The organism is Thermostichus sp. OS-CIW-32 (assembly GCF_054060415.1).
The window spans coordinates 279,674-499,334 of record NZ_JBSSDD010000002.1 but is presented as its reverse complement, the minus strand read 5'-3'; the positions used below and the strand labels follow the sequence as shown (position 1 = coordinate 499,334).

214 protein-coding genes, 5 tRNA genes, 1 other RNA gene, 6 pseudogenes and 1 riboswitch (1 of these 227 only partly in view) are annotated in these 219,661 nt (G+C 58.9%); of the genes and pseudogenes, 128 read left to right on the top strand and 98 right to left on the bottom strand.

The window, feature by feature from the left end; translation table 11 throughout:
• Both ACVWY8_RS05000 and ACVWY8_RS04995 read right to left on the bottom strand, forming a co-directional pair.
• Positions 1–424, bottom strand: a pseudogene (locus tag ACVWY8_RS05000) (hypothetical protein); the annotation flags it as partial.
• A complete protein-coding gene (locus tag ACVWY8_RS04995; protein WP_457392721.1) occupies positions 424–807 on the bottom strand; it encodes a 2Fe-2S iron-sulfur cluster-binding protein in 384 nt (127 codons plus the stop codon). The pseudogene ACVWY8_RS05000 and the gene ACVWY8_RS04995, both read right to left, overlap by 1 nt.
• Before the next feature lie 193 nt (positions 808–1,000).
• On the opposite strand from ACVWY8_RS04995, the gene ACVWY8_RS04990 reads away from it, so the two are divergent.
• Positions 1,001–1,444 carry a phosphomannose isomerase type II C-terminal cupin domain gene (locus ACVWY8_RS04990; RefSeq protein ID WP_414350977.1) on the top strand — a complete coding sequence of 148 codons (444 nt, stop codon included), beginning with the start codon at positions 1,001–1,003 and terminating at the stop codon, positions 1,442–1,444.
• A 50-nt stretch (positions 1,445–1,494) separates the two neighbouring features.
• Here ACVWY8_RS04990 and ACVWY8_RS04985 read toward each other — a convergent pair whose 3' ends face one another.
• Together ACVWY8_RS04985 and ACVWY8_RS04980 are read right to left on the bottom strand one after the other, a co-directional pair.
• Complete coding sequence (locus tag ACVWY8_RS04985) at positions 1,495–3,876, bottom strand: M48 family metalloprotease (RefSeq protein ID WP_457392724.1); 2,382 nt, start codon at positions 3,874–3,876, stop codon at positions 1,495–1,497.
• Positions 3,877–4,078: 202 nt separating this feature from the next.
• Positions 4,079–4,525: a Fur family transcriptional regulator gene (locus ACVWY8_RS04980; protein ID WP_011433855.1), complete on the bottom strand. Its 447-nt coding sequence runs from the start codon at positions 4,523–4,525 to the stop codon at positions 4,079–4,081.
• A gap of 356 nt (positions 4,526–4,881) precedes the next feature.
• On the opposite strand from ACVWY8_RS04980, the gene ACVWY8_RS04975 reads away from it, so the two are divergent.
• Positions 4,882–5,262, top strand: a complete 381-nt coding sequence (locus ACVWY8_RS04975; RefSeq protein WP_414357087.1) for a hypothetical protein — start codon at positions 4,882–4,884, stop codon at positions 5,260–5,262.
• Positions 5,263–5,313: 51 nt separating this feature from the next.
• Positions 5,314–6,666: a D-alanyl-D-alanine carboxypeptidase gene (locus ACVWY8_RS04970; protein ID WP_457392726.1), complete on the top strand. Its 1,353-nt coding sequence runs from the start codon at positions 5,314–5,316 to the stop codon at positions 6,664–6,666.
• Between the two features lie 154 nt (positions 6,667–6,820).
• Here the strand turns inward: ACVWY8_RS04970 and ACVWY8_RS04965 are convergent.
• A tRNA-Ile gene (locus ACVWY8_RS04965) sits at positions 6,821–6,893 on the bottom strand.
• Positions 6,894–6,991: 98 nt separating this feature from the next.
• On the opposite strand from ACVWY8_RS04965, the gene ACVWY8_RS04960 reads away from it, so the two are divergent.
• The 11 genes and pseudogenes from ACVWY8_RS04960 to ACVWY8_RS04910 all read left to right on the top strand — a co-directional run bounded on the left by ACVWY8_RS04960 (position 6,992) and on the right by ACVWY8_RS04910 (position 15,930).
• A complete protein-coding gene (locus ACVWY8_RS04960; protein ID WP_457392728.1) occupies positions 6,992–7,531 on the top strand; it encodes a TMEM165/GDT1 family protein in 540 nt (179 codons plus the stop codon).
• Positions 7,532–7,588: 57 nt separating this feature from the next.
• Complete coding sequence (locus tag ACVWY8_RS04955; RefSeq protein ID WP_011433859.1) at positions 7,589–7,924, top strand: TMEM165/GDT1 family protein; 336 nt, start codon at positions 7,589–7,591, stop codon at positions 7,922–7,924.
• A gap of 115 nt (positions 7,925–8,039) precedes the next feature.
• Positions 8,040–8,189 (top strand): hypothetical protein, encoded by a 150-nt coding sequence (locus tag ACVWY8_RS04950; RefSeq protein WP_011433860.1) that lies wholly within the window; start codon positions 8,040–8,042, stop codon positions 8,187–8,189.
• 98 nt (positions 8,190–8,287) lie between these two features.
• Positions 8,288–9,049, top strand: a complete 762-nt coding sequence (gene pyrH / locus ACVWY8_RS04945; RefSeq protein WP_011433861.1) for a UMP kinase — start codon at positions 8,288–8,290, stop codon at positions 9,047–9,049.
• Positions 9,050–9,305: 256 nt separating this feature from the next.
• Positions 9,306–10,553, top strand: coding sequence for an endolytic transglycosylase MltG (gene mltG / locus ACVWY8_RS04940; RefSeq protein ID WP_457396863.1), 1,248 nt, complete (start codon positions 9,306–9,308; stop codon positions 10,551–10,553).
• Positions 10,554–10,685: 132 nt separating this feature from the next.
• Positions 10,686–11,915 carry an RNA-guided endonuclease InsQ/TnpB family protein gene (locus tag ACVWY8_RS04935; protein WP_457392732.1) on the top strand — a complete coding sequence of 410 codons (1,230 nt, stop codon included), beginning with the start codon at positions 10,686–10,688 and terminating at the stop codon, positions 11,913–11,915.
• A gap of 24 nt (positions 11,916–11,939) precedes the next feature.
• Positions 11,940–12,413 carry a YqeG family HAD IIIA-type phosphatase gene (locus ACVWY8_RS04930; RefSeq protein ID WP_414329713.1) on the top strand — a complete coding sequence of 158 codons (474 nt, stop codon included), beginning with the start codon at positions 11,940–11,942 and terminating at the stop codon, positions 12,411–12,413.
• Positions 12,414–12,863: 450 nt separating this feature from the next.
• Entirely contained in the window at positions 12,864–13,511 is a 648-nt protein-coding gene (locus tag ACVWY8_RS04925) for a thermonuclease family protein (RefSeq protein ID WP_457392735.1), read from the top strand.
• Between the two features lie 137 nt (positions 13,512–13,648).
• Positions 13,649–13,832: pseudogene (locus ACVWY8_RS04920) on the top strand (hypothetical protein); the annotation flags it as partial.
• Positions 13,833–13,880: 48 nt separating this feature from the next.
• On the top strand, positions 13,881–14,831 hold the full coding sequence (locus ACVWY8_RS04915; protein WP_414383566.1) for a LysR substrate-binding domain-containing protein: 951 nt from the start codon (positions 13,881–13,883) through the stop codon (positions 14,829–14,831).
• A 184-nt stretch (positions 14,832–15,015) separates the two neighbouring features.
• Positions 15,016–15,930 carry an alpha/beta fold hydrolase gene (locus ACVWY8_RS04910; RefSeq protein WP_414523187.1) on the top strand — a complete coding sequence of 305 codons (915 nt, stop codon included), beginning with the start codon at positions 15,016–15,018 and terminating at the stop codon, positions 15,928–15,930.
• Positions 15,931–16,047: 117 nt separating this feature from the next.
• Here the strand turns inward: ACVWY8_RS04910 and thrC are convergent, their stop codons facing one another.
• Together thrC and ACVWY8_RS04900 are read right to left on the bottom strand one after the other, a co-directional pair.
• Complete coding sequence (gene thrC / locus ACVWY8_RS04905; RefSeq protein WP_414407018.1) at positions 16,048–17,160, bottom strand: threonine synthase; 1,113 nt, start codon at positions 17,158–17,160, stop codon at positions 16,048–16,050.
• A 116-nt stretch (positions 17,161–17,276) separates the two neighbouring features.
• Positions 17,277–18,923, bottom strand: a complete 1,647-nt coding sequence (locus ACVWY8_RS04900; protein ID WP_457392738.1) for an isochorismate synthase — start codon at positions 18,921–18,923, stop codon at positions 17,277–17,279.
• A 271-nt stretch (positions 18,924–19,194) separates the two neighbouring features.
• Here ACVWY8_RS04900 and menA point away from each other — a divergent pair, with 271 nt between their 5' ends.
• The 4 genes from menA to ACVWY8_RS04880 all read left to right on the top strand — a co-directional run bounded on the left by menA (position 19,195) and on the right by ACVWY8_RS04880 (position 26,792).
• The gene (gene menA / locus ACVWY8_RS04895) at positions 19,195–20,136 is read left to right on the top strand and encodes a 2-carboxy-1,4-naphthoquinone phytyltransferase (RefSeq protein ID WP_457392741.1); all 942 of its coding nucleotides are present in this window, start codon (positions 19,195–19,197) and stop codon (positions 20,134–20,136) included.
• 154 nt (positions 20,137–20,290) lie between these two features.
• Complete coding sequence (locus tag ACVWY8_RS04890) at positions 20,291–22,084, top strand: LptA/OstA family protein (protein ID WP_457392744.1); 1,794 nt, start codon at positions 20,291–20,293, stop codon at positions 22,082–22,084.
• A gap of 77 nt (positions 22,085–22,161) precedes the next feature.
• The gene (locus ACVWY8_RS04885) at positions 22,162–23,340 is read left to right on the top strand and encodes an LptF/LptG family permease (RefSeq protein ID WP_414351333.1); all 1,179 of its coding nucleotides are present in this window, start codon (positions 22,162–22,164) and stop codon (positions 23,338–23,340) included.
• Positions 23,322–26,792, top strand: a complete 3,471-nt coding sequence (locus tag ACVWY8_RS04880; RefSeq protein WP_457392747.1) for a hypothetical protein — start codon at positions 23,322–23,324, stop codon at positions 26,790–26,792. Before ACVWY8_RS04885 ends, ACVWY8_RS04880 begins: the two co-directional genes overlap by 19 nt.
• Positions 26,793–26,848: 56 nt before the next feature.
• Here the strand turns inward: ACVWY8_RS04880 and ACVWY8_RS04875 are convergent, their stop codons facing one another.
• The 3 genes from ACVWY8_RS04875 to ACVWY8_RS04865 form a co-directional block, all read right to left on the bottom strand.
• A complete protein-coding gene (locus ACVWY8_RS04875) occupies positions 26,849–28,480 on the bottom strand; it encodes an alpha-D-glucose phosphate-specific phosphoglucomutase (protein ID WP_457392750.1) in 1,632 nt (543 codons plus the stop codon).
• Positions 28,481–28,635: 155 nt separating this feature from the next.
• Entirely contained in the window at positions 28,636–29,922 is a 1,287-nt protein-coding gene (gene arsJ / locus ACVWY8_RS04870; protein ID WP_414374456.1) for an organoarsenical effux MFS transporter ArsJ, read from the bottom strand.
• A gap of 19 nt (positions 29,923–29,941) precedes the next feature.
• Positions 29,942–30,952: an ArsJ-associated glyceraldehyde-3-phosphate dehydrogenase gene (locus ACVWY8_RS04865; protein ID WP_457392753.1), complete on the bottom strand. Its 1,011-nt coding sequence runs from the start codon at positions 30,950–30,952 to the stop codon at positions 29,942–29,944.
• Positions 30,953–31,178: 226 nt separating this feature from the next.
• Between ACVWY8_RS04865 and ACVWY8_RS04860 the strand changes: the two genes are divergently transcribed.
• Both ACVWY8_RS04860 and ACVWY8_RS04855 read left to right on the top strand, forming a co-directional pair.
• Positions 31,179–31,862 (top strand): DUF2232 domain-containing protein, encoded by a 684-nt coding sequence (locus ACVWY8_RS04860; protein ID WP_011433876.1) that lies wholly within the window; start codon positions 31,179–31,181, stop codon positions 31,860–31,862.
• Between the two features lie 242 nt (positions 31,863–32,104).
• On the top strand, positions 32,105–32,344 hold the full coding sequence (locus ACVWY8_RS04855) for a DNA-directed RNA polymerase subunit omega (protein WP_011433877.1): 240 nt from the start codon (positions 32,105–32,107) through the stop codon (positions 32,342–32,344).
• Between the two features lie 96 nt (positions 32,345–32,440).
• Here the strand turns inward: ACVWY8_RS04855 and ACVWY8_RS04850 are convergent, their stop codons facing one another.
• The 4 genes from ACVWY8_RS04850 to ACVWY8_RS04835 form a co-directional block, all read right to left on the bottom strand.
• Positions 32,441–34,321 (bottom strand): mechanosensitive ion channel family protein, encoded by a 1,881-nt coding sequence (locus ACVWY8_RS04850; protein WP_457396859.1) that lies wholly within the window; start codon positions 34,319–34,321, stop codon positions 32,441–32,443.
• A gap of 38 nt (positions 34,322–34,359) precedes the next feature.
• Complete coding sequence (gene cax, locus ACVWY8_RS04845; protein ID WP_414413008.1) at positions 34,360–35,478, bottom strand: calcium/proton exchanger; 1,119 nt, start codon at positions 35,476–35,478, stop codon at positions 34,360–34,362.
• Between the two features lie 210 nt (positions 35,479–35,688).
• Entirely contained in the window at positions 35,689–36,459 is a 771-nt protein-coding gene (locus tag ACVWY8_RS04840) for a hypothetical protein (protein WP_457392761.1), read from the bottom strand.
• 168 nt (positions 36,460–36,627) lie between these two features.
• Entirely contained in the window at positions 36,628–37,530 is a 903-nt protein-coding gene (locus tag ACVWY8_RS04835; protein WP_457392764.1) for a PLP-dependent cysteine synthase family protein, read from the bottom strand.
• 210 nt (positions 37,531–37,740) lie between these two features.
• Here ACVWY8_RS04835 and ACVWY8_RS04830 point away from each other — a divergent pair, with 210 nt between their 5' ends.
• The 3 genes from ACVWY8_RS04830 to ACVWY8_RS04820 are packed head-to-tail and all read left to right on the top strand — an operon-like array spanning position 37,741 to position 40,450.
• Positions 37,741–38,889 (top strand): cob(I)yrinic acid a,c-diamide adenosyltransferase, encoded by a 1,149-nt coding sequence (locus tag ACVWY8_RS04830; RefSeq protein WP_041436711.1) that lies wholly within the window; start codon positions 37,741–37,743, stop codon positions 38,887–38,889.
• Positions 38,889–39,638 carry a lysophospholipid acyltransferase family protein gene (locus ACVWY8_RS04825; protein WP_457392766.1) on the top strand — a complete coding sequence of 250 codons (750 nt, stop codon included), beginning with the start codon at positions 38,889–38,891 and terminating at the stop codon, positions 39,636–39,638. The genes ACVWY8_RS04830 and ACVWY8_RS04825 overlap by 1 nt, the downstream gene beginning before the upstream one ends.
• Entirely contained in the window at positions 39,635–40,450 is an 816-nt protein-coding gene (locus ACVWY8_RS04820) for an alpha/beta fold hydrolase (protein ID WP_457392769.1), read from the top strand. Before ACVWY8_RS04825 ends, ACVWY8_RS04820 begins: the two co-directional genes overlap by 4 nt.
• Here ACVWY8_RS04820 and ACVWY8_RS04815 read toward each other — a convergent pair.
• Complete coding sequence (locus tag ACVWY8_RS04815; RefSeq protein ID WP_457392772.1) at positions 40,428–41,153, bottom strand: HAD-IA family hydrolase; 726 nt, start codon at positions 41,151–41,153, stop codon at positions 40,428–40,430. The genes ACVWY8_RS04820 and ACVWY8_RS04815 overlap by 23 nt on opposite strands.
• Entirely contained in the window at positions 41,150–42,133 is a 984-nt protein-coding gene (locus ACVWY8_RS04810; protein ID WP_457393298.1) for a PhoH family protein, read from the bottom strand. Before ACVWY8_RS04810 ends, ACVWY8_RS04815 begins: the two co-directional genes overlap by 4 nt.
• An 858-nt stretch (positions 42,134–42,991) precedes the next feature.
• Between ACVWY8_RS04810 and ACVWY8_RS04805 the strand changes: the two genes are divergently transcribed.
• The 3 genes and pseudogenes from ACVWY8_RS04805 to ACVWY8_RS04795 form a co-directional block, all read left to right on the top strand.
• Positions 42,992–43,540: a hypothetical protein gene (locus ACVWY8_RS04805; RefSeq protein WP_011433891.1), complete on the top strand. Its 549-nt coding sequence runs from the start codon at positions 42,992–42,994 to the stop codon at positions 43,538–43,540.
• A 156-nt stretch (positions 43,541–43,696) separates the two neighbouring features.
• Positions 43,697–43,787 (top strand) — tRNA-Ser (locus tag ACVWY8_RS04800).
• A 227-nt stretch (positions 43,788–44,014) separates the two neighbouring features.
• Positions 44,015–44,198, top strand: a pseudogene (locus ACVWY8_RS04795) (hypothetical protein); the annotation flags it as partial.
• 91 nt (positions 44,199–44,289) lie between these two features.
• On the opposite strand, the gene ACVWY8_RS04790 reads toward ACVWY8_RS04795, so the two are convergent.
• The 3 genes from ACVWY8_RS04790 to ACVWY8_RS04780 all read right to left on the bottom strand — a co-directional run bounded on the left by ACVWY8_RS04790 (position 44,290) and on the right by ACVWY8_RS04780 (position 45,338).
• Positions 44,290–44,601, bottom strand: coding sequence for a hypothetical protein (locus tag ACVWY8_RS04790; protein ID WP_414331199.1), 312 nt, complete (start codon positions 44,599–44,601; stop codon positions 44,290–44,292).
• 182 nt (positions 44,602–44,783) lie between these two features.
• A complete protein-coding gene (locus ACVWY8_RS04785; RefSeq protein ID WP_011433893.1) occupies positions 44,784–45,071 on the bottom strand; it encodes a hypothetical protein in 288 nt (95 codons plus the stop codon).
• 111 nt (positions 45,072–45,182) lie between these two features.
• Positions 45,183–45,338 carry a hypothetical protein gene (locus tag ACVWY8_RS04780; protein WP_414331197.1) on the bottom strand — a complete coding sequence of 52 codons (156 nt, stop codon included), beginning with the start codon at positions 45,336–45,338 and terminating at the stop codon, positions 45,183–45,185.
• A gap of 275 nt (positions 45,339–45,613) precedes the next feature.
• Between ACVWY8_RS04780 and ACVWY8_RS04775 the strand changes: the two genes are divergently transcribed.
• The gene (locus tag ACVWY8_RS04775) at positions 45,614–46,744 is read left to right on the top strand and encodes a geranylgeranyl reductase family protein (RefSeq protein WP_457392774.1); all 1,131 of its coding nucleotides are present in this window, start codon (positions 45,614–45,616) and stop codon (positions 46,742–46,744) included.
• Here the strand turns inward: ACVWY8_RS04775 and ACVWY8_RS04770 are convergent.
• The 3 genes from ACVWY8_RS04770 to ACVWY8_RS04760 form a co-directional block, all read right to left on the bottom strand.
• On the bottom strand, positions 46,721–47,233 hold the full coding sequence (locus tag ACVWY8_RS04770) for an ATP-binding protein (RefSeq protein WP_414421911.1): 513 nt from the start codon (positions 47,231–47,233) through the stop codon (positions 46,721–46,723). The genes ACVWY8_RS04775 and ACVWY8_RS04770 overlap by 24 nt on opposite strands.
• A gap of 119 nt (positions 47,234–47,352) precedes the next feature.
• On the bottom strand, positions 47,353–48,180 hold the full coding sequence (locus ACVWY8_RS04765) for an OmpA family protein (protein ID WP_414332690.1): 828 nt from the start codon (positions 48,178–48,180) through the stop codon (positions 47,353–47,355).
• 151 nt (positions 48,181–48,331) lie between these two features.
• Positions 48,332–48,991 carry an XRE family transcriptional regulator gene (locus ACVWY8_RS04760; protein ID WP_414342003.1) on the bottom strand — a complete coding sequence of 220 codons (660 nt, stop codon included), beginning with the start codon at positions 48,989–48,991 and terminating at the stop codon, positions 48,332–48,334.
• Positions 48,992–49,394: 403 nt separating this feature from the next.
• Between ACVWY8_RS04760 and ACVWY8_RS04755 the strand changes: the two genes are divergently transcribed.
• From ACVWY8_RS04755 to ACVWY8_RS04730, 6 genes are all read left to right on the top strand, one after another.
• Positions 49,395–49,643: a hypothetical protein gene (locus ACVWY8_RS04755; RefSeq protein WP_011433899.1), complete on the top strand. Its 249-nt coding sequence runs from the start codon at positions 49,395–49,397 to the stop codon at positions 49,641–49,643.
• A 100-nt stretch (positions 49,644–49,743) separates the two neighbouring features.
• Positions 49,744–50,106: a photosynthetic/respiratory NAD(P)H-quinone oxidoreductase subunit C gene (ndhC, locus tag ACVWY8_RS04750; RefSeq protein WP_414331498.1), complete on the top strand. Its 363-nt coding sequence runs from the start codon at positions 49,744–49,746 to the stop codon at positions 50,104–50,106.
• Positions 50,103–50,837, top strand: a complete 735-nt coding sequence (locus ACVWY8_RS04745; protein ID WP_457384275.1) for an NADH dehydrogenase subunit K — start codon at positions 50,103–50,105, stop codon at positions 50,835–50,837. The genes ndhC and ACVWY8_RS04745 overlap by 4 nt, the downstream gene beginning before the upstream one ends.
• 1 nt (position 50,838) lies before the next feature.
• The gene (locus ACVWY8_RS04740) at positions 50,839–51,390 is read left to right on the top strand and encodes an NAD(P)H-quinone oxidoreductase subunit J (RefSeq protein WP_457392777.1); all 552 of its coding nucleotides are present in this window, start codon (positions 50,839–50,841) and stop codon (positions 51,388–51,390) included.
• A 47-nt stretch (positions 51,391–51,437) separates the two neighbouring features.
• Positions 51,438–51,611, top strand: coding sequence for a hypothetical protein (locus tag ACVWY8_RS04735; protein ID WP_414331502.1), 174 nt, complete (start codon positions 51,438–51,440; stop codon positions 51,609–51,611).
• Positions 51,612–51,618: 7 nt separating this feature from the next.
• A complete protein-coding gene (locus tag ACVWY8_RS04730; RefSeq protein ID WP_457396856.1) occupies positions 51,619–52,878 on the top strand; it encodes a class I SAM-dependent methyltransferase in 1,260 nt (419 codons plus the stop codon).
• A 35-nt stretch (positions 52,879–52,913) separates the two neighbouring features.
• Here the strand turns inward: ACVWY8_RS04730 and ACVWY8_RS04725 are convergent, their stop codons facing one another.
• A complete protein-coding gene (locus tag ACVWY8_RS04725) occupies positions 52,914–53,813 on the bottom strand; it encodes a hypothetical protein (RefSeq protein ID WP_457392781.1) in 900 nt (299 codons plus the stop codon).
• Positions 53,814–54,375: 562 nt separating this feature from the next.
• Here ACVWY8_RS04725 and ACVWY8_RS04720 point away from each other — a divergent pair.
• The gene (locus ACVWY8_RS04720; protein WP_457392783.1) at positions 54,376–55,914 is read left to right on the top strand and encodes a glycoside hydrolase family 3 protein; all 1,539 of its coding nucleotides are present in this window, start codon (positions 54,376–54,378) and stop codon (positions 55,912–55,914) included.
• Between the two features lie 21 nt (positions 55,915–55,935).
• Here ACVWY8_RS04720 and fabD read toward each other — a convergent pair whose 3' ends face one another.
• The 4 genes from fabD to hmpF form a co-directional block, all read right to left on the bottom strand.
• A complete protein-coding gene (fabD, locus tag ACVWY8_RS04715; protein WP_457392785.1) occupies positions 55,936–56,802 on the bottom strand; it encodes an ACP S-malonyltransferase in 867 nt (288 codons plus the stop codon).
• A gap of 4 nt (positions 56,803–56,806) precedes the next feature.
• Positions 56,807–57,808: a beta-ketoacyl-ACP synthase III gene (locus ACVWY8_RS04710; RefSeq protein ID WP_414331554.1), complete on the bottom strand. Its 1,002-nt coding sequence runs from the start codon at positions 57,806–57,808 to the stop codon at positions 56,807–56,809.
• Positions 57,795–58,919, bottom strand: coding sequence for a phosphate acyltransferase PlsX (gene plsX, locus ACVWY8_RS04705; RefSeq protein ID WP_457392787.1), 1,125 nt, complete (start codon positions 58,917–58,919; stop codon positions 57,795–57,797). Before plsX ends, ACVWY8_RS04710 begins: the two co-directional genes overlap by 14 nt.
• Positions 58,920–59,127: 208 nt before the next feature.
• Entirely contained in the window at positions 59,128–60,855 is a 1,728-nt protein-coding gene (hmpF, locus tag ACVWY8_RS04700) for a pilus motility taxis protein HmpF (protein WP_457392790.1), read from the bottom strand.
• A 263-nt stretch (positions 60,856–61,118) separates the two neighbouring features.
• On the opposite strand from hmpF, the gene trpC reads away from it, so the two are divergent.
• The 6 genes from trpC (at position 61,119) to ACVWY8_RS04670 (ending at position 67,338) form a co-directional block, all read left to right on the top strand.
• Positions 61,119–62,039: an indole-3-glycerol phosphate synthase TrpC gene (gene trpC, locus ACVWY8_RS04695; protein ID WP_457392793.1), complete on the top strand. Its 921-nt coding sequence runs from the start codon at positions 61,119–61,121 to the stop codon at positions 62,037–62,039.
• 63 nt (positions 62,040–62,102) lie between these two features.
• Positions 62,103–62,342: a DUF5340 domain-containing protein gene (locus ACVWY8_RS04690; protein WP_457392796.1), complete on the top strand. Its 240-nt coding sequence runs from the start codon at positions 62,103–62,105 to the stop codon at positions 62,340–62,342.
• 59 nt (positions 62,343–62,401) lie between these two features.
• Positions 62,402–62,596 carry a heavy-metal-associated domain-containing protein gene (locus tag ACVWY8_RS04685; protein WP_099813329.1) on the top strand — a complete coding sequence of 65 codons (195 nt, stop codon included), beginning with the start codon at positions 62,402–62,404 and terminating at the stop codon, positions 62,594–62,596.
• Positions 62,597–62,717: 121 nt separating this feature from the next.
• Positions 62,718–65,033 (top strand): heavy metal translocating P-type ATPase, encoded by a 2,316-nt coding sequence (locus ACVWY8_RS04680; RefSeq protein WP_457392798.1) that lies wholly within the window; start codon positions 62,718–62,720, stop codon positions 65,031–65,033.
• 98 nt (positions 65,034–65,131) lie between these two features.
• A riboswitch (cobalamin riboswitch) is annotated at positions 65,132–65,267 on the top strand.
• Positions 65,268–65,297: 30 nt separating this feature from the next.
• Positions 65,298–66,341 (top strand): sirohydrochlorin chelatase, encoded by a 1,044-nt coding sequence (locus ACVWY8_RS04675; RefSeq protein WP_457393300.1) that lies wholly within the window; start codon positions 65,298–65,300, stop codon positions 66,339–66,341.
• Positions 66,342–66,438: 97 nt separating this feature from the next.
• Positions 66,439–67,338 carry an SPFH domain-containing protein gene (locus ACVWY8_RS04670; RefSeq protein WP_414342598.1) on the top strand — a complete coding sequence of 300 codons (900 nt, stop codon included), beginning with the start codon at positions 66,439–66,441 and terminating at the stop codon, positions 67,336–67,338.
• Here the strand turns inward: ACVWY8_RS04670 and ACVWY8_RS04665 are convergent.
• The 4 genes from ACVWY8_RS04665 to obgE are packed head-to-tail and all read right to left on the bottom strand — an operon-like array spanning position 67,335 to position 70,211.
• A complete protein-coding gene (locus ACVWY8_RS04665) occupies positions 67,335–67,964 on the bottom strand; it encodes a PAP/fibrillin family protein (RefSeq protein ID WP_457392801.1) in 630 nt (209 codons plus the stop codon). The genes ACVWY8_RS04670 and ACVWY8_RS04665 overlap by 4 nt on opposite strands.
• 36 nt (positions 67,965–68,000) lie before the next feature.
• Positions 68,001–68,714 carry an L-threonylcarbamoyladenylate synthase gene (locus ACVWY8_RS04660; RefSeq protein WP_414389115.1) on the bottom strand — a complete coding sequence of 238 codons (714 nt, stop codon included), beginning with the start codon at positions 68,712–68,714 and terminating at the stop codon, positions 68,001–68,003.
• Between the two features lie 18 nt (positions 68,715–68,732).
• On the bottom strand, positions 68,733–69,107 hold the full coding sequence (locus ACVWY8_RS04655; RefSeq protein WP_457392803.1) for a hypothetical protein: 375 nt from the start codon (positions 69,105–69,107) through the stop codon (positions 68,733–68,735).
• A 60-nt stretch (positions 69,108–69,167) separates the two neighbouring features.
• Positions 69,168–70,211 carry a GTPase ObgE gene (gene obgE, locus ACVWY8_RS04650; protein WP_011433920.1) on the bottom strand — a complete coding sequence of 348 codons (1,044 nt, stop codon included), beginning with the start codon at positions 70,209–70,211 and terminating at the stop codon, positions 69,168–69,170.
• 214 nt (positions 70,212–70,425) lie between these two features.
• Between obgE and ACVWY8_RS04645 the strand changes: the two genes are divergently transcribed.
• Complete coding sequence (locus tag ACVWY8_RS04645; protein WP_011433921.1) at positions 70,426–71,394, top strand: 30S ribosomal protein S1; 969 nt, start codon at positions 70,426–70,428, stop codon at positions 71,392–71,394.
• A gap of 210 nt (positions 71,395–71,604) precedes the next feature.
• Here ACVWY8_RS04645 and ACVWY8_RS04640 read toward each other — a convergent pair whose 3' ends face one another.
• The 3 genes from ACVWY8_RS04640 to ACVWY8_RS04630 form a co-directional block, all read right to left on the bottom strand.
• Complete coding sequence (locus ACVWY8_RS04640) at positions 71,605–72,498, bottom strand: hypothetical protein (protein WP_457392805.1); 894 nt, start codon at positions 72,496–72,498, stop codon at positions 71,605–71,607.
• Positions 72,499–72,542: 44 nt separating this feature from the next.
• Positions 72,543–73,511, bottom strand: a complete 969-nt coding sequence (locus ACVWY8_RS04635) for a CobW family GTP-binding protein (protein WP_457392808.1) — start codon at positions 73,509–73,511, stop codon at positions 72,543–72,545.
• A gap of 166 nt (positions 73,512–73,677) precedes the next feature.
• A complete protein-coding gene (locus ACVWY8_RS04630) occupies positions 73,678–74,136 on the bottom strand; it encodes a VOC family protein (RefSeq protein WP_011433925.1) in 459 nt (152 codons plus the stop codon).
• Positions 74,137–74,331: 195 nt separating this feature from the next.
• Between ACVWY8_RS04630 and topA the strand changes: the two genes are divergently transcribed.
• Positions 74,332–77,133 carry a type I DNA topoisomerase gene (topA, locus tag ACVWY8_RS04625; RefSeq protein ID WP_457392810.1) on the top strand — a complete coding sequence of 934 codons (2,802 nt, stop codon included), beginning with the start codon at positions 74,332–74,334 and terminating at the stop codon, positions 77,131–77,133.
• 49 nt (positions 77,134–77,182) lie between these two features.
• Here topA and ACVWY8_RS04620 read toward each other — a convergent pair whose 3' ends face one another.
• The 6 genes from ACVWY8_RS04620 to grxD all read right to left on the bottom strand — a co-directional run bounded on the left by ACVWY8_RS04620 (position 77,183) and on the right by grxD (position 81,591).
• Positions 77,183–77,395: a (2Fe-2S)-binding protein gene (locus tag ACVWY8_RS04620; protein ID WP_457392812.1), complete on the bottom strand. Its 213-nt coding sequence runs from the start codon at positions 77,393–77,395 to the stop codon at positions 77,183–77,185.
• Between the two features lie 37 nt (positions 77,396–77,432).
• The gene (locus ACVWY8_RS04615; RefSeq protein WP_457392815.1) at positions 77,433–78,602 is read right to left on the bottom strand and encodes a SpoIID/LytB domain-containing protein; all 1,170 of its coding nucleotides are present in this window, start codon (positions 78,600–78,602) and stop codon (positions 77,433–77,435) included.
• A 42-nt stretch (positions 78,603–78,644) separates the two neighbouring features.
• Positions 78,645–80,201, bottom strand: a complete 1,557-nt coding sequence (locus tag ACVWY8_RS04610; RefSeq protein WP_457392817.1) for a B12-binding domain-containing radical SAM protein — start codon at positions 80,199–80,201, stop codon at positions 78,645–78,647.
• A 327-nt stretch (positions 80,202–80,528) separates the two neighbouring features.
• The gene (locus ACVWY8_RS04605) at positions 80,529–80,885 is read right to left on the bottom strand and encodes a phage holin family protein (protein WP_414412520.1); all 357 of its coding nucleotides are present in this window, start codon (positions 80,883–80,885) and stop codon (positions 80,529–80,531) included.
• 44 nt (positions 80,886–80,929) lie between these two features.
• Complete coding sequence (locus ACVWY8_RS04600; RefSeq protein WP_414329320.1) at positions 80,930–81,220, bottom strand: BolA family protein; 291 nt, start codon at positions 81,218–81,220, stop codon at positions 80,930–80,932.
• A 29-nt stretch (positions 81,221–81,249) separates the two neighbouring features.
• The gene (gene grxD, locus ACVWY8_RS04595; protein WP_011433932.1) at positions 81,250–81,591 is read right to left on the bottom strand and encodes a Grx4 family monothiol glutaredoxin; all 342 of its coding nucleotides are present in this window, start codon (positions 81,589–81,591) and stop codon (positions 81,250–81,252) included.
• A 450-nt stretch (positions 81,592–82,041) separates the two neighbouring features.
• Between grxD and arsB the strand changes: the two genes are divergently transcribed.
• Both arsB and ACVWY8_RS04585 read left to right on the top strand, forming a co-directional pair.
• Positions 82,042–83,052, top strand: coding sequence for an ACR3 family arsenite efflux transporter (gene arsB, locus ACVWY8_RS04590; RefSeq protein ID WP_457392819.1), 1,011 nt, complete (start codon positions 82,042–82,044; stop codon positions 83,050–83,052).
• Positions 83,053–83,069: 17 nt separating this feature from the next.
• The gene (locus ACVWY8_RS04585; protein ID WP_414357575.1) at positions 83,070–83,486 is read left to right on the top strand and encodes an arsenate reductase ArsC; all 417 of its coding nucleotides are present in this window, start codon (positions 83,070–83,072) and stop codon (positions 83,484–83,486) included.
• A 77-nt stretch (positions 83,487–83,563) separates the two neighbouring features.
• Here ACVWY8_RS04585 and ACVWY8_RS04580 read toward each other — a convergent pair whose 3' ends face one another.
• Genes ACVWY8_RS04580 through hrcA form a run of 3 tightly spaced genes read right to left on the bottom strand, consistent with a single transcriptional unit; the run spans position 83,564 to position 86,801 of the window.
• Positions 83,564–84,625 carry a PKD domain-containing protein gene (locus tag ACVWY8_RS04580; protein ID WP_457392822.1) on the bottom strand — a complete coding sequence of 354 codons (1,062 nt, stop codon included), beginning with the start codon at positions 84,623–84,625 and terminating at the stop codon, positions 83,564–83,566.
• Positions 84,613–85,596, bottom strand: a complete 984-nt coding sequence (tilS, locus tag ACVWY8_RS04575; RefSeq protein WP_457392825.1) for a tRNA lysidine(34) synthetase TilS — start codon at positions 85,594–85,596, stop codon at positions 84,613–84,615. The genes ACVWY8_RS04580 and tilS overlap by 13 nt, the downstream gene beginning before the upstream one ends.
• Before the next feature lie 53 nt (positions 85,597–85,649).
• Entirely contained in the window at positions 85,650–86,801 is a 1,152-nt protein-coding gene (hrcA, locus tag ACVWY8_RS04570) for a heat-inducible transcriptional repressor HrcA (protein ID WP_414344420.1), read from the bottom strand.
• Between the two features lie 355 nt (positions 86,802–87,156).
• Between hrcA and ACVWY8_RS04565 the strand changes: the two genes are divergently transcribed.
• The 3 genes from ACVWY8_RS04565 (at position 87,157) to ACVWY8_RS04555 (ending at position 88,314) form a co-directional block, all read left to right on the top strand.
• Positions 87,157–87,459: an urease subunit gamma gene (locus ACVWY8_RS04565; RefSeq protein ID WP_011433938.1), complete on the top strand. Its 303-nt coding sequence runs from the start codon at positions 87,157–87,159 to the stop codon at positions 87,457–87,459.
• Between the two features lie 49 nt (positions 87,460–87,508).
• On the top strand, positions 87,509–87,937 hold the full coding sequence (locus ACVWY8_RS04560; RefSeq protein WP_457392828.1) for an urease subunit beta: 429 nt from the start codon (positions 87,509–87,511) through the stop codon (positions 87,935–87,937).
• A gap of 122 nt (positions 87,938–88,059) precedes the next feature.
• On the top strand, positions 88,060–88,314 hold the full coding sequence (locus tag ACVWY8_RS04555) for a hypothetical protein (RefSeq protein ID WP_457392831.1): 255 nt from the start codon (positions 88,060–88,062) through the stop codon (positions 88,312–88,314).
• 207 nt (positions 88,315–88,521) lie between these two features.
• On the opposite strand, the gene ACVWY8_RS04550 is transcribed toward ACVWY8_RS04555, so the two are convergent.
• A complete protein-coding gene (locus ACVWY8_RS04550) occupies positions 88,522–90,957 on the bottom strand; it encodes an endonuclease MutS2 (protein WP_457392834.1) in 2,436 nt (811 codons plus the stop codon).
• A gap of 7 nt (positions 90,958–90,964) precedes the next feature.
• Positions 90,965–91,135, bottom strand: a complete 171-nt coding sequence (locus ACVWY8_RS04545; RefSeq protein ID WP_414391046.1) for a hypothetical protein — start codon at positions 91,133–91,135, stop codon at positions 90,965–90,967.
• A 350-nt stretch (positions 91,136–91,485) separates the two neighbouring features.
• Here ACVWY8_RS04545 and ACVWY8_RS04540 point away from each other — a divergent pair, with 350 nt between their 5' ends.
• The 6 genes from ACVWY8_RS04540 to ACVWY8_RS04515 all read left to right on the top strand — a co-directional run bounded on the left by ACVWY8_RS04540 (position 91,486) and on the right by ACVWY8_RS04515 (position 94,785).
• Complete coding sequence (locus tag ACVWY8_RS04540) at positions 91,486–91,890, top strand: NIL domain-containing protein (RefSeq protein WP_414344412.1); 405 nt, start codon at positions 91,486–91,488, stop codon at positions 91,888–91,890.
• Positions 91,891–91,998: 108 nt separating this feature from the next.
• On the top strand, positions 91,999–92,220 hold the full coding sequence (gene ndhL, locus ACVWY8_RS04535; RefSeq protein WP_414331907.1) for an NAD(P)H-quinone oxidoreductase subunit L: 222 nt from the start codon (positions 91,999–92,001) through the stop codon (positions 92,218–92,220).
• A 28-nt stretch (positions 92,221–92,248) separates the two neighbouring features.
• The gene (locus ACVWY8_RS04530) at positions 92,249–92,584 is read left to right on the top strand and encodes a DUF3007 family protein (RefSeq protein WP_414391043.1); all 336 of its coding nucleotides are present in this window, start codon (positions 92,249–92,251) and stop codon (positions 92,582–92,584) included.
• A 230-nt stretch (positions 92,585–92,814) separates the two neighbouring features.
• The gene (locus ACVWY8_RS04525) at positions 92,815–93,417 is read left to right on the top strand and encodes a DNA-binding transcriptional response regulator (RefSeq protein ID WP_414406814.1); all 603 of its coding nucleotides are present in this window, start codon (positions 92,815–92,817) and stop codon (positions 93,415–93,417) included.
• Between the two features lie 273 nt (positions 93,418–93,690).
• Positions 93,691–94,614, top strand: a complete 924-nt coding sequence (locus tag ACVWY8_RS04520) for an NAD(+) kinase (protein ID WP_011433945.1) — start codon at positions 93,691–93,693, stop codon at positions 94,612–94,614.
• Between the two features lie 90 nt (positions 94,615–94,704).
• A tRNA-Leu gene (locus tag ACVWY8_RS04515) sits at positions 94,705–94,785 on the top strand.
• A gap of 76 nt (positions 94,786–94,861) precedes the next feature.
• Here the strand turns inward: ACVWY8_RS04515 and ACVWY8_RS04510 are convergent.
• From ACVWY8_RS04510 to ACVWY8_RS04500, 3 genes are all read right to left on the bottom strand, one after another.
• Positions 94,862–95,353: a pentapeptide repeat-containing protein gene (locus ACVWY8_RS04510; RefSeq protein WP_041436730.1), complete on the bottom strand. Its 492-nt coding sequence runs from the start codon at positions 95,351–95,353 to the stop codon at positions 94,862–94,864.
• A 167-nt stretch (positions 95,354–95,520) separates the two neighbouring features.
• Entirely contained in the window at positions 95,521–95,817 is a 297-nt protein-coding gene (locus ACVWY8_RS04505; protein ID WP_011433947.1) for a hypothetical protein, read from the bottom strand.
• A gap of 64 nt (positions 95,818–95,881) precedes the next feature.
• Entirely contained in the window at positions 95,882–96,055 is a 174-nt protein-coding gene (locus ACVWY8_RS04500; RefSeq protein WP_011433948.1) for a hypothetical protein, read from the bottom strand.
• Between the two features lie 25 nt (positions 96,056–96,080).
• Here ACVWY8_RS04500 and lptB point away from each other — a divergent pair, with 25 nt between their 5' ends.
• The gene (lptB, locus tag ACVWY8_RS04495; RefSeq protein ID WP_011433949.1) at positions 96,081–96,809 is read left to right on the top strand and encodes an LPS export ABC transporter ATP-binding protein; all 729 of its coding nucleotides are present in this window, start codon (positions 96,081–96,083) and stop codon (positions 96,807–96,809) included.
• Positions 96,810–96,821: 12 nt separating this feature from the next.
• Here lptB and ACVWY8_RS04490 read toward each other — a convergent pair.
• Positions 96,822–97,413: pseudogene (locus ACVWY8_RS04490) on the bottom strand (pyruvate kinase); the annotation flags it as partial.
• An 82-nt stretch (positions 97,414–97,495) separates the two neighbouring features.
• On the opposite strand from ACVWY8_RS04490, the gene ACVWY8_RS04485 reads away from it, so the two are divergent.
• Entirely contained in the window at positions 97,496–98,689 is a 1,194-nt protein-coding gene (locus ACVWY8_RS04485) for an RNA-guided endonuclease InsQ/TnpB family protein (RefSeq protein ID WP_457393302.1), read from the top strand.
• On the opposite strand, the gene ACVWY8_RS04480 is transcribed toward ACVWY8_RS04485, so the two are convergent.
• Positions 98,686–99,603 carry a pyruvate kinase gene (locus ACVWY8_RS04480; RefSeq protein ID WP_457387927.1) on the bottom strand — a complete coding sequence of 306 codons (918 nt, stop codon included), beginning with the start codon at positions 99,601–99,603 and terminating at the stop codon, positions 98,686–98,688. The genes ACVWY8_RS04485 and ACVWY8_RS04480 overlap by 4 nt on opposite strands.
• 173 nt (positions 99,604–99,776) lie before the next feature.
• Here ACVWY8_RS04480 and ACVWY8_RS04475 point away from each other — a divergent pair, with 173 nt between their 5' ends.
• Positions 99,777–100,979, top strand: a complete 1,203-nt coding sequence (locus ACVWY8_RS04475; protein WP_457392837.1) for an LptF/LptG family permease — start codon at positions 99,777–99,779, stop codon at positions 100,977–100,979.
• A gap of 42 nt (positions 100,980–101,021) precedes the next feature.
• Complete coding sequence (locus tag ACVWY8_RS04470) at positions 101,022–101,204, top strand: hypothetical protein (RefSeq protein ID WP_457396850.1); 183 nt, start codon at positions 101,022–101,024, stop codon at positions 101,202–101,204.
• 72 nt (positions 101,205–101,276) lie between these two features.
• On the opposite strand, the gene ACVWY8_RS04465 is transcribed toward ACVWY8_RS04470, so the two are convergent.
• The 3 genes from ACVWY8_RS04465 to upp form a co-directional block, all read right to left on the bottom strand.
• Positions 101,277–101,984 (bottom strand): tetratricopeptide repeat protein, encoded by a 708-nt coding sequence (locus ACVWY8_RS04465; RefSeq protein WP_414328993.1) that lies wholly within the window; start codon positions 101,982–101,984, stop codon positions 101,277–101,279.
• Positions 101,971–102,855 carry a hypothetical protein gene (locus tag ACVWY8_RS04460; RefSeq protein WP_457392842.1) on the bottom strand — a complete coding sequence of 295 codons (885 nt, stop codon included), beginning with the start codon at positions 102,853–102,855 and terminating at the stop codon, positions 101,971–101,973. Before ACVWY8_RS04460 ends, ACVWY8_RS04465 begins: the two co-directional genes overlap by 14 nt.
• A 270-nt stretch (positions 102,856–103,125) precedes the next feature.
• Entirely contained in the window at positions 103,126–103,815 is a 690-nt protein-coding gene (upp, locus tag ACVWY8_RS04455) for a uracil phosphoribosyltransferase (RefSeq protein WP_011433955.1), read from the bottom strand.
• Between the two features lie 571 nt (positions 103,816–104,386).
• Here upp and ACVWY8_RS04450 point away from each other — a divergent pair.
• The 4 genes from ACVWY8_RS04450 to ACVWY8_RS04435 all read left to right on the top strand — a co-directional run bounded on the left by ACVWY8_RS04450 (position 104,387) and on the right by ACVWY8_RS04435 (position 108,193).
• A complete protein-coding gene (locus ACVWY8_RS04450; protein WP_414523011.1) occupies positions 104,387–105,463 on the top strand; it encodes an ABC transporter substrate-binding protein in 1,077 nt (358 codons plus the stop codon).
• 416 nt (positions 105,464–105,879) lie between these two features.
• The gene (locus ACVWY8_RS04445; RefSeq protein WP_457392844.1) at positions 105,880–107,148 is read left to right on the top strand and encodes an FAD-dependent oxidoreductase; all 1,269 of its coding nucleotides are present in this window, start codon (positions 105,880–105,882) and stop codon (positions 107,146–107,148) included.
• The gene (thiS, locus tag ACVWY8_RS04440) at positions 107,136–107,333 is read left to right on the top strand and encodes a sulfur carrier protein ThiS (RefSeq protein ID WP_457387925.1); all 198 of its coding nucleotides are present in this window, start codon (positions 107,136–107,138) and stop codon (positions 107,331–107,333) included. The genes ACVWY8_RS04445 and thiS overlap by 13 nt, the downstream gene beginning before the upstream one ends.
• A 32-nt stretch (positions 107,334–107,365) precedes the next feature.
• Positions 107,366–108,193, top strand: coding sequence for a thiazole synthase (locus ACVWY8_RS04435; protein WP_457392846.1), 828 nt, complete (start codon positions 107,366–107,368; stop codon positions 108,191–108,193).
• 22 nt (positions 108,194–108,215) lie between these two features.
• Here ACVWY8_RS04435 and ACVWY8_RS04430 read toward each other — a convergent pair whose 3' ends face one another.
• Positions 108,216–108,848: a class I SAM-dependent methyltransferase gene (locus ACVWY8_RS04430; RefSeq protein ID WP_457392849.1), complete on the bottom strand. Its 633-nt coding sequence runs from the start codon at positions 108,846–108,848 to the stop codon at positions 108,216–108,218.
• 173 nt (positions 108,849–109,021) lie between these two features.
• Here ACVWY8_RS04430 and ACVWY8_RS04425 point away from each other — a divergent pair, with 173 nt between their 5' ends.
• The 3 genes from ACVWY8_RS04425 to ACVWY8_RS04415 all read left to right on the top strand — a co-directional run bounded on the left by ACVWY8_RS04425 (position 109,022) and on the right by ACVWY8_RS04415 (position 111,280).
• Positions 109,022–109,753 carry a M50 family metallopeptidase gene (locus tag ACVWY8_RS04425; RefSeq protein WP_457393304.1) on the top strand — a complete coding sequence of 244 codons (732 nt, stop codon included), beginning with the start codon at positions 109,022–109,024 and terminating at the stop codon, positions 109,751–109,753.
• Between the two features lie 131 nt (positions 109,754–109,884).
• Positions 109,885–110,025: a hypothetical protein gene (locus ACVWY8_RS04420; protein ID WP_414419233.1), complete on the top strand. Its 141-nt coding sequence runs from the start codon at positions 109,885–109,887 to the stop codon at positions 110,023–110,025.
• A 139-nt stretch (positions 110,026–110,164) separates the two neighbouring features.
• On the top strand, positions 110,165–111,280 hold the full coding sequence (locus ACVWY8_RS04415) for a glycosyltransferase family 4 protein (protein ID WP_414357496.1): 1,116 nt from the start codon (positions 110,165–110,167) through the stop codon (positions 111,278–111,280).
• Between the two features lie 95 nt (positions 111,281–111,375).
• On the opposite strand, the gene ACVWY8_RS04410 is transcribed toward ACVWY8_RS04415, so the two are convergent.
• On the bottom strand, positions 111,376–112,359 hold the full coding sequence (locus tag ACVWY8_RS04410) for an ABC transporter ATP-binding protein (protein ID WP_457392851.1): 984 nt from the start codon (positions 112,357–112,359) through the stop codon (positions 111,376–111,378).
• Positions 112,360–112,779: 420 nt separating this feature from the next.
• Between ACVWY8_RS04410 and ACVWY8_RS04405 the strand changes: the two genes are divergently transcribed.
• Both ACVWY8_RS04405 and ACVWY8_RS04400 read left to right on the top strand, forming a co-directional pair.
• A complete protein-coding gene (locus tag ACVWY8_RS04405; RefSeq protein WP_457392854.1) occupies positions 112,780–113,439 on the top strand; it encodes a CDP-alcohol phosphatidyltransferase family protein in 660 nt (219 codons plus the stop codon).
• 122 nt (positions 113,440–113,561) lie between these two features.
• Positions 113,562–114,419, top strand: coding sequence for a methyltransferase domain-containing protein (locus ACVWY8_RS04400; protein ID WP_457392857.1), 858 nt, complete (start codon positions 113,562–113,564; stop codon positions 114,417–114,419).
• Positions 114,420–114,466: 47 nt separating this feature from the next.
• Here the strand turns inward: ACVWY8_RS04400 and ACVWY8_RS04395 are convergent, their stop codons facing one another.
• Positions 114,467–115,207 (bottom strand): uracil-DNA glycosylase, encoded by a 741-nt coding sequence (locus tag ACVWY8_RS04395; protein ID WP_457392860.1) that lies wholly within the window; start codon positions 115,205–115,207, stop codon positions 114,467–114,469.
• A 160-nt stretch (positions 115,208–115,367) separates the two neighbouring features.
• Here ACVWY8_RS04395 and ACVWY8_RS04390 point away from each other — a divergent pair, with 160 nt between their 5' ends.
• From ACVWY8_RS04390 to ACVWY8_RS04360, 7 genes are all read left to right on the top strand, one after another.
• The gene (locus ACVWY8_RS04390; protein WP_457392863.1) at positions 115,368–116,828 is read left to right on the top strand and encodes a TldD/PmbA family protein; all 1,461 of its coding nucleotides are present in this window, start codon (positions 115,368–115,370) and stop codon (positions 116,826–116,828) included.
• A 194-nt stretch (positions 116,829–117,022) separates the two neighbouring features.
• Positions 117,023–117,751 (top strand): Rpn family recombination-promoting nuclease/putative transposase, encoded by a 729-nt coding sequence (locus ACVWY8_RS04385; RefSeq protein WP_457396846.1) that lies wholly within the window; start codon positions 117,023–117,025, stop codon positions 117,749–117,751.
• A gap of 4 nt (positions 117,752–117,755) precedes the next feature.
• A complete protein-coding gene (locus ACVWY8_RS04380; protein ID WP_457392869.1) occupies positions 117,756–119,105 on the top strand; it encodes an RNA-guided endonuclease InsQ/TnpB family protein in 1,350 nt (449 codons plus the stop codon).
• 54 nt (positions 119,106–119,159) lie between these two features.
• Positions 119,160–120,500, top strand: coding sequence for a TldD/PmbA family protein (locus ACVWY8_RS04375; protein WP_457392872.1), 1,341 nt, complete (start codon positions 119,160–119,162; stop codon positions 120,498–120,500).
• A gap of 15 nt (positions 120,501–120,515) precedes the next feature.
• The gene (locus ACVWY8_RS04370; RefSeq protein WP_457392875.1) at positions 120,516–121,313 is read left to right on the top strand and encodes an MBL fold metallo-hydrolase; all 798 of its coding nucleotides are present in this window, start codon (positions 120,516–120,518) and stop codon (positions 121,311–121,313) included.
• Positions 121,310–121,732 carry a DUF2358 domain-containing protein gene (locus tag ACVWY8_RS04365; RefSeq protein ID WP_457392877.1) on the top strand — a complete coding sequence of 141 codons (423 nt, stop codon included), beginning with the start codon at positions 121,310–121,312 and terminating at the stop codon, positions 121,730–121,732. The genes ACVWY8_RS04370 and ACVWY8_RS04365 overlap by 4 nt, the downstream gene beginning before the upstream one ends.
• 73 nt (positions 121,733–121,805) lie before the next feature.
• Positions 121,806–121,890 (top strand) — tRNA-Ser (locus ACVWY8_RS04360).
• Between the two features lie 339 nt (positions 121,891–122,229).
• Here the strand turns inward: ACVWY8_RS04360 and ACVWY8_RS04355 are convergent.
• Positions 122,230–122,589: a hypothetical protein gene (locus ACVWY8_RS04355; protein WP_414331067.1), complete on the bottom strand. Its 360-nt coding sequence runs from the start codon at positions 122,587–122,589 to the stop codon at positions 122,230–122,232.
• Between the two features lie 40 nt (positions 122,590–122,629).
• The gene (locus ACVWY8_RS04350) at positions 122,630–125,041 is read right to left on the bottom strand and encodes a DEAD/DEAH box helicase (protein WP_414406825.1); all 2,412 of its coding nucleotides are present in this window, start codon (positions 125,039–125,041) and stop codon (positions 122,630–122,632) included.
• Between the two features lie 195 nt (positions 125,042–125,236).
• Between ACVWY8_RS04350 and ACVWY8_RS04345 the strand changes: the two genes are divergently transcribed.
• The 3 genes from ACVWY8_RS04345 to ACVWY8_RS04335 are packed head-to-tail and all read left to right on the top strand — an operon-like array spanning position 125,237 to position 127,276.
• Positions 125,237–125,890, top strand: coding sequence for an anthranilate synthase component II (locus ACVWY8_RS04345; protein ID WP_011433980.1), 654 nt, complete (start codon positions 125,237–125,239; stop codon positions 125,888–125,890).
• Positions 125,887–126,705 (top strand): MBL fold metallo-hydrolase, encoded by an 819-nt coding sequence (locus ACVWY8_RS04340; RefSeq protein ID WP_457387915.1) that lies wholly within the window; start codon positions 125,887–125,889, stop codon positions 126,703–126,705. Before ACVWY8_RS04345 ends, ACVWY8_RS04340 begins: the two co-directional genes overlap by 4 nt.
• Before the next feature lie 4 nt (positions 126,706–126,709).
• On the top strand, positions 126,710–127,276 hold the full coding sequence (locus tag ACVWY8_RS04335; protein WP_414409062.1) for an ankyrin repeat domain-containing protein: 567 nt from the start codon (positions 126,710–126,712) through the stop codon (positions 127,274–127,276).
• Positions 127,277–127,287: 11 nt separating this feature from the next.
• On the opposite strand, the gene ACVWY8_RS04330 is transcribed toward ACVWY8_RS04335, so the two are convergent.
• Positions 127,288–128,265, bottom strand: a complete 978-nt coding sequence (locus ACVWY8_RS04330) for a deoxyhypusine synthase family protein (protein ID WP_457392880.1) — start codon at positions 128,263–128,265, stop codon at positions 127,288–127,290.
• A gap of 369 nt (positions 128,266–128,634) precedes the next feature.
• Here ACVWY8_RS04330 and ACVWY8_RS04325 point away from each other — a divergent pair, with 369 nt between their 5' ends.
• The 3 genes and pseudogenes from ACVWY8_RS04325 (at position 128,635) to ACVWY8_RS04315 (ending at position 131,267) form a co-directional block, all read left to right on the top strand.
• Entirely contained in the window at positions 128,635–130,617 is a 1,983-nt protein-coding gene (locus tag ACVWY8_RS04325) for a HAMP domain-containing sensor histidine kinase (protein ID WP_457393306.1), read from the top strand.
• A gap of 41 nt (positions 130,618–130,658) precedes the next feature.
• A pseudogene (locus tag ACVWY8_RS04320) lies at positions 130,659–130,928 on the top strand (DUF4126 family protein); the annotation flags it as partial.
• Positions 130,929–130,943: 15 nt separating this feature from the next.
• The gene (locus ACVWY8_RS04315; RefSeq protein ID WP_457392883.1) at positions 130,944–131,267 is read left to right on the top strand and encodes a hypothetical protein; all 324 of its coding nucleotides are present in this window, start codon (positions 130,944–130,946) and stop codon (positions 131,265–131,267) included.
• Between the two features lie 36 nt (positions 131,268–131,303).
• Here the strand turns inward: ACVWY8_RS04315 and ACVWY8_RS04310 are convergent, their stop codons facing one another.
• The 4 genes from ACVWY8_RS04310 to petG all read right to left on the bottom strand — a co-directional run bounded on the left by ACVWY8_RS04310 (position 131,304) and on the right by petG (position 134,448).
• Positions 131,304–132,341, bottom strand: a complete 1,038-nt coding sequence (locus ACVWY8_RS04310) for a hemolysin family protein (protein WP_414373590.1) — start codon at positions 132,339–132,341, stop codon at positions 131,304–131,306.
• Positions 132,334–132,498, bottom strand: coding sequence for a hypothetical protein (locus ACVWY8_RS04305; protein WP_187147237.1), 165 nt, complete (start codon positions 132,496–132,498; stop codon positions 132,334–132,336). The genes ACVWY8_RS04310 and ACVWY8_RS04305 overlap by 8 nt, the downstream gene beginning before the upstream one ends.
• A gap of 144 nt (positions 132,499–132,642) precedes the next feature.
• Complete coding sequence (locus tag ACVWY8_RS04300) at positions 132,643–134,271, bottom strand: bifunctional pantoate--beta-alanine ligase/(d)CMP kinase (protein WP_457393308.1); 1,629 nt, start codon at positions 134,269–134,271, stop codon at positions 132,643–132,645.
• A 63-nt stretch (positions 134,272–134,334) separates the two neighbouring features.
• Complete coding sequence (gene petG / locus ACVWY8_RS04295; protein WP_011433989.1) at positions 134,335–134,448, bottom strand: cytochrome b6-f complex subunit V; 114 nt, start codon at positions 134,446–134,448, stop codon at positions 134,335–134,337.
• Positions 134,449–134,594: 146 nt separating this feature from the next.
• Here petG and ACVWY8_RS04290 point away from each other — a divergent pair, with 146 nt between their 5' ends.
• Entirely contained in the window at positions 134,595–135,998 is a 1,404-nt protein-coding gene (locus ACVWY8_RS04290) for a 2-succinylbenzoate--CoA ligase (RefSeq protein ID WP_457392886.1), read from the top strand.
• Here the strand turns inward: ACVWY8_RS04290 and ACVWY8_RS04285 are convergent.
• Positions 135,995–136,594, bottom strand: a complete 600-nt coding sequence (locus tag ACVWY8_RS04285; RefSeq protein ID WP_457392888.1) for a DnaJ domain-containing protein — start codon at positions 136,592–136,594, stop codon at positions 135,995–135,997. The genes ACVWY8_RS04290 and ACVWY8_RS04285 overlap by 4 nt on opposite strands.
• A 452-nt stretch (positions 136,595–137,046) precedes the next feature.
• Between ACVWY8_RS04285 and ACVWY8_RS04280 the strand changes: the two genes are divergently transcribed.
• Complete coding sequence (locus ACVWY8_RS04280) at positions 137,047–137,802, top strand: ankyrin repeat domain-containing protein (RefSeq protein ID WP_457392891.1); 756 nt, start codon at positions 137,047–137,049, stop codon at positions 137,800–137,802.
• Positions 137,803–138,973: 1,171 nt separating this feature from the next.
• Here the strand turns inward: ACVWY8_RS04280 and ACVWY8_RS04275 are convergent.
• The 3 genes from ACVWY8_RS04275 to pyrR form a co-directional block, all read right to left on the bottom strand.
• A complete protein-coding gene (locus ACVWY8_RS04275; protein ID WP_457392894.1) occupies positions 138,974–139,546 on the bottom strand; it encodes a metal-binding protein in 573 nt (190 codons plus the stop codon).
• A gap of 79 nt (positions 139,547–139,625) precedes the next feature.
• A complete protein-coding gene (locus ACVWY8_RS04270; RefSeq protein ID WP_457392897.1) occupies positions 139,626–140,597 on the bottom strand; it encodes a putative 2-dehydropantoate 2-reductase in 972 nt (323 codons plus the stop codon).
• Positions 140,598–140,648: 51 nt separating this feature from the next.
• The gene (gene pyrR / locus ACVWY8_RS04265) at positions 140,649–141,197 is read right to left on the bottom strand and encodes a bifunctional pyr operon transcriptional regulator/uracil phosphoribosyltransferase PyrR (RefSeq protein ID WP_011433996.1); all 549 of its coding nucleotides are present in this window, start codon (positions 141,195–141,197) and stop codon (positions 140,649–140,651) included.
• Positions 141,198–141,344: 147 nt separating this feature from the next.
• Here pyrR and ACVWY8_RS04260 point away from each other — a divergent pair, with 147 nt between their 5' ends.
• Positions 141,345–141,875 (top strand): pentapeptide repeat-containing protein, encoded by a 531-nt coding sequence (locus ACVWY8_RS04260; RefSeq protein ID WP_457392899.1) that lies wholly within the window; start codon positions 141,345–141,347, stop codon positions 141,873–141,875.
• Between the two features lie 47 nt (positions 141,876–141,922).
• Here ACVWY8_RS04260 and ACVWY8_RS04255 read toward each other — a convergent pair whose 3' ends face one another.
• On the bottom strand, positions 141,923–142,636 hold the full coding sequence (locus tag ACVWY8_RS04255; RefSeq protein ID WP_457392901.1) for a biliverdin-producing heme oxygenase: 714 nt from the start codon (positions 142,634–142,636) through the stop codon (positions 141,923–141,925).
• Positions 142,637–143,229: 593 nt separating this feature from the next.
• Between ACVWY8_RS04255 and rpoB the strand changes: the two genes are divergently transcribed.
• The 4 genes from rpoB (at position 143,230) to ACVWY8_RS04235 (ending at position 153,322) form a co-directional block, all read left to right on the top strand.
• Positions 143,230–146,649, top strand: a complete 3,420-nt coding sequence (rpoB, locus tag ACVWY8_RS04250) for a DNA-directed RNA polymerase subunit beta (RefSeq protein WP_457392903.1) — start codon at positions 143,230–143,232, stop codon at positions 146,647–146,649.
• Positions 146,650–146,764: 115 nt separating this feature from the next.
• Positions 146,765–148,648, top strand: coding sequence for a DNA-directed RNA polymerase subunit gamma (locus ACVWY8_RS04245; RefSeq protein ID WP_414382414.1), 1,884 nt, complete (start codon positions 146,765–146,767; stop codon positions 148,646–148,648).
• A 53-nt stretch (positions 148,649–148,701) separates the two neighbouring features.
• On the top strand, positions 148,702–152,619 hold the full coding sequence (locus ACVWY8_RS04240; protein ID WP_457392905.1) for a DNA-directed RNA polymerase subunit beta': 3,918 nt from the start codon (positions 148,702–148,704) through the stop codon (positions 152,617–152,619).
• The gene (locus tag ACVWY8_RS04235) at positions 152,597–153,322 is read left to right on the top strand and encodes a uracil-DNA glycosylase (RefSeq protein ID WP_457392908.1); all 726 of its coding nucleotides are present in this window, start codon (positions 152,597–152,599) and stop codon (positions 153,320–153,322) included. Before ACVWY8_RS04240 ends, ACVWY8_RS04235 begins: the two co-directional genes overlap by 23 nt.
• On the opposite strand, the gene tenA is transcribed toward ACVWY8_RS04235, so the two are convergent.
• The 3 genes from tenA to ACVWY8_RS04220 all read right to left on the bottom strand — a co-directional run bounded on the left by tenA (position 153,319) and on the right by ACVWY8_RS04220 (position 155,965).
• Positions 153,319–153,978 (bottom strand): thiaminase II, encoded by a 660-nt coding sequence (tenA, locus tag ACVWY8_RS04230; protein WP_414422213.1) that lies wholly within the window; start codon positions 153,976–153,978, stop codon positions 153,319–153,321. The two genes, ACVWY8_RS04235 and tenA, sit on opposite strands and share 4 nt — an antisense overlap.
• 119 nt (positions 153,979–154,097) lie before the next feature.
• Positions 154,098–155,123, bottom strand: a complete 1,026-nt coding sequence (locus tag ACVWY8_RS04225; RefSeq protein WP_011434004.1) for a long-chain acyl-[acyl-carrier-protein] reductase — start codon at positions 155,121–155,123, stop codon at positions 154,098–154,100.
• Positions 155,124–155,233: 110 nt separating this feature from the next.
• Positions 155,234–155,965 carry an aldehyde oxygenase (deformylating) gene (locus tag ACVWY8_RS04220; RefSeq protein ID WP_041436745.1) on the bottom strand — a complete coding sequence of 244 codons (732 nt, stop codon included), beginning with the start codon at positions 155,963–155,965 and terminating at the stop codon, positions 155,234–155,236.
• Between the two features lie 194 nt (positions 155,966–156,159).
• On the opposite strand from ACVWY8_RS04220, the gene ACVWY8_RS04215 reads away from it, so the two are divergent.
• The gene (locus ACVWY8_RS04215; protein ID WP_414330858.1) at positions 156,160–156,468 is read left to right on the top strand and encodes a hypothetical protein; all 309 of its coding nucleotides are present in this window, start codon (positions 156,160–156,162) and stop codon (positions 156,466–156,468) included.
• Between the two features lie 14 nt (positions 156,469–156,482).
• Here the strand turns inward: ACVWY8_RS04215 and ACVWY8_RS04210 are convergent, their stop codons facing one another.
• Positions 156,483–156,977 (bottom strand): pentapeptide repeat-containing protein, encoded by a 495-nt coding sequence (locus ACVWY8_RS04210; RefSeq protein ID WP_041436747.1) that lies wholly within the window; start codon positions 156,975–156,977, stop codon positions 156,483–156,485.
• Positions 156,978–157,077: 100 nt separating this feature from the next.
• On the opposite strand from ACVWY8_RS04210, the gene ACVWY8_RS04205 reads away from it, so the two are divergent.
• From ACVWY8_RS04205 to ACVWY8_RS04190, 4 genes are all read left to right on the top strand, one after another.
• Complete coding sequence (locus ACVWY8_RS04205; RefSeq protein WP_414330861.1) at positions 157,078–157,386, top strand: gas vesicle protein GvpV; 309 nt, start codon at positions 157,078–157,080, stop codon at positions 157,384–157,386.
• A 186-nt stretch (positions 157,387–157,572) separates the two neighbouring features.
• Positions 157,573–158,604 carry an ABC transporter substrate-binding protein gene (locus ACVWY8_RS04200; RefSeq protein WP_457392911.1) on the top strand — a complete coding sequence of 344 codons (1,032 nt, stop codon included), beginning with the start codon at positions 157,573–157,575 and terminating at the stop codon, positions 158,602–158,604.
• Positions 158,605–158,650: 46 nt separating this feature from the next.
• Entirely contained in the window at positions 158,651–159,487 is an 837-nt protein-coding gene (locus ACVWY8_RS04195) for an ABC transporter permease (RefSeq protein WP_414343731.1), read from the top strand.
• Between the two features lie 9 nt (positions 159,488–159,496).
• On the top strand, positions 159,497–160,285 hold the full coding sequence (locus ACVWY8_RS04190) for an ABC transporter ATP-binding protein (protein ID WP_414383649.1): 789 nt from the start codon (positions 159,497–159,499) through the stop codon (positions 160,283–160,285).
• On the opposite strand, the gene purU is transcribed toward ACVWY8_RS04190, so the two are convergent.
• From purU to ACVWY8_RS04175, 3 genes are all read right to left on the bottom strand, one after another.
• Positions 160,286–161,134, bottom strand: coding sequence for a formyltetrahydrofolate deformylase (gene purU, locus ACVWY8_RS04185; RefSeq protein ID WP_414413463.1), 849 nt, complete (start codon positions 161,132–161,134; stop codon positions 160,286–160,288).
• A 64-nt stretch (positions 161,135–161,198) separates the two neighbouring features.
• A complete protein-coding gene (locus ACVWY8_RS04180; RefSeq protein ID WP_414423726.1) occupies positions 161,199–161,459 on the bottom strand; it encodes a hypothetical protein in 261 nt (86 codons plus the stop codon).
• A 3-nt stretch (positions 161,460–161,462) separates the two neighbouring features.
• Complete coding sequence (locus tag ACVWY8_RS04175) at positions 161,463–161,756, bottom strand: TatA/E family twin arginine-targeting protein translocase (protein ID WP_457396839.1); 294 nt, start codon at positions 161,754–161,756, stop codon at positions 161,463–161,465.
• A 245-nt stretch (positions 161,757–162,001) separates the two neighbouring features.
• Here ACVWY8_RS04175 and secA point away from each other — a divergent pair, with 245 nt between their 5' ends.
• A complete protein-coding gene (gene secA, locus ACVWY8_RS04170; protein WP_457392916.1) occupies positions 162,002–164,875 on the top strand; it encodes a preprotein translocase subunit SecA in 2,874 nt (957 codons plus the stop codon).
• Positions 164,876–164,891: 16 nt separating this feature from the next.
• Here the strand turns inward: secA and thyD are convergent, their stop codons facing one another.
• Positions 164,892–165,812: a thylakoid membrane protein ThyD gene (thyD, locus tag ACVWY8_RS04165; protein ID WP_457392919.1), complete on the bottom strand. Its 921-nt coding sequence runs from the start codon at positions 165,810–165,812 to the stop codon at positions 164,892–164,894.
• Between the two features lie 266 nt (positions 165,813–166,078).
• Here thyD and ACVWY8_RS04160 point away from each other — a divergent pair, with 266 nt between their 5' ends.
• The gene (locus ACVWY8_RS04160; protein WP_414389690.1) at positions 166,079–166,696 is read left to right on the top strand and encodes a slr1601 family putative cell division protein; all 618 of its coding nucleotides are present in this window, start codon (positions 166,079–166,081) and stop codon (positions 166,694–166,696) included.
• 11 nt (positions 166,697–166,707) lie between these two features.
• Here the strand turns inward: ACVWY8_RS04160 and hemB are convergent, their stop codons facing one another.
• The gene (hemB, locus tag ACVWY8_RS04155) at positions 166,708–167,694 is read right to left on the bottom strand and encodes a porphobilinogen synthase (RefSeq protein WP_457392922.1); all 987 of its coding nucleotides are present in this window, start codon (positions 167,692–167,694) and stop codon (positions 166,708–166,710) included.
• Between the two features lie 25 nt (positions 167,695–167,719).
• Complete coding sequence (locus ACVWY8_RS04150; RefSeq protein ID WP_457392925.1) at positions 167,720–168,679, bottom strand: alpha/beta hydrolase; 960 nt, start codon at positions 168,677–168,679, stop codon at positions 167,720–167,722.
• 386 nt (positions 168,680–169,065) lie between these two features.
• Here ACVWY8_RS04150 and ACVWY8_RS04145 point away from each other — a divergent pair, with 386 nt between their 5' ends.
• Entirely contained in the window at positions 169,066–169,182 is a 117-nt protein-coding gene (locus tag ACVWY8_RS04145; RefSeq protein ID WP_011434021.1) for a photosystem II reaction center protein I, read from the top strand.
• 274 nt (positions 169,183–169,456) lie between these two features.
• Positions 169,457–170,674 carry an RNA-guided endonuclease InsQ/TnpB family protein gene (locus tag ACVWY8_RS04140; RefSeq protein WP_457392927.1) on the top strand — a complete coding sequence of 406 codons (1,218 nt, stop codon included), beginning with the start codon at positions 169,457–169,459 and terminating at the stop codon, positions 170,672–170,674.
• Between the two features lie 98 nt (positions 170,675–170,772).
• On the opposite strand, the gene ACVWY8_RS04135 is transcribed toward ACVWY8_RS04140, so the two are convergent.
• Both ACVWY8_RS04135 and ACVWY8_RS04130 read right to left on the bottom strand, forming a co-directional pair.
• Positions 170,773–171,198 carry a hypothetical protein gene (locus ACVWY8_RS04135; protein WP_457392930.1) on the bottom strand — a complete coding sequence of 142 codons (426 nt, stop codon included), beginning with the start codon at positions 171,196–171,198 and terminating at the stop codon, positions 170,773–170,775.
• 177 nt (positions 171,199–171,375) lie between these two features.
• Positions 171,376–172,014, bottom strand: a complete 639-nt coding sequence (locus tag ACVWY8_RS04130; protein ID WP_414374831.1) for a biotin transporter BioY — start codon at positions 172,012–172,014, stop codon at positions 171,376–171,378.
• 23 nt (positions 172,015–172,037) lie between these two features.
• Here ACVWY8_RS04130 and ACVWY8_RS04125 point away from each other — a divergent pair, with 23 nt between their 5' ends.
• A complete protein-coding gene (locus ACVWY8_RS04125) occupies positions 172,038–172,886 on the top strand; it encodes an inositol monophosphatase family protein (RefSeq protein WP_414422223.1) in 849 nt (282 codons plus the stop codon).
• On the opposite strand, the gene ACVWY8_RS04120 is transcribed toward ACVWY8_RS04125, so the two are convergent.
• The gene (locus tag ACVWY8_RS04120) at positions 172,871–173,458 is read right to left on the bottom strand and encodes a thioredoxin family protein (protein WP_041437584.1); all 588 of its coding nucleotides are present in this window, start codon (positions 173,456–173,458) and stop codon (positions 172,871–172,873) included. The genes ACVWY8_RS04125 and ACVWY8_RS04120 overlap by 16 nt on opposite strands.
• Positions 173,459–173,665: 207 nt before the next feature.
• Here ACVWY8_RS04120 and ACVWY8_RS04115 point away from each other — a divergent pair, with 207 nt between their 5' ends.
• The 3 genes from ACVWY8_RS04115 (at position 173,666) to ACVWY8_RS04105 (ending at position 177,544) form a co-directional block, all read left to right on the top strand.
• Positions 173,666–174,445 (top strand): TatD family hydrolase, encoded by a 780-nt coding sequence (locus ACVWY8_RS04115; RefSeq protein ID WP_457393310.1) that lies wholly within the window; start codon positions 173,666–173,668, stop codon positions 174,443–174,445.
• A 224-nt stretch (positions 174,446–174,669) separates the two neighbouring features.
• Positions 174,670–177,168 carry a sensor histidine kinase gene (locus ACVWY8_RS04110; RefSeq protein ID WP_457392932.1) on the top strand — a complete coding sequence of 833 codons (2,499 nt, stop codon included), beginning with the start codon at positions 174,670–174,672 and terminating at the stop codon, positions 177,166–177,168.
• Between the two features lie 4 nt (positions 177,169–177,172).
• Entirely contained in the window at positions 177,173–177,544 is a 372-nt protein-coding gene (locus ACVWY8_RS04105; RefSeq protein ID WP_414409278.1) for a DUF309 domain-containing protein, read from the top strand.
• 23 nt (positions 177,545–177,567) lie between these two features.
• Here ACVWY8_RS04105 and ACVWY8_RS04100 read toward each other — a convergent pair whose 3' ends face one another.
• Complete coding sequence (locus ACVWY8_RS04100) at positions 177,568–177,729, bottom strand: hypothetical protein (RefSeq protein ID WP_457392934.1); 162 nt, start codon at positions 177,727–177,729, stop codon at positions 177,568–177,570.
• A 91-nt stretch (positions 177,730–177,820) separates the two neighbouring features.
• Positions 177,821–177,910 (bottom strand): cytochrome b6-f complex subunit PetN, encoded by a 90-nt coding sequence (locus ACVWY8_RS04095; protein ID WP_244349857.1) that lies wholly within the window; start codon positions 177,908–177,910, stop codon positions 177,821–177,823.
• 156 nt (positions 177,911–178,066) lie between these two features.
• Here ACVWY8_RS04095 and ACVWY8_RS04090 point away from each other — a divergent pair, with 156 nt between their 5' ends.
• Entirely contained in the window at positions 178,067–178,312 is a 246-nt protein-coding gene (locus ACVWY8_RS04090; RefSeq protein ID WP_457392937.1) for a hypothetical protein, read from the top strand.
• Positions 178,313–178,466: 154 nt separating this feature from the next.
• On the top strand, positions 178,467–179,063 hold the full coding sequence (locus ACVWY8_RS04085; RefSeq protein ID WP_457392939.1) for an SRPBCC family protein: 597 nt from the start codon (positions 178,467–178,469) through the stop codon (positions 179,061–179,063).
• Between the two features lie 192 nt (positions 179,064–179,255).
• On the opposite strand, the gene ACVWY8_RS04080 is transcribed toward ACVWY8_RS04085, so the two are convergent.
• Positions 179,256–181,244 (bottom strand): DICT sensory domain-containing protein, encoded by a 1,989-nt coding sequence (locus ACVWY8_RS04080; RefSeq protein WP_414406444.1) that lies wholly within the window; start codon positions 181,242–181,244, stop codon positions 179,256–179,258.
• A 185-nt stretch (positions 181,245–181,429) separates the two neighbouring features.
• Between ACVWY8_RS04080 and ACVWY8_RS04075 the strand changes: the two genes are divergently transcribed.
• Positions 181,430–181,873: a 2TM domain-containing protein gene (locus ACVWY8_RS04075; RefSeq protein ID WP_011434035.1), complete on the top strand. Its 444-nt coding sequence runs from the start codon at positions 181,430–181,432 to the stop codon at positions 181,871–181,873.
• A gap of 120 nt (positions 181,874–181,993) precedes the next feature.
• Positions 181,994–182,064, top strand: a tRNA-Gly gene (locus tag ACVWY8_RS04070).
• A 51-nt stretch (positions 182,065–182,115) separates the two neighbouring features.
• Here ACVWY8_RS04070 and ACVWY8_RS04065 read toward each other — a convergent pair.
• Entirely contained in the window at positions 182,116–182,757 is a 642-nt protein-coding gene (locus ACVWY8_RS04065; RefSeq protein ID WP_457392941.1) for a hypothetical protein, read from the bottom strand.
• Between the two features lie 235 nt (positions 182,758–182,992).
• On the opposite strand from ACVWY8_RS04065, the gene ACVWY8_RS04060 reads away from it, so the two are divergent.
• The 4 genes from ACVWY8_RS04060 (at position 182,993) to gndA (ending at position 187,785) form a co-directional block, all read left to right on the top strand.
• Entirely contained in the window at positions 182,993–184,345 is a 1,353-nt protein-coding gene (locus ACVWY8_RS04060; RefSeq protein WP_414380441.1) for an ABC transporter substrate-binding protein, read from the top strand.
• Positions 184,346–184,456: 111 nt separating this feature from the next.
• Positions 184,457–185,659 carry a carbohydrate ABC transporter permease gene (locus ACVWY8_RS04055; RefSeq protein WP_414329418.1) on the top strand — a complete coding sequence of 401 codons (1,203 nt, stop codon included), beginning with the start codon at positions 184,457–184,459 and terminating at the stop codon, positions 185,657–185,659.
• A gap of 91 nt (positions 185,660–185,750) precedes the next feature.
• Positions 185,751–186,272, top strand: a complete 522-nt coding sequence (locus ACVWY8_RS04050) for a pentapeptide repeat-containing protein (RefSeq protein WP_011434039.1) — start codon at positions 185,751–185,753, stop codon at positions 186,270–186,272.
• Positions 186,273–186,366: 94 nt separating this feature from the next.
• Entirely contained in the window at positions 186,367–187,785 is a 1,419-nt protein-coding gene (gene gndA, locus ACVWY8_RS04045; RefSeq protein ID WP_457392942.1) for an NADP-dependent phosphogluconate dehydrogenase, read from the top strand.
• 12 nt (positions 187,786–187,797) lie between these two features.
• Here gndA and ACVWY8_RS04040 read toward each other — a convergent pair whose 3' ends face one another.
• The 3 genes from ACVWY8_RS04040 to nadC form a co-directional block, all read right to left on the bottom strand.
• On the bottom strand, positions 187,798–189,276 hold the full coding sequence (locus ACVWY8_RS04040; RefSeq protein ID WP_457392944.1) for an L-aspartate oxidase: 1,479 nt from the start codon (positions 189,274–189,276) through the stop codon (positions 187,798–187,800).
• Positions 189,277–189,305: 29 nt separating this feature from the next.
• Complete coding sequence (gene nadA, locus ACVWY8_RS04035; RefSeq protein WP_414342299.1) at positions 189,306–190,394, bottom strand: quinolinate synthase NadA; 1,089 nt, start codon at positions 190,392–190,394, stop codon at positions 189,306–189,308.
• A 198-nt stretch (positions 190,395–190,592) separates the two neighbouring features.
• The gene (gene nadC / locus ACVWY8_RS04030) at positions 190,593–191,450 is read right to left on the bottom strand and encodes a carboxylating nicotinate-nucleotide diphosphorylase (protein WP_011434043.1); all 858 of its coding nucleotides are present in this window, start codon (positions 191,448–191,450) and stop codon (positions 190,593–190,595) included.
• 181 nt (positions 191,451–191,631) lie between these two features.
• Between nadC and ACVWY8_RS04025 the strand changes: the two are divergent.
• The 7 genes and pseudogenes from ACVWY8_RS04025 (at position 191,632) to ACVWY8_RS03995 (ending at position 197,577) form a co-directional block, all read left to right on the top strand.
• Positions 191,632–192,860, top strand: a pseudogene (locus ACVWY8_RS04025) (RNA-guided endonuclease InsQ/TnpB family protein).
• A gap of 164 nt (positions 192,861–193,024) precedes the next feature.
• Positions 193,025–193,756, top strand: coding sequence for a hypothetical protein (locus ACVWY8_RS04020; RefSeq protein WP_457396834.1), 732 nt, complete (start codon positions 193,025–193,027; stop codon positions 193,754–193,756).
• A gap of 28 nt (positions 193,757–193,784) precedes the next feature.
• The gene (locus tag ACVWY8_RS04015; RefSeq protein WP_011434047.1) at positions 193,785–194,090 is read left to right on the top strand and encodes a hypothetical protein; all 306 of its coding nucleotides are present in this window, start codon (positions 193,785–193,787) and stop codon (positions 194,088–194,090) included.
• Between the two features lie 27 nt (positions 194,091–194,117).
• Positions 194,118–195,296, top strand: coding sequence for a tetratricopeptide repeat protein (locus ACVWY8_RS04010; protein WP_457392948.1), 1,179 nt, complete (start codon positions 194,118–194,120; stop codon positions 195,294–195,296).
• 371 nt (positions 195,297–195,667) lie between these two features.
• A complete protein-coding gene (locus tag ACVWY8_RS04005; protein ID WP_041436759.1) occupies positions 195,668–195,859 on the top strand; it encodes a hypothetical protein in 192 nt (63 codons plus the stop codon).
• The gene (locus ACVWY8_RS04000; RefSeq protein WP_041436760.1) at positions 195,849–196,616 is read left to right on the top strand and encodes an RNA polymerase sigma factor SigF; all 768 of its coding nucleotides are present in this window, start codon (positions 195,849–195,851) and stop codon (positions 196,614–196,616) included. Before ACVWY8_RS04005 ends, ACVWY8_RS04000 begins: the two co-directional genes overlap by 11 nt.
• A gap of 367 nt (positions 196,617–196,983) precedes the next feature.
• On the top strand, positions 196,984–197,577 hold the full coding sequence (locus tag ACVWY8_RS03995) for an SAM-dependent methyltransferase (protein WP_457392951.1): 594 nt from the start codon (positions 196,984–196,986) through the stop codon (positions 197,575–197,577).
• Here the strand turns inward: ACVWY8_RS03995 and ACVWY8_RS03990 are convergent.
• Positions 197,574–197,987 (bottom strand): VOC family protein, encoded by a 414-nt coding sequence (locus ACVWY8_RS03990; RefSeq protein WP_414342826.1) that lies wholly within the window; start codon positions 197,985–197,987, stop codon positions 197,574–197,576. The two genes, ACVWY8_RS03995 and ACVWY8_RS03990, sit on opposite strands and share 4 nt — an antisense overlap.
• 456 nt (positions 197,988–198,443) lie before the next feature.
• On the opposite strand from ACVWY8_RS03990, the gene ACVWY8_RS03985 reads away from it, so the two are divergent.
• The 4 genes from ACVWY8_RS03985 to ACVWY8_RS03970 all read left to right on the top strand — a co-directional run bounded on the left by ACVWY8_RS03985 (position 198,444) and on the right by ACVWY8_RS03970 (position 201,522).
• A complete protein-coding gene (locus ACVWY8_RS03985) occupies positions 198,444–199,472 on the top strand; it encodes a rod shape-determining protein (protein ID WP_414342867.1) in 1,029 nt (342 codons plus the stop codon).
• Between the two features lie 59 nt (positions 199,473–199,531).
• A complete protein-coding gene (gene mreC, locus ACVWY8_RS03980; RefSeq protein WP_414349819.1) occupies positions 199,532–200,284 on the top strand; it encodes a rod shape-determining protein MreC in 753 nt (250 codons plus the stop codon).
• Entirely contained in the window at positions 200,262–200,906 is a 645-nt protein-coding gene (gene mreD, locus ACVWY8_RS03975) for a rod shape-determining protein MreD (RefSeq protein ID WP_414331966.1), read from the top strand. The genes mreC and mreD overlap by 23 nt, the downstream gene beginning before the upstream one ends.
• Positions 200,907–201,294: 388 nt before the next feature.
• The gene (locus tag ACVWY8_RS03970; protein ID WP_011434056.1) at positions 201,295–201,522 is read left to right on the top strand and encodes an indolepyruvate ferredoxin oxidoreductase subunit alpha; all 228 of its coding nucleotides are present in this window, start codon (positions 201,295–201,297) and stop codon (positions 201,520–201,522) included.
• A gap of 286 nt (positions 201,523–201,808) precedes the next feature.
• On the opposite strand, the gene ACVWY8_RS03965 is transcribed toward ACVWY8_RS03970, so the two are convergent.
• Positions 201,809–202,333, bottom strand: a complete 525-nt coding sequence (locus ACVWY8_RS03965; protein ID WP_457392954.1) for a YIP1 family protein — start codon at positions 202,331–202,333, stop codon at positions 201,809–201,811.
• Between the two features lie 86 nt (positions 202,334–202,419).
• Here ACVWY8_RS03965 and ssrS point away from each other — a divergent pair.
• Positions 202,420–202,607, top strand: a non-coding RNA gene (gene ssrS / locus ACVWY8_RS03960) — 6S RNA.
• Positions 202,608–202,662: 55 nt separating this feature from the next.
• Here ssrS and ACVWY8_RS03955 read toward each other — a convergent pair.
• The 3 genes from ACVWY8_RS03955 to ACVWY8_RS03945 all read right to left on the bottom strand — a co-directional run bounded on the left by ACVWY8_RS03955 (position 202,663) and on the right by ACVWY8_RS03945 (position 204,739).
• Positions 202,663–202,857 carry an IS630 transposase-related protein gene (locus ACVWY8_RS03955; RefSeq protein ID WP_457392957.1) on the bottom strand — a complete coding sequence of 65 codons (195 nt, stop codon included), beginning with the start codon at positions 202,855–202,857 and terminating at the stop codon, positions 202,663–202,665.
• 324 nt (positions 202,858–203,181) lie between these two features.
• Positions 203,182–204,174, bottom strand: coding sequence for an adenosylcobinamide-phosphate synthase CbiB (cbiB, locus tag ACVWY8_RS03950; protein ID WP_457393314.1), 993 nt, complete (start codon positions 204,172–204,174; stop codon positions 203,182–203,184).
• A gap of 109 nt (positions 204,175–204,283) precedes the next feature.
• A complete protein-coding gene (locus ACVWY8_RS03945; RefSeq protein ID WP_457392960.1) occupies positions 204,284–204,739 on the bottom strand; it encodes an Rrf2 family transcriptional regulator in 456 nt (151 codons plus the stop codon).
• 195 nt (positions 204,740–204,934) lie between these two features.
• Here ACVWY8_RS03945 and rsmI point away from each other — a divergent pair, with 195 nt between their 5' ends.
• On the top strand, positions 204,935–205,924 hold the full coding sequence (gene rsmI, locus ACVWY8_RS03940; protein WP_457392963.1) for a 16S rRNA (cytidine(1402)-2'-O)-methyltransferase: 990 nt from the start codon (positions 204,935–204,937) through the stop codon (positions 205,922–205,924).
• Between the two features lie 28 nt (positions 205,925–205,952).
• Complete coding sequence (gene rppA / locus ACVWY8_RS03935) at positions 205,953–206,654, top strand: two-component system response regulator RppA (RefSeq protein ID WP_414331461.1); 702 nt, start codon at positions 205,953–205,955, stop codon at positions 206,652–206,654.
• A 184-nt stretch (positions 206,655–206,838) separates the two neighbouring features.
• On the opposite strand, the gene atpD is transcribed toward rppA, so the two are convergent.
• A complete protein-coding gene (gene atpD, locus ACVWY8_RS03930) occupies positions 206,839–208,272 on the bottom strand; it encodes a F0F1 ATP synthase subunit beta (RefSeq protein ID WP_457392966.1) in 1,434 nt (477 codons plus the stop codon).
• 184 nt (positions 208,273–208,456) lie between these two features.
• On the opposite strand from atpD, the gene ACVWY8_RS03925 reads away from it, so the two are divergent.
• The 3 genes from ACVWY8_RS03925 to ACVWY8_RS03915 all read left to right on the top strand — a co-directional run bounded on the left by ACVWY8_RS03925 (position 208,457) and on the right by ACVWY8_RS03915 (position 211,015).
• On the top strand, positions 208,457–209,119 hold the full coding sequence (locus ACVWY8_RS03925) for a GerMN domain-containing protein (RefSeq protein WP_457392969.1): 663 nt from the start codon (positions 208,457–208,459) through the stop codon (positions 209,117–209,119).
• Positions 209,120–209,129: 10 nt separating this feature from the next.
• Positions 209,130–209,897 (top strand): MlaE family lipid ABC transporter permease subunit, encoded by a 768-nt coding sequence (locus tag ACVWY8_RS03920; protein ID WP_414350573.1) that lies wholly within the window; start codon positions 209,130–209,132, stop codon positions 209,895–209,897.
• An 86-nt stretch (positions 209,898–209,983) separates the two neighbouring features.
• The gene (locus ACVWY8_RS03915) at positions 209,984–211,015 is read left to right on the top strand and encodes a succinate dehydrogenase/fumarate reductase iron-sulfur subunit (RefSeq protein ID WP_414342869.1); all 1,032 of its coding nucleotides are present in this window, start codon (positions 209,984–209,986) and stop codon (positions 211,013–211,015) included.
• Here the strand turns inward: ACVWY8_RS03915 and ACVWY8_RS03910 are convergent.
• From ACVWY8_RS03910 to ACVWY8_RS03900, 3 genes are all read right to left on the bottom strand, one after another.
• A complete protein-coding gene (locus tag ACVWY8_RS03910) occupies positions 211,012–212,118 on the bottom strand; it encodes a peptidylprolyl isomerase (RefSeq protein ID WP_457392972.1) in 1,107 nt (368 codons plus the stop codon). The two genes, ACVWY8_RS03915 and ACVWY8_RS03910, sit on opposite strands and share 4 nt — an antisense overlap.
• A gap of 468 nt (positions 212,119–212,586) precedes the next feature.
• On the bottom strand, positions 212,587–212,763 hold the full coding sequence (locus ACVWY8_RS03905; RefSeq protein WP_457392974.1) for a hypothetical protein: 177 nt from the start codon (positions 212,761–212,763) through the stop codon (positions 212,587–212,589).
• 246 nt (positions 212,764–213,009) lie between these two features.
• Entirely contained in the window at positions 213,010–213,888 is an 879-nt protein-coding gene (locus ACVWY8_RS03900; RefSeq protein WP_457392977.1) for a vWA domain-containing protein, read from the bottom strand.
• Between the two features lie 458 nt (positions 213,889–214,346).
• Here ACVWY8_RS03900 and ACVWY8_RS03895 point away from each other — a divergent pair, with 458 nt between their 5' ends.
• A complete protein-coding gene (locus ACVWY8_RS03895) occupies positions 214,347–215,057 on the top strand; it encodes a hypothetical protein (RefSeq protein ID WP_414330718.1) in 711 nt (236 codons plus the stop codon).
• Between the two features lie 39 nt (positions 215,058–215,096).
• Here ACVWY8_RS03895 and tyrS read toward each other — a convergent pair whose 3' ends face one another.
• Entirely contained in the window at positions 215,097–216,338 is a 1,242-nt protein-coding gene (gene tyrS / locus ACVWY8_RS03890) for a tyrosine--tRNA ligase (protein WP_457392980.1), read from the bottom strand.
• 202 nt (positions 216,339–216,540) lie between these two features.
• Here tyrS and ACVWY8_RS03885 point away from each other — a divergent pair, with 202 nt between their 5' ends.
• The 3 genes from ACVWY8_RS03885 to ACVWY8_RS03875 all read left to right on the top strand — a co-directional run.
• Positions 216,541–218,529, top strand: coding sequence for a transglycosylase domain-containing protein (locus ACVWY8_RS03885; RefSeq protein ID WP_457392983.1), 1,989 nt, complete (start codon positions 216,541–216,543; stop codon positions 218,527–218,529).
• Complete coding sequence (locus ACVWY8_RS03880; protein ID WP_414402426.1) at positions 218,526–218,906, top strand: hypothetical protein; 381 nt, start codon at positions 218,526–218,528, stop codon at positions 218,904–218,906. The genes ACVWY8_RS03885 and ACVWY8_RS03880 overlap by 4 nt, the downstream gene beginning before the upstream one ends.
• Before the next feature lie 264 nt (positions 218,907–219,170).
• Positions 219,171–219,661 carry the 5' portion of a superoxide dismutase gene (locus ACVWY8_RS03875; RefSeq protein ID WP_457392986.1) on the top strand. 109 nt of this gene lie beyond the right edge of the window, so the window shows 491 of its 600 coding nt (coding positions 1–491); the start codon lies at positions 219,171–219,173; its stop codon lies beyond the right edge, outside the window.

The following is a 219,661-nucleotide window of genomic DNA, read 5'->3' as shown; positions in this document are numbered from 1 at the left end:
AGGACTCCGTCCCGCTGACGCGAAAGGACTCCGTCCCGCTGACGCGAAAGGACTCCGTCCCGCTGACGCGAAAGGACTCCGTCCCGCTGACGCGATCGGCCAGAACAGCGGCAAAGGCCGGCAGCATCAATAAAAAAGGCCAGTAGTTGAACATCCCCGGCAGGCTCAGTCGCCAATCCTCCCCCCAAAAGGCCACTCCCACCGCAGCCAGGCTCAGGAGAGCCGCCAGTCCAAACAAGGGATCCCGCAGGATCGCCCCACCATAGCGGGTATAACCCTGGATCGTCCCCACCAAAGCCAAGAGTAAGCTGGGGGCCAGATTCACCGGGATCAGCGCCGCTGCTGCCAGCAGCCAGCCCCTCGGCTGAGAGGGCAAGGGATCCGGCGACAGTTGTTGAGACGAAACCGGTGCCGAAGAAGACATCACTCATCCTCAAGGGGGATCCCTGGCCTTACCCGCCCCTGGCCGAAGTAGCGCCCAAATTGCAGCTCGTACACCTCATCCTCATCCTGGGTTTCTACCCACAGCTCCGAGCGGGCATAGCCCACGCACAGCAGCCCATACCCCTGCTCCTTCATCTCCCGCGAGATGCCCATTGCCTCCGGCTGATACAGGGATCCCCGCCGTACCCGCACCGCACAGGTGGTACAGGCGCCATTGCGACAGGCATAGGGCAGTTGGATCCCTTGGGCCTCGGCGCTGGCCAAAATGTATTGATCCGCCGGCACCTGGATCAGATAGTGGGTGTCCCGTTGGCGGTCATGGATGTGAACCGGGTAAGAAGGGACAGAAGAGAAAGGACGCATCGAGAAGTGGCCTTTTTGCAGAGATCTTTATTCATGATTCCACAGGATTCTAGCCACTGCCCTGGCAAGCCCGAATTGGCTGGGGATCCCCAGGAGCTGAAGCCGATCTGTTGGTGGTTCTAAAGATAAACAAACAGACTTCGAGTTGGTTGTTGAGATAAGCTACAGGTAGGCCTCCCAAGGAGAGCATCCCATGCTGGAAACCCCCAATGCCAATCTGGCTTCACTGGAAAAACCTTCGCCTTCCCTCTCTGCCGAAACCCTCAACAAGCTGATCGAGAGCAATGCTGAAAGTCGGCCTTGGGGCAGCTTTACAGTGCTGGAAGAGGGCCCTGGCTACAAAATCAAGCGGATCGTGGTGCTGCCCAAGCATCGCCTCAGCCTGCAGTTGCACTACCATCGCAGCGAACACTGGATCGTCGTTGCCGGCACCGCCAAGGTCACCTGCGGAGATGAAGAAAAGCTCATCACGGCCAACCAATCCACCTACGTGCCCCCTTGCACCAAGCATCGCCTGGAGAACCCTGGCGTCATCCCTCTGGTGATTATCGAGGTGCAAAACGGCCAGTACTTGGGCGAAGACGACATTGTCCGCTTCAGCGACGACTACGCCCGGGTTAACGGTGGGCAAAAGTAGCCAATCCCAATGGCCTAGGCGAGCTCTTCGCTGCTGAGGATCGCGATCCTCTAGAACAGCATCACCAGCAGGGCAACCACTAACAACAGCACAGCCCACATAGCCTGCCAGAAGGGATGGTAGCTGGTGATGAGCTGGCCATGGCGGCTTTGAAAGCGGGCCAGATCCAGGTAAGGGGCCACCCCCCGTCGGAACCACCCCACTGCGGATCCCTCTTGGCCGATCAACCCCCCTGCCTGGTACGCCCCGAACAGGAAGTTGCCCAGCGGCCCAAAGCGGGAAGCATAGCGTAGGAAGATCATGCCGGTCTTATCCTGGAACTTGAGATCGGAGCCAAAGCGATAGCCCGGATCCCCTCGCCCAATCACCCGCCCTTCCAACTGCATCGGCAACCCGCGCAAGGGGCTGGCGTAGGGATTGCTCATCGCCTTCAACACGGTCAACGCTGGCGGGTTTTCCAGACTGGGGTACATCACCGTCATCTTCAGCAGCAGGCCCAAGCCCACCCCCATCAGGGTCAGCCCGGCAAGGATGTCATAGAAGCCCATCCGCAAAGCCGGGATCCCGAGCAGTGCCCCCACAATCGCCCCCAGCCACTCGGCGTTCAACAGCAGTATATCCAGCAGAAAGTTCCCGTAGAGCTGTTGCCGGTTGAGCTGCTTGCCCTGGGCAACCACGCTGGCCATATCGAACTCCACCGGCAGATCCAGTTGCTCCGCATAGGTGCCCAGCGCCCGCACCCGTTTGCCCGTGAGGGGATGGGTGGAGTTCAGCTCCATCCACCAGGCCCAAGGGTTAAACAGATCCCACAAAAATACCCTGCCCACCTGGCCGGGATCCGAGGCAACCCGGTAGGCCGTCCCCGCCGTGACAGCCGCCTTGGCATCGTAGATCCCCAAAGCCCGCGTTCCTTCCAGTAGGCGAGCACTGCGCTGTCGGGTTTCCTCATCCCGCTCCCGCTCTCCCTCTTGCACAATGCCGTAGGCAATTTTCACCAAAGCCCGCGAGAGCCCATTGGGGTTGCCGGTGGTTTCGGCAGCAAAGTGGTCGGCAAAGTACTCCCGCACCCGCGACAGATACAGCAACAAGTAGGAGCCGGCCACATAGAAAAAGTAGGCGACCAAGGCCAGGGAGCGGAGGCTGCCCCTTTTGCCGTTGTCGCGCGCATCCCGCATGTAGACGTAGAGAAGGTAGAGAATCTGCACCAGCGTGGAAGCCAGGGTCATGACGGCGAAATCCCAGTGGATCACATGCCCCAGCTCGTGGGCATAGACCGTAGCCACCTCTTCATCTTCCAAGTAGGTGAACAACCCTTCGCTGACAACAATGCGGGCCGTGTCCGGCAGGCTGCCATAGGTGAAGGCGGTGGGGTTTTGGTCGCGGATCAGCCCCAGCTTCGGCTGCTTCAGCTTGTACTGTCGGCAGACCCGTTCAATGACCTCCGCACTCTCTGGGCTGCGACGCCCAATTTCCGCCAAGCTCACCCACTCGGTGCCATAGAGGCTGTGCTGGATCCAGTCCATCAGCCAAGGGGACAAAAAGAAGATCAGGGCATTGAAGGCGAGGGTGAGCAGAATGGCGAAGATGAAAGAGCCCAGAGAGAATCCCCCCTCTAAGCTGCCCAAGACGGTCAGGAAAAGCACAAACACCATACCGAACAGCAGGCTCAGGGTCACACCTGAGGCCGCCGTCAGGTTGCCGGCAAAGCTGGCCAAAATCAGCGAAACCCCCACCTGAGGCGCGCGGTAGCTGCGCTTGGTTTGCCCAATTTTGAGACCTGAGGTGGCGGGATCCAATTCCGCTACGGTGCGGCTGGGGTTGAAGCAATAGCGGCTCAGCCAAACGCTCAGTAGACGCAGCTCGTGGGGATTCAGGCTTTTCAGAGGCTCCAGCCACAAGGCCGCTTCCACCGATAACATCACCGTCGAGACGGCGCTGGGATTGCGAAACAAGGTGGGCAGGAGGGGCAGAACCTCCTGTTTTTGCCCAGAAGTGAGGCTGTGAAAACCCAAAACCGCCTGGCGGAGCAAACCAGGCGGCTGAGGAAGGTCGGCAGTAAGCAACTGGCGATCGCTGACAAAGCAGTGGCGGCTTAGATCCAGACTCTCTGAGAACTCCATCCCGGGATCCCATCTGGTCGTTGTCGGCTCCGGATCCAGCCTCACCTGAGTTTTCCAGTCGGCAGCCTGCTGGCCCATGGGGCGGCTGTAGAGGGCCAACCGTTTGACTTGGGGGTAGCGAGTGGGAATCGCCTTCTGGAACCAGGCCGTCAACTCCTCATAGTTGAGAGCAAGGCCGGCAGGGCGGTTGATCATAATGACGAGGGCATAAGCCTTGGGACTCTCCTGGAGCGGTTGGGCTTTGGCCTGTAACCTAAGGCGGGGATTGGCCAGCGCCTGCTCCAGCCACTGCACCACTTCCTGTTCGTTCATGGCCCTCTCCCGGATCTAGTGGGGTGAAGAAGATCAACTATTCATCAACCATTCAACTGTTGCCTCGGTTGCCGACTGCCGATTGGCCTCACGGGAGCTATTCTGGCATTTCCTCCCGTTGACGGGATCCCCATCCTCCTACCAGCCCAGTACAGTTCCCCTGCTGGGAAAGCATGAGAACCTGAGCTTTGGGAATTTTTGGCTACAAAATCGAGCGCTGCCCTTCTGGGCTGATACCAATAATGGTGAGCTGGCAATCCAACACTTTGAAGCCGTACTTTTCTGCCACCTTCTGGGTGATGTTAAGAATGGCGTTGTTTTTGAACTCGATCACCTTGTTGGTCTTGACGCACACCAGATGGTGGTGGTGGTGGGGGGCCGGCTGGTTGATCTCGTAATGTTTGTGCCCTTCGGTCAGTTCCAGTTCTCGCAAAATGCCCATGCGGGACATCAGCTTGACGGTGCGGTAAATGGTGGAAAGGCTAATGTTGTGGCCTTCTTCCCGCAACTTTTTGTGCAACTCCTCCGCGCTCAGATGCGTGCCCTCAGGCAAGTTTTGAAACGTTTGCAGGATGATCTCCCGCTGCCGAGTGGCTCGCCAGCCTTTGGCATTGAGCTCTGCCTTGAACGCCTCTTCGGTGTAGACCATGATGCCGCCCCTCCGCTGTTGGGCAACGTCGCCGTAACAGTCAATAAGTTCTGTAATTGATAATAACTTCATTTATGACGACACCACCCGACTTGGTTGCTGAAGACATCGTTCAGGCTCAGTTCAGGCCCAATAGAACAGGGACGCAACTGAGGCGCATGGGCTGCCGGGAGAGCCTCGGGAAGGGTGCGGGAAACCCAATCCCTCATCCATCCGGGATGAGCTAGCCTACAGAGCAGAGCCATGTGGCGGACTGTTTCTGGTGTTCGGGCGCGCCTAGGCTAACATACTCAAGAAAAGGCCCGCGGCATCCTGACAGCGTTGGCAAGCGTAGTGATCGGGGAAGGAAAACGAAAATGCGGTTTGAGCAGCCCAAAACCTATTCCATTTCTCTGGGTGGCTGGGGGTTCTGGCTGGGATCCCTGGCGTTGGCAGCTTTGCTGACCAGTGTCGGGCTGGGGTGGCTGGTCGCCGGATTGGTGGCTCTGTTGCTGTTTTTGCTGTCCTTGCCGGTATTGGTGCTCCTGGCCTTTCGCTGGTGGGCGCGCCGCTGGATTACCACCGATCGCTGCCCGGTGTGTGGGTCGGAATCGCAAGCCGTCGAGGGCAGCCGTTTCTTTTGCCCCAATTGTGGAGAGCCGCTGTTTGTTGCAGACGGACGTTTTTATCGGCAAACGCCCCCCGGCACCATCGATGTAGAGCCTGTGGAAGAGGGTGGCTGGGAATTGACGAGCTGATGCCCCCTCGGTTGCTGGGATGTTTAGAGGGTGTTTTCCGTGAAAAGTGCTATGCCTGCGGCACCCCATGGTGCTACACAACACTGTTGCTCCGCAACGCTGACGCCACGGCACGAACGACATCTGTGGGGCTGGCCCGGTAGGCGGCTGGTTTCGAGCTGGGTTGGGCTGCTCTCGGCGGCCACTCTGTTGCTGAGTTTGTCTCCCACTTCTCAGGCGACGGAGCAGGGATCCCTGCAACCTCAGGTGGAAACCTATCTGGCTCAGTTGGCCGGTCGGGGGTTTTCGCCCACAGCTCAGGGGGTTTGGCTGCAGATGGAGGATCCTTCGACTCAGCGGGACAGAATCCTTGTTTTGGGACAGCATCAGGGATCCACACCCTTGCCGGCTGCTTCTTTGACCAAGGTGGCAACGACCCTGGCCGCTTTGCAGCACTTTGGCCCGCAGCACCGCTTTGTTACCACCTGGCTGGCCACTGGCCCCTTAACTGCTGAGGGAGTTCTACAGGGGGATCTCTGGGTTCTGGGGGAGGAGGATCCCTTGTTCGTCTGGGAGGAAGCCTTCTCCGTCGGCAACCTGCTCAATGCTCATGGGATCCGCCAGGTGCGCGGGGATCTGGTGGTGGTGGGCCGCTTTTACATGAACTTTTCCCGGGATGTGGCGCAATCGGGATCCCTGTTGCGGCAGGGGCTGGATGCGCGGCGCTGGCCGCCAGAGGCGGAGGCCCAATTTCAAACCTTACCCCCCGGCACACCCAGACCGCAGGTGGAGATCTTGGGCTCGGTACGGGTTGCCCAGCAGATCCCGCCTGCCGCCCAGGTTTTGCTCAGACATGAATCGCCCCCCCTCATTCACCTGGTCAAGCTGATGAACCTCTACAGCAACAACTCCATGGCCGAGATGTTGGCCGATGCGGTGGGGGGAGCAGACCAAGTGGCCCAAATCGCCCGGGCCATCGCCGGGATCCCGGCAGAAGAGCTGCAACTGATCAACGGCTCCGGGTTGGGGGTGGAAAACCGCATTTCGCCGCGGGCCAATGTAGCTTTGCTTCGAGCGATCCAATCTCTTCTGGAGGAGCAGGGGCTCTCTCTTGCCGATGCTTTTGCCGTCGTCGGCCAGGATGTGGGGGTGTTGGAACGGCGGCTGTTACCGGGGATCTTGATCGCCAAGTCGGGCACCTTGAGGAGCGTCAGCACCTTGGCGGGTGTATTGCCAACCGAGCAGGGGGACATCTGGTTTGCCCTGATGAATGGCGGATCCGATCTGGTCGGCTTTCGCACCCAGCAGGGACAATTCCTCAGCCAGCTCCAGTCCCAATGGGGATCCCCCACCACCTTGCCTGAGCGTTGGATCCCTCGCTCTGGGGATACGGGATCCCGCACAGAGCTGAACCCGCGTCTTTGAAACTGTGCCCAACCGGTTCTCTCTCAGCCCAGAGTGACCTCGGTCGCGTTAGCGGAACGCAGTCCTATGTCCGCCCTCCCAGTTTGGGAATTGAGATCGACTTGGCCCGCTGTCAACAGCCCTCAACCCAGAAACCTCGTCCGGCAATTCCTGATGGGGCGTACAGGGATCGAACCTGTGTAAGGCAAATTATGAGTTTGCTGCCTAAACCGCTCGGCCAACGCCCCTGATTCTTTTACTCTAGCGTTTACTCTAGCGCCCTTGTCTCCTCCAGAAGCGGCTGAAAACAGGATAAGCTGCATGTCGGTGGTTAGGATCTGACGCCATGGCTGCGCCGCGTTCTTGGCAGGGGCAAATGGCCCTGGGCTTGGGGTTGATTGCCTTGTCCTCGGCTCTCTGTTTTGGCTTCTTGGCCGTTGGGCAGCACTATCTCTACGGGGATGGATCCGCTGTGGATTTCCAGCCTGCCGGGGAGAGTTTGGCCTTGGCTTCCGCCCCCGAGATTGGACTTCCGACGACACCGCCCCTCCCTAACCCCCCCTCTTCCGACGGCAATCTCCCAGAGGGATCCCCGCTGCAGCTCTGGCTTGTTACTTTTTTAACCGTGTTTGTGGCGGAAATGGGCGACAAAACCCAGTTGGCAACCTTGCTCATGAGTGCCCAATCCCAATCTCCTTGGGCGATCTTTTTCGGTTCCGCCAGTGCCTTGGTGACCGCCAGTTTTTTCAGCGTGGTGCTGGGAGAAGGTCTGGGCCAAGTCATTCCCCCGGGCTGGCTACAATGGTTGGCGGGTGCAGGGTTCCTGGTGATCGGGGGCTATGTATTATGGCAGGAGTGGCGGGGGAACAAGCTCCCAGAGGGCTAGCCTCCCTGAGCAGCCGATGCCAACCCGGCAGGACAGAGTGAAGAACAACCGAGGAACGTGTTGATCCAAGACAACGACAGCCGAACCCCGTCTTTTTTGCTGCGGCAAATGGCCGGACGGGCCGCCCTAGTGAGCTTTGGCTCGATTCTGCTGGCCGAAATGGGCGATAAAACCCAATTGGCGACCCTGCTCCTCAGTGCCCGCTCGCAAAACGCTGGGGTAATCTTTTTGGGCGCTGCTGCTGCTTTGATCAGCACCAGCCTAATTGGGGTGTGGGCAGGAGCTTGGGTGGCCCGCCTGATCCCACCTCGCTGGATCAAAACCCTGGCAGGCGTGGGGTTTGTTGTGATGGGCCTAGTCTTGTTGTGGGGATCCCTGCCCATAGCCGGCTGAGCAGAGGGCTTCAGGATGGCTTCGGCAAAGCGTGATAGGATTAAGAGCGCCTCACTTTGACACTTCAAACTGAGGACCTTCACTTGAGTCCGGACAACCGGTCAGGAAAACCAGCATGGCCAAAAAACGCAATCTGAAGCGGGAAAAAGCCGAGCGCAACCGCGAATATGCCAAACAGTTCCAAAAAAGTCGTGCTCGCAATGGCCGCCGCTTCCGTTCTGCCCCCCGCGACAACGAGGCCAGCGCTGGCGAAGAACAGCAGTAAGGTTGTTTTTGTCGAGATGCTCTGTCGGTCAATCCTGTGAGCGGAGCTAGTTCAACAAACCTGCTATCGTATGCAGGGGTGGGCCGGAGCGGATAAGCATGAAATATCGACGGATTCTACTGAAGTTGAGTGGTGAAGCCCTGATGGGGGAACGCCCCTACGGGATCGACCCCGAGGTCTTGAAGTCCATTGCCGGCGAAGTGGCCTCAGTGGTACGGGCCGGTGTGCAGGTGGCGATTGTGGTGGGAGGGGGTAACATCTGGCGCGGGCGCAAAGAGGCGGCTGCCCAAGGGATGGATCAGGCTTCTGCCGACTACGTAGGGATGCTGGCCACCGTCATCAACGCCTTAACCCTGCAGGATGCCATTGAGCGAGCCGGGATCCCCACCCGGGTGCAGACGGCCATCGCCATGCAGGAGGTGGCGGAGCCCTATATTCGTCGCCGCGCCATTCGTCACCTGGAAAAGGGGCGGGTGGTGATTTTTGGGGCAGGATCTGGCAACCCCTTCTTCACCACCGATACCACTGCGGCCTTGCGGGCGGCGGAGATCGATGCCGAGGTGATTTTCAAAGCCACCAAGGTGGACGGAGTTTACGATGCGGATCCCAAGACTCACCCTCAGGCCCGCCGCTACGATGTCCTCAGCTATCAGGATGTGCTGAACCGCGATCTGCGGGTTATGGACAGCACCGCCATCGCCCTCTGCAAGGAAAATCAATTGCCCATCGTGGTCTTTGACCTGACTACCCCTGGCAATATTTATCGAGTGGTGCAGGGAGAACCCATCGGCACTTGGATCGGACAGCGGACGGTCGAGAACAACGGGATCCCCAGCCCAGGAGAGTTGATCCCAAGTTAGGGGGGAAATCGGCCTTGAGAGTCCGGCGACGCCCTAGCCAGGATTGAGTCCGAAGGATAGCCTGGCTCAAGGGTGTGCTCAGGCCGTTTGGAGGGAAAGGCAATGACAGATCAGCTAGAAATTGCAGGAGCCCCGCACTGTACCCGTAGGGTCGGTGTCGGGAGGAATGCTATAACAATACTGCGGACACCAGAAACGGTTGTTTAAGGCACTGGTAACGGTCGATTGGGGGTGCTGTAAACCACCCCAGAGGCTCGTGGTTGGCTTGCTAACTGCAGGGCTACTAAAAGCCCGCTCCGTACCGCCTAGCGGTTGGTGTCGGGTAGTTTACGTTCAGCATTCGGCCCAAAAGGATCCCGTCTTGCCCAAATGCTCTGCTGCCCAAGGCGCTATACCCAGGTCACCCCATGTTGCTACGCAACGCTTACGCGAACGCTGGGGTCGGCGTCTTTTGCAGAGCTTGATTTTCCTGTTGGTTCTGGTCGGGGGATTGGGCTACTGGCAGTGGCAGACCTGGCTCCAGCCGGTGGGCGGCCCAGAACCGATCCAAGTAACAATCCAGCCGGGCAGCAGCAGCCGTCTGATCGGGCAAAAACTGCGCCAAGCAGGGGTGATTCGCTCAGCTCTGGCTTGGGAGCTGTGGAGCCGCACCTTCGGGCGCGACTGGGTGTTTCAGGCGGGCACCTACGCTTTGGATCCCAACCAGGACATGCTGGCCGTGGCCCAGCAACTGCGGCAGGGAAGGATCCTGCAAAGACGTCTGACCATCCCGGAGGGTTGGCGCATCGAGCAAATGGCAGAGGCTCTGGCCCAGCGCAACTGGCTGGCAGCCGATGCCTTCATTGCCGTGACCCGGGTGATTCCCCCCCTCGATTGGCTGCCCCCCCACTTGAGCTCTCTAGAAGGCTACCTGTTCCCAGACACCTATCTTTTCCCCATCGAACAGGTGGAGGGATCCCTGCCGGATCGGGAAAAGGCCCAGATGGTGGTCGACGCCATGCTGCAGCGATTTGTCGCGGTGGCCCTGCCCCTGTTTCGCCAGCACACCACTTCCCTGTCTCTGCACGAGTGGGTTACCCTGGCCAGCATTGTGGAGCGGGAGGCCGTGGTGCCGGAAGAACGCGCTTTGATTGCAGGTGTCTTTCTGAACCGGCTTAAGAAAGGGATCCCCCTGGGAGCCGATCCGACGGTGGAATATGCCTTGAATATCCGGCAAACCCCAGATCGCCGCCTCACCCTTGCGGAGGTGCGCACCCCCTCTCCCTACAACACCTACCTCAACCCGGGCTTGCCCCCTGGTCCCATCGCCAGTCCGGGCTTGGCCAGCTTAAAAGCCGTTTTGGAGCCTGAGCAGACCGACTATCTCTACTTCGTGGCCCGCTACGATGGCACTCACATTTTCAGCAAAACCCTAGCAGAGCACGAGGCAGCCCAATTGCAAATTATTCAAGAGCGTCGGCAAGCTGCCCAGGGATCCCACCATAGTCCTCAACCAAGTCCTTAGCCGAGGAGGGCTGACAGCAGTAGGCCGAAAACCTTACAGTAGTCAACATTGGCTACCTAAAGCTGGAAGAGGCTGGTGAGCGCCAAGCCAAAAGTTGCACGAAACTCATGGACGCTTTGCGGTGTGGCGGACATGTTACTGGGCTTCCAAACACAACTCATCCTCAACCACAAGCAAACAACTCTAGCAGCTCAACATGCTGGGGTAGCCCGCCACGCCTACAACTGGGGCCTAGAGGTCTGTCGGCAAGCCCTGGAGAACCAGCAAAAACTCCCCACCGCCATTGACCTGCACAAGCGCCTGGTAGCTGAAGTGAAGCAAGCGCATCCCTGGTACTACCAGGTCTCCAAATGCGCCCCTCAGCAGGCACTCCGCAACCTGGAGCAGGCCCCTAAGCGCTGGCGCAAGGGGCTAGGTCAGTTTCCCCGCTTCAAGCGCAAGGGGGTGCAGGACAGCTTTTACCTAGAAGGCAGCATCCGCATTTCTGGCAACCGCATCAAGGTGCCCATATTTGGTTGGCTGCGCTGTGCAGAGCTGCTTCCGGCGACCACACCCAAGAACGTGGTCATCAGCCTTCGCGCTGGGCGTTGGTACATCTCCTTCAAGTACGAAGCTCCAACACCCCAGGTGGAGAAGACCGGAGAGGTGGTGGGAGTGGACTTAGGTATCCATCACCTGGCCACCTGCTCCGGCGGGGAAGTATTTGCGAATCCCAAGCCCTACCGCAAGGCCAGGCAGCGGCTGGCTAGGCTGCAACGGCGGCTGAGCCGCAAGCAGAAGGGATCCACCAACCGCAAGAAGGCGGTGGTGCAGTTGGGCAAAGCTCACAAGCGGGTGGCAGACATCCGGCAAGACAGTCTGCACAAGCTGACGACTTACCTGGCCAAGAGATACCGGGTGGTGGTGGTAGAGGACTTGCAGGTAAAGAACCTGCTCCAGAACCGCAAGCTGGCGGGATCCCTGTCAGACTGTGGGTTCTACGAGTTGAGGACTCCGTCCCGCTATCGCGAACGGCGACAGCTAGAGTACAAGGCCCAGCTCTACGGCTGTCAGGTGGTGGTGGCGGATAGGTTTTATCCGTCCAGCCAACTGTGTTCACGGTGTGGTCACCGACAGAAGATGCCACTGCAGGAAAGGGTGTTTCGCTGTCCATGTTGTGGTCTGGAGCTAGACCGCGACTTAAATGCAGCCCTAAACCTGTTGCGGTGGTACAAAACTACCTCAAGCTCTGGGGGAAGTGACGCCTGTGGAGACTCCTCTGGCGGGGTGGTGGGGGTGAACTCTGCCGCTAGTCATGGGTCGCTGAAGCAGGAAGGAAGCAGAAGCGCGGCAGGCACTGAACACTCTGGCAGTGTTTGTTAGCGTTTCGTAGGTCTTTCGGAGCGGATGGTACACAAACCTTGGTTCAAGCTCCTGCAACCGGATCTGGTGGTGGCCGGCACTGTCTTAAAGTTGCGGGCAGAAGACCTGTGGGCCTGGCAGGTAAAAGGCATCATCTTTGACGTAGACGGTACACTGGTGCCGAGCCGACAGGTTGAGGTGGATCCCGCTGTGGCTGCTTGGCTGGAGCAGTTGCGTCCGCACTTTCAAATTTGGCTGGTGAGCAACAACCTCAATCGCAGCCGCATCCAACAAATCGGAGAAAGCCTGAACCTGCCCTACATTCACCGCGCTGGGAAACCCTCACGGCGGGCCTTGCGGCGGGCCGTAGCCCAGATGGGCTTGCCGGTAGAAGCAGTGGCTATGGTGGGAGACCGCCTGTTGACGGATATTTTGGCGGGCAATCGACTGGGGTTGGTAACCGTGCTGGTCAACTCCCTCTTGTCCGAAGCAGTCGAAAAGAACCCTGCTACCCTCTAGGGGCTGCGCTTTTGAGAGATTTGAGAGTTGGACAACTGTAATTGTTTCAAACTGAATTGAAAAGGTTTCCAAGCACTCCCCCTTTCCTTCGCAAAGAGAGAAGACCAAAAGACAATCCTGCTGCTCGGAAGGACTTAGTCACTTCAGTTTAGGGTGAGACGCCTGGGCAGCTGAGAAAAGCCCTGTGGCCCCATGCATGTTTCATGCATGTTTTAGGTGTGGGTACAGTGTCCCAGTTTGAATCGAAATGACCAACCACAGGTTGTCAGCGCTGACAACTGCTGACCGGATGGGTAGCACATCTAAAAATCAAGACAAAAATCGAGAGAGATTTTCCAGACCTGACCCATCTGCCCCAATTTTTTGTAGAGTGACGGCAGGTGAGCCGGATCCCGCGTTGAAGCCCAGTAGGCGGCGGTGTGAGGGCGGTGTGAGATCCAAAGGTCAAGCATGCGAACCATCCCTATTGTCAAGTCCGCCATGCAACGGCTAAAGTCCATGCTGCAAAAATCCCTGCGTTCTGCTCCGACTTCCCCCGGCTCCAGATCCTCGCTTGTATCCAATGGACGGAGCCTGATCAAGCTGGGCAGCTTTCTGGCCTTGCCTTTGATATTCTCGACATTGCCCGGTTGGGCTTTAACATTGGTGGCGCGTCCAGATCTGCGCGACCTCAAACGTGCAGCCGTGGTTCGGGTGGTCAACTACAACACCCTGGTTGTCCAGCTTGAAGGAGACTTGAATTTGCGGCTGGTGCAACTGATTGGGATCGATCCCTTGCCTGACCCGATCAACCCCAACTGGACAGAGTTGCGCGGACAAACCCCTTTGGCAGTTTACAATGCCGGCCAATATTTGCAGACTGCTCTGCTGGGACGTGAGGTGTTTTTGGAGTTGGATCCTGCCCTAGCCCCTACTCCCACCTTGCCTGCCTACGTTTGGCAAGCCAATACCCTCATCAACCAGGAAATGCTGTTTTTGGGGCATGGCCTGTTGTCGCCACAAACCGATGGCTTGAAGTACGGCCCCATTCTTACTGAAGCTGCCGATGCAGCCAAAAGACAAGGACGCGGCTATTGGACAACCTACGGCCCTCGCTAGAGACCAAGCCAAACCCAGAGCTGGAATTGCCGGCCTGTTTGTTGAGAATAATCTCAACAGCCATCTTCCGCCGGTCGGTGAGAGCATGACTCTAGTCAATAATAAGCTCAACTATACTGAAAATAATGTATGATATGTTCAGTACGGATTACTACCAGTTGATCTTTCTGTTTACTTTCGAGTCTGCCAACATGGTAGCCAAAGCAAAGCAGAAAATTGGTAGTAAGACGACACGGAAACTGCGCTTTGGGTATTCTACTCAAAGCTTTGCGGGATACCGCCATTCTGGTTGGAAACAAACAGAATGCTATCGCTGCATAGTTGAACAGTGATGTTCAGCAGTGTTCAGCGTAAATGTATCAGTTCCCTATGGCGGATGAGTTGCCGTTTACTCTAGATCAGCTCCTCATCGTGCGGGCAATTGCCCAGCAGGGTAGTTTTCGCCGTGCTGCCGATAGCCTGTTTGTCTCCCAGCCTGCCGTCAGCTTGCAAGTGCAGAACTTGGAGCGACAGTTGGGAGTGGTGTTGTTCGACCGCAGTGGGCGCAAGGTGGAGTTGACGGATGCCGGGAAAGTGCTGCTGCAGTACAGCGAGCGCATCCTCAAGCTGTGCCGTGAAACCATCGAGGCGCTGGCGGATTTGCAAGAAATGGAGCGGGGGCATCTGGTTCTGGGGGCCAGCCAAACGGTGGGCACCTATGTAATGCCTTCTTTGATCGCCCAATATCACCGCCGCTATCCACAAATTTCCGTACAGCTCTTGGTGCAATCCACGCGGCGAATTGCCCAGAAGTTGGTGGACGGCCAATTGGACGTGGCCATTGTTGGCGGGGAGATCCCCTTTGAGCTGCAGCGGCACTTGAAGGTGATGGCTCTGGCGGAAGATGAATATGTGTTGGTCGGTGCCCCCGGCTGTGCCATCGACTCTCCGGCGCTTGTGGATCTGCTGGCTTTGCCCTTCATCACCTTGGATCCCCAGTCTTCCACTCGGCAAACCATTGATCGGGTGCTGAACCGCCACGGCATTAACCCGGCCCAATTGAACGTGCGGCTGGAACTCAGCTCGATTGAAGCGATCAAAAATGCTGTCCAGGCGGGTTTGGGGGTGGCCTTTCTGTCCATGGTGGCAGTGGGATCCGATGTGGAACAGGGGCGGTTCCGGAAGCTGGCGGTGGAAGGGCTACAGATACGGCGTACCCTCTGGCTGGCTTTTAACCCGGAGCGCTATCAATCGCAGGCAGCCACCCGCTTCCTCCAAGGGCTGCTGACCCGCCAAGACTGGCTGAAAACTCCCCCGCCCCATTTGCAGTTGATCGGCTAAGTTGCGATGCGTTACGGCCTTTTCCGAGTTGATGGGATCCCAGGTAGATTCCGATGGATTGAGCAGGATCCCTGTTCAAAGAGATACGAGAGATATTTCCGTATAGGTGCATTCGCTGTAGCCAATGCTGCTCCGGAAGAAACTGCATCTGCTGAATCTGTCTGTGTCTACTGACCCCAAGCCGATGACCAGGCAAACGCTGTTGGAACGACTCCCCCTGGCCCAGCGCTTGGCGGAGTTACAGGCCCGCGTTCAAGAGATCCCGCTGCACAGGGTGAAATTGGAAGGGTTGAACATCGCAGGGGCAGAGTCCTGCTGGGCTGCCTATCGAGACTGGGGAAAAGGGATCCCACTGCTGTTTCTGCATGGCTTTATGGCCACTCATGCCAACTGGTGGCCGCTGATGCAAGGGTTGGGAGACGAATATCGCTGCATTGCCTTGGATTTACTGGGGTTCGGGCAGTCCGGCCAACCGGCCTTGCACTACGACATCGCTGCAGAAGTGGAGTTTGTGCGCGGATTTGTCCAAACGCTGGGCCTAGCTGCTCCGGTTTTGGTGGGCCATTCCTTTGGGGGATGGGTGGCAGCGGCCTATGCAGTACGGTATCCGCTGAGGGGATTGGTCTTGTTGGCTCCTGCCGGGATCCGCGACGACAGCTTTGTGAGACGCTACAACCATTTGCGGCCCTTGCTCTGGGAAAGCGCTTGGGTGGATTGGCTGTTGCGGGCGATCGCTCCGCTGGCCCGCTGGTGGCATTGGGAAGACAAGCTGGCCCAGCTCTTGTGGTTGCGGGGATCCCTGCGTCAGCAGCCGGTCGCTCGGCAATTTCTCCGACAACGTCTGCGCCCACAAGCTGCTGTCGATACGGTTGAACGTTATCTCAACTACATTCAGGCCCCCACCCTGGTGATCGCCGCCGAACAGGACGACACCATTCCCCTCTGGCACTGCCAAACCTATGCCGAAGGGATCCCTGGGGCTCAGCTCAAGATCCTGGCCGGGGCCGGCCACGCCATCCCTGCCTTGCATGGGGAACAGGTGCTGCCCCTAATTCGGGAATTTCTCGACACAGCCCTTTCCGCACAATGCGGGCTTTGAGCTGGGGCTGTAGCGTATGGCCGAGAGAGGAATGCCGCTTGCCAGATGGCGATGCCCGATAGGCGACGGAGCGCCGCCCAAGGGGAACGCCTGACCCTAACCAGCGGGCGGTTTCTGCTAGAAACCCATCAGACGAGCAACAGCGGACAGCTCAGGGACAACGCCGGTGTGGATAGGAGCGGATCCCTGGTGGCTGGCCGTGTCCGGATCCTTAAGGCCATTGCCCGTCAGCACGCACACCACCTGTGCTCCAGCAGGCACCTGCTCTCGCCATTTCAGCAATCCTGCCACCGAGGCCGCGCTGGCCGGCTCGCAAAAGATCCCTTCTTCGGATGCCAGGAGACGATAGGCTGCCAGAATCTCCTCGTCGGTGACGCTATCCACCTGACCGCCGCTCACCTGCACTGCCGCCTTGGCCTTCACCCAACTGGCAGGATTGCCGATGCGAATGGCCGTGGCCACCGTCTCTGGGTGTTCCACCACCCGGTTCAACACCATGGGGGCAGCACCGGCAGCCTCGAAGCCGTAGAGACGAGGGCGACGGGTAGCCTTGCCCTGCTGGCGGTACTGGCAAAACCCCATCCAATAAGCCGTGATGTTGCCCGCGTTGCCTACCGGAATACAGAGCCAATCGGGGGCATCCCCCAAAGCATCCACCACCTCGAAGGCGGCGGTTTTCTGCCCTTCCAAGCGGAAGCGGTTGACCGAGTTCACCAGGGCCACCGGGTAGGTTTCCGCCAGCTGCCGCACCATAGCCAGCGCTTGGTCGAAGTTGCCTTGAACGGCGATGATCTCCGCCCCGTACATCAGGGTTTGGGCCAGTTTGCCTTTGGCCACGTAGCCATCGGGGATCAGCACATAGGCCCGCAGACCTCCTTTGGCCGCAAAGGCAGCCGCCGCCGCCGAGGTGTTGCCGGTGCTGGCGCAGATCACGGCCTCTGCTCCGGCCTCTTTGGCCTTGGACACCGCCATCGTCATACCCCGATCCTTGAAACTACCGGTGGGGTTGAGGCCCTCCAACTTCAGGTAAACTTGACAGTCTCGCCCCAGCCGTTGGCTCAAAGCCGGGGAAGGCACCAGAGGCGTGTTGCCCTCATGTAGCGTGACCACAGGTGTGCTGGCGCTGACGGGGAGCCATTCCCGATAGTGCTGGATCAGGCCGGGCCAAAGCCCCACTTGCGCGCGGGATCCGGCTATACGAGGGGGATGGGTGGGATTCAGGGTCGCCATGCCGCAGAGGACACCGAGGCTAATCAAAGACCGGCTTTCTCACTGTAGCTGTTCGTGGAGGGGTTCGTATCCACCTCCCGCAGCGGCGGCAGAAACATCTTCCTGATCCCCTCTCTTCAGAAGCTGGGGAGCGGAGGAGCTGCAGGTCGCAAGGCCAGAGCCTGCACCAGAGAGCGCAACTTCAGACGAATCTCGGCCAGCTCTTGCTCTGGGTTGGAGTCAGCCACAATCCCGGCACCGGCATACAAGCGGGCCCAATTCCCCCGAATTAGGGCGGAGCGGATCCCCACCACAAACTCGCCATTGCCCTGTAAGTCTACCCAGCCCAAGGGAGCGGCATAGCTGGAGCGATCAAAGGGTTCCAACCGCTCTAGCCACTGCAGCGCCGCCTGTTGGGGATACCCTCCCACCGCTGCCGTCGGGTGGAGCTGGGCCAGCAGATCGAACAGATGTACATCGGCGGGGAGCTCCGCCTCGATCAAGGTTTGCAGATGCTGGATGTTGGCTAGACGGAGCAGCCGCGGTTGCGGGGAAATGCAGGGATCCATTCCCAACCGACTCAGAGCCTCCCGGATCGAGCGCACCACCCACTGGTGTTCGCGGCGGTCTTTGGGGCTGCGGAGCAGCTCCTCGGCCAACTGGCGATCCTGGACAGGGGTGGCGCCGCGGGCGGCGGAGCCGGCTAAGGCATCGATCTGCACCCGGCCTTGCCACACGGAAAGCAAGCGCTCCGGAGTGGCCCCCAAGAAAACCTGGGGAAAGGCCCCCTCTTGGACCAGGGGGAGAGGCCTGGCCGGCAAATTCCCCCGAGCATCTGCCTCCAAGGACTTCGGCCCGCTGACGCCAGCGGCAAAGGCAAAGATGCTGCAATCGGGATGATCTGTTTCCAGGTAGGCCAGCAGGGACGGGATTGACGGCGGGACAGGCAAGTGCAGATCCACGGCTTCGGCCAGCACCACTTTCTCCAGGGATCCCGCCTGAATCACCTGCAGGGCTTTTTGGATGCGCCCCAAGAGGGCAGCTTCCTCCACCTCCACCGGCACGGGAGCTTGCAATTCCCACAAGGGCAAGGGGGATCGAGAAAGGCGCTCCATTTGGGCAAAAAAGGCGGTGATCTGCCCGGCCAAAGCCGCTAGGTCGCTCTCGGGGTCGATTTCCAGATTGAGCCGCGCCACCGCCAGAGATCTCCAGGAGCCTGGTACCTGCAACAGTTGCCAGCGCGGCAGAACCAGCGCCGCCCCCCCTTTGCTCCTGGGGCTGAAACTGAGGCGACAGAAACACAGAGGGCGTTCCTGCCGGCTGCCTGGGGATCCCCCCACCTCAGAGGGCTCCATTCTGCCGACGCAAGCGGTATGGACATGGGGCTGCAGCTCTTCCACAAAAATCCGCGCCGCCCGCAAGCCCCCTTCTCCCGCGAGATCAACCTGCCGCAGGGATCCCCACCCCAGCACCCGCACCCTTTCCCCGCGGGCCTTGTGGGAGAAATAACAGTAGCTCGGGAATCGGTTCGTGGGGAGAGAACCCAGCCTCTGGGCCAGCACCGCCAGCGGATCCAGCTCTGGGATGGGCTGGGACAAGCTGAGGATTTGGGGCACGCCCCGCGCCCGCGCCATCTGTTGGCAGGCGGTTAGGAAGGGATCCCAGTGGCGCCGATCCCTCGCCTCGTCCGTCCAGGTAGAAGTGCGAGTCGGCGGCCATGCTCTCGGCCACTCCAGGCACTCAAGCGTACCGTGGGCATTCCAAGGGGAAAGAGAAGAGGTCATGCGCAAGAAAAAGAAGACGATCCCACCTTGGCCGAAAACAGGACACCCGTCGATGGAGACCGGCAGAAGATGACTTTAGGATAAGAGATTAGGAGAAGGGCCGGCAGCCTGAGCTTCTGGGGGCCAGATCTGAGGAGCTTCTTCACGGACTGCAAAGTTTCTTAGCATCCTGGGGGATGCTTTCTCAGGCGCTCTACCCTACAGAGCAGATGGTTGTAGACAGATCCAGAGACAGGCCCCAGAGCAGGCTTGCTTCCCAAGGAGAACTCCCATGAATCCAGATGTCGGCCAAGTGCAGCCAGCAGCAGAGGTCGCATGGAGTGACCCCTCCCGCCGGCGATTGTGGATGGCTGCCCTCAAGCCCCCCATGTACAGTGTGGCGATCATGCCCATCTGGGTGGGATCCGCCATTGCCTATGCCCAGTCAGGGGTGCTGGACTTGGGGGTTTTGGGGGTGTTTTGGGGAGCCGCCATCTGCATCTTGGCCTGGGTCAACCTCAGCAACGACGTGTTCGATGCCCAGACAGGGGTGGACAAAAACAAACTCCACTCGCTGGTCAACCTGACGGGCAAGCCGGGGCAGGTGTTTTGGGTGGGGAATGCCTTTTTGGCCCTGGGTCTGCTGGGGATCCTGTGGCTGAGCTGGCGGCAATGGGATCCGACGGTGCTGCTGTTGGTGCTGGTGGCCTGTGGGCTGGGCTATGCCTACCAAGGGCCGCCCCTGCGCCTGGGCTACCAGGGCCTGGGGGAGATCCTCTGCTTTTTCAGCTTTGGGCCGCTGGCGGTCTCGGCTGCCCACTACAGCCAAAGCCAGACCTGGTCGCTGCCGGGGTTGGCAGCCTCACTGGTGGTGGGGATGGCGACCAGCTTGATCTTGTTTTGTTCCCATTTCCATCAAGTGCAGGATGACTTAGCCTGTGGCAAGCGCTCGCCGGTGGCCCGTCTGGGAACCTTGCGCTCGGCCCGCCTCATCCCCTGGCTCTGCGGCAGCCTTTTTGCCTTGATGCTGCTGTTTGTGGGGCTGGGGATCTTTCCGGCTTGGACACTGCTGAGTTTGGCGGGGATCCCGTTTGCAGTGCGGCTTTCCCGCCTGCTGGGTACCTATCACGATCAGCCGCAGCGGATTAGCCACTCCAAGTTCATCGCCGTCAGTCTCCATTTTTGGCTGGGGCTGTTTCTGGGGCTAGGGTTCATCCTCAGCCGCTATGGCTGAAGGCTGAAAAGTCGGCTTAAGGCTAGGTGTGCGCGGGATCCCTCCGGTGCAGCCGGCAAAATGGGATAAGCTACAGCCTAGAGTGCTAGCTCAGAGCGTTGGCTCCAAGGGGAGTGGTCAGTTCGGGTCGAGGTGAGGCGGCAGCAAGAATAGGATGGGGCGATTCTTCAATTCCAACCTGGGAGTGGCGCTGTTGGGGAGCAGCATCTTGGCTGCTTTGGTGGGCTGGGCCTTGTCGATCGACATCGAGGAAGTGAAGGTGGAGTCTCCTTCCCCCGATCAGCCCCTCTCGGTCAGCCGCAGGGTAGATATCTTGGGTCGTCGGGGAGGCCATCAGCGTTGGCGGTTGATTGCCGAGCAGGTGGATCTGGCAGCCGGGCAACAGGTATTTGAACAGGGGGCACACGGCTACTTCTACGGAGAAAGCGCCGACCGGCAAAAAGGGGTGCCGGATCCCTTTTTTGATAGCAGCGAGCAGATGACTTGGCGGGCCAAGCGAGCCCGCTACAATGCCACCGCCGATGAGCTGTATTTGGATGAGGAGGTGGAGGTGAGGAGCGGCGACGGCAGCCTGCTCTTGACCAGCGCCTTGAGAGTCACCCCTGAAGAGCGCATCGAGGTGCCGGCGGAGTTCACCCTCAAAGGCCGGGAAATGGTGCTGCAGGGCCGCTCCGGTTCGTTTAACTTTCAGTTTGCCCTTCTCAGGGCCGAGCAGGGCAAGCTGATAGTGTTGCCCCCAAACGGCTCGGCACCCACCTCCACCACCATCACCGCCGACCAGATCACCTACGACCGCACCAACCAGGTGGCCGAGGGGAAAGGGAACCTGCGCATTCGCGAACGTGGCATCGAAATTCGCGCTCCCCAGGGCACCTACCTGCGGCAACAGGCCCAAAGCATTCTCTCTGGCGGCGTGGTGTTACAGGAGGTGGCCGGCGACAGCAGCCGGGATCCCTTATTGGCCGATCTGCGCTTGGCCCAGGCCTCTCCCGGCCCGGAGGCGACCCCAGACCAACAGGATCAAGAAGTCACCATCATTGCCGACCGCCTCACGTACGACCGCAACACACAAATTGCCCAAGGGGAAGGCAACCTGGAGATCCGCCAGGGGGAAACCATCATCCAGGCGGCCCAGGGCACCTACCGCCGCCGCGAATCCCAAAGTCTGTTGACGGGAGGAGTTACCCTGGAAGAGCCCGGACGGGTGCTCACCTCCGCCCGCCTGGAGGGCAACCACCGCGACAAGATCTTCTTCTTTGAAGAGAACGTCCTCTACCGGCAGATGGCTGCCTCTACCCCCACGCCCAGCGAGGGATCCCTGACGGAAGAACTGCGCCAAGCCGAAACCGAAGTGCGGGCTGCCCGCCTGGTTTACAACTCCCGCACCGGCACTTCCGAGTTTAGCGATGCCGTCGAGTTTATCCAGCGGGGACGTAGGGCCAAGGCCAACCAGGCCACCATCACCCCTGAGAAAGTGGAGCTGCGGGGAGAGGTGGTGATCGAGCAGATCGAGGGGGAGTGGCTGGCGCGGCGGCTACAAAACCCGGAGACCCAGGCCGATGTGGATCAGCCGACGGTGATCTACGCCGACCGGGTGGAGATCGACCAAGCCAGCGGCGATGCCCGCTTCTTTGGCAATGTGGTTATTGTGCAGGCCAACCGCGCCATCGAAGGGGATCGCGCCGATTACTTTGACCGAGAACAAATTTTCAAAATCAGCGCCGAACAGGCTCCTGTGGTGCTCTGCGATCGGGGAGAGGTCGGCCGCCTTCCCGGGGAGAGCACCCAAGCTCTGCCGGGCCGCAACGCGCTGGATCAGATGTGCCGGGGCGCCAATCGCCTCAGTGGCAAGCTGGTTACCCTGAACATAAAACAAGATGAATACACCGTCGAAGGGGACGGGCAACAGCAGGGCATGTTTCAGTTTCGCATCACCGACGCCCTCTGATGGGATCCCCCCTCGGGGAGCCATCTGTGGTTTTTGATCGTCCAGGTTTGGCTGAGGTTGTGATCCGAGGTGATGTCATGACGGCTCCACTCGCCGAGGGCAAACTGCGCAGAACCCCTGCTCAAGCGGGCAGCTTTTGGGGATCCCTGAGATTGGGAGCTGCCTTTTTGGAGTTTTATCTCTTCAAAGAGATGATCCGCCCCTTCTTTCTGGGGGTGGCCGGGGGCACGGTGATGATGCTGGGCAACCAGCTGTTTATCTACACCGATCTGCTGGTGAAAAAGGGCGCCCCTCCCCTGACCATTTTGCACATTCTCCTCCTCAATTTGCCCGCCATTTTGGTGGTCACCTTTCCCATTGCCGGCCTCTTTGCCACCTTGCTCACCCTGGGCAAAATGGGAGCCGACAGCGAGATCACCGCCCTGCGTGCTGCTGGGATCCCCTATCGCAAAGTGTTTATCCCCGTGCTCTGTATTGGCCTGCTGATCAGCGGCTTGGCGCTGTTGACCAATGAAGTGATTGTGCCGGAAACCAACCAAAAGGTGAAAATCCTGAACAAGAACCTCATCTTGGCTCAAGATGCTCTTTTGTTTAATCCAGAAGAGATCGTGCGGGTGGATGATGATCTCTGGTTTCATGTCGGATCGATTGACCCGAAGACCGGCTTGATGCAGGATTTGTTGATCCTGGATCGCAAAGCTGAGACCGGCCACCTGCGCTATCCGCAGGTGATCTCCGCTCAAACCGCGCAGCAGGTGGGCCAATCGTGGCAACTGCGAGATGTGGTGATCCGCCGTTATGACGAGCAGGGGCGCACCTACTATGAAGGCCAGGTGGAAGAAATGCAGCTCAACATCGTCAACAAACTGGTGGGCCTGGTGTACGCGGAAAAAGTGCCCCAAGAGCAACGGGCGGGGGAGCTGTGGGAGCAGTGCCAGCGATATCGAGCGGAGCAACGCCCTTCTGCCGATGTGGCCCGCTGCCTGACGGAATACCACCTCAAGTTCGCCATTCCTTTGGCCAGCTTTTTCGCCATCTTGGTGGCTGCCCCCTTGGGCCTGCAAACGGTGCGGCAAACGGGGCGCTACGGCGGCGTGGCGCTAGCGATTGTTCTGGTGTTTATTTACTATGTACTGATGAGCCTGGGACGAGCGATGGGTCGAGTGGAGCATATCGATCCCTGGCTGGCTGCCTGGTTGCCGAATATGATTTTCGGTGGGGTGGGCTTCTCTTTACTGTGGCGGTTTTTACGGTGAAATCCTGCAACTTCCCCCCTGACTTCAGCCCTTGGGCAAAGTGGTTGGCCCTTTGCTGGGGCGGCTCCCTGTGGTTGGGGACGGGGGAGGCCGTCTTCGCCCAGTTGGACCCCCTGCCCACTGTTGGCGTCGGCGGGACGGAGTTCTCTCTGGAGGGCTACCAGCGCTTTCGGTCAGCGCAAACACTTGCTCAGCGCCTGCAACTGGCCCGCCGGGCTTCCAGCCCAGAACCGATGGCTGCCGCCGATGAGGAGCCCATCACCTTGGCCGAGGCGCAATCTTCTCTGCCTGCTACAGCCTTGACTGCGGCAACCCCACCCCCTACGGCCCCGGTTTCAGACTTTGGATCCCCTCCCCTTGCCAACTCTCCTGAAAAGCCCCTCACGCCAGAAGAACTGAACCGACAGCGGCTACAACGGCTGTTGGCCGAAGGGGCAGCAGCCCATGCTCGGCGACAGGCGCAGCAGGCCCAGGCAACACCTTCTCCCCAACCCCCTTCACCGGCGACGCCCACCGCGGCAGTTCCCAGCCTGAACTCCCTTCGGCTTTCCCAGCCCATGACTTCTCAGGCTGAAGCCCTGCAGGTGGAAGAGCAACCCTGGCTGCGCCCCACCAAGGACTCCGTCCCGCTAACGCGATCGGAATCCAATGGCGAAAACCGGGCTACGGCCCAACTGCAAGGTGGAGCCGGTTCAGAGGCAAGGTTAAATCGGATCCCAGCTTCCCCCAAGACCATTCCTCCCCTGATCTCCCAAGCCGGTGGGAGCTTGGATTTGGGCGGTGTCCTGTTGGCAGAGGCCACCCCTGGGTCGGGGCTGACGGGATCCCCTCCAAGGGGAACGGAAGCCTTTATCCCCACCGCTGGCTCACCCCTGGCTCCTCAACTGCTGGAGCGGTTCCCGCTCCTACAGGATCTGGGCACTGGTGCAGATGCCGTTTCAGCGGCAGAAAATCTTGGCACCGGCAGCCAGGGATCCCAGATTCGCCAGCAACTCTCGGCCACCGCGCAGCGGCAAATTCCCCTTGACCCGGATCAAATCAACGTGAGTGGGGATGTGCTCAGCTACATCGCCGAACAAGACCTGGGCATTGCCGAGGGGAACGCCTTGATCCAACTGGCTGACGGCACCCGCATCACCGGCGACCGGCTGCTGTTTTATCGGCGGGAGCGACGCCTGCGCAGCGAGGGCCCTTTTCGCATGGAGCAGCCCCCTGGCCCCCAAGGGCGGGGGATCCGGCAAATCGAAGGGCGAAATTTGGATCTGGATATCCCCGGTCGCACCGCCCAATTTGAGAGCTCGCTGGTCATTCTGCCGGGGGAGGAGCCGGGCACCAAGGTTTTTGTGCGCAGCCAAGAGACCACCGCCATTTTGGGGGATCAGATCTTTTTCGAGAAAGCCACCGTCACCACCTCGCCAGAGCCACCCATCACCCACTACGTGCAAGGGGATCGGGTGGAGGTGTTTCCCGATGACCGGGTGATCGTCTACGACGCCCGCGTGTTTGCCGGCGGCGAGCTGACAGAAGCAGGGGATCTGCGGGCGGGCCTTCAGATCGCCTATTTCCCCCTGTTCATCTACAGCCTGCGAGATCACCAATGGGTGCTGCCGGGGCGCAGCGAGACAGAGGGGGTGTTTGTCAAATCCAGTTGGGCCTACCGCTTCGACGAATACAACTTCGGCGGCCTGCGGCTGGATGCCATCCAGAAAAAAGGGGTGGGCATTGGTTTCTTGCATGACTACATCCTGCCCATCCCGGACAGCGTCAACTACGGGCGAGCCCAGTTTTACTTGGTTACCGAAGCCGACCAACAGCGCTTCTCCAGCCGTTTCCGCATCGACCACAACTTCGACTTTTACGCTGCCAACCTCTTTGGGCAGGAAGGCCAACTGCGGGGGCAGCTTAACCTCAACCTGGACAACACCTACCGTCCTGCCGGCGGGCGCAACGACAACGCCGATCTGCGTCTCAACGCCACCTTTCAGGGGGATCTCTCCACCACCACCCTCAACATCAGCCGCACCGGATCCCAGGAGCGGGGCATCTACAGCTTCCCCCTCACCCTCAGCCACACTCAGCGCTACGGGGGCGTGCACTGGCTGCAATCGGATCTCCGCTTGGACTACAACCAGCGGGTGAGCGTCAAAGATGGCCCCGACTTTGCCGATGCGCGGTTGACGCTGGGCACTCAACTGACCCCACCCGGCTGGGGAGGTACCTATCGCCTGGCCTACCGTGCCTACAGCAGTTCCAATGGCGACAACGAGCCGCGTCGCAACTTCGAGCTGGCCTTTAACCCCGACCTCATTCGCATCACGCCCGATATTGCTCTCAGCAGCGCCCTCACCCTGACTCAAGAGCAACAGCCGGATCAAGAGGTGGGGGCAGGTCTCCACTTTTTCAATCGCTACGAGCTGCGCTCCAGCCTCCAGTTCAACGATATTCAACCGGCTCCCTGGATCACCTTCATGCCGGGTTCTATCGATTACACCCAAGTTCTCTACTCCACTCCCGACCAGGAGTCTACTGTCAGCCTCAACCCTCGCCTCAGCCTCAGACCTGCCGACTGGAATACCATCGACCTGCGCTACAGCCGCACCTTCTACGGCAACAATTCTGTGCCCTTCCAAACCCTCTCTACCAGCCCTAAAGATGTGGATCGCATCAATGCCAACATCAGCTTCTTTACGCCCCGCGATCCCCTACCCGATGTGCCCCCAGGCTACATTGCCTTTGAAGATGACCTGCCCGGCGAGCTGCCGATAGCCCTGACCTTCCCCGACGATACCCCGGAGGATTTGCAGGCCATTGCCTCCCGCAACTTGCAGGAGCTGCAGGCAGAGGTGAGAAACTTGGTGCGCCTGGACACCAGCTTTGGCTACGACTTCGTTGCCCAGAAGTGGGACACCCTCAACGCCAACTTCACCTGGAACACCGCTCCCGATCTGTTCAACATTCAGTTGCAGACGGCCTACGACCTGAACCAGGGACAGCTCCAACCCGTTCGTCTGGAGTATCGGGGACGCAGCAGCACCACATTTAACCGGGATCAACGCTCCGGCCTGGATGTGTATGAGCCGGGGATCAGCTATGCGCTGCAGGCGGTTTACGATCCCCGGTTGGGCCAGATCTCTACCTATGGCCTGGAGCTGGATGCCACTCTCGGCACGCAGTGGCAAAACCACTGGCGGCTCCGCCTGGGCCTGACGGAAGCAGGGATCCGCCGGGTGGAAGTTCGCCGTGACCTGCGGGATTTTGAGCTGCGCTTTGCCTACGATCCGGTGGCAGAGTCACTGCGCTTGGAAGGGATCCTGGTGGCTTTCCCCAGTCGCCCGGTGGGCCTCACCCAAGAGCGGGGAGATTTTCAACTGACCTCTCCCATCACCTCCCCTATCGGCACCTTTCTGCTCCGCGACGCCGACGCGACCGGCTGGGATGGCCTCAGGCCCTGATCCCCGCTTCTCCAGGAACCGCCGCCGGCAGGATCCCTGCCAACAGTTGCGGCGGGTTAGGTGATGACGTCTGGCTGCTGCCGACCGGTGCGGGCGCGAATCTGGGCAAGGTGATCGGCCAGTTGAATCTGTTCGGCCAAGGCCGCTTGGGGCTCCAGGCCATGTCGGGCCGGATCCAGCTCCAATCGCTCCAGGTACACCCGCAGGGTGGCTCCGTGGGTGCCGGTTCCCGAAAGCCGGTAGATGATGCGGGAGCCATTTTCAAAGCCGATGCGGATCCCTTGGTGGCTGGTGGTGCTGCCGTCTACGGGATCGGTGTAGCTGAAGTCATCGGCATAAGCCACTGTGTGGGATCCCAAGCGCTGGCCCACCCACCCAGGCAGGGAGCGTCGCAAGTCTGCCATCAGCGCCTCGGCCACCTCCACCGGCAGTCCCTCGTAGTCGTGACGGGAGTAGACGTTGCGCCCATAGGTGCGCCAGTGTTCTTCCACAATCTGCCGCACCGGCTGCCGTCGAACGGCCAAAATGTTCAGCCAAAACAGGACGGCCCAGAGCCCATCTTTTTCCCGGATGTGGTGAGATCCGGTGCCGAAGCTCTCTTCCCCGCAGAGGGTGACCTTGCCGGCATCCAGCAGGTTGCCGAAGAATTTCCAGCCGGTAGGCGTTTCGTAGCAAGGGATCCCCAACTTGGCCGCCACCCGATCTGCTGCCTGGCTGGTGGGCATGGAGCGGGCAATTCCCGCCAGACCTTCTCGGTAGCCGGGTACCCGGTGGGCATTGGCTGCCAGCACTGCCAAGCTGTCGCTGGGGGTCACGTAAAATTGGCGGCCCAGGATCAGGTTGCGATCCCCATCCCCATCGGAAGCGGCCCCAAAGTCCGGCCCATCTTCCCGAAACAACAGTTCCACCAACGAGCGGGCATGCACCAGGTTGGGATCCGGGTGTCCGCCGCCAAAATCCGGCAGGGGCTGCCCGTTGAGCACACTGCCCTCTGGCGCTCCCAGGGATCCCTGGAAAATGGCGTGGGCATAGGGGCCGGTGACGGCGTGCATGGCGTCGAAGGCAATGCGGATCCCGGAAGCCAGGTAGTCGCGGATGGCCTCGAAATCGAACAGACGCTGCATCAGGCTCAAGTAATCGGCCACCGGGTCGATGACGGACACCGTGAGGGACCCCAGCCGTTGCTCGCCCAAGCGATCCAGATCGACATCGGGAGCTTCCAGGATGCGGTACTCCCGGATCTGCTGGGTGCGGGCGTAAATGGCCTCAGTCACCTTCTCCGGGGCAGGGCCACCGTTGCCGATGTTGTACTTGATGCCGAAATCCCCCTGGGGGCCACCGGGGTTGTGGCTGGCGGAGAAGATGATCCCCCCATAAGCGCCGTACTTGCGGATGAGACAGGAGACCGCCGGCGTGGAGAGGATCCCTCCTTGGCCCACCAGGACTCGCCCGATGCCGTTGGCCGCCGCCATCTTGAGCAGGATCTGAATGGCCTCGCGGTTGTAGTAGCGGCCATCTCCCCCCACCACCAGGGTTTGGCCGGCGGATCCCTCTAGGACATCAAAAATGGATTGGACGAAGTTTTCCAGGTAGTGGGGCTGCTGAAACACCGATACCGGCTTGCGCAGGCCAGAAGTGCCGGGTCTTTGGCCAGGGAAGGGCGTCGTGGGAACAATGCGCAGGCTCATAGGCTGCCGGAAAAGCTGCTTGCTCCTCTACTATCTCATCGTTGGGCCTCTCGTTTGTGCTGAGTTGCATCGGCAGCGCAGACTTCTTTCCCTGCCCATCCATGTGTGGATTGGGTTGAGCGGACTGCATCATCTCGGCTGGTAGCCCTCCATCCTCAATCCCCTGGCTTAACCACCCACTCCACCGGGGTTTTGCTGGGATCCGGCAATTTCAACGAGAACAGCCCCGCCGCCAAGATCAAGAGGGTGGAAAACCAAAGACAGCCCTCCAATCCGTAGAACTGGAAGAGGATCCCAGAAGTTACCGTCCCCAACAGCCGCCCGCCGGAATTAGCCATGTAATAAAAGCCCACATTGAGGGCTACGTCGTCGTCTTCCGTGTAGGCCAGCACCAGGTAGGAATGCACTGCCGAATTGAAGGCAAAGACGATCCCGAACAGGATCAAGCCGCCGGTGATCACCAGCTCCGGTGCCAGCCCGGCCATGAAGGCTGTGGCAATGATCGCCGGCACCGCCGTCAGCACGAAGGTCCAAATCTGGATGGTGCGGGCCTTGGGAGCACGGCCAGGGCGACCCCCACCCAGCAGTTGCGGCGCTACAAACTGAATGAACCCATAGCCAATCACCCAGATGGCCATGTAACTGCCCACCTGCATAAAAGTCCAGCCCAGCTCGTCGTAGAGAAACACCGGCAGGGCCACCACAAACCACACATCCCGCGACCCAAACAGGAAAAAGCGGGCCGCCGAGAGGATGTTGATCTCTCTGCTCTTGGAAAACAGCCGCTTGAAGGGGATCTTGGCCTTGATTTTGCCCATGTCTGCAGGCAGCAGCGCCCCCGAACAGAAGATCAAAGCCAACGCCCCCGCCTGGACAAAGTTGGCCATGCGGAAGCCCATGGGATCCCCGTAGATTTCGGTGAAGATCTGCAGCAGGGCCGCTCCCACAAAGAACCCCACCCCCTTGAGGGCGTTTTTGGATCCCGTGAGCATAGCCACCCAACGAAACAGGCGGGATTCCGCTTCTTTGGGCACCACCAGGCGGATGGCGCTTTTGGAGCTCATCTTGGTGAGGTCTTTGGCGATCCCGGCCAGAGCTTGGGCCGTCATCACGTAGGCCACCTGGCCCCAGACCGGCCACTGCAGGTTGATCACCCCCAGCATCACCAGGCCAAAGATCTGAATGGCAATGCCGCCGTAGAGGGTCAGCCGCAGGCCAAAGAGGGATCCAATCCAGCCGCCCAGGAAGTTGGTGATCACCCCGAAGATCTCGTAGAAGAGGAACAGCATGGCAATCTGAATCGGGGTGAAGCCCAACTTGTGGAAGTGGAGCAGCACCAACATGCGGATGGCGCCGTCGGTGATGGTAAAACCCCAGTAGGCAGCGGTTACCAGGGCGTAGTTGCGCACAGCAGCAGCTTGGGCGCTTGAGGCAGCAGTCATGGGCAGGTCTCCAAAGGACTTACAGACTAAGGGCCACTTTGCGGGCCAGTTCCGCCATGCGGTTGGCATAGCCCCATTCGTTGTCGTACCAGGCCAGGATCTTCACCTGGGCGCCATCCACCACCATCGTCGAGGGCGCATCCACAATGCTGGAGCGGGGATCCCCTTTGAAATCCACCGAGACCAGGGGCAGCTCCTCGTAGCCGAGGATCCCCTTGAGTTCGCCCTCGGCTGCAGTTTTTAAGAGGTGATTGACTTCTTCCACGGTGGTGGGCCGCCTGACTTCGAACACCGCATCGGTCAGGGAAGCGTTCAAGAGAGGAACACGCACCGCAATGCCGTTTAATTTGCCGTTGAGTTCGGGGTAAATCAGACCAATGGCCGTAGCCGAGCCGGTGGTGGTGGGCACCAGAGACAGCAGAGCGGAGCGGGCCCGCCGCAGGTCTTTGTGGGGGGCATCCACCATGGTTTGGGTATTGGTGACGTCATGGATGGTGGTGATCACCCCGTGAACAATGCCGATCCCCTCGTGGATGACCTTCACCAAGGGAGCCAGACAGTTGGTGGTGCAGGAAGCTGCCGTCAGCAAATGGTGCCGGGCCGGGTCGTACAGGTGATCGTTGACACCCATGACGATGTTGAGGGCTGTCTTGTCTTGGACGGGAGCAGCCACAATCACCTTGCGCACCCCCGCCTTAAAATAGGGATCCAGCTCTGCTGCCTTGACAAACTTGCCCGAGCATTCCAGCACTAGCTCGATCCCCAACTCTGCCCAGGGCACTTCACCAGGAGACTTGTGTTCGCTAAAGGTGAGGGTTTTGTCCTGAATGCGCAGCCGGTTATCGGATCCCTCAATGTCGATAGCCCAGCGGCCCTGCACCGAGTCAAACTTCAACAGGTGGGCCGCCGTCGCAGCTCCCCCTTTGATCTCGTTGATGTGGGCGAATTCCAGCTCTTCCCAGCCCCAAGCAGCCCGCAACACCAGCCGTCCGATGCGGCCAAAACCGTTGATGCCCACCCGCACTGCCATAGCATTGACCCTAGACTTGTCCAGAAGGGATCCCGCTCTCTCAGGGCAAATCCCGCCTCAACTTTATCAGAACGCCCTAGTCGTTTCAAGACAAGTTGATGGGTAGGGTCAGGAGAGACTGGCCGATTGAGGTCGGTTTGCAGTCCAAATCCACACCTCCAAGCAACAATTGCGCCCAGCCCGGCAACCGGTGGCCTAAGCTGGGAAAAGTTGTGCTTTTCTGGATGTGCCCCCGCCGCCTCAGCCTTCTGTGCAGGATGACTTTCCTCCCTTACCCCCCCCACCTCCCCGTTCTCCGGCTTTGAGGGTGGTGGAAACGGCTTTTTTGGCCAGTACCGCGGCCTTGATCTGGATCCTGAGCTACACGCCGCTGGCCCCCTTTATACGTCTGTTTTTCCCCATTCCGGTGGCGCTGGCAGTGATGCGCTGGGATCCCCGCACAGGGGCAATGGCCCTGGTGGTCTCCGGCCTGTTGCTGACGGTGCTGATAGGGCCCACGCGCAGCATTCTCTATGTCATTCCCTATGGTCTGCTGGGCTATTGGTGTGCCCGCCTGTGGCAGCAGCGTCTTTCCTGGTACGTCTCGGTGGTGAGCGGGGCTGTGCTCAGCGCCCTGGGCTTGATCTTTCAGTTGGTGCTTTCCTCCCTACTGGTGGGGGAAAACCTCTGGATCTACGTAACCATTCAACTTACCGGCCTAACCAACTGGCTCCTGGATGTGTCCCTCAGCCGATGGGGCGTCTACTGGGTGGCAGAACCCTGGATGGTTCAGGTGGTGGTGGTGGGATTTATTGCCTTCAATTCCCTCATCTACGTATTCACGGTGCATTTGGTGGCCGCCCTGGTGATGGAGCACTTTCGTTGCCCGCTGCCACCCCCGCCGAAGTGGGTACAGTTTTTGCTGGATTAGCAGCCCCTGTGAGTTGTACAAGAGCAGAGCAAGCTGCTCTACAAATGAGTTCTTGACAAATCTTGACAAATGAGTTCTTGGCAAAAGTCCCACCCTATTGCCATGCAACGCTACAGGAATGCAAGAACTGGAAGGTTCTCTGCTAGGATCGCGGTACCGGGACGGAGTCCTTTCGCGTTAGCGGGACGGAGTCTCGTTGGGATCCTGGTGGCAACAAGATATCAAGATTTAAGACTGCGATTATGGCTTCCCGCAAGAATCAACTGGCTATTGACAATGACGAGCTGATGCGTCGGGTAGAGGCTCTGATCAACGCTTCCAAAAATCGCTATCGCATCACGGTACAGGTGGCCAACCGCGCCAAGCGCCGCCGCTACGAGGATCCGGATGATATAGAAGATGGCTGGATGAAGCCAATCCGCCGCGCTGTCATCGAAATGTCGGATGAACTGACTGAGCCGGAAATCATCGGCGATGAGTAGTCACTAGACTTGCGGCCTGCTGGCGCGACCGCCCTGTTGAAACTGCTAGCCGGCTGAGCGGCTAAGGGCAGAAGCTTTCGGCAGCCGCCTATTTTGTCAATTTGTCAAGTCGTTTGCAACGGGATCCCTTTCCCGCAGGCGAGCCTCGAGCCGCGATTCCATTAGGTGCAGCAGGCGGTGGGTCTCCTCTGGGCTGAGACCCTGGATGCGCATCTCCAAGGGGCTGTGGAACCAGAGGGTCTGCTGTGGGAAAGGAATCTGGATCCCTGCTTGATCGAAGGCGTGCTTGAGGCGACGGCGGTATTCCCGCGCCACCCTCCACTGCTGCAGGGGCTGCACCTTGATCCAAATGCGCAACGTGATCCCCCGCTCCCCCAGATCATCGACACCGTGCATTTCGGGGGGCTCGAGGATTTTTTCCCGCCAAGCCGGCTCCCGGTACATCTGCAGAGCCACCTGCTCGGTGATGCGTATTGCCTGTTCCAGATCGTTTTCATAGGCGATCACAATCCCCAGATCCACCCGTGACCAGCCGTTGGAGAGGTTCTCCACCACCCGGATGGCACTGTTGGGAATGGAGATCAAGCTGCCTTCGGTGTTGCGCAACTGGGTTAGCCGCAGATCCATGTGTTCCACGAGGCCGCCCCGCCCGTCCACCACGATCACATCCCCTTCGGCAAATTGATCTTCGATCAAAATCAACAGCCCATTGATCACGTCCTTAATCAGATCCTGAGCAGCCAGGGAAATCCCCAGCCCAATAAAGCCTAGGCTGGCCACTAAGGGGCCAATATTGACCCCCACCGAGGCCAGGCCAGCCAGGGATCCGAGCAAGACCAAGGTAGTGGCTGCAACTCCTTTAGAGACGCTGGCAAAGGTGCTGAGGCGTTTGCTGAGGCGATAGGTGGGGGCATTTTGCCACTGTTCTTGGCGCAGGGCAGCAAAGAGGTTATCCAGCACCAGTCCACTCAGCCAGACACTGCCATAGGTGGCCAGACCCACCCCTACCAACCGCAACAGAGGGCCGCGCAGCGAAACCAGGAAAAACGTTTGCAGGGGTCGCGTTTGCGGGAAAAGGCCCAAGCTCACCCCAACTCCGCCCACCCACAGGCCAATTTGCACCAGGCGCAGCAGGCGAATTTGCAGCTCCAAGTAGGATTCCTGCCGTTTGCGTCCGGCCTGTTGTTCGACCAAGACGGGATCCACGCCCGGCTGCTCTTCCCCCGCTAGGTGCTCCTGAATCTCTGCTTGGATGGCCTGGTATTCCGTCTGCAGGGCATCGCGTTTTTGCTGCAGCCGTCGCCGTTTTCGCTGGCAGAGCTGGCTCAGGCTCCCTACCACAGCCAGGATGCCGAGGGCAATCACCGCTTGGCGGCGCAAAAATTGAGGCTGCCGCTCCCGTTGCGAAGTGCGCAGCGCTTCCTCAACAATGCCAGCTACCTGCTCAGCCCAGTCCATGGGTTGGGCGCCCTGGAATTGAGCATCGAGGGAGGTGATGGTCAGCAAATGTCGCCCATTCACCCGGATAACAGGCTGGTTGGTCTGGCCGTCCAGGGTGACTTCAACCTGCAGCGCCTCTGGATCGAATCCGGCGCTGGCCAACTGGTGCAGGGTTTGTTCAATGGAGCGCACCCGCTGCGACACCAGAGGCAGGCTGCCGGGATCCCCCTGCGGTGCGGTAACCACGAACAAACGCCGCCCATCCAGCGTCACGGCCTCCGCCTGGACAGAGGAGGTGGGGAGGCTAAGCGCTTGCCGCAGCTCTTCTAGGGCATCCAAACGGTTGAGCAAAGGCAGGTTGGGGGCGGTGCCGTTGTTTTCAGCAGTTTCCTGCCCCCATGCGGGCCCGCTTATGGGGGATAGGGCAAAAGATGCACCGAAAAGGAGAGGCCAAAACAGGGATCCCGTTTTCCTCGGCTTCGGCCTGCCTACCGTTCCCGTCAGCGGTGCGGGGCACCATTCGCAGCTTCGCAGCATGAGCCGTTTGCGTCAGCGGTGCAGAACACTTTAACGCCTCACTCCAGAAAGAAGAAAGCAATCCCGAGGATGGCATAGGTGGCCAAGAGCAGTAGCCCTTCCAGCCAGTTGGAGCGCCCATCGCTGCTGACGGAATTGATCAGCAGCACCGAGACGGCAATGGCCACCAACTCTACCGTGCCGAAGTTGAAGTTCATGGGCTGATGCAGCACATCCCCGGCCAGCACCAGCAGAGGTGCCACAAACAGGGCAATTTGCATCGTCGAGCCCAGCGCCACCGAGAAGGAGAGATCCATCTTGTCTTTCATGGCCACCGTGATCGCCGTCGCATGCTCTGCCGCATTGCCGATGATCGGCAACAAAATCACCCCCATAAACAGCGACGTCATGTGAAAGTGTTCCAGCGTGTCCTCTAGAGTGCTCACCAACAGTTCCGACTCCAGCGCCACCAACACCGTCAACCCCAAGAGGGCCAGCACCCAAAACCCCAAACCGGCTCCCTCGGGCGGAGCCGTCAGCACTTGGGGAATGGATCCCTCCGCCTGCAAAACCGGATTGAGGGCCAGGCGACTGGCCGCCTCATCTTCTGCGGCTTCCGCTTCGTGAAGGGTGTAGAGGTAGCTGTGGGTTTTGAGGGAAAACAGCAAAGTAAGACCGTAAACCCCGATCAGCACCAGGGCTACCGCCGTGGATAGCTCTTGGATGGAGATCTCCCCCAAGTTGGCATCGGCATAGGTGACCACGCTGGGCAAGATCAAGGCCACCACCGCCAGGTTCATCACCGAGGCATTCATGCGGGCCACCTCGGGTCGAAAGCTCTGCTCCCGAAACTTGATCCCGCCCAAAAACATGGCCAAGCCGGCCACCAGGAGCAGGTTACTGATGATCGCGCCGGTGATGGAGGCTTTTACCACATCCACCAGCCCCGCCCGCAGTGCCACCAAGCCGATGATCAACTCCGCTGCATTGCCAAAGGTGGCGTTGATCAGCCCCCCGACTGTCGGCCCTGTCAAGGCCGCGATCTCTTCCGTGGCCTGACCCATAAACTTCGCCAAGGCCACCACCGCCAAAGCCGCACAGAGGAAAACCAGGTTGGGATCCCAGCCCCGGAAGTGCCCCACCCAAGATAGGGGAACCCCCAACAGCAGCAGGAACATTATGCTGTTCAGACCTCTCTGCCAACCTGCCGCAGAGCGATCCGGCGAAACCAAAGGATTTGCGTTAGCCAGGGTCATGGTTCACAAGGGGAGAAAAGGTAGCGACGATGGAGGCTGTTTGGGTTTCGGGGAGCCAGATCCCCCATGGCCAGGAGTGACCATCTCCAAGAGTCTAGCGGCTGCGAGGGGAGGTTGGATAGGTGCTGCTGGCTAGAGGGAGATAACCCGGTTGCGCTGCAACTGCCGGGCGATCTCGGCTCCCAGGTGATCGGACAGATGCTGGGGATCGGCGATTTTCAAAAAACTGCTGCCCTCTACCTCAAAGGGAAAGGATCCCTCGATGCCGTCGCGGGGGAGTTGTACCAGCAGCAATTGTTCAGGGCGCTTCGATTGCAGGGCATAGCCCAACTCCAGACAGACCTGGGGGCTGGGTAGGGGACGCCCCCGGCCATTCACCTGCACAGGGGTTACATCGGCCACCACCAGCAGCGCGTGCTTGAGCTTGCGAATCAAGGCCGCATCGATGAGCGGGGTCTCAGCCTCAGCGGGAAGGGATCCCTGCAGCTGCAGGGGCACGACCGGTCTGTGGTCGCGATTGAGGGTCTCTACCACGGCTTGCAATGCCCGGTGCAGAGTGGCGCTGGAGTCGGGGTAATCCGATTGGCCGCAGAAGTAGATGACCGGCTCGGTCATGTTCAGGGTGGCCCGCTTATTAAAGTAGATCTCACGGCTGATCAAATCGAGGTTGGAGATGCTGTAGGCGCCGCTGCCTTCGATGTAAAACTCCACCAGCTCTCCTTCCAGGTAGCGCTGCCACCATACGGAAGCCTTCACCTGCTCCACATCGTCGAGAAAGTCGGCCCGCATCGCCGTTTTCAAGAGGCCGGTACGGCTTAGGCGCAGGTCGGGGGCCCTCTGTTGGACTTGAGAAGCAGACAACACCGAATCCAAATACCAGGCTTTCAGGACGATGATCGCCATGGGATCCCTCTGCGCTCAGCCTTAAAGGTACGTGACATACTCCCACACTCATGCTGACGCAAAGCGCTCCGCGCCGCCAAAGCGAGAGAGTGCAGGCTTCAAGGACTCCGTCCCGCTGACAGGAAGAGTGGCCCGCGCTCTGTCCGCAGGACGAGCGCCGGGAGGATGTCACTCCTCTGTCCAGAAACGCTCGGAAAGATATTTGTCAGCCCCGTCGCAAAAGATGGTCACCACCACTCCAGAGGAGAGCTGACGGGCCACCTCTAGGGCTGCCACCACATTGGCGCCGGCAGAGATGCCCACCAGCAGGCCTTCTTCCAACGCCAAGCGCTTGACCATTTTCTGGGCTGCTTCTGTGGAGATCTCAATGTGCTGGTCAGGCAGGGTGGGATCGTAAATCTCGGGTTTTAGAGCTGTGGCCATGTGCTTGAGCCCTTCCAGGCCATGGAAGGGAGAGTCGGGCTGCATGGCAATGATTTGGATATCCGGGCGATACTCTCGCAGGCGCCGCCCCACCCCCATACAGGTGCCGCTGGTGCCTAGCCCGGTAACAAAATGGGTGACCTGCCCCTGGGTTTGCTCCCAAATCTCCACCCCAGTGGTTTCGTAGTGGGCTTGCCAGTTGGCGGGGTTGCTGTACTGGTCAGGGTAGAAATAAAGCTCGGGGTTTTCCGCATAGAGGGCGCGGGCTTTCTCGATGGCCCCATCGGATCCCAGGGCGGGATCCGTCAAAACCAAGTCCACGCCGTAGGCAGCCAGGATCTTCTTGCGCTCTGAGCTGGCGTTGGCGGGAAGAGCCAGCTTGACCTTGTAGCCCAAGGCGGCCCCGATCCAGGCATAGGCGATGCCGGTGTTACCGCTGGTGGCATCGAGGATGATCTTGCCGGGGGTAAGCTTGCCCTGGCGTTCGCCAGCGCGAATCATGTTGAGGGCCGGGCGATCCTTGACTGAACCCCCAGGGTTGTACCACTCTGCCTTGCCATATACCCGTACCGATTCCGGCAAATCGGCAGCAACCCGCCGCAGACGGATCAGCGGCGTCCCCCCTACCAGCTCAATAGGGCTATCCACAGCAGGGAGTAACGGGCGAGAAGAAAATGCAGTCGGATACAAGGGGGATCCCTCGCTAGACAGGCATCGGCTGGACAACCATTGCTCATCTTACCCCGGTCTTTCCGGCCTCTTGGGAGCTTTTTAGTTTCCCCCTCCTGCCCAAGTTCTGGCTAGGCTCCAAGTAGGCTCTAAGATGGGGGTAGAAAAGTGGGATTTTCCCACAGCAGGATGACGCGGAGGGGCATGGCAGAAATTGGGATTGTGACTGCCCAGCAGTTTGATCGGCGACGGGGCCAGATCCATGTCTACGACGGCGAGGGCAAAGGCAAGTCCCAGGCGGCCCTAGGGGTTGTGCTGCGTTCCATTGGCTTGGGGATCGAAAAGGCGGCCCCCAGCCGGGTGTTGCTGGTGCGGTTTCTCAAGGGGCCAGGCCGAACCTATGCTGAGGATGCGGCCATTGCGGCTCTGCAGCGAGGCTTCCCCCATCTCATCGATCAATTGCGCACCGGGCGGGGAGAGTTTTTCGGCCCAGATGAGATCACCAAGTTTGACCGTCAGGAGGCCCGCCGCGGTTGGGATGTGGCCAAAGGGGCTTTGGCGTCGGGGTTTTACTCGGTGGTGGTGCTGGATGAGCTCAACCCGGTGCTGGATCTGGGCCTGTTGCCTGTGGAGGAGGTGGTCAGTACCCTCAAGCAAAAGCCGGAGGCCATGGAGGTGATCATCACCGGGCGCGGCGCTCCCAAGGAAATTATCGACCTGGCGGATTTGCACTCGGAAATGCGCAGTGTCCGGCGGGCGACGGATCCCCAAAACGGCCAACCCCCTTGCAGCGGCATCGAGATCTACACCGGCAACGGCAAGGGAAAATCCACCAGCGCTCTGGGGCGGGCTCTGCAGGCGATTGGACGCGGCATCAGTAAGGATCTCTCCCATCGTGTACTGATCATGCAATGGCTGAAGGGGGGAACGGGCTACACCGAGGATGCAGCCATTCGGGCCCTGCGGGAAAGCTACCCCGATTTGGTGGATCACCAGCGCTGCGGTCGGGATGCCATTGTCTGGCGGGGCAAACAACAGGAAATCGACTATGTAGAAGCGGAGCGGGGCTGGGAGTTGGCGCGGGCGGCCATCGCTTCTGGCCTGTACAAAACCATCATCCTGGATGAGCTGAACCCGACAGTGGATCTGGAGCTGTTGGACGTGGAGCCGATTGTCCAGGCTTTGCTGCGCAAGCCGCGGGACACGGAGATCATCATCACGGGGCGCTGCCATGCCCCCTTACCTTACTTTGAGCTGGCCTCTGTCCACTCGGAAATGGTGAGCCACAAGCACTATGCCGAGCAGGGGGCCGATCTGCGGCGCGGGGTGGACTATTGATGGGATCCTTCGCAGCGTTCTCAGCCAATTCTGCTCTCTCTTGGCCTCCAGACCCCAGGACTCTGGCCCAGTTGTTGCTCACCCTTTTCCAGACGGAAGTGTGGGTGGAGGGCAAGGAGCACGTTCCCGCCGGCCCGCTGGTGGTGGTGAGCAATCACCGCAGTTTTCTGGATGCGCCGGTGCTGATCGCGGGGTTGGACCGACCGATTCGCTTTGCCTGCCATTACTACCTGGCTCAGGTGCCGCTGCTGCGGGAAATCACCCTGGCTTTGGACTGCATTCCCCTCAAGCAGGGATCCCGGCAGCAAATCCATTTTTTTCGCCAGGCGCAGGCCAGTTTGGCAGCGGGGGTGGGTGTGGGGATCTTCCCAGAAGGGGCGGAGCAGATCACCCGTGAGACCTCGCCTGGGGAGGTGGGGCGGTTTCAGCCAGGTTTTGCCCACCTGGCGCTGGCGGCAGCGGTGGATCCCTTGCCGATTCTGCCGGTGGCGGTGTGGGCGCAGGAAGAATGGCGGGGAGTAGATATTCCTATGGCTTTTTTCCGCTGGTTTGACCCCACTGAACCCCGATTTCAACAGGAAGGGGGACATCCGGTGGTGTTGTATCGGCGGGTGGTGCTCAGGGTGGGATCCCCCCTTTGGGTGAGTGGGAAGCAGCGCCAGGGATCCCGACGCGAGCGAATGCAGGTCATTCAAGAGCTAACTGCAGCGGCCCGAGAACAGGTGCGATTGGGATTGGCAGAGAGATGAGAAAGTTGAGTGGCGAGCCGGTAGCATCTGCCTCTAGCTTGGTCAGCCCGGCAACGGGAGCGGTCGGTCAGGAGCGGCCCCTGCTGCTGTATTTGCCCGGTATGGATGGCACAGGTACGTTGTTTTACCGGCAGGCGCAGGCTCTGCAGCGGGAGTTTCGCATTCGCCCCCTGAGTTTGAACCACCCGGAAGCGGGGGATAGCTGGGAAACCCTGGCCGATTGGGTGGGATCCCAGCTAGAAGCGGGGGCGTACTTGTGTGGAGAATCCTTTGGGGCCTGCCTGGCCTTGTTGGTGGCCGCCCAATGGCCGGAACGGTGCCGCGGCCTCATTTTGGTCAATCCAGCCTCGTCGCTGCGACGCCGGCCCTGGTGGTGGGCAGGGCATGTTCTCCTGCCTTTTTTGCCGCCGGGGCTCTATCAGCAGTTGTCGGAGCGGGGGTTGGGGGTTTTGGCGGAGCTCAGCCAAATGGAGCCGCCGGATCGGGAGCGGCTGCGCCAGGCGGTTCACAGTGTTGAACCCACAGTAGCTGCTCGGCGCTTGGCTTTGCTGGGATCCTTTGCTGTGGAGAAGCTGCCCCTGGAGTCGATGACCCTGCCAACTTTGCTGGTGGCGGGGGGGCGGGATCGCCTGTTGCCCTCGGTGCAGGAGGTGGGCTGGCTGGCGGAACGGCTGCCCCAGGCGCAGGTAGAAATCTCGCCCCAGAGCGGCCATGCTTGTCTGCTGGAGCGGCAGATGAACCTGCGGCGTTACCTGCTCAAGCCGGATGGCCTTTTCACCCCCCTGCTGCTCAATTCTGCTTCGGCCCATTGAGCATGGACAGGGATCCCCACAGATCTTCTATCCGCTCTGGGCAGGAGCTATCCTTCCCCTCTCGATCCAGCCAAAGGGCTCGCAAGCCTGCTGCTTTTGCCCCCTGGTAGTCTTCGCGGTGGCTGTCGCCGATGTGGCCGGCGGCTTCGGGGGGGATCCCGTGGGCTGCCAGGGCAGCTTGGAAGATGCGAGGATCGGGCTTGGCATAGCCCACTTGGGTGGAGAGGGTGAGGGTGGAAAAGTAGGGATCCAACTGCAACTGCTGCAGCACCCTGGGCAAGCGGCTGTCGAAGTTGGAGATCACCCCCAACCGGATCCCTTCCTGCTGCAGGGCCCGCAAAGCCGGCAGCGTCTCGGGATACAGCTCCCAGGGATCCGCCCCGGCAAAGTGCTCAAACAATTGGGCGAAAAAGTCTTCAAACCGGTGCTCTCCGAAGGCAGCCAGGGATCCCACCCGGGCAAAAGTCTCCCGCACCACCTGGCGCCACCAGGTCCGCTCCCACTCCCGCAAAGGGGATCCCGTCAACCCTGGGCAGGCCGGGGCTGGAGCCCGGGCAAAAACTCGGCCAAAAGCGCGATCCAAGGCCTGGGGATCCACCCTTACCCCATACTCCGCTGCCACCTGGCTGTAAACCTGGCCCACGCTGCCCCGCACCCGAAACAAAGTGCCCACAGCGTCGAAAAAGAGCACCCTCAGCTTCACGACTGCCCCTCGTAGCGGGCGTAGGCATCGACAATCCGCTGCACCAGAGGGTGGCGCACCACATCCCGCTGGTCGAAGTAGCAAAAGGCAACCCCCTCTACCCCTGCCAGAATGCGCTCCGCGGCGGCCAAGCCCGACGTGCGATGTTTGCCCAGATCCGTTTGGGTGAGATCCCCGGTAACCACCATGCGCGACCGGAATCCCAGCCGCGTGAGGGCCATCTTCATCTGCTCGGGGGTGGTGTTCTGGGCTTCATCCAAAATAATGAAGGCATTGCTCAAAGTGCGGCCTCGCATGTAGGCCAGCGGCGCCACTTCGATCACCCCCTGCTCCATCAACTGCGGCAGCTTAGCCGGGTCGATAAACTCGAATAGGGCATCGTAAAGGGGCCGCAGATAGGGATCCACCTTTTCCACCAGATCCCCCGGCAAAAACCCCAGTTTTTCTCCCGCCTCCACAGCCGGGCGAGTCAAGATCAAACGCTCGTACTCCCGGTTTTGTAGGGCAGCAATGGCCACAACGGCAGCCAGATAGGTTTTTCCTGTGCCCGCCGGTCCAATGCCAAAGCAGAGGTCGTGGGTGCGAATGGCTCGCACGTACTCCTGTTGGCGGGGCGTTTTCGGTCGGATAAGCTCCCCTTTGCGGGTGCGGGCCAAAATCCCTGCTTGTGCTTGCTGGTAGGCGGCAGCCTCTTGTCCGGAGAGGGCGCGAAAAGCTTGCTCTGCATCGATCACAGTGACGGGGTGCCCAGTTTGCCAAAGCGGCCTCAGCAATTCTAGCCATTGCCGCACCTGCTGCCGCTGTTGGGGAGTGCCTTTCAGATACAGGTCTTGTCCGCGCAGCGTTACAGAGGCACCGCTGGAGCGACTGATCCACCTCAAGTTGGCCTCCTGAATGCCCGCCAAAGACATGGCCTGTTGAGGATTGGACAGAGAGATGACTTCGAAATCAGAAGAGAGGGAAGTAGGGTTGTCGTGCATGCCGTGGGCGCCGGGCACCCTGGGAGACCTGTAGGGGTGATCTTACCAAAAACGCTTGTCAGGGCGCTCTGGGCTGTGGAAAGCCGCTGCAGAGCCCAGGGGTCGAGCGCAAGAGTGCTTAACAGGGGATTACACCATTAATGTGTTCCAAAATACAAGCTTCTGGAAGATCTGCAGCAAACCTGGATTTGGGTTCTGGCCTTCATTCGCAGCCGAGTCACAGGGGATTAACAACTCTCTAAGGTTCCCTAAAAAAGTATTGCAAAGGGCTATCTTTTCGGGAATAGCTTTTATTCATCAAGTAACGTTGATCTATCTGCTAAAGGAGCTTGAACTCCCAGTCTCTCGTCGGTCGGGCAAGAGCTTGAGGTTTTCAACTCCGTTGGTCATCGTGCATCTGACATTCTCCATCCAGCAGCAGGGATGTGGATGGGGGTCTCTTACAACCTTTCCCCAGGCTCCTCTTGGGGATCCCTGTGACTCCTCAATTTCTGAGCAAGAGGCTCATCCCTTCTGGAGTCACTTTGAAAAATCAGATGGAAAAAGGAGCATGACTCTAGTCAATAATAAGCTCAACTATACTGAAAATAATGTATAATATGTTCAGTACGGATTACTACCAGTTGATCTTTCTGTTTACTTTCGAGTCTGCCAACATGGTAGCCAAAGCAAAGCAGAAAATTGGTAGTAAGACGACACGGAAACTGCGCTTTGGGTATTCTACTCAAAGCTTTGCGGGATACCGCCATTCTGTTTGGACTCCGTCCCGCTAACGCGAATGGAAACAAACAGAATGCTATCGCTGCATAGTTGAACAGTGATGTTCAGCAGTGTTCAGCGTAAATGTATCAGAGATAGATGTTTACCCAATCTGCGTCTGATACCCTGGGGTTGGCACAACTGGATTTGGCGCAAATTCCGCGGCAGATCACCTGCGATGGCAGTGACTTGGATTGGAGCCAGGCCCTGGCCATCGAAGGGATCCAACCTGAAGAAGAAGCTTTACAGGCTTGGATGGCTTTCCGTGACCTGCGGGTGAACCAAGAGGCGGGCAACATTTTACGCTGGCAAGGGCGTCCGTTGCGGGCCAGCCGTATCCGCTTTTTCCCCAGGAATGTGGCTTGGCGCTATGGCTTCTCGTTTTCCACCAGCATCCGCTCGCCCCTTGGCAAAGGGATCCCGACCCCTGAGGAGTGGCGCTACCCGGGCCTCTGCCGCTACGGGATTGTGCTGTTTCAACCCAACGCCCAACTGGTGGCCCATCAGGTTTTCGAGTCCTCGCCAGAGCAGCCCCAAGAGGTGGATCTGGATCCCAACCTGGATATTGCCTTCAACATCAATGACGCCAAGGGCAGCTACGGCGACAATAGCGGCAGCTTCGATATTTACCTGCAGGTGGTGAGCTAGACTCACCCAACCCCAGGAGGGATCCCGGCTGATCGCGATAGCGGGACGGAGTCTTTGCAGGGCGGGTCAGGGAGCAGTTGCCGGGTGGGATCCCATCCCCTACAATGAGTGAACTGGTGGCTGGATCCCAGCCTGCTTGTTGCCCCTGCTAGCCCTGGAGAGGTGGCTGAGTGGTCGAAAGCGGCTTCCTGCTAAGAAGTTACGGGGCCCAAAAGCTCCGTCGAGGGTTCGAATCCCTCCCTCTCCGTCCATATTTGCTGACCAAGGTTGTTGACGTCCTCTGCGCGCCGTTAGCTTACTTCCCCATAGCGGTAGGGCGGGGCTTTTCTCAGTAGCTCGGGCGTCTCAGACTAACCTGAAACGACCATAGAGGCCAACTCCGCTACCAGTCATGGGTCGTGGAAGCAGGAAGAAATCAGAGCATGACTCTAGTCAATAATAAGCTCAACTATACTGAAAATAATGTATAATATGTTCAGTACGGATTACTACCAGTTGATCTTTCTGTTTACTTTCGAGTCTGCCAACATGGTAGCCAAAGCAAAGCAGAAAATTGGTAGTAAGACGACACGGAAACTGCGCTTTGGGTATTCTACTCAAAGCTTTGCGGGATACCGCCATTCTGGTTGGAAACAAACAGAATGCTGTCGCTGCATAGTTGAACAGTGATGTTCAGCAGTGTTCAGCGTAAATGTATCAGACGTCACCTCCTATTGGGGTTTCGTAAGTTTTTCAGAGGGGTGTAGTCCTCAATCCAAATAGGCGCTCAACTCCTGCTCCAATGTAGGCAGTTGCACCTCTCCCTGCTCCAGCTCTTCCAAATCTTCCAGTTGCTTGCGCAAACGGGCGATCCGCTCTTGCAGGCACTCTTTGATGCCTTTGGCCCCCAAACTGAGACAACTGCGGCAGACTTCCCCGTAGATTTGCCCGCGGTCGTTATAGACCACCGCCAGCAACACTTGGTGCCCTTTTTTCTGGATGGGGTTGGCCCATCCCCCACAGATAATGCAGGGCACTCGGCCATTGCCCCCGTAAATGCTGCGTTCCCAGACGATTCTCACGCTCAGCCTCAATGCAACTTGTTGCCCACCAGCATAAAAACCCAGGGGGATCCCTTGCCACCCCAAGATGCCGCGTTCCTTCCCTTCCCATTGCGGTGAAACAGTTTGCTGGTTAAATGCCTGCCCCCCTCTCCCCCTGGGAGAGGGGCTTGGGGGTGGAGGCCAAAAAGGGATCCCAGTGGCTAGGTGCTGGGCCGGGCAGATTGAGAGCGGTCGATGGTGCGATAGGTGAGGCTGGCAGCCACCTCTAGAGCTTTGGCGGCGTCGCGGAAATAAAACCCCAACTCCTCATCCTTCTCCGTGCGGTTGGGCTTATTGAACTTGGCCTTGAACTGCACGTTGCAATACATGGCCAACCCCACCAGAACCTCTGACAGTCCGTGCTGGTTGATCAGCCGCTCCACGTCCGTAAGCAGGCTTTTGATCAAGGCATCGGCTACTGGTTCTGGCAAACTGTCCAGGTCGTGCATGGGGGCTCCTCAACCAACGAGAGCAAACAAGCCAACGGGTCTGGGATCCCGAAGGCAACCTCTCCTGATTTTCCTGCATCTTTTCCAGAATGCCCAATCCCCTTGCCAACGCTACCACCACTGCCGCAGCCAGCCCCACAGGCCCGGATAACGAATGGAGCGCTCCCGGGCCGCTTGTTCCAGATGATGGGCGTGGTCTTGGCTGCCGGGATCCCGCAGACGATTCAGGCGCATCAAATAGGCATAGCGGTGGATCTGTTCTCGCAACTGAACTGGGGGAAGGGCAAAGCACGCTGGGCAAATAGGGCCGAGATTCAGACCCCTATCGTTGAAAAGGCAACGAACTCGCTTCCCGACCGCAAAACGCTTTCCGCAGGCGGCACAGTAGCAAGCTGAGGGCTGGTTGGCAAGGCGCTGCCAGCGAATTCGCATGGTCTTCCCGACAAAAAGGCAAGCAACGTGCAGGCAATTCGCTGTAGCCATAATAGGCTAGAAGCTGGTGAGCAGAACCCAGGATGGGGGGGCCTGGAGTATCGAAAACCATGCCGCAACTCTACGACTGTGTCATCGTCGGCGCCGGCCCTGCTGGAGGATCTGCCGCCTACCATCTGGCCAAGCGGGGACGCTCGGTGCTGGTTCTGGAAAAGGATCCCTTGCCCCGCTACAAACCCTGTGGGGGCGGCGTTTCTCCTATGGTGGCGGCTTGGTTTGACTTCGACTTTGGCCCCGCCATTTCCCTCAAGATCCGGCAAATCCGCTACACCTGGCGCGGCGGCGATCCGGTGGTGGTCGATTTGGATTTGAAAGAGCCCGTTTGGATGGTGCGGCGGGATGTTTTCGACCACTACCTGATTCAGCAGGCGCAAAAGCAAGGGGCTGCGCTCCAGGCAGAATGCCCCGTCTCCGGCCTTGAGTGGCAAAGTGACCACTGGCAGGTGATGACATCCGCCGGCCCGGTCTGGGGTCGGTACGTGATTGGGGCCGATGGGGCAAAAGGCTCGATGGCCAAGTGGCTGGGCTTTCAGGAACGCCGTCGTCGCCTGGCTGCCGCCTTGGAAGCAGAAGTGCCCCTCTCGCAGCCGCAAACTGCAGCCGCCCATTTTGACTTCGGTGCCGTGAGCAATGGCTACATCTGGAACTTCCCCAAGGCCGATGGCTACTCGATTGGAGCCGGCACCTTTCGGGGTGGAGAAAAACAAAACCTGCGGGAAATTGCCGCCCAATATGCCCAAAGCTTTGGTGTGGACTTGAAATCGGTCAAGCCATTTGGCCATCCCATCTGCCTCTGGGACGAAGATCAACCGCTACACACCCAAAATGCCCTCTTGGTGGGAGATGCCGCCTGCGTCATCGATCCGTTTACCGCTGAAGGGATCCGCCCTTCCCTTCTCACCGGCATGTTGGCGGCCCAGGCCATCGATCAAGCTCTAGGCGGGGATACAGAAGCTCTGGCGAACTACTCTGCCCGCGTGCAGCAGGAATGGGGCTCAGAAATGCGCTGGGCTAAGCGGATTGCGGCGTTGTTCTATCGCTTTCCGGGCGTGGGCTACAGGGTGGGCGTCAAACGACCGGGAGCCACTCGGCGCATGGGCCAGATCTTGGCCGGTGAACTGCGCTACAGCGATGTGGCCAGCTCGGCCATTCGCAAGTTAAGCGGTGGTCTGCTCGCCTAAGCCCGGCACCGACAGACGCGGGCGAGATCCAGGATCGTCGAAGCGCTTGCCGATCACCAGGCAGTTGCGACCATCCGCTTGGCGGCTGTAGCTGAGGTGAGTAGAGAGAGCTTTCATCAGCAAAATACCCCGTCCCCCCTCGGACTCAAGATTGGCGTTGGGCGATGTGGGATCCGACAAGTTCCGAGCAAATCCCTCCAGATCAAACTCCTGCCCCTGATCCCAGATGCGCAACTCCAGCCCTTGCGGCATCAGCAGCAGCTCAATGTCGATGGGCGTACTTTCCGGCAGAGCGCGGTGGGCGTGGCGAACGGCGTTGGTAAACCCCTCTACCAAAGCCAACTGACATTCCGCCCAAATGGGATCCGGGATGCCCGCATTTCGGAAAGACTCAAACCAGGTCAAAACCTGGTCAAGCGCGTCCAGGGTTGTGTCAACCCTCAGCGCAAATGTCTGCCTCTTGTCCAGAGGGATCCCTGCCGCGTTCAAAACCGAACCCCAACGATGAGGATTGAACTCAAGCCCATCAATCCTGGCCGGATTGACCCTACCAGATTCTAGACCAGAGCCCTGCTAGAACGTGTCATCCCCCACTTTGGGGGGTGCAGCTAGGGAGCGATGACCAAATCCACACGGCGGTTCCGCTGCCGTCCGGCTTCTGTGTCGTTATCGGCAACGGGCAAGGTGGGACCAAAGCCAGAGGTTGTCCAACTGATGGGATGGCCTTCCGGCAGCAGCTTCGTCAAATAGTCCTTAACCGCATTGGCGCGGCGCAGGGAAAGAGCCAAGTTGTAGTTTAAGGGCCCGATGTTATCGGTGTGGCCATTCACTTGAACGCGGGCGCCGGGCATAGCTTCCAAGGACTTGGCCACCTGGGCCAACAGCGAGGCTGCTTCAGGTCGAATCTCGGCTTTGTCAAAATCGAACAGCAAATCGCCCGGCAGGCTGATGGTTTGGGTTCCCACCTGAAAGGAGGTCGGCGTTGTGGTCGGAGCCGGGGTGGGCGCAGAGGCGCTTTCTGCCCCTGGAGCGATCTCAGCAGCAGTGGAAGATTCCCTGACAGGCTCAGGGGCTGTTTGAGAACGCAGCCGTTGCAGCCGCGACTCCAATTCCTCAATTCTGATCAAGAGCTGGATCACCTGCTGGCGGATCTCCCGAATCTCTGCCTCCAGATCCGTGGGGCTCTCATGATTTTCCTCTGGATCTGCATCTGCTGTTGGGCTGGCCACCGGAGGATTGGCCTGGGGCGGGGCCAAGGTGGGCAGGATCGGTGGTGTGGGAGAAGCGGGTTGAGTGGGAGAGATGTTGGTCTCCGGCTGGGGCTGAGGTTGGGCCTGCTGGGGAAGCACCATCCCGACCCAGATTCCGCTGCTGACCAAGAGGATCCCGCTCAGGGAATGGAGAGCGACTGTTAGGAGCTGGGACGAACGAGCCATTGCAGGCAAACCTCCGGCTGGATGGGCGCAGGCAAGGAGCAGGAACTCCTCTCAACTCAACCCTCAAGACCCATCCTAACCGGCGACCCGATCTCGCCAAGGGGATTCTCGGTCGGTCCAACTGCCACTTCCCGCCATCTGCTGTGGGAGGCTAATCAAAACTGATGCGACCTCGATAACGCCCTATGAGGGTTAGGCCGTTGATGGGATCCGCCAAATCCGCCACAAAAGGGGGAAAGCGGGGATTGTCGCTGATCACCTTCACCTGGGACCCAGGCAGGCGCTGCAGCCGTTTGACCAACAGATCTCCATCCATCTGAAAGACGTAAATGCCTTCACAGCCCAGGTCTCCACCCTCTTGCCGCTCCACAAAGATCCAGTCGCCATCCTCCAAGGTGGGAGACATGCTATCCCCCTGCACCCGAATCAGGCTCAGCTCGGCAGGATTTCCCTTCAAGTATGTCCGCAGCCAGTTTCGCTCAAAAGCAACCACCGATTCGATCGATTCTTCGCGCACCAACACCCCCGCTCCGGCAGAGGCGGCTACATCGACAAAAGGCACATACACATACTCTGCTTTCGCGTCGGGATGCAACTGCGGGGATCCCTCCCCTGTAATCAGCCAATTGAGGTTGACCTGGCCCACTTGGGCAATTTTCACGGCCTTGTCAATGCTGGGCACGGATCCCTTCAGGTAGCTGCGCAAGGCCGTATCGCTAATTCCGGCCCGTCGCCCAAACGCATAGACGGCTTCATCGCCAATCACCCATCGCAAGCGGTCTGCAAAAGAAGAGCCAGAGGAGATGGACATCGGCTTAACGCTACATATTGTGTATAAGCAGATTTTTACCACTATATCTTGACAAGTCAACAACCGGTGCAGCCATTTGGGGAGAATCTTCAACCTGAGCTGACCAAGCGGCAGAAGGGAAATCTCACTTATTGTTAGCAGGCTGGCTGGGGAATCCTACTGGCGCTACCGTGGTTTTGGGTTGTGTTCACAGCGGGTCAGCAGCGGGCCGGCACAGCTTACTCTACCCAAAAAGGTGCACGTGGGATCTTCACCAAGTGCTGGGGTAAGCTACCCTGTCTGTTGAACTTATTCCGGCAGTCTGTCTGGGTGAAAGATGCTGAGATATCGGCATTAGCGGCCCAAAAGGTTCGGTTCCCAGATTGCCTCTGGGTCTACTTCAAGCTGTTCTGCCTCAATCCCTATGGTTTCCTCTGACCTCAAGCGCTGGCTGGATAACTTCCTGATTGCCGTTGTCTTTCTGGTGTTCGCCGGGTTTGTCTGGTTTGTCTTTTCCGTAACCGGGGCTTTTCTTGGGATCCCACTGGGCTACAAACTTTGGATGCGGCTCTGGCTGCCTTTGTTTCAGCCGGCTTTGGGGATCCTGATGGCCGGGGCGGTGGTGAGCGGAGTGTGGGGCTGGCTGGAAAAACGCCGCTCCCAACAATCATGATCATCAATAGAACTGAAGATCCCGTGGCGCAGGGGAGCCCCAGACTGGCTCTATACTGGAAACGTATCTAAATGTTGAGCACCTGAGGCAGTCTGGCGTCGTGTTTGTTCTGTCCGGCTACGAGTATTTGCTGGTTTTCCTGATCCTCTGCTCTCTGCTGCCGGTTTTGGCTCTGGGGGCTTCTGCACTCTTGGCGCCAAAGCGGCGGGGATCCCTGCGGCGCAGCACTTACGAGTCGGGCATGGAGCCGTTTGGGCAAGCCTGGATCCAGTTCAACATTCGCTACTACATGTTCGCACTGGTCTTCGTCATTTTCGATGTAGAGACGGTGTTCCTCTATCCCTGGGCAGTGGCGTTTCACCGCTTGGGGCTGTTGGCCTTTGTGGAGGCCCTGATTTTCATCGCCATCCTTGTGGTGGGTCTTGTGTACGCCTGGAGAAAAGGAGCATTGGAATGGTCATGACGTCTGAGAAATCGCAAGTCTTGTTTCCGGGGGCTGCCCCCCAGGTGACTACCGACCTCTCCAACAACGTCGTTCTGACGACGGTGAACGACCTGTACAACTGGGCTAAGATGTCCAGCCTCTGGCCGCTGCTCTACGGCACCGCCTGCTGCTTCATCGAGTTTGCCGCCATGCTGGGATCCCGCTTCGACTTCGACCGCTTTGGCCTGCTGCCTCGTTCTTCGCCGCGCACGGCTGATTTGATCATCACGGCAGGTACGGTCACCATGAAAATGGCGCCGGCGTTGGTCAAGCTTTACCAGCAAATGGCTGAGCCGAAGTACGTGATCGCCATGGGGGCCTGCACCATCAGCGGTGGCATGTTCAGCTCCGATTCCTACACGGCAGTGCGGGGGGTGGACAAGCTGATCCCGGTGGATGTGTACATTCCCGGCTGCCCTCCTCGTCCAGAAGCGATCATGGATGCCATTGTCAAGCTGCGCAAGAAGATCGCCGCCGAGGACATGCGGGAACGAGGCCGTCTGCAGCAAACCCACCGCTACTACACGGTTAAGCATAACCTCAAGCCTGTGCCGGAGATCATCACCGGCAAGTATCTGGAGAGCGAGACCCGCCAAGCTCCCCCGCCAGAGCTGGCTGCGGCCATTGGCTTGCCAGTGCCCCCGGCCTTGCAAACCGCCGACTTTAAGCGGGCGGAACAGCAGCTCAAAGCCTTGCAGGGAGGAGTGTGAGATGGCAGAGGAGAATGCCCAGGAAAAACAAGCGCCGCCATCCGCAGGCGAGCAGTCGGAACCCTTGGTGACGTTGGAGCGGGGCCCGGTTTCCCAGTTTCTGGCCGACAACGGCTTCGAGCACCAGTATTTGGGGAGAGACGCAGCGGGGGTAGAGCTGTTGGAGGTGGAGCGGGACTTTCTCCTACCCTTGTGTACCGCCCTCTATGCCTACGGCTTTAACTACCTGGAGTGTCAGTGCGGATATGACCTGGGGGCAGGGCAGCCACTGGTCAGCCTTTACCACCTGATCCAGCTGTCAGACGGGGCGGATCGCCCTCGGGAGGTGCGGCTACAGGTGAAGTTGCCTCGCCAAGATCCACGCCTACCTTCCGTATACTGGATTTGGAAGTCGGCGGATTGGCAGGAACGGGAAACCTACGACATGTACGGCATTGTTTTCGAGGGACACCCGAACCTGAAGCGGATTTTAATGCCGGAAGACTGGATAGGTTGGCCCCTGCGCAAGGACTACATCACGCCTGACTTCTATGAGCTGCAGGATGCCTACTGATTGGGGATCCCTGACCTGGTGAGCAGCGTTGAACAGGATGGGTTGAGATGTGGCCTTTTTTGCTCTTGGCAATCTATGCAGGTGGAGTTTGGTACTCGGCCCGCAAGGCGGACCGCATCTATTCGGGATCTGGGAAGTGGGTGGTATCGGCCCTCTGGCCGGTGCTGCTGCTCTCAAACCGTCAGTTTCGCCAAAATTGGCGTCGTCCCCTGAACAAGTAAGTTTGAGTTGAGTGAGTCTGGATCCCTGGAATCCTCACCTGTGATCGCTCCTGAGCAACACCTACGCGACCCGAGTCTTTCTCTATCGACACCTCAGGCCACGCAGAAGTTGCGGGAGTTGATTGTCAGCCGCATTCGCGCTCAGGGACCGGTGACCTTTGCCCAGTTTATGGAGTGGGCTCTCTACGAGCCAGGGTTGGGCTATTACGAGCAGGGATCCCCGATTGGCCCCGACTACCTCACCTCTCCCCACCTGGCGGCGGACTTTGCCCAACTGTTGGCGGAGCAAATCCACCAGTTCTGGCACATTTTGGGATCCCCCTCTGCCTTCACGGTCATCGAGATGGGGGCAGGCAGCGGTCGCCTGGCCCAGGATTGGCTGACCTACGTGCGCTCTGCTAACCCCCCTTTTTGGCAGGCGCTGGACTATGGGATTTTGGAGCGTTCTGCCCATCTGCGGCAGCTCCAGCAGGAGCGGTTGGCCCCTTTTGGGGAGAAGGTGCGCTGGTTGGATTGGGACGGGATCCCGGATGAGTCGGTCACAGGCTGTTTCTTCTCCAATGAGCTGGTGGATGCTTTTCCGGTGCATCGGGTGCAGGTACAGGATGGGGCTTTGCGGGAAATCTATGTCGATTGCAGCGAGGCTGCAGAAGCCGACTTCCGGGAAGTGCTGGGGGATCTGTCCACTCCTGAGCTGAGGGAGTATTTTGCCCGCTTGGGGATCCCTGTAGAAACTTATCCGTCCGGTTACCAAACCGAGGTGAACCTAAAAGCCTTGGAGTGGCTGCAGCTCCTGGCCCGTAAGCTGCGGCGAGGCTACGTGCTCACCATCGATTATGGCCACACCGCCCAGCGCTACTACAGCCCCCACCGCGCCCAAGGTACGCTCCTGGCCTATCGACAGCACGGCAGCTATACGGACCCCTATGTTCGGGTGGGATCCCAGGATCTCACCGCTCATGTGGACTTTACCACCCTAGAGCAAGTGGGAGAATCTCTGGGGCTAAAATGTCTGGGGTTCACCCGGCAAAGCAGCTTTTTGGTCAACCTGGGATTGACCGAGCGGCTGGCCGCCCTCAGCCAAATGGGGAACCCGGTTGGCGGCGAAGCTGTGGATGTGGGCCAGGTTTTGCGGCGGCGATCCGCTCTTCACGCGCTGCTGGATCCCATGGGGTTGGGGGGCTTTGGGGTATTGGTGCAGGCCAAGGGCTTGATCCCCTCAGAACACGCTCACCCTCTGCGGGGCTTTGGCGAGCCAGAGCTGTGAACCGTTTCGGTGCTATTGGGATGGGATGTCTGCCCCTACCGGCTACCGTTGCCTTCCATCGATGCCAGTTCTGCCATTGCTCTGGCGCTATCTTCCAGGTTGTCGATTCGCTCCTCGAGGGTTGCAAAGACTTCGTCATATTTGTCGGCCCATGCGACGCCGGCGGCAGTTTTGGTCATGCGGGCCGAGCCAAGAGATACGTCTGAAGATCCTTTCGCGGGCATAGGTGACCGTTTAATGGAGTTACTAGAGCCTGTTGACCGACAAGCCTGGGTTAGGCGGGCAATATCTTGCTTGAGGAGATTCTGTTTTGATTGGAGTTGTTCCACCTTGGCTATGCTCTCTTTGAGGGACTGAATGGGCCTTTTTTTCTTGGCTTGTAAATCTCCAATCGAGGCTTTCAGGCTTTGCTCTTCTGCGCGTAACTGAGGAAGTCGTTCTTCTTGAGATTGGATCTGGATCTCTGTTTCAAAATGAAGCTGAGGAGTTTGAGCTTGCGAACGAGTCTCATCATAAGGTTGGGCAGCAGCCACCCCCTTCTGCTGGACTTTTGCCCAATCTTCAAGGGCAGCACGCAGGTTGGCCAGTTCGCTTTGCAGTTGCTGTAGGTCTGAAGGAGTGATTTCGTTTTGCTTCTGTCGATTTTCGAGGTGCTGCAGAAGCTGGATTTTGGCTTTGGCCTCGCTCCCAGATAGAGCAGAAGCCACATAGCCCGTCATCCCCGTGGCCAAACCTGCTGCTCCCGCCTGCCACAGGGATCCTCCCGCCCCAAGGCCGCCAATAGCCACCGTAACTCCAGCCAACGCGGGAAAGGCAGTTATCCAAAGCTGGCGGCAGGAGAAAGGCAACATCATCGACCCCAGGGTGGAAGAGGAGATTGTCTTGAAGATTGTTTTGACCATAGGTAATGTTTGGGTAGGTTTTCTCTCACTCACAACTCCTCTTTTTTTAAGGAGAAAGGGGAGCTAGAACCAACACAAAGAACAAAGAACGCCTTAGAGACAATTTTACTGCACTATTTCACTGCACTTCAAGATGACTCTGGTGTACTGCTGAGGTTACAGTTCTTTACGCCATCCCTCCAGTATGGCCACAACTACAAGTCAATCGCCACTCTAAACCTGCAAGAGCCACTTCAGCTAGAAATTGCAGGAGCCCCGCACTGTACCCGTAGGGTCGGTGTCGGGAGGAATGCTATAACAATACTGCGGACACCAGAAACGGTTGTTTAAGGCACTGGTAACGGTCGATTGGGGGTGCTGTAAACCACCCCAGAGGCTCGTGGTTGGCTTGCTAACTGCAGGGCTACTAAAAGCCCGCTCCGTACCGCCTAGCGGTTGATGTCGGGTAGTTTACGCTCATCCTGACCGGCTTTCTTGGCAGCGACGCCCAAGGACATCTGCTTTGACATGCTCGATAGGACTCCGTCCCGCTGACGCGAAAGGACCCCGTCCCGCTGCCGCAGTGGATCCCAGGGCTTGGAGCCTTGAGGAGAAAGTGGGGCAACTGTTTCTGGTTTATTTTGAGGGAGCTGAGTTTTCCTCCGCTCTCGAGGAGATGATCCGGGACTACCACGTGGGCGGGCTGATCTTCTATTCGATTGCCGGCAACATTCAAACGTTGCCTCAGGTGGCCCAGCTCATTGCCGCGGCTCAGGCACAAGCCCTTGTCCCCCTGTGGATAGCCATTGATCAAGAGGGGGGGCCGGTGGTGCGCCTTACCGAGGGGGTGACGGTGTTCCCCAGCGCCATGGCAGTGGCAGCAGCGGGATCCCTGGCAAAGGCGGAAGCTATGGCCCGTGCGGTGGGAACGGAGCTGAAAAGTTTGGGGTTTAACCTCAACTTCGCCCCTGTTGTGGACGTGAACAGCAACCCCCACAACCCCATCATCGGCATCCGAGCCTTTGGGTCAGACCCGAAACAGGTGACAGATTACGGCCTCGCCCTGTGGCGCGGCTATCGGCAAGCCGGGATCCTCTGTACGCCCAAACATTTTCCCGGCCATGGGGACACCGATATGGATTCCCACCTGGGGTTGCCGCGGGTGGATCGCCCTCTGGAGGCGCTACAGACCACGGAATTGCGCCCGTTTCAGGCTTTGATCCGGGCAGGGGCAGAGGCGATGATGACGGCGCATGTGGTGATGCCGGCTCTGGGATCCGTCGGCGACAGCGGGACGAAGTCCTTGCAACCGGCAACGCTGGCCCCTGAGGTGGTGTCGGGCTGGCTGCGGCAGAAGCTGGGTTTCAAGGGTCTTGTCCTGACGGATTCCCTGACCATGGGGGCCATTGCCCGCACCTACGGCATTCCCGAAGCGGCAGAACTGGCCTTTAGGGCAGGAGCCGATGTGCTGGTGTTTGGGGCAGATCCCGGCTTTAGCCCGGCCATCCAAAAAGAAGCCTATGCCCATCTGCTGCGGGAGTTCCGTGCCGGGCGCTTGTCGGTTGAACAGTTGGATCAGTCGGTGGAGCGGATTTTGGCCTTGAAGCGGCGCTACAGGCTGGGATCCCCCTGCCCCCCTTTCCCCCCTGCCGGCTTGGAAAACCACCGGGCACTGGCCCGCCAAATCGCCCAAGACAGCATCACCCTAGTACGGGGATCCCTGCCTCCCTTGGCCCCCGACCCGCTGCTCATTACCCCTGTGCCTCTTCTGGGGGATCTTTTCCAAAATGTCTGGCCCGGTGCTCAGGTTCTCAAGATCAGCCCAGAGCCTACCCCTGAGGATTTGCAAACAACCCTGCAAGGGGCGTCAAGAGCTGACCAAGTGCTGGTGGGATCCCTTGATCTGTTTCGTTACCCGCTTCAGAAGGAGTTGCTGGCGGACTTACTGGGATCCCTTCCGCCGGAAAAGGTGATTGGGTTGGCCTTGGGATCCCCCTACGACGCCTTTGCCCTGCCCCAGATCCCGGTTTACTTGGCCTGCTACGGCACTACCCCCGTCTCTCTACAGGCGTTGCTGCAGGTGTTGTTGGGACAGATCCCGGCCCAGGGTCGCTTGCCGGTTGGATCCCACTTGGAGGGATCCTGGTCGCGTTAGCGGAGCTCCATAGCAGATCCCCTAGCTGCTGAGGTTGCTGAAATTGCACCGCGTCAGGGTCGGCACCGTTCGCCTCACCAAGCCCGTCAGCACGTTGCCGGGGCCGATTTCCCACACCTCTTGGATGCCGTCGGCGGCCATCTGCAACACGGTTTCTCGCCAGCGGACAGGGGCAGTCATCTGGGCCAGCAGCGCCTGCTTAAGGGCTTGCGGATCCCGGCTGGCGGTGGCAGTGCAGTTGCTGTAGACGGGCACTCGCGGCGGCTGAAAGTCAACAGCGCGCAAGGTGTGGGCAAACTCCTCGGCAGCAGCCTGCATAAAGGGCGAGTGAAAGGCGCCGCTCACCTTGAGGGGAACGGTGCGCTTGGCCTGCAACTGCTCACAGACGGCCCGCACCCCCTCCACTGAGCCGCTGATCACCACCTGATCCGGGCTGTTGTCGTTGGCAAGGGTGACGTCGGGGATCATCTGGCACAGGTGCTCCAGCTTGTCGCGGTCAAACCCCATCACTGCCGCCATGCTGCCCGGGGGATCCCCTGCGGCTTCCATCAGTTGGCCCCGCAGCGCCACCAGCCGTAGGCCGGTTTCGAAATCAAACACGCCGGCAGCGTAGAGGGCGCTGTATTCGCCCAGACTGTGGCCAGCAGTGCAGGCAGGAGCCTGTCCCTGGGCGTAGAGATAGTCCGTCAACAGGGCCGATACGGTGAACAAAGCCGGTTGTGTGTAGCCGGTCTGGTGGATCTGGTCTTCCGACAGAGCTAAGGGATCCCATCCCAGCATCTGGCGGGCCAAAGCCAACTTCTGGCCTGCTCCCTGCCAGTTCCGCAAGTCCCTTCCCATGCCCACCGCTTGGGATCCCTGGCCGGGATAGATCCAGGCAACGGTCATCAATTCACTTCCCCCAACGAAACACAATCGCCCCCCAGGTGAGGCCGGCACCAAAGCCCGCCATTACCCCCAGATCGCCGGCGCCAAAGCGTCCCTGCTCGATCCAAGTGGCCAAGGCAATCGGCACCGAAGCGCCCGAGGTGTTGCCGTAATGCTCTAAGACGCTGGCCACCCGCTGCGGATCCAGCTGCAGGCGCTTGGCTACCGCATCGAGAATGCGCTGGTTGGCCTGATGAATAAAATATCCCTGTACTGCTTCCGCCGGGATCCCGGCCCGAAAGAGAGCCTTCTCGATGATCTCCGGCACCGCCTGGACGGCAAACTTGTACACCTCGCGGCCATTCATGGTGATGGGGCAGCAGCGATACTGCCCCACCTGCAGGGATCCCACCAGGGGCTTGGCCTCTGTAGCCATGGACAAGCTGAGCAGCTGGCTGCCACTGCCATCGCTGCGCAGCTCAATGCTGAGGATCCCGCCGGTTTCCCCCGCCTCCAGAACCACCGCCCCAGCCCCATCTCCAAACAAGACACAGGTGGTGCGATCTGCCCAGTCCACCGTACGGGAGAGCACATCCGCCGCCACCACCAAGGCCCGCCGGTACAGCCCGGTTTGCAAAAACTGCGCTGCCGTGGCCACTGCAAAGACAAAGCCCGTGCAGGCTGCCGTCAGATCAAAAGCCACCGCCCGCGTTGCTCCCAGAGCTGCCTGCACCTGAGGGGCCGAGCCAAACCGATCGACACCGGTGGAAGTGGCCAGCAGGATCAAATCCAGGTCTTGAGGCAAGATCCCGGCCTGAGCCAAAGCGGCCTTGGCTGCCTGGACCGCCAAATCCACCAAGCTCAGCTCAGGGGGCAGAATGCGCCGCTGACGAATGCCGGTGCGGGGCCAGATCCATTCGTCGGAAGTTTCGACGATCTGGCCGAGATCGTCGTTGCTCAGGCAGGGATCCGGCAGGGCAGCCCCTGCCCCCACCAGCCGCACGGTCGGGAGGCTATGGCTGGGCATCTTCCACGGGTTCGGGACAGCGGGAGGAAGTCCTTTCCAGGGATCCCAACGGCAACACTTCCGGGCCAGAGCCAGAGTAGACCTGAAGGGGCCGGGTGCGCCGCCTGGGGTTGGATTCAGGTTCGCGAGGGTCAACCATTTCCGCCTGCAGCCGCTGTAGGATTTTCTGTTCTGCCGCCTCTTTGGCCAGGCGAATGGCGTGGTAGACCATCGGCGCCTTGGAGCTGCCGTGGGTAATCACGCAGATGCCGTTGACGCCGAGCAGCAAAGCACCGCCATACTCTACGTAGTCCATGCGCCGCTTTACCTGCTTGAGGTTGGGCCGGAGCAGCCAGCAGCCCAACTTGCCGCGCCAGCCGCGGGGCAGCTCCTCCCGCAGCACCTGGGTGATCACCTGGCCAACACTTTCGGCAAACTTGAGGAGGGCATTGCCCACAAAGCCGTCACACACCACCACATCAAACTCCCCGGTCAGCACATCCCGCCCCTCGGCATTGCCGGCGAAATGGATCCCTGGCAACTGGGCCAGACGCTGGTGGGTGGCCAGAGCCAAATCATTGCCCTTGTTGGGCTCCTCGCCGATGTTGAGCAGGCCCACCCGCGGCTTCTCGATCCCCAGCACGCACTGGCAGTAGAGGGATCCCATGCGGGCAAACTGCTCCAAAAAGCGGGGCCGGCAATCTACATTGGCTCCCACATCCAAAAGCAACACCGGCTTGCCTCTTAAAGTGGGCAGAAGAGCACCAATGGCCGGGCGATCGATCCCTGCCAGCCGGCCCAAATGAAGGTAGGCCGCAGCCATCGCTGCTCCGGTATTCCCGGCGGCCACCACGGCATCCGCTTGGTTGGAGCGCACCTGTTGCATTGAGACGTTGATGGAGGCTTTGGGCTTTTTGCGCACCATCAGCGGCTCTTCCGCCATGCCCACATCCTCTTCGGCAGGCACAATGGTGATCCCAGCAGGCAAGGGCTGAGGCAAAAAGGGCTTGAGGGAATCTGGACGACCGACTAGTGCAATCCCGACCCGGAGCTGCCGATGGGCCAGCAGGGCGCCCTTGATGATCTCTTCGGGAGCGTAGTCACCCCCCATCGCATCGACCGCAATTCGCACAAGCTGACCTCACACTGGAATATCCTTGGCAACTGCAAGCAAGAAGCGGGGCAAAACGCACTAACCTCTGCAGTCCCCTCGCCCGAGAATTGGGAGCCCCAGTGGCTGCAGGGTGCTAGCGAATTTTACCAGATTTGTTTTCCTCAATTAAGGCCGCAGTTCCGCTTGCGCCGGTTCTCCCCACCCCCCACAGGAAACGTGGACTTCCTCACGCCTGCGCGAGGGTAGCCAGGAGAAAGTGTACCTGTTGGACGTGGGCGTGTGCGGTGGAGTTTCTGGCTTGGTGTTGGCCCAGCTCCGTCTCCAACTGCGCCAATTCTCCCGCCAACGCTGCCCACCGATCCCGCTCTGGGTAGAGGGTGGCCTGCAGGTGATTGAGGCGACCCCAGGTTTCTGCCATGGCCTGGGCGCGCGCCCGCAGGGATCCCTCCTCTTGCTCCAGGTGTTGCCACTGCTGCTCCAATTCCTGCCGTTGGCGGGCGAGCTGCTCCTGCTGAGAAGGCAAGGACGATTCCAGTTGTTGAATGAGGGTTTGCAGACGACCTTTTTCTTGGAGAAGATCCTGCTTCTGGCTGCCGATCTGTTCCAGGAGCGGCCCAATATCGACCTGAACCGGGGCAGCAGCTTGATTTTGCAGCTGTCTAAGGCGGGCTTCCTGGCGGGTCAACTCTTCATACTCTCGCTGCAGGTTTTTTTCCTGAGGCAGCAGGGCTTCTTCCAAAGCACTGCAGGCAGACTGGGCATAGTCGATATCCATCTCGATGTCAAACCGCTCCTCTGGAGAGGCGCTGGCCAGCCGCTCTTGCAGCTCCCGCAGGGTTTGCCGGTTTTGCTCCAGTTCGGCCCGCTGCTGGCTGACCTGGGCCGCCCGCTGCTCGTAATCTCGGCGCAGTTGGCTGACCAAAGCCGCCAGCTCCTCGACCGAGATCGCCGGCTCCCCAGCCCTGCCGTTGCTGCTGCCATCGACGATAAAGTCGTACTCCTGCACCAGACGAGAGGCTTTCTGGTATAGGCTCTCTTGAGATTGCAGCTGCTGGAGAATCCTCTGCAGGTGCTCTTGATGGGCTCGCAGGGATCCCTGTCGAGTTTGCCACTCTGCTTGGCTTTGCTCCAGGGATTGTCGGGATCCCCACCAAGCGGTGTGGCGTTCTTGCCAAGCGCGGTAGTCTCGATCCAGCTCGTCTTGCCGGGCCTGGGCCTGCTGACGTTCTGCTTCCAGTTGGGCAATCTGTTGATTCAAGTGCTCCTGCTGCTGCTGAATGTGGCTTTTCAAGCTTTGCAGAAGCGCTAAGGGATCTCCAGCCGGATGCAGACTCTCCTGGAGCTGTTGCATCAAAGCCTGTAGCTGCGCTGCTTCTGCCTCCCCCAAGCGGCTGGAGCGAGCTTCTTGCAACTGGGCTTCCAACTCTTGCCGCTGCCGATTCAGAGCTTCCCGCTGCTCTCCGATCAGCCGCTGTTGTTCAGCCAAGTAAGCCTGCTGGGCTGCCAGTTCCTCTTTGAGGCTGTCCAGGAGTTTGCGATCTTCCTCTACACTCTTGTATTGCTCATACAGCCGCTGCACCTCTTCTTCTTGAGCTGCTAGCTCCATCTCGCGGCGGGTAAGCTCATGCGCCTGAAAGGTGAGGGACTGTTTCCAAACCTCGATCTCCTCCTCCTGGCTGCGGGCTCTGAGCTGAAGTTGGCTGAAGTTTTGCAGATAGGTCACCAGTTGGCGAGCGGCTTCGCTGATGCGGGCGACCTGACGGTTGCCGGAGATTTCCGCCAGCACCAATGACCCATCCTTGAAGCGCCCAGCCTCCTGGGCGATGCGGCCTTCCAAGGTAATGGATTCTTCGTTCACGGCCACCCAGGTATTGTCCTGCTGCTGCTTGGCCAGCAATTGCAGAGACGACTTGGCAAATCCAATCGGCTTGGATAGCTCTGCTAGGTACAGCACGCCTGAACTCCTCTAAAACAGCATGGACAGCACCAGCCTTGACCCCACCGAGCCACTGCCCCTGGCCGGGGAAAAATGGACGGCCGCCAGAACATGGCTCGCCGAGGCGCATAAAGACTACACCACCTTTCTAGACTCAACCATAGGGTAAAAAAAACGCCTTCGCCAGATGAGTTTTGGGGATGCCTGGGGTAGCTATTCAAACCGGTGGCGGAGCACTAAAGTAGTCTAGGGTGTGGTGTAGAGTTGTGTTCGGGGGTTGTATGGAGCTGCAAGGTGAGCCGCTTTCTGTTCGTCGGCGTTCTCCTGCCCCGCCGGTGGTCGTAGCCTCTCAGGTGTACCAGACAACAGCGCCGGAAGCCAAACCGCGCCACATCTTGGAAGCGATCGTCTGGCATAAAGAGCAGGAGGTGGAGCGGCAACGGGAGCAGCTTCCCCTCAAGGAATTGCAACGGCAACTGGATCAGGCTCCGCCGGTGCGGGATTTTGTGGCGGCCCTCACCCAGTCGCCTCACCCTATCTCTGTGATTGCCGAGGTCAAAAAAGCCTCTCCCAGCCGCGGCGTTCTGCGGGATCCCTTTGACCCGGTAGCCATTGCCCAGAGCTATGAAGCCGGTGGGGCCAGTTGCCTCTCGGTGCTCACAGATGAGCGGTTCTTTCAGGGCAGCGGCGAGTATCTGCGCCGGATCCGTCAGGCAGTAGGGATCCCCATCCTCTGCAAGGAGTTCATCCTCTACCCCTACCAAATCCTCTGGGCCCGCAGCCTGGGGGCAGATGCGGTGCTCTTGATTGCCGCCATTCTCTCCGATGCGGATTTGGGCTACTTTCTCAAGCTGATTCGGCAATTGGGCATGGCGGCTCTGCTGGAGGTGCACACCTCCCAAGAGTTGCAGCGGGTGTTGCGTTTGCCCCAACTGCAAGACTCCAGGGGGCAGGTGCTCATTGGCATCAACAATCGCGATCTGAGAACCTTTGCGGTGGACTTAAACACAACGCGCAACCTGTTGGCCGCCCACTCGGATCTCCTCGGCGAGCTGCCCATTGTCAGCGAGTCCGGCATCCATACCCCCGCCGATCTGCAGCAGTTGCGGGCCTGGGGGGTGCGCTCTGTGCTGGTGGGGGAAGCGCTGGTGACCCAGCCGGATCCCGGCCAAGCTGTGCGCCACCTGTTGTCATCTCAGTGAATGAAAACCATTTATCAATGGATCTCTGCGAGAACAATTGATCTCTAAGGATTGCTTGGATCGATGAAACGTATTCCTGTGCCGGCTCATATCCACTACGAATTTCTGCTGCAGGTGTTGGAGCGGCAAACCTTTCCGGCAGTGGAAGAACAGGATTTTGGCAACCGAGGCCGCACGCAAGAGCTGATCAACTCTCTGCGCAAAGCCCTCACCCAACAGGTGCAACTGGAGGAAGAGTGGCGACAGCGGGGCTATCAGGTGGACTACCGCTGGAATATGGACGAGCCTCAGCCTCCCTCTTGACCTTCCAGCCCACTGTAAGGTTTAGCATCCTTTCAGTGGCATTGGGGGGGTTTTCCAAGATGCAGGTTGTTTTGACGGTGCCCAAGCTGGCCTGTGGGGCCTGTATAGACACCATTGCGCAAGCGGTGCGGCAACTGGATCCCCAGGCGCAGGTGGAAGGGGATCCCAAAACCAAACAGGTGCGGATTACTTCTGAGCGGCCTGTGGGCGATTTGCGGCAGGCCCTCACCCAGGTGGGATATCCCCCGGCCTAGTCAATTTTGGGCCGGGAACGGTCGGGCGTCTGTTTTGAATTCCTGTACAGATGGCTGCCTTCACCCTTTCGAGGATGGGGAGTAGCCGTTATTGCATCAACTTTATCAACAAGGTGTTGCCATGCCTGCCCCTGAAAAGTCATCGGCTGCATTATCGGCCTCTGCGCCTTCTCCTGAGGGCACTTGGCAGTTGGCCCTGCAAGGGATGAGCTGTGCCTCCTGCGCCCGCAGCATCGAACAGGCCCTCGCTCAGGTGCAGGGAGTATCCTCCGGATCCGTGAATTTTGCCAGCGAGCAGGCCACCGTCAAAGGGGATCCCAGGCTGGTGGATCCGCAGGCGCTGATTCGGGCGGTGGAGCGGGCGGGGTATCGGGCGCGCCTTATCCAGGAGGATTGGCAGCTGGACGATCTGTCGGATCCAGAGCGGATCGCCCAACGGGCCGCAGAACGGGAACTGAAGCTCAAGGTGGCGATAGGGGTGGGCATCAGCACGGTGCTGGTGATCGGATCCCTGCCGATGATGCTGGGGATGGACATCCCGGGCTTTCCCATGTGGCTGCACAATCCTGGGTTGCAGTTGCTGCTGACGGCTCCGGTGCAGTTTTGGGTGGGCAAGCATTTTTATCGAGGCGCTTGGGCCGCTTGGCAACGGCGCTCGGCGGATATGAACACGCTGGTGGTCTTAGGGACGAGCGCGGCTTTCTTCTATTCCATTTTCCCAACGGTTTTCCCCGACTCTTTCCATCGGCAGGGACTGCATCCCGATGTGTATTACGAAGTGTCGGCGGTGGTCACCACCTTGATCCTGGTGGGCAAGTGGATGGAGCAACGGGCCAAAAGGCAAACCTCTGAGGCCATTCGCAAGCTGATCGGGCTGCAACCGAAAACGGCGAGGGTAATCCGCCAGGGGGTGGAGCAGGATGTCCCCATTCGGGAGGTGCAGGTGGGGGATTGGATCCGGGTGCGCCCCGGTGAGAAGGTGCCGGTGGATGGGGTAATCCTAGAGGGATCCTCCACCCTCGACGAGTCGATGGTGACCGGCGAGAGCCTGCCTGTTGTCAAATCGGCGGGGGATGAGGTGATTGGGGCAACGCTGAATCGGACGGGCAGCTTTGTGATGGAAGCGCGGCGGGTGGGCAAAGACACAGTTCTGGCCCAGATCGTGCGCCTGGTGCAGGAAGCTCAGGGATCCAAAGCCCCAATTCAACAGTTGGCGGATCGGGTCACCTCCTGGTTTGTGCCGGCGGTGATTGGGGTGGCAGTTCTAACTTTTGTGCTCTGGTGGGTGCTGGCCGATAACCCGACACTGGCCTTGGTGAACACGATTGGGGTGCTGATCATCGCCTGCCCTTGTGCGCTGGGGTTGGCAACCCCCACCTCGATCCTGGTGGCCACGGGACGAGGGGCAGAATTGGGGATCCTGGTGAAAAGTGCCGACAGCCTGGAATTGGCCCACCACTTGCGCACGGTGGTCTTGGACAAAACCGGCACCCTGACCGAAGGTCGCCCTACCGTCACCGATATTTGGGCTAATGGCTCCTCTCCCCTGACGGTGTTGCGCCTGGCAGCGGCAGTGGAGCGGCACTCGGAACATCCTTTGGCCCAGGCGGTGGTGCAGAAAGCCGAAGCGGAAAAAATTGCCATCCCTCCTGCCCAGCATTTTCAGGCAAGGATAGGCAGTGGGGCAGAAGCCTGGGTGGAAGACCAGTGGATCCGCATCGGTCGACTGAGCTGGCTACAGGAGATGGGGATCCCCTGGGATCCCTCTTGGTCAGAGCGGGTTCAGAATTGGGAAAGCCAGGGCAAAACGGTGATCGGCGTAGCCCAATCCCAGAGCCTGGTGGGGCTGTTGGCCATTGCCGATCCGCTCAAACCCACCTCTCCTGAGGCAGTGCAACAGCTGCAACAGATGGGTCTAGAGGTGATCCTGCTAACCGGGGATAACCCCACCACGGCCCAAGCGGTTGCTCGGCAAGCAGGCATTCAGCGGGTAATTGCCCAAGTCCGTCCGGATCAGAAGGCAGCTTACATACGCAGCCTAAGACAACCGCGACGGCGGGTGGCGATGGTGGGAGATGGCATTAACGATGCTCCGGCTCTGGCAGAAGCCGATGTGGGGATCGCCATTGGTACAGGTACGGATGTGGCGATGGCCGCCAGCGATATTACCCTCATGTCGGGGGATCTGCGGGGAGTCGCCACAGCCATTCAACTCAGCCGGGCCACCCTCAACAACATCCGCCAGAACCTCCTCTTCGCCTTTATCTACAACACGCTGGGGATCCCGATTGCCGCTGGGGCGCTCTATCCCTTTACAGGCTGGTTGCTCAACCCTATGCTGGCGGGGGCAGCCATGGCCCTGAGTTCCGTTTCGGTGGTCGCCAATGCCCTGCGCCTGCGACACTTTCGAGCCCACAGACCGGCAGGCCGGCGTTAGGCCCTCACCCCCAACCCTTCCTTTGAGGATGAGCCTGCTGGACCGCTCATGTCTCGGGGCTATCTTCTGGCAGACAAGAACATCCCCCCCGGGAGCTTGGTGAATGGCAAGAGGCAAGCTAACCTAAAAGGCTCAGGCAGACTGGGGAAAGCGCGGTGCAAGTCCGCCACTGTGACGCAACTGTGATGGGATCCCTCCCTCAGCCAGAACACCCACCTGCCGTTGTCCTGTACCCCTTGCGATTCACAAGGAACGGAGTTTTTTGTGTTGAATACCCTCAGTGTTTCCCCTCCGCTTGCGGTTGGGCAGTCTCCTGTTGTCCCCCTGCCCCTGTTGCTCATCGGCCACGGATCCCGCGACCCCCAAGGGCAGCAAGCCTTTCTGGAGCTAGCCCAGGCTTACCAAGCTCTCACCCCCCATCGACCGGTGATCCCCTGCTTTCTGGAGCTGACCCAGCCAACCATTGCCCAGGGGGTAGAGCAGTGCTTGGCCCAAGGGTGGCAGGAGATCGTGGCCCTGCCGCTGTTGCTGTTTGGGGCCCGCCACAACAAGTTCGATGTGACGATGGAACTGGATCGCCTGCAGGCCCTCTATCCCCAGTTGCGCATTCGTTACGGTGGGCCGCTGGGGATCCGCATCGAGATCCTGCAACTGCTGCGAGACCGATTGGCTGCTCTGATAGCTGCCCAACCGCGGCGGATCCCAGAGGCAGAAACCGTGCTCCTATTTGTGGGTCGCGGCTCCAGCGATCCCGAGGCCAATGCCGAAGCCTGTAAACTGGCTCGGCTGCTTTGGGAAGGATCTGGGTTTGCCGCTGTGGAAACTTGCTTTATCGGCATTACCCATCCCCGCCTGCCCGTGGGATTGGAGCGGGCCTTGTCCTGGCATCCGCGCCGGGTGATCGTGCTGCCCTACTTTCTGTTTACGGGGGTGTTGGTGAAAAAAATCGAGGCGGCAGTGGAGAAACAACGACAACGACAGCCGGAAATCGACTGGCTGATGCTGCCGGAATTGGGCCTTGTGGATACGGTGCTGCACAGCCTGCAGCAACTGGAGCAGGAAGCCCTACAGGGCCAAACCCAAATGAACTGCCACCTGTGCAAGTTTCGCCTGGCCGTGAGCGCAGAGGTCAGAGCTGGATCCAGCCATCACCACCCTCACGAGCCTCATGACCACCATCACGGGCACGGATCCCATCACCATCCTCATTCCCACCCTCACCCTCAGCACGGCCACACCCACGCAGCGGCTGGGGATCCCTGGGCCCAATTAGAGGGCTACCACCAACGGGCATGGCAGGTGCCCTGAGAGGGAAACAGAGGCTGCTGGCGGGATAAACTGAGTGCAGACAGGCCATTTTTGAACCTGGTTTTCCCGCTCTAGCGGTTGTGATGACGAAAAAACGATGATGCTCTCCCGCTCCTCTTGGGTTTCAGGTGCCGCTGCCGCGGGGAGCGGGATCTTTGTTTTCGCCCTGGTGGTGGGGCTGCTGGATCAGATCCTGCCCACCCTGCCCAAGGTTTCCCTCTCCCTGGCCGGGATCCCTGGGATCCTGGCTGCCGCTGGGGCCTCCTATGGGGCCTGGCGGGTGGTTCAGATGGGTCTGCAATCGGCTTCCTGGAGCGACTTTCGAGAATCGCTGGTGGCGACCCTATCTCCCTTTGATCCTGCCGACCACGGCGGCGAGCCACGACAACCTAAGGGGGATCCTCGCCCTTGGCAGGTGGCTCAGGAGATCCGGCAAACCCAGCTCCGCCATCAAAAGATCCTTGACCGCATCAAGCAGCGGGTGAAAGCCGAAATCCAGACCTGTGAACGCGCCCAAGCCCAACTGCGCAGCGAGCAGCAACGGTCTCGAGTCCTGCAGGCCCAAGCCCAACAGTTACAACAGCATCTGCAAAACCTACAAACATCTTCCCCTTCTCCAAGCTCCGAGTCGACCAAACCCACGCCAGAGCAAGCGCTGCGCCAAAAGCTCCGCCAACTTCAATCCCAGGTCACCACCCTGAAAATAGAATTGGAACGCCAAAGGACCCAACTGCAACACGCAGAAGCAGAGCGGGCTCAACTCCAGCAGCAGCAGCAAAAACTCAAGCGCATCCTGCAGCGCAAAAAATTGGAAAATCGAGAGTTGCGCTCCCAACAGGCAGAATGGGCCCGGCAACTGGAGCAAACTCAACAGGAGCTGCAAACTTTGCGAGAGTCCTACCGCGCCTTGCAAGTTCTACAGGAAATAAGCTCCACCCTAACCCAAAACCCATCTCACGAAAGGGCGGAAACGGAGTCCTCTGGATCCTCCGACTAGCCGACCCGCTTTAGAACAAATACACTCCCCTCGCTGCCCCGACCCAGCCGCAAGTCTTCATCCAAATAGGTGATATCCAGCCAACCCGTTGGCTCGCGGCGGCGGATATCGATTTGAATAGCCGGGATTCGCTCTGGAGCCTGCTCGAGCAAATCGAGAAAACTCTCGATCTCGTAGCTCATCAAAGCTTGGGATCCGAGCACCAATCGCTCGAAAATCACCCTCACCCGGCGCTCAGATTCGGGGTAAAAGCGCGCTGATACAGCCAAGACTCCCCGTGGCACCCAAGCCTCCAGCCAACCGGATCCCTGGATCTCCGCCACGTTGAAGACCCGTCCAGCTTTGGCCCGAATACACTGGTAGATCTCGCCGGTGGTCAAAAAAGGCAACTGTGCCAGCCGCAGCAGAGCTGTGCTCGTGGTAAATAGGGTGAGCCAGTTCCCCTCCAACCCTTCAGCAGCAGATGTTGGTTTGGGGGTGGGGTTGAGCGCTTCTAGGGCGGCAATCTGAGACAGGATCTGGGCTTGCTGCTCAGGGGAGACTTTCCGGCCCCGGTCGGTTGCCTCCAGCAGGTGCAGCAGAGCCGATTTTTGCTGAGCCAGGGCCATGAGCACACTCCAAGGCATCAACCCCATTTTAGAGAACGCCAGATCCGGCTGCCCTTAACCGTCTTCTCCCACCAGTTTCAGGTTCAGATCTGCCACCTGCTCATACCCTAGCCCGGCCCGCACCACCAGCGGCTCGGATCCCGTCAAGTCAATTACCGTAGAGACCTTGGCCCGACGGGGGGCATCGTCATCCAGCACCAGATCCACCTGTTTTTCCAACTGCCGCATCTCTTCAGCCGCAAAGATCCCACCCTCATCCCAGGGGTCGCTCTCCCACTCCCAGGCTTGCCCAGAACTTAAGTCCAGGGATCCGACGGGATCCCCCCCCAGCTTGGCAGAGGTGGAGACAATTGGATTGCCCAACTCTTCCAGCAAAGCCTGACAAATGGCCGAGTCGGGCACGCGGATGCCGGTGGTTTTCCGTTTGGGCTCCATCACCAACTTGGGCACCAGCTTGGTGGCCGGCAACAGAAACGTAAACGGGCCCGGGATCAGCCGCCGCATCAGCCGATAGGCCGAATCGGTTACCTGGGCATAGTGGGCAATGCGTGAGAGAGAAGGGCACAAAAAGGTAAGAGGCTTGTCGTTGGAGAGCTGCTTGATACGGCGTACCCGCTCCACTGCTTGTTTGTGGGTCACATCGCAGCCAATGGCATAGACTGTATCGGTGGGGTAAAGCATCACCGCCCCCTCCCGCAAAGCCGCCGCAATCCGCCGGATGGAACGGGCCTGGGGCTGTTGCGGATGCAGCTTAAAGTACTCGGCCATCGGGCAGATGGGAAGAGGTCAAGACTGGGAGCAGCTACCCCCCAGGGGGTTTTCCACAAGAGGGCGGGGGGTCGGTGGCACCGACGCGGGCAGGGATCCCTGAGATTCGGGCCAGTCCTTCAGTTGTTGCATCAGGGCTTGGATGTGCAGACGGGGCAGATAGGGCCAGTCGCCCGCTTCTTCCAAATCTTGAAGCACCCGATACAGAGCTTGACGGGTGTTGGGCAAAGACTCCCGAAAGGCACCTTCCAGGATCGCGCGGTGCAACTCCTCCAGCAGCCGCAGGAGCATCAGCAGCTCCACACACGCTCCCACCCTCGCCTGGGCCGCCTGTTCAACAGCCAACATGATCTGACGCAAATCCGGTGGCAGATCCTCCGCCGAGATATACATAGCCACTCGTCTCTGGGTTCTGGGAAGGCAGGGGCTTTCCTATTCTAAGATTCTTCTGCCCTAGGACTGGATGGATTTTGCCCCCACAAGATCCAACTGCGCAGGCTGTTGGGATCCCCGACCCAGGCACTGCCACACCCGCTGCAAGAGGGGATCCAGCCCCTGCTTGGCAATCGCAGAAATGGTCACCACCGAAGTGCCGGCAGCAGCAGACAGCCTCTGGGCGCGCTCGGCAACCTGCTGGGGATCCAGAACATCGATCTTGTTCAAAACCAGGATTTGTGGCTTATCGATTAACCCGTGGCCGTAGGCGCGCAGCTCCTGCTGAATAACCTGGTAATCCTTGACGGGATCCGCCGCCGTGCCATCCACCAAATGAATCAGTACCCTGGTACGCTCCACATGGCGCAAAAACTCATGGCCCAGCCCCACCCCCAAGTGCGCCCCCTCGATCAGCCCCGGAATATCGGCAAACACCACCCCATCTCCCGATGGATGGGGCACCACCCCCAAATTGGGCTGCAACGTGGTGAAGGGGTAGTCAGCAATCTTGGGCCGGGCAGAGGAGACCACCGAAATCAGAGTGGACTTGCCCGCATTGGGCAGGCCGACAATGCCCACCTCGGCAATCAACTTCAGCTCCAGGCGCAGGCGCACCCGTTCTCCCGCTTCGCCCTTGGTGAATTGGCGGGGGGCGCGATTGTGGTTGCTCAAAAAATGGGCATTGCCTAAGCCGCCTTTGCCCCCACGGGCTACCAGCAATTGATCCCCCTTGCCCACCAGATCGCCCAACAATTCCCCCGTCTCCGCATTGAACACCACAGTACCGCAGGGCACCCGCACCAGCCGATCCGCACCACTGGCCCCGCTGCGATGGTTGGGCCCCCCTTTGGCCCCGTGTTCCGCTTTGATCACCGGTTGAAAGCGAAAATCCAACAGAGTTTGCAGGCCGGGATCGGCCACCAAGATCACCGAGCCGCCCCGCCCGCCATTGCCGCCGGATGGCCCCCCAGCCGGCACATACTTTTCACGGCGGAAGGCAACGATGCCATCTCCGCCATTTCCCCCTTGCACTTCAATTTCGGCTTGGTCGATAAAGTGCAATTGCTCTTCCTCCAAATCTTCTATCTTCCAGCTTGGCAAGATCCCCGGAAAACTTGCCACAAAAGACGCTCCTCTAAGCTACGATAGTATTTCCCAGCCACATCCCCCACAGGTGGGAAAGTGGGAGAGTGAATGCACTCTCATCTGGGATTCTGCTAAACTCAACTGGCCTTCTACCCTTTATCCCGCGCAACTGATCTGTTACTGCACCCCTATGAGTCGATTCACCGCTGCCGATGTAGGTTTTACCACTGAAGACTTTGCCGCCCTTCTGGATAAGTACGACTATCACTTCAGCCCTGGCGAAATTGTGGCGGGTACAGTATTCTCGGTGGAGCCACGCGGTGCTTTGATCGATATTGGGGCCAAAACGGCTGCCTTTCTGCCGCTCCAGGAGATGTCGATTAGCCGCCTGGAAGACCCGCACGAGATGCTGCAGCCCGGAGAAACCCGCGAGTTTTTTATCCTCACCGAAGAAAACGAAGAGGGACAGCTGACCCTCTCCATCCGTCGCATCGAGTACATGCGGGCCTGGGAACGGGTACGGCAGCTCCAGAAAGAAGATGCCACCGTTCGCTCAACCATTTTTGCCACCAACCGAGGTGGAGCCCTGGTGCGGATTGAGGGGCTGCGGGGCTTTATCCCCGGATCCCACATCAGCACCCGCAAGCCAAAAGAAGAGCTGGTGGGCGAAGAGCTGCCCCTGAAGTTTTTAGAGGTGGACGAAGACCGCAACCGCTTGGTGTTGAGCCATCGCCGCGCCTTGGTGGAGCGGAAGATGAACAAGCTGGAGGTGGGCGAGGTGGTGGTTGGCACGGTGCGGGGCATCAAGCCCTATGGTGCCTTCATCGATATTGGCGGCGTCTCCGGCCTGCTGCACATTTCCGAGATCTCCCACGATCATGTTGACACGCCCCACAGCGTCTTCAACGTCAACGACGAAGTGAAGGTGATGATCATCGATCTAGATGCGGAGCGGGGGCGGATCTCGCTGTCCACCAAGCAACTGGAGCCCAATCCCGGCGACATGATTCGGGATCCCAAGCTGGTTTACGAGAAGGCTGAGGAAATGGCAGCCAAGTACCGTGAGCAACTGCTGGCCGCTAAGCAAGGACAAGCGGCAGAGGCCCCACCGGAAGTGGTGGAAGAGGAGCTGGAATACGCGGCGACGGCTGTGGAATGAGGGCAAGCTTGGCGCCATCTCTGCCTGCGATGAGACTGAGGTTAGGAGCCTTCAGCTCCGTTGGCGTGGGTGGCTCGTGGGAGCGGGGCAGCCCAGGCTCCTAGGGAGACGGGTACTGCTGCTGTGGCGAAGTAGGCCGACGGCGCTCACGCAGGGCTGCAAACCTGCGCCAGTAACGGGAATCCCCCGCTCCTGAGCTTGAGGAGCTGGTCAAAGACTGTAGATCTGCCCATCCATGAGCAGATGGGTGATGCCTTTCTTTTGCAGTTGGGTGCGCACAATCTCCAGAATGTAGCCGGGAAACTGGATCACCCGGTAGGGCGGGTAGGTGTTGCTGCCCCGACGGCTCATTTCGGAAAAGCGACGGGCCACCTTGTGGTTGTCGAAAATGGGCAGCGTATTGGCGTTGTCGATCCCTTCGATGGGCAGGGATCCCGAGCCAAAGAATTCTTTGAGAGGGCGGGTGGTCAGTTCTTGGTAGCGGTCAACAACGACGTAGCAGGTTTCCGGCAGGGTGAGCTCTTCCAGGGGCAACACCTGAATTCGATAGCCGGGATCGGTGAGGGGATCCTCTTCTGGCCCATCTTCATCTTCTAGGTCTTCATCTTCTAGGAGATAGTCAGGGTCGTCCTCATCTTCGTCCTCGTCTTCAAGGTCACGGTCTTCTTCGGTCTCTTCCTCATCCTCTTCCCCGACATCCTCCACATCTTCCTGAAGCTCAGCCGCCAACTGCAGTTCTTCTGGGGGCAGTTTTGGCAGAGACTCTGTTCCAGCGGTGTTATCCTCGCCTTCGTCGTTTGCGTTCGGCTGCAGCGAGGGAGATGAAAAAGGCAGCTCCGGCTCCAGCGGCAAAATCTGCTGCTCTGGGGCTGGGATCCCGCCAACAACAGCTTTTTCCCCCATGTCTTTGCGGCGGGCAGCCGAGCGTTTGAGATGGATCAACCGCTGATACTCATCGGCAGCGATATTTTCCTTCAACACGCGGGTGATGGTGGTGATGCTCACCTGAAATTGCTCCGCCAATTCGACGGCGGTCGCTGCCGAGCCGCGGTAGGCGCTAACAATTTGCTGTTGTTCTTGCTCTGAAAGTTTGCTGCGAGCCATCCCAGATCACCCAATCCAAAAACCGAAAAAACTGAAGAGGATCCTTAGCCAGCGGCGGTTGCCCCGCACACCCGGCTGAGGCCGGCAGCCAGCTGTTCCGGCTCCAGCCCTTTGCCGATCAACACAATTTTGGACAAGCGGGGCTCATCGGGATCCCAGTCCCGTTCCAGAAAAAGGGTTTGCCGCTGGCCCACTTGATGGAAGATAACCCGCTGCGGCTCATCCAGAACCGACAGCACCCCCTTGGCGCGAAAAACGGTCTCGGACAAGTCTTGTAGCCAATCGCGAAAGGCCCCCAAATCCAGCGGCTGCTGCAGTTGAAAGCTCACCGATTGGATCCCGTCCTCCTCCAGGTGATGGCTGGGGTGGGCCTCAGTCCCCGAATCGGGGAGCCTGGGATCCCACAATTCTGGGCGGAAGGCATGCACATCCAAGATGCGGGCCAGAGGCACCTGGGCATGGGTGGTGAGCAGGCAAGGGGCAGCGGGGTTGTAGCGGCGCAGATCGAGAAGGATCCGCTCTCGTTCGGCTTCGTCGATTAAATCCACCTTATTGAGCAACAAAATGTCAGCGCTGCCGATCTGGTGGGCGGCGGTTTGCGAGCGCTGGAAATTGCGCCAGTATTCGGCACCGTCAACCAAGGTCACCACGCCATCCAGGCGCAACTCCTCATGAAAAGTCCTCTGCACAAATAGCTCCGTCACCTGCCTGGGATCCGCCACGCCGCTGGTTTCCACCACCAGATAGTCCAACGCCTGGGCATGCTGGAGCAGCTGGCGGGCCGCCCGTTCAAAATCCTCTCGCACCGTGCAGCAGAGGCAACCATTGTTGAGCTGCATCAGCCCCCCCTCGGGCATGTTGACCAACTCGCCATCGATGGAAATCTCGCCAAACTCGTTGAGGATAACCCCAATGCGCAACCCATGCTCCTCTTCCAAGATGCGCTTGAGCAGCGTGGTTTTGCCACTGCCCAAAAAACCTGTCAAAATCGTCACCGGAAGCTGAGCTTTCATATCAGGTGAGGCTGAACTGACAAGCGGCCAACAAACCCTTCTCTCAAGTTCCCCAGAAGCTCTACTAGCTTAGCTTTAGGGTTGGCTCTCCAGGATCTGGACAAGGGGGAACGACCGCTCCCACCCAAATTAGATCCTCTAACCCATCAACTAGTTATCCAACTATTTATTTATTAATGTCATTAATGTCCTCTGGGCGTTGGGGCAGACTCTCTCCTGAGGATCCCTGGGGACGAATGAGCTCGATCGGCAGGCCATCGGGATCGGCGATGAACGCCACTTCATAGACCTGGCCCCCAATTTGCTGGAGCTGGGGCGGCAGCAGCAGGGTAAGGGGCACTTGCGCTCGCAAATGTTCTAGGTAGTTGGCCAGGGATCCCCATTCGGGGCCCACCTCAAAAGCGGGGTGATAGTAGCCCACATAGTGGGGATCCCCAAAGGGATCCGGGGCAGGATGGGGCTGCGGCACTTGCATCAGCTCCAAACGCCCCCAGGGGCCGCGCATCCAGCAGGCCAGCGTGATCCCGGCAGTAAAGCGTTCTTCCACCGCAAAGCCCAGCCCCTCGTAAAAAGCGATGGAGCGGAAGATATCGGCGGTGCGAATGGAAAAATGGTGTAGTTTCATCGTCCTGCAAAGCAGCCAGATGGGGCCAGACCGCTCGGATCATCGCCGATGACGGCTGGTCAAGCGCAGACAGACTTGCTACGCTCCAGAAAAGTAGGCTGTCTATCTTAAGCACCTCTTGCAGTGTATGCTGGCCCGCCCAATCCTTGGGGCGGGAAATGCGACAACCTAAGCCGATTGCTGCCAACCTCAATTATGCCTAAGCTGGTCATTGTCGAATCTCCCACCAAAGCCCGTACCATCCGTGGATTCTTGCCTGCGGGGTACGAAGTTCAGGCCTCGATGGGACATGTGCGGGATCTCCCCGATTCGGCATCTGAAATTCCAGAAGAATTGAAAGGAGAAGAGTGGAGCCGCCTGGGGGTCAATGTCCACGCCGACTTTGAGCCCCTCTACGTCATCCCCAAGGACAAAAGAAAGGTGGTCAAGGAGCTGAAGGAAGCGCTCAAGAAGGCGGACGAGCTGATCCTGGCCACCGACGAAGACCGCGAAGGGGAAAGCATTAGCTGGCACTTGCAACAGGTGCTGCAACCCAAAGTGCCCACCCGCCGCATGGTGTTCCACGAGATCACCCGCGAGGCCATTCAGGAGGCGCTGCAAAACTGCCGTGAGGTGGATGAACAACTGGTGCGTGCCCAGGAGACCCGCCGCATCTTGGATCGCCTGGTGGGCTATACCCTGTCGCCGCTGCTGTGGAAAAAAATTGCCCCCAAACTCTCGGCAGGGCGGGTGCAGTCGGTGGCGGTCAAGCTTTTGGTGGATCGAGAGCGGGAGCGGCGCGCCTTCAGAAAAGCCTCCTACTGGGATCTCAAAGCGGAGCTGCAGCCCAAAACGACCGTCGCCGGCCAGCAGGCTGTCTTTCCAGCAGAGCTGGTGAGCTTGGGTGGCAAACGCCTGGCCAATGGGCAAGACTTCGATCCCAGCACCGGCCAGCTCATTGCCGGGCGGGATGTGGTGTTGTTGGATCAGGCCCAGGCCGAGGCCCTGCGGGATCGCTTGCTGGGAAAAGCCTGGATCGTCAGCTCTGTGGAAGAGCGCCCCTCCACCCGCAAACCTGCCCCTCCCTTTACCACCTCCACCCTGCAGCAGGAGGCCAACCGCAAGCTGCACCTGTCGGCCCAGCAGACGATGCGCATTGCCCAAAAGCTCTACGAAGAGGGCTACATCACCTACATGCGCACCGATTCGGTCCACCTGTCGGAGCAGGCCATCCGCGCTGCCCGCGCCTGCGTGGAGTCGATGTACGGCAGAGAATATCTCAGCCCCGAGCCCCGTCAGTACACCACCAAAACCAAAGGGGCGCAAGAAGCCCACGAGGCCATTCGTCCTGCCGGATCAGAGTTTCGCCTGCCCAGCCAAACCCCCCTCTCCGGCCAGGAGCTGGCCCTCTACGACCTGATCTGGAAGCGCACCGTCGCCAGCCAAATGGCTGAGGCGCGGCAGACCCACACCATCGTACTCATCGCCGTAGACGATGCGGTGTTCCGGGCCAGCGGCAAGCGCATCGATTTTCCCGGCTTTTTCCGCGCCTATGTGGAGGGATCCGACGACCCAGAGGCGGCTTTGGAAGATCGGGAGGTGCATCTGCCTCTGTTGCGGCAGGGGGATCCCCTCCGCTGCCAGAAGCTGGAACCCGTTGCCCACGAAACCCAGCCCCCGGCCCGATATACGGAAGCCTCCTTGGTCAAGGTGTTGGAAAGTGAGGGCATTGGCCGCCCCAGCACCTACGCCACCATCTTGAATACGATCATGAGCCGTGGCTACGTCAGGCCGATGGGAAGTGCCCTCGTGCCCACCTACACGGCTTTTGCAGTCACCGAGCTACTGGAAAAATACTTTCCCAACCTGGTGAATACCCGCTTCACTGCCGAGATGGAGCAAACGCTGGACGACATTGCTTCTGGACAGGCGGAGTGGCTGCCCTATCTGCGCCATTTCTTCTTGGGCGAGCAGGGTCTTGAGGGACAGGTGAAGGCCCGCGAGCTGGAAATTGATTCCGGCCTGGCCCGCTCCATCCATCTGGAGAACCTGCCTGTCAAGATCGGCATTGGCCCCTATGGCCCCTATGTAGCAGTTGAAACTGAGTCTGGAGAGGTGCGCGCCAACTTGCCGGAGGATATTCCCCCCGCCGATCTGAGCGCAGAACACATTGCGGAGCTAATCCAGCGGAAGCAGGAAGGCCCCAAGCCCATTGCCTTTCACCCGGAAACCCAGGAGCCAATCTATGTGATCCCGCAGGGCCCCTACGGCCCCTATGTGCAATTGGGAGAAGTTTCTGAGGACAACAAAAAACCCAAGCGCACCTCCCTGCCCAAAGGGTTGAAACCGGATCAGGTCACGCCAGAGATTGCCTTGGGGTTGCTGAGCTTGCCTCGCACCTTGGGGGAACACCCGGAATCGGGGAAAAAGGTGCAGGCCGGTATTGGCCGCTTCGGCCCCTACGTAGTCTGTGATGGCGATTTCCGCTCTCTGCCCGCCGAGGAGGATGTGCTGACCATCAGCCTGGAGCGGGCGCTGGAGCTGCTGGCCCAGCCCAAGAAAAGCCGTGGGCGCGCCTCGGCCAAGCCGCTGCGGGAGCTGGGATCCCATCCTGAGGATGGTGAGCCGGTCAATCTGCACGACGGCCCCTACGGGCTGTATGTCAAACATGGCAAGGTCAATGCCTCTTTGCCCAAAGGGATCCCTGCCGAAGCGGTTACCCTGGAAATGGCCCTGCAGGTGCTGGCTGAAAAAGAAGTCTCTTCTGCAGAGGTCAAGGGGAAAAGCCGCTCGACCGGCAAAGCGGGCTCCTCGGTCAGTAAAACCCAAGCCAAAACTGCCTCCAGCAGCCATACAGCCCAGCAGGCCGGAAATGCTGTGCCGCAGAAGCGGCGTAAAGCGCAAACCACTTCCACTGGCAGCGGGATGGCCAAAGAGCCGCAAGCCCAAGCGAATGGGTCAGCCCAGGTGGGATCCCGTCCCACCATTGTGAAGATCACCCCCAAAGCCCCCGCCTGAGGTCAGCTTCTTGGGGTGCGATGGCCCAAGGTCGCCTGCTCAAGGTGGCTCAGGGATGGGCTATGTAGCAGCTTTGCTGACGAAACAACTGCTCCAAGGGCCGCAAGCAGCGGCCACAGCGGCTTCCCGATTGGCAATGCACCCGCATCGCTTCTGCAAACGGCAAGGGATCCTGCTGCTGGCGCTTGGGAATCTGGGCGTGTTCCAGCTCACTGCAGTAGCAGTAGGCAGGATGGCGACGATGGGGGTGTGCAAGGGACACGGGAGTAAATGAGAGTTGGAGTCGGGGCCAACAGCCTTCAGCTCAACGTTATCACCTGGGTGCCGGGGAAGTAGTGATTGAGGATTTGCGGCGCTGTGTAGCCCTGCTCGGCCAAGCCGCGGGATCCCCACTGACACAGTCCCACCCCATGCCCGGCTCCGCGATAGGTAAAAAGGTACACTTCCTGCTGGCCGGCCTTTGGCTGGAGACGTTCCCACGTGAAGCGGTTGCTGGGGAGGATCCCCCAACCCAGGGTTTGGCCAAGGCGCAGCACAAACTCTTGGCCAGTCAACAGTTGGGATCCAACGCGGATGCGCACAGGGCGACCCCAGGGATCCGACTGCACAATCTCCAGATCGCCGTTGCCCAAGGCTTGCTCCAACTCCCGTCGGCTGAGTCGGACGCTGTGAGGGCCATAGAAAGGAGAGGCACGACACCCGTCACAGATCACCCCTTGTAGGTAGGGGCGGGCGGGTGGGGCAAAAATATCCTGATTGGCGCTGGTGTGACCGCCGCAGGTGGAGTGAAACAGAACCTCTATCGGCTGGCCGGCATGGGTTAGGATCTGCCCTCGGGTTGCCTGCACCGCAGCAGTGGTCGCCGCCGTTTCATAGGCCAGGCCACCATAAAACTGGTGGGCGGTGGAATCCTGCAATAGCCTTATCGAGGTAGAGGGCCATTCTCTTCTGGGGCCGGGGTGCAGATGGGGAATGGCCAAAGTGCGGGCCAAGATGGCTTGCGCCTGCAAGGCGGCAGCTGGCCAATCGGCAGGCATTTCGCTGGGCACCAAAGCCAGCAGATAGTCTTCCAACTTCACCCAGTTCACCAGATGCAGGCGACCTAAACCCTTGGGACGAATCTGTACCCAGCCCCGATAGCGACGCTCCTCCCCTGCGAAGGGGCGCAGGGCTCCCCCCTGTAGCCAAAGGGATCCCTGGTAGCGACGAGGCTGTCCCGGCCCGGTCAGCAGGAGCTCTTGGCGGCGAACCTGTAACTTCCAGGTGCCTGTTGGAAAAGGCTGCTGATTCAAAACAAAAGGGCCAACCAGCTCCAACTCGACCAAGGGATCCGCACTCCAGCGGCTGAACAGCTCCACGGCCAGCCAATCTCCGCGCCCGGACGTTTGGGCCTGCCGAGAGCCTCCCCAAACAGCCCACAGGGATCCCAGCACCATCGCCCCCAACTGTCGTCGCCGCATAGGCCCCATCCGGGCATCCTCTATCGATAGACCATTCCCCCAGAAATACTGTCAAGATGAGCTGGCCAGCAAAGGATCGTATCCCAGTTGCTGGGTAAGCCGGGCGCGGGCCAATTCCCGATATTCCCAAAAGTGTTCTCCTGCAGCGCAGAGGCCCAAATATAGGTTCAGCAGGCTCGGTTTCTGTCGCCAAATCGTCCATAGCTGCCGCCAAAATTGGGCGCGGATTTCGGGATGAAGGATCCCTTGCCGCCAGATGAGTTGTAGAAGCAGATGGATCCCTTTGCGGAGGGGCAGCTTCATCATTTGCCGTCGGCCATCTTTGATGCCGATATTCAGGCATTGTTGCAGGCAGCGAGATAAATATCGCGCAGGATCATACAGTTTCCAAAAACTTTCCAGATACTCTCGGGCAATCTCCGATAGAGAACGGGTGGGAATGAAATTCATCAGCGTATTTTGATCGCCGAACTCAGTAACGCCGATCCCTTCCAGCAACCGTTCCTCTTTCTTCAAGCGATTCCAGAGCTGTGTGTTTGGCAAAGCCTGTAAAATGCCCAGCATTGGCTGAGGAATACCGGTTTGCTCGACAAAAGCCTGAATGCGCTCCCCTGCTCCTGGCCGCTCTCCATCAAAGCCCAGAATAAACCCAGCATAGATCAGCAGTCCAGCCTCGTTGATCTTGCGACAGGCCTCCACCAAAGGGTGGCGGGTATTCTGGAGCTTTTGGGTCATCTGTAAGCTGTCTTGGTCTGGAGTCTCAATGCCCAAAAAGACAGCATAGAAACCCGCCTCTACCATTAACCTCATCAGTTCTTCATCTTCGGCTAGGTTAACCGAAGCCTCTGTCATAAAGGTAAATGGATAGTTGCGCTCCTTGCTCCAAGGGATCAGCTCTCGCAAAAATCGCTTGACGTTGCGCTGATTGCCGATAAAATTGTCATCCACTACAAATACCGAACCCCGCCAGCCCAAGTCATAGAGGGCCTGTAGCTCAGCTAGCATTTGACTTGGCTCTTTGGTTCTTGGCTTGCGTCCGTAAAGAGAGATGATATCGCAAAACTCACAATTAAAGGGGCAACCTCGTGAAAACTGGACTGACATCATGAAGTATTGATCCATGGGCAGCAGATCAAACCTTGGCAAAGGACTTTGGGTTACATCCGGTTTTTCCGCAGCCCGAAAAATGCCCGACTCTTGCCCAGCTTCTAGAGCCTTGACAAAGGCCGGTATGGTCACTTCCCCTTCATCCAAAACCAAATAGTGAGCACCAGATTCCAGGGCATCCTGTGGCACAGAAGTTGGATAGGGTCCGCCCACCGCTACTTTTTTGCCCAACTGCACCGCTTTGCGAATGAGGGCGTGGAAATCCTGCTTCTGCACCAACATGGCTGACAAGATCACCAGATCGCACCACTGCCAATCGGCTTCTGTTTCAGCAGCGACATTGCGATCCACAAAGCGAATCTCCCAGTGTTGGGGCAGCAAAGCAGCAACGGTGATCAAGCCAAGAGGTGGCATTAGCGCTTTTAGCCCCACCATCTCAATGGTGCGATTGTAAGACCAGAATGATTGAGGAAAACGCGGATAGAGCAGCAACGCCTTCATACCAACCAGCTCCTGAGTTGCAGATCGACCAACTTGATCCCCTACTGGTTTCCTATCGATTTGCTAGGCTTAGATAAAGCAGCCACAGATCAAACGCCTGCTCGCAATATCCTGCTGATGTTAGCCATTGGCAGATCTTGTGCAGGCTATCTGTGGAGAATCCTATGGTTCTGCGGCAAAAAATTAGCGGGCAGGGCCAATGGAGTAAAGCTTATCGGGATCCCTTAAAGTTGGTTTTGGTTATCGTCGGGCTGAGTGTTGACGTTCCCCTAGCGTACCCCCTGCAATCTTGAACCAAACCCTGCCCTCTCACGGCTGGGGACGAAGTCAGTTCTGCACACCTTGCTCAAAAACCTGCTGAACCAAGCCGCTGACGATGGAAAGTACAATTGCGCCGATAAACGCCCAGCCGAAATTATCGATGTTGAAAGCATTCCCGGCCAGCTTATCGGCAATGACCAAGCAGATGCCGTTCAAAATCAGCCAAAACAAACCCAGGGTAAGAACCGTAATCGGCAGGGTGATCAGCCGGAGAATCGGCCTAACCAAACCATTGACCAGACCAATGGCCAGAGCCGCCACCAAAGCCCCGCCAAACCCGGAGACGTGGATCCCGGGCAAAAGCCAAGCCAGGATCATTACACTCAAGGCTGACATCAGCCAGGTGGCCAAAAGAGTTGCCATGCTCCCTCCTCTGCCCTGATGGGGCCGCGATTTTGCCCTCTATGCTAGCTGATCTCCTCAGGGATCCCTTGCGCAGAGACCTCTTCAGGGCTGTAAGTTTGCAGGGCCAAAGCATGAATGCTCCGCCCCATGTGTTCCGCCAGAGCGGCATACACCAGGCGATGTCGCTGTAGGGTCGTTTTGCCGACAAACGAAGGCGACACTACTTGAACTCGGTAGTGCCCTCCTGTCCCGCCGCCGTGGCCGATGTGAAGGTGGGACTCATCCTCCACCTGCACATGAAGAGCCTGCAGCTTCTCCATCAGGTGCTGCCGAAGGTAGTCGGGGGTAAGCATGGCAACCCCTCTGGATGAGATGGGATCCCTTAAGATTGAGCCGTGGCCTTAGCAAAGGCTGCCTCGACCAGCGGACGCAGCTCGTTGCGGGCGTGCATCTCTTGGATGATGTCGCAACCGCCCACAAACTCCCCATCAATATAAATCTGCGGGATAGTAGGCCAGTTGGAAAACTCTTTAATCCCCTGGCGGATCTCAGGATCCTCGAGTACGTTAATCGCCGTGTAGGGGAAGCCCAAACTATCCAGCACACGAACGGCGGCATAGGAAAACCCACATTGGGGCATTTCCGGGGTGCCCTTCATGTAGATGAGCACCTTGTGGGTGCGGATTTGCTCACGGATTTTCTCTTCCAAAAGGGGATCCAGCATGGTGTTCAGCCACTATAGCGACAACAGTCGATAGGCAAACTGGCATCCTATCGAGATCTCATTTTCGTCTACTTTTAACATGCTCGACACTTTTCCCACGGTTGGGCCGAGAGATTCTCTCATAGACTCTGTTCTACGGACGCCACCAGCAAGCCCCATTGCCCAGGGCTGGCCCAAGCCCCCAACCTATCCAGGCAGCGACCCCAGGATCCATGTTAATTTCTACACCAACATGGTTAGCGACAGGGTCGCCGACAAACCTCAAACCCTGATTCTTCCGTTGACCCGGTCGATCCCGCTCTGGGCAAGGGTTTCAGGCCCCTCGGCGGAGAAAAACAAGGGGAAATTGCAGCCGAAAACAAGACCTCTGGGCAAGGGTTATAATGGGGGGGAGTCGCTTCCCTTCGGGGAAGTGGAATTAATGGAAACGCTGTAATTAAATTTCAACCCATGAAGTTTTTTGAAAAATACCTTACCGTTTGGGTCTCGCTATGCATTGCTGCAGGCATTGGTCTTGGGAAAATACTGGGGAATTCTGTTTCGGTGCTTGAAAGCTGGCAGATATATACCATCAACATTCCGGTAGCGGTGTTGGTTTGGATGATGATCTACCCGATGATGGTACAGATTGATTTTTCATCGATAGGCGGTGTTTCAAAAAATTGGAAAGGGCTGGCGCTGACAGTTACTGTAAACTGGCTGATCAAACCTTTCACCATGGCATTGTTTGGATGGATTTTCTTTAAAAATCTGTATGCTACCTGGATCACTCCGGAAGATGCAGACCAGTACCTGGCAGGCGCCATTCTGCTGGGTGCCGCACCCTGCACAGCCATGGTGTTTGTGTGGAGTTATTTGGTAAGAGGCGATGCCAATTATACGTTAATACAAGTTTCAGTCAACGATCTTATTCTGCCGGTTGCATTTGTACCCATTGTAAAATGGCTGCTGGGAGTAACCAACATACAGATACCGTATGAAGTACTGATTACTTCGGTGGTTGTTTTTGTTGTTATACCGCTAACTACGGGCTATCTGACCAATCGGATATTGCTTCAACGAAAAGGAAAGGATTGGTTTGAACAAAAATTTCTTCCGGCACTTCGTCCTGTTTCCATACTAGCATTGCTTTCAACCCTGGTTTTACTCTTTGCCTTTCAGGGCGAACACATACTGGATCATCCATACACCATTTTGTTGATAGCCATACCACTGACCATTCAAACCTACTTCATATTTTTTATAACCTGGCTGGGTGGAAAATTGCTCCGTTTATCACATCCGGTTTGTGCACCGGCTGCGATGATTGGTGCCAGTAATTTTTTTGAACTCGCAGTTGCCGTGGCCATATCACTTTTTGGTCTTAATTCAGGTGCGTCGTTAGCCACGGTGGTTGGTGTACTCATAGAAGTACCCATCATGTTATCGTTGGTAGCCATTGCTAACAGTTGGAGGTATTAAATTAAAAAATTCATAGCATGAAAAAAATCTTGGTTTTATGCACAGGTAACAGCTGCCGTAGTCAAATGGTACATGGTTATTTAGAAAATCTGTTACAAGGTAAAGCTCATATTTACAGTGCCGGTATTGAGATGCATGGCGTAAATCCGAGAGCCATACAAATCATGAAGGAAGATGGAATTGATATCAGTCATCATACCAGCAACCATGTAAATGAGTACTTAAACATACCCTTTGATTACATCATCACGGTATGTGATCATGCCAGAGAAAACTGTCCGTACATACCAGGTAATTCCATTCGCATACATCATAGTTTTTCTGATCCTGCCAAAGCAACCGGAAGTGAAGAAGAAATTATGCATGCATTTCGTATGGTTCGAAATGAGATACGCACATTCTGCGAAGAATTTTCAAAGACTATCATTGCTTAATCCTAGTAAGAAAACACAAACAAAAAAGCCCCGTAACCGGGGCTTTCTGATTTATTTTACAACCATGATTTTCTGATTTATTTTACAACCATGATGCGTTGTGTTATCGCTTGTTTTCCGTCAGATATTCTAAGAAGATAAATTCCAGAAGACAATCCGTCTGTGATCAAAGTTATTTGCTGCTGAGATGGAGCAATGGTAAATTGCTGCAACACCTGACTCAGTGTTGTCATCAGTTCTCCTTTCAACGGTTCGGCAGAAGCCAATTGCAGAGCAATGGTAATCATATCAGTAGCCGGATTGGGATACACCAAAAAGTTGGAGGTATTCATCACTTCATCCAGCGAAGAACAGTTAAGTACTGTAACCGATGCAGTGGCAGTTGCTGTACATCCGTTAGTAGCTGTGGCTGTAACGGTATAGGTAGTAGTGGATGCAGGGCTTACATTGATGGAAGCAGTATTAGCACCTGTATTCCAAGTAAAACTATTACCACCAGAAGCAGTAAGATTTACAGAGCTTCCCTGACAAATAGTACCGCCACCACTTATAGTAGGTGTGGGCAAAGGATTCACCACAATACTGGCTGTTGCCGTGTTTGTTCCGTTTAAATTGCTAGCTGTTAATGTTACAGTATATGTCCCCGCTGAATTAAATGTTACAGTAGGACTGGCAGCCGTACTTGTTGAAGGAGTTCCGCCGGGGAAGGACCAGCTATAGGAAGTAGCATTGGTAGATGTATTGGTAAATGTAATACTTTGCCCTGCACAGATGTTAGTTGATGAAACATTAAAAGAAGCGCTTGGTGGTGTATTGGTTGCAGCACTAATGTTTATATCATCCAGATAAGTAACATTTCCCCATCCACTTCGCAATTGGAATCTGATTCTGGCGGCGGTTTGAGAAGCATACGGGCTTAAATCTATTGTCTTGATTGTCTTGGTTGCCCATTGTGATGGGGTAGGTACAAATGCAGTGGTCATATCAGGTGCTGTAGCCAATGGACTCGGGCCTGTATTATTACCATAAGATGCTAATCGTATCCAAGTATTGCCACAATCAGTGGTGATACTTACTATTAATGAATCAGTCGCTTCCCTTCGGGGAAGTGGAATTAATGGAAAAATTAATGGAAACAAACCAAGTGATCCCCTTTCACTTCCAGCCAGTGCCCACCTGGATAATCGGGGCTACGGCTGCCTCGGTCTGCTTTTAAGAGCTGGATCCCGGCTTCTACCTGGTCAAAGGTGGGGTGGTGGGGCAGCACCAAAGACAAAAATTGAAACATCACCTGCCGCTGCAGAGCCAAGGGGGCAGCCCGCAAGGGATCCCGTCGCAGCCCTGGCAAAGCGGGCTCATATACCTGTGGCCATAGCTGAGCTGCTTGAGCTACCACCAGCTCATGTTCTGCTTGCAGCAGTGTGGCAGCCCGATTCAGGGCCGCTTCCAGTTGCGGATTAAAGTGCTGTTTCAAGTAAGGCATCACCTCTAGGCGGAGGCGGTTGCGGCCATGGGCCAGATCTTGGTTGCTGCGATCCGGCCAAACTGGCAATTGGTGCTGTTGGCAAAATTGCTCGGTTTCCCAACGGTATAGCTCCAGCAGGGGTCGCACCACTTGGGCAGAGGTGGGATCCCGGTCGTCCAGGCGACGCTGCCAATCTAGGCTGCTCAGCCCGGCGGCTCCTGTCCCTCGCAGCAAGTTCCATAAAAATGTCTCGGCCCGGTCGCTGGCCGTATGCCCCATCACCACGGCGCTGCAGTCCCAGGTGCGGGCCCATTTGTCCAGTTGTTGGTAGCGCCAAGCCCTGGCCCCTGCCTCATCTCGGCGGATGGGATCCGCAGTCTCAACGGCATGAGGCAGTCCCTGCTGCTGCAGCCACCCCTGCAAAAAGCGAGCACACTCCGTTTCATCTGCCGACCAGCGGTGATCACAATGCAGAACAAATATCTGCCAGCCCCAGCGAGGCTGCAAATCCCGCAAGATCTGGAGCAGGCAAAAAGAATCTTGCCCGCCCGAAAAAGCCACCAGCAGCCGCTGGCCAGGGTGAAGAAGTTGCCGCTGCCGAATGGCGCACTGTACCCGCAGGTGGAGAGGAGAGAGCCTGGCCACAGCTTGTTATTGCTCAGGTGCAACCCAGACCCTACCTGCCGCTATGGGATCCCTTAGGCAAGAGCTCGGGTCAGATGAGAGGCCACCGCCTGCACAGCAGCAATGCTGCGCTCGTAGGCCATTCGGGTCGGCCCCAGCAAGGTGACCGTACCCAGAGGAGCTGAGCGACGGTGGTAAGTGGAGGCGATAACCGTACAGTGGTGCAGAGACTCCAGTGGATTCTCGCTGCCAATGTAGATGATCACCGGGGTCTTGCGGGCAGACTGTCCCGACTCCTGATCCATCTCCGTTGAGCTCGGCAGAGAGGGCAAACCCCCATCGGCAAAATGGAGCCCAATCATCCCCTGAAGTTGCTTGGCTCCCTCCTCGATCAACTGCATCACTGCCTGCACCTGCCGGGCCTGGGAAAACTCCGGCTGACGCATCAACTCGGCCATACCGGCACTGAACACCTGCCCCAGAGAGGGCTGTAGACAGCGTTGCACCACCGAGCGCAGCAGTTGCTGCAGCCAATGGCCGTAGGTACGAAATTCTTCATCCAGTTTCAGCCAGCTCAGATCCTGCAACTCGGCAAAGGTTTTGCCCCGCAGCTTCAGGGTGAGAAAGTTGCTGAGCAATTGCAATTCATCTTCCAAATCCTCTCGGGAGTCGCTGGGCCAGTCGGGGGGGCTGACCAGAGCTGAATGGGTTTGATAGGAGTCGGTTACCACCAACACCATCACCCGCCCTGGCGCTACCGACACCAACTGCACATGATGAATGGCTACCACCGGCCCCTGAGGAGGGGTGATAAGAGCAATGCAACCGCTCAGATGGGCCAAAAGCTGGGCCACCCTTTGTAGGAGACTGTCCAAGTCATCTCCCAGCTCACGGCCAAGCTGATCCATCAACTGTTGCAGGGCAGGATGGGGATCCGGCTGAGGAGCATCGTGAGGGATCCCACCGCTGTTGGCGGAGGTCAACAAATCGTTGACATAAACCCGATAGCCAAAGTCGGAAGGAACCCGTCCGGCGGAGGTGTGAGGCTGAAACAGCAATCCCACTTGCTCAAGGGTGGCCAAGTCGTTGCGAATGGTGGCCGTGCTCACCCCAAAGTTATAGGACTGGGCCAAGGTTTTGGAACCGACAGGTTCAGCCGTCGCAATGTAGCTGCGCACCGTCGCCCAGAGAATCTTCCGCTGGCGGGGAGTCAGTTCGAGTTTCATAGCCGATCAAAAGAACCCAGTCAACGCCTATCAAAGGAAACTGTTAATACAGAGCCGGTAAATTGCTCCAGGATAGACCAACTCAGGGTTGAGATACGAATCTAGACAAACTTTCGCGTCTAAATACATCTGTATGCATCTATTGTTACTCTTTCATGACGGGTTGCCCAGGAAGGGAGTCGCAACACCCAATGCCGAAAGAGGTTGAGGCTGTGGGTTGTGCAGGAGAAAGGGAAATCCCCTCTAGCCTAGACCCCTTTTTTTGCCCAGAGGTGATATAAAGTTGAGTCAACTCTAGGCCAACTGGGCCTGCTGCTGTCCCCCCTGTATCCTTTTGTATCTTTGAGGTTGTCCCGTGTACTTATCCCCCCAGGAGAAAGACAAGTTGTTGATCTACCTGGCTGCCCAGTTGGCTCGGGATCGGCGGCAGCGGGGCCTCAAACTCAATTACCCTGAGGCGGTGGCCTACTTGAGCGCAGCAGTCTTGGAAGGGGCGCGGGAGGGGAAAACAGTCGCCCAATTGATGAGCGAGGGGCTGACGTGGCTGACCCGCGAGGACGTAATGCCCGGGATCCCAGAGATGATCCCGGAAATTCAAGTGGAGGCTACTTTCCCCGACGGAACCAAGCTGGTTACCCTACACCACCCCATTCGCTAGGGATCCCCCAGATGCTCCAAAGACCCAGAGACTTCAGGAGGTTGTCCCCATGCCCTCTGGCCGCAAATCCAAAACCACGCCTGGCGCCAACGCGGAGCCAGCCCTAATCCCAGGGGAACTGTTGCTGGCAGAGGATCCCATCCAGGCCAACGTCGGGCGGGCCACCGTGACCCTGGAGGTTACCAACCGAGGGGATCGGCCCATTCAGGTGGGATCCCATTTTCACTTTTTTGAGGTGAACCGAGCCCTGGTTTTCGATCGCGCCGCCAGCTTTGGCATGCGCCTCAACATTCCTTCCGGCAATGCGGTGCGTTTTGAGCCAGGCCAAACCCATCGGGTGACGCTGGTGGCTTTGGGGGGCAAGGGGTTGGTGCATGGCTTCAATCGGCTCACGGAGGGCACGATACGCTCCGCTGCCCAGAAGCGGCTGGCTCTGGCCCGATTGCAGGAGTGGCTGGGTGAAGCAGCCCATCCGTAGGGGGAATATGCCCCCCTCAAGTGTGCAGCTTTGGGCAGCGGTGTCAAGGCTCAACCCCATCCCCGTCTCTGCTCAGATTCAGGACAGTAGGGCTATCCTATTTCTCCTCTAGGAGCTGACAGATGTCAGAGCGCGAGACTGTCTTGTGGATGTGGGTGCAAGGCTTGGGGCTAAATCTTTCTGGGTTGGCGCTGTTGGCAGCAGCAGGCACCGCCTTTGGGCCTCTCAGTTGGACAGGTACAACGGTGGCGGTGATGTTGAAGCTCATTGGGGATAGCCAACTGGTGCGGGGCTACTGGCTCTGGCAAAGCCAGCGGCAACAGAAGGGATCCCAGCCCGTCAGCTCAGCAGCGGCAGTGCTCCAGAGTCAGGCTTGAGACAATCGCCAGCCCTTGTTCGGTCTCCGACCCAATAAAGCCAACTTAACCCTCCCTAGTCTCTCTTCCGAAGGGGGGAGGGAAGCTTGAGCTCACGGCTGTCTGGAGATGATAGCCCTCGGAAACCCTGTGGATCCTTGGGGCCCGGAGCTTTATCTCGGCTTTGGATCTGATCTGGATCTGAGTCCCCTCCGGCACCGGTAAGCCTCATTGCAGGTGAGCCACGGTCACTCCAGTACCGCCGTCTTCGGGATCAGCGGCTGAAAAACGCTGAACGCGCGGGTGATTTTGGAGATAAGCCTGGACGCCGGCTTTCAGGCGCCCTGTGCCGTGGCCGTGGATGATCCAAACCGGGCCGGGAGGAGCTTGGGCAAAGTGCTGTTCCAGAATGGCCTCAGCATCAGCAACGGTTTTCCCCCTCAGATCGAGGGTGTTCTGGCTGGTGCGCAGGTTCAGGGGAGCGGTGGCTGCAGGGGAGGGAGGTGGGGCTTTGGGGCGTTGGCGTTGCTTAGCCTGGTGTTCGTCAATGGGATCCAACTGCCCCCGCGGCACTGTGAATTTGAGGATGCCGCTGCGCACCACATACACATCCCCTTCGATGGCGATCACTTCCCCCGTCTGACCCAAGCCTCTCAGCCGCACCCGATCTCCCACCTCTGGCACAAACTCCATATCCACGGGCGGCGGTGGGGGAGAGTAGCGCTGCTGGATTTGCGCCAGCTCGGCAGTAATGCGTTGGGGATCCTCTCCCTGCTGCAATTTGCGGATGGCGGCAGCCACTTCCTGACGGGCAGCAGCCAACAGGGCTTGCAGTTCTTGGTTTTGCTTGTGCTCCAGTTGAGCTTCTCGCTCGGCAATTTGGCGGCTGCGCTGCTGCATTTGTTGATGTAGGCTCTCCAGCTCTCGATGCAGGGATCCCACCTGGGCCGCCCGCTCTTCCAATTGAGCCCGCTGCGCTTCCAGGCCGGCAATGACCCTATCCACCTGGCTTTCCCCTTGCAGGTGCCGCTGGGCCCGCCGCAGAATCTCTGGATCCAACTGCAGCCGTTGGGCAATGGCCAAGGCGTTGGAGCGGCCTGGGATCCCCCACAAGAGGCGATAGGTGGGGGCCAGGGTGACCTCGTCGAACTCCACCGAGGCATTTTCAAAGCCGGGATGTTGGTATTTCAGGGCCTTTAGCTCGCCGTAGTGGGTGGTAGCCAGGGTGAGCAGTGCCCTTTCCGAGAGGTACTCCAATAGCCCAGCCGCCAGGGCAGCGCCTTCGGTGGGATCCGTGCCCGCCCCCACCTCATCCAACAGGACAAGGGCCGGCTCCGGAGCAGACTGCAGGGCCTGCACGATGCGGCTGATGCGGCGGATGTGCCCCGAAAAGGTGGAGAGATTTTGTTGCAGCGACTGCTCGTCCCCAATGTCGGCGTAAACCCCGTCGAACCAAGGCAGCTGGGGCGGATCCTGAGCCGGCAGGAAGATCCCCGCCTTGGCCATGAGCACCAGCAGGCCCAGGGTTTTCAAGGCAACGGTTTTGCCGCCGGTGTTGGGGCCGGTGATGACTACGACCCGAATCGAGTCCGAGAGGGTGAAGTCGATAGGGACAACAGCAGAGCCTTGACCCTCCGAAGGGGCAGCGGCGCGAGATTGCCAGAGCAGCAGGGGGTGCTTGGCCTGACGCAGGCGCAATCCTGCCGAGACAAACTGGGGACGATTGCCGTCCAGCCAGAGGCTGTAGCGACCCCGAGCCAGAGCCACATCCAACCCCACCATCACCCCCTGCAAATGCTCCAGATCGGTGGCCACGGCTGCCACCTGAGCCGAGAGCGCGGCTAAGATCCGCTCTTCCTCCGCCTGAATCTGAACTTGGGTTTCTCGCCAGCGGTTGCCCAGTTCCACCACAGCGTAGGGCTCCACATAGAGGGTGGCTCCACTGGCAGAGCTGTCGTGCACAAGGCCGCGGATGAGATCCCGATGGGTGGCCTTCACCATCAGGACAAACCGCCCCTGCCGCTGGCCGATCAGGGTATCCTGCAGCGCCTGGGGGTACTGGCTCATCAACTGTTGCAGGCGCTCCTGGATCTGGCTGCGCTGTTGCCGTTGCTGCTGGCGCAGATTGGCAAGGGCAGGGCTGGCGCTGTCCCGCACCTCACCATGCTCCTCCAGGCAGCGGAAGATCTCCTGCTCCAGCTCCGGGTAGGTGCGCAGGTTGCTCACCCAGGCCTGCAGGTGGGGCAGATGGTCATGATCATCGATCAGGCGGCGGATGCGGCGGGCTGCCCCCAGAGTTGTAGCGATCTGCACCAGCTCTTCCCCGCTCAGGATCCCCCCCCGTTCAGCCCGTTCCAAAGCCGGCAGCAGGTTGTGGATCCCTGCCATGGAAAGGCCCCCCGCCTGTGTGCGATCGAGGCGAATCGCCTCTTCCGTCTGCTCAAGGTAGGCTTCGCTGTCGGCGCGGCTCTGCCAGGGATCCAGCTCCAAGCAGGCGCGGCGGCCCAAGGGTGTGGCCGCAAAGGTGGCCAAGTGCTGACAAAGGCGGGGCCACTCCAGCAATTCCAAGGTTTCTTGCCGTTCGCCTTGGCAGGCCGTAGGCCTTGGGGAGGGATCGGGCTTGGAGAAGACTGGCAGCGGGTGCAAGGTGGGGACGGTGGGCATTAACCATTCAGCGATGCAAAGAACCCTGGAGACGCAGTTGCTTCATCTCCTGCAAAAACTGCCGTTGATACTTGAGGAAGGCAGTGTGCCACTCGCGGAAGCGACGTTCGCCATCCCGCACCAGCATCTGGCGGTACTGCTCTGAGTTGAGACGGGGCTGAGCAAAAGATGGGTTCATAGGGATCAGGGACGCTCTCCATCCTATTGTGGCAGGCTCTGGGTCGGCTTCCACAGATAGCTTTTGGTGAGAGGGGCACGCTGATAATGGCGCCGTTGTCTCACGCGCTGCCTCTGGTGATCTTCCCAAGAAGCTGAGCTCACCGAAAAACTGGGTTCAAAGCCCCGCCCTACCGCTGTGGGGTTCGCCTTAGCAAGTGGGCCAGTTGAGGAGTACACCAACCGACTTGTCCTACGGAGGGTGGGAAAGCGCCTTCAGCGGCAGTTGAATTGCATTCGCGGCCATACTGTTCCGTTCCGTCAAGCTTGCCATACTGAAGGAAATCGCTGCACTCAAAACACTCAAGATCCGTGCGCAAACGAGTCACCCTCATTTTCCCCCGCCATTTGGTGAATGTGCCTCTCACCTATCGGTTGGCCAAAGACTTCGATGTGGCTGCCAATATCGTGCGCGCCAGGGTAGCCCCCAACGAAGTGGGTACTTTGGTGGTGGAGCTGTCGGGGGATATCGACCAGGTGGAAGCAGGATTGGAATGGGTACAGTCTTTGGGCATTGAGGTGACTGAACGGGCCAAGGAAATTCAAATCGACCCAGACTTGTGCGTGGACTGTGGATTGTGTACGGGAGTTTGCCCAACCGAGGCCCTGAAGATTTCTGCTCCCAGCTGGAAGCTGGAGTTCTCTCGCAACCGCTGTGTCATGTGCGAACAGTGTGTTGCCACCTGCCCCGTTGGGGCGATCAGCACCAGCTTGTAGTCAGTTTGTGGTCAGTTGGCTGAGTTACGAACTCCCCCAAGCTGACAAATCCCTTTACAATCCTGTTAGATTTGTTGGACATAGGTCTAGCTGCGGAGCGCACTCGACATGGCTTCTACTACATCGTTGATTGGGTTAACTTATGCCGGTTTGGCTGTTCTCTATTTGCTGGTGCTGCCTCTGTTGTCTCTGCTGTACGTGGACAAACGCTGGACTTCAGGCAGTGCTTGGGAAAAGGTGCTGATGTTTTTCTTGGTCTTGTTTTTCTTTCCCGGCATGGTGCTCTTGGCTCCCTTCATGACGTTTCGGCCCAAGCCTCGGTCGCTGTAAGGTCAGCCGTTTGTCGATCCACTGAGCCATGCGCAGATTGGACGTTCTTGGCATAGGCTTGGCCCTGCTGCTGGGGGGAGGGATCCTCTACGGCCTGCTGCTTTGGGCGGGCTTGGATACGGGGGCCGCGCAGCAGATATCGAGCGTGGTGCTTCTATTGGCCTGCTTGGGGTGGACTTTTGGCTACCTGAAGCGGGTGCTGCGTGGGGAAATGACCCTGAAGGCTCAGTGGGCCAGCTTTGAGACCCAGCAGATTCAAGAGAGGCTCCGCTCCCTCTCCCCAGAAGAGTTGCAGGCCCTGCAAGCTGAATTGGAAAGTGAGAAAGAAGGGATCCCGGATTGGGTTGAGCAGGAGAAACATTGAGGCCATTGGACAGGCCGCACCCAGAAATGGGCTGTCGGCTGCTGGGGATCCAGGTTTAAGGGTATGAAGCGTCGGGCTTAAACCGCAATACTTGTATATCTGTATATCCGGTTACCATTTGCTTCCCCTAAGAATGCTACATTACGCCCCGCACAAGATTCTGGCGTACGACGGATTATTAAGTGGTGCAAGCCTTTGCCTTTCCTTCTACTCGCATATCTCCATCCACTGTGAGAAAAACCATACTGCTAGCTCAGGGCCAGCCCTCGCAAATTCATCTCTGGAAGTTGGCGCTGGAGTCTCAGGGGCACTCTGTGGTGCTGGTTTCCCCGCGTGAAGATCTGCTGGAGGTGGCAGCAAGTCAGCCTCTGGATCTGATGGTGGTGGACATGACGACGGGGCTGTTTAACCCCTATGCCTTTTGTCGAGAGTGCCAAAGCAAGCTGCCCAACATCCCTGTTATCCTGACTCATCACCCCCGCCGCCACATCGAGCCCGCAGAGCGGCGCTGGGCAATCTACCAGGGGGCAGCAGATGTGATCCCTGGCTTGGCGGAGGCCGGCGACCTTCTCCACTCCCTCGAACGGATTTACGAGGCTGCCAGGTGGTTTTTGCCTATTGACACGGAGGCGCTCCACAGGGCTCTGAAGCAAGCGGGCTTATGGCCGGCGGAGGTCAGCCGTACATCTTCTTCCACCCCTCCCCCGCAGCCGAGCGCCCACTCTCCCACCGCCCCTCCACAACCCATCACCGCGGAAGGGGATCCAGGGCAAAAAGACTTGACCCCGCAGGTGAAGTACCGACTGATGTACCGGGGTCGCCCTGTCGATTGAGGTACTCGTTCCAACCTGCCGTCACTCGTTTTTCCTCGTAGCTTCTCGTGGCTTCTTGCCCTGCCAGGGTTGAGCTGCCGATTGGCAACGAGCAGGATGCAATCGCTGCAGCCCCGGGCAGCAGTGTATGGCTTCGCCATGCAAGCTACCCGTCTTGTTCAGCGTCAATGTATCAGCGAAGTCTGCTGGCAGAAATTGTGGAATGGATCACCTGGCCAGCAGAGGGGCCTGCAGAACTGATAGAGTTTTGGCACCTCTGCCTTCCCATTGCCCATGACCAAGCCCAAAGCCGGGATCCTCTACAACGACGCCAAACCCGCCGCCAAACGCAGCAGCGAAACCCTAGCCCGCTGGTTTCAGGAGCAGGGCTGGGAAGTCTGTGTGGCCCCCAACTGGGGCGGTATCCTCGGTTATGCCAAGCCCGACAGCCCCATCTGCCTGACCAAAGTAGATAGCCTGGCCCCGGCTGGATTTGATCAAACCATGAAGTTTGCGGTGGTGTTGGGGGGAGATGGCACCGTCTTGGCAGCAGCACGGCAACTGGCCCCCAAAGGGATCCCCTTGTTGGCGGTGAATACGGGCCATCTGGGCTTTCTGACGGAGACCTACCTTCCTCACCTAGAAGAGGCAGCCAGTGCCGCCATTGCCGGGGAATACACCCTGGATCGCCGCAGCATGTTGCTGGTGCAAGCCTACCGAGGGCAAGAATTGCGCTGGGAGGTCTTGAGCTTAAACGAGATGGTGTTGCACCGCGAGCCTTTGACCAGCATGTGCCACTTCGAGATCACCATCGGGGATCACTCACCTCTGGATGTGGCTGCCGACGGAGTCATCTTGGCTACTCCCACCGGCTCGACGGCCTATGCCCTCTCGGCGGGTGGGCCGGTGATCACACCGGGGGTGCCGGTTTTGCAGCTGATTCCCATCTGCCCCCATTCCATGGCGTCGCGGGCCTTGGTCTTCCCCGATTCGGAGGAGGTATGGATTAGCCCCGTTACCCCTCAGCCACTGGTTTTGGTGGTAGATGGAAATGCCGGCTGCTACATCATGCCGGAAGACCAGATTCGGGTGGTACGTGCCCCCTATTGGACAGATTTGATGCGCCTGCGCCGACCGGAATTTTTCCGGGTTATGCGAGAGAAGTTGGGGTGGGGACTGCCCCACGCTTCCAAGCCCACGTCGGTGGAGTTGCCTTAACTTTGCCGAGGCAGGACAAGCCATAGCTGCAAAATGGCCAATGCCCTTAACAACTCCACCCCTCTGTCGCTATGATGGTTAGGCTCGGAAGCGGATGTGGCGGAATTGGTATACGCGCACGTTTGAGGGGCGTGTGGCTTTGCCTTGCGAGTTCGAGTCTCGCCATCCGCATTACGCAATTAGTACGCGTTATTCATTAGTCCCTCTCCCAGAGAGGGAGAGGGGAAGCTGGCTTCGGCCTTTGGCACTATTCCCGAACGGCACCCTGCAGGCGTGCGCCCCAGGTGCGAGCAAAGCGCAGGTCAGCCCCAACCAGGTTGGCGTCGCGTAGATCGGCCCCCCGCAAGTCGGCGCCGTACAGGGATGCAGAAGAGAGATCGGCCCCCCGCAGGTTGGCCCCCCGCAAGTCTGCCCCCTCCAGGTAAGCGCCACTCAGGTTGGCTCCCCCCAATTGAGCCCGCCGCAAATTGGCCCCCACCAGGTAAGACTGGCTGAGATCGGCGCCCGTCAAGATGGTGCGCTCCAGATTGGCCTCGATGAGATCGGAACCGCTGAAATTGGCCTCCGCCAAATCCAGATTGCTCAGCTCAATGGATCCCAGGCGGCAGTTGGGACAGGTGCGGGAAGCCATGAGGTAGCGCATAAAACAAGAGTTGTAGGTTGTGGCTGCGGCAGAGGAAGCCAAGGCTGCCGTGGCCAGTAGTGCCCAAATGGCGGGAACTTTGAGATTGAGGTTCATGGTTACCAAGCCTCACAATTTTGAAGGTTTACGTGAAGGGACACAGCAGAGGGGGATGGTTCTGCGCTGGTCACATGATAGTGGCATCTTCTGGCTTCGGCCACTCCGCAGGTCTGTCTGGCCCACCTGATAGCAGGCTCTCTCAGGGCGGGATGACGTTTGGAGTCCTATCGTCCCGAAGCTGCCGGGCCGTTGCCAACACTGGGAAGGGGTGGATCTTTGAGCAGCGGCTGCACCCAATGCCAAGACAGTTGCCCCAACCCCACCAAAACCCCGAGTATTGCCGAGGAAGTCAGGACGCGATCCCAGCGGATTTCCCGCCAGCCGGCAGGGCTGGTTGTTGGCCTTCTTGGGTTGAGTTTCTCGGCAACAGGAAGCGGGCGATGGCGCAAAAAGTGCCCACAGCGACGACAGCGATAATCGGAGTTGGAGTTGAGCCAGTAGCAAGCTGGGCAGCGAAGCATGGGAAGGCCAGGGATCCCCTAGTGAAATGATCCCATTTTGAGGGGGGCGAGCAGTTGCCGTGAGCTATGAGAACCCCATTAGGGATCCCTCCAGTTGGCTTGAGAGGGATCCACTTTGCCTACACTCCCCTGGATTGTGGGCGGGGTTTGGGGCATCTTTGAGGAAGTAGCCTGTGCGCTGCGGCAGCCGGGATCCCTGTCGGTTGGAGAGAATCAGCCCTACAGAATCAGTAAGCATTGATCAGCAGCCCTGTGCCGGCCCTATGCAGATCTACTTAGAAAACATCTGTAAGCGCTATGGCCGCCGTGAGGTGGTGAGCGACGTTAGCCTGAACATTCAGCAGGGGGAAATCGTGGGGCTCCTGGGCCCCAATGGGGCGGGGAAAACCACCACGTTCTACATCATGACTGGCCTGATCCAGCCCAACCGCGGCCATGTCTGGTTGGATGACCAAGACATCACCCACCTGCCCATGCATCGCCGGGCCCAATTGGGGATCGGCTACCTGGCCCAGGAGCCGAGTATTTTTCGTCGCCTCAGCATCCAAGACAACCTGCTGCTGATCATGGAGCAAACGGGGGTGCCTCGCCGCCTCTGGCAGCAGCGGCTCAACCAACTGCTGGAGGAGTTTCGCATCGCCCACGTGGCCCACAGCCTGGGCCTGCAGGTATCGGGGGGGGAGCGTCGCCGAGCGGAGATCGCCCGTGCCTTGGCCGCTGGGATCCACGGGCCGAAATTTCTGCTGCTGGATGAGCCCTTTGCGGGGGTGGATCCCATCGCGGTGGCGGATATTCAGGAGGTGGTGGCCAAGCTCAAGCAACGGGGCATCGGTGTTTTGATTACTGACCACAACGTGCGGGAGACGCTGGAGATCACCGACCGGGCCTATATCCTCAACGACGGGGCCATTTTGGCCAAGGGCACGGCGGCGGAGCTGGCGGCGGATCCCTTGGTGCGCAAGTATTACCTGGGGGAGAAGTTCCGTCTCTAGGGCAGCTCCAGGTCACCTCCAGGAGTACAGAGCTCGCAGGCGTTGGCTTTTCTTGTGCTGGTGGGTCTGCATCCGAGCCAGCAGCTCGTCCAGGAGGGCAACCGCCTCCAGCAGGTAGGGGCCCTTGTTGAGCATCACACATTCGGCGCGGGCAGACATCACCGCATCGGAAAGCTCAGGCCGCGAGGGCAAGCCCTCCTTGGTGAGCTGATCCAGCACCTGGGTAGCCCAGACCACCGGCACCTGGGCTGCCTCGCAGATCCACAGCAGTTCCTCCTGGATCTCGCCCAAGCGCAGCCAACCGATCTCCACGGCCAGATCGCCGCGGGCAATCATCACCCCCAGGGGCCGGCAGCCGGCAACGGTCGCGATCAAGGCCGGCAGGTTTTTCACCGCCCGCTGCGTTTCCATCTTGCTGCGTTTCCATCTTGAGGATCAAGCCCAAATCGGGGCGAGCCTGCCGCCGCTCCAGCTCAGAAACCAGCAACTGCAAGTCCGCTGGCTGCTGGACAAAGGAATAGCCCACTAAGTCGGCATGCCGCACCACAAAGTCCAGGTCTTGGCAGTCTTTGTCGCTAAGGGAACGGATCTGGAGCTGACTGTCAGCTAGAAATCGCAGGAGCCCCGCACTGTACCCGTAGGGTCAGTGCCGGGAGGAATGCGCTTTGATGAAGTACAATGAACTTATGAGCCAAGTCCTGAACATATCCTGCAAGCTCAAGGTAGCCCAGTCGCAAGCCGCAAAGTTGGATGCGACAATGGATGCCTTTGTGCAGGCGTTGAACTGGGTCAACCAAAACACGCCCGAGAAAGTCACCAACGCCGTTAAACTTCAATCTCTGTGCTACCGCGAAATCCGTGCCCGGTTCGGCTTGTCCAGTAACTTGGCTCAGCAGGTCTGCAGACGGCTGGCCGGTGCCCGCAAGGTTGCCCGACAGAAAAACCGCCCCGTCAAAGCGTTCAAGGGGGGCTTCGCGACCTATGACGCTCGTATCTTTTCGTTCCGCGAGAAAGACTGGACGGTGTCGCTGACCACAGTGGAGGGTCGAGAGCGCTTTGAGCTGGCGATTGGCCGTTACCAGAGAGAACAGTTGGCGGGCTCCAATCCCAAATCGGCCACTCTGGTCAAGCGCAGAGACGGCTCCTACTACATCCAGATTTGCGTAGAGAAAAAACCACCCAAGCAACAAGATACCGACAAGGTGATCGGGGTGGACTTGGGGAGGACAGATATTGCCCATACATCAGACGGGGACAACTGGAATGGACAGCAGTTGAACAGAGTCCGAGACCACTACTCCAAGCTGAGGGCGGTACTCCAACGCAAAGCCAGTAAGGGCACACGCAGTTCGCGGCGCAGATGCAGAGAACTGTTGCAACGGCTGTCTGGCAAGGAGAGACGCTTTCAAGCGTGGGTCAATCATCGCATCTCCAAAGCTATTGTCTCTAGGGCAAAAGCTACCAACAGCGCTATTGCTCTGGAAGACCTGACAGGGATCCGGAAAAGAGTCAATCAACAGCCACGCAGCAAAGCCGAGCGGCGTAGGACCAACAGTTGGGCGTTCTACCAACTACGTCAGTTTCTGGAGTACAAGGCGAGGGTTGCAGGGGTTTCTCTGATTCTTGTGCCGCCTGCCTACACGTCGCAGACCTGTCACAAGTGTTTACACATCCATCCCGATCCTGCGCAATCCTACCGCAGTGGAAAGAAGTTTAAGTGTGGGCACTGTGGATGGGAAGGGGATGCGGATTTGAATGGTGCGAATGTGATTGCGCTTTTGGGGGCTGTCGTAAACCAGCCTAGAGGTTCGGGCCTGTTTTGTTCTCTGGTAGAGCAGAGCAGGCTCAGGGCTACTGAAAGCCCGCTCCGTACCGCTTAGCGGTCGGAGCCGGGTAGTTTACGAAAATTGAGGCCTTTTTCTGCTCGCAACTTCTTGCCCTGAGGGGCAACTTTGTCCACCTCCAGCACCACGCCTGCCGGCTCGATCCTTACCACGCGGGCGCCGATTTTGCCGTCGTCGATCCAAACACTTGCCCCTACCTGCAGGTGCGCCAAAACCTCCGGCAGGCTGCAGGTCACCTGGCAGGAGATATCGGCGCTGGCCTCAGGAACCTTCGCGGTGAGCAGGATGCGATCCCCGCGGTACACCTTGGTTTTGCCGGGGGGCATGGCCACTGGGCCGGTGCGGATCTTGGGGCCAGCCAGGTCCAGCAAAATCTTGCAACGCCGTTGGGTCTGGGCTTCGGCCTGGCGCAAGTGGGCCACCATTTTCTCCCACACCGAGGGCTCGTCGTGGGCGCAGTTGATGCGGGCCACGTTCATGCCCCGCTCCAACAACTGCAGCAACAGCTCCGGCTGCTCGGCGGCTTCGCTGGGCAGGGTCACCATGATGCGCGCGCGGCGATGGGGAGAAGGGGGGCCAAACAGCGCCTCGGCGTGCTGCTCTAGTGCCGTATCCCCGGCGTAAAACTCTTCATAGCTGGGTGCCGTATGGGTCAAACCCTGGGTGGCTGCCAAAATAGCAATCACCGCATCCAGGCTCTCCAGAACCCGCGACTCACAGCGCCCCAGCGAGGACAGCCCCGCAGCCGCCAGCTCCAGTTGCAAGCTGCGCAGATCCTGTTGGCGCAGCGCCAGGTAGCGCGCCAGGTTGTGGATGGCCGCAGGAGGGCTCGTAAGGCAGCCCCAAGCGGCCAAGTATTTCTGGGATCCCTCTACAACCTGCTGCCGCAGCTCCAGGAGCCGCTCCAGCAAACTTCTAAGATTGCAGGAGGGGGAAGAGGAGGAAACCATGTCGAAAGTCTTCCCAAGACAAACCCGGCCCAATTCTATGCCTGAGCTTACTTGGGGTCGATCATAGGCGGGTTAGGTTGAGAAAGGAAGGCGATAGCCTTTCATTGCCCAGTGTTCCGGTCTAGAGTCGTTAACAGCCTTCGGCTGTCCTGCCTACTACTTCCTTGGGTTGCGTGAAACTTCATTCTCTCCCTCCTGCCCGTTCCCGCGAGCGGCCTGACCACAGGCTCTCCCTCGTTTGCGCGGTGGGCCTGATGGATCGCTATGTCCTCTCGGAGATGCTGCTGCCGTTTCTCTTTGGGGTGGGAGCTTTCACAACCTTGGTGATGGCGGTGGGATCCCTGTTCGAGCTGGTGCGCCTGGTGGTGGAAGCGGGTCTGTCGCTTTCGGCGGCGTTACAGGTGTTTGTGTTGCGGGCGCCGGGGATCATCGTTTTGACGTTCCCGATGTCCATGTTGCTGGCCACGTTGCTGGCCTATGGGCGCTTGTCTGCCGATAGCGAAATCACAGCCCTGCGCGGCTGCGGGGTGAGCCTTTACCGCCTCATGGTGCCTGCCCTCGTCCTCAGCTTGCTGGTGACGACGTTAACGTTTCTGTTCAATGAGCTGGTAGTGCCGGTGAGCAATCGCCAAGCGGCCACGACTTTGAACCGAGCTTTAAATCGGGATCCCGACTTCCGGCGGGAGAATATCCTCTACCAAGAATTTGGCGAGATCCTCATGCCTGAGCCAGACGGCACCTTTTCCCGGCGACAAGGGCTAACCCGTCAGTTCTACGCCCGCAGCTTCGATGGAAAGCAAATGCGCGGCATTATCGTCCTGGATTTTTCCAACGAAGCGCTCAACCAAATTCTGCTGGCCCAACGGGGACGCTGGGATCCCCAAGAGAATCTTTGGGTGTTTGAGGATGGCACCAACTACATCGTTTCTCCGGATGGCACCTACAGCAACATTGCCACCTTCAGCCGGCAGGAGTTGCGTCTGCCTCGCGCGCCGCTGGAGCTGGCTCAGGAGATTCGCAGCCCTGAGGAAATGAACATTCGGGAGCTGAAGCATTACATCGAGGTGATCGCCAGTTCTGGAGATCTGCAACGGGTGCGCCGTCTGCAGGTCAGCCTCAACCAAAAGTATGCCATTCCTTTCGCGTGTCTGGCGTTTACCCTGATTGGGGTGCCTTTGGGGCTGCGCCCGCAGCGCACCGGTTCCTCTTTGGGGTTGGGCATCAGTGTGCTGATTATCTTTGCCTTCTATGTGCTGCTGTTCATCACCCAGGCGCTGGGACAAATTGGGACGCTGGGGCCAGCAATGGCGGCTTGGTTGCCCAACTTGATCTGTGCCGCCGTAGGGCTGGGGTTGCTTTACCGAGCCAATCAGTAGCTGCTGGGCACCGTTTCTCCAGATGTAGGATAAAACTGCCCAATGGATTCTCGTATTCTGGAGAGCTCCCCCATGGAAGTTCAAGCTTGGATGAATTGGATGTTTGGCGGATTAGCCCTGCTGATCTTGGGGGGAGGCATGCTGATGATGTTCACCACGGTGTTCACCACCAAAGGGCCCCAGCCCGAGGATTCTCAGTCGGATCCCCAAAAGGAGCGAGCCTAGCCCAAGGCCCGGTGACGGGATCCCTGGCAGCCGGCCCCATGCCTTAAGAAATAGTTAAAACTAGAGGGGGCTCTAGTCCCGCTCCCGTTGACGTAGCCGCTGCAGAGTCGAGAGAGGTTTTGTCTCCTCTGGCGGTTTTTGCTCAGCTGCGGTGGGCAGGGCGGCTGTTTCTGTTTTCTGAGGTTCGAGCAAAAGCTTGGCGGCTTCTGACTCAACGGCTGGAGGGCGAGCCGGGTTCTCCCCTTGTTGGCCGGGCAAGGGAACAGACTCCAGAGTGGCCAGCAGAGCTTGAATATGGCTGTGGGTTTCGGGATGGTTGCTGGCGGCATGGGCCAAGAGGGTGAGCTGCTCTTTGGCAGCGACCAGGTTCCCCAGCTTGAGATCCACCAAGGCCAGTTGATAGCGAGCCTTAAAGCCACTGGGATCCACCTCCACCGAGCGCTGAAAGGCGGCGCGGGCCTCCGCCAGCTTGCCTTGACGGGCATAGATCAAGCCGAGGTTGAAAGGCACGTCGGGATCCCGTTCGCTGGGCAGCACCAAGGTTTTTTCTTCCAGTTCAATTGCGCTCCGGTAGGCGTTGATGGCCAAGGTATGGAAGCCCATCTGCAGATAGCGAGCTCCGTCTTCCTTCAGTTGGGCGACCGTCGGCTCCCCTGTCAGTAGGGTCATGGGCGGTTGCGCGTGGGCAGGCATGGCCACCGCCAAGCTCAGCAGGCACCCCACCGTTTTCAGGCCTAAGGGTACAGCCTGACGACCAATCTGCTGCCTATTCATCACCATGATCTGTTTCCTCCAACCACATCAACACCACTTCATTCCACCCCTCTGGGCCGGGGAGCTGAGCCAATTGCCATTGAGGCAGAGCCTCACTCCAGAGACTATCCGCAATGGGGCTGGGAAGCACCACTTTTTGTTCCGACCATCGCAAAAAGGCCACATCTGGCGGGGAACACCCAATGCCCAAAGCTTTGATAGGGCCCAGATGCCGTTGGTAGCAATCCAGCAGCCGCCGCACCGCCTGCTCCCCCGGCGAGAAATTGGGTTCTGCGGCCATCGTTGGCCGTATCCATCCGGTCAGATACCATTGCGGCAGGCTGGAGAAGTGGAGCTGACGCACCCGCAGCAGATGTTGGGTGAGGTTGGCCTCTTGTTGGGCAAAAGCTTCCCGTAGGGTTTCGGGATCCCCGGAATAGCTGAAAATCTCACTGTACTCTCGCTGCTGCGCCCGCTCTGCCTCTTCCAAAGGGATCCCAGTGGCAGCGGCCAGTTCAGAGGCAGTCCAATCCCCAAACCCGATCAAATCCAAGTGGGACTCTTGACGCACCTGTTGCAGGATGCTGCGCAGGCGAGAATAGGGCAGACCCAAAGCATACACGTAGTAGGGCGGTCGGTGTTGCCACTGCTCGTCTAGGATGCCCGCCGGGAAGTAATGCTCGGGAACGTAAACGGCAGAGCCATCCTCACAGATGAACGGATGCTCCAGGCGCAACTGCCGCCGCACATGTTCCAGTTGAGCGCGGGTGCGCAGGCTGTAGAGCACCAAGGGAATGGAGCGGCGCTCTAGGGCAGCCAAGGCTTGTCGGGCAGCACCATAGCTGTTGAACTCTAGATCCAGCAAGCTGCCATCTAAACTGGTAAGGACAAGTCGCATAGGTGCAGGAAAGGGAAAGGCGCTGGCCCCGTCAGAATTGCAAGTAGCGCGACCGGCTGAAGCGTCCTACAGTACCTATGATCCAATAGCTTGACCAACCTGAGGGGGATTAGCCCCAAATGCTCTCCCTCAAAGCATCTGGGTGAATGGGCAATCCGTGCGCCAGAAGTGGTAAAAGCTCGATTGAGCACTACAGAATGCGTGTGTCGCCGAAGATCTTGGCTCAAAAACCAGCAGCAGAGAAGACAGACAGATTGAGTGGGTCAGTGGCTAGTTCTCTGTGCCGAAGGCGCGATCCCCTGCATCCCCCAGCCCGGGCAAGATAAATCCTCGATCGTTCAGCCGCTCGTCAATCATGGCGCAGAAGATTTGCACCATCGGGTAGTGGGATCCCAACCGCTGTAACCCTGGGGGCGCTGCCAATGCGCTGACAATTCTAACCAAGCTGGGATCCGCCCCCCGTTTTTTTAGCTCATCCAAAACCCAGAGCAGCGTGCCCCCGGTGGCCAACATCGGCTCGGGAATGAGAATGCGCATCTGTTCAGGGATCCGCTCTGGAAGGCGATTGAGGTAGCAACTGGCCTGCAGCGTTTCCTCATCCCGCACCATGCCAATGTGAAAGATCCGCGCCTGGGGCAAAAGGGCCTGACAGCCTTCCAGCATCGCCAAGCCAGCCCGCAATACAGGCACAATGCCCAGCAGGGTATCCGGCGCGATGACCTCTGCGGCAACGGGTTCCAAAGGGGTTTGCACCTGAACGGTTTGGGTGGGGATCCACTCCCGCATCGCCTCATAGGTTAGCCAGCGGCCCAGCTCCGACATGGCCGTGCGAAACAGGGGCATGGGCGTCTCCGCATCCCGAGCCACGGTTAGCCAGTGCTTAATGAGCGGGTGAGGGGGGACATAGACACGAAGCTGCTGACTTGCCACGGGAGAATGCCTCAATCTGGGCGGTAGCATAGCGGGTTGCCTTAGCAGAAAGCAAGCTCTAGAAAGCAAGCTCTCCAATTGGCCGCAACTCCATCCCGACCGGGGATAAATTGCCAACAGCTCCGGCAAATGCTCAAGGGGTGGGGCTCTTTGACCCAGCAAGATTGCGGCAGAATGAGATCTGCAGGTTACTTCGAGCGCCGGTCATGTTCGGTGGCTACAGGTTTGGGATAGACCAGGGCAAGGCTGGTTTCGGGTTTTGTTCCTCTTGCCATTTGCGAACTGAGGTGCTGGCCCCAGGGCAGCTTGGCCTCCCGCCGATGGAACCGAACGCCAGCGGCTCTCGTCTGCAAGTGCCGGTAGCCGGAGATACCGCTCTGCCCAAGGGTTTCTGGCTTAATGGGGTGTCGCAAGTTACAGCCTGTTCACAAATTAAGGGATACAAAACTTAAGGGATACAAAACATCGTGTTTCTGAGGCTTGACTCCGATGAGGTTTAGAACAAGTAGGTTTACAACCGTATCCGTAGCCCCTCAATAGGCTGTACCTGCATCTTTGGCCCCCTCACACCTTGCAAGGATTAGCTTAGGGAGAATGGATTATGGCTTCGTCTCAACCCTCTGACTCGAACACCAAGGCTCTGAGCCGCCGTCAACTTCTCAAGGTGGGGGCCGCAGCCCTTGGGGGCGGTCTGCTGGCGGCAGGGGGTGCCCAAGCTCAGCGCAAACCCTCTCCCACCCTGATCGTGGCTCAGGGATCCGGCCTGGATCGCGTTTCCTACGCTACCAACTGGTATGCCCAGGCGGAACACGGCGGCTTCTATCAGGCGGTGGCGACCGGCATCTACCGCGAGCATGGCCTGGATGTGACCATCAAGATGGGTGGCCCCGGCATCAACATCACCCAAGTTTTGGCCGGTGGAGCTGCCGAGTTTGCCATGGGGGGAAGCACAGGGGTGATCAATGCCGTGCGAGAAGGGATCCCCTTGGTGTGTGTGGCAGCCATTTTCCAGAAAGACCCGCAGATCATCATGACCCACCCCGGCACCCAGCGCTTTGAAGAGCTCAAGGGCCGGCCCATTTTCGTCTCGAAAGGGGGGCTTGCCACCTACTGGCCCTACCTAAAGGCCCGCTTTGGCTTCACCGACGATCAGGTTCGTCCCTACAACTTCAACCCCGGCCCCTTTTTGGCGGATCCCAGCTCAGCTCAGCAAGGCTATCTGACATCCGAGCCTTTTGCCATCCAACGGGAAGGGGGATTTGAGCCGGTGGTCTTCCTCCTGGCGGATTTGGGCTACAAACCCTATGCCACCACCATCGAAACCCGTCGCCAACTGGTGGAAACCAAGCCCGACTTGGTGGAGCGATTCGTGGATGCCTCTATCAAAGGCTGGTACAGCTTCTTGGAGGATCCCCGTCCGGCCTATCGCTTGATCAAGCAGGACAACCCGGAGATGACCGATGCCCAGTTGGCCTACAGCTTCGAGAAATTGCAGGAGTACGGCATCATCTTGTCCGGCGATGCGTTGGAAAAAGGCATTGGCGCCATGACCGACAAACGCTGGCAAGACTTCTTCGACAGCATGACGGTGGCCGGCGTATTTGAGCCAACCATCAACTACCGGGCTGCCTACACACTGGGCTTCGTCAATAAAGGCACTGCCTACTACACTGCCTGACGGACTTCCACCCTTGGCGCTTCTCAGCCCAAGGGATCCCCCCTCGCCCCCAGCCCCTCTTCCACCAAGGGAGAGGGGAACTATAGTCATTTCAAACTAGATTGAGACACCCCCTAAACGCTCCGCGCCACTGTCCTTACCCCCATTCCTTCTCTCAGAGGGAGAAGGGGGCTAGAGGGAAATGTTTCATTCCGGTTTAATTGAGAATGCCAGAACACTGCGTGATCACCTCCCCCAACACCGCCAGCAACACCGGCACCCCCAGACGGATCCCGGAGACCAACAGCGAGATCAAACAAAAAGCTCCAAGTGAAAAGGCGTTCCAGCGAAGCTTGGCCCAGCACTCCATCAACAAATGCAGGCACAGGTGGGAGCAGATTCATCGCCGAGCTGGAAAGCCTATCATGGGATCCAGTATGAAATCCATTGTGTCAGTGGTGCGGGGCACTTTAACCCTTCCACCCTCCTCTTCTCTGACAAATCCGGCAGCCAGCCTGACGGGCCCATCCGCTGCTGCGTCAGCAGTAGGGATCACTTGGCCTTGGGCAGCGCAGCGGGATCCCATCCTTGTCCTCGGGGCTGGGCTGATGGGGCGTTTGTTGGCCGCCAGCCTTGTCGAGGTTGGGCATCCCGTCCGCATTGTGGAGGCGGCTCCTGCTGCTGCTGTTGAGAGCAGTGCTGCCCATTTTGCCGCTGCCATGCTGGCTCCCCTAGCCGAGTCTGCCATCGCCGAAGCCAGTGTGGTGGCCCAGGGGTACTATGCCCTCTCCCGCTGGCCCGCCCTTCTGGCCAGCCTGCCAGAGCCGGTTTTCTTTCAGCAGGAGGGCACTTTGATCCTCTGGCACCGCCAAGATGCCGGGGAAGCCAAGCGCTTCTCGGCGCTACTGGCCGCTGTGGGGGAACACCTCCCGCATCTCCCCCGCCCTCAGCCGCTGGATGCCCAGGCTATTGCCGAGCTGGAGCCATCGGTAGCCGGGCGATTTGCGCAGGGCCTGTATCTTCCCCAAGAGGGCCAACTGGACAACCGCCAACTGTTGTCGGCTCTGCTGGCCAAGCTGCGGCAGCACGAGGTGGAGGTGGAGTGGGGTTGCCCCTGGGATCTGGAGCAGGCCCAAGCCTGGCAGCAACAAACCGGAGGCTGGGTTTTGGATTGCCGCGGCCTGGGGGCCCAAAAAGAATGGGGCGGGCCAAGACTGCTGCGCGGAGTTCGGGGTGAGGTGGTGCGCCTGTATGCCCCGGAAGTCTCTTTGCGGCGTCCAACCCGGCTGTTGCATCCTCGCTATCCGATCTACATCGCTCCCAAGCCGGGACACCTGTTCGTAGTGGGAGCCACCGAGATCGAATCTGAGGATCGCTCGCCGGTGAGCGTTCGCTCCGCCCTGGAGTTGCTCAGCGCCGCCTACGCCGTACATCCTGCCTTTGCCGAAGCGCGTATCCTGGAATTAGGCAGCCAATGTCGTCCCACCTTGGCAGACCATTTGCCAGCCGTGGTGGAGCGCTCACCTCGCCTGTTGCAGATCAACGGCCTCTATCGCCATGGCTTTCTGATCTCCCCGGCCATCCACGATGCTGTCTTGGAGTATCTCCACCAGGGTAGTTGTCGCTTGGCCCAGCAGCTTGGGATCCCCTTTCAGGTGCAGGCTGCCCCTCTTTCCGGTGAGTCCCTGTCGCCATGCGTGTCCTGATCAACCAAAAGCCTTACGATTTGCCGGAAGGCACCACTTTGGCCGAGGCAGTGGCTCAGGTGGGGGCCAGCGGCCCTTTTGCGGTAGCGGTTAATCTGAAGTTTGTGCCGCGTGCCCAATACGAGCAAACTCGTCTGCAAGAAGGCGACCAGGTGGAGATCGTCGCTCCGGTTGCCGGCGGCTAGCGCTCAAGTCCGCTTTTCTATCTGCCTCAGCCATGTCCACCCTTCTCCATTGCTCTCCCTCAACTCTGGCCGATGAGGATCCTTTGGTGCTCTATGGCCAACCGTTGCCCAGCCGTCTGATGTTGGGTACGGCTCGCTACCCTTCGCCAGCCATTTTGGAGCAGGCGGTGGCGCGCGCGCAGCCCTGTTTGTTGACGGTTTCTCTGCGGCGGCAAGGGGCACTGGGGCCAGAAACTTCCCAGAGGTTCTGGGCTCTGTTGCAGAAGATGGGGATCCCAGTTCTGCCCAACACCGCCGGCTGCCACAGCGTGCAGGAGGTGATCACAACGGCGGAGATGGCGCGGGAGGTGTTCGGCACCGACTGGATCAAGCTGGAGTTGATTGGGGATGACTACACGCTGCAGCCGGATCCCGTGCAACTGCCCACTGCTGCTGCTGAGCTGGTCCGGCGCGGCTTTAAGGTGCTGCCCTATAGCACCGACGACCTGGTGCTCTGCCAGCGGCTTTTGGATGCTGGCTGTGAGGTGGTGATGCCCTGGGCGGCCCCCATCGGCACCGGCAAAGGCCCCCTCAACCCCTACAACTTGCGCCTGCTGCGGGAGCGGATCGAGGCGCCGCTGATCGTGGATGCCGGCTTGGGCCTGCCCTCCCATGCCTGCCAGGTGATGGAGTGGGGCTTCGACGGGGTGCTGCTAAACACGGCGGTGGCCTTGGCCCGGGATCCGGTGGTCATGGCTGAGGCCTTTGCAGAAGCGGTGCGTTCAGGCCGCCGAGCCTACCTGGCCGGGGCCATGATCCCTCAGGAAACAGCTCAGCCCAGTACGCCTGTCATCGGCACTCCCTTTTGGCACCAGGGCTGACTGCCGCTCTCAGGGGTGCAGCTCAGGCGGCAGGCTTTCGCGCCTGGATAACCTGCAGAGCTCCCCCAGCGTGGAGGGTCTGCCGGATGGATTGCCAACCCTGCTGCTGCAAATGCTCGGGCAAGTCCAGCTTGAGTAGCTCCCAGGCGGTCTCGGTTTCAAAAAGGGCCAGAAAGAGGGCCAGACCAGGCCAGATCAGGGGTTGCCGAGGCGCGTGCAGATCCAGGATCAAGAGTCCTCCCCCCGGCTTGAGCACCCGCCACACTTCCCGCAGCACCTGCTCCAAATCTGCGAAGGACAATTCGTGCAGAGCCAAGCTGGTATGCACCCAATCAAAGCTGGCATTGGGAAAGGGCATATCTTGGGCAAAGGCCTCCACAAACTCCACCTGGGGAAGGCGTTTGCGGGCTGCCGCTAGAGCTTTGGGGGAAGCATCCAGGCCCACCACCTGCTGGCTCAGCTCCGCCAACAGTGGGGTTACTTCAGCTGGGCCACAGCAGAGATCCAACACCCGCTCCTGGGGATGAATCTGGATCCCTTGCATGGGCAATCTCCGCAACCGCTCATATCCGCCCACTGCCAGGGCAGCCCCGCGACTGATGCTGCGGTAAAGCCAGGGAAAGCGGTAGCTCCAATCCCGCAGGAAGGTGGCCACAGACAGGGATCCCTCAGAGTCTTTTTCAGCCTACCTGACCTACATCCATTGCAAACTGGTTTGAGACATATGTTTTTCTGGATTTTCTCGGGGTTGGCTTGGAACTCTCCTCTGCCGGCAGTCGTCTGGGGCGATGGGCCATCTTAGGCCTTTTCTCCATCCACCTGCTGATGATGACTCAGTTTGAGCTGCCTTCTCCCCCTTCTGGAAGACCTAACCGGCACAGCTTGGTTTGGCTGGTGGTTGCTGCAGGTCTGACGGTCTTGCTCTGGCGGTTTCCCTGGGGTAACTACATCCTCTACCCCTTTACCTTGTTGGCCACCTGGTTTCACGAGATGGGCCATGGTCTGATGGCAGTGCTGTTGGGGGGGGAGTTTCATCGTCTGGAGATCTATCCCGACGGCTCGGGGCTGGCCATTCACAGTGGCGAGCTGTTTTTGGGACGGGTGGGGCAAGCTTTGGTGGCCGCTGCTGGGCCGATGGGGCCGCCGCTGGCTGGGGCCCTGTTCATCCTTGCCTCCCGCCGCCACAGCACAACTCGGTTGGGGCTGGTACTTCTGGGATCCCTGCTGTTGCTATCGACGCTGCTCTGGGTTCGCTCTCCCTTTGGCCTCCTGTTCCTCTTGGGTATGGGTTTGGGGATCCTGGCGGTAGCTCGCTGGGCCTCCCCCTGGCTGCGGGGCTTCGCTGCACAATTTTTGGGGGTGCAGGCCTGTGTGAGCACCTACCACCAGCTTGACTACTTATTTACGGCCTCTGCTGTGATCAACGGGCAGGTGATCCACTCCGATTCCAGCCAAATTGCCCAAAACTTGTTCTTGCCCTACTGGTTTTGGGGAGGGGTGATGGCGGTATCTTCTTTGGTGCTGCTGATAACCAGCTTGCAACTGACGTTCCGAGACTAACCGGCGGGGGGCAAAGCCGCAATTTTGGCAGTGATTTGTGTCACGCAAAAATCCGTCCTCTATCCCTGCCAAGTCGAGAAAACCGCCGCTACAGTAATGGGCAAGAGGAGTGAGGAGCTGAGGAGTGGAGCATGTGGCGGGATATTATCGGGCTGGCCCTGGCGGCGACCCTACTGTTGATCAGCAAAACCGCCGCAGATACGCTTGGCCAAGGCCAGGTGCAGACTTTCACCGAACCTGAGCCAACGCCCCATTCTTTTCCGGTGGAGTGAGGTACTCAAGTCTGCTGACGGAAGTCGTAGCGGCGTTGTCGTTTTGTGCAACACTCATTCTAGAGTCTTTGAGGACTCCGTCCGAGTGGCGCGGTCGCAGCAGCGTTGCGGAGCAATAACAGTAGGCTTGGGATCCCTGATGCGCATAGCCCTGTTTACGGAGACGTTTCTGCCCAAGGTGGACGGCATTGTTACCCGCCTCTGCCACACGGTGCGTCACCTAACCGCTCGTGGTAACTCGGTGCTCATCGTCGCGCCCCGGGGAGCCCCCCGGCGGTTTGCACGGGCACGGGTCTACGGGATCCCGGGGATGCCACTGCCTTTGTATCCAGAGTTGAAGCTGGCCGCCCCTGGCCCGGCCATCGGTAAGTTGCTCAGCCGTTTCCGACCGGATGTGATCCACGTGGTGAACCCGGCGGTTTTGGGATTGGGGGGCCTCTACTACAGCCAGACGATGGGGATCCCGCTGGTGGCCTCCTACCATACCCATCTGCCGAAGTATCTGCAGCATTATGGGCTGGGCTTTCTGGAGGGGGTTTTGTGGAATCTCCTGAAGCTGGGGCACAATTTGGCGCGGGTCAATCTTTGCACCTCGACGGCCATGATGCAGGAGCTGAGCGCCCACGGCATTGAGCGGGTGCAGCTGTGGCAGCGAGGAGTGGACACGGAGTTGTTTCATCCCCAGGCGGCCAGTTCAGAAATGCGGGCTCGGCTCACGGCGGGGCAACCGGAACGGCCTCTCTTGCTCTACGTGGGACGGCTTTCGGCTGAGAAGGAAGTAGGGCGGATCCGGGTCTTGTTGGAGCAGATCCCCCAAGCCCGCTTGGCTATTGTGGGAGATGGGCCAGAGCGGGGATCCCTGGAGCAACATTTTGCCGGCTACGATGTGGTGTTTACGGGCTATCTGCAGGGGGAGTCTCTGGCAGCGGCCTTTGCATCGGCGGATCTGTTCGTGTTCCCCTCCCGCACCGAGACCTTGGGGCTGGTTCTGTTGGAAGCCATGGCTGCCGGTTGTCCGGTGATCGCCCCCCGCTGCGGCGGCATTACCGATGTGGTGGACAGTGGGCGCAATGGCTTTCTGTTCGATCCCAATTCGGATAGCGACTTTGTCCAGGTTACCCAGCAACTCCTGAGCAGCGTCGGGCAGCGACAGCTCTTCCGACAGCAAGCCCGCCAAGAGGCAGAACGTTGGAGCTGGTCGGCAGCCACCCAACAGTTGGAAGGCTACTACCGGGCTGTTATTGCCGCCGATTAGCGGTGCGGAGCACAGAGTCCCCTACTGGGAAATACTCAGGGCAGAACTCCGTCCTGCTCTCGGGGTTCTCCATAGCACCAGTGCGAACGGCCAGCCTAGGCAGAGACCGGATGATCCCCTTCAATGGCCCGCACTTGATCCACAAAGAACTCTTCTAGGGATTGCCGCTGCCAATGCAAGTCGGTGACCAGTGCCCCCGCTTGGTTCAAAAGGCTCAGCAACTCCGGTAGGGATCCACTCCATTCCCCCGACCAATGGGATCCCTGAATCGAGAAGTGCTCTAGGCGGTCGCGGAACTGTTCGACGGCGCCACCGTGCCCCTGTACCCGATAGCTTTTGCTCTCTCCCAGCAAGTCATCCAAAGTTCCCTGATGCACCAATTTGCCGCCGATGATCAGGCCGACTCGGTTGCAGATAACTTCCACATCCGCCAGGATATGGCTGTTGAAAAACACCGTTTTGCCCTGCTGCTTGAGGGACAGAATGATCTCGCGCATTTGATAGCGGCCCATGGGATCCAGTCCCGACATCGGCTCATCCAGAAACACCAGCTCTGGGTCGTTGATCAGCGCTTGGGCCATGCCAGTGCGCTGCAGCATGCCCTTGGAGTAGGTGCGCAGTTGTTTTTTGCGGGCCGTATCTATAGAAAGCCCCACCAGCTCCAGCAGTTGCGGGATCCGCTCCTTCAACAGGCTATTGGGCAGACCAAACACCTTGCCGGCAAACTGGAGAAACTCCCATGCCGTCAAGTAATCGTAAAAATAGGGGTTCTCCGGCAAATATCCCACCTGTTGCTTGATGGAGCGATCCCCCAGGGGTTTGCCCAGCAAAGTGCCGCTGCCGCGGGTGGGCTCCACAATGCCCAGTAGGCATTTGATGGTGGTGGTTTTCCCGGCCCCGTTGGGCCCCAGCAGCCCAAAGGTTTCTCCGCGGGCCACAGTCAGAGAAAAATCTTTGAGGGGGCTGACCACCTTGTTCAGCCAAAATCCTGTGCGATAGGTTTTGGTCAGGCCGGTGATGGCAATGACCGGCTCTGGTGCCGCGAACGCTTCTGCTGGGGAAGTGGGGGTCTCGCTCATGGACTCGCTCGTAGGTATGTTGGAGTTGAGGGAGAAAAAGGTGCCGCGAACACCGAGTTAAGGAGCACACAGTCCGCCAGGCGATAGGCTACCCAGCCTAACCTTTAGTTTACCCACAGGCTGTGTCCCAGCCTAGGCTTGCCGCAGCACTTCCGGTAGAGGAAAGGGGCCAGAGCAAACATACTCCGCGTAGGTATCCGCTTCATTCGCAACAGCGGTGCGGTTCCTTTGCCGTAGGCACAGCACTTTGCTCTGACCTCCCTTCAGTAGCATTCTCATCATCTGGGATGATTCTGGGATGATGATTTCCATCGCGTTGGCGGTGCGGAGCAAGAAAATTGAATCCAGAGGTTTTGTGGGATCCCAGCCGGTGGTGATCATCGGCAACAGCGTTGCAGAGCAATAAGAAAGGAGTGTTTCTTGCTGGATAAGGTGCTTAGGCAGTGGAAGGAGCGGCTGTTGGCTCCAGTGCTGCAAACCCCTCTCCAACAGGTGCATCCCCTAGCCATTACCCTGTCGGGGTTTGCTGTGGGCCTGGCCTCTGGCGTGGCGGCAGCTTACGGGGCCTACGGGTGGGGGCTGGGCCTGTGGTTGCTGAACCGGTTTATGGATGGGCTGGACGGCACGTTGGCTCGTCTGCAGGGGCGGCAGAGCGATCTGGGGGGCTACCTGGATATGCTGCTGGATGTGGTGGTCTACGCGGTCGTTCCCCTGGGGCTGGCCTTTCACCAGGGATCCCTGCTGGGCTATGCTTCTCTGGCTCTGATGCTGGCCAGCTTTTACATCAACCTTTGCTCCTGGATGTATTTGGCAGGGCTGTTGGAAAAACGGCGTTCGCGACAGCGTTGCGGAGCAACAAGGACGGATGGCACTGTCGGGGCAGGATCCTTGGATGAACTGACCAGCTTAAGTATGCCGTCGGGGCTTATCGAGGGCAGCGAAACCATCTTTTTCTACGGCTTGTTTTTCCTTTTCCCGGAGTACATGGTGGGCTTGTTTGGGCTGATGGCGATTCTGGTGCTCTTGAGTGCTGTGCAGCGGTTGGTTTGGGCGCTGGGATCGCTTTCTGCTCCAAGGTGAGTTCGGAAAGGGTCTGTTACTATGGCTCCGTCCGGCTGGCGCGAGTTGGGTTACAAGGGTTCCCCATCAGATTTCACCGGGCGAGAGGATCCAAAATAAAAAAGCCATGGAGATCTGTTGCCATGACCTCCACCCTCAACCAACGCATTCGCCACTTCTACGATGCCTCCTCCGGCCTCTGGGAGCGGGTGTGGGGGGAGCACATGCACCATGGCTATTACGAGCCGGGCCAAACCGGCAAGGATCGCCGCCAAGCTCAGATTGACTTGATTGATAGGGTTATCCAGTGGGGCCAGATCGGGGATCCCTGCCCTCCCCAGCACATTCTTGATCTTGGCTGTGGCATTGGGGGAAGCAGCTTGGAGTTAGCCCGGCGCTTTGGGGCACAGGTTACGGGCATTACCCTCAGCCCCGTCCAAGCCAAGCGGGCTACGGAGCGCGCCCGAGAGGCCGGCCTGAGCAACAAGGTGCGATTTCAGGTGGCCGATGCCCTGGAGATGCCCTTTGCAGACAACACCTTTGATCTGGTGTGGTCTCTGGAAAGCGGCGAGCACATGCCGGATAAGCGGCAGTTTCTGGCCGAATGCTGGCGGGTCTTGCAACCGGGCGGGCAGTTGATGGTGGTAACCTGGTGCCACCGCGAGGGATCCCTGAGCCAGCAGGATCAACAGCTTTTGCAGAAAATCTACGAGGTGTACTGCCTGCCCTATGTGATCAGCCTCTCCAGCTACGAGGCTCTGGCCCAACAGGTGGGCTTTGAGCAGGTGCGCAGCGCCGACTGGTCGGAGCGAGTGGCCCCTTTCTGGGATGAGGTGATCGCTTCTGCCCGCGACTGGCGCTGGATCTGGGCTTTGCTGCGCAGCGGCTGGGTTACCCTTCGGGCGGCGCTGGGGCTGGGCCTGATGCGTCAGGCTTATGCCACCGGCTTGCTCCGCTTTGGCCTCTTGACTGGGTTCAAACCTGGGGATCAGCCAAGGTAGGGATCCCTTGCTCCCCTTTGGGAGAAGGGGCGCTTGGGAAAATGGGCTCAAAAGTCCGGCTGAGGTGGCGTTGTGCCGGTGAGTTCCAGATACTTTTGCTTCACCGCCTGAATATCCTGCCACATCAACCACTTGGGGCTGCCAGGGGTGCGGTCTGGGTTGCGCAGCAGATAAGCCGGGTGAAAGATGGGCATACACCAGCGCCCCTGCCACTGGATCCATTCCCCGCGGATCTTGGTGATCCCTCGCTTCTCGCCCAAAAGGGAGCGCACCGAGGTGGCCCCCGTGAGCAGAATAATCCAGGGATCCACCAGGCGAATTTGCTCCAACAGATAGGGACGGCAGGCGTCCATCTCCTCCTGGGTGGGCACGCGGTTGTTAGGGGGGCGGCACTTGACCACATTACAGATGTAGGTGTCCTGCTCGGGATCCAGCCCCACCGAAGCCAGGATTTTATCCAGCAATTGTCCCGACTTGCCCACAAAAGGCAGCCCCTGCAGGTCTTCGCTTTCCCCTGGCCCCTCTCCGATGATTAAAATCCTTGCCTTGGGGTTGCCCCGATGCACCACCACATGGGTACGGCTGGCTGCCAAGTCGCAGCGCTGGCATACCAAACAATGCTGCTTCAGTTGCTCCAAATCCCTGTAAGTGCCGGGGGGGATGGACACCTGGGCCGACAGGGGGATCTGATCCCACTGGGGGAGTGTCTCCTCCGCCGGGGCTGGCGGCTCGATGGGATCGTCAAACAGGCTGGGCTGAAGCTCCGGCGGTTTTTTCTTGGCAGCCATTGCAAGTCGAGGTTTCCTTGTGCAGCGATCTTCGATTGCTCCCCCGCCCTTGTCAAGCTCCAGGTCAATTTGCCGGCAGGGGAGAACCTTTACTCCTTGTTAAACTGAGAAAACGAAAACTTGCGCCGGCCTTAGCTCGTCTCTACTCCCTGAGCCTGCCATGCTGCTTTTGTCCAAAGAACTGCCCAACCTGAACTACCGTCATACTCTACAGCGCTTCGACGAGGATTGGCGGGATCCCCTCTCTGCCCTGTTGGGCTGGGGGCGCGCTGCCGGTGCCGATTTGGTGGAGATTTTTCTAGAACGGGGCAATTCCATCAGTTGCCTGGCCGAAGATGACGCCATCACCAGCATCACCCCACGGCTCTCCACCGGGGCCGGCGTGCGGGTGTTTCGCGGCTTGGCCGACTGCTACGTCAGCACCAACGATCTGTCCTTTGCCGGTCTCAAGGCTGCTCTGGAGAAGGGCCTTTCGCTGATGGGCTTCACCCCTCCTGGCCCCACAGCGCTGGTCTCTGCCGTCAACCTGGAGATGCTGCAGGACTACGGCGAGCGTCGCCGCAAAGATGGCTGGTTGAAGGAATGTAGCCCCATTGCGGAGATGGGGGAGATCCTGCTCAAAGCCAACGAGCAGCTGGGTCGCCAAGCCCGCCATGTGCAGTCCCGCCGCACCACCTATTTCCGCGATTGGCAAGAGATTCTGGTGGCCTGCAGCGATGGCACCTTTGTGCGGGATGTGCGCCTCACCCAATCCGTGAGCTCTACGCTGCTCTGTGCCGATGGATCCCATCGCGCCTCTGTCAGTCAACGCTCCGGCGGTACGGGGGATCCCAACTTTTTGCGCCGTTGGGATCTGGAGGCCCACAGCCGGGAACTGGCAGAAGCCGCCGGCCAGATGCTCTATGCCGACTACGTGGAATCCGGCACCTACCCGATTGTGATGTCCAACGCTTTTGGCGGCGTTATCTTCCACGAAGCCTGCGGGCATCTGTTGGAAACCACCCAGATTGAGCGCAAAACCACTCCCTTTGCCGACAAAAAAGGCCAGAAAATTGCCCACAAAAACCTCACCGCCTGGGATGAAGGTCTCTCTGAAGGGGCCTTTGGCAGCCTGGATGTGGACGACGAGGGCATGCCGGTCCAGCGCACTTTGCTAATTGAAAAGGGCATTTTGAAGAACTTCCTGGCCGACCGGGCTGGCTCAATGCGCACCGGCCACCCCCGCACCGGCAGCGGTCGCCGCCAAAACTACACCTTTGCCCCCGCCAGCCGTATGCGCAACACTTACATCGCCCCTGGAGATGCAGAGTTGGACGATCTTTTTGCTTCTATCGACAAAGGCATTTACTGCAAGCGTATGGGGGGAGGGAGCGTCGGCCCCACTGGGCAATTTAACTTCGCCGTCGAAGAAGCTTATCTTATCCAAAACGGCAAAATTACCAAGCCCCTCAAGGGAGCCACCCTGATCGGAGAAGCCAAAGACATCTTGACCAAAATCTCCATGTGTTCCAAAGACCTCAGCTTGGCAGCCGGGTTCTGTGGCTCTGTAAGTGGCAGCATTTACGTCACCGTCGGGCAGCCTCACATCAAGGTGGATTCCATTACCGTGGGCGGTCGCTAATTCCAGGGATCCACCTCGACATGGCCTATGACAACGTCTGCAAATATCTGGCCGAGCGTTTCCCAGAGCAGTTTGCCCGCTGGCTCATGGGAGAAGTGGCTCGGCTCCGACTCTAAAGGACTCCGTCCCGCTACCGCGAAAGGACTCCGTCCCGCTTACGCGATCGGAGGTATCCTCACCTATCGGTGCAGCAGGTGGTCATTGACTTGCGCAAAACGGGGTCGGAGCGAGTTTTCCAGACCTCTTTTCGTCTAGAGAGGCTGAGCCATGAGTTTGATGTCATCCGCCTGTGGGAATGCGATTTGAGGGCCGGAGCGGATCGGCAAGCCCTGCTACCGTTTCGGGTTCTAAGCCAGGTGGAAGATCCAGCAGAAACCTTGCGAGAGGTGGTCAGTGAGCTAGAGAGCTTGGCAGACCCCAGTGAGAGAAGGGAATTGGCAGCCGCAACAGCCGTCTTGGCGGGACTAGCATTGGATCGGGGTTTGATTCGACAAATCATGAGGTCTTTGGATATGAGGGAATCGGTGATCTACCAAGAGTGGCGGGCAGAAGCTCTGCGAGAGGGGCTGGAAGAAGGGCGCAAAGAAGGACTACAACTGGGCCTGCAACAAGGGCTACAACAAGGATTGCAACAAGGATTACAACAGGGATTGCAACACGGAGAAGCAACGCTGGTCTTGCAGCTGCTCAGGCGGAAGTTGGGATCCCTTGACCCGGCCCTTGAGAATAAGATTTGGGCTTTGTCAACGTCACAACTGGAGGCGCTGGGGGAAGCTCTGTTGGACTTCAGCGGCAAGGACTACGTCCCGCTGGCGCGATCGGAAGAGTTGACCGCCTGGCTGGCCCGTCAGCTAGAAACCGCAGGAGCCCCGCTCTCTGCCCACAGGGCAAGGGTCGGGAGGAATGTGAGTAAAATGCAATAAGGCTATGACCCAAGTCCTGACCGTTTCTTGCAAGCTCAAGGTGTCCCAGTCGCAAGCCGCCAAATTGGACGAGACAAAGGACTCCGTCCCGCTGACGCGATTGGATGCTTTCGGCCAAGCCTTGAACTGGGTCAACCAAAACACACCCGAGAAAGTCGTCAACCCACTGAAACTCCAATCCCTGTGCTACTACGAAATCCGTGCCCGTTTCGGCTTGTCCAGTAATTTGGCAAGGACTACGTCCCGCTTACGCGACCAACAGATATGCAGACGGGTAGCGTCTGCTCGCAAGGTGGCACAACAGAAAAACCGCCCGGTCAAAGCGTTGTCGCTACGCGACGCTAACGCGAACAAGGGTGGCTTCGCTACCTACGACGCTCGTATCTTTTCGTTTCGCGAGAAAGACTGGACGGTGTCGCTGTCGCTACGCGACGCTAACGCGAACACCACGGTGGAGGGTCGAGAGCGCTTTGAGCTGGCGATTGGTCATTACCAGAGAGAACAGTTGGCAGGCTCCAATCCCAAAAAGACCTCCGGTCCGCTGACGCGAACGGCCACTCTGGTCAAGCGCAAAGACGGTTCCTACTCCATCCAGATTTGCGTGGAAGCAAAGTTACCGGAACAGCAGAACACCGCTCAGGTGGTAGGCGTGGACTTGGGAAGGACAGATATTGCCCATACGTCAGAGGGGGACAACTGGAATGGACAGCAGTTGAACAGAGTCCGAGACCACTACTCCCGGTTGAGGGCGGTACTCCAACGCAAAGCCAGTAAGGGCACATGCAGTTCGCGGCGCAGATGCAGAGAACTGTTGCAACGGCTGTCTGGTAAGGAGAGACGCTTTCAGTCGCGTCAGCGTTGCGTAGCAAAAACGTGGGTCAATCATCGCATCTCTAAAGCTATTGTTTCTAGGGCAAAGGCCACAAATAGCGCTATTGCTTTAGAGGACTTGACAGGGATACGGGAGCGTATCAACCAACAACCCCGCAGCAAAGCCGAGCGGCGCAGGGCCAACAGTTGGGCGTTCTACCAACTGAGGCAGTTTCTGGAATACAAGGCGAGAGTTGCAGGGGTTTCTCTGATCCTTGTTCCGCCTGCTTATACCTCGCAGACCTGTCACAAGTGTTTGCACATCCATCCCGACCCTGCGCAATCCTATCGCAGTGGGAAGCAGTTTAAGTGTGGGCACTGTGGATGGGAAGGGGATGCGGACTGGAATGGGGCCAACATGATTGCCAAACTTGGGGCTGCTGTAAACCAGCCTAGAGGTCCGTGGTTGGCTTGCCAACTACAGGGCTACCGAAAGCCTGCACTCTTTCGCTTTAGCGGTGCGGAGCGCTCTGCGTCAGCATGAGTGCGGGTAGTTTACTAGAGGCGCTGGATGGCAACAGGAACTTGGGGAGTGGCAATGGTGCAAGTCGCGGTGTTGGCAGAACAGGCACAAAGCTGTGCCCAGCGGCTGGGGATCCCTCAGTTTGATCTCTACGGGGCTCAAGTGGATGAAACCAGCGTGCAGGTAGATCATGGGGAACCTCGCCAGGTCAAGGCTTCCCACCGCTGCAGCGTGACGGTGCGGGCCTGGAACGACCAAGGGCAGGTGGGAGTAACTTCCACCACCGATGTGGATGAGGCGGGGCTGGAACTGGCCCTGCAAACGGCCTTTGAAGCCAGCCATTTTGGCGTGCGGGAACATGCCCCTCAATTCAGCCCGGAAGCCACTCTGCCCATTGCCCAGCCTTGTAACGACAAAGGGCCGTTGGCTTTGGCCGGCGACTTGTTGGAACAGTTGGTGGCTGCCGAAAAGGCACTGCTGGGATCCCATCCCGCCATTCAGGGGGTGCCCTATAACGGCTTAGCGCAGCGGCAAATCAACCGCTTCTACCTCAACAGCCACCAAGCCCTGCGACAAGAGGAGCATACCCTCGCTTCGGTTTTTCTCTACAGCAAGGCAGAGCAAGAAGGACGCAAACCCCGCAGCGCCGGAGCCATGCGAGTGGCTCGCAGCCTGGATGAGTTGGATATCCAGGGTTGTGTGCAGGAAGCTGCTGAGAAACTGATGAGCCATCTGGAGTACGAGCGGATCCCTTCTGGAAAATACACAGTGGTCTTTTCCGGAGAAGCCTTTTTGAGTTTGTTGGGCGCCTTCTCCAATGTGTTCAATGCCCAAAACATTTTGGACAACCAAAGCCTGTCCACCCCAGAATCCCTGGGCAAGACCATTGCCTCGCCTCTTCTATCGGTGTGTGACGATGCCCTACACCCGACCAATGTGGGAGCGATCAGCTTTGATGGCGAAGGCACCCCCACCCGCCGTGTCCCTCTCATCACCAATGGGGTCTTGACCCACTTTTTGCACAGCGCCGGTACGGCTAAGCGCCTAGGAGCCAAGCCCACCGGCCATGCCAACATCGGCGCCAAGGTCACAGTTGCCGCCCACTACTACCATGTATTTGCCGGGGCACCGCCGGAGAGCACCTATGACTTGGCTACGGCTGAAAATGTAGTTTGGATCGATGAGCTGCAAGCTCTCCATGCCGGCGTTAAGCCTCTCCAGGGATCCTTCTCGCTGCCGTTTCAGGGGTGGTGGGTACGCCAAGGAGAACGCATCAGCATCGAAGCGGCCACGGTGGCCGGAGACTTCCTGGAGCTGTTGAAGTCGATTTTCTACGTCGAGCCCGAGCCGCAAGTCACACCCGGTGGGCTGTGTCCCCGCATTTGGGTTGCCGATCTCTCCATTACCGGCCAATAACCTTACTTTCAACTCATGCAACTGACCCGCATCGACCTCAACAGTTGGCTCATCCACACCCGGGAGCAAACCTTCCTATTGGATCCGTGGCTGGTGGATCCCCTGGTGTTTCTGGGGATCCCCTGGTTCATCCGCCTGGAGCACCGCCAGCCGCTCCCTTTTACGCCGGAGACCTTGCCCAAAATCGACGGGATCCTCCTCAGCCAAGCCCAGCCGGATCACTGCCACCCACCAACGTTGCAGCGCCTGGATAAGCGGATCCCCGTTTTGGCCTCGCCGGCTGCAGCCAGAGTAGTGAAGAGTCTAGGATTTGCAACGGTTCAGGCTCTGGATCCCTGGCAGTCCGCTCAGTGGGGGGATCTGCGGGTCACAGCCATTCCCGGTGCGCCCCTAGGGCCTGTCCGTGAGCTGGGCTATCTGCTGGAAGAGGTGTCCTCCCAGACACGGCTTTACTACGAGCCTCATCTTTCCCAACCGGATGTCCGCCCGCGGCTGCAGCAGGAGTTTGGCTCCATCCATACCCTACTGATTCCGGTGGTGGGGCAGATCTTTCCCCTCTTGGGAGAGGTGATCATGGGGCCGGAGCGGGCCCTGGAGGTGGTGGCAGCCCTACGCCCCCAGCAGGTGATCCCAACCGCGATGGGAGAGGTGGACTACCACGGCTGGTTTGCCGCCCAGATCCGCCCCTTGGGCAGCCTGCAGGAGTTTCGAGAAAAGCTGGCAGCCTTGAATGCCGCCACGTCCCAATCCATCCAGTTGTGTTGCCCCGCCCCTGGGGAAACGGTGTCTCTTTCTGTTGCGGCCAAGCTATGAGCCTTTCTTCCCCAGCCCCGCCTGATCTGGTGGCCATCTTGCGGGCAGATTACGCTCGCTTTCCCCGGGATCAGACCTATGCGATCTACGACCCGCAGGTTTACTTCCGGGATCCCCTCAACGAGTTTCGCGGCTTGGATCGCTATCGCCGCATGATCGAGGGGATAGGGCGTTGGATAGAGGATATCCGTCTCGATCTGCAGGATATTCGGCAAACCGGCAGCCAGATCCGCACCGAGTGGATCCTAAGCGGTTCTTTGGCTTTGCCTTGGCGTCCCCGCCTGTGCATCCCCGGCTGGACAGAGATGCAGATCAATGAGTCGGGGTTAATCGGATCCCATATTGACTACTGGCGGTGCTCTCGCCGGCAAGTGTTGCTGCAAATGTTTCGGCCTGGGGATCCCAAAGGATCTCATTGATGGCTTCCATCCTCTGCTAGGATCACAAAGCTGACTTTTTAGCTCTCTGGAAAGTCGCCCCTGTTCTCAATCTGGAGAGATGGCCGAGTGGTCGAAGGCGCAGCACTGGAAATGCTGTGTGGGGCAACTCACCGTGGGTTCGAATCCCACTCTCTCCGCTGGAACTTGTTTGTGAGAGCAACTCACCGTGGGTAAGGCCATCCGGCCCGCTGGCGCGACCGAATCCCACTCTCTCCGTAATCCGATAACGTCCACTGAAGTCCAGAAAGCTCTTACCCAGCAAGGCTTCTGGGCTTTTTAGTGTCCACGATAGACCGGGGAAACCCACTGTAATCCAGGCTAAAGTGGGACACAATAGGGGATATAACAGACGGGGTGGGACATGGCCCTGTCAGAGATGGCCATTCGGAATGCCAAACTCAAGGACAAGCCGTACCAGTTGCCGAATAGAGAAGCAAGGCCATCCTGCCTGCCGAAGTTTTTGCCGAACCAGCTGACTATAGACTAACGGCCAACCGTAGGACGATGCCGACAAGAGCTACGGTGGCAGCTCCAATCAAGGCAAAAGCCAGGTTAACCACTTGGGCGCTAGCCTTTTGATAGGTGTCAATTCGTTCTAGGATCACCCGGTTTTCTATCCCCTGCTCGGCCCAACGTCTCTCCTGCTCAGCCCAACGTCTTTCCTGCTCGGCCCAGCGCTTTGCTTGATCGGCTGCCAGGGCTTCTAGCCGCTCGTTGGTTCTGGAGACATCCTGCCGGAGTCCTTCCACATCCTGTCGGATCTCTTCCACATCTTGCCGGATCTCTTCAATAACACTCAACACATCCCTGAGGGTGGGTTCACCGGCGGGCATCATAGAGCTGCAACCTCACTGAACAGCAAACGGTCTGAGCTCGCTAGATCAACTCGCTCACCGGGAAGCGATCCAGCATTTTTTGGGCTTGACGGGCATTTTCCCGTAACTCCGCCGGCAGATGGGGAACATAAGGGATCTGAGAAAGCAAATCCAGCGTGCGGCGGATCAGGCGCACCAAGTCTCCGGCATCTAGGTTGGTGCTGGCTTCCAGGGTCTCCCAAGGGATCCCTTGCGCCCAATGTTCGACGATCCCGGCCAAGCTGGGCTCAAACCCGATCGGCACATGAAACACCTGGTGTTGCCGTTGGCTGCGGAACAGCTGCCGCCGTAAACCCCGCAATCCGTGCAGCACATCCTCCACCAGCCCCGAGGTGCGCAGCCGGCTGTAGGTACCTGAACGGGGAGCCTCTGAGACCAAGGCAGCCACAACTCCGGCCAAATGATGGGGAGCACAGCCCTGACACTCACCCGAGAGCAGAGCCAGCGCCAGCCAGAGCTCGTTATCCCCCCGCAGCGCGGCCACCACCTCTCCGCTATCGGTAGGTTGATACTCTTGCAGACAGTTGAAATCCTGCAACACCCCCACCAAGGCCATAAATTGCTGCCAGCGCAACTCCTGCACGGAATCGCTTTGCCGCTCCAGGTGCTCGAGGCGCTTGAGCAAGCGCTGGCGTTTTTCTCGCAAACCCAGCAATTTTTTCCCCACTTGGTGAGCGGGATTCTCTCGGATTTGAGCTTCTAGGGCACGGATTTTTTCCTCTTGGGCATGAATGTGGGGAAAGGCCAACAGCCGCAAGGTGGGATCCGGCTCAGCTTCCCGTTGTTTGAGCAAGTAGCGCAAAATGCGTCGTTCTTCCCGCCGTTGCGCCTGCATCTTCTCATAGCGGGCGATATCTTCGTCGGCAATGCCTCCCAAGAGACGGTCGATCTCCTCCAGCTCGGCGCGCGTGTGCAGGATCTCCTGTTGTTCGGGCAACTTTTGCAACGAGAGCAAATACTGGCCGAAGCTGCGGTTGATCAGATCCCGTGCTGCTTCCAAAGAGTGCTTTTGCAGCAGGTTCAGCACCATGCCATAGGTGGGGGTAAACTGGCTCACCAAGGGATCCGCTCCAGAGGTGGCCAGCCGCGCAGCTTCTTGGGCCCCCTCAAACGGGGATTGCACCGTCACCACATGGCCGATGATGTCCTTGCCCCGCCGTCCGGCTCGGCCCGACATTTGCATGAACTCGGAAGCGGTCAAGAGGCGGTGGCCGTTGTCGGTGCGCTTAGAAAGGGAGGAGATGACAGTTGTGCGGGCGGGCATGTTGATCCCGGCGGCCAAAGTCTCAGTGGCGAAGACCAGCTTCACTAGCCCCTGCTGAAACAGATGCTCCACCAGTCCCTTCCAGGCAGGCAACATGCCGGCATGGTGAGCGGCAATACCCCGGTAAAGGGCATCCAACTGATCTCGGCGGACAGCTTCGGGCGTTTCTCGACAAAAGCGGTCGATCTGCTCGGCCAACTGCTGCCGTTCTTCCTCGCTGGCTACCAAGTCCAGATCCCTTACGCTGGCCACGGCCATATCACAGCCTTTGCGACTGAAGATGAAATAGATGGCCGGCAGCATGTCCCGCTGGCGCAAGTTCTCCACCACCTGCACCATATCCGGCACTCCCCCATAGGGAGACTGACCTGACTTGGGGAGTTTGCTTTTCAGGCGGCGATTGCAAACCCACTGGCCGGACTCGGTTTGCTCCAGCAGGGGGAACAGCCCTTTGCGATTGGCAAAGTGAAATTGCAGCGGCACCGGGCGGTGGTTGGAGTCGATCAGATGGGTGGGGCCATGCACCTGGTTCATCCAATCGGTGAGCTGGTCGCTGTTGGCCAGGGTGGCAGAAAGGGCAATGAGCTGGATCGTGGGGGGGCAGTAGATGATTGCTTCTTCCCAGACGGTGCCCCGCTGCTGGTCGTTCATGTAATGGCATTCGTCCAGGATCACCGCCTGCACCTCTCGCAAGGGATCCCGACTCAGGGCCTCCGCCTCCTCCCAAGGTTCCATCCCATCGCCGGAGGCTCCTCTCTGAACGGCCAGAGAGAGCGGCGTGCCATAGAGCATGTTGCGGAAGATCTCGGTGGTCATCACCAAGATCGGCGCCTCCCGGTTGATGGAGATGTCGCCGGTGAGCAGGCCAACCTGTTCTGGGCCGAATTGCTGGCCAAAATCCCGGAACTTTTGGTTGGAGAGGGCCTTCAGGGGCGTTGTATAGAAAACCCGCTTGCCCTGGGATAGGGCCCGATAGATGGCATACTCTCCGATCAGGGTCTTGCCGGATCCCGTGGGAGCACAGACCACCACCGATTCCCCAGCAGCCAGAACCTGAATGGCTCGGATCTGAAAGTCGTCCAGCTCGAAGGGGAAAAGCTGCCGCAACTCGTCCAGCAAATCGGTTGCCGGGGAGAGAAGCGCACTCATGGGATCCAAATCAACATTGGGAAACCTGGAAACCCGCCCAATTCACTGCTTCCTGTGGGTTGTACCTTCTAGGATACAAGCTTTCTTGGGGCGTCGACTGCTCCCCTGCAAAAAGCGCCAGTTACTCTGCTTCTTTGGATCAAGAACAGCAGCTCAAGCAAGTGCTAAAATGGGGTGCCGTTGCCGGATGCTATCGTGCTGGTCGTCATCGACAACTACGACAGCTTTACCTACAACTTGGTGCAGTACCTGGGGGAGTTGGGAGCTCAGCTTCAGGTTTTTCGCAATGACCAGCTCTCCGTTGACGACCTGCGCCGAATGCAGCCGCAAGCTGTAGTTATCTCTCCTGGGCCAGGGCGGCCGGAAGATGCCGGGATCTCCCTGGAGTTGATTCGGGAGCTGGGGCCAGAGCTGCCGATTTTGGGGGTTTGTCTGGGGCACCAGTGCATTGGGCAGGTCTACGGTGGTCAGATCGTGCGCGCACCTGAGCTGATGCATGGCAAAACCTCGCTCATTTACCATCGAGGGGTGGGGGTGTTTGAGGGGTTGAGCCAGCCTTTCACGGCCACCCGCTACCACAGCTTGGTGATCGAGCCTTCTACGTGTCCTGACGAGCTGGAGGTGACGGCTCAAACAGGCGATGGGATCATCATGGGGGTACGCCACCGCCGCTATCCCCACGTTCAGGGCGTGCAGTTCCACCCGGAGAGCATCTTGACTGCAGAGGGCAAGCGCTTGTTGAGCAACTTCCTGCGCAGCGCCAAAGCCTCAACTGCTGCTCAGCCCAATGTTTCGCAGAAACCTCAGGAAACCGTTGCCGTTGTTACATCGGGGATCCCCACTCCATGAAGCGTCGCCAGCTTCTGCAAGCCAGCGCTGGGCTGCTGGGATCGATGGCCGTGAACCTGGCCAGAGGGCGCAAAGCGGGCGCTCAGACAGCGCCGGCACAAGGTTCGGAAACGCCAACAACCCCAGGGTCTATAGAGTTCACTCCCGGCTCCAGCTCGCAGGGGCTGCAACTGACTTGGCTGCACCACAGTTGTGTTTTGTTCGAGGGGGAGGGCCGACGGTTTCTGGTCAACCCGTTTCGGCCGGCGGGCTGTACGGCTGGCTATCCTGCCCCACGAGTTGCTGCCGATCTGGTGTTGCTCAGCAGCCGCTTGTTGGATGAGGGTGCTTTGGATGTGGTGCCCGGCAACCCCAAGGTGCTGTTTCAGCCGGGAGACTATCTGATTGACGGGATCCGGGTGCAAGGAGTACGCATGCCCCGTGGCCCTCGCTTTGGCGTAAACGTGGGTTGGCGCTGGCGCATGGCTGGGATCGACATTGTCCATTTGGGAGGGGCGCTGCAGCCAATTACGCGGGAGCAGTCCATTCTGCTTGCTCGTCCCGACCTGTTGCTGGTGCCAGTGGGGGGTGGGCCGAAAAATTACGATCCTGCCGGGGCCAAGGCGGCCATTGAGGCGCTGCAGCCCAAGCTGGTCATCCCCACCATGTATCGCACGGCCGCCGCCGAGGAATCCCAATGCGAGCTGCTGCCGCTGCAGGAGTTTTTGCGTCTCTTCCCCGCTGCTGCCGCGCAACCTGCCCTCAGCAACCCGTTGCTGCTCTCGGCCCAGGCTCTGCCCAGGCAGGGGCTCGCCATCCTTTTCCTTGAGGAATAGGGCTATGCGAGGTCAGGTCCTAAAAATCGCTGTCGGACTGGGATCCCTGCTAGTGGGGGGTCTGGGATTCTATGGATACTCCCTACCAGAAGATCCACAAGCCTTGGCCCAAGCCAACCCGCTGCGGCTGCAACTGGCTCTCTGGCTGGGGAAAGACGCCAACGCTGTCGATGAGCGGGGCAAGACAGCCCTGTTTTTCGTGGAGAGCGGCCTCAACGCCCGTCTTTTGCTGGCAGCGGGGGCGGATCCCAATCAACTAGACCATGGGGGAGCTAGCCCACTGCACCAAGCGGCTCGCCTGGGCAACCCTGAGGTTACGAAAGCCCTGCTCCAGGGAGGGGCCGAGGTGAACGCTCGTTTTGGCGCCGGTGGCCTTCCCCTGCATTTTGCCGCTTGGTCCGGCAACCCCGAGGTCGTTCGGCTGCTGCTGGAACATGGCTCCGAGATCGACGAGCCGGATGGCTACGGCCTCACCCCCCTGCAAATTGCCCAGGACATGCGGCGCTGGGAAGCTGCGATCCTTTTGTCCCGCTGGCCCCGCTCGGCATCCGCTGACGGGCATATGGATTGATTCCCCTTCTCTCACCACCCCAGCACCCAGGCGAAGATCAAAGGCGCCACGATGGTGGCATCCGACTCGATGACAAATTTGGGGGTGTCGATCCCCAATTTGCCCCAGGTGATCTTCTCATTGGGCACTGCCCCCGAGTAGGAACCGTAGCTGGTGGTGGAGTCGCTGATCTGGCAGAAATAGCCCCACAGGGGTACGCCCTGGCGACCCAGATCTTGATGGAGCATGGGCACCACACAAATGGGGAAATCCCCGGCAATGCCGCCGCCAATTTGAAAGAAGCCGATGGAGGATTCCGCCGAGGTGCGCAGGTACCAGTCCGCCAGGTGGATCATGTACTCGATCCCTGTGCGGACGGTATGCACATTGCGGATCTCACCCGTGATGCAGTGGGCGGCATACATGTTGCCGGTGGTGGAGTCCTCCCATCCCGGCACATAGATGGGCAAGTTGGCCTCCATAGCGGCGTAAACCCAAGAATCCCGGGGATTAATTTGGTAGTAGGGCTCCAGCCGGCCGCTGCGCAGGATGCGGTAGATAAACTCGTGCGGGAAGTAGTGTTCCCCGGCCTGGTCGGCAGCCATCCACTCTTCCAAGAGGGCTTTTTCTAGGCGCCGCATCGCCTCCTCTTCGGGAATGCAGGTATCGGTTACCCGGTTCAGGTGCCGCTCCAGCAGTTCCTGCTCCTGCTGCGGGCTGAGATCGCGATAGTGGGGCACGCGCTCGTAGAAGTCGTGGGCGATGAGGTTGAAGATGTCCTCTTCTAGGTTGGCGCCGGTGCAGGAGATGGCGTGAACCTTACCCTGCCGGATCATCTCAGCTAGGGAAAGGCCCAGCTCTGCTGTGCTCATGGCACCGGCCAAGGTCACCATCATCTTGCCGCCCTTTTCCAGGTGAGCACAATAACCTTTGGCTGCATCCAGCAGCGCGGCTGCGTTGAAGTGGCGAAAATGATGTTGGATAAATTGGCTGACGGGGCTGTTGGTCACGATTTTTCCGGTCACTCTGACCTGGTGAAGCACGATTTTCTAGTCTATCAACTTTAGGGGCGCTGACAAGCTTTGCTTGGGGATACCTTTATCGGTATTGGCAACCATTCCCCTGCAGGTCGGCTGGAGCAGGTTGCGTTGCGAAGCCGGGATCCCATACCGGTTCTCACCCGGCCTTGGCTGAGACAAAGGGATCGCCTGCCCATGTCAGAATGGTGGCGAATCACCGCCCTATATCCGTTCACGCTATCTGTTCACGTTGGGTTCATGCCTCCTGTCAGCACCGTCGAGCCAGCCGAGCCCATTGCCGAAGTCCAATCTCCTGAGCTGGCTTCTTCTCCTGCCGAGCCATTGCCTGGCGCTGTGGACATGTCAGTGCCAACAACGACCGGGATCTCTATGGGATCCCTGCAGCGCTGGTGGGCGCGCTGGAAACAAAAGCTGCGCCTGGAGACCCAGCTGCTCTTTGTGGCCACGCTGGTGGTCTCCTTGGTGGTGAGCAGTTTTACCTTCTGGGCCGTCAGCACTGTGCAGCAGGATGCCCGCTTCAACGAGGCCCGCTTTGGCCGGGATCTGGGGTTGCTTTTGGCGGCCAATGTTGCCCCTCTAATTGCGGAAGATCGCATTGGCGAAGTCGCCCAACTGTCCCGCCAGTACTTTGAGAGCACCAGCAGCATCCGCTATCTGCTCTATGCCGATCCCGAAGGAAACATCTACTACGGGATCCCGTTTTCCAACCAAGAGGTGAAAACCTCCCTCAGCCTCACCCGTCGCATGCAACTGCCGGACAACCGTCCTCCTGCTGAGGGCCAACCGCTGGTGCGCACCCACCTTACCCCTGCTGGGCGGGTGACGGATATTTTCGTCGGCATCTACCATCAGGGCCGCTTTTTGGGCACCCTCGGCTTGGGCATCAATCCCAATCCTGCCCTGGTGCGCTCCACCCAGCTGGCGCGGGAGGTCTCGATCGGGGTGTTTTTGGCGGTGTGGGTCTTGGCCATCCTGGGATCGGTGGTCAATGCCCTCACCATCACCTACCCCATCAAAGAACTGGTCAAGGGCGTCCAGGAGATCACCAAAGGTAACTTCAAGCAGCGCATCGACCTGCCCTTCGGGGGAGAGCTGGCCCAGCTCATCGACAGCTTTAACGAGATGGCGGAGCGGCTGCAAAGCTACGAAGAGCAAAACATCGAGGAACTGGCTGCCGCCAAAGCCAAGTTGGAGACCTTGGTCTTCTCCATCGTCGATGCTGCCATTTTGCTGGATGCCGAGTTGCGGGTGCTGCTGCTCAACCCTGCCGCCTCCCGCATGTTTGGCTGGGAAGGGGATCCCGTTTTGGGCAAACCCTTGCCGGAGCTGTTGCCGGAGGATCTGCGGCAGCAACTGGCCCGCCCTCTGATGCACATTGCCCGCGGGGATCAAGAGGCAGAGGAAGTTCGCGTCAACCTCACCGGCCCTACCAAGCGCGTCATTCGCATTCTGCTTTCACCGGTGTCGGATCCGCGTCGGCAAAATCTCAAGGGGATCGTGATGACGGTGCAGGACATCACCCGCGAGGTGGAGCTCAACGAAGCCAAGGCTCAATTCATCAGCAACATCAGCCACGAGCTGCGCACCCCCCTCTTCAGCATCAAGTCTTTTATCGAGACCCTCTACGAGTACGGCGAGCAGATGTCCTCGGCGGAGCGGCTGGACTACCTGGAAATTGCCAACCGCGAAACCGATCGCCTCACCCGCCTGGTCAACGATGTTTTGGATTTGTCTCGTCTGGAATCGGGCAAGCAGTACCACTTTGAAGGTGTCGACATCGCGGCAGTGATCGAGCAGACTTTGCGCACCCACCAACTGCAGGCCCGCGACAAAGGGATCCAGCTGCGCAAATTCGTTGATCCCGATCTGCCTTTGGTGTGGGGCAACTACGATCTGCTCTTGCAGGTGATGACCAATCTCCTGGGCAATGCCCTCAAGTTCACTCCCTCAGGGGGCCTGGTGACGGTGCATGCCCACCTGGTGGTTCAGGCGGATGGATCCCCGCAGGCAGTGCGGGTGGCAGTGGCCGATACGGGCATTGGCATTGCCCCAGAAGATCAGGAGCGGATTTTCGACCGCTTTTTCCGTGTCGAGAACCGGGTCCACACCCTAGAGGGCACCGGCCTGGGGTTGGCCATCGTGCGCAACATCCTGGAGAAACATCGAACCCGCATCTGCCTGGAGAGCAAGCTAGAACAGGGATCCACCTTCTGGTTCGACCTGCACCTGTACACTGAAGAGGGACCGCTGGAGTTCGAGGTTCAGCCAGCCGAGACGGATCCCCCCAGTTGCGCTTGGCGGGAGCACTCCCATCAACGCTGAGGATATGAAGGGCATACCGGCCATTTTTTGGGGGTTGGGCCTCAGTTTCCCATTTTTGTGCCACACTGGTGACCTCTACCACCACCACAGGGGGGCTGGGCAACCCGCTGTTGGCCACCGGCGAAAACGTCACTTCTCTGCTGCTGGCGGTGGTGGCGGTGCTGGCCCCTTGGCTGGCAGTGCTGCTGATGGGTTTGCTGGTGTACTGGCTGGGCAAACGGGCGTTGAAACTGGGGTTGCGCAGCAGAAATGCCGCTCCCAAGTCTCAGGGATCCCCGCCGACGGCTGTTCTACACTGGAGAAGGTTTTAACTGGATGGTTTTGCCATGCCGCCTCGCTGGCCCCGGAAGCCCTCCCGTCGGGATCCCGAATTTCGCAAGCTGGATGATCGCTATACCTATGCCGCCCACCTGTCTGTTTTCCTCTGTAGCGGGTCTGGGCTGGTGTTTTTTCAGCAACTGTACCGCGCGGATTGGCCGTGGCTGGTGCCCCTGTTGGGCTGGTGGGCTTTGGGGTTGGGGATCCACAGCTTCTGGATCTTTTTTGTGGCCCGCTACCCTGTCGATGCTGGCTTGATAGAGTTCACTCCCAACGGCGATGCGCACGAGAATCCAACAGCCGCCGAGACGGATCCCTCAGGGGCCAGCTAAGACTCAGAGGGTGGACAACCCGATTGCTCATGGTGCTCAACCGGAGGGGGCAGAAGAGCCACCTTGTCGTCGTTGTCGCTGCAGCAGCAGGGGGGAGAGGTCGCTCTCGTCGTAAATATCCCCCACCAGCTCCTCCAAAATGTCTTCCAGCGTGATGAGGCCGGTGGTGCCGCCAAACTCATCCACCACGATCCCCAGGTGTTGGCGAGAGCGCAGCATTTCCTTGAGCAACAGGCTGACCCGCTTGGTGTCCGGCACAAAAAAAGGCGGTGCCATCGCCTGGGTCACTTCGGCATTGCCTTTTTGATCGAGATAGCGCAAGGCTTGCTTGAGGTGGATAATGCCGACGATCTCGTCCTTGGATTCTCCCTGCACGGGGATGCGCGAGTAGCCCGTTTCCAAACAGAGCTTCACCACATCCTGCAGTGTTTTGTCGTGGGAGATGGTCTCCATTTTAACTCTGGGCTTGGCCACGTCCCGCGCCTGCAGCAAGTCCAAAGCCAAGGCCCCACGGAACAGCCGCCGTTTTTGCCAATCCAGCAGCCCCCGCTGCCCCAACACATCGATCAGCAGCTCCAAATCCTTGAGAGAAGCGGTGGCCGTCAGGGGGGAGAATTCCAATAGATTGAAGAGCCTGCTGACAACCCACTCAAAAGCGTCGCTAAAAGGGCGCAGCAGCACCGATAGGACATGAACAGGCCGCACCACCCAGCGGAACACCCCTAGCGGATGGCTCACCGCTAAAGACTTTGGGGCTACTTCTCCAAAGAGGAGCACCACAATTGTGGTGGGCACGGTGGCGGCCAAAGCTCCAATCTGGGTTCCCAACAGTTCAATGGAGAGGGTTGTGGCCAAAGCGGCAATGCCGATGTTGACAAAGTTGTTCACCAGCAACAGGGTGGTGATCAGCCGCGAGCGCTGTTGTTGGGCCAGTCGATACAAGCCCTGTGGATCCCCTTGTTCTTCGATCAGAGATTCCAGGCGCAGGTTGTCCATGGCCGTGATGGCGGTTTCGGCCCCAGAGCAAGCTCCTGAGAGGAGCAGCAAAAAGGCCAAGAGGAAGACATTAACCATAGCGCTCCGTTCGCGACGGCGGAACGGGATACAGGTAGCATTGGCTCATCGAGAGAAAAGCGGGTCGGCCTATTTCCATCATCAACGGGATCCCCTCCGGCACCTCAACACCTCGGTGGTTTTGCCAAAGTTCATCACTCAACCCATAGCTCGGCATCCGTGCCCCCTCATCAACTGCATCTTCAACGAAAATCTTCAATGAGAAATGAGAGAGGGATCAAGCTGTTCAAACCGGCCAGCTCCCTGAAAATCATGCGGAAATCTGACTTGTCCCGTTGATTTAGTCTTGATTGAGTCAAAGCTACTGATCTAAACGGGCCGGGCCAGATCGCTCCAAAAGCTGCCGGTACAACGTTACAATTTTGTCTTCCACCTCGGATTGGCTCAGGTGATCTGTGTCGATCAAGATGGCATCGGGGGCAGGCCGCAAGGGAGAGATGAGCCGTTCGCTGTCGCAGCGATCCCGCTGCTCGATTTGCGCTTTCAATTCTTCGAGAGGCACCATTTGCCCTTGGGCTTGGAGTTGGTGTTGCCGACGCTGCGCCCGCTCCCCAACAGAAGCGGTCAAGAAAACCTTCAGCTCTGCATCAGGAAAGACGTGGGTGCCGATATCCCGCCCCTCCAAGACAGCACCGCCATCCCGGCCAATGCTGCGTTGCCGCTTCACCAGCTCCTGGCGTACTCCCGGCACTGCCGCCACGTGAGAGACCCAGCGGGTCACTTCCGGAGAGCGAATGGCCTGGGTAATTTCTTCGCCATCGGCCCAGATGCGGGTCGGCTCTGTCGAAGAGGTGCCACTTTGCAGGGTGAGCTGGGTTTGGGCGGCCAGTTGGGTGAGTTGCTCGGCATCGTCCAAAGGGATCCCCCGTTGCAGTGCCAGCCAGGTGATGGCTCGATACATGGCCCCCGTGTCCAAGTACAAAAGCTGCAGCTGGGCGGCTACTGCCCGCGCCACGGTGGATTTTCCGGCTCCAGCCGGGCCGTCGATGGCAATCAGCGGGCGACGCGGGGGAGAGGTCGTGCCGGAAGAGGGCGGTGCCGCATGCTGGACTCTCTCCGGCGAGGGATCCCCTTGCTCTGGGGAAAGGAGCAGGTTGTCGATCAGGCGAGTTTGCCCCACATAGGCAGCAATGGCCAGCAGGCCCTTGTCTTCCACCCGCGGCAGCGGTTGCAGCGTTTGGGGATCCACCAATTCCAGGTATTGCAGTTGCAGCTCTGGGGTATGCTCCAGCTCAGCACGGGCGGCGGCAAGGATCCCTTCTGCTGAGGGATCCCCGGCCTGCCAATGGTCATATCCCCGACGCAAGGCCCGGTACAGCCCGGCAGCCACCTGTCGTTCAGCAGCAGAAAGGTAGCGGTTGCGGGAGCTACAGGCGAGGCCATCGGCTTCTCGCACCGTGGGGCAAGGGACGATCGTGGTGGGTATCTGCAGATCCCGAACCAAACGCTGAATGATCGCCAGTTGCTGGGCGTCTTTTTGGCCAAAGTAGGCCCGCTGCGGCTGCACCAGGTTCAGCAGTTGCAGCACAATGGTGGCTACACCGCGAAAGTGGCCAGGTCGGTGGGGGGCGCAGAGGGTCTGCAGAAGGGATTCGGGGGGCATGACCCAGGTGCGGTCGCTTCCGGTTGCGGGGTCGGCTCCCATCTCTTGCGGGTCAGGGGCAAAGACCACATCCACACCTGCTGCCTCGCACAAAGCTCGGTCCCCCTCTTCGTCGCGGGGATAGCGATCCCAGTCTTCGTTGGGGCCAAATTGCAGCGGATTGACGAAAATGCTGACCACCGTGTGGTCACACTCTTGCCGGCAGCGGCGGATTAGGCTGAGATGGCCCTCATGCAGGGATCCCATCGTGGGCACCAAGCCAACTGTGGATCCCCGCCAATCGGCTACCTGCTCCCGCAAAGCAGCAACTGTGCGCAGCCAGTGCATCGCCATGCCACCTCAATCTCTCTCTCCCCTATGGGTTTTCTCCAACCCCCCCAAAGGCTGCTCCTACAGGCCGATCTTGTTGCTGCGTTGATACTGCCTGTAGGCTGCCACGAATAAGCCCGCCAAGGTGACCACCACCATGCCCAAGACGATCCCCAACAAAATCGGCTCGATCACAGCACAGACCTCCCAGTTCAAACCTAGATCATGATAAGCCAAGCCCAAACCTATCCTCACCGTTCCTTGCCAAGGAAATCGAGGGGGGATCCCCTAATAAAATGCAGGGGATCCGCGAAGCCGTTGAGATGGCATACCCATAGCCCATGAGGTCAATTGTCTTGTCCGGGGATGGCGGAGACTTGAAGGAGTGCCTGTCCAAACTGGAAGAGCAACTGCGCCCTTTGGCAGACAAGGCCGTTCCCCTGCTGGTGGCGGACTCGCATCCAGTGCAGGTGTGGGCGGCAGTTTTGACCTGCCAACGCTTGGGGATCCCGCTGTTCCTGGGTAATCCCCACTGGGGAGAACGGGAATGGGGACAGGCTTTGGCGGATATGGGATCCGGCTGGTGCTGGCGCCAGGGCCGACTGGAAGGGGATCCCGCCCCCTTGAATCTGCGCCTGCGGGATTTGCGGGAAGCTGTGCCCAGCTCCCATTGGCCGCTGATCGGCATCCCCACGGGTGGCTCTGGCGGCCAAGTGAAATGGGCCCTGCACTCTTGGCTGACCCTCAGTGCCTCGGCCAAAGCCCACCAACAGCACTTTGCCGTCGGGCCTGTACACAGCTATTGCGTTCTGCCCCTGTACCACGTCAGCGGCTTGATGCAGGCAGTCCGATCCTGGCTGAGCGGTGGGCAGTGGGTTGTCTGGGATTGGAAACGGCAACAGCAGGCCAAGGCTTGGGATCCCCCTCTGCCGGGGAGCTTTCTGTCGCTGGTGCCCACTCAGTTGCAACGGCTGTTGCTCAGCGCCCATCCGGGAGTTTTGGAGAGCCTGCGCCAATTTCGGGCCATTTTGGTCGGCGGTGGCCCCACCTGGCCCAGCTTGCGGCAACAGGCCCGGCAACTTCACCTTCCCCTTGCCCTCACCTACGGTATGACCGAGACCGCCTCCCAGGTGTGTACGTTACTGCCAGAAGCCTTTTGGCAAGGGAGCGACAGTCTGGGTCGGCCTCTGCCCCACGCCACGCTCCAGATCCGCAGCGAAAAAGGGGATCCCTTGCCCAGCCATGCTGTGGGCTACATTCACATTCAGGCAGAGTCGCTGGCACTGGGCTACTACCCGCACCTAAGTGCTACGCACCGCTTACGCGAAGGGCAACAGCAAGGCTTTACCCCCGGCGATTTGGGCTATCTAGACCGACAGGGATCCCTCTATTGGTTAGGTCGAGCCGATGACCTAATCCTAACCGGCGGGGAAAAGGTGATGGCTGCAGAAGTGGAAGGGGAGATCCGAGCCAGCGGCTGGGTGGAAGATGTGTGCGTGTTGGGCCTACCGGATGCCGAATGGGGGCAGCAGGTGGTGGCGGTGGTCGTCCCCAAAACGGGGATCCCCAAAGAGCTGGAAATGCACCTGAAGCAACACCTAAGCCGCCAACTGAGTCCCTTCAAGCACCCCAAGCACTGGCTGTGGTGTACGGGGATCCCGCGCAACCCTCAGGGCAAAGTCAACCGCCAACAACTCCGGCAGTGGGCAGCTCAGACGTTGGGGATCCCAACGCAGGCAAGTTAGCGGGATCCCTCCCGAATGCCCAGACGGGCTAAATCTCGCTTGATTTCAAAGGCCAATTCTCGGTTGTGCGGCTCCGTGGCCAAAGCTTTTCTCAAGTAGGCTTCCGCCTGCTGATAGCGCCCCTCGTAGATCAAATGGTTGCCGAAGCGCTGGTAGGCCAACGCCAAGATGTGGATGGCCTCGCTGGAGTTGGGAAACCGTTTCAGCAGCGCCTCCGCCTGGGCCACCGCCGTGGGCAACTTCCGCTCCCGCCAGGCTGCCTTGACGCGGGCAATCCCCTCCTTGAGCCCTTCCGGATTGGGCTGCTCTGCCGATGAGGGGCCTATGCTGCGAATGACCACCCGCCTTTCGCCGGCAGCAGGAGAGCTGGGTGGAGATTGACGTTGTGCAGATTGACGTTGTGCATCGTAGCGCCGCCGCTGCTCAGGGTCGCTCAGCACTTGGTAGGCTTGGTGGATTTGTTGGAAACGCTCTCGGGATCCCTCCCCTGCCACATCAGGGTGAAACTGCCGCGCCAACCGTCGAAACGCCTGTTTAATCTCTTCAATGTCCGCTGCAGGAGATAGGTTCAGGATCGCGTAGTGACATACTCCCATCGCTGACCCTACGGGTACAGGGTGGGCTTCTCGCTTCATCGGGGAGCTTTCGCAAGAACCCTCAGCGAGCAGACACGGGATGTCCCACCGCGTAGTTGCACCAGATTCCGGCAAAAGCCGTTTTGTGCAACTGCTCCCATCATACACCATGTGGGGGTATCTGTATCCCAGCACTGACCCTACGGGTACAGCGCGGGGCTTAGCTACCCCCACACCCCCATAAGCTAAGGGATCGGGAAAAGACCTGGCCAAAAACCAGCTCTAGTCTATCGCTGCGGCCCCGGCTTGACCAAGGGATCCCACCAAGTGCTTGGTTCTCCCAATTCCCTCAGCAGCAGGGATCCAGTGTTAGACTTTGCCCAAGTTGTTTGGAGTCCGCATTTCGACCTATCGAGAATCCCTTTCTTTTGCCCAACTTCACTTCAAATCGGCTTCTTCTACTCCTGTCTACTATGAGTGAAGCGCTTCATCAAGCTCTTGCCAATCGAGATCTAAAACAACTATTGGCCTATTTGCAGCAAGGGGAAGATGTAAATGCTGTCGATGCTCAGGGAATGACTTTGCTTCATAAAGCGACACTCCTTGGCGATTTGGAACTGTTGGATTTGCTCTTGGCCCATGGCGCTTCTCCCAATGCCTTGGATCCCACAGGTGCCACCCCTCTCCATTTGGCTGCTGCCGGCGGCCAGGTCAAGCTGGTGGATCGTCTTTTGAGGGCAGGCAGCGATATCGATCTCTCAGATAACCATGGCTATACCCCTCTCCAGCGGGCTGCTTTAACCGATCAGGTAGAAGTAATCGGTCTGCTCATCCAAAAGGGAGCCAACACCGGTCGTGTTCTCCACTGGGCCACAGCTACCGGTCGAAAAAGCATTCTGGCCCGCCTACTATCCAAGGGAGCGCCGGTGGATGCCACTGACGAAACAGGCCGAACCCCTCTGCATGAAGCCGCCACCCGAGGGGATTTGGGCATCGCTCGCTTTCTGCTCTTGTACGGGGCCAATGTGAATGCACGCAACCGATTTGGCGCAACACCGATGCACTGGGCTGCTTGGGAAGGGCATATCCAAATCCTGGAGCTTTTGCTGGAAAATGGAGCCGAACTAAACCCTCGCAATGAAGATGGGCATACCCCCTTGGCCTATGCACAAAAACGCCAACACAGGCTGGCTGCTCAATGGTTACAAGATCGAGGAGCAACTCTTTAGCTTAGTATCAAGTTTGGCATAGAGAGTAAAACAAAAGTTAATGAAAATGCTGCTATTTCAAGTCATAGGGTATTTGGTCTTCCTCCCTTCTCATGAGATGGGGTTTGAGAGTGAGGGTAACCCCTACAGAAAAAAGGAGAGAGGCTGTTAGGCTTTCCTCCCTCCAGTCTCTTCGTCGCGGTTAGCGTTAACGCCAGCTAGATTCTAACTGATTCTTCCACCTGATTCAACTTTTTTCTAGAGTTTCTCTTGAGCCCAACATAAATTTTTGAACGACAAAACAAGACATAGGACAGACAGTTTGTCCCAAAAGGTTGGTCTTTTTCCTTAGCTTCTGACAAGTTTGCAAAGGAAACTAGAGCAGCAATCTTTGTATTCGGTCTTGTCTTCCGGTTCCCGAAGCCAGATTGCCCCCTTCCAAAGCCATAACCCTCAGCCGCTGTTGCTCCTTTACACTGCCACCTCCACAGATTGACATGAGCAAGCAAAAAATCTCTCTATCAACTGATTCTGACTCTCATTAGCACAGAACCTTGCTTAGCCTTGGAGAGGAGAAAAAGGGATCCCCGCTGAACGCAGGATGGCTAGTTCCGCCAGCACAGGATCCCTGCCGCATCCAAGACAAGAGAGGAAGACTGATGGATATGACTCCACCACTCAACTGAGTAACAGCATAGCTTTATTGAGATTGAATCGCAATACCTAGCCAACGTAAGAGGAAATGTTCTTGACAAAACTGCTTCAAGTAGTCGTTTCAAGTTAGGGTGAGACGCTTGGGCTACTGAGGAGAGCCTTCTGATTCCCTGTATTCAAGGCTTTAGGTATGGGTGCAGTGTCCCAGTTTGAATCGAAATGGCCACAAGCAGAGTACCTGGGCTAAAGGGTAATTGGCCAAGATTTGCAGTTTCAGCCCTCTTGAGAGGATAGGTCGCGGAGTTGTGGGCACAGCACAGGTTCGAGGGGGGGTGAGGGGCTGATAGCAGTCGTGGTTCTTATTACCCTCTATTTCAACTGCTCGCGTAGCGGGCCGGAGGCCTTAGCAGGAAGCAACCGGTCGTTTGTTTCACCTTGACGGTGAGATAAATGACTACGCGTTGCGGAACAGTAGGTAACCTTACTGCCATTCAAATGCCGTGGCGGGCGAAAAATCAAACCTTGGCCCAATGGATCCCTAGCGACGATAGCTGAGTCGCCTGGCAGGAGATCGAACCTGACGGCGTTTTCTGCGCCAGCGTTTCCAGCGGGAGACCATCCAGTCGCTTAGGCTGTGGTTCACCGATCCCAGTTCCAGCCCCATCCCAATCCAAAACAGCATCTCGGCGTGAACTTGCAGCAATTGCCAGAGATCGCTGCGCCACACCCAGGGTTGCCACATCCACCAGCCCAACCGGGATCCCAGCCAAGCCCCCAGCAGGCCAGCTCCTCCTGCCCATAGGCTCAAGTACAGTACCCGCACGGCAGTGCCCACGATGGGCCCATGAGACCAAAAGGAGCGATGCCGCATCCACTTGCGGTAGGGCAGCCAAATCCAGCGCAAGAACAGCCAGCGTTGATACTGTCGGGAACAGGTGTCCAGATCTCCAGAAAACATCAGGCCGCTGAACAGATAGGCGGATCCCACAGCCAGGGCAACTGTGGTGCTGTTCCCCAACACACCGGCGGCTAGGGTGATGCCGGGGGCCGTCCAGAGGGTAATGCGATCGTGGGTGGATCCCAGCGGCATAAAGCCAGAGCAACAGTACACGACTGCGGCTCAGTCTACCCGCAAGCAAAGGAGAAAGCCTGCTCCAGCCCTGGGATCGCTCCGCCGGATCTTGAAAAACTTAAGCCTGCTGCTCCCCAGGGATCCCTCGATTCAGGCGATCCAACACCTGCAACTGTCGGTAGAGCATTTCAACCCGTGGCAGATGGATCCCAGCTTGTCGAGCGTACTGCAGTGGGTTGCCGAAGATCACCTGCAGTTCCAGAGGACGTTTGCGCTCATAGTCGATTTTCATGCTGGTGCGGTAGGGGGCCATTTTCTCGGTATTGGTGAGCATTTCTTGGATCAGGGAGTTGGGAAGCAGGCGATCACAAGCTGCAGCTCCCTGTATCACCTCCTGCATCAGCGTTTCCGCCAAAGCACGGGCCTCAGGGTCTCGAATCATTTGCTGAGTATCGGCATTGAACACCACCGAGAGGCCGTTGAAGGGAATATTCCAGACCAGTTTCTGCCAGCGGGCCAACATCAAATCTGGTGAGAGCGAAGTCGGGATCCCTGCCCGTTGAAAATCGGCTTGAACTTGTTGAAGGCGGGGCGTGATCCCTTGGGGGGCATAGCCAGGGCCGTACTCTGCCAGCAGCACCGAACCGTAATCCAGATGGTGAATGTGGCCGGGGCCAACCTTATTGGAGCTGATGAAGCAGAGGCCCCCCATGACCCGCTCTGGGCCAACGCAATCGGCAATCTCGGGTTCCACCCCCAGCCCGTTTTGCAACAAGATCACCACGCCATTCTCGGCCAACACAGGCGGGATCAAGTGCGGCAGAAGCGCATTTTGGGTGGCTTTCAAAGCCACGATCACGCCTTCGCAAGCCGGCATGTCCTCCACGGCTGCGTAGGCATTCACCTGGGGCAAATGAAAATCCCCCCAGCAGGACTGCACCCACAGGCCGTTTTGGCAAACATGCTCATAGTCGCTGTGCAGCAGAAAATGCACCGCAAAGCCCGCCTGTTGCAATTTCGCCCCATAAAATCCTCCCAAAGCACCCGTACCCAAAACAGCGTAACGGCGAGTTTCCGGCAACCGAGGCATGGCGGCAAGTTTTAGCAGGTCATCCCCAAAATACCGCACCCCAGCGCCGGCTCAGGACTTGATCTTTGCCGTTTTGTCTATCAACAGCACCCGCTCTTCCGCATCGGTTTCCCGCAGATGGACTCTCACCGTTTGCTCCGGTTCTGTAGAAAGCTGACAACCGCAGTAATCGGGCTGGATGGGAAACTGTCGGTGACCCCGGTCAATCAACACCGCCAATCGCACCCGTTCCGGTCGCCCAAAGTGGTTTAGGGCCTCCAAAGCCGCCCGGACGGTGCGACCGCGAAAGATCACATCATCCACCAGCACCACCTCTTGGCCGGTTAGGTCACGCGGCATTTCGCTGCGATCGGGGGTGCGCAACCCGCCGGCGCTCAAATCGTCGCGGAAAAAAGTGATGTCCAGCTCCCCCACTTGGGGCGGGATCCCCAGTAGAGTGGCAATCCGATCCCGCAGGCGGTAGGCCAGGGGAACTCCCCGGGTGCGAATGCCGATCAACGTCAACTTTTGGAGGTGGGGATGATCCCTGCCGATCGCCTCTGCCAGACCCTCGATCAGCCCGGCCAACTGCTCCGCATCGAAGACCTCGATCTCGGACATGGATCCCTGTCGCCCCCTCGCCAATCGCGGATCTGGTCTGTAGAAGACTTTAAGATAGCCCAATCTGCCGGCGGGATCCCTATCCGGTAAGATAAAACCAGAAGCAATTCCCAAGCCATGGAGGTTTCCTTGAGGGAGGGATCCACGATGTCTGTTGCTTGGCTGGCTTCGGTTCTGGCGAGGCGGTCTTGGCTGAGCCGTTTCCTGCGGGGGATGGTGCTTTGCGGGCTGATACTCTGCCTGGGGGTTACTCCGCTGGGATCCCCGGCCCAGGCAGAGGACTACACCAAACGAGATCTGCAGGGGGTGAGCTTTTCAGGGCAAGACCTGAGCGGCTGGAAGTTTCTCAAGGCCAACCTGCGCCAAAGCGATCTCAGCCACGTGAAGGCGGCAGGGGCAAACCTATTCGGGGCCAATCTCAGCAAAGCCAACTTGCGCGGGGCCGACCTGCGGGGGGCCACTTTGGACATGGCCAACTTACAGGGTGCGGATCTGCGAGAAGCGCAACTGCAGGACAGCATGATGTGGCTGGCCCGAGTCGAAGGGATCCAAATTGATGGGGCGGATTTCACCAATGCGTTGATACGGCAAGACGCCCTCTCCATCCTCTGTGAACGGGCCACCGGCGTTAACCCTGTAACTGGTCGGGCCACCCGCGACACCCTCGAATGTAACTAGCCCTCACCCCCTCTCCTCTGGGAGAGGGGAGATCTGGAATCTAGGGCTCAGGAGCTGGGAGCGGCTGCCTCAGAACGGGTGGGCTTGCGTTGAAACTGGCTGAGCAGCGAATTCCAGGCCAAGCGGGCCATCGACAACAGCCAATTCCCCTCCAACTCCCTAAACAAGTCCATGTTCAGCTTGAAGGCATAATTGGCCTCTGCCACAATGCGGTCGATGGTGGCTTGATCCAGCTCCAACGCATCCAGCTGGGCACGGTAGCGCTGCTTGAACTTGCCCTCGTGGGGGATCTGCTCGAAATCGTAGAAGGCCGTTCCTTCCCCCTGCGGCAAGCCCATGGCCCGGCGGGCGATGTTTTTGAGGATTTGGCCACCCGACAAGTCACCGATGTAGCGGGTATAGGCGTGGGCGATCAGGAGAAGTGGATCTTTTTCCACCACTTCTCGGATGCGGTTGACATAGACCTGGCAGGCAGGGGAGGGCTTGACCACAGCGCGCCAATTGGGGCCGATAAAATAATTCAAGTCCTTCTCCAAGCTGGTCTTGCGCCACAGCTCCGGGTAGTAGAACCGGCCCACCAGCGGGTGCTCTCGCAGTTGGGCAAAGCCCTCTTCCAGAGCACTGTAGACAAAGTAGAAATTGCCCAGGTAGCGGCTGTAGGCCCGCTTATCCACCACTCCCTTCAGGAAACACTTGATAAAGGCCATGTTCTCGGCCATAGTGTGGGACTGCTTGGTGCCCTCCCGCAACTGGGCCGACAAGCTGTGGTCCCGGTTATACAGATCACTCTTTTTATTCTGATTGTTCTGACTTTGACTCACAAAACCCTCCTCGCCAACAAACTGTGCTTCATTAGATCACCCGCAGATCACCCGCAAGCCATCCCGAGGTTCCCCCAGCCTGAGAAGCTTTGTAAACCCATTCCCGATCCTTTCTCATGATTGATGGCTCCGCGTCTTGCCCCATAGCCTGCATCAACAGCGTGCATTTCAAAAGCGACAAAGACCGGCGCCGCGTCCACCCTGGCGACCGGCTGAGCCTGTCAGAACCACCCCTCCGATCCCCAAGGTCGACCGGAAATCCGAGCTGGAGCAGCGGATGATCCGCAAAAACGGTTAAAGATTAGAATAATCTGCTTGAGTGTGAATGGATGTGAACAATCCTTAAGGCACGGTGGGAATCGTCCCTGCTCCGGCAGCCAAAAGGGGATCCCCAGCGGTTTTGCCGAGATTTTCCAAGTGAGCCCTCAAGGGATCCGGACAGTCCCTCGGCCTTTGTAACGTTCGTTGACGATCGTTGGCGGGGTTTCTATAATGGAAGGCCTGACTGCAGCGCGACCCCTCCCGAGCAACGCATGACACAATTAGCAGTGCCATCCCCTGTCGCTCCTACCTTTCCTGACCTGGTGGAGATTCAGCGGGAGAGTTTCTTGTGGTTTTTGCGAGAAGGGTTTGAAGAGGAGCTTCTCAGCTTTTCCCCCATCGTCGATTACACCGGCAAGCTGGAACTGCATTTCCTGCCCGAATATCGCCCTGGGGATCCCTCCAAAGGGTACAAGATCAACCGCCCCCGCTACGACCCTGAGGAGGCCAAGCGGCGGGATGCCACCTACCAAGCGCAGATCCGGGTGCCCACTCGCCTGATCAACAAAGAGACCGGCGAGATCAAAGACATGGACGTCTTCATCGGCGAACTGCCCTTGATGACGGATCGGGGCACCTTCATCATCAACGGCGCCGAGCGGGTGATCGTCAACCAAATTGTGCGCAGCCCCGGCGTCTATTACAAATCGGAGCTGGACAAAAACGGGCGTCGCACCTACAGCGCCAGCCTCATCCCCAACCGCGGTGCCTGGCTGAAGTTCGAGACCGACAAAAACGGCCTGGTGTGGGTGCGCATCGACAAAACCCGCAAGCTCTCGGCGGCAGTTCTGCTGAAAGCCTTGGGCCTGAGCGACTCCGAGATTTACGACAACCTGCGCCACCCCGAATTCTTCCAGAAAACCATGGAGAAAGAGGGGCCCTACACCGAAGAAGAAGCCCTAATGGAGCTGTACCGCAAGTTGCGGCCCGGGGAACCCCCCACCGTATCGGGTGGCCAGCAGTTGCTGGAATCCCGCTTCTTCGACCCCAAACGCTACGATTTGGGCCGGGTAGGGCGCTACAAGCTGAACAAAAAGTTAAATTTGAACGTAGCCGAAAGTGTGCGGGTGCTTACCGTCACCGACATTTTGGCCGTCATCGACTACCTGATCAATTTGGAGTACGACATCGGCCATGTGGACGACATCGACCACCTGGGCAACCGCCGCGTGCGCTCCGTGGGTGAGCTGCTGCAAAACCAGGTACGGGTGGGCCTGAATCGCCTGGAGCGGATCATCCGAGAACGGATGACAGTCTCCGAGTCGGAAAACCTCACCCCGGCCTCTTTGGTCAACCCCAAACCCTTGGTGGCGGCCATTAAGGAGTTCTTCGGCTCCAGCCAGCTCTCCCAGTTCATGGATCAGACCAATCCCCTGGCGGAGCTGACCCACAAGCGCCGGTTATCTGCCCTGGGCCCCGGCGGCCTAAGTCGGGAACGGGCCGGCTTTGCGGTGCGGGATATCCACCCCAGCCACTACGGCCGCATCTGCCCCATCGAAACTCCAGAAGGCCCCAACGCCGGGTTGATCGGATCCCTGGCCACCCACGCCCGCGTCAACCAGTACGGCTTTATCGAAAGCCCCTATTACCGGGTCGAGAACGGCGTGGTGCGCAAAGATCTGGGCATGGTCTACCTCACCGCTGACGAAGAGGACGAGTACCGCGTGGCCCCTGGGGATGTGCCGGTGGATGCCGAGGGCCGCATCACTGCCGACTTGGTGCCGGTGCGCTACCGCCAAGAGTTCACCACCGCCCACCCCACAGAAGTGCACTACGTCCAAGTGGCGCCGGTGCAGGTCATCTCGGTGGCCACCTCCTTGATCCCCTTCCTGGAGCACGATGACGCCAACCGTGCCTTGATGGGAGCAAACATGCAGCGGCAGGCGGTACCCCTGCTTAAGCCGGATCGGCCCTATGTGGGCACTGGCCTGGAAGCCCAGGCGGCACGCGACTCCGGCATGGTGGTGGTGTCGCGCACCAATGGCGTGGTGACCTATGTCTCTGCCGACGAAATCGTGGTGCGGCCAGACGACGGCGGGGATCCAATTGTCTATCGCCTGCAGAAATACCAGCGCTCCAACCAAGACACCTGCCTCAACCAGCGCCCCCTTGTCTATACGGGGGATCGGGTATTGGCTGGCCAGGTGCTGGCGGATGGCCCGGCTACCGAGGGTGGCGAGCTGGCTTTGGGCCAAAACGTGTTGGTGGCCTACATGCCCTGGGAGGGCTACAACTACGAAGATGCCATCTTGATCAGCGAGCGGCTGGTCTACGACGATGTCTTTACCTCGGTACACATCGAGAAGCACGAGATCGAGGCCCGGCAAACCAAACTGGGCCCTGAGGAGATTACCCGCGAAATCCCCAACGTGGGGGAAGATGCCCTGCGCGACCTGGATGAAAACGGCATTGTGCGCATTGGGGCTTGGGTGGAGGCCGGCGACATTTTGGTGGGCAAAGTCACCCCCAAAGGGGAGTCGGATCAGCCCCCAGAAGAGCGGCTATTGCGGGCCATTTTCGGGGAAAAGGCTCGGGATGTGCGGGACAACTCCCTGCGGGTGCCCAACGGCGAGCGCGGTCGGGTGGTGGATGTACGCATCTTTACCCGCGAACAGGGGGATGAGCTGCCTCCCGGCGCCAACATGGTGGTGCGGGTCTACATTGCCCTCAAGCGCAAAATCCAGGTGGGGGACAAGATCGCGGGCCGTCACGGCAACAAAGGCATCATCTCCCGCATCTTGCCGATTGAGGACATGCCCCACCTAGCGGACGGCACACCGGTGGATGTGGTGCTCAACCCCTTGGGGGTGCCTTCCCGGATGAACGTGGGCCAAGTGTACGAGTGCCTGCTGGGCTGGGCAGCAGAGCATCTGGGAGTGCGCTTCAAGCTGATGCCCTTTGATGAGATGCACGGTTTAGAAGCCTCCCGTCTGACGGTGGAGGCCAAGCTGAGGGAAGCCCGAGAGAAGACCGGCAAGGACTGGATTTTTAACCCGGAAGGCAGGTACTGCGGCAAAATCCAGGTGTTTGATGGTCGCACCGGGGAGCCCTTCGACCAGCCCGTTACGGTGGGCCGCGCCTACATGCTGAAGCTGGTGCACTTGGTGGATGACAAGATCCATGCCCGCTCCACCGGCCCCTATTCTTTGGTGACCCAGCAACCGCTGGGGGGCAAGGCGCAGCAGGGCGGCCAGCGCTTTGGGGAGATGGAGGTGTGGGCTTTGGAGGCGTTTGGGGCAGCCTACATCCTGCAGGAGCTGCTCACCGTCAAGTCCGACGACATGGTGGGGCGCAACGAGGCTCTCAACGCCATTGTCAAGGGCAAGCCGATCCCTCGACCCGGCACGCCGGAGTCCTTCAAGGTGCTGGTACGGGAGCTGCAGTCCCTCTGCCTAGATGTGTCGGTACACAAGGTGGAGGTGGACAGCGAAGGGCAAACCCACGATGTGGAAGTGGATCTGATGGCCGATACCTCCAACCGTCATACTCCCTCTCGACCCACTTATGAATCGGTTACGGCTGAGGATCTCTCGCCATCACCCGCCTTTACCAGAGTGCTCCGCACCGCTGACGCGAATGCCAGCCGCAGCCTTGAGGAAGATGAGGACGAGGAGGAGGAAGAGGACTTTTGAGGGTTGAGAGCGCTCCCCACCCCTGACGCGAACGTGACGGGGATCCCATTCAACCCACGAAGGAGGGTGGGGCTTCCCTCTCCTTTGGGTTCAGCAAGCCAGGAGGAAAACGGCGATGGCCAAAACAGAGCAACGCTTTGACTACGTCAAAATTGGCTTGGCTTCTCCAGAACGGATCATGGAGTGGGGCCAGCGCACCCTGCCGAATGGTCAAGTGGTGGGGGAAGTCACCAAGCCCGAGACCATCAATTACCGCACCCTCAAGCCGGAGATGGATGGTCTTTTCTGTGAGCGCATCTTTGGGCCGGCCAAAGACTGGGAATGCCACTGCGGCAAGTACAAGCGGGTACGGCATCGGGGGATCGTCTGCGAGCGCTGTGGGGTGGAGGTAACCGAGTCGCGGGTGCGCCGCCACCGCATGGGCTACATCAAGTTGGCCGCTCCGGTCACCCATGTTTGGTATTTGAAAGGGATCCCCAGCCACATCGCCACCCTGTTGGATATGCCGCTGCGGGATGTGGAGCAGGTGGTATACTTCAACGCCTACGTAGTGGTGGATCCTGGCAATGCCCAGAATCTCTCCTACAAACAACTGCTGACGGAGGATCAATTCCTCGAGATCGAAGATCAGATGTACGAGGAGGGATCCGAACTGCAACTGCCGGAGAACTGGGCGATGATCGGGGCGGAGGCCATCGAGCGCCTGCTCAAGGATATCGACCTGGAAAAAGAGGCGGAGCAACTGCGGGAGGAGATCACCACTGCTCGCGGCCAAAAGCGGGCACGCCTGATCAAGCGGCTGCGGGTGATCGACAACTTCATTGCCACCGGATCCCGTCCGGAGTGGATGGTGTTGCGGGTGCTGCCGGTGATCCCGCCGGATTTGCGTCCCATGGTGCAGTTGGATGGGGGCCGCTTTGCCACCAGCGACCTCAACGATCTCTACCGTCGTGTTATCAACCGCAACAACCGTCTGGCCCGGCTGCAGGAGATCATGGCGCCGGAGATCATTGTGCGCAACGAAAAGCGCATGCTCCAGGAGGCGGTGGACGCGCTGATCGACAACGGTCGGCGGGGGCGCGTAGTGGCGGGGGCCAACAACCGTCCCCTCAAGTCCCTCTCCGACATCATCGAGGGCAAACAGGGGCGCTTCCGGCAAAACCTGTTGGGCAAACGGGTGGACTACTCCGGACGTTCGGTGATCGTGGTGGGGCCCAACCTGCGCATGCACCAGTGTGGCCTGCCCAAAGAGATGGCCATCGAGCTGTTCCAGCCCTTTGTCATCCACAAATTGATCAAGCGGGGCATCGTCAACAACATCAAGGCCGCCAAAAAGCTGATCCAAAGCAACGACCCGCAGGTTTGGGATGTGCTGGAGGACGTGATCGACGGCCACCCCGTCTTGCTCAACCGCGCTCCCACGCTGCACCGCCTCGGGATCCAAGCCTTTGAACCGATCCTGGTGGAGGGAAGGGCGATTCAACTTCACCCCTTGGTCTGCCCTGCTTTCAACGCCGACTTCGACGGCGACCAGATGGCGGTGCATGTGCCCCTGTCGTTGGAAGCCCAGGCGGAAGCGCGCCTGCTGATGCTGGCCACCAACAACATCCTCTCCCCGGCCACCGGCGCTCCCATCATCACCCCCAGCCAAGATATGGTGTTGGGGTGCTACTACCTGACGGCGGACAACCCCCACGCGCCAGATATTGGCGATCGCTTCTTCGCCAGCTTGGAAGATGCTCTCATCGCCTACGACCGCGGCGCCATCGGCCTGCACAGCAAGGTCTGGGTGCGCTACCACGGCCCGATGGAGTTGGGCAAGGGCGAAAAAGAGTCCGAGCCGCAAATCATCGAAGAAGCGGGCGGCATCCGCCTCAAGATCACCAACTACCGCCGTATCCGCGAAGATCAAAACGGCAACGTGATCAGCCAGTACATTCGCACCACGCCGGGCCGGATCATTTTTAACAAGACCGTGCAGGATATTTTGTCTGCGTAGTTACCCTCTGCCGTAGGACGGCTCTTCTCTCCCCTTCTCTCTAGCGAGGCATCATGAGCGAAAAAGGACGATTTTCCGCTGGCCTGTCGCGGCAGGCTGCCGACGGCAACAAAGCCGACGCCCCTTTGCCCCCTGTGCCCTTTCGCAACTATCAAATTGGCAAAAAAGAGCTGCGTAACCTGATTGCCTGGTCTTTTGCCCGCTACGGCACAGCCCGCACCGCTCAGATGGCGGATGCTCTGAAGACCCTGGGCTTCAAATACGCCACCCAGGCAGCCGTCTCCATCAGCGTCGAAGATCTGCGCGTTCCCCCCAGCAAGCGGCAGTTGTTGGCGCAAGCGGAAGCCGAAATCGAGGCGGCCACCGAGCGCTACACCCGCGGGGAAATCACAGAGGTGGAGCGCTACCAAAAGGTGATCGACACCTGGAACCAAACCAACGACCAGATCAAGGAGGAGATGCTCAGCAACTTCCGCCAGAACGATCCCCTCAACTCCGTCTACATGATGGCCAACTCGGGGGCAAGGGGGAATGTCTCCCAGGTGCGGCAGTTGGTGGGCATGCGCGGCCTGATGGCCAACCCCCAGGGGGAGATCATCGATTTGCCCATCAAAACCAATTTCCGCGAGGGCCTGACCGTTACCGAGTACATCATCTCTTCCTATGGGGCCCGCAAGGGCTTGGTGGATACGGCCCTGCGCACCGCCGACTCTGGCTACCTCACCCGCCGCTTGGTGGATGTGTCTCAGGATGTGATCGTGCGGGAATCTGACTGCGGCACTGAGCAGGGCATCCTTCTGGAATACCTGATGGATGGGGACAAGGTGGTGGTGTCTCTGGAAGAGCGCTTGGTGGGCCGAGTGTTGGCGCGCGACGTGGTGCATCCACAAACCCAGGAGATCCTCGCCCGCCGCAACCAAGAGGTGGATCACGACCTGGCCAAGACGATTGTGGAGGCCGGCATCCGCCAGGTGATGGTGCGTTCTCCCCTCACCTGTGAAGCCAACCGCTCCGTGTGCCGGATGTGTTATGGCTGGAGCTTGGCCCACTCCCGCCTGGTGGATCTGGGGGAAGCGGTCGGGATCATCGCCGCCCAATCGATTGGGGAGCCGGGCACCCAGTTGACCATGCGCACCTTCCACACGGGAGGCGTGTTTACAGGGGAGGTGGCCCGCCAAATTCGCGCCCCCTTTGCGGGTGTGGTGCGGTTCCCGAAAAATCTGCGCACCCGCCCCTTCCGTACCCGCCACGGCGACGATGCTCTACAAGTGGAGGTAAACAACCAAATCATCTTGGAAGGCCCAGACGGTCAACGGGAGTCCTTCGACATGACTCAGGGATCCACCCTGCTGGTGCGGGACGGAGCCCAGGTGCAGCGGGATCAGTTGATTGCAGAGGTGTCCCTGGCCAAGGCCAGCCGTAAGAGCACCGAGAAAGCCCAGAAAGAGGTGGTGGCCGACCTGGCTGGAGAAATTCGCTTTGCCGATCTGCCCATCGAGGAGAAGACTGACCGCCAGGGTAACACCACCTACACTGCCCAGCGGCAGGGATTGATCTGGGTGATGTCTGGACAGGTGTACAACCTGCCTCCGGGGGCCGAGCCGGTGGTGAAAAACGGGGATCGGGTGCAGGCGGGGGATGTGATCGCCGAAACCTCGCTGGTGACGGAGCATGGCGGCATTGTGCGGCTACCGGAGCGCAGCGACACCAGAAGTGGGCGCGAGGTGGAGATCATCAACGCTTCGGTGGTGTTGCGGGAAGCACGGGTACGGGTGGAATCCCACCAGGGGCGGGAACAATTTTTGCTGGACACTTCCAGTGGGCAGACCTTTGTTCTCAAGGCTACTCCGGGCACCAAAGTGGGCAACGATGAGGTGGTGGCGGAGCTGATCGACAACCACTTCCGCAGTCAGACGGGAGGCTTGGTGAAGTTCGCCGGCATTGAGGTGGCACGGCGCGGCAAGGCCAAGCAAGGTTACGAAGTCATCCAGGGCGGCACCCTGCTGTGGATCCCAGAAGAGACCCACGAGGTGAACAAGGACATCTCCCTGCTGAACGTGGACGATGGCCAGTATGTGGAAGCAGGCACTGAGGTGGTGAAAGACATCTTTTGCCAGAATGCCGGTGTTGTCGAAGTCATCCAGAAGAACGACATTCTGCGGGAGATTGTCATCAAGCCGGGATCCCTGCATCTGGTGGACAACCCCGCCGACTTGGAAGTGAAAAGTGGCACCCTAATCCAGCCAGGGCAACCGGTGCTCAGTAGCATCGTTCCCGACCGACTGGTCTACCTGGAACACGTGGAAACTCCCGAAGGCCCAGGCTTGCTGCTGCGTCCGGTGCAGGAGTACGAGATCCCCGACCGGCCCTTGGTGCCCACTCAAGAGTCCACCAGCGAGTCCGGTCGCTCCATTCGTCTGCGGGCGGTGCAGCGGGTTCCCTTCAAAGATGGGGAGCGGGTGAAGTCGGTAGGCCCTGTAGAGCTCCTGCGCACCCAACTGGTGCTGGAAATCGATACCGACGCCCCACAACTGAAGGCCGATATCGAGCTGATCCAAGATGAGAAGGATCCAGATATTCGCCGCCTGCAACTGGTGATTCTGGAAACCCTGTTGCTGCGCCGCGACGTGGAAGCGGATCTGACGCAGGGGAGTACCCACACGCGGCTGTTGGTGAAGGAAGGAGACTCCATCGCCAGCGGAGATGTTATCGCCCGCACCGAAATCCAAGCCAAAAAGGCCGGGATCGTCCAAGGGATCCGCGAGGGAGCGGAGGTGGTACGGCGGGTGCTGGTGATTACCGACGACGATCTGGTGCAGGTGCCCCTGACGGGCCCAGCCAATGTGGAAGTGGGGGCGCTGGTGCGGGCTGGGGACGAGCTTGCTCCCGGGATCCCTTCTCCACAGTCGGGACAGGTGATGCAGATAACGGACGGCCAAGTCCTGTTGCGGATGGCGCGGCCCTACTTGGTTTCTGCGGGTGCCATCCTGCAGGTACGGAATGGCGATCTGGTGCAGCGGGGGGATTCTCTGGCCCTCTTGGTGTTCGAGCGGGCCAAGACAGGGGACATCATCCAGGGTCTGCCACGGATTGAGGAGCTGCTGGAGGCCCGCAAGCCCAAGGAAATGTGTGTTCTGGCCAAGCGGCCCGGCACCGTTCAACTGAGCTGGCGGGGAGAAGAGCCAGATCTCAAGGTCATCGAAGCCGATGGCACGGTTAGAGACTATCCTGTGCTGCCGGGGCAGAGCTTGATCGTGGTAGATGGACAGCCGGTGGGGGTGGGGGATCCCCTAACCGATGGTCCTGCCAACCCCCACGACCTCTTGGAGATCTACTACGAGTACCATCGCCAAACCTTGGGAGATGACCAAGCCGCACGGTTGGCTCTGCGGGAGGTGCAGCGCTTCTTTGTCAACGAAGTGCAGAACGTCTACCGCTCCCAGGGGGTGGAGATCTCCGACAAACACATTGAGATCGTGGTGCGCCAGATGACCTCCAAGGTGCGGGTGGATGATGGTGGCGACACCATCCTGCTGCCGGGGGAGCTGGTGGAGTTGCGGGAAATCCAGCAGATCAATGCCACCATGGCCATTACTGGAGGAGCGCCGGCCAAATACACGCCCGTCCTGCTGGGGATCACCAAGGCCAGCTTGAATACCGACAGCTTCATCTCAGCGGCCAGCTTCCAGGAAACCACCCGCGTGCTGACTGAGGCGGCCATCGAGGGCAAATCCGACTGGCTGCGCGGCTTGAAGGAAAACGTAATCATCGGGCGCTTGATCCCGGCAGGCACGGGCTTCACCACCTACGAGGAGATTGCCGCCGAGCCGGAGCCTGACGAAGAGGAGGAAGAGCCTGCGGTGTTGCCGGAGCTGCCGCCTCGTTTGATCTTGGAAGATGATCAATTGATCGACGATTCCACCCCTGCCTTCGACGAGCTGGAGGAGGATGACGACGACGAGGAGGAGTAGGGCGCTGGGGATCCAGGAGTGGGCCACTTTGCAAGCTGAAATCGTCAGTTGCTGCCGCTGTCCCCGCTTGGTGGCTTGGCGAGAGGCAGTCGCCCTTCAGAAGGTGGCCCGTTTTCGGGAGCAGTCCTACTGGGGCAAGCCCGTTCCAGGATTTGGGGATCCGCAGGCGCGGCTGTGGGTGATCGGGTTGGCACCGGCAGCTCATGGGGGCAACCGCACCGGGCGGGTGTTTACCGGGGATCCCAGTGGGGACTGGCTGTTTCGCGCCTTGTACCGAGCTGGCTTTGCCAATCAGCCCACCTCTACCCACCGAGAGGATGGCCTGCAATTGCAGGATTGCTACATCTCAGCCGTGGTGCGCTGCGCTCCCCCAGACAATCGCCCCACCGTCACAGAAGCCAAGGCCTGCCTGAGCTACCTGAAACAAGAGCTGGAGCTGCTAACCCAGGTGCGGGTGATCCTGACGTTGGGGCATTTTGCCTTCCAACACGCTCTGATGCTCTTGTCGCCTCTCAGGCCCCGCCCCCGCTTTGGCCACAATTGCGTTATTCCTTTGGCAGAGGGTCGCTATTTGCTGGCGTCTTACCATCCCAGCCGGCGCAACACGGCCACACGGCTGCTGACGGAGCCGATGTTGGATGCCGTTTTCGCGCAAGCCCAGCAGTTGCTGTCTGGTAAGCCAGCCCGACCGGCTGAGGATTAGGCGGGTTGCCAAGATTCGAGGCGATAGGCACTGTCCCAAAACAGCCATTCCAACCGGGAGGCAGTGACAAAAGCTGCCCTCATCTTTTCCCGCAGCGGTTCTGTAGCCTGCTGAGCGACGGAGTCGGTGATGTCCAAAGCCTGCTGCACCACTTGGGCAAATTCTTCCCCGGCGTAGGTGTCGATCCACTGTTGGTAGGGATTGTCAGGCTGCGCGGTGCGATAGATGGTGGATCCCACCTCTCGGTAGATCCAAAAGCAGGGCAGCACAGCGGCAATGGCCACCTCATAGGGATCCACAGCCGCCGCAGCCAATAAAAAACGGGTATAGGTAAAACAAGCAGGAGCATAGGCCGTTTCTGGTTGAATGTCGTAGAGGCGAAAATAGCTTTCATGGAGGCTGCGTTCGGCCACAATGGCTCCCAGGGCAAAGTTCAAGAAACTCACCACCTGCTCAGCCCCTTCGGAACGAGCTCCAATCAAGGCCAGGGCGCGGGCAAAGTCGGTGAGATAAAGAGCATCCTGCTGCAAGTAAAACTGGAACCGCTGCCGCGATAGGCTGCCCGCTGCCAACTCTCGGTTGAAGGGGTGATCGAGGATTTGCTTGTAGATGGGCTGAATGGCTTGCCAAAGGTGGGCAGTAAAGGACTGGGGCATGGCGACCGTCTCTTGGTGTTTGGTCTTCAGGTTTCGTCCAGGTTCAGTCGATTGGTGATTGACCTGACCAGGGCCAGCACCTCTGCTGGGGCTGAGGCTTTCTTCATTTTGAATCTCAATTAGGCTTCGGGCATGAGGGGGCGGAACCCATGCTTGCGGGAAAGCTGCCCGATCAGATCCAATTTCTCAAGGGTGATCAAATTACGGCCCCAACTGAAATTGGTGTACAGCCCCTCAAACTCCAGCAGCATGGATTCAGCAAAGCAGGCAAAAAGCTGACGGGCCGGGTTGGCCACATTCAAAAACTGCATGATGTTCCATTCAATATCCAAAGAGTGCTCCACCATCCCCCCGTCAATGACGTAGAGTCCCTTTCGCTGCAAGCTGGAGGCGATGTTCTTTGGGTAGCCACCGTCGATGATGACACAGGGATCCGGCAACACTTGTGGATCGAGGGCCATGCCTTGGCTCATGCTGGCCACCCAAACGATAAAGTCAGCGCGGGGCAGGGCCTCTTCCAGCGAAGAGATCTCCCCCTGCTTGAGCTTGGCCTGCAATTCCTCCAGACGCCGTCGCTCTCGGGCGATGAGCAACAATTTGCCCAAGTGAGTGTGGGCCACCAACCATTGACAAATGGCGCTGCCGATATCTCCGGTCGCCCCCACCACCGCAACCGTAGCGGCTGCCAAGTCCATGGCGTAGCGCTGGGCCGCCAACTGCAGTTGCTGACAGATGATGTAGGCCGTGTGGGTATTGCCGGTGGTAAAGCGTTGGATCTCCAAGTCGATGTTGCGGACTCGCCGGAGACTGTCGAGGCGAAAAGTCTCAAAAATGATGCTGCTAAATCCCCCCAAAGCAGTAATGTTCAAGCCGCGCCGCTGGGCTAGGGCCATGGCATTCAACACTTTCCGACAAGCTGCCTTCACCCGTCCCCCCGCCAACATCTCCGGCAAGAAACAGGATTCGACGTACTGCCCATAAATCTTTTGGCCGGTGATGCTGGTTACCGTGATCTCGTCCACCACCTGAGGGGGAGCCATGCACCAGAACTCCAGGTCGCTCTCCGCATATTCGGAATAACCCAGCTTGTCTGCCACCCGCTTCGCATGGGCCAGGCTGGTCAAGTGCCCAATCAGGCCGAACATAAAGGTTTACCCGCTTGGATAACTGATGGATCCCATCAAAACATGTCCATACCCGCCTGTAGCCAGCCTAGAACTGCAGTCCGCCGGCAGAGGATGAATGCTGAGGTGGGTCATGCTGCCCGCAAACCCTGGGCTGAGAGGCGCATCACCTCGCGGGTGCTGAAGCCGATGTTGGCCAGCGCCTCTCCATAGGCAATCATAAAATCCTCGACGATGGCCTCGCGATCCATATAGATGGCTTCTACATCCTGGTCCACCTGCTGCAGCATCTGCCAGACCAAGGGCAGGTTCTGGGCGTTGGCCGCTTCGATCTGCCCTTTGACCTCGCCAAAATGCTCCCCTAGCCAGCGCTCTCCAAAATTGAGGTGCAGATATTCATCCTTGACCACCCCCTCGGTGATCTTGCGGGCAAACTCATCGGCGACGGGGATGTAAATGTTGTAGGCGGCAATGGCAAAGCATTCGATGATCAGCGACTGAATGACCAAGCAGGTAACTAGGTCTCCGGCTGCTGCCGCTTTTTGGAAATTGTTGCGCAAAGGGGCGAAGAAAGTGCGGGCAAACTCCCTATCCGGCTCTACCTGCAGGTTTTTGCCGCAGGATTGAAAGCCTTTCATGTGCCGCAATTCCATCTTGGCCAGCTTGTGCAGCTCCTCTGCCCCTTCCGGCAACATCTCGGCCAGCTTGAGGTAGTTGTCGTGGGCTTCTTGTTCCCCTTCGATCACAATGCCGTTGATGCGAGAGTAGGCCTGCCGGTAAACCGCGCTGCCATAGTCCAAGGTGGTGCCACCCTCATCGGCTAAAGGCTGGGGGGTATTGGGCAGGACGTTCACTGGGGCCATACTCATGCATCTCCTCTCGGTGTTGTTTGGGTGTTGTTGATTGTCTATGCTGACTCGACAATCGCCTCGATTGCAGTTGAATCGCTCTCTTAATCAGAATAGCTGTAGCTGCCGCAGAATTGGCGGGATTCCTTTTGCGGAATGATAGGGGTCTGCTAGGGTGAGGGTTCGAGTGCCGTTGTGGAGCCTGCTGTATGTCTGCTCTTGGGGATGGCCTGAACCAACTGCGCCAGTTGCTGGTGGAGCTGGAGGAACGATCCCTCGATCAGCCGATTGGCAGTGCCGAGGAGGTGTTGCAGGCCATTGAGCTAGCCACGGCTTTTGAGCTGTTTGAGGCGGAGAGCAGCGGTTTGCTGCTGCAGATTGTGGCCAATCTCTGGGATCGGGTACGGCAGCAGGATTTGTCTCCAGGGGAGATTCAGACGGTATCGGAGAAGTTGCGGGCGGTGGGCTATACCGATGCCGAAATTCAGGAGATCCTGGACTTGGAGCCGGAGGACTAGCCCCATTTCCCCCTCTAGGCTTGAACCATGCCCAGCTCCACCGGTGTAACACCCGCTTCCATCTGAGTGGTGGCGTCGTAGCAAGCCCCTCGCAGGTTGGCCAGCTTGAGTTTGCACTGGGCAAGAAGGGCTCCTCTCAAGTTGGCCCCGGTGAGATTGGCCCCTGCCAGGTCCGCTTGGCTGAGATCGGCTTCGCTCAAGTCCGCTTCGGCCAGGTTGGCCCCACGCAAGTTGGCTCCTTGCAATCGGGATCCCTGCAGCTTGGCTTTCTCTAGGTTGGCCAGCCGCAGGTTGGATCCCTGCAGATCCGCTTGGCTGAGGTCGGCGCCGCTCAGGTAGGCCCGCTCCAGGTTGGCAGAGGCCAGCTTTGCCTGGCGGAGAATGGATCCCCCCAAGTCGATCCCGGCCAAGTCGGCCCCGGCCAGATCAGCTCCGGCCAGTTGGCTGTTGCTGAAGTCCCGCTCACCGCTGCCGTAGCGTTGCAACAGGTCTGCTCCAGTTTCCACCATCGCTGTTTTCCACACCGGACGAATGGATCCTACCTAGGAATAGAAGGGCCGCCAAGAGCACGCTAGGATAGGCGCAAGCCGTTTTCCGGGATCCCCCCTTATGAGCTTGCCCCGTGTGCCCCGAACTCGACCTCGCCCCAAGCTGCGCTCGATCCCTCGCCGCCAAACCGAATCCGCCCTCTATGCCGAAATGCAGCAGCTCACTGTCGAAAAGCAGCGGCTCAACCAAGAGCTAGAGTTTATTCGAGAGCGGCAAGGGCAAATCCACGCGCGACTTCAGGAAATCGAGCAGGCCATGCAACACCTTCAGCAGGAGGCAAAAGCCTTTCGGGATCCCGCTCCCCCCTCTGAACCCGCCCAGCTCAGATCCCGCCCTTCCCGCTTCCCGCCCATGACCTTCGAGTATTGAGGGATCCCCTTGGTTAAGTCCCATCACTCTGGAAGATCGGAAAATCCAAAGCCAACCCAAGCAACAAGTTGGGGGATTTTGTAGCCAAATTAACTATTTGCTGCTCGTCTCAAGCCGACCCTAGAATCCAGGCCAGCGAACAGCCATTCTCAAGCTGGCTGCACAGTTACTTGAACTTCCAGGCTTATGACTTCTTCTCTACAGATCTCGCGTCGCCGCCGGTTTTTGTCCTGGGTGCTGGGGTTGTTGCCCACCCTTTTGCTGGGAAGCTCCTCTCCCGCTCTGGCCCGACCCCCCATTCAGATGGGCTACAGCAATTGGGCAGGTTGGTGGCCGTGGGCCATTGGAGAAGAAGAGGGCATTTTCAAGAAAAATGGGGCCAACGTGCAGTTGCGCTGGTTCGATGGCTACATTGAGTCGATGGAAGCCTTTGCCGCCGGACAACTGGATGCCAATACCCAAACCCTGAACGATACGCTCTCCTTCGCGCCGAAATCTGTGAATGGTCAGGTGGTGGTGCTGGTCAACGACAACTCGGCAGGCAACGACAAGATCATCGTCCGGGAAGGGATCAACACCATTGCCGACCTAGTGGGTAAGCGGGTGGCTGTGGAAGAAGGCGTGGTGGATGACTTTCTGCTGACGCTGGGGCTGGAGCGGGAGGGATTTTCCCGCGACGATGTGATCATTGTGCCCTTGGAAACCGGAGCCGCCGCCGCTGCTTTTGCTGCCGGTCAGGTGGATGCGGTGGGAGCCTTTCCGCCCTTTTGGTTGACAGCCCTGGAGCGCCCTGGAAGCAAGGAGCTGTTCTCTTCGGCGGAGTTCCCAGGGGCCATTCCCGATTTGTTGGTGGTCAGCCAAAAATTGATTGACGAGCAGCCGGATCAGGTGCAGGCTTTGGTGAATAGCTGGTTCGATATTCTGAAGTTCATGGAGGAGAACCCGCAGCGAGCCGACGAAATCATGGCCAGACGTGCCGGTGTCACCCCAGAGGAGCTGCAACTGTTCAAAGATGGCATTCGTTTCTTCACCATAGAAGACAACCTAAAAGCCTTCAGCCCCGGCGAGGGAATGCAGCACATGCCCTATGCGGCCAGACAAATGGTGGACTTCATGGTGAGAGTGGGCTTCATCTCGGAGGGGCCCAAGGATCTGGAGGCATTGTTCGATGACCGCTTCGTTCGCGCCTATGCCGAGTCGGTGGGTGTTAGACGGTGAGAGATATCCGGGATCCCTTCATGGGCCACCAGTGAGGTAAGGTACGATGCTGACTGCTCCGGCTGAATCGCCTCCACCCACCCGCCCCAGTCTGCCCCCGACGGTGTTTTGGCGCATTGCCGAAGAGATCCCGCGCCCCTTGGCCTTGCTGCTGACGGCGCTATCGGTGCTGGTGCCTTTCGGCTTGTGGTGGGGCCTATCGGTCTCGGGGTGGGTACCGCCGCGTTTTTTGCCTTCTCCCCCTTCGGTATGGGCGGCCCTGCTGCGCCTGTGGCGAGACGGCCTGCTGTGGAAGGATACCTTGGCCAGCTTCAGTCGGGTTAGCAGCGGTTTTCTGTTGGCAGCAGTGGTGGCGACCCCCATCGGCATTGCCATGGGCACCTTCGCCAGCATCCGCGCCTTGATCGAGCCGATTAGCGGCATCTTTCGCTACATGCCCGCTCCTGCCTTCACCCCGCTGTTGATTATTTACTTGGGTTTGGATGAGGCCCCCAAGATCGGGTTAATTTTCATCGGCACCGTTTTCTTCAACATGCTGATGATCATGGATGCGGTGAAGTTCATTCCCAAAGAGCTGATCGAGGCCACCTACACCTTGGGGGGGCGGCGCTGGCAGGTGTTGCTGCAGGTGATCACTCCATACATCACCCCGAACATTCTCGACACCTTCCGCGTCAACATGGCTGCCTCTTGGAACTTGGTGGTGGTGGCAGAATTGGTGGCCGCCAATGAGGGTTTGGGTAGGCGGATCCAGCTAGCCCAGCGCTTCTTTAGAACCGACGAGATTTTTGCGTGCTTGATTGTGTTGGGGCTGATCGGCTTTCTGCTGGATTGGCTGCTGCGACGCTTGGTACGTTTGACCTGTCGTTGGGCCTTTTTATGAGGTGGTGTCGTGCATTTGGAAGTGGTCGGCCTGAGCAAATCCTTCCCCACCCGTCGTGGACCTATCTTGGCTCTGGATGGGGTGAATTTGCATGTGGAGTCGGGGGAGTTTGTCTGTGTGGTGGGGGCTTCCGGCTCTGGTAAAACCACCCTACTGCGCCTGATTGCCGGGTTGGAGCAGCCTAGCCGAGGATCCATCAGCGTCGATGGGGAGCCGGTGATTGGGCCGGGAGCGGATCGGGGAGTCGTGTTCCAGTCCTACACCCTCTACCCCTGGATGACCGTGGCGGAGAACGTCGGCTTTGGCCTGAAATTGCAGGGGGTAAAACGGCAGGAAAGGGAAGCCCGTGTGGATTATTTTCTGGAGATCGTCGGTCTAGAGCGTTTTGCTAAGGCCCTGCCCAGGCAGCTTTCGGGCGGTATGCAGCAGCGGGTGGCCATTGCCCGAGCTCTGGCGGCCCAACCGAAGATTTTGCTGATGGATGAGCCTTTTGGCGCTTTGGACGTGCAAACCAAGGAGACGATGCAGGAGTTTTTGCTGGATCTCTGGCAGCGCACGCGCACCTCAATTTTGATGATTACCCACGATGTGGAAGAGGCCGTCTTTCTGGCCCAGCGCATCTATGTACTCACGTCCCATCCTGGGCGGGTGAAACGGGAGCTCCGGGTTGATTTCCCCAGTCGGCGCGACTACAGTCTCAAGCGCACTTCTTCCTTCCAAGAGGTGAAGGACGAGATCTTGGCTCTCCTACGAAACCAGAAAGGGATCCCGTTGAGCGACGCTGCGCCCGCGGGCTGATCAGGCAAACACCACCGTTTTGTTGTGGTACACCAGCACCCGATTCTCCAGGTGATACCGCACTGCCCGTGCCAGGACTAGGCGTTCCATGTCGCGGCCTTTGCGGACGAGGTCGGCAACGGTATCGCGGTGACTGACCCGCACCACGTCTTGCTCGATGATCGGCCCTTCGTCCAGATCTTCGGTGGCATAGTGGGCAGTCGCGCCGATGATCTTCACCCCCCGTTGATGGGCGCGGTGGTAGGGGTTGGCTCCGGCAAAGGCGGGCAGGGTGGAATGGTGAATGTTGATGACCGGCGGGGCTTGGCGGAGCAGCGACCCACTCAAGACCTGCATGTACTTGGCCAACACCACCAGGTCAATTCGATATTCCTGCAGGAGAGCGAGCTGACGGGCTTCGGCTGCGGCTTTGCCCTCTGGAGAAACGGGGATGTGGTAGTAATCGATACCGAAGGAGCGGGCCACCGATTCCAGGTCGGGGTGATTGCTGATGATCAAGGGGATCTCGGCGGGCAGTTCTCCCGCCCTTTGCCGCCAGATCAGATCCAAAAGGCAGTGGCTTTGCTTGCTGGCCCACAACGCAATGCGACGGCGAGTGTCGGAAAAATGCAGTTCCCAGTTGGCTTGGATCCCACGGGCAATACCCGAAAAGGCGGGGACAATTTCCCCTCGCTCCAGTTGGAAGCCCTGCAAGTCCCACTCGATGCGGCTCAAGAACAGTCCTGCCTCGGGATCCGTATGGTGATCGGCGTGAATGATGTTGCCGCCGTAGCTGTAGATGAAGCTGGAGAGCTTGGCTACCAGCCCTTTTTGATCGGGGCAAGATACCAACAGGGTGGCACTGGGCATAGGTGGACAAAAAGCCTCAACCTTCTTACCGTAGGGCTGGGTTTTACTGAGGAGCAAGCCGTTTTCAATCTACCCGGTTGATCTCTTCCAATAGCCAGGGATCCACCGGCTGGCCATCCCAACGCTTCAAGTCGATGCGAATCCACATCGCCGCAGAAGAGCCGGCAGGGGGCAGTTCCTGGTGAAACGAGATCTCATAGTCAGACGGGTTTTGGCCATGCTGCCGCAGCCAGGTCTCCACCTTAGCAGGAGCAAAGTAGGACTGCCCTTGCTCGAACAAGCGCGTAATTTCCAGGCCGAAGCAAAGGGGGTTAAAGCGGGGCATAGACTAAGCAGCGTCTGCGGTTTGAGCGTCGTCGGCTGCGGATGGGACGGGATCCGTCTCTGGGGGGGGCGTATCGGCAACTGACTCGGTGACTGCTGTTCGGGAAGCCTTGGGAGTGGCAGCAGCCGTTGTCCCGCGGGTGGCTTTCTCCAGCTCTTGGGCCTCTTTGTTCAGTTGCGCCTCGAACTCTCTGGAAGCATCCTGCAGGCTGCGCAGGGTTTTGGCCAGCGTGCGACCGATCTCCGGCAGTTTGCGGGGCCCGAAAACCAGAAGAGCCACCGCAAAGATAACCAACATTTCCGGCAGTCCAACACCCAAAAAATTCATGAGCTTTGCAGAGTACGGTTTGCTCGGGATCCCTTCCCTAGACTGACATTTTCTCGCCGCGGACTGCAAGTAACTGCCGGCTCTCCTCATCTATCCGATGGCTCTGGTGTTTTGCTCTCAGCTCATCCAGGCCAACCTCTCCCTGGCCGGCCAAGTCAAAATGGTAGAATTGCATCGTTAATCAATCAATGTCCTTCATTGGCCTAGGCTTGCCCATGCTCCAAACCCTACAAAAGCTCCTCGGGGATCCTAACGATCGGAAGATCCGGCGGTACCGTCCTGTCGTCAAGTTGATCAACTCGCTGGAGATCGAGATCGCCTCTCTTTCGGATGCGGAGCTCAAGGCCAAGACCACAGAGTTTCGCCAGCGCTTGGACAGAGGAGAATCTCTGGACGATCTCTTGCCGGAGGCGTTTGCCGTGGTGCGGGAGGCCGCCAAGCGAGTTTTGAACTTGCGCCATTACGACGTACAGCTCATCGGCGGCATGGTGCTGCACGAAGGCCAGATTGCCGAAATGAAAACCGGCGAGGGGAAAACCCTGGTCGCCACCCTGCCTGCCTACTTGAACGGCCTGACTGGGAAGGGGGTTCACATCGTTACCGTCAACGGCTACTTGGCGCGGCGCGACTCGGAGTGGATGGGGCAGGTGCACCGTTTCTTGGGCCTGACGGTCGGCCTAGTGCAAGAGGGCATGTCACCCGAAGAAAAGCGCCGCAGCTACAACTGCGACATCACCTACTGCACCAATAGCGAGCTGGGCTTCGACTACCTGCGGGACAACATGGCCACCGATATCAAAGAGGTGATGCAACGGCCCTTTAACTACTGCATCATCGACGAGGTGGACTCAATCCTTATCGACGAGGCCCGCACTCCCCTGATCATCTCCGGTCAGGTGGCTCGCCCCTCCGAAAAATACCTGCGGGCAGCCCAGGTGGCGCGGGAGCTGATCCGAGATGAACACTATGAGGTGGATGAAAAAGCCCGCAACGTCATCCTTACCGACGAGGGGTTTGAAGCCGCCGAGCGGTTGCTGGGGGTCTCTGACCTGTTTGATCCCAAGGATCCCTGGGCGCACTTTGTCTTTAACGCGGTGAAGGCCAAAGAGCTCTTCATCAAGGATGTCCACTACATCGTCCGCAACCAAGAGGTGGTGATCGTGGACGAGTTCACCGGGCGGGTGCTCCCCGGCCGCCGCTGGTCTGATGGGCTGCACCAGGCGGTGGAGGCCAAAGAGGGGGTGCCGATTCAAAGCGAGAGCCAAACCCTGGCCACCATCACCTACCAAAACCTTTTTCTGCTCTATCCCAAGCTTTCCGGCATGACGGGCACAGCTCGCACTGAGGAGGCCGAGTTCGGCAAAACCTACAACCTGGAAGTTACGGTGATCCCCACCAACCGACCCATCCGCCGCAAAGATGCCCCCGACTTGGTGTACAAGACCGAAAGGGGCAAGTGGCAAGCGGTTGCCGAGGAAATTGCCCACATGCACGCCCAGGGGCGCCCCGTCCTTGTGGGCACCACCAGCGTGGAAAAATCCGAACGCCTCTCGGCCATGCTCAAGGAAATGGGGATCCCCCACAACCTCCTCAACGCCAAGCCAGAAAACGTGGAGCGGGAGGCGGAGATCATTGCCCAGGCGGGGCGAAAAGGCGCTGTAACCATTGCTACCAACATGGCCGGTCGAGGCACGGACATCATCTTGGGAGGCAATGCGGAGTACATGGCCCGCCTCAAGCTGCGGGAACGGCTGATGCCCAAGCTGGCTCAATTGGACGCCGACAACCCCTTGGGATCCGTTCAGATGGTGGGACGGGGGGGTGGCCAGGGATTTGGTGGGACAGCACCCAAGCCGAAAAAATCCTGGACGGTGGTCTCCCCCAATTTTTACCCCTGTGAGCTGTCGGCCCGCACCAGCCAAGCCTTGGACGAAGTGGTGGCGGCAGCGGTGACCAAGTACGGGTTGAACCGTCTGCCGGAGCTGGTGGTGGAAGATCTTATTGCGGTGGCGTCGGAGAAAGCGCCGGTGCAGGATCCGCTAATTTTGCAACTGCGGGAGGTTTACAACAGCATCAAAGCCGAGTACGAAAAAATTACCGAGGCCGAGCACGAAGAGGTGGTGAGGCTGGGGGGCCTGCATGTGATCGGTACGGAGCGCCATGAATCCCGCCGTATCGACAACCAGCTGCGGGGCCGCGCCGGGCGACAAGGGGATCCCGGCTCTTCGCGGTTTTTCCTCAGCTTGGAAGACAACCTGCTCAAGATTTTCGGTGGCGAGCGGGTAGCCAAGCTCATGGACATGTTCCGGGTGGAGGAGGATATGCCCATCGAGCACCCGCTGCTCAGCAGCAGCCTGGAGAATGCGCAGAGAAAAGTGGAAGTATACTACTTCGACATGCGCAAGCAGGTGTTCGAGTATGACGAGGTGATGAACAACCAGCGGCGGGCCATCTACTCAGAGCGGCGGCGCATCTTGGAGGGGGAAAACCTCAAGACCAAGATCCTTGACTATGTGCGCAAAACCGTTGGCGAGATCGTGCGAGCGCATGTCAACCCAGAGCTGCCCCCGGAAGAGTGGGAAATTGACAAGCTGACCGCCAAGATGCAGGAGTTTGTGCCGCTCCTGAAGCAAAACCTCAAGGTTGAAGACCTGCGGGATCTCTCCTACGAGCAGATCTTGGACTACCTGATCAAGCAGGCAGAACTGGCCTATGAGGCCAAAGAGGCTTTTCTGGATACCTTTGAGCCCGGTTTGATGCGCAAGGCAGAGCGCTTTTTCCTGTTGCAACAGGTGGACACCCTCTGGCGGGAACACCTGCAGCAGATGGAGGCGCTGCGGGAAGCTGTGGGCCTGCGAGGCTACGGTCAGAAGGATCCCCTGATCGAGTACAAGAACGAGGGCTACGAGCTGTTCCTGGAGATGATGGACAACATCCGCCGCAACACGGTGTACAACCTATTCATCTTTACTCCCCAAATTGTGCAAGTGCCCCAGGCATCGCGACCGGCTCCGGCACCCACTGCGGCTGCCAGCCCTGATCCCAGCTCTGCTTCAGGGGTGGTGGAAGCCGATTTCACGGAAGAATAATTGGCGTAGAGAGAAGTCAGCGGGGGAGGAGGATCTGTCGTAATGCCTCTTTCAGTTGTGGGTACTGGAAGGTAAAGCCCATCTGCAAAGCCGCTTGCGGGATCACTTTCTGCCCCGTCAAAACCACTTGAGCTGCCTCGCCCAACAGCAGTTCCAACGCCAGCTCCGGCACAGGCAACCAAGAGGGGCGACCCAAGACCTGGCCTAAGGTTCGGCAAAACTCTTCCATCTGCACCGGGTTGGGAGCGGTGGCGTTGAACACTCCGGATCCCTGCTCCAGCAGGAAGCAGACCAAGCTCACCCAATCCTCGCGGTGGATCCAAGACAGCCATTGTTTGCCGGAGCCGATCGTTCCGCCGATAAAAAATTGGAAGGGAGCCAACATCTGCCCCAGCGCTCCTCCATCCGGCCCCAACACAATCCCTGTGCGCACGATGGCCAAACGGATCCCCAATTCCTCAACCGGCCGGGCGGCAGCTTCCCAAGCTTGACAGACTTCTGCCAGAAAATCTTGGGCTGGGGGATCCGTCTCCGTCAGGGGATCCCCTTCTGGATGGGATCCGTAGTAACCCACCGCCGAGCTGCTGATCATCACCTGGGGCTTTTGGTTGAGGGAGGCGAGGGCTTGGACAAGGGCCTGGGTGGTTTCCACACGGCTACGACGGATTTCTTTTTTCTTGGTCTCTGTCCAGCGAGAAGAAGCCAAAGGCTCTCCGGCCAAGTTGACAATCCCCTCGTACCCTTCCAGGGCGGCTGCCCAGGCTTGCGGTTGGTAGGGATCGTAGGGCAGCAGCTTGAGGTTGGGGGATTCCCCCAAAATGCGGCGGGCCTGCTCCAGGCGGCGGGTCAAGACCAAAACCTGATCCCCTTGCTCCAGCAGACGGGCCACCAAGCGACGCCCGATAAAACCACTTCCACCCGTGATGACAATGCGCATGATGTGGATCCGACTTGCATCTGCACAAGCCCTGTGCCGCCCTTGTCCTTTGAACGGTGCAGAGCCTTTCCGCTATTCGAACCTCTAGCCTAGCGCGTTTCCTGCCCCGCGTTGGCCATTGCCTGGGATCCCGCCATCCGTTTGCTGAGCTTGGCGAAGTGGCAGAGCCCAAGAAAGCCCAAGAATAAAAATGTTTTGCGGCAAAGCCTGACACACCTGGAAAAATCGGCTTCAATAGGCCCTAGCTGCGCTTCTTGGCAGCAGAGGTGGTTCATCGTCCCCCTATTTTCTTCCCTTCACCCGTGACACCCAAGTCTTCTTCCCGTACCCCGGCTCGCCACGTGTCTATGCGTGCAGAGCAGGTTGCTGGGCCGCGGCTGGACATCTCTGTTGCTCCACGAGTGCATCGCTCCCAAGGGCAGGGATCCCTGGTTCGGGCAGGGTTTCCCTCCTCTCTCCCAATTTCCGGTCGGCGGACGATCCCTGTCCAGCGCTCCCGCCGGCGCGGACGGCAAGAACCTGGCCACGAGCCTCAAGTCTGGGAGATGGCCTGTCACATCGGGGTGAATGTCTTGTTTACGGCGGCTGCCCTCAGTGGTTTGTATCGCCTCTTGCCGGTGCAGTTGGCTCAGCACCACCGGCTCCAGGTTCTGGAGCGGCATATCGAGGTCTTGTCCACTCGGATTTCTCGGCTGCAGGAGGGGGTGGATCGAGGTATGGATCCCTTGCAGCAGGAGGCCCTGATCAAGGAACGGCTGAATCGGGTGCCACGCAATCAAATTCAGGTGCGTTTGGTGGATCCCAGTACCTGGGTGGCGGACGACGAGAAGAACACCCACCCTTCCTGGATCGGGCAGTCCACCCAGCCGTCTGCCAGGCCGTAGGCTGCCTCTGCCTAGGCTTGTTTGAGAAGCAGGGCCACCTCTTTGGCAAAGTAGGTGAGGATGATATCGGCGCCAGCCCGCTTCATGGCCAGCAGGGATTCCAACATCACTTTTTTGCCGTCGATCCAGCCCTTTTGTTCGGCGGCTTTGATCATGGCGTACTCGCCGCTGACGTTGTAAGCGGCCACGGGCAGATCCGTTGATTCCTTGACTCGGTAGATGATGTCCAGGTAGGCCAGGGCCGGCTTCACCATCACCATGTCCGCCCCCTCGGCTTCGTCCAGCTCCACTTCCTTGATGGCTTCCCGAGCATTGGCGGGATCCATTTGGTAGGTTTTTTTGTCTCCGGATTTGGGCGCGGATCCCAGGGCATCGCGGAAGGGGCCGTAGAAGGCAGAGGCATATTTGGCAGAATAGGCCAGGATCGCCACATCGGTATAGCCTTGGTCATCCAGGGCCTCCCGAATGGCGCCGACGCGACCATCCATCATGTCCGAGGGGGCCACAATGTCGGTTCCCGCCTCTGCTTGGGAGAGGGCTTGCTTGACCAAAACTTCCACCGTCTCGTCGTTGAGGATCACCCCATCCCGCACAATGCCGTCGTGGCCGTCGCTGTTGTAAGGATCCAAAGCCACATCGGTTACCACCAAGATCTCGGGGATTTCCTGTTTAATCCGCCGCACCGCCCGCTGGATCAAGCCCTCTGGGTTGAAGCACTCCCGCCCGGTGGGATCCTTTTTCTCTTCCGGCACCACCGGGAACAGGGCCACCGCCGGGATCCCCAGTTGAGCGGCTTCTTCCACCTCCTTTAGCAGCAGGTCTAGGGTGTAGCGGTAGCAGCCGGGCATCGACTCCACTTCCTGCCGCTGGTTCTCCCCCTCCATGACAAACAGGGGATAGATCAGATCCTGCACCCGCAGGTGGGTTTCCTGCACCATCTGGCGGAAGGCCTCTGTGCGCCGCAGCCGACGGGGACGGTAGATCAGGTCTTGGCTCATGAGAGCAGGGGGAAAGAGGGCGTTTCTATTTTGCCATGAGGTCGGTAGGGGCTGAGTTGGTCGTTGGGCGAGGGGCGACATCCGGGGCAGAGGGAAAATGCCGAGCCAGCCAGCGGTGGAGGGTCTCTTTTACCGCTTCCGCTTGGCAGTCGTGTAAAAGATCGTGGCGCGACCGGGGAAAATCGTGGATTTCTCCCTGGGGCAGCCGACGGGCAAAATCCACAGCTCCCGCAGGATTGACGACGATATCGGCGGAGGTGTAAAGCAGCAAAACCGGCAGGCGGAGCCGATGGGCTTGGTCGAGGCAGCGCTGTCCACTGCGCACCAGTTCGGCTGTGAATCTGGCCCGCGTTACACCACACATGTGGGGATCCGCCGCAAAGGCGGCTTGCTGCTCGGGTAGGGAAGTCACCCGCGCCGGCTCGTAGAGGCCAGTTAAGGCCAGCTGGGGAATAACCCTGTCCAAAACTTGCAGAAGGGCGTGGGTAAAAGGGGTGAAATAGTGGTCGATGCGAAAAGCCGGAGAGATGAGAACCAGGCCCTGCACTTGGTCGGGATGGGCGAGGGCATATTCCGTAACCCAGTTGGCCCCCGCGCTGTACCCGCACCAGATCTGCGGGATCCCTTTCTGCGGCCAAATCTGCTGCGTGATTCTCTCCAGATCGGCTTGATATTGGCTGAAGCGGTCGATCCAGCAGCGGATCCCGCCGGAGCGACCAAATCCCCGCATGTCGGGAGCCAAAACCTCCCACCCTTGAGCAGCCAACTCGCCGGCCAAAGGGCAAAACCCGCCGCCGTGATCCCCTTTACCGTGCAAAAGCAACACCCGTCCGCAAGGGGATCCCTGGGGCCAGTGGTGCAGAAAAGCCGGGATCCCATCGGAAAGCAGCAACTCCTGGGGCCGATAGATCCCCGACGCAGTTTGCGGCTGAGTTTCCGACCGCCCATCCAGAGCCTCTAAGTCACCTAACCGATCAAAAGGCATGGGCAAATCCAACACACGTCCGGCAAGACCCGGCAAAGCCACAAATCCTATCTTCCTATGTCCCAGTCGCCCGCGAGCGCTGCCGCCGCTGAGGAGCGGCAATCTTTGTTTCCAGTCCAAAATATTTCTTAACAATCTCTGCTCTTGCCGGGGATCCCCGACATGCCGGGCTTTGCAGCCTTTTCTGAGGATGGGATGAAAGGATCTCTCGGGGGGAGACTGGGGCCATTTGCGGGAAAAAGGCCCTCTGAGAGGTATGATGTTGTGAAGAAGTTTTGCGGGGTCTCAGGTTTGACGGGATCCCCTCTCTGGGGTGGTTCACCCTTGTTTTACGATTGCCTTATCGCTTCATCAGTTCACTCAGTCGGAAACGGGTTGCTGAAACTATGCTGTTACTGAAAATCTCTGTTTACGCGGTTGTCATCTTTTTTGTGGGGCTTTTTGTGTTTGGTTTTTTGAGCAACGACCCCTCCCGCAACCCCAACCGTCGAGACCTGGAGTAGGGGATCCCGCCTTGGGCAGCTTGCGAACTCCAGTGATAACTGGCTCATCGCTTGAGGGAGCATGCCTCTGGCCCTGTTTTTGCCGAACCTTGCTGGTTGCCCTAGCTATGGGAGAACGGATGCCCAGGGAGCTCCTGCTGGCGGGGTAGCGACAAAGTTGCTGCTGGTCATGGGTTGCAGCAGCGGTGAGTGAGATTCAGCTAGAAATCGCAGGAGCCCCGCACTGTACCCGTAGGGTCAGTGTCGGGAGGAATGCGGAAGTTATGATAGAACCATGACCCAAGTCCTGACCGTCTCCTGCAAGCTCAAGGTGTCCCAGTCGCAAGCCGCAAAGTTGGATGCGACAATGGATGCCTTTGTGCAGGCGTTGAACTGGGTCAACCAAAACACACCAGAAAAAGTAGTCAACGCAGTCAAACTCCAGTCCCTTTGCTATTACCAGATTCGCGCTCGGTTTGGCTTGTCCAGTAACTTGGCAAGGACTACGTCCCGCTTACGCGACCAGCAGGTCTGCAGACGGCTGGCCGGTGCCCGTAAAGTTGCCCGACAGAAAAACCGCCCCGTCAAAACGTTCAAAGGGGGCTTCGCTACCTACGATGCCCGTATCTTTTCGTTTCGCGAGAAAGACTGGACGGTGTCGCTGACCACGGTTGGGGGTCGAGAGCGCTTTGAGCTGGCGATTGGCCGTTACCAGAGAGAACAGTTGGCAGGCTCCAATCCCAAATCTGCCACTCTGGTCAAGCGCAAAGACGGTTCCTACTCCATTCAAATCTGTGTGGAAACGGAACCGTGCCCACCGCAAGGCACGGATAGAGTGCTGGGCGTGGATTTGGGAAGGACGGATATTGCTCATACATCGGAAGGAGATAACTGGAATGGACAGCAGTTGAACAAAGTCCGAGAGCGCTACTCCCGGTTGAGGGCGGTACTCCAACGCAAAGCCGGTAAGGGCACCCGCAGTTCGCGGCGCAGATGCAGAGAACTGTTGCAACGGCTGTCTGGCAAGGAAAGACGCTTTCAAACGTGGGTCAATCATCGCATCTCTAAAGCTATTGTCTCTAGGGCAAAAGCTACCAACAGCGCTATCGCTCTGGAAGACCTGACAGGGATCCGGGAAAGGGTCAATCAACAGCCACGCAGCAAAACCGAAAGGCGCAGGGCCAACAGTTGGGCGTTCTACCAACTACGTCAGTTTCTGGAATACAAGGCGAGGGTTGCAGGGGTTTCTCTGATTCTTGTTCCGCCTGCCTACACGTCGCAGACCTGCCACCGGTGTTTGCACATCCATCCCGACCCTGCGCAATCCTATCGCAGTGGTAAGTCGTTCAAGTGTGGGCACTGTGGATGGGAAGGAGATGCGGACTTGAATGGTGCAAACGTAATTGCGCTCTTGGGGGCTGCCGTAAACCAGCCTAGAGGTTCGTGGTTGGCTTGCCAACTGCAGGGCTACCGAAAGCCCGCCCTGTACTGCGAAGCAGTCAGGGTCGGGTAGTTTACTCTTGTTGCAACTCCGTCCCGCTGGCACGACCTGTGGCGGCCATTCCCCTCTGGAGTGAATGGCCTCGCCTCAAAGCTGGCAACTCGGCTGGCTCACTGGAAGGCGGTAATCAGCAATGTCTGGGATCCAGAGCGATTTTGTTGGTCAAACGCGGTGATCCGGAACTGCCAAACGCCGATGGGATCCCCGAGGGCAACGCGGAAATCGGTACTGAAGCTACAAAAGGTGGCCCCAGGGTTACAGCCGGCCTGCTGTGGGCTGAAGAATTCCCTTTGCACGCGCACGCCGCTGGGGTTGAAAGTTTCCAGCTCGAGGAACTGCGTTGGACGAGCACCGCCGGGCACACTCACCTGCACCGTGAAGGCCGGCGTGGAGGTGCCCACCCGCACCGAGGTGGGCGCATTGATAAACGAAACCGTTGGGCCTTGGGGTGGGGGCAGGATCGAGCCCCCTGAGCTGCCGCCATCTCCACAAGCAGCCAGCCCAGTGGCCAAAAGGGTCAGAGCAGTCCGTTGCATCCCTCAGTTCCTCACGCAAACCCATCCATCCTGGCAAGACTTGACCAGAATCTGTACCACTTGAGCGGCACAGCTCTAAGTTACTTTTCTAAGTTACTTTCTGCCTCTGCAGCTTGAGAAAAGATGCGCCACGACCTAAATCTGCATGGGCCTTTGCGCAGAGTTGATTCCCTTGCTTCAGAGCAGCAGCAAGCGCCGCAACAGCAACGCTATCACCGCAACAAAGCTGGCCACGATGAGCTGTCCCGGCAGAGTATAGCCGGAGTAAAGCCCTATCAACCTCAGCAACTCCCCATTCCAGGGTTGTGTGGCCAAAAGGTAGAGAATCCCGGTCAGGTGAACCAAGGCCAAAGCCACCAAGCTGCCGGATCCCAACTCTTGGAGGCCCACCGGGGAGTCAGGGATCCCTTCTGCCCACCGCTTGGCATCGGCAGCGCGTTGGTGGGCCGGGGGAGAAGGGTAGGGATCCCGTTGCGGAAAAGCAATTGTCCCGCAGGCCCAAGCTCCCGGCAAAAACCCCAGCAAGTAGCCAAAGGCAGGCTGGTATAGGTACTGCCACCCTCCCCCTTGGGCAAACACCTGTAGCCCTGCCAGCCCCAACCCCAGGTAGACGATCTGGGCGCACACCGCCGCCACCGGCCCCGCCAAACAAGCCGTCAGCAACACGCCCCCAATTTGCAGCGAAAAGCTGTATCCCCCCAACCCAGGCAGCCCGGGCGGAAAACTCAAATGGGTTAGGGTGCCCAAAATGGTCAGGAGGACCCCAATCGCCGTCCAAAGCCATTCCAGAGGAGTTAAGAGCAAGCCAGACCGCATAAACCGAGAGGAAATTTTTCCCTATGCTAAGAAAGGGAAGGGGCAGATGGGGTGGGCAAAAGGTGGTCAAGGCAGAGTGGATTGAACTGGCCCAGGCCCTGGCCGATGCTGCCGGAGCGGTGATTCGCCCCCTGTTTCGCGGAGAACTGCAAGCCGAATACAAAGAGGCCCGCTCCCCAATTGTGACGGTGGCCGACCGGGAGGCAGAGCGAGCTATGCGGGCTTTGCTCATGGCCCAAGTGCCAGAACACAACATCCTTGGCGAAGAGTTTGGTTTTCACCAGACGGGATCCCTCTACACTTGGGTTTTGGATCCCTTGGATGGCACCATCGCCTTTTCCACCGGCAAGCCCACCTTTGCCACTTTGATTGCCCTCTTGGAAGAAGACCGCCCCATTTTGGGCATCATCGATCAGCCGGTGTTGCGGGAACGCTGGCTGGGGGTGCGGGGACAACCCACCCAATGGATGACCCCCTCTCACCGACAGGCTGCTCAAACCAAGGCCAATACCGACCTCAGCCGCGCCTACTTGAGCTGTACCACCCCTGATTTGTTCACCCAACCTGACCAACAACGGTGCTTCCAGGGGCTCAGCCAAGCAGTTCACATTACCTCCTATGGGGGCGATGGCTACCAGTACGGCCTGCTGGCCAGCGGCTGTGTGGATCTGGTGATGGAGTGTGGCCTTGCCCTCTACGATTTTGCTGCCCTTGTGCCGGTGATTGAGGGATCCGGTGGCGTGATTACCGATTGGCGAGGGGATCCCTTAACCCGCACCTCCACGGGAGAAGTGTTGGCGGCAGCCAACCCCAGCTTGCATCGACAGGCCCTGGCCGCGATTCAAAAAAGCGGGATCTACCCAGCGAAATAAGCAGGCTCATTGCCAGGTTTCCACTTGATGTTGCAGCCCAGGCTGGGCTTTTGGTCGGGATCGATGGGCTTGCCGGCCAGAAGGTTATCCAGCGCCGCCCGCAAATCTTTGCCCGTCACCGGCACATCGGTCAGGCTGGGACGGCTGTCGTCCAGTTGACCCCGATAGACCAACTTGCGATCCGCGTCGAACAAGAAAAAGTCGGGGGTGCAGGCGGCGGTGAAGGCTTTGGCCACCTCTTGGGTTTCGTCGTAGCAGAAGGGGAAGGTAAAGCCCAAGGTCTCGGCCATCTTCTTCAAGTTCTCTGGGCTGTCATCCGGGTATTTCTCCACATCGTTGGCGCTGATGGCTACAATGCCGACGCCGCGATCCTTGTAATCTCTGCCAAGGCGGGCCAGCTCCTCTTGCACGTGCTTCACATAGGGACAGTGCTGGCAGATGAACATCACCAGCAGGGCCGGCTTGTCGGCAAAGGTGGAGAGGGAGATGGTTTGGCCGCTCACCACATCCGGCAGGCTGAAGTCAGGGGCTGGGGTGCCCAAAGGCAGCATGGTTGAGGGGGTACGGGCCATAACAAACCTCCAGCGTAAGGTTTCCTCAATCATTGTGGATCATCCTGCTCCCACAGGAGCCGTCGCAAGGGGATCTCGCCGGCAAACGGGAGCGCCGGAAGGGATCCCAAGCAGGCCGGGGACAGCTTTTACAATTGGATAAGGTTGGCAACACGATTGTTGGGGAGCTGAGCCTTGAGCACCGCCGTCTTACCTGCTGCTCCTTTGGTGGATACTCACGTCCACCTCAATTACCCCGATTTTGCCGCGGATCTGCCCCAGGTGGCCGAGCGCTGGCGTCAGACGGGGATCCGGCGTTTGGTGCATTCTTGTGTAACACCGGCAGAATTCCCCCAGTTGCAGGCCATTGCCGACCAGTATCCGGAAGTATTTTTGTCGGTGGGGCTGCACCCTTTGGAGGCGGGCCAGTGGCAGCCCGATTTGGCCGAAAAGATCGCCCACCTGGCCGCCAGCGACGAGCGAGTGGTGGCTATCGGGGAGACGGGCCTGGATTTCTACAAGTCCAACCCGGCGGATATCGAGCGGCAAAAAGAATCCTTCTGGGCCCAGATTGCCATTGCCCAAGCGCAGGATCTGGCGTTGATCGTCCATTGCCGCGAGGCGGCAGCAGCCACCTACGCCATCCTCAAGGAGGCCATGGCCACGGGGGGGCCAGTGCGGGCGGTGATGCATTGCTGGAGCGGATCCCCGGAGGAGACGCGGCTGTTTGTGGAGCTGGGCTGCTTCATCAGCTTCAGCGGCATTGTTACTTTCAAGAACGCCGAGACCGTCCGCCGGTCGGCCTTGGAGGTGCCCCTATCCCAGCTTTTGGTGGAAACCGATTGCCCTTTTCTGGCTCCCACCCCCTTCCGCGGCAAACGCAATGAGCCGGCCTATGTGCAGCGGGTGGCCCAAACCTTGGCGGAGCTGCTTGGGATCCCACCGGAAAAACTGGCAGAAGAAACCAGCCAAAATGCCGCTCGCCTGTTTCAGCTGCCTCTCCTCTAGCTCTGCTTTCCGAGGGCGCGGGTGAGCCGTAGGCCATTCCCGACCCTAGATCTCACCCGATCTCAGACGATTCCAACCCGGGAAACCCTGAGTTACCATTTTTAACTTTTTCTTTAACTTTTCTTTTGAGCCCGCTTACCTTTCTCAAAGACATCCTATGCTGGAAAAAAGGGATGTATCTCTAGATACTTCCCGTTAATCCCAGGGGCTAGGGGCTTGCAACTATGGATACTGAAACGTGGGCTGCCGCAGCTCGACCCAGCCGAGATGCCCTCATCAACCGCATCACCCACCAGATTCGGCAATCCCTGGAGCTGGATCAGATCCTGAGGGCGACGGTGGAGGAGGTGCGCGCCTTTTTGGGTACGGATCGGGTGAAGGTGTACCGCTTCGACCCGGAAGGGCATGGGACGGTGGTGGCGGAAGCACGAGGCGGGGAGCGGCTGCCCTCGCTCTTGGGGCTGACTTTTCCGGCAGGGGACATTCCCGAGGAGGCGCGGCGGTTGTTTCGCCTAGCTCAGGTGCGGGTGATTGTGGATGTGGAGGCGCAGAGCCGTTCCATCAGCCAGCCGGAGTCTTGGGGGTTGTCTGCTAGGGTTCCTCTGGGCGAGCCGCTGCAGCGGCCCGTGGATCCCTGCCATGTCCACTATTTGAAATCCATGGGGGTGGCCTCTTCCTTGGTGGTTCCCCTCATGCATCATCAAGAGCTTTGGGGGCTGTTGGTCTCCCATCATGCTGAGCCTCGTCTGTATTCTCCAGAAGAGCTGCAGGTGGTGCAGTTGGTGGCGGATCAAGTTTCCATTGCCATTGCTCAGGCGGAATTGCTGGAGCAAGCGCGGCAAAAGGCGCAGCAGGAACGCCTAATCAACCAAATTGCTGCTCTGGTTTATTCGCCCCTGCACCCGGAGACGACCTTGACCACGGTGCTGGAGCAGCTTGCTGCCGGTTTGCAGGGGATCGGGGCGCGGCTGCGGATCCACTTTATGGGCGCAGACACCCTCTGTTGTCATGGTGTGCAACCCCCGGCCAGCTACGACACCTGGCTACAGGAGCAGCTCGGAAGGGCCGGAGGAGCGGGGGGCTGGGTGAAGATGTGGTCGCTATCCCACTTGGAGAAATGGCCGGAGCTGCAAGAGCAGATGAAGCAGACACCCATTCGTGGCCTGCTGGTGGCCCAGCTCGCCTGGAATGACCAGCCGGTGGGCTGGCTGAGCGTGTTTCGCGGGGCCGTTTACCAAGAAACCCACTGGGCGGGCTACCGTTGGTTTGCTCAGGGGGATCCCAGACAAGAACTGCCTTTGATCTCTTTTGCTGCCTGGCGGGAGCTGAAAATTGACGAGCCTAAGGCTTGGTCAGCTGCAGAGCAAGAGCTGATGAGTCGGGTCGGGGTACATTTGGCCCTGTCCATTACGCAAAATCAGCTCTACCGGCAGTTGCAAACCCTCAACGCCCGTCTGGAGCAGGAGGTGCAGGAGCGGACGGCGGCCCTGCAGCGATCTCTGGCTATGGATGCCCTCTTGCAGCGGGTCACCGACCAGGTGCGCAGCAGTTTGGAGGAAGCCCAGATCCTGCGGGCAGTGGTGCAAGAATTGGCTCTGGGGCTGTCCATCCAAGGGTGCGATCTCTGTCTCTACGATTGGGCAGCCGGCCAAGCCACGGTGCGCTACGAATACACCTCTGCCCTACCGCCCGTCGGCGGGATTACCCTGACTTTGGCCGACTACCCCGATCTTTACCGGCACCTGCAAGGGGGTCAAGCGGTGCAATTCTGCCACTTGCCTGGGCAGGGCTGGATCCCCCGTCGGGAAGGGCTGACCCTGCTGGTGTGCCCGCTGCGGGATGACCAAGGGGTGCTGGGGGATCTCTGGCTGGCGAAGCCGGCAGCCGAGTGCTTTGATGAACTGGAGGTGCAGGTGGTGCAGCAGGTGGCGGATCACTGTGCCATTGCCATCCGGCAGGCCCGCCTCTACCAGGCTTCTGTGCAGCAAGTCGGTGAGCTGGAGCGCCTCAACCGCCTCAAAGATGATTTTTTGAGCACCGTCTCCCACGAGCTGCGCACCCCCATCACCAACATGAAGATGGCCATCCAACTGCTGAAAACCGCCCGCGCCCCCCAAAAACGAGAGCAATATCTCAAGATTTTGGAGCAGGAGTGTGAGCGGGAGGCGGAATTGGTGAACGACCTGCTGGATCTGCAGCGGTTGGAGCAGGGATCCAAAACGCTCCATCTGGAAGAAGTGCCGCTGGCAACCTGGCTGCCCAGCGTGCTGGAGCCGTTTCTACAGCGGGCCCAGGCCAACCAGCAACGGTTGCAGTGGCAGATCGCGCCGAATGTGGGCAAGGTGCTCACCGATCGGGGCGGCCTGGAGCGGGTGGTGCAGGAGCTGGTCAACAACGCCTGCAAGTATACTCCCCCAAGGTGCAGCATCTGGGTAACAGCGCAGCGGCCCGGCCCGCAGCAGGTGGAAATTCGGGTGATCAACGAGGGGGTGGAAATTCCCCCTGCCGAGCAGGAGCGCATCTTCGAGAAGTTTTACCGCATTCCCAGCGGGGATCCCTGGAAGCGGGGCGGCACGGGCCTGGGCCTGGCTTTGGTCAAGCAGTGGATGCAGCGGCTGGGGGGCAGCGTCTCGGTGGAGAGTTCTCAAGGCAAAACCTGCTTTACCCTGGTGTTGCCGCAGGGATCCCTGCCTGTGCAGACATCCCCCCTGGCCTGTGCCTAGCGACATGAGCGACGCCCCCTCAGAAGCGTTGCGTTTGGCCGCCGAGCAGTTTAACCGGGGGGAATTTTACGCCTGCCACGACACCCTAGAGGCCCTGTGGATGGAAGCAGTGGATCCAGAGCGGCGTTTTTACCAGGGTCTATTGCAGACGGCAGTGGCCTACTATCACCTGCAGAACGACAATCGCCGTGGCTGCATGATCCTGCTGGGGGAAGCTAACCGCAAGCTGGCGGACTTTCTGCCCACCTACGCCGGATGGGATGTGCAAGCCCTGTGGCAGGCCAACCAGAGCATCCTGCGGCATCTTTCTCAACTGCAACCCCAGGATCCCTTGCCTTATCTAGCCGTCCCCACCCTGAGTTGGGTTGAAGATTAACCTGAGCAGGCTCAACACCGGCCCTAGCGCTTGGAGCGACGGGCTTTGCGCTCAACTTCGTTGCGTCGCCGCCGATCCCGCCAGTCGATGAAGGTAATGTAGCCAACGCCCATGGTTACGGCTGTCAACAGCAAAAAGATGCTTCCGTAGGCGATGCGGGCGACCAAGGGAAGATCGGTTTCCATGGCGTGAGTGGGGGTAGCCCTGTCAATATCGGCGGCAGGAACAACAAGATGAATGCAAGATGGATGTGAGGCTCAATCCAGGCATGACAAATTACATGCCGTTGCGCCCCCAGACCACCAGGGCAATGGAAAGAACGAAGAAGGTGGGGACGGCAATCCAGCCAAGGGTGATGATGTCCATAGGTCTAGCCCAGCTAAAGAGGGGTTATCTCGAGGTGATCCCATTTTACGAGAGGAGATCCCTTGTCAACGGACATCTACGAACACCTGTTTTCAGTTCAAGCTGGCTACAGTGGAGTTAAATCTGAAACATCTGAGCCAAACGAGGTGGGATCCGATGGTACTGGACACATTGCCGCTGGTTGCCGCTGTAGCCATCGCCATTTTTATGCTGGTTTTTTGGGTGCGGGTGGTTCGAGAGGCCATCTGGACAACGGTGGGGATTGTAATCATCTTGGCCGTGTTGTACATGGTCTTTAGAATTGGCCCGCGGCAGGTGCTGCAGGAGTTGCGGGATCCCTTTGCCCTTCTAGAACAGGTTTGGCAGGTGATCGTCGGTTGGTTCCAGGCCCTTCTCCCCTAGAGTTCGTTATCTGCTATACAGTTCCCTGATACAATAGAAAACACAGGGGGGCAGCCTATTGGAACTGCTGGCGAATGGTTTGTCCAGTCAAAAATCGATTCCCTCTCCGGTTTCCGCACTGCTCTACAGCACCTACGCGACTGAAGTTCTCGCCATGCCTTCTGACCCTGAATGGGATCCCCAAGACCTGACCCCAGAAGAGGGGATCCCTATTCCTGCTTGCGTCAGCGGGACGGAGTCCTCAGGTATCCAGTCAGATATTCAGATTGAGGTGGTGGATTTGGGGGAACGCTGCCGAAAATTGCAAGGCAGTGTGTGGATCCCGGCAGAGCGGCAGCAGGTTTGGCAGGTTTTGACCGACTACGACCATCTGGCAGAGTTTATTCCCAACTTGGTGGAAAGCCGCGTCATTGGCCGTGAGGATGGCCGCACACTGGTACGTCAAGTGGGATCCCAAAAGGTTTTATTTGCCCAATTTTCTGCTGCGGTGGTGCTGGCTATCGAGGAGATCTTTCCTCAGCAGCTTCGCTTCCAAAAAACACAAGGGGATTTTCTTATCTTCGAGGGGTTTTGGGATCTGGCCGATTGGTCGGCCCATCAAACCTTGCTCACCTACCACCTGCAGGTCAAGCCTCCCCGCAGAATGCCTGTCGGTCTGGTGGAGCGCCGCATTTGCCAAGATTTGGCCCTGAACTTACAAGCTATTCGGGAGCGCTGCCTGAGTTTGTCGGATCATTCCAAGCCCGTTTGAGGCGCGCCCAATAGGTACCTCGTTCCCCAAGCGCTCCGCGCCGCTGACGCGACCACTCTCAGCCCTTCTGCCAAAGAAGAGGGGGGCTGGGGAACAGCTTTATTGCCATTTGTGGGATTTGATATTCGAGCTGGAATTTGCCAGGTGGATCCCAGAGGCAAAGTGGGCCGGTGGTCCTTCACCTTTCGAGTCTCAAGCAGCGATCGAGGGCTGTCCTTGGGTGTGTGGGTGCGCTATCGGCAGGGTGAAGTGGAAGGCACTGCCCTGATTGATCCCCCCCGATTCTGCCCAGATGCGCCCCCCCATGGCCTCAATGATCAGTCGGCAAATGGCTAGCCCCAAGCCCGTCCCACCCACCGAGCGCCGCAGGGATCCCTCTGCTTGATAAAACCGCTCGAAGATGGCTTGCAACCGGTCTGGCTCAATGCCGCGCCCGGTGTCGGCAACAGTGAACTTCACCATCGCCCCCGTCGATCCACCGGCTGGTGGCTCCACTTCTGCCCGAATCCAGATCCGTCCGGTGGAAGGGGTAAATTTGCAGGCATTGTCCAGCAGCTTACGCAACACCTCCACCAGCCACTCCCCATCCGCCCTAACCATTGGCAGCCGTTTGGGCAGCACCTGCTCGATGGTGGGCAAGTCTTCGTGCCGCCGTCGCGCTTTGACATTGCTCAGGGCCAGCTCCACACATTCTTGAGCAGACAACGGCTCGATATGCCAGCGAACGCGACCACTTTCCAGCTTGGAGAGGGTGAGAAAGTCCTGCACCAACTCCCGCAGCCGATCGGCATCTTGCAGGGCTGTGTTCAACATTTCCTGGCGCATCTCCAGGGGCATGTCGGGGTCGCTGGCCAAAGACTCCAAACACACCTGAATGGTGGACAGCGGGGTGCGCAGCTCGTGTCCGGTCACGGCAATCAGCTCTGATTTGGCCTGATCCAGAGCTGCCAACTGGCGATTGAGCTCTTCTAGGTGCTGATAGGCTTCTGCCTGCAAGAGGGCTACCCCCACTTGGTTGGCAATGGCTTCTGCCAACTCCAGAGTGGCCGGCTGCCAGCGGTGAGGGTGTTCGTGGTGTAGCTCCAATAGGCCCAGCAACCGCCCTTGATAGAGAATCGGCATGGCCACCCAAGCCCGAATTTGGGCCGGCTGCCACAGCTCCGGCACTCGCTGCAGGCGGGGATCCTTTTGGGTATCCTCGCAGCACACCGCTTGTGCCGAGGCTACTGCCTCCCGCAAAAAAGGGTTGCTGGGAAGAGGCCACAGGGATCCCTTAAGGCTGCCCATCGTTAGGGTGCGGTACTCCTGCTCAATCTGAACAGCAGGGGCCTGGCCATCGTAACGGTAGATCAAACATCGCCCCACCTCTGCCACCTGCCCCAGCTCCTGCACAGCAATTGCCAAAATCTCGCCGGGATCCAAAGACTGGCGAATGGCACTGCTGATGCGGTTGATCAGATGCTCTTTGCGCTCTTGCGCCCGAATGGTGCGGTAGGCCCGCTGCAGTTTGTATTGCCCTGCCTGGAGATAGGTGATCAGCCGCTCGGTAAAGGGGCCTGGATTCAGTTGGCTGGCGGAGTTTTGCGGGGATCCCTTGAGGTACTGGCGAAGGGGCTCAAGGCGAGGTTCCAGATCCGGTCGGTAACTGAGGATCTTGGGCAACAGGGCCAAAGCCGCTTGGACTGTAATCTGACGATCAAATGACCAGATCCCATCAAATTGGCGAGCTGCATCCATATCGCTGCTTTGCCAAGGACGCTCCCGCTGCATCTGCAAGCGTTCTCGACACACGAGGCAGGTGGCATAGTGGGCATCGATGACGATCAAGTGCCACTCCTGCACCAAGGGATCCTCTGGATCCAAGGGAATGGTGTGGTAGGGCAGGTCTGTCTGAGCAAAATCCTTTTCTGGGGTCGCCAACACAAACACGTCTTGGGCCATTGCGCTGATGCGCTGGTAGCGCCGTGCCTCCTGGCGGTAGTAGCGCTCCTTTTGAAAGTTAGCGAATACCCACGGGGATCCCTGCCCTTGCAGCACCTGATCCTCAATGGCGTGGCTGAGGGCAACCAAAGAGGATTTGAAATACAGTTGTGGGCGCAGGTGCGGCAAAGCCTGCAGCAGATCGCTCAATAGGGAGGTACGACTCTGGCGAAGGTAAGATCTAGAGCGGGTGGAGGCCATAACCCTACTGGCAAGCACAGATCACAGGCAGTACAGGGACACTTAACCCCAGAGAAGGAGGCTCGCAGTCTAGGTTTAGTCTAACGGTTGGGATCCCGCGGCGGAGGGAGCTTCATAAGGCGCAAGATCCAGCTAGCCCAAACTAAGAGATATAAAGTTTACGAAGTTATATGTAAGTCAGCCAAATGTCGGGATCCCGGTACAGCCAAGAGGACGTGCAGCAGATCCTCCAGCGGGCCATTGCCCGCCAGCCACGCCTGGGCGAGTTCACCCGCTCCCAACTGCAGGAGATGGCTGCCGAACTGGGGATCTCCCCCCAAGAGCTGGACTTGGCCGAGCAGGAATGGAAGGCCTGGCAAGAGCTGAACAGCCAACACCGAGAATTCCAGCGCTACCGCCGTCGGCAGTTTTACCAACTGCTGGGCCGCTATGGAATTGTCAACAGCTTTTTGCTGGGCTTAGACTGGCTCTCCGGTGGAGGGCTATCTTGGTCGCTGTTTATACTCATGGGGTGGGGCTTGACCGTTGCCCTCAAGGGCTGGAACGCCTACCAAACGGAGGGTGAACGCTACGAGAAAGAATTTCGCCAATGGCAAAGGAAACGCCAGAAAGATCTCCAGAGCAAGTAAGCCCAGCCTACCGGAGAAGTCTGTCCCGCTGATGGAGATGGATTTTTCTCCAAACTCTGAGTGGGAAGGGGTACCGCCGAGAGATGCTACCATAGATATTCAGCATCGCTGAATGCCCGTGCGGGCGTAGTTTAATGGTAAAACCGCAGTCTTCCAAACTGCTGTTGTCGGTTCGATTCCGTCCGCCCGCTTCCTCCCACAAAATCCTAAGGGATCCCTTAAAGTGCCCTTCAGATTCTTCTTCACAGGTTGGGGCCGACTGTGGTGGTGCGGCGGATCGGTTGACCTTTCAGGGTATTGCCTTCTACTGTTTTCACCCAGCCTTGCCCTGGTACAAATCGGTACTGCACATCGGTATCAGAGCCACCGAGCAGATCCCCTTGGGCATTGAAGACGCGAGTTTCCCGCTGCCAGTGTCCTGGCCCGGTCGGTGTGCTGCTCGACTCGGTGGTGTAGGTTTGGCCGCGAGCATTGTTGAATTGGCCGCTGTGCTGCCAGCCTTGCCCCGCTTGGCCCTCGATAAGGCTCGAGCTGCTGCCCACCGTCTTGCCCTCGGCGTTTTGCAGGGTGGTGCTGCCCTGCCGTTGCCAACCCTCATGTGTGTGAGTAGTGGTGTGCTGATGGTTCAGGTTCCAGGTCTGACCTTGTTGGGTAGTGACTTGGCCGGAATAGTCTCCTTCCACCCCCTGACCGGGAATGAATTGCCGGGATCCCTGGCCGGAATAGGTGCCACTACCCGATCTGCCACTTGGCCCGGTGCCAGTGTAGGTGCCGGAGTGAGTGAAGGTGCGCTCACCGCTCGGGGTCAGGGATCCAGCCGTTGGCGTGGTGGCTGTGCGAGTGCGTTGACGGGGGCGAGCCTGCGCAAAGGGAGCAAGCGCCATCAGGAGGGCAGTAACCAATAACAGGCAAAAGCTTGCGGTTTTCATTTTCATTCTCATTTTTCGAGACCCCTTGAGAAATTGCCAATCATGACCCAGGCTAGGTGCTCACCTCATCTGACTCTGACTTCGGCCTGAGGGTTCACCTCCCGAGGGGATCCCAGCCAGACATAACCTGCTCTTAATGTCGGTGCTGTAATCTCAGAGGTGCCTTTAGCGAATGCGACTGCATTTTTCTATGAATACCCGTCGTACTTTCCTGGCTGTTGCGGCTGGCCTGGTGGCTGCGTCTGCTGCTGCTCTTCTGGCTGCCGACAGCTTTGCTCAGTCTCCTGCCGAAGTCAAAGTTTGGATTGCCTTTACCGATAACCGCCTGGATTGGGCCCGCGGAAAAGCGGCAGAGTTCAACAAGCAATTTCCTCAATACAAAGTTACGGTCGAAGGCTACGGCAACTACGAAGAAATTCAGCAAGCCACCGACCTGGCCATTCAACAAAATGCTGCTCCTTCGGTGGTGCAGTGGTTTGAGGTGGGCACCCAGCGGGCACGGGATTTTGGTTACTTCAAGTCCATTGCCGAGGCTCTGGGCAATCGCACCGAAGTGAACGGGATCCCGGTGAATTTCGACGATTTTATCGAGCCGGTGGTGAGCTACTACACCCTGGATGGCAAATTTACCTCCATGCCCTGGAACAGCTCCAGCCCCATTCTCTACTCCAACACGGCCATCTTGAAGAAGGCTGGGATCGAAAAGCCGCCGGCCACCTGGCAAGAGCTGGAGGCTGCTTGTCAAAAGATCATGGCCCTCCCCGACGCTCCCCAGGGCTGTGTGACCTGGCCCAATCACGGCTGGTTCTACGAGCAGTGGATGGCCCAGCAGAATGCCCTCTTGGCCAACAACGACAATGGCCGTGCCGCCCGTGCCACCCAGGTCTTTTTGGACTCGGAGCCGTCAATTGCCATCGCCACCTGGTGGAAAGGGATGTATGACAAAGGCTACTACATCTACAGCGGCAAGCAGCGGGATTGGGCAGCCACCGAGCAGGCCATCCAGACCGGTACCGTCGCCATGGCCATCACCAGCAGCGCCGATGCCGCCAACATCACCAACGCTGCCAAGCAAAACAACATCGAGCTGGTCACCACCCGCATGCCCTACAACGCCGACAAGGGTTGGACGGGGAACTTGATCGGGGGAGCCAGCCTCTGGTTGGTGAAGGATCTGCCCAAAGAGGTGGAAGAGGGGGCGCTGACCTTCATGCTGTGGCTCAATAACACCGAAAATGCTGCCGAGTGGCACCAAGTGACCGGCTACTTGCCCATTCGGAAAAGCTCGGTAGCCTTGCTGGAGTCGAAGGGCTGGTTCAAGGAAAACCCCAACTTCTTCACCGCCAGCGACCAAATCAACAATTCCAAGGTGACCCCTGCCACTCGGGGGGCGCTGCTGGGGGCCTTCCCTGAGATTCGCAACGTGGTAACCCAAACCATGGAAGATCTGATGCTTAAAGGCGGGGATCCGGCCCAGGCTATGGCCAAGGCCAACCAGGAGGCCAACCGCCTTCTAGCCGAGTACAACTCCCTCTACCAGTAACCTGGATGTCGATGGGCTGACGGTGTCATTGAGGGATGGGGGTGGGCGGCAGCCTGCCCCTTTTTGGGTTTTGACGAGGCTCTTGTGAAGAGCAAAGCCGAGGTGAGAGGCATGTTGGGATTCGTCCAAGTGTTGGTGCCGCTGTTGGCAGGGTTGCTGGGATCCCTCTGGATGGGGCTCCGTTTTCGACGCATCGAGTGGCCTGTGCCGGTGGGGGCAGTGCTGGGGGGCCTAGCAGGAGGGCTGGGATCCCTGATTTTTATGGCGCCCCTGGATTTTTGCACTTTTGAGCCGGAGCGCAAGGCCATCGACATGGCCTTTGGCGTGGGGCTGGTGCTGGCGGGCATGGCCATTCCCCTCTGGCCGCTGTTGGCGTGGACGCAGAAGGAGCAGGAGCGCCGCCTGGGGATCCCCGGCCCAGCTGTTCAGGAGAGGGGCATCTTTAAGCAGTGGTGGCTGGCGTGGCTGCTCTTGTTGCCCACCTTCACGATCTTGGTGGTGTTTCTCTACTACCCAGGGCTGGATACCTTCCGCCTTTCCACCCTGCTCACGTTTGTGGGGGCGCCGCGCAGCCGCTTCGTCTGTGTGGATAACTTTACCGCTTTGCTGACGGATTCCACCTATCTGCGCAGCCTGGGGATTACCTTTGCCATTTCGGCGGCCATCGTGGTGCTGGGGTTGAGCGGATCCCTGTTGATTGCCACGCTGGCCTATCAGCCGATTCGGGGGGCGGCGATTTATCGGGTGTTGCTGATCTGGCCCTACGCCATCTCTCCGGCGGTGGCCGGGATCATCTTCTTTATCATGTTCAACCCCTTGGGAGGGGTGGCCAACCATTTGCTGGGCCTGGTGGGGATCCCCCGTTTAAACTGGCTCAGCGATCCCAACTTGGCCCCTTGGGTGGTGATCTTTGCTAGCGTTTGGAAGCAGATGGGCTACAACATTTTGTTTTACCTTGCCGGCCTGCAAAACCTGCCCAAGGATTTGCTGGAAGCGGCTGCCATCGACGGGGCCGGGGCTGTGCGTCGCTTTTTTGCCATCACCCTACCGCTGCTTTCTCCCATCACCTTCTTTTTGGTGATTACCAACATGACCTATGCGTTTTTCGATATCTTTGGCACCATTGACTTGCTGACTGCTGGGGGCCCTTCCGGATCCACCTCGGTGTTGATCTACGAGATCTACAAAATCGGAGTGTCTTCAGGCAATTTGGGTAGGGCTGCCGCGCAATCCATCGTCCTGTTTCTCATTGTGGTGGGGCTGACGATCCTGCAATTTCGCACCACCGAGCGGAATGTAACCTACGGCGGATAACGGCTGTCTCTGCTGCAACGCAATGATCCCAGTTCTCAGTGGGCAAGGGGAAAATCGGCAAGAATGGGGGTAGAGAATCTAGGGATCCTCGATGGCCCCAAAATCCAACGCCTCGACTTGCTGGCGCGACTTCGGGAAGCTGGGCATGCTGCTGGCGGCCACTCTGCTGCTTTGGCTCCTCTGGGGCTCCATAGCGGGCAGCCAAGCCCGTCTCAACTTCAACAACGCCGATCTGCAAGGTCAAGATCTATCCGGCCAAGATTGGCGGGGCAGCAGCTTTGTCAGCGCCAACCTGCAGGGCGCCGATCTGCACGGGGCCAACCTTGCGGGGGCGGCATTCACCAAAGCCAACCTGGCAGGGGCCAACCTATCCGGTGCCGATTTGAGCAATAGCCTCTTGGATCTGGCCAATTTGGCAGGAGCCGATCTCAGAGGGGCCAAGCTCACGGGAGCCATTGCCGCACGGGCGGTTTGGCAAGGAGCGCAGATTGCCGGCGCCGATTTCAGCGAAGCCTATGTGGATCGGGCGGCGAAGCGGCAGTTGTGTGAGCGAGCTGAGGGATCCCACCCGATAACCGGCGTAACCACCCGTGAGAGTTTGGGCTGCCCTTGAATCAGGGCCGGCAAAGGTGAAGAAAACAGGATCCCTGAGCCCCGTCGGTCAGATTGGCCTCTAGATTGGGTGAGGTGTCGATAGTGCCCCAACCATGAGCAAGCCCAGCTTTGCGGTGATTGGCCTAGCGGTGATGGGGGAAAACCTGGCCCTCAACGTCGAGCGCAATGGCTTCCCGGTTGCCGTCTACAACCGCACCAGCTCCAAAACCGACCAGTTCATGCGGGAGCGAGCCCAAGGCAAACGGATCACCCCCGCCTACAGCCTGCCGGAATTGGTGCAACTGATGGAGCGGCCCCGCAAATTCTTGATCATGGTCAAGGCGGGTGCGCCGGTAGACGCGGTGATTGACGAGCTTAAACCCCTGCTGGATCCGGGGGATATCATCATCGACGGCGGCAACTCCCTCTACACCGACACCGATCGCCGTGCCGAAGCCCTCGCCCCCACCGGGATCCACTTTGTCGGCATGGGAGTGAGCGGCGGGGAAGAGGGAGCCCTGAACGGCCCCAGCCTCATGCCCGGCTGTAGCCCAGAGGCCTACCAACAACTGGAGCCCATCTTGACCAAAATTGCCGCTCAAGTGCCAGACGGCCCCTGTGTCACCTACCTGGGGCCCAAAGGGGGCGGGCACTACGTGAAGATGGTACACAACGGCATCGAATACGGCGATATGCAACTGATCGCCGAGGTCTACGACCTAATGCGCAGGGCTTTGAAGCTGTCGGCCTCGCAGATGCAGGAGATTTTTCAGGCTTGGAATGAAACAGAGCTGGAATCTTTCCTAATTGAAATTACCGCCAAGATTTTCCAAACCCTGGATCCGGAAACCGGCAAGCCGTTGGTGGATCTCATTCTGGATAAGGCTGGGCAAAAAGGCACCGGTTTGTGGACAGTCAAGGACGCTCTAGATCTGGGGGTACCAGTGCCCACCATTGAAGCGGCGGTGCAAGCTCGCATCCTCTCGTCGATGAAAGAGGAACGGGTGGCTGCCTCTGCCCAGTTGAAGGGGCCCGACGCCACTTTTGCAGGGGATCCCGACTGCTTTATCCAAGATCTGCGCGCCGCCCTCTACTGCTCCAAAATCTGCTCCTATGCGCAGGGGATGGCCCTGCTCAAAAGAGCCACTGTTGCCCACGGCTACGTCTACACCTTCAGTGAGATTCCGCGGATTTGGAAGGGGGGCTGTATCATCCGCGCCCGCTTCCTGGGCGAGATCCAGTCGGCCTACAAACGGGATCCAGAGCTGGTGAACCTGCTGTTGGATGAGGAATTCGAGCAGGCCATCCGGGAGCGGCAGGGATCCTGGCGGCGGGTGGTGTCCACGGCGGCTGCCCTGGGGATCCCGATCCCGGCCATCAGCGCTTCTTTGGCCTACTACGACAGCTACCGTACCGCCAACCTGCCCCAGAACCTCACCCAAGCCCAGCGGGACTTCTTCGGGGCCCACACCTTCGAGCGCGTCGACAGGCCGGGCGTCTTTCACCATGAGTGGAATGCCTGTTGCCGTTAGCAATGCGTAGCATCAAGAGGTCTCCGGAAAAAAAGTTGAACCGCGCACCTCCGTATGGAAAGGCTCCCCTTCCTGAGGAAAATCCTCGCGGAAATGGGCCCCGCGGCTTTCCTCCCGCAGCAGCGCCCCCTGAGCTACCAGACGGGCCAGCAAAAGCAGACTGCCTGCCTCGGCCTCTTCCCGGGTGGCCCAAGGCTTTTCCTGCAGGGGAAGTGCCTTGACAAAGGTCAGAAAAGCCCGCAGCCGTGTTCCCTCCCGCACAACGCCCAAAGCTTCCCCAACTCGATGCCTGAGAGCCGGCAGGATGTCGGGAGACGTCGCCAGAACGGGTAGCCTCTGCAGCTGTCGGGGAAAGCTCACCTCTCCCAAATCTTGCAAGGCAGCCAAGGCGGCCCGCTTGCCCATGACCAGCCCTTCCAAAAGGCTGTTGGAAGCCAAGCGATTGGCTCCGTGCAGACCCGTGGAAGCCACCTCCCCAGCAGCATAAAGGCCCGGCAGGCCGGTGAAGCCGAAAGTGTCCGTTCGGATCCCACCCATCATGTAGTGAGCCGCGGGAACAACTGGGAGCAGATCCTTCGTGGGATCCAGCCCCAAGGCGCGGGCAGAGGCAACAACGGTGGGAAAGCGCTCCTCCAGATGTTCGACGACCCGCAGATCCAGGTAGGTTCCCCCTGTCTGCTGCCGCTCCCAGAAAACGGCCCGAGCTACCACATCCCGCGGCGCCAGCTCTCCCAGCTCCGCATAGCGAGGCATAAAACGCTCCCCCAAGGCGTTGAGGAGAACAGCCCCTTCTCCTCTTACTGCCTCGCTCACCAGCGCTCCATTGGGCAAGGCCGTGGGGTGAAATTGCACAAACTCCAGATCCCTGAGAGTGGCCCCTGCCCGCCAGGCCAGCACCATTCCGTCGCCGGTGGCCCCCGGGGGAGCTGTCGAGACGGGGAAAAGGCTGCCAAATCCTCCCGTAGCCAGGAGAACTGCCCCGGCCCTCACCTCCACCGGCCCTTCAGGGCCAAGCAGCAAGGCCCCCCCTACCCTGTCCCCCGCCAGCAAAAGGCTTAGGGCTGTGTAGCCCTGCAAAGGCAGCCTGTTGAGGCGAGCCAGCAAACCTCTCAGAAGCCACAGTCCGCTCCGATCCCCCCCCAGATGGCGTACCCGCGCTTGGGAGTGGCCCCCTTCCCGGACAGGTTGGGGATGGAAAGGAAGGCCCCAGCGCAAAAGTCTCTCCAGGTGCAAGGGTGCTTCCTCCACAATGGAGCGAGCCACCTTTTCTTCCACCAGGCCGCGGCCCGCTTGCAAGGTGTCTTGGATATGGGCTTCTACGTCCGCCTCATCCACAGGAAAAGCCACCCCACCCTGCGCCCAAGGGGTAGAGCCAGAGGGAAGGGGATCCTTGCTTACCACCAAGGTTGTCGCCCCCTGGGCTTCGGCCCACAGGGCTGCGTACACCCCCGCCACCCCTGCTCCCAGGATCAACAGGTCTGTTTCTAACAAGGGCGGCGCCCCGTTCTTCCCCTCCACCTCTAGGCTCCGGCGGGCACTGCCAGCATGGCCAGGATGGAACGGCGAGCCTTCTCAGCCACCTCCTGGGGCACCTGGATCACGTAGCGCATCTCCTGCAGGGAGCGGTAAATCTTTTCCAAGGTAATCTTCTTCATGTACTCGCAGACGGCTTCTGCCTTGACAGGGATGAACGTTTTGTCTGGAGCTTCTTTCTTGAGCCGGTGAAGAATGCCCACCTCGGTGGCCACCACAAACTCGCGGCTTTCTGAAGCTTTGGCGTAGCGCACCATGCCCTCGGTGGAGAGCAGCTTGGCATCCGGTTTGAGGAAGAGACAGCTAGAGCCGCAACTGCACTCCGGGTGAATGAGGAACTCTGCTCCAGGGTGCTCTTCCACCATCGCCTTGAGGTGCTCTTCCCGGATGCCAACATGCACGTGGCACTCTCCCGGAAAGAGATCCAGCTCCCTTCCGGTTACTTGAGCAACGTGGGCTCCCAGAAACATATCCGGCACGAAGAAGATGGGGCGATCCGGGGGCAGGCTGGCCACCACTTGAACTGCGTTGGCGCTGGTTACGCAGACATCTGCCAGAGCCTTGATCTCGGCAGCGGTGTTGACGTAGGCCACCACCAGGCCCTCAGGGCAGGCTGCCTTCCACCGCAGCACATCTTGCGGGCGAATGCTATCGGCCAAGGAACAGCCCGCCTCCAGATCCGGCAGCAGCACCGTCTTTTCCGGGTTAAGGATGGCGGCCGTCTCCGCCATAAAATGCACGCCCGCAAAGACAATCACCTGGGCGCTCGTCTTTTGAGCCTCCCGAGCCAGTCCTAAGGAGTCTCCCACAAAGTCCGCCACCTCTTGAACTTCGGGGAGCTGATACGAATGCGCGAGGATAACTGCCTGCCTTTCCTGTTTGAGCCGGGCAATCTCCTGGACGATTGTGGCAGTGTTGTGTAGCAATGGGGTTTCTCCCTTCATTTTCGACTTCTTGTCGCGACAGCGTTGCGTAGCAATAACGGTTTTGTTCCTCTGGAGGCTGGACACGATCTGAGGACTTTGTCCCGCTAATGCGTTTGCAGGAGCAGCGCGCAGCAATAACGGAAAGCCCATCTCCTGGAGTTGGTCGACTCTGCTTTGGGGGGTATCTGAGCCGGCAAGAGAAGCAACCCCCAACCCAGACGCCCGGCGAAGCCTTTCGCGGCGCTCGGTTGAGCTGGAGCTGGGCTTAGGTTGTCTTCTCAAAGTAGCATCAGTCGCAACAGCGTTGCGTAGCAATAAAGCAGTGTCCAGCGAGGACTTGGCTCAGGGTCACACCACCAGCAAAGAGAGATCCAAAGCCTTGGCCGAGTGGGTGAGCGCCCCGACGCTGACGTAATTCACGCCTGCCTCGGCCACTTGCCTGGCCCGTTCTGGGGTCATGTTGCCGCTGGCCTCCAGGGGAACTCTCCCTCCCACCCGTTGGACGGCGGCCTGGGTTTCTTCCAGGGTGAAGTTGTCCAGAAGGATGAGATCGGCTCCTGCTGCCAAAGCCTCTTCCAGTTCCTGGAGATCCCGCACCTCCACCTCCACCTTGAGGTGGTGGGGAGCACCTTCCTTGGCCCGCTTGACGGCTGCCAAAACGCCTCCCGCGCCGCGGTCGCAACAGCGTTGCGTGGCAATGATGTGGTTTTCCTTGATCAAAATGCCGTCGAACAGCCCAAAGCGGTGGTTTTTGCCGCCCCCTACCCGTACAGCATACTTCTCCAGGGCGCGCAGGCCGGGAGTGGTCTTGCGGGTGTCCAGAAGCTGGGTTGAGGTTCCCCGGAGAGCCTCTACATAGGTGCGGGTGAGGGTGGCAATGCCGGACAGCCTTTGGAGAAGATTGAGCGCCAGCCTCTCCCCCGCCAGAATGCCCTTCAGGGATCCCTTGAGGTGGGCCACCTCTTGACGGACAGCCACCCTGGCCCCTTCCTCCACTCCAGGGATGAACTCCACCTGGGGATCCGCCAGCCGAAAAACCCGCTTGGCAATCTCCAGGCCGGCCAGGATCCCTGTCTCCTTGGCCAGGATTACCGCCTCACCCTCCAGTCCTGGGGGTAGGGTCAGCTCTGTGGTGAGGTCGCCGTGCCCCAGGTCTTCCCACAGCCAAGCGCAAAGGGTCTCCTCTGGTAAGTAAACTTCTTCCATTTTCGGTTTGGTTTTAGCTAGACCGCCGGGAAGCCCCGCCCTCCGTTAGTGACTAGTGACTAGTGGCTGGTCACTATCCACTCACCACTATCCAGGGTAAGGGTCGGGATAAAAGGCGAGGACACGATGCTTCGTCCTTACTGGTGCTATGACCGGCGTAGCAGGATTTTATACCCTCATCATGAGAACTGCTTACCAGTATCGCTTACGCCCTACTTCTAGCCAAGTTGCTCTGATGGACCAATGGCTAGACTTGTTACGCAAGCAGTACAACTACCGCTTGGCAGAGCACTTTGCGTGGTGGGAACACAATCGCTGTGACATCAATGCTTGTCCCTTAGTCTGTCATTTGCCTGAGCTGAAAGACAAGCCCGATTTCTACTCCCAGAAACGGGACTTGGTGAGCACGAAAGCCCTGTTTCCGGAGTACAGAGCAGTCCATTCGCAAGTCCTGCAAAACTGCATAGAGCGAGTGCACAAAGCATTCGACCGCTGGCTGAAGGGGGACTGTAACGGCAAGCGGGCAGGGAAACCCAGATTTAAGGGAGTTGGGCGGTATCGCTCCTTCAGTTTCCCCCCGATGCAACAGGACTGCATTTGCGGGCAGTTTATCCATCTGCCCAAAATCGGTGCTGTTCGGATAATTCAGCACCGTCCTTTGCCTGACGGTTTTGTCATCAAGACTGCTACCATCACCCGCAAGGCAGACGGGTGGTATGTGACCTTGAGCCTGCAAGATTCATCTGTCCCCGTATTTACCCCTGACCTGCCAACACTGGAGAACACCATAGGAATCGACATGGGACTGGACTCCTTTTTGGTGACCGATGCGGGGGAGTCTGTTCCAGTTCCCCAGTATTACCGCAGAGCCCAAAAGCGGTTAAAGAGACTGCAGCGGGCAGTGTCTCGCAAGAAGAAAGGGTCAAACCGCCTATGGCTAGTGACTAGTGGATAGTGACCAGTGGATAGTGAATAGTGACTATCCACTAACCACTATCTCAGCGCAAAGATTTTCATGACAAAACAGCGAACTGGCTGGTAAGCAAGGGCAAGCATATTGGGTACGAAGCCCTGAATATCAAAGGTGTTGCTAGAACCCGACTAGCAAAATCTACCTATGATGCTGGGTGGGGACAATTTCTGCAAATGCTGGCAGTCAAGGCTGAAAGAGCTGGGCTGAGGGCGATTGCAGTGAATCCCAACGGCAGCAGTCAAAACTGCTCTCGGTGTGGTCAAAGAGTACCGAAAGCGATTCAAGACAGATGGCATTCTTGTTCCCATTGTGGGCTAGAACTAGGGCGCGACCACCATGCGGCCATCAACATCAAGCACAGGGCGGTGGGGCATCCCGTTCTTTTCGCGTCAGCGGGACGTAGTCCTCAAGCGCAGGAAATGTCCTTTTCGCGCTAGCGGCGCGGAGCGCTTTGCATCAGCATGAGTGCGGGAGTATGTCACGACGGAAGGTGAGGCAGATGGGGGGCTGGCTCAGGCAAAACTGGCTGTGGCAACTGGGGAGAGCCCTTGTGGCTGTTTGGATCGGCTGAGCGGAGGGGAGCGCTGCCTGGGCGAGGGACATGGCGCCGGCTGCCCCTGGAGTCTCCTCTCCCCCTACTTTGCCCATCCCTTGGGAATGGGTGTACGACTTGCAGGAGCAAGCCCGGCAGCGGCAATGCACATTGGTTGGCCTGTTGCGCAGCGATCCCTTGCCGGCGCCGGATCCCCAGTGGCAGGTGTACACACGGCTAGATTTGGTGGCCACGCCTCAGGCTGGTCGGTTGACCAGTGTGTTGTTTGCCGAGAACACCCGTACTCGGGCCTTGCAGGTTATCTATCAAGCCTCAGGGTCGGTGTACGACCCCGTTGAGGCATTGGATTTTGCCATGATCCTGCCTCTAGCCTGGCAGGGGAACACTTTGCTGGCGCGGGAGTACGAAGGCTGGTTCCAGACCGATTTGAGCTGGGATCGGGCGGTGGTCTGGCCTTTGCCCACTGGCTCGACAGGGATCCCACCGGTGCAAATCTGGGATCCGCCGCCGGCGCTGGGGTATGCGCAGCTGCTGGGCTGGGATCCCCAGGCCCGAGAGCGGGTGCTGTTTGCGGTGGCCGATAGTCTTGGAGAGATGCCCCGCTTGGTGAGCGTGGGCCCAGACCGCCAGGTGTTGCTGCGAGCGCCTGCCGTTGCCCTTTCCCCAACTCCCTCTTCTCTACAGGGGTGGCAGGAGATCCGGCCCAAGGGGGGAGAGCCTCTCTGCCACCAAAGCCGTTTTGGGCTGGAGCAGGGAGGGGAAAATGAAAAATTAAACTGAGATGCAGAAGCCTGTGGGAGCGACAACCATGTCCAAACCGGTGGTGCGGCGGGGCTGGCCTCTGGAGGCCTTTGTCGGGGATGTAATCGTCTGTACCCTAGAGGGATCCCATCTGGATCAGGTGACGGAAATCCGAGTCAGCCCGGCGGGTAAAGGGATCCGAGTCAGCTTTGGGGATCCCTTGGGACGCTCTAAGGAACCGGTGCAGGCCAACGCCGAGGCGCTGACGGTTACCTTTGAGATCGATCCCAGCACCTACCCTGGCGAAAAGCGCATTGAGCTGATCTCGCCGGCAGGGCCCAGCGATCCCCTGCCGTTTTTGGTGATGATGTAGAGGCGCGCAGAAAAGAGGAAGTGGGTCATGCCGTTTGTGATTGCCCCGACCGACGTGGGCGTGCTGGTGCTGGGGGCGAGCCTGTTGCTTTTGGCCGGGGGTTGGGCCTGGTGGCTGCGGCGGCAGAAGCGTGCTGCCTCCCCAGAATCTACAGCCGTTTCGCCGGCCCCGGCGGTTGACCCATCTGCCCTTTCGGCGGAACAGGCGGCTCAACTACAGCCCTTCGAGCAGGCGGTGGGAGATCAGCCGCAGGATCCCATTGCCTGGTACAACCGCGCCACCACCCTCGACCACCTGGGGCAAGCCCAAGCTGCCCTGGCCAGCTACGACCGCGCCCTGGAGCTGAAGCCGGACTTCCCCGAAGCCTGGAACAACCGTGGTTCTCTGCTGGACGATCTCGGTCGCCATCAAGAAGCTCTGGCCAGCTATGAGCGGGCTCTGCGGCTGAAACCGGATTTTTTTGAGGCCCGCTTTAACCAGGCCAACACGCTGCGGCAATTGGGCCGCTACGAAGAAGCCCTACGTGCCTACGAACGGGCCCTTGCCCTCAGCCCCGACAGCCCGGAAACGTGGTACCTGCACGGGCTAACCTTAGCCTCTCTGGGACGGTGGCAGGGATCCCTAATCAGCTACGAGAAAGCCCTCGCCATCAACCCCGTCGATGCTCAAGTTTGGCAGAGTCGGGGGCTGGCTCTGTTTCACCTAGAGCGCTACGCCGATGCTCTGGCCAGCTACGAACGAGCCCTGCAACTGGGCTCCGAATCGGCCTCTCTCTGGGCCGGCCATGCCCTTGCCCACCACCGCCTCGGCAACCCGATGGAGGCCCTCAACAGCTATGACCGTGCCCTGGCGCAGGATCCCAAACGCCCTCAGATCTGGGTGCAGCGCGGCCTGGTGCTGATGGACTTGAACCTCTACGAGCTGGCCATCCAGAGTTTTGATCGGGCCCTGCAGATGGATCCCAGCAATGCCGAGGCTCACTACGCCAAAGCCTGCTGCTACGCCTGGGAAGGCCAAGTGCCTCAGGCCCTACAAGCTTTGGAGCAAGCCCTACGCCTGGAGCCGGAACGCTACCGCCCCTTGCTCTCCTCTGAGCCCTATTTCGACCTCATTCGCGAGGAGCCGAGTTTTGCATCCTTTTTGGCAGCCCTTGCCGGCACGGATCCCCCCAAGAACCCCCCGCCGCTGTCACGAACAGCCTCTTGACGTTCTCACCTCCCAGAAGGAGAGGAGAGGCTGGAATGCACAGGCTGTTTCACCGCCAACCTGACCCAATCACCAATAACCACGAGAGCACGCCAACAACAGAAATCCGGCAATTTCGTTGGGTCTTACGGGAAAATTGCGCTCTTTTGCCGATGAAACCCGCCGATTTTCCGTGGAGATGCTGTTGCTTGGGTCAAGAAACCTGGTCAAACTAAGAACGTTCCAGCTCTTGGCAAATCTCAACAGTGTCCGGTTGTGCTTCTAACGCCATCCCTGTAGCCCTGTAGCACCTGCTTGCGCAGGGTCTGGCTGGGCAAAAGCGTCTCTTGACTGGATGGGTGTTGGTTATGGGTGGGATCCTCAACCTTTGAATGGTTTTCGAGTTCCTTGAGTGCTTGTTCTACAGTTATTTTCGGCAAATCGGTAAAGTGGTTGTCTATGATAACGGCCCCTCGCCTGACCTCTCCCAAGAACTCCGTCTCCCTGAGGCGACCGGCGGCCCCCCCTCCATTGCCTTTGGCCAAGACCGGATTCCCAGCCGCATGTGGATCTATGGCATCTAGTGAGGATGTTAAAGCCCGAACTGCCGAACTGTTGCGGCTGTACCACCAGAATCGCGATCCAGCCCTGCGCAACCGGCTGGTGGAAATGAACTTGGGCTTGGTGCGCAAAGAGGCCCACCACTGGCGCAACCAATGCAATGAGGGGTACGACGACCTGGTGCAAGTTGGCTGTTTGGGTTTGATTCAAGCTATCGAACGCTTTGACATCAGCCGAGGCCTGGCTTTTAGCTCCTTTGCCCTGCCCTACATTCGCGGAGAAATTCAACACTACCTGCGGGACAAAAGCCCCACCATGCGGATCCCACGCCGCTGGACGACCCTGCAACGACAAGCCAAGAAGGTGATTGCCCGTCTGCGGCAAGAGTTGGGCCGTTCTCCCTCTGAGGCCGAGGTGAGGGAAGCCCTGCAACTGACGGAGCAGGAATGGCGAGAGCTGGAGCTGGCCCAACAAAACAGCCTTTTGCTCAGCCTGGATGCTCCGATTCAAACTGAGGAAGACAGTGTTGCTTTGGGGGAGGTCGTTCCGGATCAGCGCTACCGCAGTTTTCAACTGGCTGAAGAAGATCGTATTCGCCTACAACATGCCTTGGCTCAGCTGGAGGAACGTACCCGCAAGATTTTGGAATTTGTCTTCTTCTATGACCTCACGCAAAAAGAAACGGCAGAGCGGCTAGGGATCAGTGCCGTTACCGTTTCCCGCCAAGTCAAAAAGGGGCTGGAACGCCTGGCTAAGTTGTTGAATCAAGATATTTTTTGAGATACAGCCCGTTACAAATTAAGGGATATAAAAGGCTATAAAAATCGTGTTTCCGAGGCTTGACCCCAGTGAGGTTTAGAACAAGCAGGTTCATAGTCATTCCAGACTCGATTGAGATACTCCCGCCGCTGCCCAGACGCTCCGCGCCGCTTCCCCCAGCCCCTCCAGAGGGAGAGGGGAGTTAGAGAGCAATGGAACGGAGATGTTTCATTCCTGTTGAAAATGACCATACAGGTGTATCCCATAACCCCTTAGTAGACTGTACTTGAGCCGACGCAATTGGCGGTGACTTTCCACCCAGTAGAACGGCAGGGGCTCTGTACTGCGACAGGTTGATAGACTGATGGGAAATTGATGAGAATATTTGATGAACAGAGAAAACCGCTCTTCTCGGAATCAACCCTTGGTGCCCCGCGGTTTCAAACCTAAGCTGGGTCAGAACTCGGTGGGCAGGGATCCCTTCTTCCAATGCCAGCCCAACCGGCAAAGTCCAGAGGGAATCCGCTTGGCCCCCTATGTGCGCACCTTGCCCTTGGTTGTCGATGCCATGCTGGATTTGGCCCAGGTGGGGAGCGAGGATACTCTGCACGACTTGGGCTGTGGGGATGGCCGCATTCTCATCCGGGCGGCACAGCGCTTTGGCACGCGGGGCGTGGGGGTGGATATCGACCCGGAGCGCATCCTGGAAGCCCAACAGCGGGCCCGAGAAGCCCAAGTTCAGGATCGAGTTACTTTTCTCCAGCAGGATCTGCTCACTCTGGACTTAACCCCGGCGACGGTGGTGAGCTGCTATTTGCTGCCCAGCTCCCACCTGCTGATCCGAGACAAGCTGCGCTCCCAGCTTCGGCCCGGCGCTCGTCTGGTCACCCACTCCTTCGACATGGGAGATTGGCTCCCCACCGCCACCACCACTGTATCGGATGTTATCAACACCTACACCATCTATCTCTGGCGAATCTAACCCTGGGGATCCCAGGCCGTCGCTTCCTCAAAAGCAGCAGAGGGCTGGTGCAGCACAATCCGGTTGCCATCGGGATCCCGAAAATCCACCTCCTGTCCATGAAAGGCTTGCCGCAGGGGGGAAATGGAGAGCTGATAAGCTCCCGCCAACCCTTCCAGTGTTGTCAGGGATCCCTGTAAATCTTGCACCTGCAGGCAGAGGCTCACCGCTGCGGCTTGGGCACCACCATCGAGATGACGGCTGCGATAGAGGCCCAGCCGCAACCCTGGCAGACGAAACTCTACGTACACCGGATCCCCCTCTGTCGGGAGCTGGACTTGGGGAGAGATCCCCAAGAGATCCCGATAGAAGCGTTGTAGACGAGGCAAGTCCAGGGTAGCCACGCTAACCAAGGCACCAGAGAGCTGCATCGCAACCGCCAAAAGACCGGGTTGGTCTATCTTAGCTAAACTGCCGAGAAGCCCCGCGCTGTACCCGCAGGGTGAGCGTCGGGAGGATGTCACTCAGCTCCAACACCACGCGAGTCTGGGTGGCGATGTCGGATCCACCGTCTTGCCCTCCGGATCGAGGGCCAATGTGCCCGAGATGTAGAGGGTATTTTGCCCACCTTCACGCCGGGAGAATAGGGGGCGATGGCCGGATAGCCGGCTGGAGCAATGGCAACCTTAGGCACGAGGGATCCCGAATCACAACAGGATTGCACCTTAGCGGCGAATTCGATCTTCCACAGCTGGCTGGGATACAGCCATAGCCGGTTTCTCTGGAGCAGATTCCCACTCTTCGGGGGAGATTCTCTTGCAGAACTAGACTATAGTAGGTACCAAAGCTTGCTGCTTCTTCCCAAATCAAGACTGGAGCGACTTACCGTGGGGTTCTTCAGCCGATTTTCCCGTGATATGGGCATTGATTTGGGCACTGCCAACACGCTGGTCTACGTGGCCGGGCGAGGCATTGTCCTGCAAGAGCCCTCTGTGGTCGCCATCGACCAAAACACCAAGCAACCCCTGGCTGTGGGGGAAGATGCCAAAAAAATGCTGGGCCGTACCCCCGGCAACATTGTAGCGGTGCGTCCTCTGCGAGATGGGGTGATTGCCGACTTCGACACGGCGGAGATGATGCTAAAACACTTCATCCACCGCGTACACGAGGGCCGGTACCTGATTGCTCCCCGCATTGTGATTGGGATCCCCAGCGGTGTGACTGGGGTGGAGCGACGGGCGGTGATGGAAGCCGCTCTCCAAGCTGGGTCGCGGGAGGTGTATTTGGTGGATGAGCCGGTGGCAGCAGCAATCGGGGCCGGGCTGCCGGTGCAAGAGCCCACTGGGAACATGATCATCGACATTGGCGGCGGCACCACTGAGGTAGCCGTCCTCAGTTTGCAGGGGATCGTGCTGAGCGAGTCCGTGCGGGTAGCGGGAGATGAGCTGAGCGAGGCCATCGTCCAGTACATGAAAAAGGTTCACAACCTCACCATCGGGGAGCGCACCGCTGAAGAGATCAAGATTCGGATTGGCTCCGCCTACCCAATTCAAGAGGAACTGACCATGGAAGTGCGCGGGTTACACCTGCTCTCGGGTTTACCCCGTACCGTCACGGTGAAGAGCACCGAAATTCGCGAGAGCATGGCCGAGCCCCTCTCGGTGATTGTGGAAGCCATTAAGCGCACCCTGGAGCGCACTCCACCGGAATTGGCTGCCGACATCATCGACCGAGGCATCATGCTGGCCGGGGGAGGAGCCTTGCTCAAGGGTCTGGATGCCCTGATCAGCCATGAAACCGGGATCTTGGTTCACATTGCCCCGGATCCCCTCAGTTGTGTGGTGCTGGGTACAGGGCGAGTTTTGGAGGATTTCAAAACCCTAGGTCGAGTGTTGAGCGGCAGCTTCAAGGGCTAGAGGAGTTTCTTCCCATCCCTGATCTAAGGTGTGAGTCGAGTGGGTTGGAGAGGTATTGCTTGAATTGGCTACGCCAATGGTGGAGGCGCCATAGCCTGGGGTTGCTCCTGTCTGCTTTGGCGATGGGGGCAGCGCTGGGCCTGCGCCAAACCCAGGGATCCCTATTGGTGGAATTGTACAGTTGGATCACTGCTCCAGCCCGTCCGCCTGTGGATCCCGCTGTGGTGCTCAGCCAGGCCGCTAACCGTGAGCTGCAAGCCCTGGTAGCCGAGTTGCAGTACCAAAACCGCGAGCTGAAGCGACTGCTGCAATTTACCGAGCAAATGCCCCAAGCGGGGATCCCAGCAGCCGTGGTGGGTCGCAGCGCCGATCACTGGTGGCAACAGCTCACCCTCAGCCGCGGCAGCCGGCATGGAGTCAGGGTGGGAGATGTAGTCATGGCGCCGGGAGGGTTGATCGGGCGAGTCGAGTCGGTCACGCCCAACACCAGCCGAGTGCTCCTGATCAGCGATCCCACCAGCCGTGTCGGGGTAATGCTGAGTCGCAGCCGACACATGGGCATCCTGAGGGGTACGGGCACCCAGAGTGCCATTTTGGATTTTTTCGACAAGGCCCCCAAAGTAGAGGTGGGGGATGTGGTGGTGACCTCAGGCCTGAGCAGCTTTTACCCAGCCGGGGTTGTGGTGGGAACGGTTCGAGCGGTCAACTTGGATGCCAGCCCTGCCCCTCAAGCCACTGTCGAACTGTCGGCGCCGCTGGGTCTCTTGGAATGGGCTTTGATCTACCGCTATGCTCAACCCTCTGATTCCTAAGCTTAAGTCTCACCTTAACTGGCTGGTGACTGTCCTGTCGGGATTGCTGGCAGCAGTGGCCCCTTGGTGGCGAGGGCCGGGCTTGGAGCTAGCAGGCTTAACCCCAGATTGGCCCTTGATCTGGGTGGTGTGCTGGAGTGTGCGGCGCAAAGCTTGGCAGGGGGCTGTTGCCGGGGTCACCCTGGGTTTTCTGCAAGATGCGCTGACCAGCCCTTGTCCTACCCATGCGCTGGGGCTGGCTGTAGTTGGGATCCTCACCGCCAAGTTGCAAAAACAACGCTACATGCAAGAAGACTTTATCTCGGTGGCCTTGATCGTTTTTGGTATGGTGGTGATTGCCGAAACCTTGATGGCACTGCAATGGATGTGGCTCGTGGCCTCGCAGGGATCCGATGACCTGGATCCAGCAGGAACGCAAACCTTGCTGGATGGATTGGAGAACTCCCTTCGGTTTTTCGGCAACATTGGTGGCGATGGCCCCCGTTCTCTGGAGAGCATCTGGTGGAACCATCAACGCAATGCCCTCACGTCTGCTATTTTAAGTAGCCTCTGGGCACCCGCTTTGTATTGGCCCCTCAGCCGTTGGTGGCAGTCTCAAGAGCGGGATCCCAGAGAGATTTAGCCCCTGTTTTATGCCAAATCATCCTATCTTTCGGTTAAAACCCAGGTCACAGCAGAGTATGTCCCTTGCCATTTTTGGCAAGAGAGAACTCTCGAGGCGGTGGGAGCCCATTTGCCGGCTCGCTCCGGCATTCTACTTCTTTTGCATTGGCGCTGCGCTGGTCAGAAAAAGCGACGATCTGGAAAACTTCTCGTCGGGGGGGAGCAATTTTGGCCTAAAATGAACCCCAGGACTGGGATATAAGCCCCATCTTTTTCAGACAGCTTTGGGCTAATGTCGCGCATCTCAATCAAAAAGTCAAAAGCATAGGAAGCGCAGGCGACGTCAAGGCTGACCTTGTGGCAACTGCACTTAGAATTTGACTTAGAGCAATCATTGGGAGGGATCCATGCCGCATACAATTGTCACCGATATCTGTGAAGGTGTGGCCGACTGTGTAGAGGCTTGCCCCGTCGCCTGCATCCACCCCGGCGATACCAAAAATGCCAAAGGCACCGACTACTTTTGGATTGAGTTTTCCACCTGCATTGACTGTGGCATCTGTTTACAGGTTTGCCCCGTAGAGGGCGCTATTCTGCCGGAGGAAAAGCCGCATCTGCAGCGAGTGCCCCGCTAATTCCGGGGAAGCATCCCTGGCCACACGCCGGGATTCAACGAGAATTACAATCATTTCAATTCCAACCAGGACGCTGCACCCACACCTAGAACGTTAGTCGCGTCTTCGCGTCGTCGTGTCAGCGTTGCGGAGCAATAGCGTTGCGGTTCCCGTCAGGGTGCCGCAGGCATAGCAATAGCGTTGCGGAGCAACAATACGCAGAACCGGAAGGCTTTTCAAGGACTCCGTCCCGCTGGCGCGATCAGTAGCCTAGGCGTTTCACCTTAACCTGAAACAACTATAAGCTTTAGCGCAAGGAAGCCAGAGCAACGACGCCGCTGGTCAGCCAGCTCAGGGACAGGATCCCCCCTAGGAAAGCCAATGGGATCAGGCCCACCAGGCGCCACCACTCCAAATCCAGCGCTACAGCTACTGCCCGCACCTGCCAAACCACAAACCACAGCAGAGCTGACAAGCCCAGCAGGGATCCCACCACCCCACCCAACGATTGAGCAGGCCCCAGCAGCAGCCACGGCAAGCCGGCAAACCCCGTCAAGCACAGCAGCGCTGAAAAGGAAGGGACAGCCCGACCCAAACAAAAGGCCAGCAATTGCAACAAAGCCGCCAAACCCACCCAGCCCAGGGATCCCATCAGCACCGCCAGCACCATGCTCGGCAGGCTTACCCCAGAGCGGCGAATCGCATCCAGGACGTTGAGCAGCCCCACCACCCCAAAGGCTTGCCAGAGAACAGGCTGTTCCCGCAACGCCCGAAAGGTGCGCTCCGGCAGAAACCAAGCGCCGTAGATGTTGTCTAACCAGGAACCAAGCATGGCCAGCAACCCGTCAAGCTGTCTTTTATCCTAGCCCTTGGTGAGCACTTGACGGGCACACCCCAAAAATGGGGTATGATTGGGAGAGGATTCTGCGGCGTTGGTGACTGCCGTTATGTTTTTGCGATCTATACCCTTCGACAATTAGGATGGGAAGTGGATGTGAGAGCAGTAAGCCAAACTTAGATTTGGAAACTATCAACAATCATCCCCGGTATCCTACACTGGATTTTCCAGGTCGAAAACCACGGTAAAACGGCGCAACAGTATCCTCAAAAAAGCCCTCGAAAGGGGGCCTTTTTGTTGTTTGGATATTGTCAATGCTGCAGTTAATGGGTATTGCTCTGGCGCTGGGCTCCATCCTTTAGTCGAGCTTCTGGGCACCGGTCTACGTCTTGCTGCAGGGCAGCCAAGTCTGTCTTTCGCTTGCGGGTCTTGACTTTTGTTGTCGTGAGGTCTGCTCGGCTCAGCCAGCGATAAACGGTTGCACAAGTGACATAACTCCCGCACTCATGTTGACGCAAAGCGCTCCGCGCCGCTAAAGCGAGAGAGTGCGAGCTTCAAGGACTCCGTCCCGCTGACGCGAAAAGGACGGGATGCCCCACCGCCCTGTGCTTGATATCTGTAGCAGCTGCTGTTTTTATCATCGTTTATTTCAGCGGTTCTAGGTTCACGGCAGGTTGACAGCAGCTACGGTTTTTGTTGCCGCCGATCTAGTTAGCTTTGCTAACTCTACCTCAAGTTCTGGGGGAAGTTGCACCTGTGGAGATTCCTCTGCCGGGGTTGAGTCAAAAGCTCAGCTAGGTAAGGGTCGTAGAAGCAGGAAGCAACCGGTTGTTTAGTTCATCCTAGGGGGTGAAATAAACGACCATGAGTTGCAGAACGGTCAACAGGAGAGTTGCTCCCACCATCAAACTCCCCCAAATCCATACAACCTGTCGCAGCAGTCCCAAGCTTTCCCGCACCACTTGCGGGGTCAAGGGGCGAGCTGGGATCCCCAATTTGGGTTTCACCTTCGGGATCCCCTGATAGAAATTGGTTCCCCCCAATTGGATCTGCAGCCGCCAGGCAAAAGCCGCTTCGCTCCACCCCGAATTGGGGCTGGGATCCGCCTGCGCGTCCTGACGACACCGCTGCCAGAACCCCCAAGGATCCCGGCTGAGCAGCGCCAGCGTGAGCACCGTCAGGCGGCAGGGCAGCCAAGTCAGCCCATCCTCACAGCGGGCCGGCACTGTGCCCAAATGGGTGAAAGGGGGGTGGCGGTAGCCCACCATCGAATCCAGCGTGCTGCTGGCCTTGTAGGCTAGGGCCAAGGGCGCCCCTCCCAAGAAGGCGTAGAACAGAGGGGCAGTTGCTCCGTCGGGAGTATTTTCGGCCACCGTCTCAATCAGCGCCCGCAAAATCTCCGATGCCGTCAGGTGCTCTGTATCCCGCCCCACGTAGCGGCTGAGACGTTGACGGGCCTCCGGCAGATCCTCTTTTTCCAAGGGATCCAACACCTCCAAGGCGGCAAAGCGCAGGCTGCGCCCTCCCAGACAGCTGGCCATCAGGATCACCTGCACGAGGATCCCTGCCCAGGGGTGGATGGTATTGCCGATGGCGACCAGCCCCCAGCCTATGCCGTAGGATCCCCCCACCAAAGTTAGGGTGAGAACTGCCCCGCCCCACTGTTGTGCTCGCGGAGTTGAGCAGTGCTTGAGGATATAGCCTTGCCCCCAGGCAATAACAGCCCCCATCACCCGCACTGGATGAGGCCAACCCCAGGGATCCGCCAGCAGATAATCCAAAGCCAAAGCTGCCGCCAGCACCAGCCCGGCAGTTGGTTGGGCCGGAAAAAACAGCCAGCCGCCGGGAAAGGGCTCCGTCCCACTAACGCGAAAGGACTCCGTCCCGCTAACGCGAAAGGACTCCGTCCCGCTAACGCGAAAGGACTCCGTCCCGCTAACGCGATCAAACCACAAATCCACTCTCCTGATCCTGAGCCGCCTGCCAGCTCCGGGCATCAAAATACAGATCTTCCAAGGTGGTTTCCTCCAGCACCTGCTGCACTTGCCGAGCGATCCGCTGCCACAGGGCTTCCGTCACCCAGTCCAGCCGCTCCGCCGGATGCACGGCTGAAGGATTAGAACTGTCCATGAGAGGATGCAGGGATTCTCCCACCGCCGCCAAAATGGCGCTGATCGGGATCCGCCGCGGCGCCCGTGCCAACCGGTAGCCTCCCTGGGCCCCCCGTTGGGAACAAACCAAGCCGGCCTGGCGCAACTCAATCAGCAACTTTTCCAGGTAGGGAGCTGGGATCCCCTGTCGCTGAGCAATGGCCCGCACCGAAGCCATTTGCCCGGAGCCGAGCATCGCCAGATCCAACAAAGCTTTGATGCTATAGGTGGCCCGCGTTGTCAAGCGCACCGGGATCCCTCTCCGCAGCACTTCTCGATCCTGCCATAGGACTCCGTCCCGCTACCGCGAAAGGACTCCGTCCCGCTACCGCGAAAGGCAGATGCCTGGGTATCGGGGCACCGGCCAAGAGAAGTTAATCTGGGGATCCGAGGTGATCTCCAATTGTTGGCAGCAAGCCCTTGGAGCGGAGAATAGGTTATCGGGATGGAACACCCCACCGCCAGCCTTTATTTGGTGGCTACCCCCATCGGCAACCGCGAAGACATCACCCTGCGGGCGCTGCGGGTTTTGCGGGAAGTGGACTGGGTGGCGGCAGAAGATACTCGCCACTCCGGCCAGCTTCTTAAACATTTTCAAATCTCCGCCCGCCTCATCAGCTATCACGAGCACAACGCTGCCCAGCGGATCCCGCAACTCCTGAAGTATCTGTCGGCGGGCCAGTCGGTGGCCCTGATCAGCGATGCCGGCACTCCTGCCATCTCCGATCCGGGAGAAGAGTTGGTGCGCGCCTGCATTCAGGCCGGGATCCCGGTGATCCCTGTGCCGGGGCCGGTAGCTGCTGTTGCCGCCTTGACCGCTTCGGGCCTGCCTACAGGACGATTCGTGTTCGAGGGATTTTTGCCGCTTAAACCCAGTCAGCGACAGGCCCGCCTGCAACAGTTGGCCCAAGAAGAGCGCACCGTCGTTCTCTATGAAGCCCCCCATCGCCTGCGCCAAACTCTGCGGGATCTGCTGGATCACTGCGGCCCAGAGCGGCAGATCGTGCTGGCGCGGGAGCTGACCAAGCTGTATGAGTCCTTCTGGCGGGGATCCCTGGCAGCAGCTCTGGAGCACTGCGCCGCCCAGCCGCCGCGGGGGGAGTTCACCCTCTTGCTTGAGGGATATGTGGGTGCCGTTCCCAGCCCTAACCCTGCCAGAGGCGGGACGGAGTCCTTGAATGGGCGGGGAGACAGTGAATCGGAAGCGGAAATTCGTCAAGAAATGGCCCGATTGCTGGCCGAAGGCCTGTCCCGGTCTGCAGCCAGCCGCCGGTTGGCCCAGCGTCTGCAGGGATCCCCCATCTGGACGCGGCGCCGCCTTTACGATCTATCCTTGCAGCTTGAGCCGCTCTCCAGTTCTGGCGGGACGGAGTCCTTTTCTGAGTACGTCAGCGCTCCACATTGTTTCCAAGACGACGGCGAGACTGAGTCCTGAGGCGTTCGCGTTAGCGGGACGGAGTCCTATGGCACGGATTTTGTTGGTGGACGATGAAGTGGAGTTGGCCGATTCTCTGGCCCAGCAATTGAGGCGAGAGGGCTACACGGTGGACGTCGCCTACACAGGAGGGCGGGCCTGGGAGCTGCTGCAAAAGTCCCCCGCTCTGCCCTACGATCTGCTGGTCTTGGATTGGATGTTGCCGGAGCTCTCTGGGCTTTCCCTCTGCCAGCGGGTACGGCAGGTGGATTGCACCACCCCCATCCTGTTTCTGACGGCCAAAGATACCCTAGACGACCGGGTGGAAGGGCTGGATGCCGGGGCAGATGATTACTTGGTGAAGCCGTTCGAGCTGCGGGAACTGCTGGCGCGGGTGCGGGCCCTCTTGCGGCGAACCACAGGTACTGGAGAAGGGATCCCTCGCCTACAGATAGGGGATTTGGAGCTGGATCGGGAGAACCAGGTGGCCTACCGGCAGGGGCGGATGATCCACCTCTCCCAAAAAGAGTTTCGCCTGCTGGAGTACTTCATGACCCACCCCGGCCAGTTGCTCACCCACGACCAGATCTACGAGCAGGTGTGGGCCGGAGAGGATCCCCCCAGCAGCAACGTCTTAGCAGCCCAGGTGCGCCTGCTGCGACGCCGCCTCAGGTTGCCCGGGGCAGCAGAATTGATCCACGCCGTCTACGGCAAGGGCTATCGCTTCGGGCCTGTCGCCGGGGATCCCTAGCAGCCGTCCCACCTGTAGATAAAACCAAGGCTCCCCCGAAAAGAAGGAGCCCTGCCGGGTCTGGGGAGCGCTTTCAGTCAGCAATGCCACCAGGGCGTTCCCCCCTTCAACCCTGGGGAGCCCAGTCGCCGCGCTATCGGCAACTCCCCTCTCCTCCTGTGGGAAAGGGGCTGGGGGTGAGGGATCACTTGGACTTGAGCTTCTCGGCTTTCTCGATGGCCTCTTCGATGGTGCCCACCAAGTAGAAGGCTTGCTCCGGCAGATTGTCCAATTCCCCCGACAAAATGCGCTGGAAGCCCTTGATGGTGTCTGCCAATTTCACATACTTGCCGGGGGAGCCAGTGAATACCTCCGCCACGAAGAACGGCTGGGACAGGAAACGCTCGATGCGGCGGGCGCGGGCCACCACCAGCTTGTCCTCTTCCGACAGCTCGTCCAGCCCCAGGATGGCGATGATATCTTGCAGCTCTTTGTAGCGCTGCAGCGTTTGCTTCACTGCCCGGGCGGTGTTGTAGTGCTCTTCGCCCACAATGTCCGCCTGCAGGATGGTGGAAGAGGAATCCAGGGGATCCACCGCCGGATAGATACCCTTGGCTGCCAAGCTGCGGGACAATACCACCGTCGAGTCGAGGTGGGCAAAGGTGGTTGCTGGGGCCGGATCCGTCAAGTCGTCAGCAGGCACATACACCGCCTGCACCGAGGTGATGGATCCCTGCTTGGTAGAGGTGATGCGCTCTTGCAGGTTGCCCATTTCGGTAGCCAAGGTGGGCTGGTAACCCACCGCCGAGGGCATGCGGCCCAACAGCGCCGACACTTCCGACCCGGCCTGCACAAAGCGGAAGATATTGTCGATGAACAGCAGCACGTCCTGCTTGTTAACGTCGCGGAAGTACTCTGCCATGGTCAGGGCAGTCAGGCCAACCCGCATGCGGGCACCCGGTGGCTCGTTCATCTGGCCATAGACCAGCGCCACCTTATCCAGCACGCCGGATTCTTTCATCTCGTTGTAGAGGTCATTGCCCTCGCGGGTGCGCTCTCCCACGCCCGCAAACACCGACAGGCCAGAGTGCTCCTCAGCGATGTTGTGGATCAGCTCCTGGATGAGCACCGTCTTGCCCACGCCGGCACCGCCAAACAGGCCCACCTTGCCCCCCTTTTTGAAGGGGGCCAGCAGGTCAATCACCTTGATGCCGGTTTCAAAGGGCTCTGGCTTAATCGTCAAATCGACAAGTGGAGGCGCACTGCGGTGGATGGGGGCAAATTCTTGGGCTTGAACGGGCTCTCCTTTGTCAACCGGCTCTCCCAGCACATTGAAAATGCGCCCCAGGGTGGGCTGCCCGACCGGCACAGTAATCGGAGCGCCCGTATCCACCACCGGCATGCCCCGCACCAGGCCGTCGGTCGAGGACATGGCCACCGCACGCACGCGGTTATCCCCCAAAAGCTGCTGCACCTCAAAGGTGACGTTAACCTTCAGGCCGCTTTCGGTTGTGCCCTCCACCTTGAGGGCATTGTAGATTTCGGGCAGCTTGCCGCTGGGAAACTCGGCGTCGATCACAGGCCCAATGACCTGAGTGATGTAGCCAACATTGGTGGCAGTAGCGGTGGCAGTAACCATGATTGAGGCTCAGCTCCTTGTGTGCTCAGTTATCGACTCAGCAATGCCGGGTGTAAATCATTATCATCATACAAGGGATCCCAGTTGCTGCCGCACTTTTGCCTGTCCAGCCTATGGGGGATCCCCGGCAGAGTGGGCTTTTCTTCGCTACCCTAGAGCTAGGTAAGACAGGGGGTTGCCAGCGATGAGCCACTACGGAGGCCGTATTGCACAGCTCAGCTCCGTTAGGTTGGGAGGACGGCGTTCCCGCCCGCGTCGGGGCCGGGCCCTACAACTGGGGATCCTCGGCTTTTTGCTGGGGCTGGGGGCGATGGGGGCAGCCTGGTGGTACACCATTGGGCCGCGGCAGACGCTTTCCTTGTATTGGCTGACCAGTGCCGACAACTCCATTTACTATGTGCAGCAAGAGCGCACGGTTCGCGCCTTCGACGCTCAGGAAGCCATCCGCCTGGCTCTGGAGGAGCTGATTGCCGGCCCCAGGGATCCCCACCTTACCAGCGCCATTCCACCCCAAACTCAGGTGTTGGATGTGCGGGTGGAAGGTGACGATATTTTTCTCAATTTTTCCCCAGAGTTTACCCAGGGGGGGGGATCCACGGCGATGATGAGCCGGATTGCGCAGGTGCTCTACACGGCCACCAGCCAAAACCCCGGCGCCCGGGTTTGGATCTCGGTGGAAGGCCGTGCCCTAGAGGTGTTGGGGGGAGAGGGGCTGATCCTGGATCAACCCCTGACACGGGCCTCGTTTGTGCCCAGCTTTCAGTTGCCGGCGGAACCGGCAACCCCAAAGGATTCCGCCCCGCTAACGGGGTCGCCAAAGCGTCGCCTAGCGATAACGGCTTCTTGAGACGGAAACCATGAGCTGGTTGCAGCGGGTGGGCAGCAGTTTTCTCCTGGCCGGCCAGGTGATTTTGCATCTGATGCGGGGCCGTATCCATCGTCGCAACACCCTGGATCAGCTTGCGGCGGTGGGGCTGGAGTCGCTGCTGATTGTTCTGATTACGGCGGTGGTGATCAGCGGCGTTTTCACCATCCAGTTGGCGCGGGAATTCATCAACTTCGGAGCCTCTTCCTTGATTGGGGGAGTTTTGGCGATTGCCCTTGCCCGCGAGCTGACACCGGTGGTGACGGCGGTGATCTTGGCCGGACGGGTGGGATCCGCCTTTGCCGCCGAGCTGGGCACCATGAAAGTCACGGAGCAGATCGACGCTTTGCTGTTGTTGCGCACCGATCCGGTGGATTATCTGGTGATCCCGCGGGTGCTGGCTGCGGGGCTGATGCTGCCGGTGCTCACCATCCTCTCCCTGCTGACGGGGCTGGTGGGGGGGATGATCATCTGCGCTTCGGCCTACAACATCTCTCCTGCAGTGTTTCTCAACTCGGCGCAAACCCTTCTGACCTCTTGGGATTTGCTCGTCTGTTGCTTGAAGGCGATGGTGTTCGGGTCTTTGATCGCCATTGTTGGCTCCAACTGGGGCCTTTCCACCAGCGGGGGAGCCAAGGGGGTGGGTCGCTCCACCACCGATGCAGTGGTTACGGCGCTGCTGGGCGTGTTTGTCACCAACTTCCTTATTTCTTGGCTGTTGTTTCAGGGGCCGGGGAGCGCCCTCAGCCGCGCGTTGTAGCCACTTCTGCTGTCCCGTTAGCGTTGCGGAGCAATAGGGAGAGAGCTAGGATGGGATCCCCTTTCCCTTCAGCGGTGCAGAGCACTTTGCGAGTAGAATTTCAGATTTTCCGACAGTTGCCGCCGGAGCCGCCCCGCTGGCAGTCCTTCTGGCTGGAGACATCCCCTGGCGCCACCATTCTCGATTGCCTCAACCAGATCAAGTGGGAGCAGGATGGCAGCTTGGCCTTCCGCAAAAACTGCCGCAACACCATCTGTGGCAGTTGCGCCATGCGCATCAACGGTAGGGCAGCCTTGGCTTGTGGCCGACATGTGGGCGAAGAGCTGGATCCCCGCAGCCCCCAGCCGCAGCCTATTCGCATCGGCCCTCTGGGAAACCTGCCCGTTCTGCGGGATCTGGTGGTGGATATGCAGCCCTTCTGGAACGATCTCAGCCGGGTGGATCCCTTTGTCAGCACGGCGGGGCGACGCATCCCGGAGCGAGAGTTTTTACAGCTGCCTGCCGAACGGGAGCATCTCAACGCTGCCGGTGGCTGTATTCTCTGCGGAGCCTGCTATTCCGATTGCAATGCCAAAGAGGTGAACCCAGAGTTTGTCGGCCCCCATGCTCTGGCCAGAGCCAACCGCCTCGTCCAAGACAGCCGCGACAGCCAACGGGAACAACGCCTGCAGGCTCTGGATAGCTTGGCTGGTGTCTGGGGCTGTACCCGCTGCTGGAACTGCAACAGCGTCTGCCCGATGGGCGTGGCACCTCTGGATCAAATCACCGAACTCAAACAGGGGATCCTCTCCCGCCATGCAGACAAGACCGCTGCTCTGCCCACCGACCGTTCCCGCCAGCACGCTGTTCGCGCTATTCGGACGGAGTCCTTGCCCATAGCCATCCGCCACCGCAAGACTCTGGTGCAACTGGTGCGCTCCGGTGGTTGGATAGATGAGCGCCGCTTTGCCCTGCAGGTGGTGGGCCGGGATCCCAAAGGGCTGCTCAGCTTGGTGCCTTTGGGTCTGCGCCTGTTGGCCAGGGGCAAATTTCCCTTTCGCTTCCAGCCCTCTGCAGGGGCGGCGACGGTACGGCGGCTTATCGACACAGTTAGGCAGGAAGGAAGGGATCCCCTCTAGGCTCCAGTTTTGAGGTTGTCTTGGCCGGAAATCAATCTGGCACTCAAAATCCGATCCCCCACTTTGATGTGGCGCAGCACCTCCGTTCCCTCTGTAACGTACCCGAACACGGCATAGCGGCCATCCATGAGGTTTAACCCCGCCGGGGTGAGATCCGGCTCAGCCATAAAGATGAAGAACTGAGAAGAGGCGCTGTTGGGATCGTCGGGATAGCGGGCCATGGCCACCGTCCCTTCGGCGGAAAAGGGCAGAGCCGGTTCCACATCCCACAGGCCCATCTGATCAAAAGTCTGGCCGTAGCGGGGCATCACCTCGCCTTTGGCGCGAATCTCCATGGGGATGGTGCGAACCTTGCCCGTGGCCGGATCCACATAGCCATCGGCAGGGCCAGGGGGATCCCCGGCCTGCGCCAGGAAGAAGGTCTCCACCCGGTCAAAGGTCAGGCCATCGTAGAAGCCCCGCTGCACCAGGTCGGCAAAGTTGCCGGCAGTGATGGGGGCGCTGTAGCCATCTAAGGTGATCACCATGCGCCCAGCGGTGGTGTTTAGCTCCACCTCTGCCCGCCCCAAGAGCTGAGGTTTGTCGGCATACTCAGCAGGCACTGTGTAGGGGAAAGCCCCCACCCAGTGGTTTTCCAGGGATCCCAACTCGTCCACTAGACGGTCGTAGGCAGCGCGGGCCTCTTCTTTACCCTTGGATTTGCGCTCGCTGGCTTGGCCGATCACCCGCAACTGCTCCCGCAGCGCAGCCATCTGTTCAGAGGCTGGGGTCACCCGATCCGGGGGCAAGCCGGCCAGCAGGGAATCTCCATAGCGATCCAAGAGGTGCTCTACCTGGCGCACATCTCCCCGCACCGCTGACCAGCGGTTGTACTTCAGGTCAGTGTCGATTTTGGAGATGGCCTCATCAATTTCCAGCAGCTTCGTTTCCTGAATAGGCAACGCCCGCCGCAACAGGGTACGGGGATCCGTGATGGCATCCCCTTGGGGCAGAGCCAAGGCCGGGATTCCCCAGAGCACCACCACGCAGAATAGAGCAGCTACGTAGAGGCCAATCCGGCAAAGGGATCCCCATTGCCAAAATCCTTGGGCACGCTGCGTCATGGTTCCTACCGACTGCAAAACCACTCCTGTCTCAGCCTGACATCCCACCGTCACAGGCGGCAAGCGCTGTCAGACCTCGATTGAGATTTCAACGACTGGCGTGCTCCACCCGGGGGAAAGCCGTCATCGCTACGCAACGCTTTTGCGACCGCAATAGCGGGACCAACTTCTCCAAGGGCATGGCTACACGGCTCTGATACATTCACGCTGAACTCCCCTGAACATGGTTCAGGAAAGAAGCGATCGCATCCTGCCTATCTCTGAGCAGGAAGGCGGTATCCCGCAAAGCCCTGAGGAATACCCCCCGAGCGCTTTCCCCCTTCACTTCCCGGCAACCGTTGCGGTGGACTCAAGGATCAGGGGGAAACTTGGTCTACTATATCCCTCTCAATGACTTTTGCCAAACCGCCTAAAGCTCAGTAAATTCAGCAAAGTTCAGGGTTTTGGGGGTTAGAGGCATGCTCCTACCTAGTTGGTTGGCGTCGGTGTTGGCGTCGGTGTTAGTGTCGGGGTAGAGGCAGGAGTGGGTCGAGGTGTCGGAAAGTCCGTCGGTGCAGGAGGTAGGGGCACCGGAATGCGGAGGCGGCAGGGTTGATCCGATTGATCGCCTTCTGGGGCATAGCAAACGCGAATGAGATCTTCCACAAAGCGAAGCTGATTAAAAGTGACATACTCCCATCACTGACCCTACAGGTACAGCGTGGGCTTCGCGCTTCATCGGGGAGCTACTGCAAGAACCCTCCACGCGCAGACACGGGATGTCCCACCGCGTAGCTGTACCAGATTCCGGCAACGCCGTTTTGTACAGCCATGTTGATTATGGCACAGGATATATACGCCTTTCATCCCGACCCTCCTGCTGTTGCAGAGAGTGCGGGGCTTCCCGGCGGTTTAGCTAAGTTGATCCGCAAACCGTGCCAGCACAAAAGTCCCCTCAGTAGCTGCAGCCAGACGCTGTAACTCCAGAAGATTCAAATCGACCCCCAACCCAACCACATACACGGTGAGTTTTTGTCCTCGCTCTCTGGCCAAAGTTGTCAGCTCCTGAGTAGCTTGGTTGATGGAGCGGGTGCTTTCGTTGTCAATCCCATCGGTGAATACCACCAAGCGGCGGTTGAAACGCTCGGTGGGCCGAAAGTCGCTCAAGAAACGCCCGGCTTCTACCGTGGCATCGTAGAGGGCAGTGTTCCCCCCCGGAACAGCGCGCAAAACGCCTCGTCTCAGCAGCTCTTTGTCGCCGGTGAAGTCCTGCAATAGCTGAGCTGTGCGCAGAGGCTGCCCCAGGGCTGTAAGGCCAAAACCTGCCCCCCGGTTGTCAAAGCGCAGAATGGCGCCCAGATCCAGGGGTGCAGGGCGAAATTGATCCAAGAGCCGAAAAACAGCCAGGAAGCGCCGAGATTGGGGATCCAAAACCAGCAAGCTGCCTGAGCCATCCATCAGCACAGCCATGAGCAAAGGCCGCTGAGGCAGATCCGGCGGGGGGTTCTCGATCCGGGTGGGTGTCAGGGTCAAGGTTACCGGCTGCGGGATCCCTAGCAAGTCGGTTACCCGGTTTACCTGCAGGCTGACCTGACTGGCAGAGAGCTGGGTTATTGGTTGGGGCGGATCCCCGCCTTGCAAGAGGGCGATGTTGAACTCCATTTCCCCTTGTGTGCCAGAAAAGGAGCGGGTCAGAGCCCCATTGAACGTCAGGCGAGCTTGGGATCCCACAGCAGACGGCTCAATGCCTGTACCGCCGGAAGAGCCACAGCCGACAAGGCAGCTTCCCACGAGCACCAGGAGAAGCAGCCAACCAGCTTTTTGGCTTTTTACTTGACCGGGCTGTATTTTTACAGTCATTGCAGCTGCCAGTGCAAGCATAGTGGGGTGGCATGAAAGTACGGAGTTGCAATACCACCCAGTAATTCCGAAAGCTACTGTAGCGCTTGGTGTAGGCGTAAAGATTTTTACTGCAGTTAGAGGATCTCGAGTTCATCTTTTTTCAATCTTTTTTCACAATGCGAGCACAGCGGGTCTCAGCTTTGAGCCTAGTAGGGCGGCTAAAGCCTGTCTGCTCCGAGAATTGCTTCGAGATAAAGACCCCTTTGTTTTGCCACTTGTGGCAAGCGTTCTCGCTGACCAATTGTCAAATAAGCCGGCGCTCTCCTCCGTGGCCTATAGTTCATAGCAGCTCATCAGTGCAGGTGTAAGCTCTAAAAGGATCCCCTGGGTGAGGAGGAGAACTGAACATGGCGGCAAAGCAACTCAAGTTCTATTGGAGCCCCCAACACCAGCTCTTTAGCTGCGATGGCGCCAAGTTGGAGGGGCACGGCTACATCCAAACCAACCCCTCCCATGACCTGGTTCACCTGCTCATTGCCGCCAACGGCAACATGCCCTGGCAGCCGGTGGAAAGCCGCGAGCAAACCTGCTTTGCCGAGTACAACGCGGTAATGCTGGAGCACCTGTTGGTCAACTGCTTCAACGCAGCGGTGCTGGGATCCCTGCCTGCCCAGCAGATCATCCCAGAGGCGCGGAAGTTCTTGCGGTGGTTTGTTTCAGAACACTACGCCCCTTTTCCGGTGTCTGAAGAAGAGGCTTTTCGTCGCTTTGCTGCGCACCTGGATATTGAGCGCATTGTGCGTTTGTTCCCCTATTTTTACAGTCTGCGGGCTTGGGAATGCTTCAGCCTCGATTACCGCGCCGAGACCTACGACCTGGAGTTCACCTCCGAGGATGATCCCGTTCGAGAGGCCCCGGAATGGGCGGCGGATCCCAACATTTTGGAGACTCAGGAGCTGGTGCGGCAAAAGCTCTCTGAGGCAGTAGCCGAGGCGGGCTCGATCCGGCCCAAACCGGAGCCCGTTTTCCCGCCAACTTCGTCAGCTTCTCCTCTGTCCGATCCCCCAGCCAAGACCAGGCAGAAAAAAACCGGACTCGGCTTCAAGCCTGCCCGTTGATGGATCCCCTCACCCCTTTCCCACAGGGAGAGGGGAAGACTAATCTGCGCCTTTCACTAGCCGACGAAAGGCCTTTTTGCCCACCTGCAAAATCCGCCCGGCCAGCTCCGAGGCATGGGCAAACTCCAGGTCGGGATCCTCCACCTTTTGCCCATCCAGCCGCACGGCGCCCCCTTGAATCTGCCGACGGGCCTCGGCGGCACTCTTGCACAGGCCACACTCACGCAGGATGTAGCTGAGTTTAACAGGGTAAGACAACCCATCGATGGCAAAGGTGGGGATGGATCCCGTTTCGGCAAGAATACCGTCTAGCACCAACGCTTGAGCGGTGCGCTGGGCCTCTTCTGCCGCTGCGGGGGAGTGAAACTGGGCCACAAGGGTCTTGGCTAGGAGGATCTGCCGCTGGCGGGGATCCTGCGGCAGCTCGGCAAGGGGCACTGAGGTGAGCAACTCAAAGTAGCGCTCCACCAGGTGATCCGGCACCTTCTCCAGCTTGGAGTACATGGTGAGGGGATCCTCAGTCAGCCCCACGTAGTTGTTTTTGGACTTGGACATTTTCTGGTACCCGTCCAACCCCTCCAAAAGCGGCACCGTCACGCAGAACTGCGGCGCTTGGCCCTTCCAAATTTGCAGATCCCGACCGGTGAGCAGGTTAAAGCGCTGGTCGGTTCCCCCCAGTTCTACGTCGGCTGCCAGAGCCACCGAGTCGTAGCCCTGCAGGAGGGGATAGAGAAATTCGTGCAAGTATACCGGCGTCCCGGCTTGGTAGCGCTGGGCAAAGTCTTCTTTGGCCAGCATCTGCCCCACCGTCATCTGGGCCTGGAGTTCGATCAGCTCACTGAGAGTCAGGCGGGCCAGCCACTCGCTGTTGCGGCGCACCTCCAGCCGGCCAGGGGTCTCAAAATCCAAGATCTTGCCGGCCTGCTCCAAGTAGGTGCGGGCGTTTTCCTCCACTTCTGCTGGGGTGAGGCGGGGACGGGCCTCCGATTGGCCGGTGGGATCCCCGACCAGCGCCGTGAAGTCCCCGATGAGCAAAATAGCCACATGGCCCGCATCCTGAAACTGCCGCAGCTTGCGCAACACCACTGAATGGCCCAGGTGTAGATCCGGTCGGGTGGGATCGATGCCCAGCTTCACCCGCAAGGGACGATTTGTTGTGGCCAGGCACTCCGCCAGGGCAGCAGGCCCTCCCGGAAAGATCTCGGCCACCCCCCGCTCAACAATTTGGGCTATCAACGGATCCCGGTACGCTGGCGAAACTGAGGCTGACGATATACTCAAAGCCTGATCCTCCGGCTGAACCCATGAGCAATTTTAAGCCCACGCAAAAGATGCTCGATTCTCAACTCAAGATCTTCTCCCCCTAGCCCGGTTGGAGTTGTCGATGGGCAGGGTTGGCCATCCTGCTGCCCCAATAGACGCCGCCCTATAATGGGTCTGGCTTGTTGTTGCTTTGCAACACGGACGTGACAGGGTTTTTGACGTGACCTACGGTCGCAGACCATTGGCCCGCCGGGAGAGAAAGCCGGGGTTGGAGCGTGTCTCCAATTCCCTTTTTTCCGGATCGGGGTTTGACGAGCACGCCGACTATGCCCCACCCGCCCGCCCCTCCCGGATTGCCCAGGTTGCCGGTGTGGTGGGCAATCTGTTGCTGGGATCTCTGCTCTTGGGATCCACGGCAACGGCTGCCGGATTGGTGGGGCTGGCCATTAGCTTCCGCAACTTGCCGGACGTGCATCAATTGCGGGATTACGTGCCCATTGCCACCACCCACATTGTCGATATTCGGGGCGAGCCCATTGCCAGCCTACACGGGGAGGCCAACCGGGAAGTGATCTCCCTTGAACAGGTCTCGCCGGAGATGAAAAAGGCCTTGCTGGCCATTGAAGACAGCCACTTTTACACCCATCCAGGCATTAATCCGGTCAGCTTGGGCCGGGCGATCCTAGGCAGTGTGGAGGGGGGTATAGGCTCGGCGGGGGGGGGATCCACCCTGACAATGCAGTTGGTCAAGAACCTGTTTTTGAGGCCGGAGCGTACCCTCAGCCGTAAAGTCGCCGAGATCGTGTTGGCGGTGCGCCTAGAACAGGTCTTCAGCAAAGACGAGATCCTGGAGATGTACCTCAACCAGGTGTACTGGGGGCACAATCTCTACGGCATCCAGGCGGCAGCCCGCAGCTACTTCAACAAGGATGCGTCTGAACTGAACTTGGCTGAAGCGGCGATGTTGGCTGGGATCCTGCCGGCCCCGGAAACCCTCAGCCCCTTTCGCAACCTGGAGGGAGCCAAACGGCGGCAACACCTGGTGCTGGATCGTCTGGTGGAGCTGAAGTGGATTACCCCCGAGGAAGCCCAGGCGGCGCGGGAGCAAAAGCTGACCTTAGGCCGCATTACCTCCTTTCAAAGTAACGCCCCAGCAGTTACCGACGCCATTGAGGCGGAGCTGCGGCGCCGCTATGGGGAACAAGCTCTAATGCAAGGAGGTCTGCGGGTTCAGTCCACCATCGATCTGCGTCTGCAGCGCCTTGCCCAGCGCATTGTCAATGAAGATGGCCCCCGCATTGGGGCAGCTCGTCGTGCCGATCAAATGGCTTTGGCGGCAGTGGATCCCCGTACCGGCTATGTGAAGGCCATTGTGGGCGGGATCAACGCTCAGCGGGGCCAATTTAACCGCGCCACCCAGGCGTTTCGCCAAACGGGATCCACCTTTAAGCCCTATGTGTACTACGCGGCTCTGGCCAGCGGGCGCTATTCACCCGGCAGCATCTTGGAAGATACCCCCGTCACCTATCCCGGCTCGCCACCCTACAGCCCGAAAAACTACGACAACACCTTCTATGGCTCCCTCACCTTTGCTCGGGCTTTGGAGCTCTCCCGCAACGTGCCCACGGTCAAGTTGGCCGATGATGTTGGGATCCGCAACGTCATTGCAGCGGCTCAGGCCACCGGCATCAGTGCCGAGATGTTTCCCAACTTGGCTACAGCTCTGGGCTCGGCCAGCGTCAGCCCCCTGGAGATGGCGGCCAGCTATGCGGTCTTTGCCAATGGCGGATATCGGGTGGAGCCGACCCTCTTGGCCCAGGTGGTGGATCGCAACGGCCAAATCCTCTTCGAGGCCAGGCCTCAGCCGCAGCGGGTTTTGGATCCCTGGGCGGTGGCTACGCTCAACCAAATCCTCAAAGGGGTGGTGACCCAAGGCACCGGGAGGGCAGCTCGTCTGGACGATGGGCGACCTGTAGCCGGCAAAACCGGCACCACCTCTGATTTCCGCGACGCTTGGTTCATCGGCTATGTGCCGCAACTGTCTACCGCCATTTGGATTGGCAACGACAACAACTCCCCCATGCTGCCCGGCACCGCCGGCGGGGCCTTTGTTGCCCCCACCTGGAAGCGCTTTATGACTGAGGCTCTGCAAGGGATCCCACCTCAGGACTTCCCCAGCCCGCATCAATTTCCCCCTCCCCGACCATGAGCTACAGCGAGGAGCGGCTGGCGCGCATCGAGCGCACTGTCGAGGCCAACGCTCAGGCCATCGCCCAACTGGCCCGGCAAAACCAAGAGCTGATGCAAACCATTGCCGGCACCGAGGAGCGCATTGCCAGAGCCGAGGAACGCATTGCCAGAGCCGAGGAACGCATTGCCAAAGCCGAGGAACGCATTGCTGGCGCCGAAGAACGTCTGGAGGCCGAGGTCAAACGCTGGGACGAGCGGTTTTTCCAGCTCAGCCGCGATACCCTCAACTTCACCCGCAATGTAGTGACCATCGCCGCCATCACGGCTGTTTTGATCCCCCTGCTCAGGGATGTCGCTCCCCTGCTGATCGAGCTGTTGCGGGAGGGATCCCGTTAGCGCTTTCCAGCCGGGACGATCTCGCTTTTCCGACCGCTGGCCAACGAGTGGTTGTCGGCCATTGGGCTGAGACAGCCGCGGTTCCACCTCTCTGGGGTCGAGCAGGGTTCCAACCGGAATCGAGGTGTCCAAGGGATCCCAGCGCGTACTGATTCTGAGTTACACTAAAACTGCAAAGAAAGGTAACGCCTTTTTCTGGTTATCCTGACCCTTCACCGCGTTCTTTCTTGCATTCCTTGCACAAGACACAGAGGACAGACGATTATGGCTTTTGAACTCCCGGCTCTGCCCTATCCTGCCGACGCGCTGAAGCCCTACATGTCGGCAGAAACGTTTTCCTTCCACCACGGCAAGCACCACGCGGCCTACGTAGCCAACCTGAACAAGCTCATCGAGGGCACCGATCTGGCCAACAAGTCTCTGGAAGAAATCATCAAGGCCACCTTTGGGGATCCCAACAAAGCGGGTATCTTCAACAATGCTGCCCAAGTTTGGAACCACACCTTTTTCTGGGAATCCATGAAGCCAGGCGGGGGAGGTGCGCCTACCGGGCCTATTGCCGACAAGATCAACGCCGACTTTGGCGGCTATGACAAGTTTGCAGAAGCCTTCAAGACGGCAGCCGCCACCCAATTTGGCAGCGGTTGGGCCTGGCTGGTGCTGGACAACGGCACCCTGAAGGTCACCAAAACCCCCAATGCCGAAAATCCGCTGGTTCACGGTCAAACGCCCCTGCTCACCTTGGATGTGTGGGA

Excerpts from the sequence above, each read along its gene's own strand:
- ACVWY8_RS04885 (WP_414351333.1), top strand. The coding sequence starts at position 22,162 with ATGACGGCTCCACTCGCCGAGGGCAAACTGCGCAGAACCCCTGCTCAA.
- ACVWY8_RS04510 (WP_041436730.1), bottom strand. The coding sequence starts at position 95,353 with ATGAACCTCAATCTCAAAGTTCCCGCCATTTGGGCACTACTGGCCACG.
- ACVWY8_RS04355 (WP_414331067.1), bottom strand. The coding sequence starts at position 122,589 with ATGATGCCCGCCGGTGAACCCACCCTCAGGGATGTGTTGAGTGTTATT.
- arsJ (WP_414374456.1), bottom strand. The coding sequence starts at position 29,922 with ATGACTGCTGCCTCAAGCGCCCAAGCTGCTGCTGTGCGCAACTACGCC.
- ACVWY8_RS04080 (WP_414406444.1), bottom strand. The coding sequence starts at position 181,244 with ATGGCCTCCACCCGCTCTAGATCTTACCTTCGCCAGAGTCGTACCTCC.
- ACVWY8_RS04270 (WP_457392897.1), bottom strand. The coding sequence starts at position 140,597 with ATGCCTCGGTTGCCGGAAACTCGCCGTTACGCTGTTTTGGGTACGGGT.
- ACVWY8_RS04055 (WP_414329418.1), top strand. The coding sequence starts at position 184,457 with ATGTTGGGATTCGTCCAAGTGTTGGTGCCGCTGTTGGCAGGGTTGCTG.
- ACVWY8_RS04760 (WP_414342003.1), bottom strand. The coding sequence starts at position 48,991 with ATGTCCATCTCCTCTGGCTCTTCTTTTGCAGACCGCTTGCGATGGGTG.
- pyrR (WP_011433996.1), bottom strand. The coding sequence starts at position 141,197 with ATGTCCGAGATCGAGGTCTTCGATGCGGAGCAGTTGGCCGGGCTGATC.
- nadC (WP_011434043.1), bottom strand. The coding sequence starts at position 191,450 with ATGGAAGAAGTTTACTTACCAGAGGAGACCCTTTGCGCTTGGCTGTGG.
- ACVWY8_RS04930 (WP_414329713.1), top strand. The coding sequence starts at position 11,940 with ATGGTACACAAACCTTGGTTCAAGCTCCTGCAACCGGATCTGGTGGTG.
- ACVWY8_RS04600 (WP_414329320.1), bottom strand. The coding sequence starts at position 81,220 with ATGCTTACCCCCGACTACCTTCGGCAGCACCTGATGGAGAAGCTGCAG.
- ACVWY8_RS04990 (WP_414350977.1), top strand. The coding sequence starts at position 1,001 with ATGCTGGAAACCCCCAATGCCAATCTGGCTTCACTGGAAAAACCTTCG.
- ACVWY8_RS04365 (WP_457392877.1), top strand. The coding sequence starts at position 121,310 with ATGAGCCTTTCTTCCCCAGCCCCGCCTGATCTGGTGGCCATCTTGCGG.
- secA (WP_457392916.1), top strand. The coding sequence starts at position 162,002 with ATGCTCCAAACCCTACAAAAGCTCCTCGGGGATCCTAACGATCGGAAG.
- topA (WP_457392810.1), top strand. The coding sequence starts at position 74,332 with ATGCCTAAGCTGGTCATTGTCGAATCTCCCACCAAAGCCCGTACCATC.
- grxD (WP_011433932.1), bottom strand. The coding sequence starts at position 81,591 with ATGCTGGATCCCCTTTTGGAAGAGAAAATCCGTGAGCAAATCCGCACC.
- ACVWY8_RS04685 (WP_099813329.1), top strand. The coding sequence starts at position 62,402 with ATGCAGGTTGTTTTGACGGTGCCCAAGCTGGCCTGTGGGGCCTGTATA.
- ACVWY8_RS04065 (WP_457392941.1), bottom strand. The coding sequence starts at position 182,757 with ATGGCGCTTGCTCCCTTTGCGCAGGCTCGCCCCCGTCAACGCACTCGC.
- ACVWY8_RS04050 (WP_011434039.1), top strand. The coding sequence starts at position 185,751 with ATGGCCCCAAAATCCAACGCCTCGACTTGCTGGCGCGACTTCGGGAAG.
- thyD (WP_457392919.1), bottom strand. The coding sequence starts at position 165,812 with ATGCGCATTGTCATCACGGGTGGAAGTGGTTTTATCGGGCGTCGCTTG.
- ACVWY8_RS04150 (WP_457392925.1), bottom strand. The coding sequence starts at position 168,679 with ATGCCTTTTGATCGGTTAGGTGACTTAGAGGCTCTGGATGGGCGGTCG.
- ACVWY8_RS04210 (WP_041436747.1), bottom strand. The coding sequence starts at position 156,977 with ATGGTGGAAACTGGAGCAGACCTGTTGCAACGCTACGGCAGCGGTGAG.
- atpD (WP_457392966.1), bottom strand. The coding sequence starts at position 208,272 with ATGGTTACTGCCACCGCTACTGCCACCAATGTTGGCTACATCACTCAG.
- ACVWY8_RS04280 (WP_457392891.1), top strand. The coding sequence starts at position 137,047 with ATGAGTGAAGCGCTTCATCAAGCTCTTGCCAATCGAGATCTAAAACAA.
- ACVWY8_RS04855 (WP_011433877.1), top strand. The coding sequence starts at position 32,105 with ATGGCTTCCCGCAAGAATCAACTGGCTATTGACAATGACGAGCTGATG.
- ACVWY8_RS04680 (WP_457392798.1), top strand. The coding sequence starts at position 62,718 with ATGCCTGCCCCTGAAAAGTCATCGGCTGCATTATCGGCCTCTGCGCCT.
- fabD (WP_457392785.1), bottom strand. The coding sequence starts at position 56,802 with ATGACCGTTGCCTGGATCTATCCCGGCCAGGGATCCCAAGCGGTGGGC.
- ACVWY8_RS04140 (WP_457392927.1), top strand. The coding sequence starts at position 169,457 with ATGACCCAAGTCCTGACCGTCTCCTGCAAGCTCAAGGTGTCCCAGTCG.
- ACVWY8_RS04075 (WP_011434035.1), top strand. The coding sequence starts at position 181,430 with ATGTCGGGATCCCGGTACAGCCAAGAGGACGTGCAGCAGATCCTCCAG.
- ACVWY8_RS03910 (WP_457392972.1), bottom strand. The coding sequence starts at position 212,118 with ATGACGCAGCGTGCCCAAGGATTTTGGCAATGGGGATCCCTTTGCCGG.
- ACVWY8_RS04305 (WP_187147237.1), bottom strand. The coding sequence starts at position 132,498 with ATGCCGAGCTATGGGTTGAGTGATGAACTTTGGCAAAACCACCGAGGT.
- ACVWY8_RS04245 (WP_414382414.1), top strand. The coding sequence starts at position 146,765 with ATGGCCAAAACAGAGCAACGCTTTGACTACGTCAAAATTGGCTTGGCT.
- rpoB (WP_457392903.1), top strand. The coding sequence starts at position 143,230 with ATGACACAATTAGCAGTGCCATCCCCTGTCGCTCCTACCTTTCCTGAC.
- ACVWY8_RS04865 (WP_457392753.1), bottom strand. The coding sequence starts at position 30,952 with ATGGCAGTGCGGGTGGGCATCAACGGTTTTGGCCGCATCGGACGGCTG.
- arsB (WP_457392819.1), top strand. The coding sequence starts at position 82,042 with ATGAAGTTTTTTGAAAAATACCTTACCGTTTGGGTCTCGCTATGCATT.
- hemB (WP_457392922.1), bottom strand. The coding sequence starts at position 167,694 with ATGAGCCAAGACCTGATCTACCGTCCCCGTCGGCTGCGGCGCACAGAG.
- ACVWY8_RS04910 (WP_414523187.1), top strand. The coding sequence starts at position 15,016 with ATGACCAGGCAAACGCTGTTGGAACGACTCCCCCTGGCCCAGCGCTTG.
- ACVWY8_RS04205 (WP_414330861.1), top strand. The coding sequence starts at position 157,078 with ATGAGCTTGCCCCGTGTGCCCCGAACTCGACCTCGCCCCAAGCTGCGC.
- ACVWY8_RS03995 (WP_457392951.1), top strand. The coding sequence starts at position 196,984 with ATGAACAGAGAAAACCGCTCTTCTCGGAATCAACCCTTGGTGCCCCGC.
- ACVWY8_RS04890 (WP_457392744.1), top strand. The coding sequence starts at position 20,291 with ATGGGGCGATTCTTCAATTCCAACCTGGGAGTGGCGCTGTTGGGGAGC.
- ACVWY8_RS04690 (WP_457392796.1), top strand. The coding sequence starts at position 62,103 with ATGAAACGTATTCCTGTGCCGGCTCATATCCACTACGAATTTCTGCTG.
- ACVWY8_RS03925 (WP_457392969.1), top strand. The coding sequence starts at position 208,457 with ATGAGCCACTACGGAGGCCGTATTGCACAGCTCAGCTCCGTTAGGTTG.
- trpC (WP_457392793.1), top strand. The coding sequence starts at position 61,119 with ATGGAGCTGCAAGGTGAGCCGCTTTCTGTTCGTCGGCGTTCTCCTGCC.
- purU (WP_414413463.1), bottom strand. The coding sequence starts at position 161,134 with ATGCCCAGTGCCACCCTGTTGGTATCTTGCCCCGATCAAAAAGGGCTG.
- ACVWY8_RS04960 (WP_457392728.1), top strand. The coding sequence starts at position 6,992 with ATGGCTGCGCCGCGTTCTTGGCAGGGGCAAATGGCCCTGGGCTTGGGG.
- ACVWY8_RS04630 (WP_011433925.1), bottom strand. The coding sequence starts at position 74,136 with ATGAAACTACACCATTTTTCCATTCGCACCGCCGATATCTTCCGCTCC.
- upp (WP_011433955.1), bottom strand. The coding sequence starts at position 103,815 with ATGCTACCGCCCAGATTGAGGCATTCTCCCGTGGCAAGTCAGCAGCTT.
- ACVWY8_RS04950 (WP_011433860.1), top strand. The coding sequence starts at position 8,040 with ATGGCCAAAAAACGCAATCTGAAGCGGGAAAAAGCCGAGCGCAACCGC.
- ACVWY8_RS04755 (WP_011433899.1), top strand. The coding sequence starts at position 49,395 with ATGGTTTCCTCTGACCTCAAGCGCTGGCTGGATAACTTCCTGATTGCC.
- ACVWY8_RS04005 (WP_041436759.1), top strand. The coding sequence starts at position 195,668 with ATGGTTTTCGAGTTCCTTGAGTGCTTGTTCTACAGTTATTTTCGGCAA.
- ACVWY8_RS03970 (WP_011434056.1), top strand. The coding sequence starts at position 201,295 with ATGCCGCATACAATTGTCACCGATATCTGTGAAGGTGTGGCCGACTGT.
- ACVWY8_RS04915 (WP_414383566.1), top strand. The coding sequence starts at position 13,881 with ATGGCGGATGAGTTGCCGTTTACTCTAGATCAGCTCCTCATCGTGCGG.
- ACVWY8_RS04420 (WP_414419233.1), top strand. The coding sequence starts at position 109,885 with ATGTGGCGGGATATTATCGGGCTGGCCCTGGCGGCGACCCTACTGTTG.
- ACVWY8_RS04020 (WP_457396834.1), top strand. The coding sequence starts at position 193,025 with ATGGCGCCGGCTGCCCCTGGAGTCTCCTCTCCCCCTACTTTGCCCATC.
- ACVWY8_RS04425 (WP_457393304.1), top strand. The coding sequence starts at position 109,022 with ATGACTCAGTTTGAGCTGCCTTCTCCCCCTTCTGGAAGACCTAACCGG.
- ACVWY8_RS04840 (WP_457392761.1), bottom strand. The coding sequence starts at position 36,459 with ATGGCGATCATCGTCCTGAAAGCCTGGTATTTGGATTCGGTGTTGTCT.
- ACVWY8_RS04445 (WP_457392844.1), top strand. The coding sequence starts at position 105,880 with ATGAAATCCATTGTGTCAGTGGTGCGGGGCACTTTAACCCTTCCACCC.
- ACVWY8_RS04200 (WP_457392911.1), top strand. The coding sequence starts at position 157,573 with ATGACTTCTTCTCTACAGATCTCGCGTCGCCGCCGGTTTTTGTCCTGG.
- ACVWY8_RS04530 (WP_414391043.1), top strand. The coding sequence starts at position 92,249 with ATGCGCAGATTGGACGTTCTTGGCATAGGCTTGGCCCTGCTGCTGGGG.
- ACVWY8_RS04145 (WP_011434021.1), top strand. The coding sequence starts at position 169,066 with ATGCTGTTACTGAAAATCTCTGTTTACGCGGTTGTCATCTTTTTTGTG.
- ACVWY8_RS04995 (WP_457392721.1), bottom strand. The coding sequence starts at position 807 with ATGCGTCCTTTCTCTTCTGTCCCTTCTTACCCGGTTCACATCCATGAC.
- ACVWY8_RS04775 (WP_457392774.1), top strand. The coding sequence starts at position 45,614 with ATGCCGCAACTCTACGACTGTGTCATCGTCGGCGCCGGCCCTGCTGGA.
- tenA (WP_414422213.1), bottom strand. The coding sequence starts at position 153,978 with ATGCCCCAGTCCTTTACTGCCCACCTTTGGCAAGCCATTCAGCCCATC.
- ACVWY8_RS04340 (WP_457387915.1), top strand. The coding sequence starts at position 125,887 with ATGAAGCGTCGCCAGCTTCTGCAAGCCAGCGCTGGGCTGCTGGGATCG.
- nadA (WP_414342299.1), bottom strand. The coding sequence starts at position 190,394 with ATGGGCTTTCCGTTATTGCTGCGCGCTGCTCCTGCAAACGCATTAGCG.
- menA (WP_457392741.1), top strand. The coding sequence starts at position 19,195 with ATGAATCCAGATGTCGGCCAAGTGCAGCCAGCAGCAGAGGTCGCATGG.
- ACVWY8_RS04735 (WP_414331502.1), top strand. The coding sequence starts at position 51,438 with ATGTGGCCTTTTTTGCTCTTGGCAATCTATGCAGGTGGAGTTTGGTAC.
- ACVWY8_RS04285 (WP_457392888.1), bottom strand. The coding sequence starts at position 136,594 with ATGGGAGTATGTCACTACGCGATCCTGAACCTATCTCCTGCAGCGGAC.
- ACVWY8_RS04060 (WP_414380441.1), top strand. The coding sequence starts at position 182,993 with ATGAATACCCGTCGTACTTTCCTGGCTGTTGCGGCTGGCCTGGTGGCT.
- ACVWY8_RS04805 (WP_011433891.1), top strand. The coding sequence starts at position 42,992 with ATGTTTACCCAATCTGCGTCTGATACCCTGGGGTTGGCACAACTGGAT.
- gndA (WP_457392942.1), top strand. The coding sequence starts at position 186,367 with ATGAGCAAGCCCAGCTTTGCGGTGATTGGCCTAGCGGTGATGGGGGAA.
- ACVWY8_RS04665 (WP_457392801.1), bottom strand. The coding sequence starts at position 67,964 with ATGCCTTGGAGTGTGCTCATGGCCCTGGCTCAGCAAAAATCGGCTCTG.
- ACVWY8_RS04615 (WP_457392815.1), bottom strand. The coding sequence starts at position 78,602 with ATGGGGCCTATGCGGCGACGACAGTTGGGGGCGATGGTGCTGGGATCC.
- ACVWY8_RS04315 (WP_457392883.1), top strand. The coding sequence starts at position 130,944 with ATGCCGCCTCGCTGGCCCCGGAAGCCCTCCCGTCGGGATCCCGAATTT.
- ACVWY8_RS04195 (WP_414343731.1), top strand. The coding sequence starts at position 158,651 with ATGCTGACTGCTCCGGCTGAATCGCCTCCACCCACCCGCCCCAGTCTG.
- ACVWY8_RS04105 (WP_414409278.1), top strand. The coding sequence starts at position 177,173 with ATGAGCGACGCCCCCTCAGAAGCGTTGCGTTTGGCCGCCGAGCAGTTT.
- ACVWY8_RS04085 (WP_457392939.1), top strand. The coding sequence starts at position 178,467 with ATGCCTTCTGACCCTGAATGGGATCCCCAAGACCTGACCCCAGAAGAG.
- ACVWY8_RS04500 (WP_011433948.1), bottom strand. The coding sequence starts at position 96,055 with ATGCTTACTGATTCTGTAGGGCTGATTCTCTCCAACCGACAGGGATCC.
- ACVWY8_RS04350 (WP_414406825.1), bottom strand. The coding sequence starts at position 125,041 with ATGAGTGCGCTTCTCTCCCCGGCAACCGATTTGCTGGACGAGTTGCGG.
- ACVWY8_RS04545 (WP_414391046.1), bottom strand. The coding sequence starts at position 91,135 with ATGAACCCATCTTTTGCTCAGCCCCGTCTCAACTCAGAGCAGTACCGC.
- ACVWY8_RS04935 (WP_457392732.1), top strand. The coding sequence starts at position 10,686 with ATGTTACTGGGCTTCCAAACACAACTCATCCTCAACCACAAGCAAACA.
- ACVWY8_RS04390 (WP_457392863.1), top strand. The coding sequence starts at position 115,368 with ATGCTGCTTTTGTCCAAAGAACTGCCCAACCTGAACTACCGTCATACT.
- ACVWY8_RS04410 (WP_457392851.1), bottom strand. The coding sequence starts at position 112,359 with ATGAGCGAGACCCCCACTTCCCCAGCAGAAGCGTTCGCGGCACCAGAG.
- ACVWY8_RS04415 (WP_414357496.1), top strand. The coding sequence starts at position 110,165 with ATGCGCATAGCCCTGTTTACGGAGACGTTTCTGCCCAAGGTGGACGGC.
- ACVWY8_RS04820 (WP_457392769.1), top strand. The coding sequence starts at position 39,635 with ATGAGAAAGTTGAGTGGCGAGCCGGTAGCATCTGCCTCTAGCTTGGTC.
- ACVWY8_RS04550 (WP_457392834.1), bottom strand. The coding sequence starts at position 90,957 with ATGCCCACCGTCCCCACCTTGCACCCGCTGCCAGTCTTCTCCAAGCCC.
- ACVWY8_RS04635 (WP_457392808.1), bottom strand. The coding sequence starts at position 73,511 with ATGAAAGCTCAGCTTCCGGTGACGATTTTGACAGGTTTTTTGGGCAGT.
- ACVWY8_RS03880 (WP_414402426.1), top strand. The coding sequence starts at position 218,526 with ATGAGCTACAGCGAGGAGCGGCTGGCGCGCATCGAGCGCACTGTCGAG.
- rsmI (WP_457392963.1), top strand. The coding sequence starts at position 204,935 with ATGGAACACCCCACCGCCAGCCTTTATTTGGTGGCTACCCCCATCGGC.
- ACVWY8_RS04925 (WP_457392735.1), top strand. The coding sequence starts at position 12,864 with ATGCGAACCATCCCTATTGTCAAGTCCGCCATGCAACGGCTAAAGTCC.
- ACVWY8_RS04970 (WP_457392726.1), top strand. The coding sequence starts at position 5,314 with ATGCCTGCGGCACCCCATGGTGCTACACAACACTGTTGCTCCGCAACG.
- ACVWY8_RS04825 (WP_457392766.1), top strand. The coding sequence starts at position 38,889 with ATGGGATCCTTCGCAGCGTTCTCAGCCAATTCTGCTCTCTCTTGGCCT.
- ACVWY8_RS04585 (WP_414357575.1), top strand. The coding sequence starts at position 83,070 with ATGAAAAAAATCTTGGTTTTATGCACAGGTAACAGCTGCCGTAGTCAA.
- ACVWY8_RS04110 (WP_457392932.1), top strand. The coding sequence starts at position 174,670 with ATGGATACTGAAACGTGGGCTGCCGCAGCTCGACCCAGCCGAGATGCC.
- ACVWY8_RS04100 (WP_457392934.1), bottom strand. The coding sequence starts at position 177,729 with ATGGAAACCGATCTTCCCTTGGTCGCCCGCATCGCCTACGGAAGCATC.
- ACVWY8_RS04010 (WP_457392948.1), top strand. The coding sequence starts at position 194,118 with ATGCCGTTTGTGATTGCCCCGACCGACGTGGGCGTGCTGGTGCTGGGG.
- ACVWY8_RS04505 (WP_011433947.1), bottom strand. The coding sequence starts at position 95,817 with ATGCTTCGCTGCCCAGCTTGCTACTGGCTCAACTCCAACTCCGATTAT.
- ACVWY8_RS03965 (WP_457392954.1), bottom strand. The coding sequence starts at position 202,333 with ATGCTTGGTTCCTGGTTAGACAACATCTACGGCGCTTGGTTTCTGCCG.
- ACVWY8_RS04480 (WP_457387927.1), bottom strand. The coding sequence starts at position 99,603 with ATGGTTTCCTCCTCTTCCCCCTCCTGCAATCTTAGAAGTTTGCTGGAG.
- ACVWY8_RS04465 (WP_414328993.1), bottom strand. The coding sequence starts at position 101,984 with ATGGTGATGAATAGGCAGCAGATTGGTCGTCAGGCTGTACCCTTAGGC.
- ACVWY8_RS04740 (WP_457392777.1), top strand. The coding sequence starts at position 50,839 with ATGGCAGAGGAGAATGCCCAGGAAAAACAAGCGCCGCCATCCGCAGGC.
- ACVWY8_RS04980 (WP_011433855.1), bottom strand. The coding sequence starts at position 4,525 with ATGGTCTACACCGAAGAGGCGTTCAAGGCAGAGCTCAATGCCAAAGGC.
- ACVWY8_RS04605 (WP_414412520.1), bottom strand. The coding sequence starts at position 80,885 with ATGGCAACTCTTTTGGCCACCTGGCTGATGTCAGCCTTGAGTGTAATG.
- ACVWY8_RS04660 (WP_414389115.1), bottom strand. The coding sequence starts at position 68,714 with ATGGCCGAGTACTTTAAGCTGCATCCGCAACAGCCCCAGGCCCGTTCC.
- ACVWY8_RS04900 (WP_457392738.1), bottom strand. The coding sequence starts at position 18,923 with ATGACCTCTTCTCTTTCCCCTTGGAATGCCCACGGTACGCTTGAGTGC.
- ACVWY8_RS04560 (WP_457392828.1), top strand. The coding sequence starts at position 87,509 with ATGCCCTCTGGCCGCAAATCCAAAACCACGCCTGGCGCCAACGCGGAG.
- ACVWY8_RS04260 (WP_457392899.1), top strand. The coding sequence starts at position 141,345 with ATGTCTGTTGCTTGGCTGGCTTCGGTTCTGGCGAGGCGGTCTTGGCTG.
- ACVWY8_RS04095 (WP_244349857.1), bottom strand. The coding sequence starts at position 177,910 with ATGGACATCATCACCCTTGGCTGGATTGCCGTCCCCACCTTCTTCGTT.
- ACVWY8_RS04180 (WP_414423726.1), bottom strand. The coding sequence starts at position 161,459 with ATGCCCCGCTTTAACCCCCTTTGCTTCGGCCTGGAAATTACGCGCTTG.
- ACVWY8_RS04710 (WP_414331554.1), bottom strand. The coding sequence starts at position 57,808 with ATGCCCAGCCATAGCCTCCCGACCGTGCGGCTGGTGGGGGCAGGGGCT.
- ACVWY8_RS04975 (WP_414357087.1), top strand. The coding sequence starts at position 4,882 with ATGCGGTTTGAGCAGCCCAAAACCTATTCCATTTCTCTGGGTGGCTGG.
- ACVWY8_RS03895 (WP_414330718.1), top strand. The coding sequence starts at position 214,347 with ATGGCGGCAAAGCAACTCAAGTTCTATTGGAGCCCCCAACACCAGCTC.
- rppA (WP_414331461.1), top strand. The coding sequence starts at position 205,953 with ATGGCACGGATTTTGTTGGTGGACGATGAAGTGGAGTTGGCCGATTCT.
- ACVWY8_RS04220 (WP_041436745.1), bottom strand. The coding sequence starts at position 155,965 with ATGGCCCCAGTGAACGTCCTGCCCAATACCCCCCAGCCTTTAGCCGAT.
- ACVWY8_RS04875 (WP_457392750.1), bottom strand. The coding sequence starts at position 28,480 with ATGAGCCTGCGCATTGTTCCCACGACGCCCTTCCCTGGCCAAAGACCC.
- ACVWY8_RS04485 (WP_457393302.1), top strand. The coding sequence starts at position 97,496 with ATGAGCCAAGTCCTGAACATATCCTGCAAGCTCAAGGTAGCCCAGTCG.
- hrcA (WP_414344420.1), bottom strand. The coding sequence starts at position 86,801 with ATGAAACTCGAACTGACTCCCCGCCAGCGGAAGATTCTCTGGGCGACG.
- ACVWY8_RS04015 (WP_011434047.1), top strand. The coding sequence starts at position 193,785 with ATGTCCAAACCGGTGGTGCGGCGGGGCTGGCCTCTGGAGGCCTTTGTC.
- ACVWY8_RS04135 (WP_457392930.1), bottom strand. The coding sequence starts at position 171,198 with ATGCAACGGACTGCTCTGACCCTTTTGGCCACTGGGCTGGCTGCTTGT.
- ACVWY8_RS04000 (WP_041436760.1), top strand. The coding sequence starts at position 195,849 with ATGGCATCTAGTGAGGATGTTAAAGCCCGAACTGCCGAACTGTTGCGG.
- ACVWY8_RS04225 (WP_011434004.1), bottom strand. The coding sequence starts at position 155,123 with ATGTTCGGCCTGATTGGGCACTTGACCAGCCTGGCCCATGCGAAGCGG.
- ACVWY8_RS03920 (WP_414350573.1), top strand. The coding sequence starts at position 209,130 with ATGAGCTGGTTGCAGCGGGTGGGCAGCAGTTTTCTCCTGGCCGGCCAG.
- ACVWY8_RS04765 (WP_414332690.1), bottom strand. The coding sequence starts at position 48,180 with ATGGCTCGTTCGTCCCAGCTCCTAACAGTCGCTCTCCATTCCCTGAGC.
- ACVWY8_RS04645 (WP_011433921.1), top strand. The coding sequence starts at position 70,426 with ATGAGTCGATTCACCGCTGCCGATGTAGGTTTTACCACTGAAGACTTT.
- ACVWY8_RS04380 (WP_457392869.1), top strand. The coding sequence starts at position 117,756 with ATGACCCAAGTCCTGACCGTTTCTTGCAAGCTCAAGGTGTCCCAGTCG.
- ACVWY8_RS04370 (WP_457392875.1), top strand. The coding sequence starts at position 120,516 with ATGCAACTGACCCGCATCGACCTCAACAGTTGGCTCATCCACACCCGG.
- ACVWY8_RS04450 (WP_414523011.1), top strand. The coding sequence starts at position 104,387 with ATGGCTTCGTCTCAACCCTCTGACTCGAACACCAAGGCTCTGAGCCGC.
- ACVWY8_RS04335 (WP_414409062.1), top strand. The coding sequence starts at position 126,710 with ATGCGAGGTCAGGTCCTAAAAATCGCTGTCGGACTGGGATCCCTGCTA.
- ACVWY8_RS04310 (WP_414373590.1), bottom strand. The coding sequence starts at position 132,341 with ATGGTTAATGTCTTCCTCTTGGCCTTTTTGCTGCTCCTCTCAGGAGCT.
- ACVWY8_RS04610 (WP_457392817.1), bottom strand. The coding sequence starts at position 80,201 with ATGAAGGCGTTGCTGCTCTATCCGCGTTTTCCTCAATCATTCTGGTCT.
- ACVWY8_RS04460 (WP_457392842.1), bottom strand. The coding sequence starts at position 102,855 with ATGCGACTTGTCCTTACCAGTTTAGATGGCAGCTTGCTGGATCTAGAG.
- ACVWY8_RS04470 (WP_457396850.1), top strand. The coding sequence starts at position 101,022 with ATGGATTCTCGTATTCTGGAGAGCTCCCCCATGGAAGTTCAAGCTTGG.
- ACVWY8_RS04850 (WP_457396859.1), bottom strand. The coding sequence starts at position 34,321 with ATGCTGCGAAGCTGCGAATGGTGCCCCGCACCGCTGACGGGAACGGTA.
- ACVWY8_RS04325 (WP_457393306.1), top strand. The coding sequence starts at position 128,635 with ATGTCAGTGCCAACAACGACCGGGATCTCTATGGGATCCCTGCAGCGC.
- lptB (WP_011433949.1), top strand. The coding sequence starts at position 96,081 with ATGCAGATCTACTTAGAAAACATCTGTAAGCGCTATGGCCGCCGTGAG.
- ACVWY8_RS04985 (WP_457392724.1), bottom strand. The coding sequence starts at position 3,876 with ATGAACGAACAGGAAGTGGTGCAGTGGCTGGAGCAGGCGCTGGCCAAT.
- ACVWY8_RS04655 (WP_457392803.1), bottom strand. The coding sequence starts at position 69,107 with ATGTATATCTCGGCGGAGGATCTGCCACCGGATTTGCGTCAGATCATG.
- ACVWY8_RS04125 (WP_414422223.1), top strand. The coding sequence starts at position 172,038 with ATGCTAAGAAAGGGAAGGGGCAGATGGGGTGGGCAAAAGGTGGTCAAG.
- ACVWY8_RS04830 (WP_041436711.1), top strand. The coding sequence starts at position 37,741 with ATGACGCGGAGGGGCATGGCAGAAATTGGGATTGTGACTGCCCAGCAG.
- ACVWY8_RS04555 (WP_457392831.1), top strand. The coding sequence starts at position 88,060 with ATGTCAGAGCGCGAGACTGTCTTGTGGATGTGGGTGCAAGGCTTGGGG.
- ACVWY8_RS04785 (WP_011433893.1), bottom strand. The coding sequence starts at position 45,071 with ATGCACGACCTGGACAGTTTGCCAGAACCAGTAGCCGATGCCTTGATC.
- ACVWY8_RS04215 (WP_414330858.1), top strand. The coding sequence starts at position 156,160 with ATGTCTGCTCTTGGGGATGGCCTGAACCAACTGCGCCAGTTGCTGGTG.
- ACVWY8_RS04130 (WP_414374831.1), bottom strand. The coding sequence starts at position 172,014 with ATGCGGTCTGGCTTGCTCTTAACTCCTCTGGAATGGCTTTGGACGGCG.
- ACVWY8_RS04290 (WP_457392886.1), top strand. The coding sequence starts at position 134,595 with ATGAGGTCAATTGTCTTGTCCGGGGATGGCGGAGACTTGAAGGAGTGC.
- ACVWY8_RS04745 (WP_457384275.1), top strand. The coding sequence starts at position 50,103 with ATGACGTCTGAGAAATCGCAAGTCTTGTTTCCGGGGGCTGCCCCCCAG.
- thrC (WP_414407018.1), bottom strand. The coding sequence starts at position 17,160 with ATGGCGACCCTGAATCCCACCCATCCCCCTCGTATAGCCGGATCCCGC.
- ACVWY8_RS04395 (WP_457392860.1), bottom strand. The coding sequence starts at position 115,207 with ATGGCTGCCAAGAAAAAACCGCCGGAGCTTCAGCCCAGCCTGTTTGAC.
- ndhL (WP_414331907.1), top strand. The coding sequence starts at position 91,999 with ATGGCTTCTACTACATCGTTGATTGGGTTAACTTATGCCGGTTTGGCT.
- ACVWY8_RS04240 (WP_457392905.1), top strand. The coding sequence starts at position 148,702 with ATGAGCGAAAAAGGACGATTTTCCGCTGGCCTGTCGCGGCAGGCTGCC.
- cax (WP_414413008.1), bottom strand. The coding sequence starts at position 35,478 with ATGTTCCTGCTGCTGTTGGGGGTTCCCCTATCTTGGGTGGGGCACTTC.
- ACVWY8_RS04400 (WP_457392857.1), top strand. The coding sequence starts at position 113,562 with ATGACCTCCACCCTCAACCAACGCATTCGCCACTTCTACGATGCCTCC.
- ACVWY8_RS04235 (WP_457392908.1), top strand. The coding sequence starts at position 152,597 with ATGACGACGACGAGGAGGAGTAGGGCGCTGGGGATCCAGGAGTGGGCC.
- ACVWY8_RS03990 (WP_414342826.1), bottom strand. The coding sequence starts at position 197,987 with ATGCAGCTCTCTGGTGCCTTGGTTAGCGTGGCTACCCTGGACTTGCCT.
- pyrH (WP_011433861.1), top strand. The coding sequence starts at position 8,288 with ATGAAATATCGACGGATTCTACTGAAGTTGAGTGGTGAAGCCCTGATG.
- ACVWY8_RS04810 (WP_457393298.1), bottom strand. The coding sequence starts at position 42,133 with ATGCACGACAACCCTACTTCCCTCTCTTCTGATTTCGAAGTCATCTCT.
- ACVWY8_RS04670 (WP_414342598.1), top strand. The coding sequence starts at position 66,439 with ATGATGCTCTCCCGCTCCTCTTGGGTTTCAGGTGCCGCTGCCGCGGGG.
- ACVWY8_RS04300 (WP_457393308.1), bottom strand. The coding sequence starts at position 134,271 with ATGCACTGGCTGCGCACAGTTGCTGCTTTGCGGGAGCAGGTAGCCGAT.
- thiS (WP_457387925.1), top strand. The coding sequence starts at position 107,136 with ATGCGTGTCCTGATCAACCAAAAGCCTTACGATTTGCCGGAAGGCACC.
- ACVWY8_RS04120 (WP_041437584.1), bottom strand. The coding sequence starts at position 173,458 with ATGGCCCGTACCCCCTCAACCATGCTGCCTTTGGGCACCCCAGCCCCT.
- ACVWY8_RS04640 (WP_457392805.1), bottom strand. The coding sequence starts at position 72,498 with ATGGCTCGCAGCAAACTTTCAGAGCAAGAACAACAGCAAATTGTTAGC.
- mreD (WP_414331966.1), top strand. The coding sequence starts at position 200,262 with ATGCTCAACCCTCTGATTCCTAAGCTTAAGTCTCACCTTAACTGGCTG.
- ACVWY8_RS04375 (WP_457392872.1), top strand. The coding sequence starts at position 119,160 with ATGGTGCAAGTCGCGGTGTTGGCAGAACAGGCACAAAGCTGTGCCCAG.
- ACVWY8_RS04090 (WP_457392937.1), top strand. The coding sequence starts at position 178,067 with ATGGTACTGGACACATTGCCGCTGGTTGCCGCTGTAGCCATCGCCATT.
- ACVWY8_RS04435 (WP_457392846.1), top strand. The coding sequence starts at position 107,366 with ATGTCCACCCTTCTCCATTGCTCTCCCTCAACTCTGGCCGATGAGGAT.
- ACVWY8_RS04520 (WP_011433945.1), top strand. The coding sequence starts at position 93,691 with ATGACCAAGCCCAAAGCCGGGATCCTCTACAACGACGCCAAACCCGCC.
- ACVWY8_RS04175 (WP_457396839.1), bottom strand. The coding sequence starts at position 161,756 with ATGTTGGTTATCTTTGCGGTGGCTCTTCTGGTTTTCGGGCCCCGCAAA.